This is a genomic window from Brumimicrobium glaciale (assembly GCF_004152935.1).
GTDB classification, from domain to species: Bacteria; Bacteroidota; Bacteroidia; order Flavobacteriales_D; family Crocinitomicaceae; genus Brumimicrobium; species Brumimicrobium glaciale.
On the sequence record NZ_SETE01000001.1, the window covers coordinates 115,343 to 346,028 of the forward strand.

The following is a 230,686-nucleotide window of genomic DNA, read 5'->3' on the forward strand; positions in this document are numbered from 1 at the left end:
CTACAAGATCCCAAAATTAATGCTACTGAAGCAAAAAATAATACATCTTTTTTCATAATTAGTGTTTTAAAATGAATTAATCAGATTTGTAATTTATAAAACTAATCTAAACATTAATTAAAGGAAACTGAAAATTATTTAAGAAATATTATGAATTAAATATCAGACAAGTAAAGGAAACTTATAAGCTGTAATCTAGCTTTCCATTTATGATTTTAGCAGGCTTTGTGTATGGATGTTCAGTACCTTTGTCTATTTCCATAATGTGTAAAACTGTCCATCCATCACATTTTAAATAATCTGATAGGAGTGAACGGTGGCAACTCCACCAAACAGCTTCTGCGCACATTATTGTAACTTTTTTATTTTTTGCTAATGCCTTTAATTTATCGATTACAATTTTGAATTCTTCTGTTTCCAAATAATCTGCATATCCTTGAAAACTTTCAAGTCGCCAGGCAGTATTTTGTGAATCCGGTTGCACTTTTCTTCTACCACCTAAAGATTCTAAATGAAGATATTCAAAACCTTTTTCCTTTAAAGAATTCTCAAATTCATCTTTATTGAAATGTGGATAACGTTTAGAACCCGGGTGTCTGCGTACATCAACGAGTACATCAATATTGAATGATTTTAGCATTGAGAAAAACTTCTCCAAGGAATGAGTGGAGTGTCCGATTGTCCAAATTTCTTGATTCATCATTTTCTTTTTCTTTCAAAATACAGACAAATGGTTAAAAAACGTCTATTTCCGACCAGCCAATACATAGCAAAGCGTTCAATTTTAATTCATTGTAAATAAATAATTCTTTCGATGCAAGCAAATAGGGATCTCAAAAAGCTCACCCTCATCAGTAATGAAATGTTTTTTATAGCCCAAATTATATAAAAATTCATGGACTTTTTCTTGGGCTTCTTCTGTTTCTAAATCATCTAAAATTTCTATTAGGATTTTTGGTTGATGTTTTTTTAAAGTATTCTCTAAGCCTAGAAGTGTAGCATATTCAAAACCTTCAATGTCAATTTTAATAAAGTTAATAGTTTCTTGTGAATGTGTTTCTAAATATCCATCAATGGAAACGATTTCTACTTTTTCAACCACAGCATTTTCAACATAATTTGCGGTAACCATTCCTAAATTATCTTCACTTTCATCAAGATATAAAGTTATCGAACCCGGCTCGCTTCCTACGGCTAGTTTTTCAATTTTTACATTCAGTAGATTGTTGATTCTTATGTGTTCTACTAATGCATTGTGATTTATTGAAAAAGGCTCAAAACTGATCACTTTTCCTGATTTTCCAACAATTTTTGATGCGTGAAGGGTGAAAACACCCAAATTTGCTCCTAAATCGAGAAATACTTCTCCAGGTTTAAGATGATTGGCCAGTACTTTTAATTCCGCTTTTTCATATTCTCCCAAAAAGAAAATGTTTTCTTGAATCCAATCGTCTAACTTCAATTGAAGTTTAAATCCATTGTAATTTACCGAACAAACAACTCCTTTAAATAAATTATAGGGTTTGAAAATACGTTGATGAATTCCATAAAATCTTATTCTAAAGAATTGTAATTTAAAAAGTTGTCTAAATATTTTAGCTAAAAGAATTCTCATTTATTTAGCTGGCAATGTAAATAAAGGAATACTCAATCGCTGAACGATTTGCTTAGAAACGCTTCTTTTGAAAAGTTGAGTGAAGAAATTACGTTTTCTTGGCTGAATTGCCAAAATATCAATGTTTTGTTTCATATATAATTCGCAAATTGCTTCGTCAAAATTGTTTCCAGTCACCACGTAAGATTTCAATTTTTCATAATCAACACCCAACTTCTTTTTCCAGTTTTCCATATTCTCTTTGGAAATATCAGTAACCTCTTTTTGGTAATGGATACTGCATACATCAGCATCAAAGTATTCTGCAAACTTATTGACTGTATTAAAAGAAACAACCTCTTCGTCTTTATAATTGGTGAGGTAAGCAATTTTGTCAATTGAGTTTGTCGGGCTAACTTCTTCTGGAATGCTTAACACATTACACGGGGAGTTGTCGATTACACCTGCAGCAACAGACCCTAGAAAAACCTCCTTCAATCCAGTTGCGCCAGTTGTTCCCATTACAATGTAATTTGCTTCTTCTTTTCTTGCTAAATCAACAATTCTAGAAACAATTTGTCCTTCCGCCATTATGTGCTTAAATTCAATGTCACCATATCCATTATTTTCTGCTTTCCTACGTAATGTTTCAACAGATTTTTTGAAGTTTTCAAGGGTTTCCATTTCCATAATTTCAAATACCTCCTTTGATGTATTGTGCAAGGCTCTACCTAGTTCTGGAAGGTTGTAAACATGTGCTAAAACTAATTCAGCGTTGAGTTTACGTGTTAATTGTAGTGCGTAGAAAAAAGCATTTTCTGCAGCGTTTGAAAAATCGGTAGGAAAAAGTATTTTAATCATCGTAGTTTATTTTACTGTAATTTCTGGACACAATTAATTCACTAAGTTAAGAGCAAAATGTATTTAAAAGCGCATAAAAACCTAAAAACTTATTCAGATATGATTTAAATCTTATTTGCGAGGTGTTTTAATTCTAATTATTCAATATTCACTGAATTTATACCAATTAAAAATAAAAGTTTACTTGGCTATAGAATCGTCGTATGATTAATAAACTTCTTGAATCTCCATTAACTGTAAATTCTAAATAAATTTCAATAGCCTTTTTTAGTCTAAAATTAGATTTATGATCCTTCCAAACACGCCTTTCATCTCATTAATTTCACAAACAATTTCGACAATCATACAATACGTTTATATTTGTAAGACTTTTGTAGTTTATATATTGAATAAGACTTTTTTATGAAACATATATTATTGGTTTTTTGCAGCTTCTTTATTTTTACCTCTTGGAGTCAAATGAATGATTCTTTTGATGACGGAGATTTTACAAATAATCCAACTTGGGTAGGAGATGTCACTGATTTTAAAATTAATTCAAATAACGAATTACAACTCGACGCTACGGGAACGGCTGAGAGTTATTTATCTACTCCGCACAACTTAATGCAACTAGACGATAGAGAATGGCGATTTAAAATAAATTATGGATTTAGCCCTTCAATTAACAACAGAGGAGATACTTATTTAACATCAACTAGTGCCGATTTATCAACTAATCCAGATGGAATTTTAATGCGTATTGGCGAAAATGGTAGTGCTGATCCAATTTATTTGATTGAAAGAAATGGAGGAGTAGAGACAACAATTTTAACGAGTACACCCGCTATTGTTGCAACAAGTTTTGATATTGCGGTTAAAGTTATTTACAATGCGAACGGAGATTGGGAGTTATACACCGATTTAACGGGTGGTGTTGGTTATCAATTAGATGCTTCAGCAAATTATCCTACAACTGTTTTAGGACAGCATTTAGGGGTTTGGTTAAAATATACTTCAAGCAATGCAACAAAATTCCAATATGATAATTTTTATGCTGGACCAATTCAAGTAGATAATATTCCTCCAACTATAACAAGTGTCACCGCAATTTCATCAACGGAATTAGAAGTTATATTTGATGAAGGAATGGATCAAACAACAGGTGAGAATGTTGTGAATTACGCTGTAGATAATGGAGTAGGAAATCCAACTTCAGTTCAACAAGATGCTACTAATTTAGGGTTTTTCACGTTGACATTTACGGTGCCTTTTAATGTTGGAGATCTTTACACTTTAACAGTAAGTAATGCCGAAGATGTTGCAGGAAACGCAATGTCGACACAAAGCGAAACCTTCCAATATGTTATAGCACAAACGCCTGTTTTCGGAGATATTATTATCAATGAATTTCTTCCTGATGAATCTCCAGTGGTTGGATTGCCAGAAGTTGAATTTGTTGAGTTGTATAACCGAAGTAATAAATATTTTAATTTAAATGGTTGGAAATTAAGTGACAATAGCTCTTCAGGAACGATTCAAGATGTTTGGTTATTGCCTGGAGAATATTTAATTTTAGTTACAACAAACGGTTTAGCAGATTATCCTCAAGCAACAACTGTTACAAGTTGGGCTTCACTAAATAATGCTGGAGATGATATTGAATTAAGTACCGACGCAGGAATTGTAGTTGATAAATTGTCTTACACAGATAAATGGTACAAAGACGAAAGTAAGGACGACGGAGGGTGGAGTATAGAGCGAATTAATCCAGATTTAGCTTGTTCATCGGCTGATAATTGGAGAGCAAGTAATGATTCTACAGGCGGAACTCCGGGAATACAAAACAGTGTTTTCAGTAATACGCCAGATACACAAGCACCATCAGTAATTGGTTTCGAAACTGAACTTCCAAACCGTTTAAAACTTAAATTCTCTGAAGGAATGGATTCTTTGAGTTTGGAAAATGCCGGATTCTCCTCAACTCCTACTTTAACAATTTCAGCTCGAATTTTAGAAGGTAAATATCCAACAGAAATTACTTTTGAATTTATTGAATCTTTAATTCCAGGAAAACTTTACGCTTACGAATTGAATAATTTTTCTGATTGTTCAGGAAATTCAAATAACTACAGTGGTTCTTTTGTTCTGCCCCAAACTCCAGAAAAAGGAGATTTAATCATCAATGAAATATTGTTTAATCCATTAACTGGAGGAGCTGACTTTGTTGAGATTTATAACAATTCAGATAAATACATTGATTTAAAAGAATGGGAGCTAGGAAACCATAAAGAAGGTGCGGTTGCTAATTTAAAGGAAGTAACGCAAACTTATGTTTTAAACCCAGATGATTACGTTGTGCTCACTGCCGACAGTAATTTCCAATTGATGAATTACCCTTTTGCAATTCCTGGTAAATTCTTGCAGATGTCAAGTTTACCAAGCTACAATAATGACTCGTCAACTGTTTATTTGGTTTTCAATGACACCGTAATGGATAAAGTTTCCTATTCTGAAGACTGGCATTTTTCTTTGCTTAATGATAAGAAAGGTGTGAGTTTAGAACGTTTTTCAGCGGAACAACCATCAAATACAGCTTCGAATTGGCACAGTGCAAGTGAAACTATTGGGTTTGCAACACCGGGGAAAGTAAATTCTCAAGACATGAAACCAGGTGAAGAAGGAGGAACCTTAACTTTATCTTCTAAATCATTCTCACCAGATGGAGATGGATTCCAAGATGTATTGTTATTAACGTACGAAGTTTCATCTCCAGATTTATTGGGAGATTTGGTTATTTACGACGACAAAGGAAGAATCATTAAAACTTTGTTTAAAAGACATTTGTTAGGTGGAACAGGAATTGTAAAATGGGAGGGAACAAGAGAAGACGGTACAAAAGCCGCGATTGGTCCGTATATTATAATGTTTGATGTGTTTAATCTGGATTCAAGTAAAACGCAAACGGTAAGGAAAGTGGTTACTTTGGCGGGGAGGTTGTAGGGGAGGATTGAGGTTTTTTTTTCCGCAGATCCCGCAGATTTTTTTTGGTTGGGTGATGATTGGTTAGTGGTATGGTTTTTCTCCGCTCTCATTCTCTTTCTCACTCTATTTTTTCTTCCGCAGATTCCGCAGATTTTTTTTGGTTTTGTGATGTTTGGTTTGTAGGATGGTTTTTCTCCACTCTCGCACTCTTTCTCACTCTATTTTTTCTCCCGCAGATTTCGCAGATTTTATTTGGTTGGGTGATGATTAGTTGGTAGAATGGTTTTTCTCCTCTCTCATTCTCTTTCTCATTCTATTTTTCTCCCGCAGATTTCCGCAGATTTTTTTTGGTTGGGTGATGATTGGTTAGTAGGTTGGGTGGTAGGATATTTTGGGGGTAGTTGGTGGAATGGTTTTTCTCCACTCTCGCACTCTTTCTCCTTGATCCGCATCTTTAGCATCGGGAACTCTATTTTTTGTTCCGCAGATTCCGCAGCTATTTTTTTGTTGAGGGTGATTGGTTGGTAGGATGATTTTTCTCTTCTCCCTCTTTCTTCTTTCTCCCTTTTTTTACGTTAACAATTAATCATTTACAATTAACAATTAAAAAAACATTACTCTTTAACCAATCCAATTTCCAGTAAATTCGGCCAATTCTTTCCTGTAACAAACAACTGTCTCGTTGATTTCTTGTATGCAATTCCATTTAAAACCTCACCTGTTTTGCGGTAATCCAATGCCATAATACTTGCGTCAATTCTTCCTGTAACCACACCCGTTTTTGGATCGATGATGACCATTTGATTTCTTGTGTAAACGTTCGCATAAATTTTTCCTTCGATGTATTCCAATTCATTTAATCCCTTTACTGGACCTTCATTGGTATATACTTCGATAGATCTTTTTAATCCAAATGTGTTTGGGTCTCTGAAATATAAACGTTCTGAACCGTCAGACATAATTAATTGTTCACCGTCATTACATAATCCCCAGCCTTCACCAGTGTAAGTGAATTTATTCAATTCCTCAAGCGTGTTTTTATCATAAACGAAACACGTATGTTCTTGCCAAGTTAATTGGTAAAGCTTATCTCCCATAATGGTAATTCCTTCTCCAAAATACTTTTCATCAAGCATTTTTTTCTCTTGGATTCTTCCAGATTTTAAATCAACTTTGGCTACCATACTTTTTCCAGTTGCCCCAGTTCCGCCCGTACCTTCATACAATTGATCTCCGTCAAATTCTAAACCTTGCGTGTAAGATGTAGTGGCATGTGGAAATACTTTTAGCACTTCTGCTGAATATTCTTTCGGAAAAACATCAGGAAGAATCTTTAGAATTCTATTGTCACGACGGGTTTTACCATCGTTCAATGTTGTTTCTAAAGTCAATTGATTTGTTCCATAACTCCAAGAAGAAGTATTGACAGCAAAAGATTTTTTATTCTTCTTTATCGGGCCTTCATAAATTACGCTGTCTTTCGTGAAAACTTTAATTGATTTCACTTCTGAAGGCGTAACAATACTAATATCAACTTGTATCGATTGTCCTTTTTGAACTGTTGTATTATTAAAAGGCAATTCGAATCTAGCAGGAACTAAGCTTCCACTTTTGATTTCATCCTTATCACCATTACAAGACATTAATAATGTAAGCAATAATGATAAAATTGCTAAATAGGAAACTGTTTTATGAACCATTTTAAATCGAATTTTTTATTTCACTTGATGAAATACCATTGTGAGATGCATTGAAAATTTCTCTTCTGTTTTTAACTACAATTACTTGCGGAGACTGATGATCAACATCCGTTAATTCGCTAATTGCATTTGAAACATCACGGTGCGCTATTAAATCGATAAAATACAATTCGCATTTATCGTCTTGTTCCCAACTGGATTCAAAACGGCTCAAGGCCATCGAGGAAATATTGCATCTTGTGGAATGTTTGAAAAATAATCCCGTCACATTATCCGTTTCAGCGATGGCTTGTTTTAACTCTTCAACCGTTGTAATGTGAATCCAATTCAACTTACTCTGTTGTGATTTTTTGCTAAATGAAAAAAGTCCCATAATTAAAATGCTGATTTAAATTGTTTTAAAAAGCGTACATCATTCTCAGAATATAAACGCAAGTCATTCACTCTGTATTTTAGTTGGGCAATTCTTTCGATTCCCATACCAAATGCAAAGCCGCTGTATTCTTTAGGGTCGATATTCGCAGCTTCCAAAACACTTGGGTCTACCATTCCACAACCTAAAATTTCTAACCAGCCAGTATATTTACAAACATTACATCCTTTTCCACTGCAAATTGTGCAGCTCACATCTACTTCAGCACTTGGCTCTGTAAATGGGAAGTAAGAAGGACGTAATCGAATTTGAGTTTTCTTTCCGAACATCTCTTGCGCGAAAAACAAAATTGTTTGTTTCAAGTCTGCGAATGAAACATCTTTATCGATGAATAATCCTTCAACTTGGTGGAAGAAACAGTGCGCACGAGCAGAAATAGATTCATTTCTAAAAACACGTCCTGGAGAAATTGTACGAATTGGAGGCTTACTGTTTTCCATTACACGCACCTGTACAGATGAGGTGTGGGTACGCAATGCCATTTCTTTTCCTTCTGTTTCCACAAAGAAAGTGTCTTGCATATCTCTTGCAGGATGTTCTTCAGGGAAATTTAATGCAGAGAAGTTGTGCCAATCATCTTCTACTTCTGGACCTTCGGAAACACCATAGCCAATGCGTTCAAAAATTGAAATGATTTCTTTTCTCACGACACTAATAGGATGTCTTGCTCCAATGTTATTTGGTTCGCCCGGACGAGAAAAATCTACTTTTTCTTCAGTTCCTGCATTGTTAGAAAGTTGCTCGCTAAATTGGTCAAAAACAGATTGTGCTGCATTTTTCAATTCATTGATTTTTTGTCCCACTAATTTTTTGTCCTCATTTGGAACATTTTTCAATTCCGAGAATAATGGTTTCAAGCAATTTTTAGTCCCTAGAAATCGAATTCTAAATTCTTCCAAATTAGCTGAATCTGTTATTGAAGCAGTGTTTACTTCGTTTAAAAGCTCCTCGAGTTTATGTTGAATATCTGACATCTTAAAATGATCTTTACGCTTTATTTTACTTTACAATCAAAGTTGTATAGTGCAAATTTAGCAGTTATTTTTCATAAATGGCCCTACACGATTAAAAGTTGCCTATAAGTCGTCTTTGCAAGAAAGCTCCAAATACTGCGTTATGCTCACCACGGCAAGCTCTGCGTAGGTATTTTTAATTGCAGTCCCTCCAGCAGGCTAGTTACTGAAGAGTAATCCGTTGGCTTGTCGAAGGCAATTTAGGCAAATGGAAAAACGTTTTGAAAAGAATGAAAATAACATTAAAATAATTAGTGTATCGCTTAGCATCTTCAGGGTACCTCATTTATAGAAATAAACGCTTCACAAACCTTGTCTTTGAAGTTATCTTATCAAAGACATTGAAAACTTTTAGTTTACTTGCGGACGCTATATATAGGTCTTTTAAATATAGCTTCTTTAAAGTTGCTAAAATATAACCAATGCTAGCCTCATAATAAAGCCCAACAACCACATATCGAATAGTGCATTATATCACTATTTTTCACGAAAATTATAATTGTATTAGAGATAATAATAATTATTACATAACTTAGCCACTCTAAAAAACATATTATTATGAAATTCAAATTCACAATTTTCTCCTTAATAGTTGGTATGAGTGTCCTTTTTATGTCAGGATGCGCTGAGAAAGACCCTTCTATATTAAAGATCTTTGTACGTTCAAATGCAAATATCCTTACTCCGGATGCTTATGTTAGAATTGTTGGGGATGTTAATAAAGACACTCCAGAATTTTTAGCCGAAGGAAAGACGAACGAATCTGGTGTTGCTACTTTCAAATTAGATGAACTTTTTGATGAATACGGTAAAAAAGATGATAAAATAGCTTACTTTACAGTATATGCGAAGGACACTGCTGAATTCTACACATTAGGAAGTGCTCGTGCAAAGCAATATTTAACTTCAACAGAAACAATTAATATAGACGAATAGCAACTTTTTTGTAACAGTTCTCGTTAACTACAGAACAACACGTTTACTTAAAATTGAAAATTTATAAAAACATGAAAAATTATATCATTTTTACAAGCATTCTTCTGATGATAGGAGGTATGAGTTTAGGATTGGGGTCTTGTAACAAGAAAGCAGACACAATTGCTAAAGTCAAAGTGAGAGACACATCAAATGCACTTGTTTCTGGTGCTAGGGTTATTCTTTATGGAAAATCAACGTTATCTCCAAAGAAACCTGTTATAAGAAGAGATACTGCTTATACTAATTCATCAGGTGTAGCCGTCTTTAACTATAACGATGTTTACCAAACTGGTCAGGCTGGAGTAGCAGTATTAGATATTTCTGCTAGAAAAGGTGACTTAACAGCAGAAGGAATAATTAAAATTGAAGAAGAACTTGAAAATACGACTACAGTATTTCTTCAGCCATAAGTCAAATTAGACAACATTTTTTAAATGAGAAACCTTAATCTTTATTGATTAAGGTTTTTTATTTTTGTTGTTAATCTACTGAAAAGACAAGGGAAAGTTCGATTTTTTGATAATTATCCAATGAATTGTCAAGAAGAAGCGCTGTTTCCTTTTAGAATAAATAATTTTTTGTACTTTAGCCCGTCGAAAAGGTATAAGTTATATTGGAGAGGTGCAGGAGTGGCTTAACTGGCTCGCCTGGAAAGCGAGTGTTCCTTCACCGGAACCGAGGGTTCGAATCCCTCCTTCTCCGCCAGTTTAACTTGTAAATTTTTGAACAAATTAGGAATATTAATAATTTTACAGAAACGATTAATTTTTAATCTTTGGAACATGAAAAAAATAGTTAGTTCTTTAGCGATCATCGGAATGTTTACTTTCGGTTTTAGCACAGTATCATTTGCAGACCAACAAGATCCTGCAAATCAAAATGGAGTAGAGCTTCAAGATGATTCATCATCTATAGAAGCTATTTCTGCAGAGCCAATGCCCGTTGAGGAAGCGCCTGCTGAAATAGAGGAAGCTGAAGTTGAGAAAGAAGTAGGTTTTACTTCAACTCTTAAAAAGAAGTTTATCGAAGGAGATCCATTCTGGATGGGTATCGTATTGATTGCTTTGATTATCGGTATTGCACTTTGTATTGAGCGTATCGTTTATCTTAACCTTTCTTCTATTAATACTAAGAAATTCTTAGCAGACGTAGAAGCAGCTCTTGCTAAAGGAGACGTTGAAGGAGCTAAAGAAATCTGTCGTAACACAAGAGGGCCAATTGCGTCTATCTTCTATCAGGGTCTTGCCCGAGTTAATGAAGGAGTTGATGCTGTTGAGAAAACAGTTGTAGCTTACGGTGGAGTTCAAATGGGACTTTTAGAAAAAGGTATCTCTTGGATTTCTTTATTTATTGCACTTGCACCAATGCTTGGGTTTATGGGTACGGTAATCGGGATGATTCAAGCCTTTGAGAAAATTGTTGAGGATGGTCAAGTATCTCCAATTACAGTTGCTGGTGGTATTCAAGTAGCACTTTTAACAACGGTATTCGGTTTGATTTCAGCTATTATTCTACAAATCTTTTATAATTACATCGTTGCTAAGGTGGATGGAATTGTTAACGAAATGGAGAACTCATCAATTTCATTGGTGGACATGATGATTAAGTATAAAGTTGGTCAAAACTAATTTTATCATCATCTATTTATTCACTTATAAAAAAACCATATATTATGGATAATGAAAAGAAATTGAACATATTGGGATTGATCATTAAGATTGTGATTGCTGTTCCTGCTTTGATATTCGGTTTTATAGTTATGACTTCAGGAGTAAATGCTGAAAGTGATGAGCTGGTAAAACAATCATTCATGGATAGCTTTGCGTTTAGTGGAGTAGCTAATATTAGCTTTTATGCAATCATTCTTGCAGTGATTCTAGTTCTTGTGTTCTTCGTAGTTTTACTTGTTACACGTCCAGTTCAAGCAATAAAATCCATTCTTGGAATTATTGTAGCAGCTGTTTTGTTCTTCATTCTGTATTCTATTGGAACTACAGACACTGTTGAATCATTAAACGTAACAGGAGATATTACAGCAAGCGCGGCAACATTGGACTTTACCCATGCTGGAATTTATACTGCTATAATTGGTATAGCAGTGTGTTCTGTATTGGCTATGTTCATGGGGCTAATTGTTAAATTAATTAGAAACTAATAGGAATGTCAAAGCGAGAAGTACCGGAAATTAATGCAGGTTCGATGGCGGATATCGCCTTCCTATTGCTTATCTTTTTCCTTGTTACTACAACAATGGACAAAGATACGGCTTACTTGCGCAAAATCCCTAAGAAAATAGAAACTGAGCAACCACAGGTTCCAGTTGAAGAGAAAAATATCTACAAGATTGCTATCAATAGTAAGCAGGTTATCCAAGCGCGAGATTCAATTATCAAGCCTGAAGATATATCAACGTTGAACAGTAGAATCAAGCATTTTTACACTGTGAATAGAGGTAAAAAAGCTGATCGTGCACTGAACTATCCTTATTATGCATATGGTTCTAAAGAATTATATTCTACCAATTTGCAGAATCAACAGAATAGATTAGACGCATTAGAAAATCAAGAGCAAACTGATGAGAACACAGAAAAATTCATCGAGCAGGCGCTGTCAGCTATTGCTAAATGGCAAGAAAAGTTAGACATGATGAATCTTTACACGCAATACAGTGGAAAGAAGGAAATGCCAGAAATTGCTTTCGAGGCACACGTTCGTCTAGAGTCTTTTGTTGATACAGATTATTCGGCTTATGTTGCTGTTCAGTCAGAAGTTCAGCGTGCAGTTACAGAATTACGTGATGAAGAGTCAGAATCTCTTTTTGGAATTACATGGACGGCGATGAACCGTTACATTATTCAAAATGAGCTTGAAGATACTCCTGAGTTACGTCAGTACAAGAAGCACACTGAATTGATAGAAACTTTGTATCCTCTAAGATTAATTGAGGTTAAACCAAAACGTTAATTATGTCAAAATTTAGAAATAATGAAGGGAAGCCAGCTCCGGCGATTAACACGTCTTCTCTTCCCGATATTGTTTTCATGCTTTTGTTCTTCTTCATGGTAGCTACAACTACAAAGGAGATTGATCCATTGGTGAGGGTTATCCCAGCGCAAGGTGTTGGTTTAACTGATTTAACACCATTTAAGCAGCGTTCTACGGTAGACTTCGTTTATCTTGGTGAACCAATGAAAGGTGATGCAGATAAATTCCCGAGTAAAGTAGCTGTTCAATATGATGGTTTACTTCACCCAGATGGAATTAATTACATCGGTAAATGGAAATTGGCGAAGTTTAATGATAAGCCAGCTGAAATGACTGATCCAAAGGAGAACATCATTACTTGTTTCAAAGCAGATGAGAAAGTTCCTATGGGAGTAATCTTTACTGCACGTGAAATTTTAAGAGATTTGGATTTCAATTCAATCGCTTATTCTGCTGCGGAAATGGGGAATAAAAATGATTACAGTATTAGAGAACAGTAAGTAGAACTAACTTTTTTTAAAATATTAATCCCATCAGCAGAAATGTTGGTGGGATTTTTTTTATTTAGGCCTTATGAGTGTTCAATTTTTGTTTTTTGACTTGTATATTTATAAGTGTTGTAGCTGGGATTGTGATTTCTTGAATAGCATTGAACTTATAGGATTTTAAATTTGGAATCTACAGGTTCTTTTTCCAAGGCCATTCAGATTCCCAATTTTCAATTAAAAGTAACATTCTTTTATTCTTAAAAAAAATAGAATTTATTTGCTTTTAACTTAACTTAACTTTATGGAAATTAAACACTTTAATTATGAAAAAACTATTGACTATTCTGGCAATTGCTTCAGTTTCAACTGCGGTGCAAGCACAATTTAACACGCCTTGGACAGAAACCACCAGTAACGCATTACAGAGTGGATACATTGGTATTGGTACAAATCCTTCTTCTAGCACAACTGTGCTGCCCAATTTCAATTTACAAGTACATGGAGTGGCCGATTATTTTACTACAATCACAGGGCAAGGGCCAGGAGGCCCGCCAGCAACCTCAATAAATACGAACAATGGTAATGATAAAGAGCTAGGCAATAATAACGTGCTCAAATCTACTACTAATCATGGTCCTACTTCACGTATAGGGCTAACAAACTCATTCACAGGTTCAGGAGAATTTGACGGAGGAATTATTAGAATGTCAAAGAATGATTTAAGTATAGCCAACTGGGAATCTGGGGATTTGTCTTTTGCTAGTAGCGGTTTGATTATGAGATTCTCAAATGTTTCTAATAGAATTTCAATTAACGGTAACGCCAATAACACTGGTAATAAATTGGGTAAATTCAATATTCAGGCTCATTTGGACAATGGATTAAGTGTCGAATCTATGGGAACTGATAAGTTCGGAATCCGTGTTAAAGTGAAAGATGATAACAGTAATATTTTTGAAGGGTATGGCGGTGATGATAATGAAGCTAACTTTCAAGTTACTGGAGCAGGTGAAGTTTACGCAAGAAAATACATCACAACTCTTAATCCATTTCCCGACTATGTTTTCCAACCTGATTACGAACTAAAAACTTTTTCAGAGCTTAGAGACTTTATAAACACCAACAAACACCTCCCAAATATGCCAACGGCATTAGAGGTAGAGGAAAATGGTGCTGATATTGGAGAAATCAATAGACTTCTGGTTGAAAAGGTAGAGGAGTTGACTCTTTATATCTTAGAACTGGAAGAGCGAGTTGTGGAGGTAGAATCAACAGATGAAGAAGAGCCTGCATTGGAAGAACGCATCACGCGCCTTGAAAAAATGATAAGTAATTTATCAGAAGAACAAAAATAAATGATAAATTGAAACTTACAAACCAATAATGATCGAATTCGTAATTGACAATTCATCATTCGTAATTTATAAATGCTATGAAAACTTTAATAAAATTACTACTGCTCGCTTCTGTGTTTTTACTTGTGATATTTGCTTGTAAAAAAGATCAGTTAGAAATAAAGAAGACGGCGGATCCTTGTGATTGTGCGAGTGAGGTGAGTGCGGATTTTGATATTTTGGAAAGACATTCATTCGCCGGTGGTGGAGGCGCATTAACCACTACCGATAATGTATTATCATGGTCGACCAAAGAGGTTCGATTTCGTGCTAAACAGAATGATGCTGAATATACATGGTATATAGGAGCTGATAAAGAGTATGAACGTGAAGTATTTTCAAATTTTGGAACTGAATGGATCGGCAGCACTATACCTGTAACACTAGTTGTTAAGAAGAAGCCTAACCTCATTTGTTTTCCAAATGATGATGGATATGACTCAATTACGAAAACGTTTAAAATTTATGAGATGTGTCACGAACCCTATCTTTTGGAAGGTACCTTCCGAATGGCAGAGAAGAACAGTTCAGATTCCATTGATATCAAAATTGAATTTAAACAATACGCCCCATGGAATGACTGCTTAACTGCAGATATTACAAATTTTGACGGAGAAGGCTCAACATGTCCAGGGAATTATTTCAGAGGATCAAAAAGTTATAGGTATTTCCAAGTAAGCGGAACTCCTACAGGATCTTGTGAAAGTATTGGAGCTTTTAAGGCTTGGAATCATTTAAGTGGAATTTGTGAAATGAAATATTTCTATAGAATAGATGGAGATCCAAATAAAGAAGTCAATAAACATATTTACGGCCGAAAACTAAACTAGAAATTATGAAAAGAATAGTATTGATTATATTTTGCATTGTAGGTTGTCATTGTTTGAGTCAAAATGCTCCATGCTTGAATAATGTGAGTACAGACCCGAAAGCACCATCGAATACAAACTTGCCAAATGACATTCATCCAGTGGTTTCGTATGATTTGTTGTTTCTGAATAATTTTAATTGGATACCTTTTTCACCAGCTGGAGGTTTGAGTGACCTTCAAACCTCTGATTTGCCAGGATTAGGATCTAGTCAAGTTATGCGTTCTCTATATGACAACGCAACTGGTACGGACCCCTTTTATCAATATATTAATGATGAAGTGATAATGCCTACAAACGGTATAGGTGGTTTTATACCAAATCACCAAAATGGTTGGGAACTATTGGGTGTAAACTTAGGCTTTTTTCCAAACGGGACAAAATTTTTAGATGTGGATGGTGAATCAAATAAATATCCTACCATGCCTTATGTGATTCTTTATCAAAGATATTTGGGTAAAATTCGAGTGTTTGTAAATATTCAAGAAGAGTGGGCGCAACATAATGCGTATGACGCAGCAAGAATTAGATTAACTTTAAATAACAGCGAAGGAATGGAACTCAATGGGTTATTTCGTTTGCAAAACGGAATTGATCAGAGTTTAGATCAATCTACTGTTGTAAGGTCTATAGGTGCATTAGCAGCTTCTCCAAACGACAGTTAACGTTGGATAATTGCAGACTTCACTGTCGCTCATGATCCATGTGTTTGCGTTTATTCATCAGCATTTAATATAGATGTTGAATTAATTGAGAATATTGATTTTAAACTTTATGGGAGAGGTATTGAGACAAGCGAAGAGATTATAGATGCTAATGGCGACTTTATCAACCCTCAACAAGATTATTTAGGTAATTTTTCTGTTGATTATGATAACCCTGAAATAGTAGGTGGTGGTTTTATAATGTACAAAAATATGCAATCTATGTTTGATGATTATATTGATGATATGGAGGTGTATGATAGTACGTTAAACATTAATGGTGTACATAATAAGAAAGTGAAAAAAAATTTAGCTATAGTTAAATGGGTAAAACATGCAGTTAAATTTGGTGTTGCGGTTGCTTCATCAGGAGGCACTACGCTTTCCCAACAATTAATAAGTGGCTTGTTACAATTTGCCCCAGAGATAGGTGGTTCAGATAGCACTAAAATTAAAGATAGATGGGAGAAGATATTTAAAGCGGCAGAAAAAATATTGGGAGAAGAGCTGATGACATATATTAATGATAATTTCAAAGAGAAAGAATCACCTGCCGTTCCTATCAAGCCAATGGCTAATTTTTCAGAAATGAACTTCAAAGGTAGAATGCAAGATATAGATACTAAAAATGGGCCAACGATATATACACCAGGTACTTATGGTAGTTCTATAACAAATGATTTACCAAATCAGCATTTTTATCCAGTTTATAATGATGCATTAGGCGTCTTTGCGTTGCTTAAAAGTCCGAAAATTAATATTTCCAGAACATTCAAAGACTTTTCTTGCGAGGTCTACAAGTCTACCCCTTTTTCTAATTTTGATTATTGGCCAGAGGCTCCCTATGAAGGTAGTGAAACGTATGATTTGAATGAAGCAAATATTGAAGAAGAAATTCAGATAGAACTAGCAGAAGAACTTAAATATACCTTTAATTCTAGTTTAACTATTAAGAATTATACGATAGAAACGAGTTTTATTGTAGAGGGTGGGTTGAAATTATCTACTAATCCTTATTCTAATTCCCTTAGTTACAGTTCAGACGAATCAACCCAAATTATTAGCTTGCCAAATAGAAATATAAATATTGAAAGTTCTAGCTTTAATCCAAAAGAGATAGAAGTGTATAAGGACAATAATATTATTTTTGATGATTTGGATTATCAAACATTACATGTTCCAATTGATGCCCTTAATAGCTCCACATTTAGTTTTGGAATTAATAAAAAATTCACAGAAAAACCTTTGTGGATAACGAGAAAGGATCGAATAAACAGCATTATAAATAGACCTTATTCTTCATGTTCATTTATTAATGATTTACTTACAAAAGATGTCGTTACAAATTATGAAATAGGTGATATTTATCTAAAGCTAATTATAAACGTTACTTTTGAAGGTGAAAAGACGGATGGTTCACCTCATGAATACACTTACGTTTTTACATATAAAATTAATCCAGAAGATATCGACGACAGTTTTACGAACTCTCTTTATCCTAATTTACCTGGATCGGCAGGAGACATCACTCAGTACCCTGAAAACCTCTATTTAAACGAAGTGAATTTTGATGGTTCTCAAATTGAAGGCTGTACCTTAAATGGCACAATATACAATTGCAAAGCTTGGAATGACATTACTTTATCAGGTGATTTTATGGTTGGGAACGGTATTAATGTTCTAATTGAAGCAGGAAACGAAGTTTTAGTGGAACCGGAAACAAATACTCCCCCTGAAATGATTTGGCAAGTTGATCCTGTTTTAGATTTCAGTAATCCAATGCCAGCAGTAATATCTGATACTGTGACTAGCTTCTGTGGAAATATAAAAAGATATCAAGCTAATTCTTCCAATATGCCTATCTTCAACAATGATTCAACAATAGTGTACGAAGAAGACGTTCGAGACATCTTCGACTTCAGCATCTTCCCAAATCCAACAAGTGGGAGTTCTACGGTGAGTATTACTTTAAATGAATCTGCTAAAGGAGATTTGTTTATCACAGACATGAATGGGCGAACTTTAGGAACGGCATTTAAAGGTCAAACATTGCGAGGAGGTCAAACGGAACATCAATTACCAACAGCATCATTAGCGAGTGGTATATATTTGGTACATTTGTTTGTTGATGGAGAACGTCATGTGAAACGATTGGTGAAACAGTAATTTAAAATGAAGAATGAAAAGTGAAAAATTAAAAATGGTGTTGAAATAGTATTTTTAATTTTTCGCTTTTCATCCGATTTCTATCGGATTAAAAATAAACAATATGAAAAAGCTAACAATATTATTACTAGCAACAGCATTTATTTTTGCAGCTTGCGACAAAAACAATCGTGCTTCAAAGAAGCTGATGAAAGCAGGAACATGGGAAGTTGTAGAACTTTCCGTTGATGGTCAAAACATTACTCCTTTACCAACATGGCAAGTAAATGATTGCGACATCTATGAAACATTATGCACTGCAACTTGGACGCTTGAAGGAAAGCAAAGTCAATTCTACTGGCAATTCAACGAAAAAGCGGAACTGTTTACTATTTCTAGAATTGTAGCTCCAGAAGATTGTGAAGATTTCTACACCGAAGAAGTCGAACAACAAACTTTTAAGTTTAGCGGAGATTATGAAGTTGTGGAAAGGAAACGTAAATCCATGACTTTTGAGAGTTCTAAGACTTTGGGGTTTGAAGGGGAGAAAGTGGTGATTAGGGTGGAAAAAAAATAATGAAAAATTAATAATTAAAAATGAAAAATAGGGTTTCAATATATTTTTTCGCATTTCAGAAGAATTGAAGTAGAGGAAAAAAGAATGAAAAACTAAAAATTGGACTTTAATGTTTTTTTTCGTTTTTTAAAGTGTTTCAATGTAGAAATGAAGATTTATTAGTTTAACTAAGACTGAATAATTGGGCTTTAGTTTATTTTTTTGATAGTATTGAAGGTAAATTCTAAAAGTGAGTTCTACGAATTTTTCACTTTTCATTTCTCACTTTTCATTTGATTGTTTTTCGTTTGAAAACGAAAAACAATCAACCCTAAAAGCAAAACCGTAGCCGGAATAGTTGCTACCAAATCCAACTCATTCATCCACGACGGAAAGTTATCGTTGGCTAGCCAATATACATTCAAGATGTTATTTAACGCATGCATGATGATTCCTGGAATAATGCTTCCAGAAACGTAATACATCATTCCTAATACGAGTCCAAAGGAGAACAATGGAAGGATTTGAATGTAATTGAAATGCAGTAAGGCAAAAATGACTGAACTAGAGATTAAACTCAAAGTAAGTTTCTTAGTACTGTTCAACATGTGGTGGAATAAGAATCTTCTGAAGGCAAACTCTTCGGCAATTCCAGTAATCAATCCAATGATTAATAATGCAGCAAAGAAACTCATAGAACCGCTTTTTCCTACTAAGCTTGTTAATTGTTCGTCTGCTATTTCTTTGGCAGCCACAAGTCCTTCATAAACTCCGAGGAACTTTGTGATGTCTAGGTTAATTTCACTTATAAAAGGCAAAAGGAAGAATACTGAAACAAATAATAGAAGTGACCATACTATTGTGGACAGCTTTGGTTTACTGATTATTTTCTCGGCATCTTTAGTTAAATAACTGTATACAATTCCTGGAGTAAGCAAAAATCCCAATTGGAAAGGCATGAAATTGATAAACATATACTGGACAGGAAACGACTTGAGCTGTATAGTTAAGTTGTCAACTGGCATTTCTGGGTAGCTGATTGTCATTACCAAAGTAACGATGATAGAAATCAAGATAAACGAAACGGCGCCTATCGTAAAGAGTAGAACCGCTTGAAGAAAAGGCGTAAATGAATCAAATTTTTCTTTCATTATGCAAGGACATCTTTACGTTGACTATCTAATTTCAATAAAATAAGAATCATAATGAGGAAGGACATCATGGATGAACCACCGTAACTAAAAAAGGGCAATGGAATTCCAATAACTGGAATAATTCCAATGTTCATACCTACATTAATTGCAAAGTGATAGAAAATTATCATGGCGACAGAATTGGCGTACACCCTGGCAAATCGGCTCTTTTGCCGTTCTGCAATGACTATTATTCTGACCAGTAAAACGGTAAAAAGAACCACCAAAGTTGCTGAGCCTACAAAGCCCCATTCTTCGGAATATACAGAGAATATAAAATCTGTTTCACTTTCAGGAACGTGTTTACTTCTTGGACTAGATAAAATTGCCTCATGATATCCAACACCAGAAAAACCACCAGATCCAACGGCAGCCAAAGCTCTGTTTCTGTTGTAATCTTTTCCGTCTTGATCTTGAATTTTACCTAGCCACAAATCAATTCTGTCTTTTTGGTGAACCTGCAAAACATTCAAATAAGTATAAGAGATCAGTCCAACTAGTCCGACAGTTACGATATACACAATAAGAATTGCGGCTCTCATTTTCTTTTTATTTCTCTGCGCTGCAAGTTTCTGATTGATGAAGAAAGAAATAATAAATAGAACTGAGATAATTATCAATAGTAGCATCCAACCGGGTAAATCATAACCAGGCAGAAATGAAAAGGTATGTTTTGACTCAGTAAAATACAAGGTGATTATACTGAGGAAAATGATGATGAATAGAACAGGAATAAAGTGAATTCCAACGAAAGTGTGTTTAAATCTTAATCCCAAAACACGGTTGGAAAAGAATAAGATAATTGGATCAAAAGTTATTCCTTCACGGTACATTACAAAAAAGAATGCTGTAAAAACCAAAAAAGTTCCGGTATCATTTTGAATCAAAACCAATAGCATTGTCCCTATAACAACAGATAACGCTAGAAATAAGGAACGCTTGGAGATCAATTTACCTCTGTTTTCGGAAATGATATACGCTAACATTAACGCGGTAGTTAGTTTAGAGAATTCGGAGGGTTGCACACCAAAAGGACCAACTCCCAACCAAGATCTAGCTCCATTAATGGGTTCAGTAAACAATACAAGAACAAGCAAAATCAAAACAGTTACAAATGCCAATGGAGTAAGTTTCCGGATGAATTCTGCCTCAATAAGCGATATTACAATACCTAGGAAAAGACCGATTCCAATCCACATTATTTGTTTACCATAAAGGGTTTTAATATCAAATAAAAATGGTCTTTCAGGATTGTATGCCGCTGAGTAAATGTTGACAATTCCCATCAATACTAGCGCGGCAACTACCACGATAGTCAACCAATCCCACCCCACTGTTTTTTCTCTAAAACTATTCATTAATATTTGTAAAGCGTTGGTCTAAAATTCTTTTTTCTTTTAACGAGTCAGCTATTGTACCTGTAAGGTATTTCTCCATCATTAAACTTGCAATTGGTGCTGCCCAAGTTCCTCCAAATCCCGCATTTTCAACAAATACTGCAATGGCAATTTTAGGATCATCAAACGGTGCAAATGCCATGAAAACAGAGTGGTCTTCTCCATGTGGATTTTGAGCTGTTCCTGTTTTTCCAGCTACAACTATATCTTTTATTCTTGCTCTTCTTGCTGTTCCATGTGCTTCATTAACAGCACCACGCATTCCTTCTTTTACAGCTCCAAAATGTTTGGATTCCACCATGGTGTATTTTTTAACTTTAAACTTTTCTTGTGGACCCTCATTACCTATACTTTTCACTAAATGCGGTTCATAATAAAATCCTTCATTTGCTACGATAGCAGCTAAGTTGGCCATCTGAAGGGGAGTTAATTTAACTTCTCCTTGACCAATACTATTCGATCGAATAGTAGAAAAAGCCCAACGGTATTCTCCATACCAGTGATTATAAAATTCCACATTTGGAATAACTCCGTTTCTTAAACCAAAAATATCTGTCTCTGGTCTAATTCCAAAACCGAAACTGTGCATATACTTTTCCCAAATAGCGAGGCCTTCTGCTGCATCTTTAAAATTATTGGAATATTTACCTTGTTGAATAATCTTTTTTACTTCGTAATAGAAATAGGGATTACAAGAATATTGAATTGCTTTTGAAACGCTATTTGCTGGCGGATGATTGTGACAACCAACCCAAGATCTTGTACAAGGAAATGATGCATTTTCATCAATAACACCCTCTTGCAATCCAATTAATGCATTCACGACTTTGAAAATTGATCCTGGAGGATATTCTGCTGCAAGTGGTCGAGGATAAAATGGTTTTAATGTATCCTTATATAGTTTTTGATAATTGGTGCGAATATTCCTTGTTCCAACCATTAAATTAGGGTTGTAACTTGGAGCACTCACCATTGCTAAGATTTCACCAGTTGAAGGTTCAATTGCCACAATTGATCCGAGCTTGTTTTTCATGAGCTCCTCGCCATAAGCTTGAAGAATGATATCAATTCCTAAATGGAGTGGAGGGCCTTGTTGCGCATTTGTATCTAATTTTCCACCTGCGAAATTATCAACCAATTTTCCTCTTGAAGAAGTAAGGATAACTTTCGTTCCTTTCTTTCCTCGCAATTCATATTCATAATATTTCTCTAATCCTGATCTTCCAATGAAATCTCCAACTCTATAAAATCTTCTGTCTGCGTTGAGTTCTGGACCACTGATTTCATTCAGATAACCATAAATATTTGCACCATAAGGATAAGGATAATCGCGCATGCTCATTGGTTCTTCATAAAAACCTTTGAACTCTGAAAGATCCATTGCAATTTCGGAAATTTCATCGGCGGATAATTCTTTCAAAAATGCATGAGGTAAATAGCTTCGGTAATCGTTAACAACTGTATCGTTTCCTGTCGTTTTACTGCGTGTTCTTCTATCAAGTTCTTTGCGTATTTCAGCAAATCTTAGGTGAATAGAATCAACAGAATAACCAATAAGTTTTGAGAAAGCGAGTGTATCCAAATGCTCAATATCATCTTCTATAAACATGAGATTATAGTAAGTTTTATTGGCTACTATTTTCTCACCGTTTCGATCATACAAGATTCCTCGTGGAGGTTTAATCGTGATTTTTTTCTTGGCAACTTCTCCAGCACGTTCGATCCATTTGTCATCAACCACTTGCATATAAAAAAGCCTAGCGGTGAATACAATACCAACAAAAACGAAAAGGAGGATAAAAACGAGACGTCTATTTTCTAAATTCATACATTTTTAGACTTTTTAAAGAAAAGTACTTGGATGAGTATAAATATAGTTAAAGTTATAATGGAACTTAAGAATGTGCTGGTAAGAATTTCTTGCCAAGCTGACCATTTGAAATATTCAAGACCGAAAAACCAAAAATGGTGAAGCAAAATTGTAAGTGCTGAAACTTTAATGAACCAAGGATATCCCCAATCTTTAGCAATTGGTTCTTTAAGAATATCATATCCATCTCTTGGAGCAAATTGTCTGAAAATTCCAGGTCTAATGTAAGCTATAAACACTGAAGCGCTGGCATGCAAACCAAAGGTATTCATAAAAAAGTCGACGCCTACTCCTGCAATGAAAGCCAATAACATTAGCACAACAGGTCGGGTGTCGAAAGGAAGCATAAGAATAAACAAAGGATAGATCATCGGATGAATTCCGTATCCAAAAGGCAGTTGTCCAAAAATCAATCCTTGCGCAAGCACAAAAATCAATAAACGAAGTATGTTTTTTACGAGATAATTCATTGTAATTCAGGAATCTTTTTTTCTAATGTTTCAAGTTCCAATTTATGGATGTTTTTGATCACATAAACATACCTCAATTTTCTCATGTCTTGGTTCAGTCTAACGATAATATTCCATCTTGGCTGACCTTCTACAGGCTCAATTTTTTCAACTATACCAATGGGTTCTCCAGGCGGAAAATATCCACCGCTTCCTCGTGCTAAAACTTTTGATCCTATTTCTACTTCAATATCATTAGAAAATCCTGTGAGGTTTACTCTTCTTGGATTTGTTCCTTCATATTTTATCAAACCATGTGCGTTGGACTTGTTTATGAAAGCACTGATATTTATATCTGTAGTTAAAACAGACTTTACAATTGCGAAATTTTCTGAAACATCATAAACAATTCCTACAATTCCATTCGATGAAACAACACCCATTTTTCTTTCAATCCCTTTATCACTTCCCGCATTAATAGTAAAATAATTATTGGCGTGTGTATGGGAGGAGTTAATTACTGTTGCTGGAGTTCTTTCAAAACTTAACCTTCTTAAGGTGTCATTAATTAAGGCAGTATTGGTATCAATAGAAATAAAATTATCAGCAATTCTTTTTTCAAGAAGCACGTTTTCGGCTTGTAATTTTTCGTTGGCTTCGTCGAGATAAAGGTATTTCACAATATCTCTTTCCCACGACAATAAAGTCCCTGTTACTGCTGTAGATGAGTTAAAGAACGCTGTTCTTGGGAAACTCATAACCGTAAAGTATGAACTTAGTGCGGCAATTTGTAAAATCAGAAAGACAAGAAATACCCTGAACCTTCGAAAGAATGCTATAAACTTTAGCATGAAATATTATTGCTTTTAATCTCTTATCAAGAATTGGAAACGGTTTATATTTTTTAAAGCGATACTTGTACCTCTGGCAACTGCTCTTAATGGATCTTCTGCGATGTGAACCGGTAGTTTTGTCTTTAATGACATACGTTTATCTAGTCCACGTAACATTGAACCACCTCCAGCTAAATAGATTCCTGTTTTGTAAATATCTGCAGAAAGTTCTGGCGGTGTCATTTCTAAAGCACTCAAAATTGCTTCTTCGATTTTAGAAATTGATTTATCTAAAGCGTGAGCAATTTCCACGTAGCTTACGATAATTTCTTTTGGAATACCTGTCATTAAATCTCGTCCACGCACAGCAAAATCTTCTGGTGGATTATCTAATTCTGGCAATGCAGATCCTACTTCAATTTTAATTTGTTCTGCGGTACGTTCTCCAACCAAAATGTTGTGTTGACGGCGCATATATTCTTCAATATCTTTTGTGAAGTCATTTCCAGCTACACGAATTGATTTATCACTAACGATACCACCAAGAGCGATTACTGCAATTTCAGAAGTTCCTCCTCCGATATCAATAATCATATTTCCCATGGGTTCTTCAACGTCAATTCCAATCCCTATTGCGGCAGCCATTGGTTCATGAATCAAATACACTTCTTTTGCTCCTGCGTGTTCTGCAGAATCACGAACGGCTCTTTTTTCAACTTCTGTAATTCCAGATGGAATACAAATTACCATTCTTAACGAAGGATTGAATAAACTCTTGCGCTTCTTGATCATTTTGATCATTCCACGAATCATTTGTTCAGCACACTGGAAATCAGCAATTACACCATCTTGAAGCGGGCGAACCGTTTCAATTAGCTTATGGGTTTTACCATGCATTTGCTGGGCTTTTTTACCAATAGCAACAATTTTACCTGTTTGAATATCTCTAGCAACAATTGAAGGTTCATCAACAACCACTTTATCATCCATTATGATGAGTGTGTTTGCTGTCCCTAAATCTATTGCAATATCTTGTGTTAAAAAGCCAAATAATCCCATATCGTTTCTGCCGCGCTAAAATTGTCTATATAGTGTAGTAAATATAATCCCAAATTTAGGGAAATTTACGAACTAATTTTTATTTATTTTATATTAATGTTTAAAGTGACGATTTCCAGTGAAAACCATCGCCATTTGGTGTTCGTCACAATACTTAATTGATAACTCATCTTTAATTGAACCTCCTGGTTGAATCACTGTTTTTATACCTTCATTATCAGCAATTTCTACACAATCTGGGAATGGGAAAAATGCATCAGATGCCATTACCGCTCCGTTTAAATCAAAGTTAAATGATTTTGCTTTGTGAATAGCTTGATTCAATGCATCAACTCTAGATGTTTGACCTGTTCCACTCGCTAATAATTGACCGTCTTTTGCTAAAACGATGGTATTTGATTTTGTGTGTTTCACCAATTTATTGGCAAATGCTAAATCTTTATTTTGTTGGTCTGTTGTTCCAACCTTAGTTACCGTTTCGAAATTTTCAATTTGATCTGTAATTAAATCTCTGTCTTGTTCTAAAACACCATTCAAAATAGTTCTGAATTGTTTCTTAGGAAATTCGAAAGGTTTTTGAACCAGAATCACTCTGTTTTTCTTCGATTTTAAAATCTCAATCGCTTCTTCGTCGTAAGTTGGAGCAATTACCACTTCACAGAATAAATCATTGATTAAAGTCGCAGTTTTGGCGTCAATTTTTGTGTTTGCAATCAATATTCCACCAAAAGCAGAAACAGGATCACCCGCTAAAGCAGCCGCATAAGCTTCTTCAATTGTTGAACGAGTCGCTAAACCACAAGCATTGTTGTGTTTTAAAATAGCAAATGTTGGATTTTCATTTTTGAAATCTTCCATTAGGTTAACTGCTGCATCAACATCTAAAAGGTTGTTGTACGAAAGTTCTTTACCGTGCAATTTGTCAAAAACACTGTCTAATCCTCCGTAGAAAATTCCTTTTTGGTGTGGGTTTTCACCGTATCTTAAAACTTGTGATTCAGTAATACTTTGTTTGAATACTGCTTCGTCGTCTTGATTGAAGTAATTGAAAATATGTGTGTCGTAATGTGAACTTACGTTGAAAGCATCTTTTGCGTAGGCTTTTCTTTGCTCAACTGTAATTTCTCCTTTTTGATCAGTTAAAATTGACAAAAAGTCTGCGTATTGTTTTGTTGTAGAAACCAACATTACGTCTTTGTAATTTTTTGCAGCTGCACGAATTAAAGAAATTCCTCCGATATCAATCTTCTCAATGATTTCTTCGTGTGTTCCTCCAGCGGCAACTGTTTCTTCAAATGGATAAAGGTCTACCATTACCAAATCAAAAGAGGGGATATCAAATTCTTTTAATTGTTCTTGATCTTTAGCGTTGTCTTTTCTGTTCAAGATACCGCCAAAAACTTTAGGGTGAAGTGTTTTTACTCGACCACCTAAAATTGAAGGATAAGAAGTTAAATCTTCTACACGTAGAACTTTTATTCCCAGCTCTTCAATAAATGATTGTGTTCCGCCTGTGCTGTAAATCGTAACGCCTTGATTTGAAAGTTCTTTTACGATTGGTCCAAGTCCGTCTTTATTAAAAACAGAAATGATTGCACTCTTGATTTTTGTATTGCTCATAACCCATTTGATATTAAGCCTACAAAAATAAGTAGTTTAACTGAATAAGGTCACTTTTTACGATCAATTTACATAATGTTTTAGGTTGTCGGTTGTCGGCTTTGAGCATTAGGCTGTATGCTTTAAGCTTTATGCACGTTACAGTATTTAAAAAGTTATTGGACTACCAAGATAGATTGTTAATAACTAGTTTTTATATGGAGTTTAACTTTATAAAAAAGGAAGAAGGGATTCCTCAGTTGCTAAAATATAAGATTTTCCCAATTACGGAATGACAGTTCATAGGGGAGTTTTTGGAGTATAATTTACTCTAACCAACTAAAACCTGTCATTCCGATACATCGGCAAGCTCAGCACAAGTGGAGTGAAACGACAAGGAATCTCTTTTTTAAATAATTACGACTTATCTGGGTAACCCAAAAAAGTTAAATTGATTTTTCAATTGAAATGGTTGGTAATAAGGAAATCAATTCATAATTAAAGGCTAATCAAGCCTAAGGCCTAGAGCTTAAAGCCTACTGCTAAAAGATTAACTATTCACCATGTGTTGCGCTAATTGTGGAAATTTGTTGTATAATTCGTCTGCTATTTCCTCAGAAAGTGCCAAAGTTGAAATTGCTTCTTTCATGCAAGACAGCCAAGCAATCATAGCATTTTGATCGATTCTGTGTGGTAAATGACGCTGACGCATTCTTGGCGGTCCATATTTTTCAATGTAACGTGGAGGACCACCTAAAAATTGAGTTAAAAAACGAAACTGCTTTTCTTTAATTTCATCAATTGAATTGGTATCAAATATTGGTATTAAGACAGGATGTTTGTAAACTCTTTCATAAAAAGCATTCACAAGATCCTTAATTTTATCTTCTCCTAATCGAATATAAAGCGTGTTGTCAAATTCTTGTACCATAATCTCAAATTTAGTTATATTTAAGTATTAAAACAGCTCATTAAATCTGAATATTTGTTTAAATATTGGATTTTGGCTCTATATGAAATACTGTGAGTGATTAATTTTAATCCTTCGAAAAATTAATAGTTCTACTACGAATTTAACGGTAATCTAAACGAATTGTATTTTAAAGTATTGGGATACCAATATAGGTCGTTAATCCCTAATTTTAACGATGTGTTTTTTCAATAATACAGCCGATAATCGCATTAATTAATTTTATCTAAAGTTAAACTTTAGTAAAAAGGAAGAAGGGATTCCTCAGTTGTTAAAATCTAATATTTTTTCAACTATCGGAATGACAGTTCGTAGAGAAGTCTTTGGGGTAAAATTTGCTTAAGCGAAGCTTGAGCAAATTTTACCCCACCCAAGCCAACGAAAACCTGTCATTCCGATGGAGTGAAACGACGAGGAATCTCTTTTTAAATAATTACGACTTAGCTTGGTAACCCAATTAAAGTATTTATCAAGATTATCATTTCATTTTCACAATCAAGTATATTGTGGTTTGTATCGCTAATAGGATAGACTTACTTCCATTCCTATTAACATGCCGTCCCTCTGGGATATAGAATAATAAGTACTTAAACAACACGAGTTTATAAAATTAAGCGAACTATTTTAACAGAAAGTTTCCATTTAAATAAAAGTAGAACCAAATTAACAATCGTTTAGCTTCAATTAAAACCATAGATTTTAAATCTACCCACACAAAATTATATAGAACCTGAATTTTTTAGTTGGTTGAGCATTTTAATATTAATTTTCATCAAATTTTTCTAAACTCAATCTCTAAATTCTGACTGATTGCGTTTAAATTGTTTATTTTTAGATTTCATATAATAGGTTTATTTCAACTACTAAATGATACACAGATTCATAGTTTACATATTTTTATTTCCAGCGCTGCTATTTGGTCAAGAAAAATCCAAATACACTTCTGACCCTGGAGTTGCAAATAATATTGGAGATTGTTTTGGGGCAATAAAAATTGAGCCAAACGTTTCTTCAAATCTTCAATTAACTGGAAATGGAGGTGAGTTTGATGATTTTAATGCTATTCAAAATACTTTTAAAAGTGATGAATTGAATAGTTTGTGGTTTAGTTGTGAAACAAATATGCCCGGTTATTTATCAATTACCCTTGAAAAAGTTGATTTCTTCTTCGATTACGCTGCTTTTTTGCTGGACTATGGAGAAAGTTGCGAATCTATCCATGATGGCTCCATAGCTCCAATTCAAAAAGGGGAAATCAATAGAAAGAATATTTTGACTTTTTTATTGGACTCTATAAAGGTTGAAGCAAACCAGAGCTTAATTATCTGTATTAATTCAAAGTTAGCTACGCAATCAGATTTTGTGTTAATTTCTTCTTTTGGTGATCAAATCACTGCAAAAGATATTGAAGCGATGAAAAAGATTTATGATTTTAGAGACGATATTTTTGATGGAGCATTTGAAATTAAGATTAGAGATGCCAGAACAAATTTACCTGTAGTTGCAAAAGTTATTGTTTCTGGAACGAAAAAGAACAACGCTTTATACATGGTTTCAGATTTTGTTTTTCCTAAAGCGGAACTAATGAAATTTAATTTAAAGATTGATGCATCAGGTTATTTCTTTGAGGATCGTGAAATAAATCTACGTCAAATAGAAGGAACTGAAATAATAATCCCTTTGGAACCAATTCAATTAAATCAATCTATTGAGCTGGAAGGTTTGGAATTTGTTTCACAATCAGATGTTTTGCTTCCTACAGCCTATACTAAATTGAAAAGGTTGAAAGATTTTATGGCCATTAATTCAGAAGTAGAAATTGAAATTCAAGGTCATGTGCACCGTTTAGGTAAAAATACTTGGCGCGCGAAGAGTTTATCTACAAGGAGAGCTAAAAAAGTGAGAGAATACCTTGTAGATACCGGAATTAGAAAATCTCGAATTAAGATTGCTGGCTTGGGAAATACAAAAATGAAATATCCCGAAGCGAAATCGGATTTTGAGATTCAGGCGAATAGGAGAGTGGAGATACGGATTAGGTAATGATGAACGATGAATGTTGAATATTTGTGGTTGAAGGTTGAGTGAGAAAGAGAGTGAGAGCGAAGTGAAAAGAATGAGAGACGGTAAAGTTATCCTATCGATTTTTACTTATATAATCGCTGATCTCATCTGGAAATACTATTTCTAATTTATGCTTTGTTAATTTTGTAATTACAGTACTTATTTTTTCACCATGCGAGATAAAATCCACTGTAGAATTAGTCAATTTCCATTCTCTAAAATTTCATAAGAATTAGATTTACAATAGCATTTTATATAGGCATTTCCTTCTGTCAAATGAGACTTGATATTTTCTGAAATCACAGTGATTTTGACAAGCTTCCAACGATTATAAATATTATCATTAAATCCTGAAATAATAGAACGTTGTGCGAAAGGACTAATCAATATTCCTAAAAACAATAATAGGATTATGCATTTTGTATGAACGTCATACTCTAGATTATTTCACTTTTTGTATGAAGCCAAAAATATATACACATGAAATACTTCTTGGTGAAATGCCAATAGTAAAATTTGAAAACCTGCCCCTAAAAAGTTCTGTGTTCCATTTCATCGATATAATGAATAGCTTTTTCCACCTTTTCAATAACGACTAAATACTTTTTCTTTAGTTGTTCTTCGGTTACCTTTTCTAATTCATTGTTTAAAAGCTCTAAACTACTTTTTAGGGCATCAATCGTTGGATCTAAATTCATGTTTTTGTGTTTTTAAAGTTTGGTAATTTTGAAATAAGTATGGAGGCTAAGGTAAATCAAGCATAAAGCTTACAGCCTATAGCTTTAAGCTTTATTTTTACTTTTCTCTGCTTGTCGTATATTCCACCAACATAATCATAGATTGTTTACTTGGAGAATCTGGAATAGGATCCAGTAATTTCAAGGCTTCATCCTTAATTTTAATCATGTAATCGTAAGCGTAATCAATTCCACCGTTGTTAATCACCAATTCAATGGCACGGCGAACTTTCTTTGGGTTTTCGTTGTGGCGTTTAACGATATTGATCAATTCCTTTTTCGTTTTTCGGTCTACTTTATTTAACGTGTAGATTAAAGGAAGCGTCATTTTTTGTTCACGGATATCGTTTCCTGTTGGTTTACCAATTTTACCTGGTGTTCCGTAATCAAAAATATCATCTTTTATTTGGAAGGCCAAACCAACTTTTTCACCAAAAAGACGCATGCGTTCTGCTTCGTCTTCTCTTTCTACTGAAACGGCTCCTGCTTCACAACAAGTGGCAATTAAGGAAGCTGTTTTTTGTCTAATTACTTCGAAATAAGTTTCTTCATCAATATCTAGTCGACGTGATTTTTCAATTTGAAGTAATTCACCTTCACTCATTTCGCGAACTGTTCTGGCTACGATTTCTAAAGAGCGGTATTTCTTGTGTTCAATACTCATTAAAAGCACTTTAGAAAGTAGAAAGTCACCCACTAAAACAGCGATTTTATTTTTCCATAATGCATTTATTGAGAAGAAACCTCTTCTTTCATTGGCGTCATCAACTACATCATCATGCACTAATGTTGCGGTGTGTAAAAGTTCTATTAATGAAGCTGAGTTGTAAGTGTCTTGGCTGACTTCCCCCAGCATCTTTGCAGAAAGAAACACGAACATTGGTCGCATTTGTTTCCCTTTTCTTTTAATGATATAATGCGTGATTTTATCTAAAAGTGGAACTTTAGAATTCATACTTTCCCTAAAGTGCAGCTCAAACTTCTCTAGTTCTTCCGCAATTGGACTTTTAATATCACTGACTTTTATCATCGGTTACAAATATAAAAAATAAAGCATGATTAAATTGAAAAAGCAATCCTATAAGAAACAATTGAAAGATTGATAAAGTTGTATTATAGGATTAAAAGATTTAAGAATTCAAATATTCAGGGGTTTATGGATAAAAAGATTATTTAAAATTCCATAATCGGAGACACAATGTAGGGAACTTTGAAAACGTCCATTCCATTGTAGATTCAAATTAAGGATTCAAAAATTGAAAGGTTCAATTTGTTATGGACTTCGTTGAGTCAAGGATTGAAATTATTGTTGATTGTTTTTAATCTTCAAATCATTAGATACACGGTTAACCTACTCTATTGATTTCAAAAACTCAACAAGATTAACTTCTTTCTCTAAGCCCAGTTTTTTACGGATACGGTAACGCGACATCCGAATGGCTTTATAGCTCACATTCCGCATTGTTGCAATTTCTTTATTAGACAATCCTAATCGAATCAAACCACAGACATTTTTGTCTAATTCGGTTAATTCGGGATATCTTTTTTGTAATTGATCCAAAAATTTGTAGTTAACTTCTTCAATGTTTTCCTGAAACTCTTTTAATTGTTCATCCACCAACATGTTATTATTGGTGTAATTGATCAATGTCTTAATCTCTTTTTTGGTATCGTCTAAGTCTGATTTGTTGTTTAAAATTTCATTCAGTTTAGATTTTACATCAATCAATACATCTTGTTTACGAGAAATATCAATTGCAAAATCAGTTAAATCTTTGTTCTTGTAGGTCAATTCTAATTTTGTCTTTTCTTTTTCAAGCTTTTCAACTTCAAATTTATTTTCTGCAAGTTCTTTATTTATTCGCATCAACGAAATTCGTTTTCGACTGTAAAGCAGAATCAGAATTGCTAGTGTAATAAAGGATACAATACCAATTATTAAGCGATAGAAAAAGTGGTTGTTCTTCTCTTGGAGTACCTCGTTTTCCTTGTTTTTTAATTGAATCTGTTGATTTTGATAATCTAATTGAACATTAAGAATATTCTCAAGTAAACTTTTCTCTATTATAAATCGACGTTCTTCTCGTGCTTCATCTCTGTTCGTTTTTAAGGAATCATATTCTTTGAAGTAGAACAACGCTTTCTGATTTTCCTGTTGTTCTAAATGCACTTTAAAAAGCCAATAATATACAGGAACTAAATTCCCTGTAAACGTTTTACTCTTCTTAGGTTCTTCTAATCTATCAAGACAGTTTTGAAGTGTTTCCTCAGCTTGCTTGAACTGCTTGTTTTCATAATAATACTTTGTTAATTCTACCGCTGCGTTAATGGCTAAATCGTGCCCGTTATTCTCTAAATTGTAATTTATATCTTCGTTCAGAAAGCGTATTCCCAGTTCTACTTTTTCTTTGTTTTTAATATAATTTCCTCCTAAATTCCCTTTTAAAAGTGCCAATTGGGCTTTGTAATACTGAGAAGGATTTTCTGGACCTTCAATCATTTCAATTCCTTTCAGATAATATTTTTCTGCTTCGGAATAATTTGGGATTTGAGAATAGAAAAAACCGAGATTATTGTAAGACAGCAATGTGTAAAATGTGTTTTCATTCTGTTGTGCAGATGTTAAAGATTTTAGATAATATTTTTCTGAATTTTCTAAGTCACCATTTCTAAAATAATTTGTGGCGATGGTAGAGTATTCCAACGAAACTGCTTCTTGGTTTTTCTCTGTAATTAAAACATCTAAATTCGCTTTATGCAGATTGATCGCTTTTTCATATTGCTCAATAAATGCATAAATATCCGCAAATTCTCGTCGGATATCGAAACATGAAACTCCTTCTTTCTGACATAAAGAATCAAGCGCAAATTGGTACCATTTTATTCGTTCACCATATTCTCCTTGATCTTTATAATAATTTCCAATTTGAATAATAGCTGCTGATAGGATAGTGTCTTGTTTGTTTCTGATTGACAGTTTTGCAAATTCATCAAAAGAGGCTTTTACCTCGTTAAGCTGGTCATTTTCAATATTATTTTTGACTTCAATCCATTTTTGCTCAATAAAATCGTAATTTTCTTGAGCAGTGCTTTCTGATAGGACAAATAAAAAGCCCAACAGAAAAATGATATGTAAAGAGCTTCTCTTCATTTTTCTATTGGGCTAAAATAATGGATTTCTTAATCCATCAACAATTTAATTCTTAATAAACTTCTGTACTGTTGTATTTTCATTCGTATTGAAGTGAATAAAGTACACCGCAGTATCCCAATTTCTAATTGAAATCGTAGGATTATCTCTCAATTCTTTAATCGTTCCGTTTTTCATTGTTTGTCCTTGTGCATTGAAAATTGCATAAGTTCCTTCTTGACTTCCCTTCGTTTCAATGTTAATAACATCGTTTGATGGAATAGGAGAAACAGTGAAAGATGGTGCGTACATTGTTTGATTCGTTACAGAAACTTCTCCTGTTACACTAAACTCATAAATGTAGCTTCCTCCAAAATCACCTTCAAATCTTTTAATTTGAGAACCATCTAATGTTTTGATTTTCATCAATCCTGCTCCTTCATTATTTGCCCAAAAGTCAATACCATTTTCTCCAGAATCTTCAATCACAAAACGGTAACAACCTGGAGTTAAACTTAAAGTATCATTATAAGTTGTGTTATTTGACAAACTCGTTCTTTCCATAATGATGTTTCCAGCAATGTCTTCAATTCTATAGTTGTTTTGAGTTGCTTTCGTATTTGTTTTAATCTCCAAAACAAACTCAGGCACTACAATATCTGTAGAAGTGAATGTGGATTTGTATTTGTTATTCAAAGCATATTCGTCTGCACCTCCATTAACAGAAACTATTTTAGCTTCAAATTTATTGTTGGCACTTTGTGAAAGTGAACTCCAAAGCGCAGTTGTTGAAGGTAGAACGATATCTTCTTCCTCCATAAATGCCAAGGAGCCTGTCCAGTCAAAAGTTTCAGTTGATCCTCCGTTGATAGAATATTCTATGCTTAGAGAAGTAATGTTACCACTTCCAGAATTTTGAACTGTAACCAATGGATCGCTGCACATAGGATTTGTTCTACCAAAAGAAATTTGATCATTTGGCGCTTGAACTGTTACAATTCTTGCGTCTGTAGCAAAATTTGTTGGACCATAAGATATAATTTGATGATTTACAATATATCTGGAGTCTCCCGTAGCAGAGGCAACACCATAATCAACATCAATTTGATTATTGTTGATGTAATTTGTTACATCCCACTCTTCCATTTGTGTTGGCATTCCAGGACACCAACCAGCACGGTCATAAATCCATGTTCCTCCTTGCGGATAAATTGGGTTTTCAGCACATTTCATCCAAACTTGCCATTGGAGATTTTGCTGACCATTGTTAATGTTTAATGAATGTTGACGTGGAGTAAATTCACCTTGCTGACCGTGACCTGTAACTGCTGATCTAATTTTTGCAGTTGTTGTGTTCGGCAATAAATCAACAGTACGTGGTTCATAGTATTTATTCGCATTCAAATCAGAATAGTTTACATGATCAACTCTCCAAATTTGACGCATATCCATAACTTCTCTTGCGGGAGTTCCATGAACAAATAAGAATTGAATATCAATATCTTCTTGCCATTGGCCACCTCTCGTCATTTTTAATCCACGATTTCCTTGAAGAATAGGATAGAAATCTGTTACATCAAAATACCATGCAACACCTTCCATTCCTAAATCAAGATTTACGCCATAAGGAGTTACTAATGATAAAAGCTCTAGAGAACTCGGAGAACGGAAATAATAGTTAACCACTGTATTTGTTAAAAGCATAGCGTTTGAGCTCAAGTTTTCGTTGATGAACAGACCGTTAATGTCATATAAGCTGTGTGATTTTGGATAATAATTCAAATATGTAGTTGTAATATCAGAAGAATAACTTCCGTTTGCAGGGTCTAAAATGTTTTGGGCTACGATGTAGCTTTCTTTCATAATTGAATCATTTTCTTGCGTATTTACTATAGTTAAAGTATAATCCGCTTGGTGAAAAGTAATGTCTGGAATAACTGAACTTTTAGTAAAATCAAAATTATGTTGACTCGTTGAGCGTTTACCGAAAGCTGCTCCTCCAATCATTTCACCATCATTATTGTTTGGCGATAAGTCATCAATTATATTAGTTGCTCCATCAAAAGCATAATTCAATTGTAAATTTGAATAGTTTGGGTGATTGGCATCTATTCTTGAATGCATATAATTTTGAATTGTTGCTGGGGATAAATCAGTGTCCCAAATTCTAATATCATCCATTTCACCAACAAAGTAGTTGTTCCAGTCACCTCTTGAGATTTCAACTTCATTGAATGCACTAGTATTTACAATTATATTATTTAAATCGATTGAGTTTACTAATGCCCCATCAATATAAATTTTTGTTCCTGAAAGACTAATTCCACTCATTGAAACAGCAAAGTGATGCCATTCTCCATCATTCACTACTTGATTTCCGGTAACAGAACCATCGTGAACTTCTAATTTTATTCTTCCATCGTTGTTTACCTTAATAGTAAATCTTTTTCCTGGTAATGATTCACCCCATGAAACAACATCTACTTCCGTACCTTCAGTTTTGATCCAACCTTCAATTGTTCTGTTTGTGGTTCCAGATACTCCTAAATAGCCAGGCGCTAAAATGTAATTTCCTGGGAAAAAACGAGCGTATTGGTTTTCAATATTTGTTAATGATTGCGCTGCTCCAATATCTGTTGCTGATAAAGCAATTGGTGTAGATCCATTATTTGAAGAAGAAACTATTTCAACTAATATATTTCCTCCTGTCCAGTTGAATGGTTGGTAAAATGGAATTTTGTTTTGACCATTAGTAAGTGTTAAATCTCCGTGATAAACTTCGGTTCCATTGATTAAGTCCGAGTATGGAGCATCATCTAAATTGGAAGCAGTAATTTCTTTCATGCGAATTGCCAAATGGTTCAATGTGTTTGTGCTACCATTACTAAAAAGACTCAAAGCATCAATATCACCAATAGTTAATCCTGCAGCGTTTAATTGAGCAGTTGTTAATAGTACAAATGATTTCCCACCTTGTTTAGTATGTGCTAAAGCGGACGATAATTGTGTTCCACCACTAGTTACAGCAGCATTCATCTCGTTTGCTGTAGCTGTAATTTGAAGATCATAATGCTCTGTTGCATAAATGTTATACGTTGGAATTGTGCTGTAGTTATTGTCACTTGAAGCAGATGGATAAACTATGTATTTGTTTATTTCTGCTTTAATAGAATCAAGTCTTGTTGAGTCTGTGATGTAAGTATTACAAGAATAATCCCATTCTCCACAACCTTTATTTGTTTGACCTGAAATTCCCGGAGAAACTAAACCATCTTTACAACGCATTGTGTATTTCATCCAAATACGTTCTACTTCATTTCCATTGAATGTAGGAAACACGATTTGCGTGTCTCTCACCATACTGTTGAAATTAAACCCTTGAACAACTGTAGTATCACCTGGGTTTTGTCCAAAAGAAAATTGGCTTGTTATAAGTAATGCTAAAACTGTAATAAGTTTCAATAATCTATTTTTCATAATGTTCTAATATTTATCGCTAAAATAAGTAGAATATCATAGGCAGCAATTCATTTTAAGTCTACATTAGGACTACAATGCAGTTTTTTTATTTTAAAACACCTGATTTCCAGTCTTGTTTGTAGCTATTCAGTAAAGCGAAAATGAAAAATGTCCTGTAATAGAGACATTGTTTAAGCGTGATGATTTTTAATATAAATCCTTTTTCTGGCTAAAAACAAGGGAATTCGATTTCAATTTTTCTATCATTAAATAGTTTAATTTTAAAATATTTTTAGCGTATTTTCGGCTCATGAAACATCCCATTATTTCCATTTTTGAAGATGCTGCGAATCCAAAAATTGCGAATGAGCAGGGAGCATATATGAAAGAAAGGCATCCGTATTTTGGAATAAAAACTCCTTATCGAAGAGATCTTCAAAAGCCGTTTTTATTGAAAAGTAATCTTCCAGAAAAGTCAGAAGCTTTTGAAATAGTGAAAGATTTATGGAATGAACCGCAAAGAGAACTCCATTATTTTGCACAAGAGTTTTTTGGGAAATACATGAAAACTCTAGAAAAACAAGATCTTGAATTAATAGAATGGATGATTATTCGTAATTCTTGGTGGGATACCATAGATTTTATAGCAACAAAACCATTGGCAGAATACTTTAAGAAATTTCCTGAAGAAAGAAAAAGTACCGTTGATCGTTGGCTAGAAACAGATAATATTTGGTTGAAAAGAAGTGCACTTTTGTTTCAGTTGAAATATAAAAAAGATACAGATTCTGAATTACTCAGTTATATTATCCTAGAATTGGCGGACTCAAAAGGGTTTTTTATCAAAAAAGCAATTGGTTGGATTTTGCGAGAATACGCCAAGACGAATGAAAAATGGGTAATTCGTTTTGTGGCAGAGAATGAATTGCAACCTTTGTCTAAGCGGGAAGCGGTTAGATTAATTATGAATTATGAGTGATGAGTTATGAATGCGTGAGACTTGAAAAATGTGGGTTTTAATGGTTGATTGTAACGTGTGACTTCGTTGCCTTCGACAGGCTATCATTCGCCATAGGCGTCACAGTTAAGGGAAAAGAGTGGCAAGTAAACTTAATATCATTAATATAAAATCCGTGAAAATCCGCGTTGCTTGAAGTTCTGCGGAGCCTGTCGATGCATCTGCGTCATCCCGATTAAAATACGGGACTAAAGTCCGCGTTCCGTCACCCTAAAACAATTATCAATTGTCAATTGTCCATTATCAATTATCAATTGCCATTATTCAAATTCAATAATCAATTCACCTTTTTCAACAACGGTTTCTTTATCTTTAACTATAGCTTTTACCTTTCCTTCTCCTTCGGCTTTGATCACGTTTTCCATTTTCATTGCTTCTAATGTAAGAAGAGGAGTTCCTATTGATACTTCATCTCCCACTTCAACTGAGAATTTTAAAATACGACCTGGCATTGGTGATTTTAATTGGTGAAGCTTTCTTACTTTCTTCTTGTCTAATCCCATTTTGTGAATCAATTCATCAATCGGACGATCTTTTTTGACTTCGAAAGTTCTTTGATTGACTTTAATTGTCATTTTTTGATCTTCAGTTGCGGCTTCAACGATTTCTCCATGAAATTTCTTACCCATGAAATGTATCGTAAAATAAGTATCATCAATCCATTCTACTGAGCTGAATCCTTTTTCACCTTTTACTTCATTTCCGTCAACAATGTATTTCGTTTCTACCATTTTCTGATTTTTAATAGTCAATCTTTACAAATATAATTTTTCTAGTTGAAATCGAAGAGCATAATCTCACCATCTGTGGAATAATTTTCAATCTTTATCTATAAAGAGAGCCATACTTACAAGTTTTAGTCTGCAAATCGATTAAAATTACGATTTTTGCCTTTTCGCTTAATAATTTATACAAAGAATCAATTTTTATGAAAAGAATATTCACAGTTATTGTATCCATAGGGTTAATGTACTCTTGTGGAACGAGTAAAGGGAAATCTTCGGAGGAAATCGTCAAAGAGCAATCTGGAAATGTTTCTGAAAATGATGGAGAAATTATCAAGAACGCTTCTTCTGCTATTTCTACGGAAGAAATTATCGAAAGAGCTCATTATAATCCTTCAGCAACAATTCTAACTGGATTGAAGCACACAAAATTGGAGGTGAATTTTATGTGGGAAAAATCTCAAATGAATGGAATTGCAACATTAACTTGCTCTCCTCATTTTTATTCAACAGATAGTTTGATTCTCGACGCAAAAGCAATGGAAATTCATTCTGTAAAATTGAATGGAAAAGAGTTGAAATATAAATACAATGACGCTAATTTTTTGAGAATAAAACTCGATAAAGAGTATGCTAGAGATGAAGAATATACTGTTGTGATACATTATATCGCTAAACCAGAAGATAAATTAGAAGGCGGTTCTAGTGCAATTAGCAGCGATAAAGGATTGTATTTTATTAATCCAAAAGGAGAAAATAAAGATCAAATGCCACAAATTTGGACACAAGGAGAAACAGAAGCGAGTTCAGTTTGGTTTCCTACAATTGACCGTCCAAATCAGAATACAACACAAGAAATTTACATAACGGTTGAAGACAAATACAAGACTTTATCTAACGGTAAATTTATGTCTGCAACAAAAAATGCTGACGGAACAAGAACAGATTATTGGAAGCAAGATTTGCCGCACGTTCCTTATTTATTCATGATGGCGGTTGGAGAATTTTCTGTTGTTGAAGATGCTTATACAAAACCTGACGGAACAGTAATTCCATTGCATTATTATGTTGAGCCAGAATGGGAAGAACACGCACAAGCAATTTTTGGTGAAACACCTACGATGATTGAATTTTTCTCGGAATTATTGGGTGTAGATTACAAATGGGATAAATACCATCAAGTTGTTGTTAGAGAATATGTTTCTGGAGCGATGGAAAATACCGGTGCTGTAGTTTTTGGTGATTTTGTTTATCAAACGAAAAGAGAATTAATCGACGGAAACAATCACTCAATTATTGCACATGAGTTGTTTCACCACTGGTTTGGAAATTTAGTGACTTGTGAAAGTTGGTCAAATCTTCCGTTAAATGAAGCTTTTGCAAACTATTCTCAATATTTATGGGACGAGGAATTTAGTGGAAGAGATCACGCAGATTATGTTGCAGAAAAAGAAGCCGATGGTTATTTCCAATCTTCAAAACAAATGGGTTATCACGACATGATTTGGTTTGATTATGAAGACAAGGAAGATATGTTTGATGCACATTCTTACAACAAAGGAGGTAGAATCTTGCACATGTTACGCTATTATCTTGGAGACGATGCATTTTTTGCAGGACTAAATAAATACCTTACTGACAATGCTTTTCAACCAGTAGAAATCCATCATTTGCGTTTGGCTTTTGAAGAAGTTGCTGGAGAAGATTTGAATTGGTTTTTTGAACAATGGTTTTTATCCGCTTATCATCCAAAACTAGATATTTCCCAGGATATTTCTGAAGGGAAGGTAACAGTGAATATCAATCAAACACAAGATTTAGAATTAGCGCCCTTATATAAATTACCGATGAAAATTGGTGTTTATGCTAACGGAAAAAAAGAATCTTTTGAAGTAGTTGTAGATAAAAATATCAACTCATTCACTTTTGATTTCGAGGGAGAATTAGAAAACATCATTGTTGACGAAGACAGAACATTGCTGGGCGTTTTTACTCACAAAAAGCCCCGTGAATGGTATGTGCACCAGTATTACAATGCACCACGTTATAAGGACAGAGAAAAAGCAATTACCTATGGAACGCGTTTGCAAGCACCAGAAGGGAAACAATTGATTTTGGATGCCTTGGAAGATGATTTTTGGTATATCCGTCAATTGGCAATTTCAAAATTGGATAAATTAGGAGCAGACAAAAAGCCAGCTGTTTTTGAATACTTGAAAACCATGGCAACATCTGATGAGAATTCGCAAGTTCGATCAGCAGCAATCAATGCTCTATCAAGTGATTTTTTCAAAGCGGAATTTGAAGGAAAAACACGTGTGATTCTAATTGAGACTATTGAAAAAGACAGTTCATATTTAGTTGTTTCAAGTGCTTTGAATGGATTAACCAAAGGAACCAAAAATGATGTTGACAAAGTTTTGAAATTGGCAAAAGACTTAGAGAATGAACGTTCTTCTGCTTTGAAAGGTCAATTAATCGGTATTTATAAGAATTACGGTGATGAAACCAATTTGGAATTTATGTCTCATGCCATAACTAGCGGAGCAGTTACTGGATACGATGCTATTGGAGGTGTTTTAAATTATACCGCTTTCTATAAAGAACAAGATGTAAAAACGAGAATGAAATATTTCTATGTTTTAGAACAACTTTCTGACAATGGAGGAGCTTATGTAAATGCCGTCTTGCCAATGGCGCTAACGAATCTGGTAAGAGGAGAAGATGTAGTAATGAGTAATTTAGAAAAGGAATCAGCAGCGTTAGAAAAAGCAGGTAAAACTGGAGAAGCAACTGTTATTCAAGGAAGGATTGATCAAGAAAAGAAATATATGAAAAAACTTATGGAATTGATTGACCTTTTAGCGGAGTAGCGCATTAATCAAATGAGTTTTTCTTTTTAAAGGAAATAAAAAACCGTCTTGACTTTTAAATCTTGACGGTTTTTTTATGCCATATTATTTTTGAATTTTTCACAGCAATTCTCCGTCTTACTTGCACTTTCATTAAGAATTCTAACCACTCTTTCTTTCAAAAATAACCGTCGTTTTTGATTTCATCAATAAGAAAAAAATGCACTTTAGTGTATCCCGCTTTAGCTTCTAAAGTCCTTTATATTGAACAATAGATTTTAGATGTTAGACACTTTGTCTTTTTTTGTCTAACGTCTAACGTCTAAAATCTAATGTCTAACATCTCATTCCATAGTAATTCAGTTTTATAAACTCAAAATGAAAACAATTAGATTTGAATGTTAGTTATGGTCAGATAAATGACATATCTAATCATATCTTACGTAGATCCTCTATTAGTCGTATATTTATAAAAAACTATAATTATGAAAAGAGTTACAAGAAAAGTACAAACAGTTTTGATGGCAACTTTGTTTTTTGGTTTAACTGCAGGTTTAACTGCTTGTGGAGCAACTACGGATGTTGATACTGAAGAATTGAAAACGGAAACAGAGCATCCAACATCAGAAAGTGAAGAGCATCCAGCGGCGGAGTCTGAAGAACATCCAGCAGCAGAGTCTGAGGAGCATCCAGCAGCGGAAAGCGAAGAGCACCCAGCAGCTACTAAGGAAGAACATCCAGCAGCTAAAAAAGAAGAGCATCCTTCAAAATAAGATTTAAAACTCAAATAAAAAAAACCGTCTCGACTTTTACGTCAAGACGGTTTTTTTATATCATGTAATTTAAAGTCGAATCTAGCTGCGCTGCAGTTGCAATACTGCACAGCGCTTCAATTAAGAATTCTTCTCCTTCTTTCTTTCAAAAGTAAAAGTCGTTTTTGGTCTCACAATAAACTCATCTATTTCCATTACAGGATAAGCCAAAAAGTTTATTTCTCCTGAAGCTGGACCAGGATTAAATTTGATGTCTCTTCCTCTAGAAAGTTCAATTCTATTTGCTCCGTGATGTCCGAAATAATAAGTGGACAATGCAGTATATTTATTTGCTTCACTAATGTCAACTGGCCACCATTTTCCTTCTGCATAAAACTCAGCCCAACAATGATATCCATTAATTCCTCCTTCGTCTCTGTCAGATGGAATAGAAGCTCCAATGGCAAAACGTGCAGGAATATCTACAGATCTTGCCAATGCGATAAAGTAGGAATGGAATTCACTGCAGTTTCCACTTTGTGCGTCACACGCGTAAACTGCATCTCCAGTTCCGTAAGTTCCTTCTTCATTTTTAATGTATTTCATACTGTCGATAACGTAATCATACAAAGCTCTGGCTTTAATTAATGGATCATTCTTTGTCTTATTTCCGATCGCAAATAATGCGATTTCCTTGAATTGATCTCCAACAGGAATCAATGTATTTGCTTTTAAATATTGATTTAAATCTTCTCCTTTTTTGGCTTTATATGGACTTTTTTCTAGTCGTTTAACGCTATATGAAATCGCAATTTCTTTGTGACTGTGGCGCTCATCCAGCTTTAAGTAAAGAACTTTATTTCCAAATTGATCATCTGTTAAGTATTTTTCTTTTGTTGGGATATTTACAGAAAGCATTTTGACATCTTGAAATTGATCTGACTCAGCAATTGGAATCCAAATTTCTCCTTTTCCATCAATTTTCGGTAGCATTACTTTGTAGTAAAATTCAAATTCATCCTCCCCTTCAACAACGCCTAACAAATCTCCTCCAGCATTTTTAATTGGAACAATCGACCATGTTTTGTCATTTTTATCTTGTTTCCATGAATAAAATGGCTTTCCATTTAACTTGTGAATATCTGTTCTCACAACATTCATGTTATCTTCTGTTCCCTCAAGGAAAAAATCAACATCATAAATATCTCCTTTATCGTCTGCTAAATCAACACAAGCAAAATAACTTCCAGGGCCAAGGTGAGATAAGTATTCCGTGTGAACCCTCACCAAACGTAAATCTAAATCAAGTGAATCATTTTTTATATTAAATGTACCTCCAGATTTTTCAGTAGTTTCTAGAATGTACTTTTTAATTCCCTCTTCAATTTTTTCAATCGAAACTTTTTTCTCTACTGGTTTAGATTCTTCTTGAGCAATTGTTTCAGTCTCTTCTTTTGTTTCAGAATTACAACTGAATAAAAGTGAACTTCCAATAAAAAGCGAAATGATAAAAGATTTTATGTTCATATAAGTATTTTTAAGTCAAGTAAAAGTAAAGAAATCTTAGCGCAAGTAGACTATATAGTGTCACTCATTCTTTAAATCAATGTGTTTTGTATTCTATTAACAGATCAAAGTCTATTTTAGTTCGATAATTTGTTCTCAAATTACTTTCATTATTATCCTACCGAATCGACTATTTTCAAAACACTATCCAACATCTTTTTACTACCTTTGCGGCATGATTAATATCGAAAATTTAAGCTTTCACTTACCACAGGGGTATTTATTTAAAGAAGTCAGTTTGCAAATTAACGCTGGCGATAAAATTGGTCTTGTCGGAAAGAACGGTGCTGGGAAGTCTACTTTACTGCGTTTACTTGCGGGAAGAGAACAACCAACAGACGGGAGAATCCACAAAATTAAAGATTCCACCATTGGTTATTTGACTCAGGATATCGTAATTGATACCAATCAAAGTGTGTTTGATTACTTGGATTTTTCGAATGTAGAATTGAATAGAATTCGAACTCAAATTGACGATATTAATCACCAATTAACTACAAGAACAGATTACGAAACTGATTCTTTCCTTCAACTATTAGATGATTTGAATTTTGCCAACGAACAATTTAATTTGTTTGAAGGTTATCAATGGGAAGAAAAAATTAACTCTACGCTCCTAGGTTTAGGATTCCAAGAAAGTGTTTTTACTAAGCCATTGAATCAATTTTCTGGAGGTTGGAAAATGCGTGCTGAATTGGCACGAATTCTAATCAATAATCCTTCGGTTTTATTACTGGATGAGCCAACAAATCACTTGGATATTATTTCAATTGGTTGGTTAGAAACGTATTTAAAACGTTTTGAAGGAGCATTAATCACTATTTCTCACGACCGTTATTTCTTGGATAACGTTACTAAGAAAACATTAGAGATTACAAAAGGTAAAATCTTGAACTTCCCTTATCCTTATTCTATTTATAAAGAAAGAAGAGCGGAGGAAATTGAAGTTTTAATCAACGCACAAAAACAACAAGAAAAAGAAATCAAACGTACTGAAGAGCTTATTGATAAGTTCCGTGCAAAAGCAAGTAAAGCTTCATTCGCTCAGTCATTGATGAAGAAATTAGATAAAACAGAGCTTATTGAAGTAGAAACGGATGAGGTCTCTTCAATGAGAATTAACTTTCCGTTAAGTGTTCAGCCTGGAAAAGCTGTTCTGGATATGGAACACTTGGGGAAATCTTACGGTGATTTAAATCTTTTCAAAGAAATAAACTTATCAGTTGGAAGAGGAGAGAAAATCGCATTACTTGGACCAAACGGTGTGGGTAAATCGACTTTGTTGAAGCGTATAATGAAATCCGAAGATGGAGAAGGAACTGTAACTTACGGACATAATGTTGAGGTAACTTATTTCGCTCAAGATCAAGCGGATAAATTGAATCCAAAATTGACTGTTTACGAAACGGTTGATTTAGTTGCTAAAGGAGAGATCCGTAAACAATTGCGTTCTATTTTAGGAGCGTTTCTGTTCAGTGGAGAAGATGTAGATAAACAAGTTGGAGTATTGTCAGGAGGGGAAAGAACAAGACTGGCATTGTGTCAATTGTTGTTGAGTCCGTCGAATGTATTAATTCTCGATGAGCCAACCAATCACTTGGATATCCAAAGTAAGTCTGTTTTAAAACAAGCTTTGATACAATACGAAGGAACATTTATTATCGTTTCTCACGACCGTGAATTCTTAGAGGGATTAACGAATAGAATTTGGGATATTGAGAACAAAGGTTTGAAAATTCACCATTACACTGTTCAAGAATATTTGTCTAAGAAATCTGAAGCATTCGAACAAGCGCAGCAACTAGGAAAAAGCAATAAAAACAAAGCCAAAGATGCTGCGAAAGAAGCCGCTGCTGAAAAGGAAAGGGTGAAAGAAGCCGCAAAACCAGTACTTTCTTACGAAGAAGAAAAAGAACAAAAGAAAGAAGTTAGCCGTTTGAAAAATGCAGTGCGTAAGGCAGAACAACGCATAGAAAAACTAGAATCCGAAATCAAGCAAATGAACAAAATTGTCGCAGATCTTGATTACTCCGACGAAGAAAAAGCCGCAAAAACATTGAAAGAATATGATGCGTTAAAAACTGAATTGGATGAGGTGATGCAAGCTTGGGAAGCGGATACGGAAGCTTTAGAGATAGCATAACTCAATTACGAATCGTTGAATTACGAATTGGGATTCTAAATTTAATGATTAGGCGTGTTAAAATTTAACCGCAAAGAACACAAAGTAGGCGCAAAGTTCGCTGAGTTTTAAAGAGAAAAACCCAAAATCCTCAATTGATAACTCCTCAAAACTCAATACTCACACTCAATACTGTAAATTCTAAAGTTGACTAAGCGCAGCAAAAGTCAATTTTAGAATTTACATCGTTGTCAATATAGGTTTTTAATTGTCAGGAATCCAGGCTGTAAACGTCGGGTTGACTGTAGTTAAAAACAAGCACAACTCAGTATTTGTAGTTTTCTTGCAAAGACTAATTAAAAGGCAATTAATTACTCAAATTAAGCGCATTGAATTATGTTAAAGTATGACTAAAATTTGGTGGTTTAAAATTCTGCAATTATAATTGTATTGATCTAAAGATTTTGTTAAAGGGTTCTGCAACTTTTTTAAACCAATAATACACTATTAATATATTAGAATCCACTACCAAGAAATGAATTTCGCTCCAAACGGTAATATTACAGATAAAACCGATGCTGGTGACTATGGATATCATCCAACAAAACTAAATGCAGTTACGGACGTAACAAATAACAATCAAAACATCAGTTTACTGACACAAGACATTACATACAATGCCTTTAACAAAGCTGCAAATATAACAGAAGGCGACTACACCCTTCAATTCCAATACGGACACGACAAGCAACGCCGAAAAACAACTTTCTACGACCAAAACAATCTTGCCATGATTAAAATAAATAAATTACACATCAGAATTAAACAAATAACTTTACATTGTTTAATTATCATTTTTGCTAGTGCGTGCAACACAAGTGAAAACCCCAACTGCCCAGGTAAAGGTATGTGGGATGGTAGAAAAATTAGAGTAATCAATAACTCAAATCACGATATTCTTGTATTTTACTCTAGTGGATATCCTGATACTAATTATTTTAATGTTGAAAAACAGTCAAATTATTCCCTTGCTATATCTATAGACTCGCAGGGAGATGGGCGGCTTGGTAGTAGATGTGATTGGGAAAGCTATTTCAATGAAGCAGGTGGTGTTTTTATGTTTTATGTTTTTCTTGACGATCTTGAGGAAGGAATATATACCCCTCGTTTCATGGAACGTGAGGACTTTGAAAACCGGACACTCTTAAAAAGATATGATTTTACTATTGAAGATATCGAGCAAATGGATTGGGAGTTGGTTTATGAATAGAAATATGTAAAATAAAAATTTCATCTTATTAATCGGATGAAATCGAGGTTTATTAAAAAAAAAGTAGATTTGAATTATCTGAATGACAATAATTTTAAAATTATGTATATTTGATAATAGAATCGGTATTAACTTTAAATTTTAGAAAGTGAAACAACTACTCACAATAATTCTTTTGAGTTTTTCTATCATAACTCAAGCCCAACAAATAGACGAAAAGGAATATGAGTTTTACCACAAAAATCCCTCATACATCGGTTTTGGTTTTGGAATGGATTTTGGCGGGATTGGGGGTAAATTAGAATATAATTTTGTGGACTATACAGGAATTTTTCTTGGATTAGGCTATAATTTTAATTGGCTCGGAGTAAATGGAGGAGTATTGATTAAACCTTTACCAAAGAGACAAGTAACACCTTATTTCTTGGGTATGTACGGATATACGGCCACTGTTAAAATAGAAGGCGCAAGTCAATTCAACAGAACAGATTACGGTTTTTCTCTCGGAGCTGGAATAGAAATAAAAACTAAAAATTTAAACGCATGGCAAATTGGAGCTATTCTACCGTTTCGAAGCAAAGGATTTAATGCGTATTATCAAGAATTATTAGATAACCCTTACGTTTCTCTATCCGGTGAATTACCTCCAGTTGGTTTTTCAATTGGTTTTAAAATCTTAATAAAATAAAGCTACAAAAACAAAAATCTTCACATCATTGCTGCTTTTAAGCGGAATTACATTCGCCCAAAACAAAGTGACCTATACCCACGGCTATGCCGGCAACCGTATTAAAAAAGAAAGTACGGGCAGCGCTGAACTCTTGAGAAGAGAATTCGATGGAACTAGATTCAATAGAGTGGGAAAGATTGTGAGAGCCAAGGTTTAACTCGAATTTTTTTTTCTCTATGATTTTAATTGCGAATTGGGATTCTAAATTTAATGATTGGCGGTGTTCAGATTTAACCGCAAAGAACACGAAGGATTACGTAAAGTTCGCGGAGGAGAAGAGTTTTGAACGGTTGTCGGGACGCGGAGAGCGCCTGTGGCACTTAGTTTTCACAGAGAAAAAAGCATTGTACTGCGATGTGCTGAGCTTGCCGATGTAAGCTTGCCGAATGTGAGAGCCAAGGAAGTCTTAAAAACAACCCAAAATACCAATTGATTCCGCCTCAACCTGTGCCGATTTTTATCGGTATACTCAATACTCAAACTCAATACTTTAAATCCTACACCAAGATATTCTGAAGATATTGATTTAGTTTAAATTAATTCAGGAGCTATAAAGCCCATATTGAAAAGAATTAAAGAAGTTGTAACCTTCTTTGAAGAACCTAGATAAACGTAAATATGAGTACACGGAGCAAAAGCGGTGTACCGCTTCAATTCGGAGTATGAAGGAATTAGATTACGGTTAAAATTAGAAATCAATTGTAAAGAACATTTTAATGTTTTGGATTGGGTAGATTTTCCTTTTATCCTACAATTGAGAATAGTGGCATAAAGAATTTAAGGGTAAAGAAAACGATAGGTTATCGAAGTAATGAAAATAAATAGCAACAATTTCAAATTAAATTTCACATTTGCTTAGAATAAATCAGGCTGCAAATAAATAATTGCTAGGAACAGCTTGAATGTCAGAGCAAACACTGGGAGTTTTATAAATCTACTTATTAAAAAATATAAAATAAAATCATCGAATTACATATTAAATTGTTATATTTTGAGGAGGAAAACACGCTTAAACACCCCCAGAAGAAAAGTTGGAGCGAAATTTTATGAAAATTTAACATCATGAAAAATTTAGTTAAAAGTATCGCTGTTTCCTCACTATGGTTGTGTAAAAATAATTTGTACGGTGGTTCTAAAGCTTTTTTTGGTGCATTGGCAAAAACTTATCAAAATATAGCTTTCAATAACGTTGCTTCGTCAATAATCAAACTTTGATTTTTTTTCAGAATAAACACAAACAGAGTATTACTTTGGATGTGATTTTAATATATAAATACCCATGAAAAATATATTCATATTATTGATGGTTCTTAGCTGTATAATTCCATCAATTCTCTCCCAAACAGATAAACCAGATACATTATCTCTATTTGGACTTCACTTAGGAGTTAATTTCGGGTCAGGTCTTGCTGGTGGCACTTATGGCGGAGGAGGCATAATGTTTTCACCACGAGTTGGTGTGCATTATCACAAAAGATTTATTCTTGGTCTTGAATCAAATGTGGACTATCAAATCATATATTTAAAAGACTCGCTTGCAGATCAAAGTATTCTATTGTCGAAATGGATAGGTCCTTTTTTTCGATTCTATGCATTCAAAGACTCGAAAAAATTTAATATTGTAAGCTCCATTAACTATGTATTCGGAAGTATATTTGTTTGGAGTAACGATGTCAAATTTCGCGAAATTTATCACACGGCAATTATTGGATTAGGAGGAACTTATAAAATAAAAAGCGTAAAAATCGAGTTTGGTTTTAGACACACATTTCTTTTGAATAAAACTCCAATACAAGCAAGATGGGCAAACACTATGTTTTTAGGTTTAACGAAAAATTTTTAACAGCGATTTTATTCCATTGTTTTCTTTTTTTTCCTTCACGACATATCAATTGTCAAGTTAGACTTTCTGCTGCCATATCTAGTGGTATTAATCTTAACATTAAAGAAAAACCAATTGAAAGTGAAAATAAATTTTATGTATCAGCAATTATAGGAATTGAATTGGGTTTACTTCTAAGATCAAGAATTGGATTCAGTTTAGGATATTTTCATTCTCAATATAACCATCGCTTCAACTTACCTAATATTGAGAACGACATAAAATTATTATACTCTGTCCGAAACTTTCCTATGGCATTGGAACTGGTTGTTTGGAAATATTCAAAAAATAAATACAATTTAGTGAGGGTTGTACCAGATAAGTATCTTTCCTTAAAAATAGGGTCAATGAATATTCTAAAACAAGTTGCGTTTGGAAAGGACGATTTATTACCGAATAAAAAAGATATTGACGAGTATATAAATTTATTTAATCACCAAAATTTTAATAAGCTCAACATTGAAAAAAATGATTCTGAGAAAAAAATTGAATTTTTCAAATCACCATTTGTAGGAATTAAATTAAAACTAAAAGATAGAAACCTATTTTCAATATCATTCGAAGCATTATATAGTTTTGATTTAGTTCCGTACGATGATGTGACAATACGCTCTATATCGGATAATACTACATTACCAACTAAATTTTCTTCTCATATTTTACAAATTAAGGCGAATATCGCTCTGATATATGATAATTAAAAATAGCTTATAGTTTTGTAGCTCATGATAAGTTTCACGCCCTATACTTGTCACAGAAATATAATTGAACTTGCCCAATATTCTAAAGAAAATTTAAGCCTTGAAGAGTTCTTACAAACTAAAATGTACCCAACTGGTGTGTACTGTTCGATGTATGCTGGTGCTCATGCATGGTCTCAAACAAATGGTTTTTCTCGCATCAACTTGATTTCTATTCGTAAGTTTAAAATTTAACCGCAAAGAACACGAAGTAGGCGCAAAGTTTGCTGAGTTTTAAAGAGAAAAACCCAAAATCCTCAATTGATAACTCCTCAAAACTCAATACTCACACTCAATACTGTAAATTCTAAAATTGACTAAGCGCAGCAAAAGTCAATTTTAGAATTTACATCGTTGTCATTACAGCGCTCTCAAAGTTCATCTTAATCATTCCTTCACCTTTTTGTTTTGAGCCGTCTTTTTTCAGGAAATCACCTTTGATCTTCACCTCCAAAGTTCCTAAACGTGGAGAGAAATGCAATATTTCAGCTTCACCATTTTCTATCGTGTATTCCTTTTGATGGTCTTTTTCACCCGCTAAAATACTCATCGAAAATGAATTGTTTGCTTTTTCAGAAGGATCTGCTTTGTACTTTCCTTTGTGATTAACAACGATATCTTTTTTCTTAAACTTTAGTGTGATATCTTCATCGAAAGCACTTTTTATAAATGCAGTGATACTTCCGTTGGTAAAAACAAGTGCGTTTTTCTTGCGTTCAAAGATTGAAAAATCAACAAGATTTTCTCCGATTTTCATATCTACTCTTCCCATGCTATAAAAATCAGAACCTTGACTTTTACGTGTAACTTTTGGTTCAGTTTCGTCTTTGATTTTCATGTATTCACCATTCCATTCTGCATCAGGTAAACTATCAGATTTAAGATCTTGGACTTCTTCTTTTCCTGTCGTATTCTCTTGACTTTCATCGTTTGAACATGAATACATTAAAAATACACTAACAATTATCAAAGTAACACTTCTCATTTTATTATGCTTTATTCTGTTTGTCTTTATTATGGTTTTCCTTATTTGGGTTTTCCTTATTGTGACTGTCGTTGTTTGACGTATTCGAATGATTAGAACTTGGCTTTTTCTTCGTCCATTTCTTCTTGCCTTTGTTATTACTATTCGGCTTTGATTTCGATTTCTCTTTCCATTCTGGTGCCTCTCCTAATTCTTCAGGAAGTGGTGAAACTGGAATTGTAGACCCAATCAAATTCTGAATTTTAGACAACTTCGGCATGTCCTTCGGGTTAATTAACGAAACCGCTTCTCCTTTAGTATTTGCACGAGCAGTTCTTCCCACACGGTGAACATAATCTTCGGCATCTCTTGGCACATCATAGTTTATCACCATGTTGATTTCCTTGATGTCAATTCCTCTACTCATTACGTCTGTTGCAACCAATAAGGCAATTCTACCAGATTTAAATCCACGTAAAACTTCTTCTCTTTCATTTTGCTCTAAGTTTGAAGAAATTCCGCTGGCTTTTAGGTTATTCTTTTTAAGGTATTTTACAATCGTTCCCACTTTCTCTTTCGTAGAAGAAAAAATGATGATTCTTTTATAGTCTTTTCGTTCCTCTAAAATCGTTTTCAATAATGCATTTTTCTGCTCATCAAAACATAAATAAACAGATTGTTTTACCCCTTCCGCAGGTTTCGACAATGCAAGATTAATTTCGATTGGATCTTTTAAAAGTGTTCTTGCAAATTTTCTAATTTCACTTGCCATTGTTGCACTAAACATCAAGTTTTGGCGTTTTTCTGGCAAACTTTTGAAAATTGTTGATAAATCTTCAATGAATCCCATGTCAAGCATACGGTCAGCTTCATCTAAAATCAAGTGTTTTAGTGATGAAAAATCAGCATATCCCATTTTTAAATGTGACAATAATTTCCCTGGTGTTGCAACAATAATATTTGTTCCAGTCACCAAAGCTTCTTTTTGTTCTATCCAGTCTTTTCCGTCTCCACCTCCGTAAATTGCTTTCGAACTTACAGAAACAAAGTAAGAAAGACCTTGTATTTGTTGTTCAATCTGCACCGCCAATTCGCGTGTAGGAACGATGATTAAAGTATTTATTTTATCAGTAGGGTTTTGTGCTATTTTATGTAGAATAGGCAACACAAAAGCTCCTGTTTTTCCAGTTCCTGTTTGTGCACAACCAATAATGTCGCGCCCCTTTATAATTTCTGGTATGGCTTGTTCTTGAATTGGAGTGGCGTTTTCAAAACCCATGTATCCAATTGCCTCTAATAGTTGTTCGTCTAATCCGAGCTCAGTAAATTTCATGGTCTAAAGTTAGTAAATACAATTAGAATAATTTTCACTTTTGTTTAGGCATTGTGAATAGTTGTACTATTGGTGGTTTAAGAAGAATTCAAGAATTCAAAAAAATCAAAGATTCGTTAATCAATGAATCGGACGATTTGCAAATCGTCCCTACATTGTACCTCCGTTTTACGTTTATCCGTTAACGCGCAAAAACGAATTAACAAACTAACAAAATCTCGAATCTTTCAATTTTTGAATCCAAGAATCAACAAATTCACAAAGTATGAATCCTTACATTTATACTCAAATTTCAAATAAACATTCATTTTTAGCGTTAAATGTTCAGCATGAGAAAAATTGGAACACTATTAATAGCATTGAGCTTTTCATTGGCTGGATTTACCCAAGTTGGAATGGGGCAATGGAGAATGCATATTTCACCTAATTCGGCAATTGATGTAGTCGAAGGAAATGGCGTCGTTTATACCATTATGAACAACGGAATGTTAGAATTCGACCTTAATGAGGGCGAAAAAACGGTTTGGACAGTAGCCAATTATTTGTCTGATGTTTCACCTTCTGCGTTGGCTTATGACAAAGGTTCGGCCAATTTATTAATTGGATACGAAAATGGAAATCTTGATATTATCAATAAAAACACCGTTTATAATTTACCCGCTATTGTTCAATCTTCTGTAAACGGACAAAAGAAAATTAATAGAATTATCGTAAAAGATGGTTTAGCTTATTTAGCAACGGGTGTTGGAATTGTTGTGGTAAATCTAAGTAAAAGAGAAATTCGTGATACTTATAATCCTACAACTTCTGGTGCGAATTTCCTTGATTTAGCTTTCTTTCAAGACAGTATTTATGCGTTAACAGAAGCAGGAGTTTATGTTGGAAATGCGAATAATTCTTTTCTTGCCGATCCTGGACAATGGAAATTGATGCCAAATATTCTAGATTATACCGCTAATGGATCTTACACTCAATTAGAGGCGTTTGAGGATAAATTATTTTTAGCCTACAATCACGAATTTTATAGTGGCGATACCGTGTTTCAAATAGTAAATAGTTCAGCAACAATTTTCCTAGATGAAATAGAAATTTATGGACTCAACGGTTCTAAATCAAATCTTTTGGTTTCTACTTCTGGTTCAGTTTATAATTATGATCAGTCATTAATACAAATAGATAACGTATATCAATATGAAAATGCTGGTTTTCCAGATCCTCAAAATGTATGTATCGTTGGGAGTGACTATTTTATAGCGGATAGTAAATGGGGATTAATAAAAGCTAAAAATGCATTTCAATCAAGTAGTATTAGCTTTGGAGGTCCACGTTATAATTCTGCATACCGAGCGAAATGGATCGATGGAACATTGGCTGTTGCGAATGGAGGTTTAAATGGAACGGCGCCTTTATTTAGTAGAAAAGGCGGTGCAACAATGGTCGACGATGAATGGACTTCAACCGTGATTAATGAGCAGCCAATGTTGCAAGGAACCGACGCTTGGGACTTTATTTCAACAGCTATTAATCCTAAAAACACCAAAGAAGTAGCTTATGGTAGTTATTCTGCAGTTCCTTTAGTAATAGCAAACGAAGGTGTGGTAACAGATACTTTTGTGTTTTCAAATAGTTTAATTGAAGAAACTGGAAATGTGGGTTGGGGTTACATTTCAGATATTGAATATGATTCCAAAGGAAATTTATGGGTAGCTAATGCAAATGCTGTAAAACCATTAAAAGTTAGAACGGAAGATGGGTTATGGTTTGACTTTAATGTTGGAAGTGCTGTAAATAGTAAAATTACTGGACGACTTTTAATCGATAACAACAATACGAAATGGATGTCGGTAATTGGAACAGGTTTATTGGCTTTTAACGAAGGAGACAATATTGATGACGCAAGTGACGATAATTTTCGTTTGTTGACTACAACAACCAATAATGGTGCACTTCCATCGGCATCTGTGGAAGCCATAGCAGAAGATTTTGACGGAAATATTTGGATTGGAACACCTGAAGGAATGCGTGTTTTGTATAATGCTACAAATGTTTTTGACGCTTCTCCTGGTCAGTTTGAATTTCAGAAATTATTGATAGAGTTTGGTGAGAATGTTGAAATTGTTTTGGGAACAACTCATATTACTGCAATAGAAATTGATGGAGCCAATAGAAAATGGATTGGAACAGCAAGCTCTGGTGTATTTTTACTTTCTCCAGATGGTTTAGCAGTAGAACGAAATTTCACTGCTGAAAACAGTTCTTTATTGAGTAATTCAATTCTTGATATTACTATTAATCAAAAGAATGGAGAAGTCTTTTTTATTACTGAAGACGGAATGATTTCCTATAGATCTGATGCTTCACAAGGCGATTCAGAATATGAATCTGTAAATGTATTTCCAAATCCTGTTCATCCAGAATATTCAGGACCAATCACCATTCAGGGAATAGCTTATAATTCTGATGTGAAAATTACCGATGTCTCTGGAAAGCTGATTTATAAAACCATTTCTAATGGTGGAACAGCAACTTGGTCAGGTAAAACTTTAGATGGTAAACGTGCAGCAACGGGTGTTTATTTAATTTGGACAAGCATCGACGATCCTGAATTTAAAGGAAGACAAGTTGGAAAAGTCGTGTTGATCAATTAAGCATCATGAAAGGAGTTCAGCATGGAATTTTATTGAGGAAACTCAATTACAGTGAAACAAGCCTCATTTTAAATTTTTTTACCCTAGAAGACGGTTTTCAAGCCTATATTTTTCAAGGAGGAAAGAAAAAGAAAGGAAATATTCTTCAGGCTTTAAGCTTGATTGAAATAACTGCATACCGCAGAGAAGATAGTGAATTGGGGAAAATTACCGAAATCAATTCCACTTTTATTCCACAAAGTATTCCATATCATCCGTTAAAAAGTGGATTGGCTTTTTTCATAACTGAAGTGTTAGCCCAAGTGTTAAAAAGCAGTGATAAAGATGCCGAAATGTTTGCCTTTTTAGAACACGAAGTAAAATGGATTGACAATTCAGAAGAGTTCACAAATTACCCAATTTGGTTTCTATTGAAATTAGCAGATCAAATAGGAATTGGAATAAATGTGAGCGATCCAAATGGATTAATTTTCGATCTTCAAGATGGAGTTATTGCCAATCAAACCCCGAGCAGCCACCTTTTCGTAAATGATGAGGTAGTTCCAATTCTCATTGAACTCTTAAAAAGTGAAAAGAATGATTTACTGGCAATGCACATTCATAAAACACACAGAAAACAAATCACAGAACATTTGATAAACTATTTCAGGTTGCACATTAATGGTTTTAAAACTCCAAAATCATTGAGCGTGATGCAAACGATTTTTGAATAATTAATTTAATGATGAGTTATGAATGTTGAATGATGAAATTTCGAATTGGTTATCCAATGGAACGGACGGTTTGCAAACCGTCCCTACATTGTATCTTCGAATTGAATTTTTCAATATAAAAGCCCACCCCTCAACGGCACAGCCGTCCCTCAAAAAAACCTCCTTTCCCCTCTGCTTTTCCCCGCGCAACCTCTACGTCACTTTGCGGTAAAACTTTTAAATTTTTGATTAAAACCACACATCCAAACGACGTTAATAATTAAACATTTATAATTAACCATTAAAAAAGAGAGTTTAGTCAGCTTTTCAAAGGAAAACATTCTAACCTTATATGTGTTCAATAAAGAATAGTTAAATTTGTAGGTCAATACGATTTACGATATAGAATAGAAAATATGATTAAAACGGATATAGTTATAATAGGTGCAGGACCAGTAGGTTTATTTACAATTTTTGAAGCTGGTTTATTAAAGTTGAAATGTCATTTAATTGATTCTTTGCCACAGCCAGGTGGACAATGTTCGGAGATTTATCCGAAGAAACCTATTTATGATATTCCAGGATTTCCTTCAATTCTAGCAGGAGATTTAGTAGATAATTTGATGGAACAAGCAGCTCCATTTAAACCAGGATTCACACTAGGAGAAGCAGCAAGCACTATTGAAAAAGTAGCAGATGATAAATTCATCGTTACTACAGATAAAGGAACAAAACATGAAGCGCCAATCGTAATGATCGCTGGAGGTTTGGGTGTTTTTGAACCACGTAAACCACCTGTTGAGAATTTAGAATTGTACGAAGATAAAGGTGTTGAATACATCATTAAAGATCCTGAATTTTACAGAGGAAAAGATTGTGTTATCGCCGGTGGAGGAGATTCTGCTTTGGATTGGGCTATCTTCTTAACTGACAAGAAAATTGCTTCGAAAGTTACTTTGGTACACAGAAGAAGCTCTTTCCGTGGTCATTTAGATTCCGTTCAAAAAGTAATGGACCTTGCTGATGCAGGGAAAATTAACTTGCTAACAGACAGAGAAGTTGTTGCAATTGGAGGTGACGGGAAAGTTGAAAATGTTACCATCGAGCACAAAAAAGAAGGAAAAGAAGTGCTAGCTACAGATCACTTTATTCCTTTGTTCGGATTAAAACCATCACTTGGACCAATCGCTGATTGGGGACTAGAAATCGAGAAGAACGCTATCGTTGTAGATACAGTTGATTATTCAACAAATATCCCTGGTATTTATGCCATTGGTGATGTGAATACGTATACAGGAAAATTGAAATTGATTTTGTGTGGTTTCCATGAAGGAACGATTGCGGTACAGAGTGCTTTTGCGAGGATTCATCCGGATAAGAAGAATATCTTAAAGTATACGACCGTAAACGGAGTCACAGGCTTCTAGTTATTTCTGTTTAGAAAGCTCTTTATCGGCGTTGCACCCATTTTTTAATTCAGTTGTTGACCTATGTCAACGCCTTAGAATTAAAAAATAGGTGCGCCTTGCTAAATAACTTTCTAATTCAGAAATAGCGATTAGGACTATTCGATTTTCTGGTTCAAAATCATGGGGAATAATCTTTCGAATTCAGAGATGTTGATATTCTAAGATAAAAATAGTTCGAAGCCTCTCCCCCTTTGGAGAGCCTGTCCCGAAAAAATCGGGAGGGATAAAGGGGGAGGATATTGGAATGTTAGATTTGAGAAAAATCCTTTCTTTCTCAAAGTAATACTTTCGGATTTTAGCTCTTGCTTTTATCGGAAGTTTTAAGAATCCTGAAGGGATGGAATACATTAACCAAGGATGCAAACACTTGGTTAAATGAAACATAAATCTTACAAACCCTGAAGGGGTGATGTAAAAGAGATAAAAAAATAGAATTATGACAAAACTGATTTCTTTTAATGTGAATGGTATACGTGCAATAATGCAAAAGGATTTTGAGGCGGATATGAGAAATCTGAATCCTGATTTTTTGTGTTTGCAGGAAACCAAAGCGCAAGACGATCAAGTTCAAGAAGCGTTGAAATCATTCGAAGATTACCATATTGTATCTAATTCTGCGGTGAAGAAAGGATATTCAGGAACAGCAATTTTGAGTAAGGAAAAACCTTTGGATGTCATTAACGGCATTGGAGCAGAGGAGCATGACCAAGAAGGACGTGTGATCGCTGCCGAATTCAAAGAATTTTATGTTGTTGTGGTTTATGTTCCGAATTCAAAGAATGACTTATCGCGATTAGATGACCGCACAACTTGGGATCATGAATTCTTAGGTTTTTTAAAGAACTTGGAAAAGAAAAAACCAGTTATCGTTTGTGGAGATTTCAACGTTGCCCACAGAGAAATCGACCTCGCAAGACCAAAAGCGAATTACAATAAAAGCGCTGGATTTACCCAAAAAGAAATCGATGGAATGGATGCTTTTACCAGCAATGGTTTGGTAGATACTTTCCGCCATTTCCACCCAGAAGAAATCAAATATTCATGGTGGAGCTACAGAGGTGGAGCAAGATCAAGAAACGTTGGCTGGAGGATAGATTACTTCCTAGTGAGCGAATCACTAATGAGTAAAGTCAAAAATGCCGATATTTTGAATGATGTGATGGGTTCTGATCATTGTCCTGTTTGGTTGGAATTGGGGTAGGGGGATTGTTTAGGTCTCTAATCCTTGTTGCTGGTTTACTTAATTATCTAAAAAAGAAAGTCACATACATTAAGTTCCGAAATTGTCTTTGGTAATTTATATTGCTGTTTAAAAACATAAACAACTGTTAATGAGCGTTTCCCCCTTTGGAGGGGGCAAGGGGGAGGATTTTGCAGATGCAATTCCTAAGTTTTATCTTCAATCCTAATAAATAGCGTTTGATGGCACAACTTAACACTTATTTATAGGCCACCATTTCCGCCTGCAACCTTAAGTTTATTCCTTCTTTTTGGCATTCAAGCTATTTGTGGGGGCTTCACAAGGTCGCTACACAAATTAGCGTGAACTGCAAAACAAAAACAAGTTCTTAAAGCTACCGGTTTTCGTCAGGGTGGAGATTTGGGCTTCGGAATTGGGGTTTTTAACGGTAGATTTAAATATGTATTATACGGTTAGGAGATTGATCAAATATTTACACTCCTCCTGTAATCAATTGAAAATGCTTATTGTAGTTGGTTTTTGTGTTGAGATTAATTTTATATTTGTTTGAGAGAGATACAGGAGATACATGCGTAATTGCGTGTAGTCCATCGTTGTGTTTTATTCGACCTTTACCCACATTGTGGCATATTACCAACAAAATTCGCAGAAGCTAAAAGTTTTCTGACATACCTTAACTGAGAACAAAGTTGAATAACTACATTTGATGAAGTAAAAAATATTATGCCTGAAAGTCAAAACATAGAATGGAAAGAAAGTTGGCGAGACGATTACCTGAAGTGGATTTGTGGTTTTGCCAATGTAAAAGGTGGTAAAATATATATTGGTAAAGATGATAAAGGCAATGTAGTTGGTGTGAAAAAATTTGAGAAATTAATGGAAGACATTCCTAACAAAATTACCAACCATTTAGGTGTTGTAGCCGATGTTAATTTATTAGAAGATTCAGATAAACATTATATAGAAATTGAGGTTTATCCTTATGATGTTCCTATTTCGTATCATGGAAAATACCATTTTAGAAGCGGAAGCACCAAACAAGAATTAAGCGGTAATGCTTTAAATGAGTTTCTGTTACGCAAAACGGGTAAAACTTGGGATGATGTCATAGAACCCAATGCCACTTTAGCGGATATTGATGAGAAAGCTATTCAAGCATTTAAAAGAGGTGCGGTAAAAAGTAATCGTTTACCACAAGTGGAAGACGAAAATGATATCTTGCAAATTTTTAAGAATTTAAGATTAACAGAAGGCGATAAACTAAAGCGTTCAGCAGTCTTATTATTTGGTAAAGACCCTCGCAATTTTTACATCAATGCTTATGTTAAAATTGGCAAGTTTGGAAAAACAGACGATGAATTATTGTCGCAAGAAGTAATTGAAGGTAATGCATTTGAATTAGCCAATCAAACCCTAGAGATTTTAGACAAAAAGTATTTCACAAAGTCTATTTCTTACAAAGGCTTACAACGAATAGAAACAACCGAATATCCGTATGAAGCTATTCGGGAGGTTTTGCTAAATGCAATAGTTCACCGACAATATTTGGGTGCTCCCATACAAATTAGTATTTATGACGATAAGCTAATGATTTGGAATTATGGAGTTTTACCTGAAGACTTAACTTTAGAAGATTTACAGATCAAACATACCTCCCATCCTCGAAATCCATTTTTAGCAGATGTTTTCTTTAAAGGCGGATTAATTGAATCTTGGGGAAGAGGAACGTTGAAAATTATTTCAGAATGTAAAGCAGCCGGACTTCCTCAGCCCGAAACTAAAGTGATGAGTGGTGGAATAGCTGTTACTATTTTTAAAGACATCTACAGTGAGAAATATTTACAACAATATGACTTAAACGATAGACAGATGAAGGCTTTATTGTTATGGAAAGAAAATGGGGAAATAATAACGAGCCTATATCAAGAAAGGTTTACAATTACAGACCGAACTGCTTTAAGAGATTTAGTTGATTTAGTTGAAAAGAAGTTATTAGTTAAAACAGGAGAGAAAAAATCGTCAAAATACATTTACCACAGAAAGCCTGTCGGTAAAATGTCGGATAAATAGCCAGAATGTCGGATAAATGTCGGATAAAGTATATTCAGAACTTTGTGATGTTTCAAAAGCAACAGCCACAAGGGACTTGACAGAGTTAGTTGATAAAAAGAAATTATTCGAAAAAGTAGGAATCACAGGCGCAGGAACTGTTTATATACTAAAAAAATAATGGGCTCATAATGGGCTCATGGCTCAATCAAAATCTCTAAAAATAAATAACGAAAAACCTAACACAACCTTTGCCGCCAGCCTGTAAAAACCTGCTATTTTTATATTCATTTATTTCTAAAAGTTTGTGTCTTCGATTAAGCATCTAAAAACATTTATAAAGAGGGAGAGCTGAAAAAAGAAGCAACTAGTTCCAAAATGGAACTAGTTCAAAACGAATCTGGAAGAATTGTAAAAAGAACCGTAGACTTTTATAATTTGGATGCTTTTCATTAAATGAATTCATTTAGAATTTTGCTCAGCTATTAATAAATCTGTTATAGAGGCCACCATTTCCGCCTACAACCTCAAGTTTATTCCTTCTTTTTAGCATTCAAGCTATTTGTGGGAGCTTCACAAGGTCGCTACACAAATTAGCGTGAACTGTAAAACAAAAATAAGTTCATAAAGCTACCGGTTTTCGTCGGGGTGGAGATTTTGGGCTTCGGAATTGGGATTTTAGCAGGATATTTAAGCGTATATTATTTGGATGATTATGTGGTTAGGGGATTATTCTAAAATCTGTAATGTTTCTATAATCAATTGAAAATGCTTGTTGTGGATGGCTTTTGTGTTGAGATTAATGTTATATTTGGTGGGAATGATACATGCGAAATGTACGTAAGAGGTATAGTTGATTGTAAGCAAGGCAAAAAGAAATCCGTAATAAAAGAATGGCAGGAGAAAAAATAAAGACAAGTATTCAATGTCAGAATATTGCACCTATTGAGAATTTGACAAGACTAATATCTTCAAACTCTTTAAAAGTAGGTGTCTTTGCAAATAATGGAAGTGGAAAAACTTTCATTAGCCGACTCTTTAGACTTACTGAAAATAGTAAAGAACTACTGATTGAAAATGAAGTTAGCCCAACAGACAAATTAATTACCATTGGCAAATCAAATAGCAGTTTTTCATTCTCAATAGTTGACAAAGACGGAATAACTCAAGAAGACTTCAAAATTCAATTAGAAAAAGGAGTTATTCCAAACATTCCCAACACTAAATACACCTATCATACATTTAACCAAGATTATGTTGAGGAAAATATTAGTGCCTTGAGTTATGAAAAAGATAGTGAAATTGAAGGTTTTATTCTTGGAAAAATAAATATTGACCTAAAAGAAGACGAAGAAAAATTATCTAAAATAGAAAAAGAGGGTTCTGAATTAAACGAACAAATAAAAATTGAGGTTGAAAAATATGTCGCAGAAAACGTTAGTAACATTCAAAATATTAAAAGATTAGGGGATTATAAAATACTCGAATATCAAAATATATTTAGCGGAATACAAAAAGACAAATTCGATAACTCAAAAACCTTTGACGAATTAATTGAAGATTACAATAAAATTAAATCTGTCCCTGAAAATTTAGATGATATCAAGCAAATTGAAGTACTAAGTTTAGATTTAAAATTACTCAAAGAAATAAAAGAAAATTGTTTTAATGAATATAGTTTAAGTGAGTTAGCAAAACAGTTCAAAGATAAAATTAAAAGCAAACAGTTTTTTGTTGAAACAGGTATTGGTTTACTCGATTCTGAAAAAAATAATTGTCCTTTCTGTGAACAAGCCTTAGAAAAAGATGCTCTTGACTTAATAGATAACTACACAAATTACCTTAATGATGTTGAAGCAAATACAATAAAGCTTTTTAAAGAATATGAAAATATTCTTCAAAAATACATTTTAACACTTGAAAATATTGAAATTCAGAATACTAAAAGAATAAATGAATTTAATAAATATAAGACTAAATACATTCCTTCGAGTGAAGAAATAGAATTGAGCAATTTAGATATTCAGACTTTAAAAAAGCAAATTCAAGTTTTTATAGAAAGTGTTCAAGATAAAATTAAAAACATAAATAAATCTATTGATTTATCTGAAGTACAATTACAAGATTTAGAAAAATCTGAAAATTTTTTTAATGGAGTCTTATCTTCAAACAATGAAGAAATTGAAGCAATTAATAAGAAAAAAGATAGAATTGGAGAAGAAAATAAATCCACTAGAAAAGAGATTCTCAAAAGCGCTTATAACAATCTGATTGACGAACACAAGACCAATATTGAAAGTGTAGCGAAATTAAGAGGCCAATGGAAAACGTTAAATGATGACATAAAGAAAAAAAGGGAGCAACAGAAAGTAAGTAAAAAAGAAAAAGTCGCCTCTACTATAAAAACAGTCCTAAACTATTTTTTTGCCGAAAAATATTCCTTAGACGAAGAAAATTTCAGACTAATTTTCGATAAAAACACTCTTGAAAAAGACCAAGCCAAAAATATCCTTAGTGAAGGAGAAAAAAATATTGTGGCATTTGCCTATTTTATTGGAGACACGCATTTAAAAGTTGAAAGTGAAGATGATTATCAGAACCTATTCTTCGTAATTGACGACCCAATTTCGAGTATGGACTTTTCACACGTTTATACTTTGTGCGGAGTAATAAGAGATATAGGAAAAATCATAGACAAGTTAAAACGCGAGAGATTACTTATATTAACACACAATAATGATTTTATGCGTGTATTATCTTCAAACAATATTATTGATAAAAAATTACTTCTGAAAAAAGGACAACTCATAGACTTCAATAATAATTTAACGGTTCCTTACATAAATCATTTAATGGATATTTATGAAATCTGTAGAAGAAATGGAATCCCTACTCATACAACAGCAAACTCTATCAGACATATCATTGAGACATTAACAAAATTTGAAAAAATTGATATTACAAGAGAAAGTATTGCTGAATATATCAAAGAGAATATTCCTGACGACACAAAATCATATACACTAATTAATGACCTATCTCACGGAGGCTGGAGAACTGAACAAGCACCTATAACTGATGAAGATTTTACTGAAATATGTGAAACGATAGTAAAACATATTGAAACTAAATATAACGGACAAGTTGAATACTGTAAGAAAATATGCAAATAAGGGCAGCTTATAACAATGTATGTAGAAATAGGCGGAATACTGCTAAATATAAGGTGTGTAGCTCGTATTAAACTTTGTGCTTAAGCGAAAGTTTGGTGCTTCGAAATCGCCTACTTTTCATATACTAAATGTTGGTAACAAGTTGAAACAAAAACCAAATATGGAAGAATTATTAAGACAAATTGAAGAAAGAAGGACAAGTTTTAAAACTGATAGTTATTCTATGTCCATAGGAGAACTTGTTAACTTATACGAAAATAATGAAATTGTTATTCGACCTGAATATCAAAGATTATTTCGATGGTCACACGGACAAAAGGTAAAACTTATAGAATCTATAATTCTAGGAATTCCAATTCCGTCAATATTCGTTTATCAAGATGATACTGGCATTTGGGAGCTTGTCGATGGACTCCAAAGGGTATCTACAATCCTTCAATTGTTTGGAATATTGAGAGATACAGAACCACTTGTTTTAGAAGGAACGAAACATATTCCAAGTTTGGAAGGTTTTAAGTGGGATAATGATGATAAAGACAAAGAATTGCCACAAGGATTAAAACTTGCAATAAAGAGAGCCAAAATTCATTTAACTATAATTTTAAGTGAATCAGATAAACGCGCAAAATTTGAAGTTTTTCAAAGATTAAATACTGGTGGTTCAAACGCATCTAATCAGGAAGTAAGGAACAATGTGATGCTTATGATAAATCCTGACAGGTACAATTGGTTTAATGGATTAGCATCAAATCCAGATTTTCTTGAAACTCTATCTCTTTCAGATAGACTTTATGAAGAACAATACCATATGGAACTTTTGTTAAGATTTATTGCTCTTGCACATTATAATTACAATCATAAAAAAGATGTAGGCGATTATTTAGACGATATCAACGAAGATATATTAAATAGTGAAGTTTTTGATTTCGTAAAAGTTAAAGAAAATTTCGATTTAACCTTTGCTACATTAAATAGAATTCTTGGAGAAAAATCATTTAAAAAATATAATGGAAATGACTTTAAAGGAAAGTTTTTAGAATCGGCATTTGAAGCAGTTTCTATTGGTCTTTCAGAAAACATCTCAACTTATAATTTACCATTAGAAGACCCGATAATTTTAAATAAAATTCAATTGTTATATAAGGAAGAAACATATAATCAAACTTCTGGCTCTGGTTCAAATGCAAAAAGTAGAATACCTAAATTAGTTCCTTTTGCAAAACAATATTTTGCAAAATAATGGCAAGAAAAACTTACACATATGACCAATTAACTAACCTTATAAGTGAGGATTATGCTTGGAGAAGGAAGGAATTGAAATTAATAAACGACCAAGTTTCAAACAAGCCAAGTCCTAAACAAAGCGCTGCTTTGAGATTTTCTGTTCCAATACTCTATGCTCATTGGGAGGGATTTGTTAAAAAATCAACGGAAATTTATTTAGAATATGTCGCTAAAAAACATTTAAGACACAATGAGTTAAAACCACAATTTATTGCTCTATCCTTGTCCAAAAAGCTTGGTAATTTAGAAATTAAAAACCTTGAAGAAAAAGCCAAAACAGTCGAATTTTTAATTGATGAATTTGATAAGAATTCTAATATTTTGACTACAAACGTTATCCAAACTAAATCAAATTTAAAATATCATATTTTCAAAGAAATTCTTTTCATTATCGGCATTAATGAGTCTAAATTTTCACCATATGAAAGTTTAATAAATGATTTAGTGGATGCCAGAAATAATATAGCACACGGAGATTTTTTAAGAGTAGATTTTAACACTTATCAGATTATGTTCGCAGAAATACAAGAAGTGATGGCTTCATTAAAAACTGAAATTGAAAATTCTGCGTTGTCAGAAGAATATAAACTGAAAAAAGCCAGTGCCTAACAACTAAGAATTCGGCGTGCCGATAGGTCAGAGCTGAATACAATGTTGACGAATCCGGTGTTCCTATATAGGGAAAACGATTTAACACCACGTTTTTGAAAGATTAATCTTGATGGTTTAAGCATTAAAAGTATGCGTGCATTTCACGCTTGCTTTGATTGCCTATCATTCATTCTCACAAAAACCGTATATCTATTGCAACTTGAGCTGATTTACTAATTCTTATTTTTTTGCTAGTTCTTTGGTGGACCTTCACCATCAAAAAGCAAAACCACCCAACTAAAAGCTTACCCTAATATTTCTACTCATTCTACAACCAACTTAAAATGCTAATTATAGTTAGATTTCCTATTAAGATAAATGTTATATTTGATGGAAACACTACAGGAAAAGACATATACCATTCTTGAAAGCTAATCGTTCTGATTAATTTAAAAAGACAAATGAGTGCTGAAACAAACAATACTGATGAAAATAGAACTTTGGTCGTTTTTAAACCTGATCAAGGTGGTAATGAATACCAAGTAATTTTAGACTCAGAAGCTGATACAGTTTGGGCTACGGAACAACAAATTTCAGATGTTTTTGACCGAGATAGAACAGTTATTGGAAGGCATATAAGAAACATCTTTAAAGAAGATGAATTAAATAAAAATTCAGTTAGTGCAAAATTTGCACATACTGCCGAAGATGGAAAAACATATCAGGTAAACCACTACAATCTTGATGTTATAATTTCCGTAGGATACAGAGTCAAATCCAACTTAGCAACAGAGTTTAGAAAGTGGGCAGCCAGTAAGTTAAAGGATTATTTGCTAAAAGGTTACGTCTTAAACAACGAATTACTTCAGTCCAAAACTGAGCAAATTAAATCTCTTGAAGTACAAACTAATTATTAATAATGCTTATCGGATACTTTACTAGTAAATATGGAAATAAATTTCACATCACTTTCAAACCCTTGATTTTTATTAAATTCTTTACAGGAATATATTGAGTGATATTTAATGCAAGAAACCCGCAAAAATCCGTATTCACCTATGGGTGAAAATCCGCGATTATCCGCGTTGCTTGCATCCGTGTCATCCGCGTTCCATTACAGCGTATTACAATTTTGTTGGAATTAGTGCTAAAATATTTCTTTAATGGTAAAGTTCCCGATAGGAATTTTATTAATTTAGTAAAGAACTAACCCCAACAATAAAGAGTATTTTACATTCCCCAAACCCAAAAAACTACAACATGACAAAAAACCACAGAAAAAATTGGGCAGAAAATGTGGAATGGAATCCAGCTCAAATCGCTTATCCGTCCACGGAGGTTGATATTCAAAAATTGGTTTTAAAAGCGGGCAATGAAAGAAATAAGATTAGGGTAATTGGAACCGGACATTCATTTACGGCTTTGTGTAAAACAGACCAAATATTACTAAGCCTGGATGAATATCAAGGATTGGTTAATGTTGATAAGAATAATTGTCAGGTCACGGTGAAAGGGGGGACTAAATTGAAATTTCTGGGCGAACTATTGTGGAAAGAAGGACTTGCGATGGAAAATCTTGGTGATATTGATGCACAGTCTATTGCAGGAACAATTTGCACTGGAACCCATGGAACGGGTACGGCTTTTGGAACAATTAGTACCCAAATAATTGCTTTAAGGTTGATTAACGGAAAAGGAGAAATCAAATCTTGTTCTTCAATAGAAAATCCTGAATTATTTAAAGCAGCGCAAGTTTCTTTGGGTGTTTTGGGAGTGATTACGGAAATCACACTACAATGTATTCCAAGTTACAAACTATTGGTTACGAATAGAAAGGAACAACTTAGCGAAGTAATGTCAAGCATATCGGAACGAAATCGTCAAAATCGAAACTTTGAATATTATTGGTTTCCATATACCAAAACGGTATGGACCAAAACTACGAATATTGCAGAAAGTGGAGAGCCTGATAAGGATAGTTTCTTGAACTATGCATCAGAATTAGTTTTAGAGAATTATACCTTCAAAGCGCTATGTGCATTTGCCAAAATCTTTCCATCTAAAAATAAAATGGTATCTAAAATCGTCGCTCATGCAGTACCGACTATGAAAAAACTAAACCATAGTCACAAAGTATATGCGACTATGAGGTTGGTTAAATTTACAGAAATGGAATATAATGTGCCAGCTGATGCCTATCAAGATGTGATGAATGAAATTGTGCAGTTAGTCAATTCTGAAAAATTCGCTATTCATTTTCCAATAGAGAGTCGGTGGGTAAAAGCAGACGATATTTATATGAGCCCAGCTTATGGTCGCGATTCTGCTTATATTGCTTGTCATGTTTACAATAAAAAAGACAATACCGAATATTTTAAAGCTTTAGAAACAATTTTCAGGGCTTATGGAGGTCGTCCGCATTGGGGGAAATTACATACATTAACGCAGCAAGATGTGATAGACCTTTACCCCAAATATCCTGAATTTAATAAGATCAGAAAAGAGCAAGACCCAGATGAAATTTTCACAAGCCCTTATATAAAGAAATTGATTGGATGATGAAAAAAGAGAGCAATAAGGACTATTTTGAACAGCTTAATTCTACATTAAAAAACCATCACAGAGCTATACCATTTTTGCTGGTTGACCTTGACAGGGTAGATAAAAACATTGAATTATTTAAAACTGACCTAAAATCGGATGCGCACCTTCGCGTGGTGGTCAAATCATTGCCCTCCCCCAACTTATTGAACTATGTGGCAGATAAGATGTCCACGAATCGTTTTATGGTTTTTCATCAACCTTTTTTAAGTCATTTGAGTACAGTTTTAGATCGCAATGCTGACATTCTATTAGGAAAACCAATGCCTATAAAAACGGCAGCATTCTTCTTTAAGAATTTCACAAAAAGTAAAACTGATTTTAATCCATACACTCAAATTCAATGGCTAATTGATACAAAGGAACGCGCTTTAGAATACTTAAAATTGGCAGAAGAATTAAATCAACCGCTCCGACTAAACTTAGAAATTGATGTCGGATTACATCGAGGCGGATTTCAAACACTAAGTGAAGTACGTGATGTTTTAGAACTCATAAAATCCAAAGGAAAAAAAATAGAATTTAGTGGTTTTATGGGCTATGACCCACATGTTGTCAAAGTTCCAAAAATTATTCGTTCTCAAAAGAAATCTTTGAGCGCAAGTAATAATTTTTATAATGATTGCAAAAAGATGGTTCAAGAACAATTTCCTGAACTCTGGAATGATCGTCTGACTTTTAATGGTGCAGGAAGTCCAACTGTTCGCTTGCATAACACCACATTATCCCCGTTAAATGATATTGCATCAGGTTCGTGTTTTGTTAAGCCAACGACCTTTGATGTTCCAACATTAAGTAATTATAGTCCAGCATGTTTTATTGCAACTCCTGTTTTAAAAAAATTGAGAGACACCACAATTCCAGGTTTAGAAAAGTTTAAAACTGTATTGCGTTTCTTGAATAGAAAAAACGCTCAATCCTTTTTTATTTATGGAGGGTTTTGGAAAGCGGATTATGTTTTTCCAGAAGAATTACAGCTGAACACGCTTTTTGGAGCATCCACTAATCAAACAATGGTTAACGCTCCTATGACTACAAATTTTGACGTTGATGATTTTGTTTTTCTGCGTCCTCACCAAAGTGAATTCGTATTCTTGCAATTTGGTAAATTGATGATTATCAGAGGAAATAAAATTATTGATGAGTGGGGTTTGTTGAATAGTGATTGAATTGCTGTTTTTTAAGGAAGGTAGTATCTAGCAAAGCATGAAATGCCAATTAGTGTTATTTGGAAAAATTTAAACAAATAGAAAATGGAAACTTCAAAATTTGAAATAGCGGATTATTTGGATAGCAAAGAGATGATTCCAAAAAAGACACAAGCAAGTTTAAGAAAAGGAAATTGGCTTATTCATAAAGATGGTAAAAATGTTATTCAAATATGGACATCAAATTTAAGCGGTAAAGAAAAAGTATTTGTTAATAATGATTTAGTATCCGAAAAAAGAAACTTAAAAAAAGAAGCTTTTCATGAGTTTAGTGATGAAAAAGGCGTGAAATATAAAGTACTTTTTAAAACAATAAGTATCTCGAAGGGAAGCTCAACCTGTCGAATATTAAGAAATGAAGATACAATAAAGACATTCTCGATAAAATATGTTAGTGGTAAAATGATTAATTTAAACCAGCTTTTAATTTTCATCTTCTCATTTTTGATTTTTATAATTATCAATAGAATATTTGAAATTTCAGCTCTACAGGGAAAGATTTACTTTGCAGTATTAGTCGTTCTAATATTTATTGCTCGTAAACCAGGCAAAATGATGATTGAAGAATGAGAAAGATGTATAACACGACATAGCGCAAACCTTCAATTCCCACATTCATATAAATCTAAAAGTTCGTACCTTCGATAAAACATTCAACAATTAGATTCCACGAAAACATTAAGCAAAAAACAACTAATAAATGAAACCATACCTTCTTTTAATTTTCTTGATTTTGATTGGTAAAACAGTTACAGCTGGTCAATTGGATGGTTTAGCAGGTCTTGATATTGTGGTTCCGGCTGTGCTTGTTAGTGCCTTATGCATTTTGGTCATTTTAGTATCATCGTTATTTAGATTTGTTGGTCAAGGAAATAAAGTAAATATTATCTTAAACATTGCTTGTGTTGTTTTAATTATTAGCTCGTTGATTTCAATCACAACCCTTGGAGGCGGAATTGATCCAGGATTCTTGGCTACTTGCTGGGGTTTGATTTTAATTTCAATTGTTTTAATATTCTTGAATTTTCGCGTTGGTTTGAATCGAAAGAAATAAGTTGACCGATCTGGTCAACTAGGGTTGTCAATTTACAACTTTATTTCTGTGAATTTACGTTGATTAATTCCCCAAATAATTCTAAAACCCCCTATTCGAAGCGAAACAAATTGTAAACATTTTGAGTTTCACGTAAAAAATTATTATATTCGTACGTAAACAAATTGTTATGGACAAAAAACTCACATTAAGTCTGAATAAATCAGTTATTGAAAGTGCGAAGGATTATGCTAAATCGAATGATATTAGTTTGTCTAAACTTATCGAATCTTATTTGGCCGCGCTGGTCAAACATAAAAAAAGTCCGACAGAAATTACTCCTCTTGTAGAAAGTTTAAGTGGAGTAATTTCGCTAGACAAAGATTTTGATGTAAAAGATGCTTATGCAGATTATTTAATAGAGAAATACAAATGAGCAGATTACTTATTGATACCAATATTGTAATAGACCTCCTTTCACGGAGAGAAAAATTCTATGACGAAGCTGCCGATTTATTCTCTCGAGCAGACAAGAAAGAGTTGAAATTAACAACATCAACTTTAACAATTGCGAATACAAATTACATTCTATCTAAATTCAAATCCGCAAAAGAAGCCAGGGAGATTTTAAGAAAATTTAAAGTTCTCGTAGAATTATTGGCGCTAGATGATAAAGTAACTGAATTAGCATTGAGTGATGAGGATTTTCCTGATTTTGAAGATGGTCTACAGTATTATTCTGCAATAGAAAATCAAATTGATGTGATTATTACTCGAAATAAAAAGGATTTCAAAAACTCAAAAATTCCTGTTATGACCGCTAGAGAATTTTTAGCTTTGAAATAATTCAATGGAAATCAATAATATCTATGAAACTTCACTTAACTAAAAGTGAGGAAACAGAGCATTGGTTGAATTTAAAATTACTATTTTGCTTTAAAAAATACTTGATTTTATTAATTCGGGTAAAAAATAAACTTTTAAACACACTCTTATGAAAACATTTTTCACTTTTATTATCGCGTCTTTAATACATTTTTGCTCTTACTCTCAAATCACAGATACTTGTGAATATGTTAGCCAAAATTATTCTCTTGGCGGGTTAGACTGTGCATGGGGCGTTTATCAGGCCGGATTTCCGATTGACTCTTATCAGTGGGTTAATTGTGATAGTATATATGCGCCTTTCATTGATGACACTATGGAGTTTATAATGTCGGATTATGGTGGGAATGTCGCTGTCATAATAGAAGCTTACGGTTGTGTCGATACTAGTTACTGTCATGATATGTGTACTGTGGGAATTAATGAATTCTCTATTGAATCGAAAAAAGAAATCATAAAAATTATCGATTTATCAGGCAGGGAGACAGAAGAAAAATCGGGCGAAATATTAATATATATTTATGCTGATGGGACAAGAGAAAAAGTGATCAAAACTAAATAAATTTAAATTTTTGAGAAAAATCTGTAACTCCTTAAGTTAGGTTACTTTTTAAACTCCGTGTTTATGAAAATAAAATCGTTAATTCCCAGTATTCTAATTTTAGCAATTATGTCTCAATCCAGCTGTTCAACCAATAAATCCCTAACATTCGAAATTCCCAAAAAAGGATTTAAAGTCGTTCAACATATTCCAGTAGATGCGGAGGGAAGAGATAAAAACGCATTGTATTTAACGCCACGGAGAATTACAGCATCAGAATTCAATACGCCTGAACTCAATACTTTTATTGATACAATGAATGCAGTAATGTTGAGAGAAGAAGGAGTTGGAATTGCGGCAAATCAATTAGGAAAAAGATTACAAATTTTCATCATTGAAGCAATGGACGACAACCCACGATATCAAGTCTTGGGAACAGTGAGTAATCAGGTTTTTATTAATCCAATAATCACCAAAGTTTCCGAAGAACGCAAAAACTTTTGGCATGGATGCTTGAGTGCAAATGGAGAAGACAGAGGAAATGTGGCCACTTTTGAATGGATTGAATATGAATGTCAAAATCAAAAAGGAGAAATTCAAAAAGGAAGACTGGAAGGATTTGGTGCGGTGATTTTTCAACATGAATACAGGCATTTAATGAAAGGCACTTATTTAGATCACGCCAAACATTTGCTTCCAAAAGCTGAATTGGATAAAAAACTTAAATCAGGAGAAGTGCCGTTCTTTGAGTTAGCAAACGACACTTTACCATTGTTGATTGAAGGTTATCAATTGGGGAAGAATCTTGAGGATTATTGATTTGGAAAGTTTGGGATTTACAAACCCGATTTAATATTATCCAACACAAGTAAAAAAATCCGTGTTAATCTGTGTTCGAAGATCCGTGTCATCCGCGTTCCATTACAGCGCAAAAAACCACTAAATCTATTTCTCTCACAACTGTGAGAGATTTTGTATTTTTACAAACAAAAAAACCATTGAAATACATATTACTTTTCCTCTTTATCGTTTTAGCTGTTTTTCCTTCAACGTTAAATGCACAAGAAAAAGACACAACCAAATATTCCCCCAAAATAATCGGAATTCCTATCCTTTTTTACGGGCCAGAAACACGTTTAGGATTTGGAGCGGCAGGATTTTTTAGTTTTAAAACGAATCCAAACGATACAATTTTACGCCCTTCGCAAATCAATTTAGGAGCTGCTTATACTTTAGAAAAACAAGTTTTAACCTACGCTTCCTTTGATATTTGGATGCTGCAAAACAAGATAGTTTTTAATGGTGAAATTGGGTATTATCGCTACTTCTATAACTTTTACGGACTAGGAAATTCGCCTAGAGAAGTAGAGCAATATTCTGTTAATTATCCACGTATTCGATTTAAAGGATATTATGAAATCTTACCCGCTTTTTATGCTGGAATCAATTACACTTTTGATCAATTCAGTATTGTGGAAAGAGCGGAAGGAGGAAAATTGATTCAAGATAATATTACAGGAAGTAAAGGTGGAATAATAAGTGGATTAGGAATTGGACTTAAATACGATACACGAAATCAGAATTTTTATCCCACAAAAGGATATTCCATAAAAGCAAGTTTTGAGCGTTTTGGACAATGGGTGGGAAGTGATTTCAGCTACAATCTAACTTCAATTGATGCGATAAGGTATTTTGATTTGAAAAAAGACCGTGTGATTGCTGCTAATATTTACGGAAGATTTATACAAGGCGACGCACCCTTTTTTCACCTATCGGGAATAGGAGGAAACAGCAGAATGCGCGGATATTACGAAGGTTATTGGCTCGCCAAACAAAAATTAGGTTGGCAAGCGGAATACAGAATGCCTTTATTTTGGCGACTCGGAATGGTAGCTTTTGCAGGAAATGCGGTTGTAGCGAATCAAATCGATCAATTTAGTTGGGAAAATATCCGCACAACAGCAGGACTAGGATTACGCTTTAAAATAGACAAAGAAAGAAAAATAAATGCAAGAATAGATTTTGGAATTTCCAGCGATTTAACAACAGGTTTTTACTTTACAATTGGAGAGGCGTTTTAGATTATTGGCTTTAAGCTAAATGCCGTAGGCTAGATTAAGCATTTAATACGATAGTATTTTCGATAAAAAGTGTTGGAAATAAAGAATTTAATTTAAAAACAAAGCATAAACTAGCATAAAGCCTAAAGTCAATAGGTTAAAAATAAGTCACATACCCAAAATGCACTTTCCCATCTTTCAATTCAATCGGATTATTGAATTGTTTTCCGAGTGCATAGGAAATGGAGAAAATTCCCAGATTTGTACCGAAACTAAAACCTAATCCAAATCCAAAAGGATCGTCACTGGCATAATTTATTGAGTTGTTTTCATAAAAAGATTGATCAAAAAATGCAAATGCATGTGAAGTTCTGTCCACTAAAAAGCGATATTCCACAGTGAAAGTTGTGAGTGTTGTGGCAAAAAGTAATTCTTCGTTAAACCCACGTTGAGTTGTCAATCCACCAAATCTAAAAACTTCATTTTGATAGATTTTCGGTGCATAATAACTGCGAGTCGTGTTGGCCAATCTCAGCACATGTCTTCTCGCAAGTGGAAAGAAAGCTTCCATGTTTAAATTCCCTTTAAATGTCGTTGAAATTGTAGTGCTGTCTGCTTGCGTTGGTCGGCTTTTTCTTCTACCTGCAGAAATATCAAACGACAATCGGAATCCTTTACTTGGATTGGGTAAAAAATCAACATTGTTTCGGTAAAGTCCAATTCCATAACTGTTGTTTGACAAAGAAGATAAATTATTGTTTGGAATGGATGAAGCGCCTGAGAGTAAATTAGAGTTGTTGGCTTGATAAAATACTTTTATATAGCTTCCTCCAGTTAAAAAATAACGAATTCCGAGATTCACATTCGTGCTCAAAAATGTACTGTCTTGTTTGTATAAATCGAATTTAGTGTCAATTCCAAAAGGTGTGTTAAATAGAAACGGGAAGCTAAAACTCAAGTCTAATTCTTGTGTTTTGGGTTGTAAACTTTTCCAATTGATGTCTAATTCTTCTCCGCGTTTGAGAATGTTGAGTAATTTCAATCTAACATCGCCTGTGATATTTGTTTTTTCGGTTCCAGGATCGGGTTGTAAACCAACAATTCCATTGATCAAACTTACAGGCACACTTTCTAAATAAAGATATAAATCTGCTCCATCAGGTGTAAATAGAATTTCATGCGGACGAATTTCTTTAATGAATTGAATTTGATCAATCTTGTTTGAAATATTGCGCAAAAGTTCGGCATTGTAATCATCTCCTTCTTTTATTGCAATTGCATTATTGACGAATTTATTTTGGACCTTAGATTCTCCTTTAATCAAAATAGATTTGATTTTTACTGGTGGTCCTTTATCAATATTCAAATGCGCATTTGATATTCCAGGTTCAATAACGTCAACAGTAAGAAATACTTTAGAGAAAGGATATCCATTATCGTTCAAGTAAGTGTTTAGTCCTTTCAAAAGTTGTTCGACCAAATTGGGTTTAAATGGCAATTTGGCAATCATTCGCTCATTGATTCTTGGAACTTTACTAATAATGTATGCATCTTCCTCATCAAAGGAGATATTTAGTTTTTCAAATTGTTCTCCGCGGTAATAATTTACCAATACAATATCATCGATAAACCTTACTGAATCGACAGATGCTAAGACGTATCCTTGTTTGATATGTTTACTTCTTATTTTTTTTAGATATTGAATAACTTCTTCTTTCTCATCCAAAACAATTTCCTTTTTAGGTTTAAAAGGATCCTGCTCTTGTGAAATAAAAGACAAATGATAAGAATTTTGACCCAATAGTGGGAGGGAGAATAAAATTCCAAGAAGCATTAGTATTCTTATCATACAACAAGCATTAACGCAGTTATTAACGTTTTATTCTTTACAAGTTTCAAAAATCAAATTCTAAAAATTCGTTAAGTTACTTGTTATTCTATATATTTACGGACATCAAACAAATTATAAAAAAAATAAAAGCTATGAAAAAAATGATGCCTTTGGCTTTCGTCGGACTACTTTTTGTATCTATCGCTTCATCATGTGGCTCTTCTAAAGCAAAATGTGATGCTTATGGAGATATCGATACGAAAACGGAACAAAATGACTTAGCTCACCAATAACTAGAGCGATTCCTCCGATAGCTATCGGGTTCAAAATATTCAATAGGTATAATTCATTTTATACCTATTTTTCATTTAATAAAAGATCAATATCTTCCATCATTATATCTATTTCTTCAGTGCTTGTTCCATCGTAATATCCACGAATCCTTAACTGTTCATCTACCAATACGAAATTGTTGGTATGAATAAAGTCTGATCCAGCGTCACCTAAATTCATTGCTTCTGCTGGTTTCAATACAAAGAAAGAATTACGTGCTAAACTATATAAGTCAGCTTTCGTTCCGGTTAAAAAATGCCATTGTCCATCGACTGCATTGTGTTTATCAGCGTAAGCTCTCATTACCTTAACATCATCAATCTCCGGATCAACTGTAAAACTCAATATCTTCACATCTTTGTTTCCATTAAATCTTTTTTGAACACGTGTCATCTCTTCAGTCATCACCGGACAAATAGTTAAACATGTTGTAAAGAAATATTCAGCTACAAATATTTTTCCTTTAACATCTTCCAAAGTGATTGTTTCACCATTCTGATTCGTTAAAGCAAACTCTCCAATTCTGTGACCGATTCCCATATTAATTAATTCTGGATTTACCATTTCTGAATTAACATCTCTGGGTTGAATAACAGGAAGCTGTTTTCTGTCTTGTGCGCTTTTATTAATGTAGTATGCCGTGAAAATCCCAATTACCAATATAATAAACGTTAGAAAAACTCTCATGTGACTTGTTTTACTACAAAAATATCGATTTAAACGGTCAGTTATTGAGCATTAACAAATTATTACAATTCAAAGTTCAAAAAATTCAAACCAGAAGATACAATGTAGAGGCGTTTTTAAAACGTCCATTCCATTTTAGATACAATTCATGGATTCAAAAATTCAATTCCCATTCCAAATTCAATACCATTTCCACCAACAAAAAATCCAGATTTGAAATCATCAAATCTGGATTTTATCAAAAAGCATATTAATTTTCTATTTCAAAGTAAAAGTATCTTTTCCTACTAAAGCTCCGTCAGCATAAACTTTTAACACATAATTTCCGCTAGCTATTTCTTTTCCTTCCAAGTTGTAAACGATTGTCATATCAATTAATTGACCTTGATAATTGATTTCACGTTTTCCTGTGTATAGGATTTCACTACCGGCGATTTGTGTTACATCGCTTGGACGTTTGTAAATTACTTGACCATTAGGATCTGTAATCTGCATATAGATTGTTTTATTTCCTGTTCGGGCAATTTTGTTTTCTCCAATTGTGAAAGTACAAGAAAGAACTTCAGCTCTTGCAGCGCGGTTCACACTTTTCGTATCTCCTCCAAATGTTTGGTATCTCAATGCTTCACTCACAAAGTTGAAAGCATTTAGTTTAGCTCCTTTAGTTAATAATTCAGCATTTTGATCATTTTGTTTTCTCAATTCATCACGTTCCGCTTGTGTTAAATTCAATTCAGAACTTGTTTTGTCTAAACGTGAAGTTAAATCGATATTCAAAGTGTTTAAAGAATCAATCGTAATTAAGTAACGATTCATGATTTGACGCAATTGTTCATTACGCTTCTTTAATTTGTTGATTTGATAGTAACTTCTGTTTTTCGTGTCTGATAATTGTGCTAAAAGTACGCTAATACTGTCCTTTTGAGCTTGAAGACTGTCTGATTTAGAAGCATCTTTTTCAATCAATTTATCATAAGTATCCAACATCATTTGGAAATCCTTTTTTAAATCCATTGTGGATCCATCAATGTAACCTGATAAGGCTTCATTCATTGATTGCATTTCTAGTTCAAGCTGAGCGTTTGTTGTTTGACAACTTTTATAAGCTTTTGATTCTTTCGAATACATCCAGCCTAATGCTCCTGCTCCTAATAAAGCAATTATTGTGATCAATATCCATATTCCAGAATTTGATTTTTTTTGCTCGGTATGATTTTTATTTTCTTCAGACATTCTTTTTGATTTATTTAAATAGTGTTACAAAATATAAAATAATAATTTAATTATCAACCATTTATGATTAATTAAGAACCGTACTCCATTAAATACGCTTTCAAAAAGCCATTTAAATCACCGTCCATTACATCGTCAACATTTCCAGTTTCATGTCCTGTTCGTACATCTTTCACCAACTTGTAGGGATGCATTACATAATTTCGAATCTGTGATCCCCATTCTATATTTTTCTTTTCAGATTCTATTTCTGATCTTTTTTCCAATCTTTTTCTTAACTCCAACTCATACAATTGAGATTTTAAAAGTTGCATCGCTTTCTCTTTATTCCCCAATTGTGACCTTCCCTCCGAGTTTTCAATGACTATTCCACTTGGTTTGTGTCTTAATCTTACCGCAGTTTCTACCTTGTTTACGTTCTGACCTCCTGCACCGCCTGATCTAAAAGTTTCAAATGAAATATCAGCTGGATTAATTTCAATTTCAATTGTATCGTCAACCAAAGGGTAAACATAAACAGAAGCAAAGGAAGTATGCCGTTTCGCATTAGAATCGAAAGGAGAAATACGTACCAATCGATGTACCCCATTTTCACCTTTTAAATATCCAAAAGCAAAATCTCCATCAAACTCAATGGTCACTGTTTTTATTCCAGCTACTTCACCTTCTTGATAATTGAGTTCTTTTAGTTTGTATCCATTTTTCTCACCCCACATCAGGTACATGCGCAAAAGCATATTTGCCCAATCGCAACTTTCTGTTCCTCCAGCGCCCGCAGTAATTTGTAAAACAGCGTTTAAGCTATCTTCTTCACCTGAAAGCATGTTTTTCAATTCCAGATTTTCTAAATCCTCAGTTATTTTATTGTAAAGTGCTTCAATTTCTTCAACTGTTCCTGAACCATCATTGTAAAACTCAATCAACACTTCCAAATCCTCTGTTCTTTCTTCGAGGGAAGTTGAAGAATCAACCCAGAACTTAAGCTGACGATTTTTCTTTAAAAGAACTTCTGCTGCTTTAGGGTCATCCCAGAATGTTGGGTCTTGAGCTGCTAGTTCATTTTCATGAATACTTCGTTTTTTCTCGTCGATTGACAAGTAGACGAACAAGTTTTTAATTCGTTCCTTTAGGTTTTTTATTTGGTCGCTATTTACCATGAATGCAAAAGTATGATTTTGCAGCTATTTCAAACCTTTTTTAAGCAATTTTAGCAGATTAAGAAGGAGATAAGGATTAATTAGCAAGCAGGCCTTGTCGACGAATTGAAATTTTCTACCTTTGAATAAAACCATCTTTCACAATGAAAATGGACGGTTTACAAACCGTTCCTATATTGTATCTTCGATTTGAATTTTTCAATCCTTGAATCCTTGAATTTTTTAATCTTTGAATAAAACTATCTTTCACAATGAAAATGGACGGTTTTCAAACCGTTCCTACGTTGTATCTTCGATTTGAATTTTTCAATCCTTGAATCCTTGAATTTTTTAATCTTTGAATAAAACCATCTTTCACAATGAAAATGGACGGTTTTCAAACCGTTCCTACATTGTATCTTCGATTGATGGTTGTCTTTTAATCTTTGAATGCTTTAATCAGGAGTATTAAATTCTAAAACTTGTAAACATCCTAAAGCTTAAAGCATATTGCTTACAGCTAAAAGCCTATTTAAACTGAATATTTTTGACAAAACTCAACTAAGTTCACATAAAAATTTTACTTTTGATTTTCAAAAATAGAAACTATGAACATTCCTGAGAATTTAAAATACACAAAGGACCACGAGTGGTGTCTAGTGGAAGGTGATACAGTTACAATCGGTGTAACTGATTTTGCACAAAGTGAACTTGGCGATATCGTATTCGTTGAAGTAGAAACTGAAGGTGAAGAATTGGACCGTGACGAAGTTTTCGGATCTATCGAAGCAGTGAAAACTGTATCAGATTTGTTTATGCCAGTGGCTGGAGAAATCACTCAATTCAATGAAGAGCTGGAAGCAAATCCAGAACTTGTGAATTCAGATCCTTATGGTGAAGGTTGGATGGTAAAAGTTAAAATGACTGATAAAGCGGGTCTAGAAGATTTGATGACTAGCGAGGAGTACAAAGAAATGATTGGAAAATAAATCGTGCTTCGATTTATACTTCCAAGTTTAGTTTGGACGGCACTTGTAATTATTTTGAGCTTAGTTCCTAGTTCAAATGTAAGTTTAGATAACTTTCAGTTTAAAGGTGTAGATAAGGTAGCACATTTTATAATGTATACTTTGCTCGCTTTATTTTGGGCAATAGGTTTGAAAAGGCAAAATATTTATGTCGGAATACGAAGATATGCACTCCAAATAAGTGCGCTTGGTGGATTTTCGATGAGCGTTATTATTGAGTTTCTACAAGAATATGCGGTGTACACCAGAAGTTTTGAAGTTTTGGACTTGATTGCTAACGGAATTGGTTGTATTTTTGGGATAGTCTTATTTAAAATTATCTATAAAGATTCTTATAAATAATAGTGGTATTATTATTGTAAGGTAAAAGAAAAAATTAAAGTTATGGAAAGTAAAAAGAATCCAGAAGTTGATAACGAACGTTTGAGATTGCCACTTATATTTTTAGGTTTTTTCATTGTTGGAAGTATGGTGACATTGTCATTTTCTTTTAAGCAAGAAGTGGAAATTGTTTCTTCTGAAAATGAAAAACGTGAAAGAACTGAAATTCCAGAAGAATTAGAAGTTATCGAAGAAGAAAAAGAAGACATTGTTGTTCAAGAAATTCAAGAACCAGATGTTACTCCTCCACCTTCTGAAGAAATCGAGGTAAAGAAAAACGTCGATAAGGACGAACCAATTAAGGTAGAAACTCCTCCGATTGATATTAAACCAATTGAAGCTCCGGCACCAGATGCACCAATTGTTGATTATCCAGATCAAGAAGCTGGTTTTCCAGGTGGAGCAGCTGCAATGAAGAAATTTCTTGCAGACAACATCAAATTTCCTGAAATAGCAATGGAAATGGGTGACCAAGGTCGTGTATTTATTGAATTCGTTGTAAATAAAGATGGGTCAATTGAGCAAGTAAAAGTTTTAAGAGGTGTTTCTCGAGAAATTGATACAGAAGCGCGTCGTGTTGTTCGTTCAATGCCTAAATGGCAACCAGCAGAAGCAAATGGTGAAGCTGTACGTGCAAGATGTCGTATTCCAATTAACTTCATTTTACAATAGACTTTAACCCTATAGTTAATGGGTTATAAAAAATTGTAGCGTCGTAGCATTGCTGCGGCGCTATTTTATTTTATAAACTATAATTCGTAACTTGTACCTAAAAATATTTTCAAAATGACATGGACTAAAAAACAGATATGCAGCTTTGTTGATTTGACATCGCTAAATTCTTATGATTCATTAAAAAGTGTAAAAACTTTCCTTGCTGATGCTTTAGACTTTGAAAAGAAAGGCTTTCCTGTTGCCGCAGTTTGTTTATTCCCAAATTTCTCTGCGGTTGCAGTAAACGAATTAAAAAATTCATCAATAAAAACAGCCGTTGTTGCAGGGAACTTTCCAAACGCTCAAGGATTTCTTTCTACGAAATTGAATGAATGTGAATTGGCTTTAGAGGCCGGTGTTGATGAAATTGATATCGTGATTAATTTAGGGGAATTTGATACAGGAGATTACGATCATGTTGTGGATGAAATAAGAGCTTTCAAAGGATTAATGCCTGAGAAGTCGTTAAAAGTAATTCTTGAAACGGGATATTTAAAAACACCTGAAAGAATTCGATTGGCAAGTGAATTAGCAATTAAAGGTGGTGCCGATTTTATAAAAACATCTACAGGAAAAGAATTTCCAGGTGCTACACTTGAAGCTGTTGAAGTCATGGCCGAAGTCATCGCTGAACATAAATCTGAAAGAAAAGTTGGATTAAAAATCAGTGGAGGGGTGAGAACATACGAAGATGCTTTAGCATATTTTGAAATAGTAGAAAAGCATTTAGGAAAAGACTATATGACTCCAGATTATCTGCGTATTGGAGCAAGTTCATTGGTGAGAAATTTAATGAATGACTAAACTCTTTGAGGAATATCAACTAACCATTCGTGCTGCTTTAGATGCTTCTAAAGTTATTATGGAAATTTATGCTGGAGAATTCGAAAGAATTGAAAAAGCTGATGGAAGTCCAGTAACAATTGCCGACTTAAGTTCTTCAAAAATAATAGCCAGTTATTTAAGTCAAACCAATATTCCAATTACAGGAGAAGAAATTGAAAAAGAATCATTTGCTGTTCGTTCAACTTGGAAAAAAGTTTGGTGCGTTGATCCTCTTGATGGAACCAAAGAATTTATTAAAAAGAATGGTGAGTTTGTAATTAATATTGCGCTCATCGAAGACGGAAAACCAGTTTATGGCTTAATTGCTTCACCTGTCAATAAACAGATTATTCTTGGTAATAAAGAATCGGGAGCTTTTCAAACCAGTTACGAGGACGCACTAAATCCTGAAAAATGGAGAAAACTAGATCAACTTCCTGCAGTAAATTCTCCTGTTCATATAATTGCATCAAGAAGTCATTATTCAGGAGATTTACTAAAATTAGCTCAACATATAGAAAAAGAATATGGTGAAATAGAATCTACCGCAATGGGTTCTGCACTAAAATTCTTTGAGTTAGTAAATGGAACCGCTGATGTTTATCCGCGTTTTGCTCCAACAATGGAATGGGATATTGCTGCTGGTCAAGCAATTTATGAGGCTATAGGTGGAGAGGTAATTCAAGTAGAAACAGGAAAACCACTTATTTATAATAAGAAAGATCTGAAGAATCCGTATTTTGTCGCCTCTAAGGCAAGCATGAAGCTATCTATGAATTTTTTTCAATAAAATTAATTTGAAACTAACACAACTAACACTGATTTCCTTCTTGTTTTTGAGCTCATTAGCTTGGACACAAGAAATTCTTATTCCGACTTCTAGCGCAGTTAAAGACAAAGCAATGTTCGCTGACTCTTCAAAGAGAGTTGTTGGAAATGGATTTTTTCCAGTTTCTTATACTGAAGCAAATCTTAAGATTCCTCAAAAAGACACTACTCGAAATTGGGTGATGAGAAAAATATTTTCTGAGCACTTTATTCAAAAATCAGACAAGAACTTTTTCTTAGCAGTGGATCCTCTGGTCAATATGTCTGTAGGAAAAGAACAGCTTCAAGGTGCTCCTGATCTATTATTTCAAAATACACGTGGAGCACAAGCCTTTGGACAGATAAAAGATAAGTTTTCATTTTATACTGCTTTCTATGAGAATCAAGCACGCTTCGTAAAATATCAAAATAATTATTTTGTAGATAGAGGCGAGCTTTATCCAAAAAATCCTAATGGTTATGCTTCTCAAAATGCCGTCATACCGGGTGGAGGAAGAACAAAACCTTTTGACGTTAATGGATTCGATTATGCTTCTTCAGTGAGTTATGTTCGACTTACTCCAAATGATAAATTGGCAATTCAATTCGGAAATGCACCAAGATTCTATGGTTGGGGATACCGTTCTATGTTGCTTTCTGATAACTCGCATAACTACACAAATCTTTCAGTTGATTGGGAAATCATTAAAGGATTGACCTATACTTTTATGAGAGGAAAACAATTAAATCTCATCCGAAAAGTGTATACAAATATGGTGGAAGCACCTTATGAAAGGAAAGGTATTGGTGTACATTATTTAAGTTATAGTCCTGTTCCTTCATTAGTCATTGGACTTTTTGAATCTACGGTTTATTTGCGTGATGAAGCAATAACTAATCAACGTGTTAATCCATATTTTTATCAGCCAATAATAGGTATAAACACCGCTGCCAACGGTATGGAATCTGCAGACATGAAAAATCTTTTTGGTCTGAATTTAGCTTGGAAATTTCATTCGCAACACATGCTTTATGCACAAGGTGTGATGGATGATATAAGCAATAAGGAATATGGATTGCAATTGGGATACAGAACAGGAAATACTTTCAATGTTGAGAATTTGAATTTTCAATTAGAGGCCAATGTTGCAACATCGAATCTATATGCTGCCAATAACCAAAGGATGGCTTACACTCATTTTAATTTGCCTTTAGCACATACTTTAGGAAATGGATTTAAAGAATTTATCATTCGTGTCAATTATCTATTTAAAGGAATTTTCATTGATGGAAAGGTCGTTTACTATGAAGCGAATCAACCAATGAACGATAAAAGCCGTTTGTTTGATTCGAAAAGTTCTATTTCAATACAAAATGATACGAAAGTAGTAAATACCAATATCGAATTGGGTTATGAATTCAATCCAGCAACCCACCTGCGTATGTTTGTAAATCTGAATTACAGAACAAGTGTTTCTTCTCTTGGAGGTGATGTCGATTATGGATCTGTTTCAATAGGAATTCGTTCAGCCTTAAGTAACCAATATTTTGACTTCTAATGAAAAAATTACTCACCATAGCACTGCTTTTTCAATGTTCATTTTTCATTGCGCAGACAGAAATCAATTCAGAGGTTAATTATCTCAATTACGATGCATTTTTTGAATCTAGTTCATTAAGTGTAAATCCAGTTTTGCCTAATTTATCAAAACCTTATCAACCAGGATATCGACTTCCATGGGTTTCTAAAAAGGATAAATACAAAGACAATTATTTACATGTTTTTCCAATTGTAGATGTCTTAGGTTCATATAAGTCAGATGCGAATTCAACCAGTTCATATAATATTGGTGCAGGATTTGGAATCGCAACACAATTGTCTAAAAAGTTTTATGCAAGATTATTACTCACAGGAAATACTTTTGATAGCAACGGCAGTAATTTAGATTATTCCAGTATTTTTAAGAGTGATTTTTTGGAGGGAATTAATGGCACAACGAAATTGTCGCTTCAGCCCAGGTTTAGAATGAGTTATTCACCTTATGATTTTATAAATATTCAAGCTGGAATTGATCAACACTTTATTGGACAAGGAAAACGCTCCATGCTTTTAGGTGATTATGGTGCGCCTTATCCGTTCGCCCAATTGCGAACAAAACTTTGGAAATTAGAAATGGTGAATATCTATCAATTTTTCAAAGAAGATGAATTTCTTCAGAAAACAAGAAAATTTGCTTCAACACATTTCTTTAATTTCAATGCAACAGAACGTTTTCAAATTGGATTTTTTGAATCTGTAGTTTTTGCACCAAAAGACACTTTATTGAACCGTGGTTATGAAGTGGCTTATCTCAATCCATTCTTGTTTTATCGACCTACAGAATATGCTTTAGGTTCTCAAGATAGATTGTTAATCGGGTTAAATACAAGTTACCAATTTGATCGATTCATGGTTTATGGTCAATTGGCTATCGATGATTTTGTGTTGAAAGAAATGGTAAATCGCACGCGTTGGTGGGCAAATAAATACAGTGGTCAATTTGGAGTTAAAGGAAAAGAGAATTTAACTAACGGTCAATTGAGATGGCAAACAGAATTGAACTTTGCTCGTCCATTTACCTATTCTCACATCTCGTCAGCAACCAATTACGGGAATCAAGGCAAACCTTTAGCGCATCCATTAGGATCAAATTTCGTAGAGGTTTATGCAGAATCAAGCATGCATTTCAATTCTAATTTTACATTATCAGCGCGTTTTTTCTTTTCACAACAAGGAGGAGCTGATGGAAGCGATTCTGTATCTTATGGATCAGATGTTTATCAGTCTTATGTTATTCGTCCTATGGAATACGGATATAAAATTGGTGGAAACGGAAAGGTAAACCGTTATAATTTCTCCGTTGAAGGAAGTTATAGAATCTCAGAAAAGTTAATGATCGATGCTTTTATTCGACCAGGAATTGAATTGAATAATATGGCGCAAGCCAGCTACAAAACTCATTTTATGGTATTTTTTGGATTAAGAACAAGTTTATGGAACGAACGCTCTTTTAGTTTTTAGAGTGTTTGTTTGTCGAGTAGTGTGATTATTCCTTTTTCTGAAATCTTAATTAAATAATGAATACTGACTTTTATACTTAATCTGAATGTCAAATTGAAATTTTATCTTAAAATCCATTATTTCCTTTTACTTTTAGAGTAAACTTTATCGATAATGAATGATATTCTAATAACAAAAAGTTTACACAAATCATACAAGAAACTTAATGCTTTAAAAGGGTTAAGTATATCTGTAAAGCAAGGTCAAATTTATGGTTTATTAGGTCCTAATGGGAGTGGGAAAACAACCACGCTTGGAATTCTTTTAGGAGTTATTAAAGCTGATGGCGGTAGTTTTAGTTGGTTCGGAAAAGGTCAACGCGATGAAAACCGCAGTAATATCGGTGCATTATTAGAAACGCCAAATTTCTATCCTTATTTGAATGCTATCGATAATCTTAAAATTGTTGCAGCCATAAAATCACTGGACAATACCAGTCAACGCATTGAAAAAGTACTTAAAAGAGTTGACCTTTGGAAAAGAAAAGACGCAACATTTAAAACGTATTCTTTGGGGATGAAGCAACGTTTGGCAATCGCAAGTGCGATTTTAGCAGATCCAGATGTATTGGTTTTGGATGAACCAACAAATGGTTTAGATCCTCAGGGAATTGCTGAAATTCGTTCGCTTATTTTAGATATCGCCGCAGAAGGAAAAACCATAATCATTGCTTCACATATTCTGGATGAAATAGAAAAAATGTGTACGCATGTGGCTATTTTAAAAGACGGAGAGTTGATTAGAGAAGCTACATTGGATGAAATTATGATTCAAGATAAAGTCTTGTGCATTGGTTCAGATAACATTGAAGAACTCAAGTTAACCATTGAAGAAATTCCAGAATTGAAATTCTTAAAAGACCTCGCTCCAAATATTCTTGTGAGTGTAGATGGAGAAATTTCAAACGCAATGGTCAATAAAATGCTCGCTGAAAAAGGAGTTTATTTGAACACTTTAATGCTTCACAAGAAAAATTTAGAATCTACATTCTTAGAAATCATCAACAAATGAAACAACTACTTACCATAGAATTTATAAAGCTGAGAAAGTTAAAATCATTGCAGATTATCTTTTTGATTTATGCAATAATCTCTCCAATTACAATTTATGCGATTTCGACATTTATCACAAAATTCATGTCGTTTTTCTTACCCAAAGATTGGTCGCCATTGGCATTTCCTGAAATATGGAATGTGGCAACTTATTCCGCGAGTTACTTTAATGTTTTAATGGGAATTCTCGCTGTTATTGTAATCAGCAATGAATACACTTACAAAACGCTAAGACAACATGTGATTGATGGATTGTCAATCAAAAAAGCAATTCTTGGAAAATTTATTGTTCTGCTTTCTTTTTCTATGATTATTACTTTATACACTTTCCTGACTGGATTAATATTTGGATTGGTCAATACAACGACTGATGCAACATTCATGACTGGAATTGACAGTGTAGGATTGTATTTCATTCAAACAATGTGTTATTTCAGTTTTGCTTTCTTTGTAGCGGTAATGCTGAAAAGAACAGCAGTTTCGATTGCCTTATTTATCTTGTCTTTTATCACCGAAACAATAATAGGAATTTCAATTTCATACGGCGGATTCCAAACACTGTATGCTTATATGCCATTGAACGCTTTTTCAAAATTGACACCATTTCCAATTCTTAAAGAAATGATTGCGGCAGGTCAAGAAAGAAGTGGAAATGTTCCTGTAATATTAGACACACCAATTAATATAGCGGTCTGTTTAGTATATATGCTGTTGTTCTTTATGATTGCTTATTTCACATTGAAAAAACGTGATTTGTAGTTCCCCAGCTTATTTGAGTACTAGGTTTTTTTTCACAGAGATTCACGGAGGTTTTCACAGAGATACACGGAGAAATTATAAAAGAAATAAATAGAGTAGAAATTCGTTCACCGCATTTTTATTTGAGACTTGACTAGTTCTTTAGCTTATTTGAGTAGGGTGCCTTGAGTTGAGATGAATTGTTTATTCAGACCGTAGCTAATTATTAAGATAAGGTTTTAAGCCTTTATATCAATTATAGTGTTTTTATAAAACGGAACATCATTTTTGTCTGTTCAAAGGCAATTCATTGATTTGTAAAATTTATTATTCTTTCATGATCCTTCTTCGGACTGAAAGCCCAGCTTAATTTAGCAGGATGCAACACGTCCTGCTAAATCGGATATTGTTTTCACGCGCTGAAGGTACAGCTCAACTTTTTTATGATTGCTTATTTCACATTGAAAAAATGTGATCTGTAGTTCTGAGGTTAATTAAATGACTTAGTTGTTTAAGTCAAAATAAAATGTCAATAATATTACGAATTTTCAAATTAGAAACTACTTCGAGATCAATTCAAATAATGCATCCAATCTCGGCGCAATAATCACCTCAATACGTCTGTTTTTCGACTTGTCATTGACATCTACAGGGTGAAACGCTGAACGTCCAGAAGCTGAAAGAATCTCAGGATTAATAGTAGAGTTTTCAGTCATTATAGATACAACAGATGTTGATCTTAAAACAGAAAGTTCCCAGTTGTTTTTTGGGTGAGTAGCACTAGAAAGTGCATCAGTATCAGTATGTCCTTCAACGATAATTTCTAAATCACTTTCTCCTTCAATAGCTTTTGCCAATTGAATAATCGCTTTTTTTCCTTCTGCTTCAACTTTCGTGCTTCCTGAAGCAAACAATAGTTTTGCTTCTAAACTCACATATATTTTACCATTGCGTTCTTCAACCTTCAATCCTTTATTCTCGAATCCACGAAGGGCTTGTGATATTTTTGTTTCCAGCGCTTTAACCGCAGCTTCTTGGCGAGAAATAATTTCTTCTAATTCAGCAACACGTTGTTCACGTTCTGCCAATAGGATTTGTTTGTTTTTCAATGCTTTTTCAGCGGCCATCAAAGCATCTTCTTTTCGCTGTGTTTCGATGATTTTCGCTTCTAAATCAGCACGCATCCTTGCCAATTGCTTTGCATCGCTGTCTTTGATTTTATCCAGTTGCTCTTCAAATGAAGCGCCCATTGAAATGGCTTGTTGGTATTTCGCCTGTAATGCACGGTAAGAATTGCCCAATGCTGATGTGTCTGCCTTTAATTTAACAACATCTCTTTGCATCAATTCTGCTCTGGCTTGAATCGTTTTTAATTGTGCTTCATAATCTAATGAAGAAGTTTTAAACTTTTTCAATTCATCAGCGCAATTCTGTTCTTTCGCTAGTAAATCATTATATTTTTTAACTGGAATACAAGATCCAAGCGTAATTGTCAAAAGTAAAACACTAAATATTAATCGCATAATTTCTATATTGATTCATTTGATGTAAAGTTCGATAATGTTTGTGTGGTTTTTTTGAGAGGCGTGGATAATTTTTAACAGTTGAATGTTGAAGTCAAATTAACACGGAGATTCGCGGAGTTTTCGCAAAGGTTCGCAAAGAAGCAAAAGGAAAGGAAAGATTTGGTTTGATTTCTTGTTTCTCACTCTTCATTTGCTCTCACTCACTTTCTCACTCTGAATAAGGCAGTGGAACGCAAAGAAGAGAAATGGTCATTTATCATTCAAAATACATCATCACTGTCACCCCACAAAATTCAACATTCAACATTCATCACTCATTATTCATCATTACGGATAAACACCTCTTCCAAAACCTTACTTTCTTCTTCCCAGTTTTCAACAAGTGCTGCTTTTTTGCAATTTTCTTTTAACTCTGCTAAAAGAGTAGGGTTGTTTAATATTGAATTGATTGTTTCTGCCACTCCTTTTGCGCTGTGTTCTGGGATAATTCTTCCCACATTGTGTTTGTGAAGCACACGTTTTAATTCTATTAAATCTGAACTGATCACAGGCGTCGTAGTGTGGATGTAATCGAAAATTTTGTTGGGTAATGAAAATTTGTAATTTGAATTGGTGTCTTTGTCTAAACTCAATCCTAAATCTGCATGGTAAGTGTAATTCATCATCGTGTTATAAGGGACACGACCCACGAAGCGGACTTTTTCTTCGAGTTGATTTTCTATTACCATGATTTTGAGATCTGGAATAACATCACCACTTCCAACAATGACAAATAAAGCTTTTTCAATCTCTTTCATTGCCATAACAGCTTCCTCAGCTCCTCGGTCAACATTAATTCCTGAACCTTGAAGAATAATTATGTGTTTATCTTCTGGGAGTTTTAACTCTGCTTTACTTAAAATCGTTTCAGGTTTCCATAGCTTCGATACATTTCTAACTATTCGAACGTTTTTATGGTATTTCTTAGAATAAATAGAAGCTATTGATTCATTTACGGTGTAGACTGATTCTAATTTTGGAAAAATCCATTCTTCAATTTTCAACCAAACATTTCTAACTTTTGGTCTGGCTGTTAATTCTGGAACTTCTGTAAATAATTCATGTGTGTCATAAACCAATCTTGAGTTGCTTTTTAGTTTATGTGCACAGTAATTGGCCAATAAAGAATCTAAGTCGTTACTCAATAAAACATCAGAAGGATTGAAAAGTAAAAACCAAAAAAGACGTAAATTGTAGTTCGCATAAAACAAAGCGCCCTTGGTGAAAACGAGTTTAAAACGCTTTATACGGTATTTTCGATCAGTAATTTCTTGACTTGTTTTTAGTCTACGTCCTACCAATAGTACATCGTAGTTGTTTTCGTGAAGAAATGAACATACTTTGTGCACACGTTGGTCCGTATACAAGTCATTGGTTACAGAAACAATAATCTTTTTTGTTTTCATTGTTACAAAAGTAGTTATTTCAATAGCATTTTTGATTTTGAACTGCAATTCAATTTCTAGATTTAAAAATTGGATGAGAAAATTTGAGTAATTATCTTGTTAACCCAATAATTATAATCAGTTTCGAATCCTCATTCCTCACAATGGAGTTTCCATGTGAATTATCCACTCATTTAAGCACAAGTTTCACTCAAACGAGTTAGTCTATTAACTCAATAAAGTCGAGATAATTATAAAATGAATTTGTCAGTATTTTAATGATTGTTAAAGGTCTATAATAATGTATGGTATAAATAAAGAGTTTTCTTATTTTTGGGCAATTAAATTTATATTATGAGATTATTATTTACCATTGTTTTCGCTTTATCTTTTACTTTTTTATCTATTGCACAAAGCAAAGAATTGAAACTTGAAAAAGGATTATATGCCAATATATCAACCAATAAAGGTGCTATATTTTTGAAGTTACATCACGAAGAAGCGCCATTGACAGTCGCTAATTTTGTTGGTTTAGCGGAAGGAAAACTTAAGGTTTTTGATTCAATTAAAATTAAAGAACCGTATTACGATGGAGTAGTTTTTCATAGAGTAATCAATAATTTCATGATCCAAGGAGGCGACCCAACCGGAACCGGTAATGGTGGTCCAGGTTATCGTTTTTGGGATGAAGCAGACAATGGAGTTGAGCACATGAAAGGTTCTCTTTCTATGGCCAATGCTGGTCCTAACACAAACGGAAGCCAATTCTTTATAACGCATTTAGCAACACCACATTTGAATGGTAAGCACACTGTTTTTGGTCAGGTTTTGGCAGGACAGGATGTTGTGGACTTAATCGTACAAGGAGACACGATAAAAAGTATCGAAATTGTAAAGAAAGGTTTGAAGTACAAATGGTTTTATAATCCTTCGAAAGTTTTTAAAGCAGAATATGAAGCTAAAGAAGCGATTGTTGAAGTAGAACGTTTGAAAGCTGAGAAGTTAAAAGCTCAAAATAAAGTACGTATGATTGAAGCTAAAGCAAAGTCTGAAGAAGAGTACAAAACTTATTTCTATGATTTAGTCAAAGAAATGGAGCCAAATGCTATTCAAACAGAATCTGGTTTAGTTTACGTTATGCATAAAGAAGGAGAAGGTGAATTGGCTGAAAGAGGAGATGATGTGAGTTTGCATTATTTAGGTGAAGCTGTTTTTGGAGAAAAATTTGATTCATCTTATGACAGAAATGCGCCTTTAGATTTTAAATATCTAGAGATGGGATTAATCCCAGGTTTCAACGAAGGAGTTGGGTTAAGTAAACAAGGAACTAAAATTGATTTATACATTCCTTACTTTTTAGGTTACGGAAAAAATGGACGTCAACCAACAATTCAACCTTATGCAGATTTAATTTTTAGAATTGAAATGTTAAAGCTTAAGAAAAACTAATGGGTAGAGTTCTAATATTCCTGACGTTATTATTTGCGTCAAATCAATTTATTGCTCAGGAAACTAAGATCCAGGTTGTAGATGCTCAGACAAATAACCCTGTCTCTTTTGCTAAAATTTCAGATGGCATAAACAAAGCGGTAATCACAGATATTGATGGAAAAGCATCATTATTAATTATTGAATCGCACTTATATTCATTTCGATTTTTCGATTACAAAGACACCATAATAAAAGGTGCTGCCCTGCTTGAAAATCCTAAGGTTTTTTTATTTCCTGATGCACAAGTTTATGCAGAAGTTGTGATTACACCCGGAGAAAATCCAGCACATCGAATTATTCAAAATGTAATGGACAATAAGAAGGAGAATGATCCATTGAGAAATGATGCATTTACTTATAATTCATATTCAAAATTATATTTTACCGGAGAATTGCAAGAAGGGGTCAATAGAGATACAATCACTGATTCTTCTACGATAAAAACAATGGAGTTCTTTGATAAAAAGTACATCTTTTTGACAGAAACTAAAGCAAACCGTACTTTTTCGCCTCCAAGTTATGACAAAGAAGTTGTTACCGCTTATAACGTTTCAGGAGTTAAAGATCCACTTTTTGCAACATTGGTTAATCAATTCCAGTCATTTTCATTTTATGATAATAATTTTGAATTAAACCAAAAAGCATACATTAATCCGATAGCACCAGGAGGACTGCGCAGGTATTTATTTATTTTGGAAGACACCTTGGTTCATCCTTCAACTCAAGATACGACTTACACAATTAAATATAGACCTCGTAAAGGGAAGATTTTTGATGGATTGTCAGGTTATTTATTTGTAAGAACTAACGGTTGGGCCATTGAGCGCGTAATTGCTTCTCCATATCCAGAAGAAGGAATTATGAATGTAAAAACCATTCAAGAATATACTTTTACTGCGGATAAAAAATGGTTTCCGAGTAAGATCAGCACGGAACTTAATTTCAAAGGTATTCAATTGGGGAAATACACAGAAATGATAGGTAGAAGCTCTGTGTATATCAATGATGTTGCATTCCAAGAGCCTTCCAATAAAAGCTTTAATCCTGTCTCTGTTGAAGTTCAAGAAGGAGCTTTACGAGATTCATTGGCCATTAAAGAATTGCGGGGAAATACTGCTTCTGGTAAGGAGGATGGGACTTACGTGTTCGTTGATAGTATTGCTAAAGATGCCAACTTAGATCGTTTAGTATTTTTGGCTAAAGTGGGTACTTCTGGTAAGATTCCTTTTGGAAAATTCAATGTTCCAGTTTGGCAAGTAGCTTATTTTAATCGCCAGGAAGGACTTCGTTTAGGATTAGGACTTGAAACAAATAGTCGTTTAAGTGAAGTTTTTAGTGCTGCAGGATATGCTGCTTATGGGCTTAAAGATAAAGAATGGAAATGGGGAGGAAATGTGAATTTCACCTTGAATCAAAAACGAAACGTAGATTTAAAATTCATTTATCAAGATGATATTCATGAACGTGGAAATACCAATTATTACGATGATGCTTTCAATTTAACGAATCAAGGAATTTACAGAGATTTCTTTGTGAGTTTAGCGGATAGACAACGTTTCGCAGGTATTAATTTGAGCGGTTTAATTCGTCAAAATCTAAAAGTACAAGTTTTCGCAAATTACAAACGCTTCACTTTTGTTGATGATTATCAATATGCTCCTTTGTTCACTTTAAATGGAACAGCCAATCAATTTGATGTTGCTGAAGCAGGATTTGTTATCAATTGGAATATCCGGGAAAAAATCATGATGCTCGAAAACAGAAGGGTTTCATTGGGTACAAAATGGCCTAAAATTACATTGAAAGCTGTTAAGGGAATAAATGGAATTTTTGAATCTAATTATGATTACTACCGTTTCAATTTGGAGATTCATCAAGATTTTGTAATTCGAGGAGCGGGGAATTTGAATATTGTTCATAAAAGTGGAATGACAATTGGAAATGTTCCGCTTACATTGCAGCAAATTCAAGAGGGTACAGGAATAAGATATACCTTATCTGTTGCTAATACTTTTGAAACGATGGGACCTTCAGAATTTTTCAGTGATAAGTTCTCGTCTTTATTTGTTCGTTTCACCTTCTTACCAATAAAAAATAAATCAGGATGGTCTGAGCCAACATTTGTTATTCACAACGCTGCTGGTGTTGGTGAAATGGCAAATAGGGGAGATCATCAAAATTTCGACTTTAAGACTCCAGAAAAAGGATATTATGAATCAGGTTTAATAGCAGACTATCTTTTGAAAATAGGCCCACTTGGATTTGGAGCGGGTGTTTTCTATCGTTATGGACCGTATCAATTTGCTGAAACAAAAGACAACTTCTTTTATAAGGTGTCTGTACGTTTACAATTTATGTAGAAACGCTGCGCTATTTATAATTGGCTCTATATGAAATACTGTGGGTAATCAATTTTAATCCTTTGAAAAATTAATAGTTCTAGTACGAATTTAACTGTAACCTACACGAGTTGTATTTTAAAGTATTTATCCAAATCATCATTTCATTTTTACTAGCAAGTATATGGTGGTCGGTATTTCAGTTGGTTAGTCCCGTCGGGACGGCATATTAATAGCCAAGGACGTAAGTCCTTGGCTTAAAACAAATAGATATAATACAGAACCCAACAAAATCGACCTAATTGCATGCAATTAGGTCGATTTTGTTGGGTTCTGTTTCGGTTTGTATCGTTTGGCGGATGGACTTACGTCCATCCCTATTAGCATGCCGTCCCTCTGGGACTTCGAACAATAAATACTTAAATAACAGGAGTTTATAAGATTAAGCGAAATGTATTTTAATAGAAAGTCTCCATTTAAATAAAAGTAGAACCGAATTAACAATCGTTTAGCTTCAACTAAAACCATAGATTTTAAATCTACCCACACAAAATCATATAGAACCTTAAAATTACAGGTTGATCAAGTGTGTTTCGCTTATTATAAAGAAAAAGAAAGAACAATTTTTCTCTGTTGATTTGACTTCAATTGAAATCAATTATTTCTGATTAACTTTGTTTAAAATGTGGAGAGATCAGAGAAATATATTAGCTAAGTTTTCAGTTTTTCGAACCTGGAATTTAATACAACTCTATTATTCCTATTTACTTGCAAAATATTTTAAAAGAGTTAAGACCAAAGGCTTACCTTATGCTGCGAGTATAGAACCCACAACTGCTTGTAATTTAGGTTGTCCTGAATGTCCTAGCGGTCTAAAGCAATTTACGCGACCAACAGGAAAACTCGATATGAAAGAACATCTTTCCATGTTGGATCAGTTAGGAAAACAACTTTTTTACATCAACTATTATTTTCAAGGAGAGCCATTTTTACATCCAGGTTTTCTTGAATTGATAAAGGCAGCTCACCAAAGAAAAATCTATACCGCTACTTCAACAAATGCGCACTTTATTACCAAAGAAAAAGCGGCAGATATCGTTGCATCTGGATTAGATCGAATGATTATTTCTATTGATGGTCTTACACAAGAGACCTATGAGCAATATAGAAAGCGTGGTAAGCTTGAAAAGGTGATTGAAGGCACTAAGCACATGATTGAAGCCAAGAAAAATGCCAAGAGCAATACCCCACATTTGATTTTTCAGTTTTTAGTAGTCCGACCAAATGAACATGAAATAGACGATGTTTTTAAATTGGGTAAAAGTTTAGGTGTTGATGAGGTAAGGTTGAAAACAGCACAACTCTATGACTACGAAAATGGAAATCCTTTGATGCCTAAAAATGAAAAGTATTCCCGTTATAAAAGAATGAAAGACGGAACTTATAAAAGCAAGTATACTTTGAGTGACCATTGTTGGAGAATGTGGTCCTCCACCGTTTTGACTTGGGATGGAAAAGTTGTTCCATGTTGTTTTGATAAAGATGCTCAACATGTTTTGGGTGATGCGCTTAAAGCTGATTTTAAACAAATTTGGAATTCCCCACAATATCAGTCTTTTAGAAAGCAAGTCTTTACAGATCGCTCTGTGATTGATATTTGTAAGAATTGTTCTGAGGGAGCAAAAGTCTGGACTTAAATAATTGACGCTCAAGAATTGAATTGTTAAATTTATTCCTAATTTTAACAAAATACTTTTAACCCTACTGAATGCAAAATGTTTATATAAATAAGTCTGAAAGGATTTGTTTTCAGATACGCTACACAAATGCGCAATATCCATGGATGTCTGTTTCAGATTTCTCCCAAAACAAGCTGTTTGGAAAGGCTTCGCTGGTGTTAAAAAAGGTTAAGCATCAGCTGCGAAACAGGTTTACAACTATTTTAGATTCCTGAAGTGAGAAAAATTCAATTAAAACATATCGTTATATTAATTAGTACAGCACTAATTGCACTGGTTATTCTTCAACTATATCAGGCCTTCCAGCTCTATGAGAAAAAGTCTGAAGAATTAAATAACCACATTGAGAACGTAATGTCCAAAGTGGTGATTCGGCATGAGAAAGCTTCAGATCTGGAAAGATATACTTCTTTTTTTGGGAAAGATTTCAGTGGAGAATATAAGCAAGCATTAAAACAAGAATTTCAAAACCTTGTGCCTGTTAGAGAATCTGTTTCTATTAAAGATACATTGATATACGAAAACGGGAGAGATGTAAAATACCTTCAGATTACTGGTGATTCTTACGATTCCTTAACACATGTATCGGCAAAACATAGCGTTTTGGCTAGAGATATTAGTGAACTTTCGTCATTTGTAAAAGAGGAGGCTAAATCAGAAAATTCACAGCAAAGTTCAAACGAATTAGCTTTTCAATTAGATAAGCGCGTTGTCAATAGCTTGTTTAAAAAGTCTAAATACATTAATGAATTAATGATTTCTGCTTTCCGAAACAACAACGAATTTTCGCCTTCTGAACGTGTTAATTTAGCGTTTTTGGATTCTATGATTTCAAAAACTTTTGAGGTCGAAGGATTAGAAACAGTATTTAATTATGCAATAACTGATCAAGAAGATGTGATTGTAGAATTTCCGTCATATACAGATCGTTATAATCTAAATATTGACACCACTAGAAGCAAAGAAGTTCGACTTTTCCCAGGGAATTTATTTGATGAAGATTTAACTCTTCATATTTTATTTCCAGCAACAAACTCAGTCTTATTTCAAGAGATGTGGCTGACATTATTAGTGAGTATTTTATTGGTTTTATTGGTGGTTACTTCCTTTATTGTCATGTTCAAAACGATTGTTAATCAAAAAAGATTAGCAGAAGTGAAAAATGATTTCATTTCAAATATGACGCATGAGTTCAAGACGCCGATTAGTACGATTTCTTTAGCATGTGAAGCATTGTCGGATTCTGATATGACCAAAAATGATTTGAGTAGTGTTACTCCATTCATTAAAATGATTGACGAAGAAAATAAACGTTTAGGAGGTTTGGTAGAACAAATCTTGAAAACAGCGGTTTTAGATCGGGGGGAAATCAAAATGAAACGTGACAATTTAGAATTAAATGAAATTGTTTCTAGGGTTGTTGCAAAGTCAAAAATTAGAATTCCAAAAGGAGGAATTAGATTAGAGCAAGCACCTGGGCTGATGCCGTTTATCGGAGACGAAGTGCATTCCAATAATCTGGTATCCAATTTAATAGATAATGCTATAAAATACAGTAAGCAAGAAGTTGATATATTTGTAAAAACTGAAAAGTTAGCGAATGATCAATACCGTTTGACTGTTCAAGATAGTGGAATAGGAATTAAAGGTGAGCATTTAGATAAGATATTTGACAAACTTTATCGCGTTCCGACTGGAAATGTTCACAATGTAAAAGGATATGGATTGGGACTTAATTATGTTAAAGCCATTGTCGATGTTGAAGGTTGGAAGATCAGTGTGAAAAGTAAATTTGGTGAGGGTTCAACCTTTGTTTTAATAATAAATAAATCAAAAGAAAATGAGTGATAAAGTGAAAATACTATTGGCAGAGGATGACAATAACTTGGGAATGTTATTAGAATCTTACATTAAAGCAAAAGGATATGATGTAGATCTTGCCAGAGATGGAAAGCAAGCACTTGAGAAGTTCAATGAAGGAAACTATCACTTTTGTATCTTGGATGTAATGATGCCAGAAATGGATGGATTTAGCGTTGCCAAAGAAATCAGAACTATTGATAAAAAAATTCCTATTCTATTCTTAACTGCAAAAGCGATGAAAGAGGACAAATTGGAAGCATTTTCAATTGGTGGTGATGATTACATGACCAAACCTTTCAGCATGGAGGAATTGGTTGCGCGTATTGAAGCAATTTTGAAACGCTCAAACGGTGGCGATGAAGTTATGGATGATACTTACACTATTGGTAGATTTACTTTCGATCCAATGAAAAGAATTATCAATATCGACGGCGAAGAACATAAGTTAACGACCAAAGAAAGTCAATTACTTAAATTATTAGCCAAAAACAAAAATCAAGTTCTTGATAGACAAGCTGCATTGCGTGCTATTTGGGGAGATGACAATTACTTCAACGGACGAAGCATGGATGTTTACATCGCTAAATTGCGTAAGATATTGAAGGCTGACGAAAAGATTGAAATCATGAATATTCATGGAAAAGGATTTAAATTGTTGGATCAATAGATTTTAGCTAATTATTAGTTTTTAACGGCTTGATATTTAATGTTTTAAATTCATGATTTATTTATTTTAGAATAAAATGCTTGGCAATATTTATATTGTTACAATGTTTGAGGGCGATTTGTTAATCTCCCCTACATTGTATTTTTGAATAAATTTTAATCCACGATTCTATAAATTCATAATTCACAAATACCAACCCTAAAACCTTAATTATCAATTGATAATTGTCAAAACACACTTATGCAATATACGCTCCATCAGCTGAAAATATTCTTAAAAATTTCGCAGCTAAAAAGTGTTACAAAAGCTTCTGAGGAGTTGTTTTTAACACAACCTGCTGTTTCGATTCAATTGAAGAAATTTCAGGATCAATTTTCTGTTCCATTGACAGAAATAGTCGGGAGAAAACTTTATGTGACTGACTTTGGTGAGGAAATCGCTAAAGCTGCTGAGAAAATTTTGAATGAGGTAGAAGCTATAAATTACAAAACAATGATCTACCAGAATCAATTGGCGGGTCGTCTAAAACTCTCAATTGCCTCAACTGCTAAATATGTGATGCCCTATTTTTTATCGGGATTTATGCGTCAACATAAGGGTGTTGATTTATTGATGGACGTGACCAATAAAGCACAAGTTGTGAATAGTCTTGAGAAAAACGAGGTCGACTTCGCTTTAATGTCTGTTGTTCCCGATCAACTTTCTACACATGGAGTGCAACTTTTACAGAATAAGCTTTATTTGGTGGGAAGCGCCAAAGCTTTAAAAGAAAAATCAGGTGAGCATATATTTGAAGATTCTTCTTTGATTTATCGTGAAGAAGGTTCTGCTACGCGGACTGCTATGGAGGATTTCATAAAAGCTAAAAATTTACCCACACACAAAAAGCTTGAGTTGACATCCAATGAAGCAGTAAAACAAGCTGTTATCGCTGGTTTGGGTTATTCAATTATGCCTTTAATCGGAATCAAGAATGAATTAAAAAATGGCGATTTAGAAATCATTCCTTACGATGGATTACCCATGATTTCTAATTGGAACTTGGTTTGGCTAAAGGCTAAAAAACTCTCTCCTGTTGCAACGGCTTTTTTGAAATACATTGAAGAAGAGAAAGAGAATATTATCAAGGAGAATTTTGATTGATTAAATATGAAAATTCCCATCAAGGATTACAATTATCACAATACATTGGCTCTTCCTTTTCTTTTTTATTGGGAAACATTTCTCTTCTTGTAAATTCACAATTAGCGCAAGTCAATACATGATAAAGTGTAGACTGAGTGGGAAAACCACAAAGACCACATGGCAATCCAGATTTTGTTTCAGTGATGGAGAAGCCTGGAGAAGCACATTCTGGACAACGAGACCTTATTTTTTCAATCAATCTTTTAGTCGCTAAACCAATAACCTCCATTCTTGTTGGATTCATCATGGCGCGCATATCCGTTTCTATAAATACTGATCCATATTTTGACTGCATGGAAAGGAAAACTTCTTCTAAATGATTTAGGTCTTTAAAATCTTTGGATATCGTTTCAATATCATCTTTTTCTTTTCTTAAAATAAGACCATGTGAAGGGAATAGTGATTGCTTAGCAAATGCAAGAAGTTCTTGTTTCGTTTGAATTTCTTCACCACCAAAATTAGTTGAAGTACTTAATTCTCTGGCAATGATTTCTAAATTATTCTTTTTGTCTATGAGCAAAATGAATTCATCATCAGCGTTAACGAAGTACAGATGTGGATGGGCGCCAAATGAACCTTCACTGGCAATTCCAATATCACAATTGGTGAGTTTCATTGCTGTTTTACACTTTTTGCGTGCTGTTGATATTGGATCTTCATGCCTAATTTTTTCTCCTGAAAATGTGCCAAAAACATCAGTATCAAAATTCTCGGGAACAATACATTTTACACCTAAAGCAGCCTCTAGAATTGGAGCAATTACCTTTTCTTTCTGGTGTTTTGTTGCAATAACGAGTTTACGATTTCCAAATAAATCGTGCAGAGATTTAGCTTGCAGATTCATGACTGGGTTTCGTGAAATCTAATTCCTCAAACTTCAATGTATTTCTGTCATAAAGTAGTCCTTTAATAGTAAGAAATCCTGATTCGAATTTTGAGCCGATAAACTCAGCTTTTTTCAATTCATTTATTTGCTGTTGAATATTCAGTTTTGCAAGTTCAGTTGATTTATGTTTCCGTTCTATTTGATGTATGATTGCGTCTGAATTATCTAAATATAGTTTCTTCAATATTTTTTCCTCCTTCGTGTTGAAGCCTTCGCCATCTTCAATAATCGTATTTATAAAGCGGCAAGCAACATCGTTTACCACATATAATTCGCGGATATCTTCTCTATTTATAATTCCATTTAGACTTTCTGCATAATTGAATTTTATTGGTGTGAAGACAGCGCCTAGTGCAGTTGAAAAATAGAGTCTACCACTAAAATTTTTCGTAATTCTATTCTCAAGATAGCAATCGGGACAAATTAAAAATAGTTTATTTTGATTCTTCATTGTTGTATTTTTTTTGTCTAATTAATATAATTTCGCATTAGGTTTATGCTGCTATTTCTTCCCACTCTAGTTTCCCATTATAACGATGAGAAACCTTCCCTTGGGTATCCATAGCCAATAAATGAATCCAATTATTATCACACAATTGCTTTACAGAACAATGCTTAGCTAATATTTTATTCATCTCTTCAATTGGTGCTTCAATTACTACATTTAATCTTAATGGTTCGTTTTGGAATATTTTGCCGTCATGAACAGATTGCCAAGGTAGCCCAGTTCTTAAATCTCCTGCATATCCCTCAAGTACACCCACTCCTCCAATAATGTTGTGCAGCGTTTTGTTTCCTGAACCGTAATTTTTATTATCAACTGTCGAAGCATAATACTGTAAGTTAATCCAGCTTGTTACCACCATCGGAGCAGTCATTATTAGCTCTAATACTCCAAACCCTTTGTCTTTATTCCATTCATAAGAATGTAAAAATGAACGTCCACCAAAATCTAATCCTTCAGTTCTATTTCTCGGAGCAACAACAAATGTAGAACAGCCTGCAAGTCCCCATTCTGGTCTTACCTGCGCCCAATCTTTACTTCGGTTAATGATCTGTTGATCTGTATTTTTATTTTGTGTAATATTCATTCTCTTCGCTCTTTCCATTCTTGAATAATGTCCAGCTTCCTCCAACCATTGCTTTAATTCATTTACTTCACTATTATGACTTACTGGAATCTGATCTTCATTGAATAATTCAAATTCATCCGTTGTAGTGTCATGTTGTGCAGCGATAAAAACTGTACTTTCTGGAATCCTAATTTGATGATCTACAAGTGCTTTTCTCACTGCTTTATTGTTTAAAACTGCAACCGCTACCTTGGCATTTGCCTCACCAGTTTGACCGGCACAAGCACCACAATCTAATCCTGTTCCATGCGGATTGTTTACTGTTGAAGAACCGTGACCAACTATTAAAATCAATGGAGAGAAACCTTCCGTTAATGACATTGCTGTCAAAGCATTTTTTGCCATTACAATTTGATCTTCAATTGCAATTCCGACTTTCTCATTGTCGTGTTGTCCAACTTCTAAACTTATTCTTTTGTTTGAAAAACGCTTTTTATCCAATCCGTTATAGTTAGGATGAGGGACTGGACGAGATAAGCCGTAAGAATCGGTAAATAATTTTGGTAGATAAGCTAACCCAATTGGACTTACAAAACTAAAGCAAGAAATAGCACCAGATTTGAATGATTTCCATGCGCTATTCACTTGACGCTTTAGTTTTCTGCTTGCAATGGCTTGTTTTTGCAAGTCTTTTTCCGACATTTCCTCAAGAATTACTTGTCCTGTAGGCAATAAAACAGGACATTGTGCATTTCCTTGATTGTGTCCTATCGGAACATATTTAATTGGGAACGCAAAGAATCCTGCAAATCCTAATGTTTCGACTTCTGGAGCCACCATTTCTAAATTTCTACGGTACAATTCTGAACGCACATCGATACAGAAAATGGCTTTAATTTTCGTCTTTTGAGGTCGGGGTTTTTGACTGTCTTTTTTCGATTCAAATTGCTCGATTAATCTGCGTTGTGCTGCATAATCAAAAGCTCCTTGAAGTAATAATTTTTGTTTTAATTTCTCAGTGGATTCTTCTGTTTGCCTTAATTCTTCAAGAATTTTTATAGCTTCCGCCCACTTCCCTTTCATTTGAGGTCTTTGAGAACAAGACAACATTCCGGCTTCCCAGCACAAGAGAATACATAAGAATTCAACTAGTTTACCACCTTCTTTTCCATACAATTCATTTTCCCAATCAATGCGTGCGGAAAATGCTGACCAACCACCGATTCTCAATAATAAACAATGCAGGTATAAGTTAGTACAATCTTCTGGAATATTCAATTGTTCTAGTGCGTATTGTGCTGCTTGAATTGGGTCGTTTGGTAATTCATTTACCCACGTATTGAATCCGCCCAATCCCATAACCTTTGGAGTTCTGTCCACTGAAGCATCTGCTTTCCATGCTGCAAAAAGTGGTTCTTTACTTTTTGCAGTATTCCAAACGGCTTGTCCTTTGTCGAAGTAAGCACCCGCCCAATTTGAAACACGGTCCAGTACAAATCTGTTCCAATCTTTTTGTGATAGAGTTGATTTGACATCACTCACAGTTTGTAATTCTGGATATTGAAATTTATTATCAATCTCTACTCTTAATTGCGCCAAGTATTCTTTGAAATTTTGAATGGGATTTAATCCTTTCTTAATTCTTACTACATTAATATCTTCTTTAGTGATCTTTCCTTTTTCAATTTCATCCAAGTAAAATTGAATAGGCAAAGTCATTTCAATTCCTGCAATTTTAGAAAGCAGATTGGCTGCTCTTTCAAAACGCATTTCTGATAATCCCATGTAAGGATTTACTGCTACGAAATTTTCAAGAGGCCAAACAGGAGCGATTTTTTTACTGGTGAGTTGTAATTTTTCACGCAACAAAATCTCCGGTTCGGTTTTCTCTAATGGCAAAACGTTATTTGTAGTCATCTTTTTAGTTTTAATTATTCAGAATTATTTTGAAGTAACTTTTACTTGTGATTCGTCCGAGAATCCACTAATGGTCTCTTTGTCTGGAATATGATACAGAGATCTAACCATGCGGTCAAAGACTGAATTTACATACCAACCGTTTCTGAAATGCACTCCCATTTTCCACCAAAATGTGTTGGAAGGAACTGTAGGAGCAACAATTTGAATGATGATAACTATTGCATAAATGAGCAGAATAATTCCCGTTAAAATCATTGTGAAAATTCCTGGTTGTGAAAGTGCTGGAATTTGAGAGTCTAACAAATAATGTGCTCCAGCTTCTAAAGTGAAGAAAGCCATCGCAACTATTATGGCTAAGAAACAAGCTTTTAATGTTCCTATCAGTTTTCCGTTTGAATCTAATGTAGGAGCAATGATTGTTGAAAGTCCCATCACTATAATTGAACCGATCACTAACATTCCAAATTCTTCGGTAGGATTAATTCCCCAAAGAAATGCGAAACCTACATAAATTGCCATTGCTAAAATGATACTTGCAATTATTCTGAATGCACTTCCTAAACGTTTCGGAAGTGCAACTTTTGATGAGCGAACAATGTCAATTACACTTCCTGATGATAAAAATGAATGTGCTTTATAGAATGAATGGGCAACTAAATGGAGCATTGCTGCTGCGTAAACTCCTAATCCACACATCATCAAGCTGAATCCCATGTGGGCAACACTTGAATATCCTAACGAAGTTTTTATGGATGATTGCGTTAGGAAAACAATTGATGCAAACAGTGCTGTGAAACTACCAACGACAATGAGTACAATAGATGCATAAGAAGTCCCGTCCATTAAATAGGCCATTCTCGTGATTAGGAAAGGACCGGCATTTAATAATCCTGCATGCAGTAATGCCGAAACTGGAGTTGGTGTTTCCATTACTTCAATCAACCAACCATGTGTTGGAAACTGTGCTGATTTTAGAATTGATGCAATTGCAATTAAAAGCGCTGCTATCTCTAATGGGTATCCTGAAAAATCATTAAAAATGATACCCTGGAAAATGATTTCTAAATTTCCTGTTCCGAAATAAGCATAGAGAATTATAAACCCAGCCAGTAGACTAACATCGCCTAATCGGGCAACAATAAATTTCTTTCTGGCTGCGATAATTGCTCTTGGCCTGTTTGGATAGAAAACCAATAAGCGGTGAAGCGCTAGACTTGTTCCTACCCAAGCGATGAAAATTAAGGCTAAATTTCCAGAAATAACAAGCAGTTGAACGGAGGCTATTGCAGCAGCCAGACGTCCCATGAAGATTCCTTGGCGTTTATCTCCATCTAAATAGTTGCAACTAAATTTCACAACAATGAAACCCAATAAGGCAATCATGATGAACATAATAATACTTAAAGGATCAAGGCGGATCGAAATTCCTAATCCCATCATTCCAAATTCGAGGCTTTCTAAAAACCCATACTGAACAACACAAATTCCAAAGTAAATGGCGAGAATAATATTAAAAAAAGCAACACCCATTATTCCTTTTTTAATAAGTGAAGCGGATGTGTTTTGTGTAAATTTTGAAAGAATTGCAATCAAAATAAACGATAAAGGTGCGAGCAGCGCAAAAAGTGAAAGTAAACTTAAATTCATGTTTCGGTTCTTTTATAATTCGTTGCAAAGAACAAGATACTAATCCATATATTTTCATTTATACTTTCTATGGAATACATAAGAAATGTTTATGTATAAGGTGTGGGCGATTTAAGGGCGATGTAAGGACGATTTGCAAATCGCCCATACATTGCCCAATACTATCAATCAATTATCAAATTGGTACAGAACTTGTTTACAAAGAGTTTCACTATTAAACTTAAAATTATGATGAAGAAGAAAAATCCAAAACTCGAATTAGAATCCAGCAGAAAAGTATTTTTTCAACTGGGATTATTTATTGTAGGTTCAGCCACTCTAATGGCATTTTCCTACAAAACACCTGTTTACCTCACTGAAAAGAAAGAAGTAGAACAAAGGGAAATCGATATTCCGATTATGTTGGTTGAAAAAGAACCACTTCCAATAATTGAAATTCCGAAAGTTGAAAAGCTAGAAACAAATACTGAGCCTTCAACTCCAATTTTTTCACTTACATTATTGAATTTAATTGATCCCTCAAAAAATACAGTTACCGATCCGCAACTTGTTGTTACCTCAAGTCACATTCAAAATGTTACTTCAGGAATTTTTGGTGTTGACTTAGGAGCAGCGCCAGAAGCAGCATTAGTTGAATATCCTGATGTTGATGCGCAGTTTCAAGGAAGTTGGTTAGGTTATTTAAAAAATACAGTAAAATATCCTGAAGAAAGCGTTTTCTTCAAAGAATCAGGAACAGCCTACATGATTTTCGTAGTTGAAATTGATGGAAGCGTAACAGATGTTCGGGTAAGAAATCAATCACTTTCAAGTAGTCTTCAAGAAGAGGCTATCCGAGTAATTAAAGCTTCTCCAAAATGGAAACCAGGAAGCAAAAACGGAGAGCTTGTTCGTTCAACAAAAAATGTAAATATTAATTTCATTTTAAAATAGGTTATTTATAATGGTTAATTATAAATTATTAATGATTAACGGATTGCGTGAGAAAATATGGAAAAGGAAGTATCTATAATTGAGTCCTAAAATAAATATTATTGATGTATTGAGCTGCTCACGATAGCTATTTAGAATTTATTAAGCAGATTATTCAGAATTAAAATTGAACCCCTTTTTCTTTAATAACGAATTGGCAATTATCAATATGATAATTGCCAATTGTTGTTTTTGGTGCTTTTTACGCAGAACAGTTTTTGAAAAAGAAGCATCACTATTAAAACATGAACCCTATTAACCATAAAACCATCCCTACTGGGTCAACCATTAATAATTAACCATTGAACATTAAAAAATCCTATCGCGTTAACCATTAATTAATAATTAAACATTAATAATTATTCAGTCCCAGCCTCCACCTAGTGCCACATAAGTATTTACCATGGCATTCAACTGCAATTTCTTAATTTCGATTAATTCAAATTGGGAATCAATGGTTTCCTCTTGTGTTAATAAGACCTCCAAATAATCGGCCCTTGCAGATCGAAACAAAGTATTTGAAATCTGAATAGATGTATTTAACGCATCAACTTCTTTGGCTTTGAACGCATAGCTTTTATTTAAGTTTTCGATTTTAGAAAGCTGATTGGTCACCTCTATGTAAGCACTTAAAATTGTTTTTTCATATTCATAAATCGCTTGTAATTGTCTGGCATTCGCACTGTAATAATGTGCTTTTATTCCCGCTCGATTGATTAATGGCGCCACTAAATCTCCTGCTAATGAAAACAAAAGAGATTTAGGGTTTTTGATGATGAAAGTCGGATCAAAAGCTTGTAAACCTATTCCAGCAGACAGGCCAATTGAAGGATAAAACTGAGCTTTCGCAATTTTTACATCCAATTTATTCGCTTCGAGTTCAAGTTCTGCTTGTTTTATATCCATTCTATTGTCCAACAATTGTGAAGGAAGTCCTTGATTTATTACTGTTAAAATAGAATCATTGAAAGTATTTGCATTTCTCAAAACAGGTTGCGGAAATCTTCCCGCCAAAAAGTTAATTTTATTTTCTGTTTCAATGATGCTTTGTTCAATCTCGAATCTTAAGCTTTGTGTGCTGTATAATTGCGCTTCAAACCTTTTGACGGCCAGCTCTGTAACTTTAGCCGATTCCTTTTGTTGTTTTACAATTTTGAGTGCATTCATTTGCAAATCAATATTCTGATTCACTCTGATTAATTGATTGTCTAGCGCCAATAATTCATAGTATTCACCTGCTATTTCTGACACGAGGTGCGTCACCATAAAGTTTTTCCCAGAAATACTTGAGAGATATCTTGATACAGCAGCTTTCTTGCCGTTTCTCAATTTCTTCCAAATATCAATTTCCCAATTGGCACGAAGCCCAACAACATAATCTTGTAATGGTTCTGGGAACTCCTTTCCAGGTATAATATCAGTTGTTGCTTCTACCGCTCCATTTCTGGTGTAACGACTCACTTTGTCAACACCTGCACCAACATAGCCCGACACCGTTGGAAGATATTCTCCCTTTTTGGCGCCAATCTCATAACGAGATATTTCAATTTCTTGAAGAATTATATTGAGTTCCTGATTTTTTAGTAATGCCGAATCAATTAAATTAACCAATTGAACATCCGTAAAATAATCTCTCCATTTCAATGAAGCAGAATTCGTTGTGTCCTCCGAGTTTTCGTCAATTGACATAAAATTTTTAGGAACCTCTTTATTTTCTTCTTGGATAGCTACTTTAAGACTTTTACAAGAAGTAAATGTCAAAAGTGTAAAGAGAAGAATGCTTATATATTTCGTTTTTTTCAACATAAGTTCTATTTTTTGTTTTTGTCTTCCGATGGAATTTCTTTGGGTCTGATGTCATAATAAAACTCTTCGGATAAAGGAGCGTCATTTGCATTTTTAATCAGTTGTCGACCTTCGCTCATTCTACCGAAAATGTAGTACAATCCAGGAATGACAATTACTCCGAAAACAGTTCCGAAAATCATTCCTCCCAATGCTGAACCACCAATGGTTTTATTCCCAATTGCACCAGCTCCACTTGCAAGAACCAATGGAATTAATCCAGCGATAAATGCGAAAGAAGTCATTAAGATTGGTCTAAATCGAACCCTTGCGCCTTCAATAGCAGCTTCTAAAACTGTTGCACCCTGTTCGTGTTTCATAACCGCAAATTCAACGATCAGCACGGCATTTTTACCCAGTAGTCCTACCAGCATTATAAGTCCAACTTGTGCGTAAACGTCATTGGCCAATCCCATCATTTTCAGTAATAAGAAAGAACCAAAAATTCCAACAGGTAAGGAAAGAATAATCGCCAAAGGCAATAAGAAACTCTCGTATTGCGCTGCAAGTACCAAATACACAAATATTAGCACGACAATAAATACATAAATGGCTTCATTTCCTCTTGATGATTCATCGTAAGAAAGTCCTTCCCAAGCGATGTCATATCCTTTTGGTAATGATTCTTCTGCCACTTCTTTTATGGCTGCAATTGCATCTCCTGAGGTATAACCTTTCGCAGGTAAACCTCTAATGGCTGCAGAATTATACAAGTTGTAGCGCGTTACCTCGTTGGGACCTTGTTTTTTCTCCAATGTCATAAAAGAAGAATAAGGAACCATTTCGCCTTCTTCATTTTTTACGAATAGTTTCAATAAATCTGAAGGATATCTTCTGAATTCTGGTGCTGCTTGAGTATACACTTTATAGAATTGACCAAAACGAATGAAACCTTGTTCATAGGTACTACCAATTAAAATATTTAGATTTTCCATGGCTTTATCGATAGAAACACCTTTCTGCATTGCCGCTTTATTGTCAATTTTAATTTCATATTGTGGATAATTGGCAGCAAAGAATGTAAAGATTCCCGAAAGCTCTTTTCTATCTTTCAGTTTGTCCAAAAATTCATTGTTGATTCTCTCGAATTCAACATATTCCGTAGCATCATTTTTATCCAATAGTCGCAAGGAAAAACCACCCGAAGAACCAAAGCCTGGAACAGCTGGTGGCTCAAAAAATTCAATTACACCATCTCCAATTTCTTTGGATTTTTCTTCGAGTTCTTCCATCACGTCATGAACAGAACTGTGTCTTTCTGACCAAGGTTTTAAGTTAATCAAACAAGTTCCTGCATTGGAACCACGTCCTTCAGTCATGATTTCGTATCCAGCCAATGATGAAACAGATGCAACTCCTTCAGTTTCCTCGCATAATTTCTGCAATTGAACAGCAACTTGATTCGTTCTTTCTAATGTTGCTCCTGGTGGCGTTTGTATAATCGCATAAATTGTTCCTTGGTCTTCATTCGGAATAAATCCAGAAGGTAGAACTTTGTTTACTCCAAATATTCCAATTCCAAAAAGCAATAGAATTCCAATGGTGATGAATCTTCTGTTTACAATGATATTCAGGAGACGAACATATCTTCCTGTTAATTTGTCGAACCTTCTGTTGAACCAATCAACGAATTTATTGACAGGAGATTTTTTTCTTTCTTTTCCATGATTGTTTTTCAGAAGCATCGCACAAAGTACCGGCGTTAAGGTTAATGCAACCACTGCTGACAAGATAATTGAACTCACCATTGTAATAGAAAACTGACGGTAGAAAACTCCGACAGGTCCAGAAATAAAGGCTATCGGTAAGAAAACGGAGACCATAACTAAGGTGATTGCTATAATTGCTCCTCCAATTTCACTCATCACACTTTTTACCGCTTGATAGGGCGTTATATCTGTATTGTGCATTTTTGCGTGAACAGCTTCCACCACAACAATGGCATCATCGACGACAATTCCAATGGCCAAAACCAATGCAAATAAAGTGACCAAGTTGATGGATAAACCAAATAATTGAAGGACGAAAAACGCTCCAATTAAAGAGACTGGAACAGCTAAAATAGGAATTAACGTAGAACGCCAATCACCTAAAAACAAGAATACAACCAAGGCAACTAAGATAAAAGCATCTCTTAAAGTATGTGTAACTTGTTCGATTGAGGCATCTAAAAATTTCGAAACGTCGTAGCTGATTTTGTAGTCCATTCCTTCAGGAAAATCAGCTTTCATGATTTCTAATTCTTCCTTCACGTTTTCAATGACTTCGCTGGCATTACTTCCCATGGACTGTTTGAGGACAATTGCCGCAGATGGATAACCATCTAAATTGGAATAAATATCCATGAATTCTGTACCTAATTCAACCCTAGCAACATCACTCAAACGAATGATTTCTCCTTCATTATTCGCTTTCACGATAATATCACCATATTGTTCAGGAGTGCTGTATCTTCCTTGATAAGTAAGTACATATTCTAAAGATTGAGCAGCTTGTCCAGAACTTCTTCCCAATCTACCAGGGCGACCAATTATACTTTGATCTTCCATAGCTTCCATTACTTCTTCTGCCGAAATAGTGTAAGCTCTTAATCGGTCAGGATTTAACCAAACACGCATCGCGTATTGTCGACTTCCAAGAATACTCGCACGCACAATTCCTTTTACCCTTTTGATTTCAGGAATCATTTTTACGTTGGCATAATTGTAAAGAAATTTTTGGTCAGCTTCTTTGTCTTTACTGTACAGGTTGACATACATCAACATACTGGGTTGAATTGGCGTAATTACCACACCTTCTCTTTGTACCAAAGGAGGCAGTAATGGCATCACTTGGTCAACCCTAGTTTTCACCCTCACCACCGCTTGATTTGGATCTGTTCCGGGTTCAAAAACTATACTTATCGTTGCTTCACCTGCGCTGGTGGCATCAGAAGTGATGTAACGCATTCCTTCAACACCATTTATAGATTGCTCCAATGGAATTAGTGTTGATTTTACAAGTGCATCTGCACTCGCGCCAGGATAGGCCACAAAAATATTAACTGTTGTAGGGGAAATTTGAGGAAACTGAGAAATAGGCAATTGCTTTATGGCCAATGTTCCTACAAATACAATGACTATTGAGATTACAATAGCCAGAACGGGTCTATGAATTATTTTTTTGAGCATTTTATTATTTTTTTAATAAGATTATTCGGCGTATAAACTCAAGTGAGAAACCACTTCTGCAGGTTCAATAAACTTATAGGAAATCTTATCTCCGCCTTTAACTGTTCTAATTCCATCAATTAAAATTTTATCATCTTTCGATAATCCAGATTTTACGATGTAGATGTGTGTGAGTTCTTTTTCGATAACAATGCTGCGAGAGGTAACAATATTGTCCTCTCCAACAACAAAGACATATTTCTTGTCCAGTATTTCGAAAGTAGCTTTCTGTGGAATAATTATGGCGTCTTTGGTTGTCGTTGGAATTAGAATATTCCCTGTTTCACCATGTCTTAGTAATCCTTCTGGATTAGGGAAAGTTGCTCTAAAAGCAATATTTCCTGTTTCGTTATTAAAATCTGCTTCTATGGTTTCAATCTCTCCTTGGTGTTGGAATAGTTTATTATTGGCCATTTGAAGATTTACTTTCTGCAAATTATTCTTGTCAATCTTAGTAGAATAATTTAAGTATTCTGCCTCAGAAACATTGAAATATACCCAAACTTTGGTGTTGTCTGAAAGCTCTGTAAGCAGTTCTCCTTCATCCAACAAACTTCCTTGTCTCACATTAAATCTTCCCATTATTCCTGAGAATGGAGCACGAATTTCAGTAAAACTAAGATGTACATTTGCTAAATCTAGCTCCGCCAATGCTTGATCATAAGTTGCTCTGGCTAAAGCCAATTCGTTTTTCGAAACGATGTTACTGTCTGCAAGTGCTTTGGTATTTAGGTATTCAATCTTTGCAAATTGAGCTTCTGCTTCTGCTTTTTTGGCCTCTGCTTTATATAGCGAAGGCATAATTTGAAACATTAATTGACCTTTTTTGATGGCTTGACCTTCATCAACATAAATATCTTTTAGGTACCCTTTTTCAAGAGCTCTAAGTTCAATGTGTTGAATTGACCGAATTTGACAAACATATTCTTGTAAAGTTGTTGTGTCTTGAATTAATGGGGAGGAAACAGAATATACCGTTTCTTCAGTTGCTTTTTCATGATTTTCAGAATTACAGCCAGTAGTAAATAACGCTGCAATCAAACTTAAATGAATAAGTGATTTTTTCATTACAATAATGAGTTTTGTGATTTTAGTCTAGAAGACTTAAAACCAATTAATAAAAAATTTGATTATAAAATTATAAGGGCAGAAAAGCGCATGAGAACTAATTCATTAGTCTGTGCTTATCTTAATTAGTAACTGTTTGAAAACCCAAGTCTTTAAAACTTTAATGTTGAAATATCAAAGTCTAACGTTTGAAGATGCTAATTGTCGTGCATTTTGACGGTAAACATCGCGAAGACTGGAATTGCAAAACGTATAAAGCAGTGCTTGACGTTTTCTTGCAATGACTAATTGAAAGGCGGGAAATTAGGGTAAAATCATATCCTGAATGTTTCCAGAAGAATATTCTTGGAAACAGAGGGAATAATATATTTAGAAAAGTAAAAAGATTCAAATTTATTGACCTCTTTTGGGAATGATCTAAAGCTTACAAGAGCAATTTGTGATGGTATGTTAAACTTCTTGAACTTTTCATTCTTTTCTTGAAAATCAACACCTAAATTGTGGTGGACATGATTTTGAAAAGGAGAAACCGTTGCATCAAAATCATTTGAAGAATAACCATACTGCGAATTATAATCAACTTGAAATTCAAGCTGATTGTTTGAGTATTCAGTAATATTTGAACTGATAACAAAAAGTAAAGCAAATATGGATCCTAAAAATATTTTCACCTTGTTTCTTAAATTTTTATTTTAAAGAGGACAAATGTCGGAATAGATTTAACTAAAACAATTCTTGAGGAAGTTTAATTAAAAAATTAACTAAAAAATAATATTTTGGGATTGAGTGATGGGGAAAGTTTGGTTTGCAATAACACCTTCCGCGTCTAGGTGTTTTTGTATGCGTCGAGAATCGTTAACTCATAGTGTAGATAAACGCGACACAATTGAATTTATATACAACGTATTCTGTTCGCAATCTGCGTATGAATGAAATCATTCTGTCTGATTTAAACGGCTTTAATTTTATGATGTTAACTTGTTTCATTTTGTATTTTTATCAATGATTTCAATAAGCTTATAGGTTGATTAAGTTAGCACGCTGATAAGGCTGATTTCAAAGGGTGAAAAAATCCGTTATTATTCGGGTTGCTTGCAGTCATGCTAATCTTGCCGATGCATCCGTTTTATACGCGTTCAATAAAGATAATTTAATCTCTCTACTCATGCAATATCACTAAATATCGACTTTTCATCTAAAAATATTAAAGTAAAAAATAGTGAATACTGCTGCACTCACTCTCTTCTCTCAATTCTTTTATTGTGGTTCCGAATCAATGCAGCTTTGCTGTTGCGGGATCGTTCCTACCAGCTCACTAAACTTTACCCCACAAAAAAAGACTTTACAATTAAGTAAAGTCTTCTCTGTTATGTGGTCCCACCTGGGCTCGAACCAGGGACTTTCTGATTATGAGTCAGATACTCTAACCAGCTGAGTTATAGGACCGGTTAATTTTAACTAAATGCCCTGAGTTTACCTCAAAGCGATTGCAAAAATAATATTATACTTCATAATATGCAATAAGAAATGAAATATTTGTTTTTTAAAATCAACTTAAAAAAAAAGAGCGAAACAATTGTTCCACTCCTTCGGTTTAAATACAATCTGAAACTTTGATAAGAAATCGTTAAAAGCAAGGCTTGTGAAGTTTAAAATTGTCAGGAGTTTATTTTCATAAATGACTGCAATTTTGGACAAGCATAACGAAGATTTTAGCGCTTTCTTGCAAAGTTTATTTTTTTTCTGGCATCTCGCGTGTGAATGCTGGAATCCCCGTAACATCCATACCTGTAATTAACAAGTGAATATCGTGTGTTCCTTCGTATGTTACAACAGATTCAAGATTCGCCATGTGACGCATCATTGAGTATTCAGACGTAATTCCCATTCCACCGTGCATTTGTCTTGCTTCTCTTGCAATGTTCAATGCAATTTCAACGTTGTTACGTTTCGCCATTGAGATTTGTGCAGAAGTTGCTTTTCCTTCGTTTCTTAGTTGACCTAAGCGGAAAGTTAACAATTGTGCTTTTGTGATTTCAGTAATCATTTCTGCCAATTTCTTTTGCATCAATTGGAACGCTCCGATCGGAACATTAAATTGAATTCTTTCTTTAGAGTAACGCAACGCTTGATCATAACAATCCATTGCAGCACCTAAAGCACCCCAAGCAATTCCAAAACGAGCAGAATCTAAACAAGATAACGGCGCTCCAAGTCCACTTCTTCCAGGAAGCAAGTTGTCTTTTGGCACTTTTACATTATCAAAAATCAATTCACCAGTTGATGAAGCACGTAAAGATAATTTTCCGTGCATTTCAGGAGTTGAGAAACCTTCCATTCCTCTTTCCACAAGAAGTCCATGTATTCTTCCCGTTTCATCTTTTGCCCAAACAACAGCAACATCAGCAAAAGGCGCATTAGAAATCCACATTTTTGCTCCATTTAGCAAATAGTGATCTCCCATGTCCTTAAAGTTGGTTGTCATTCCTCCTGGATCTGATCCGTGATCTGGTTCTGTTAAACCAAAACATCCCATCATTTCACCTGAAGCAAGCTTAGGTAGAAATTTTTGTTTGTGTTCTTCTGATCCGTATTTCCAAATTGGGTACATCACTAAAGAACTTTGAACAGATGCTGTAGATCTTAATCCACTATCACAACGCTCTAATTCTTGCATAATTAAACCATAAGAAATTTGGTCTAATCCTGGTCCTCCGTATTCTTCTGGTATATAAGGTCCGAATGCGCCGATTTCTCCTAATCCACTTAAAATGTGCATTGGGAAAGTTGCGTTTTCGTAATGTTCATCAATAATTGGAGACATTTCCTTCTTTACCCAATCTCTTGCAGTATCGCGAATTAATTTATGCTCATCTGACAATAAATCGTCCATTCCATAATAATCCGGGTGCGTGTATAAATCTGACTTCATTTTCTGCTTTTTAATTCGAGAACAAATTTAACGATTTAATCTCATTTTTTTAAGAATAAAGCGAATAGAAACGTTGCATATTATATTTTTGTAATTTTGTGAACACAAATGCGCCTCTTTTTAGGTGCGAAAAGCGAAAAATCATCTTTAATAGTTTTTAAATGAAAGAAATGGAGTTAACGTTACGTGAAGAACTGTTCCCACATTGGGTAATTTATGCTTTGCTGTTAACAATTACTGTACTTTCTGTTTTGAAATACCAAAGAGAAATGGTCTTTTCGCATATCTCAGTCGCATTTTTTAAATCACCATCTTCATTGCCCAATGCCAAAGAAAGTTTAAGCTTTTTAGGAAGAACAAATTGGGTTATGTTGTTGACTTATTTCGCGATATCGGGGATCGCTGTTTACATGCTTTTAGCTTATTATGAAAGTACCGACTATTGGTTGATATCATTACCAACAATAGTATATCTATTTCAACTGTTTGCTTTGTTTTTTGTTGGGTTTTTAAGTGGAGAGTTTAAATATGTTAAGGAAAACATACTATTGTTAAATTTCTCAGCACATATTACAGGAATTGTACTCATTCCAATATTGTTTATTTGGATACTAAATCCTCAACTATCTGAATACATGGTAATGACTATTGCCGCTGTGCTTATTTTGTTTTATTCCTTACGCGTGGTTCGAGGAATGTTACTTGCTATTCGCAATAAAGCATTGTGGTATTACATAATTTTGTACCTTTGCGGCTTGGAAATCTGGCCGATAGTTGTAGGATACCTACTTGTATCGCCTGTTTTCATTGGGTAATTCGTATTGTATTTATGAACTAAAGTACTGCTAAATTTTGAGTATTCGAACGATTTTAGTATCACAACCAGAACCGGAAAGCAATAAAAATCCGTATCTTGCACTTGCTGAGACATATAAGCTCCAAGTTGACTTCAGACCTTTCATACATGTGGAAGGAATTGATAAGACCGAGTTTAGAAATCAAAAAGTGAATTATGCAGATCATACTGCTGTAGTTTTGACATCAAAAACTGCCGTTGATCACTATTTCCGTATGGCGGAAGAGTGTAGATTTGAGGTTCCAACAACAATGAAATATTTCTGTATTTCAGAAGCTGTCGCTTATTATTTGCAAAAGTATGTTACCTATCGGAAAAGGAAGATTTTTCATGGAAAAACAACTATTGAAGACTTAATGGATTCAATAAAAAAGCACAAAAAAGAAAAGTTTTTGTTGCCCTGTTCAGATATCCTGAGAGACAGTATTCCAATGGCTTTAGATAAAGAGAAAATCAATTATTCTAAAGTTGTTTTGTACCGCACTGTTGCATCTGATTTGTCTGATTTAGAAAGTGTGCAATATGATGTGTTGGTGTTTTTCTCTCCTTCAGGAATAGAGTCTTTATTAAAGAACTTTTCTGATTTTAAGCAGAACAATACGCTAATCGCAGCATTCGGTCCAACAACAGCAAAAGCAGTTGTTGACAATAATCTTAGATTAGATATCCATGCACCTCAACCGCAGGTACCTTCTATGTCATTGGCTATTGAGCAATTCATAAAGGACAATAAAAAGAAGAAAAAGTAAAAGTTAAAAAATTTATAAAAATCGTCTCGTGAAAATGAGGCGATTTTTTTGTTAAAATAATTTTTATATCAATAAATAATTATCGAATCATACCTCAATGGAATGGACGATTTGCAAATCTTCCCTACATTGTATCTTCGAATTGAATTTTTTGAATCAACGAATTTACGCATCAACGAATTTTTGAATTCACAAAAAAACGAATTCACCAAAAAACAAATAAACAAAAAACTATAATTCTAACCTCATCCTTAATTCAATGTCGCAATTATGATTAAATTTATCTTTTCATAAAAATCTCTGATGTCAAAAAAAGTAACAAAAACAAAGGAAGGGAATGTTTACTTCAAGAAGCCAGTAGCTAAATTCTTGATTATTCTCTTGTGGGTTGTTGGTTTAATCCCTTTTTTATTTATCGTTTATTTACGTTATATCCAAACAGATAGCGATTCATTGCCTTCTGTTTCTATGCTTGAGAATCAAGAAGAATTATTAGCAACAACAATTTTTGCTGATGATGGAATGACTGAATTGGGAAAATATTGGACAATTAATCGAACGAGTGTACCTTATAACGAAATCTCACCTTTTGTTATATCTGCCTTAATATCAACTGAAGATGAACGATTCGAAGATCATTCGGGAATTGATGCAAAAGCGGTTGGTCGTGCATTAGCGAATATGGGAGAAGCTGGTGGAGCCTCTACAATATCGCAACAATTGGCGAAGCTGATTTTTACCTTGAAAGAAAGAGACGAAAGAAGATCTGCTCAACAAGATGGTCTCGGTAAAACTGAGGAAGAACAGCGCATTGAGAAAATGAGTGGAATAGAACGTAGATTATATGAAAAGGTAAAAGAAAACGTTATTGCACTTCGATTGGAAAGAAGATACACAAAAAAGGAAATCATTACAATGTACTTGAATCAATTTGACTTCCTGGAGAATGCTGTTGGTATTTCGAGTGCCTCAAGAGTTTATTTTAATAAAGATGCCGCTGATTTAAATTATGAAGAAGCAGCTATTCTTGTAGGAATGTGTAAAAACCCCGGCCTTTATAATCCTTATGGTTTTACAGTAAAAGACTATTCAGGTAGAATCTCTGCAAGACAAAACATTTCAAAAGATAAGGTATCTGTTGAAGACATGAGGGCAGAAAGAGAGACTGATTCTTTGCGTGCAATTAGCCGAAGAAACGTTGTACTTTATAAATGGTACGAGAACTCTAAAAAAGACAATCCAGCTTTAACAAGTAAAATTACCAAAGAACAATTTGATAGCTTAAAAACCTTACCGATTTTAACAGATTATCAAACGGTAGATCACAAGGAAGGATTAGCGCCTTATTTTAGAGAATCTTTACGAGGGAAAATTACCAATATTTTGAATGAAAAATTGGACAATGGAAAGTTGAGATATACTAAAGCAAATGGAGATTCCTACAATATTTATGATGATGGTTTAAAGATATATACGACTATTAATGCGGATATCCAGAGACATGCTGAGAATGCTTTGGTAAAACATTTAAAAAATAATATTCAAGAACCATTTACAAAGAACAATCAAAGGACTGATAAATATCCTTTTGCATATAATATTGATGAAAGTTCAATAGAATCAATGATGAACAGTGCTCGAAAAAGATCGACTCGCTACAGAAGTATGCGAAGAAGAGACATTTCTGTTGAGGAAGCTATTGCGAGTTTCGATAAAAAAACACCAATGAAAGTATTTTCTTGGAATGGAGATATTGATACTGTTTTAACACCAAACGATTCTATTCGCTATTATAAAAACATCATGCGTGCAGGTTTGGTTTCAATTGAGCCGCAAACAGGATTTATCAAAGCATGGGTTGGAGGGCCAGATATTAATCATTTCTCTTACGATCACGTGGCACAAGGAAAACGTCAGGTTGGTTCTACAATTAAGCCCTTTATTTATTCTGCTGGAATGCAGTTTGGAGTAATAACACCTTGTGAAACTACACCAAATATTTCATATTGCGTGGATGTTCAAACGGGTTCTAGACCAGAAGATATGACGCAATGGTGTCCAAAAAATTCTGGATCGAAAATGAATGGTGAGCCAATTGAATTTCAAAAAGGGCTAGCCAATTCTATGAATAATATTACTGTTGCAGTAATGTCTAAAATGGGAGGTGTTGCTGGACCAAGGGCAGTGGCAAAACTGATGAGTAATTTGAATATCAACCTGAGAAAAGAAGATATCGTTCCTGCAATGTGTTTGGGAGTAATGGATTTATCTTTATTGGAAATAGTGGGTGCTCAATCTGCATTCGTTAATGGTGGAATTTACACTGAACCAACTTCTATTATTAGAATTGAAGACAGGAATGGAAATGTTATTTATGAACATCAACCCGTTTCTCGTGAAGCTATGTCAGAAGAGTTAGCGTATGCAACTTTAAGCATGATGCAAAAAGTAGTAACGCAAGGAACTGCAGCAAGTTTAAGAGGAACTTGGAGAGGTGATTGGGGTGGAATTACACAACCAACTGCTGGTAAAACAGGGACAACTCAGAACAACTCTGATGGTTGGTTTATGGGGTTAACTCCAGATTTAGTAACGGGAGTTTGGGTAGGAGCAGAGGATATGGCTGTGCGTTTCCGTTCAATGGAATGGGGACAAGGTGCGCGTTTGGCTTTGCCGATCTATGGATATATGATGCAAGGTGTTTACAAAGACCCAAACATTCATATTTCAACAGAGGAGTTTGAAGTGCCTTATGGTTACGCTAGTTCAATGTATAATTGTAATAATAAGTCAGGGTCAAATGGTGGCGAGGAAACACCAGATTTTGGAATAGGATTTTAATAGAATAAAATTAGTATGAGAAAGACTGTAGATAATGTAGAAAAAGCCTGTGAAGGTATAGAATCAGGAATGACCTTAATGTTAGGTGGTTTTGGTTTATGCGGTATTCCAGAGAATTCAATAGAGCATCTCGTGAAAATGGAGGTGAAAGATTTGACATGTATTTCTAATAATGCAGGTGTTGATGATTTTGGATTGGGATTATTACTGCATAAGAAACAAATCAAGAAAATGATTTCTTCTTATGTTGGAGAAAACGATGAATTTGAACGTCAAATGCTTTCAGGTGAACTTGAGGTAGATTTAATTCCTCAAGGTTCTTTGGCTGAACGCTGTCGTGCTGGAGGAACTGGCATTCCAGCTTTCTATACTCCGGCTGGTTTTGGAACTGAAGTAGCGGAAGGAAAAGAAATTCGTGAGTTTAATGGAAAACCACATATTTTAGAAACAGCATTAACAGCCGATTATGCAATTGTAAAAGCATGGAAAGGGGATACCGAAGGTAATTTAATATACAAAGGAACAGCAAGAAACTTCAATCCAGTAATGGCAATGGCAGGTAAAATCACCATCGCAGAAGTGGAGGAATTAGTCGAAGCTGGAGAGTTAGATCCTAACCAAATTCATACCCCTGGAATTTTTGTTCAACGTATTTTTCAAGGTAAAAAATTCGAAAAAAGAATTGAGCAATTAACGGTAAGAAAGAAAGCTTAAAAATTAATTGAATATATATTGAGCAGTGTTTCCTTAAGGAGATACTGCTTTTTTATGCTATCCACTTTATTGTATCTAGCTTTAGCTTCTAAAAAATCTAATATCTAACAATGGATTTTAGACAATCAGACTTTTTTGTCTAACGTCTAACATCTAAATTGTCCAACATCTATATCTAAAGATACTTATAGAATTCTATTCTCATTTGAACATAAGGTGTTTTCAGACCATAATGGTTCGGTTTTATAGCATTGATGATTTGAGTTTTTCAAACTTCAAGGTGAAAAATCAGAGTTTAAAAAGATGACATTCACAATAATAGATGTGAGAAAACCATTAAAAATAGAAAAAGCGACTTTCTCTACACATTATTCTCTAAATTAGTACTTTTTTAAACCCAAGTTTTAGCAATGAGTATTCAAAAATTATCTATTCTAATTCCTGCATATAATGAAGGAAGAACTATTCATCTTATTTTGGATAGAGTTAAGGATGTTAAATTGGTTAATGATATCGAAAAAGAAATCATCATAGTTAATGATTGTTCTAGCGATGACACAGTGATTAAGATCAATGAATACATGAAAAACAATCCGGATTTTAATATTCAATTGTTTTCTCAAGATAGAAATAAAGGAAAGGGAGCGGCTATTAATCGTGCAATTCAAGAATGCAGTGGAGACTATATGATTATTCAAGATGCAGATTTAGAATATGATCCAGAGGACTATAATCTTCTCCTAAAACCTATTTTTATGGACAATGCTGATGTTGTATATGGTTCACGATTTGTCGGACATCATCCACACAGAATATTGTTCTATTGGCATTCTATTGGAAATAAATTCTTAACCAATTTATCCAATATTATGACGAATCTGAATTTGTCAGATATGGAAACTTGCTATAAATTAATTAGAACTTCTATTGCGAAAGATTTAGTAATTAAAGAAAATCGTTTTGGAATTGAACCAGAAATCACAGCTAAATTAGCCAGAGTTCCAAGAGTCAAAATTTATGAAGTTGGAATTTCTTACTACGGAAGAACCTACGAAGACGGTAAGAAAATTGGTTGGAAAGACGGAGTTAGAGCAATTTGGTGTATTTTCAAATATAGATTTTCTAAATAATATTTGTAAGAAAAATCAATACTTTTTTTGGCTCTATATGAAATACTGTGGGTAATCAATTTTAATCCTTTGAAAAATTAATAGTTCTAGTACGAATTTAACTGTAACCTACACGAGTTGTATTTTAAGGTATTTAACCAAATCATCATTTCATTTTTACAAAAAAAATAATCATATAGAGTCCTGTATTTCAGTTTGTTAGTCCCGTAGGGACGGCATATTAATAGCCAAGGACGTAAGTCCTTGGTTTAAAACAAATAGATATAATACAAAACCCAACAAAATCGACCTAATTGCATGCAATTAGGTCGATTTTGTTGGGTTTTGTTTCGGTTTGTATCGTTTGGCGTATGGACTTACGTCCATCCCTATTAACATGCCGTCCCTCTGGGACTTCGAATAATAAATACTTAAATAACAGGGGTTTATAAAATTAAGCGAAATGTATTTTAATAGAAAGTTTCCATTTAAGTAAAATTAGAACCAAATTAACAATCGTTTAGCTTCAATTAAAACCATAGATTTTAAATCTATCCACACAAAATTATATAGAACCCTCTTTTTATATAATATAGCTAGTAGAATAGATTGTCATTAAATGTGCAAGTCCAATCCCGAAGCACAATCCCGCTCTCTGCTCTCCTCACTCACTCTGTAATTTTTAGACTGCTGCCAAGAGTTTGAAACTCGTGGCTGCAGTCTAAAAATTAATACTCACTCCTGGTCCAATCAAAAAGAAGAACTTCGATTCATTTAAGAAATAGCCCATTCCAACATAAAGAGGGAAGGAGAATCTTCTGTTTTTCTTAGTTGGATAGACAGAACCCAATAAAACAATTCCTAAATCTCGTTCAGCATCTTCATTAAAGTTAAATGCATTTTTTGCTAAGAATCCAGCTCCAATTTTAAACGGACGTAATTTCTGAATTTCACCTTTTTGGTAAAACGAGAATTGTGCCAACATAGATAAAGAAATACCACTCAATCCTGGGAATCCAGGCTCACCAACTTTCTTAATAATTAATCCAGCAGGAATAGATAAATCCACATCAAAAGCAATGTATTTTGCTTTTATAATCTCCACACGACTAGTGTATCCTTGACCGCCGTAAACATTTTTTCTGTGTTTAATAATCAATTCTATTTTTGCCCAATTTTCCAAACTGTGGGTTTTGTTGGACAAATAATCATTGATAGATATAACTTCATTCATGCAGCCTGTTGAGCTTGTGTAGGCAAAGTTTCTTGGTGAATTCAAACCAGGACAAACCACAATATCATCAATCGTTTGTTTCTCTACAAGCTTATTATTGGCATCTGTTATGCGCACTTCAATTTCTAAAAATTGTTTTCCATACAACTGAAAAGCATCATCAATGAATTGATTATCAAATTGAATGTTTACATCTCCAATTGTAGTTTCATGTAAAATGGGTTGGGTTGCATCTTTTGCTACAACAGGAGTTCCGCCATATTCTATAATCACGAAATCCAATTCTTTAGGTCGTTGAAATTCTATGATGTCCAACATCATTCCTGTTTTGGTATTTCCTGTATAAATATTGATACTCTTTTTACGAATGTCAATTGGAACTTTTAATAAATAATGCGCAACGAATTCGTTTTTGATAAGACTGTCATTTGAAACATCAACTAGATCTTCGAATTTAAAATCTGTTCTATTCAATCCTTCTCCTTCTAATCTAATTTCAACTATTTCTCCAGGATATACTTGCTTTGATTTCACCCAACTTCCTCCTTGACGTAAAATACTTACTTCATTAATTTTCGGCTCAGGTAGAATGTTGATGTTGGTGATGAATTTTGGAACATCTCCATCTTTAATGTACAAATAACCCGAAGAGATTTTGTGATAATTGTAAGGTCTAAACATACAAAGTATCTTGTCATTACTCAACCTTCTCACAGTGTACATTTCAGCGACGAGTGGTCCGCCAGATTGATCTGTAGCTTCTAGTCGATACGTTTTATTGATTGCTAACAAACGGTGATTATCAATTTGAAGCTCTATTCCTTTTGGATTCTTCGCTTCCCAAATAACTTCTTTATTTTCAAAGGTCAAGAACTTCAAACGTGAACCTTTTACATTAAACGTGAAACTCTGTTTATCTAATATATAATTCGGCTTCCTGAGGTCTATATTAGGACGATACAGCTTAATTGTAAAATCAATTTCTATATTTCCTGTTTCTGTTGGTATTATTGAAATCCATATTTTATCATTGCTGCGGTGAATTCTGTATTCATATTTCTCATTTTGTTTCCATAATGGATCAATTACGATATTGTCTGGTTGATTGGTAATGAGTTCAAAAGTTTTTTCATCTCCAATGTATAGGTCACTTTCTCCAGGATAAATTGTAGCATAAGTATGGGTATAAGGAAAAATTGGAATAGCCATGGTTTTTCCGTTTTCTTCTAAACTAATGTTGAGGAATTCTGCTTGTGAAAGGTCCGAAAACTGAACTTTGAAGTGATAGTAACCATCTATTCTTAAGGTTAATGAATCAATTATTTTATATTCGTTTGTCGATTTTAAAATCCAATTCACGTTTTGAACCACTTTGTTATGAGGAAAAACACGGAATTCTATGATTGGATTTATTTCTTGATACTCAAAAGGAATTTTCCATTCGTTTTCTACAAAAATTCTATCCAAAGAGTATTTGTAAATATTGGTGTCTATTCGCAATTGAATATCCGAAAAGTAGGAAAACATATTTCCTTGCGCAGTTACTGATTGAGGTTTTATTCCAAAAAGAGTCAAAACAAAAACAAGAAGAAATAGGTGTGAACGCAGAACATTTTTCGAACTAATATGCATATTCAATTTAATTTTGATGCAAAGATAAGGATAGCAAATGATAATTGATAAATGATAATTAACAATTGATAATTATTGCTTTTACACTAAAAAATCTGTGAGAATATGCGGTTGTAAAACAGCGTCATCCCGTATCAAAATGCGGAACAAGATTTCTAGCTCCGTTACAGCACAACATTCCGTCAACGCTATTTAGGGAAGTGCATAATTACCAATTATCAATTATCCATTAAAACCTAGTGCCCATGACAATGCACCTCATAGTTCACTCCGTTTATCTCTGTCCCCGAAGCCTCAATATCTTCCAAATCATCTCCACAATACTCGCCCATTTCAACTTCTCCATTTGGGCCATCATAATGACACTCTGAACATTTCTTGCAAGATGTAAATGTAAATCCTGCAATCAATAATGCACTAAAAACTAATCTCTTTTTCATATTTATTTGTTTATTGTTAAACTTTATATATTCATCTTTGATGAGAAAATGCTAAAGACAAGGCTTGTGAAGTTTATAATTATCATGAGTTTATTTTTATAAATGATTGTAATTATAAACAAGCATAACGCAGTATTTAACATTTTCTCACAAAGAGCACCTACTTGATTTTATACTTCAGCGATACAAACACATTAATCCCTGGCTGTGAAAGTCCTAAATTTTTCAATGCTGATAAATGTCCACGGTAGTTGGTGTTTAGTAAATTCCGAACTCCAGTTGAGATATCTAATTTTTCGGCTTTTCCAATTGAAAGATGTGCAGCCAAATTCAATAAATGATAATCTACAGAATATGTTTCATTTGGACCAACACGGTTTTGTGGTAAATAATAAACATGCTCTAATATTATGTTTTTAACGCTGATTTTATGCTTGTTTTTAATATCAAATCGAATCGACGTGTTGAGATTCGGTTGTGGAATCAAACTAATCGGTTCACCATTTTGAGTCTCTGCAATGGTAGCAGAAAAATTACTATTGATGTGCAAACGGTGAATGCGGTGTGGATGATAATGAATTCCGATTTCTCCTCCATAAAGATGAGCAACATCAGCTTGACCATATTCAAATATTGGAAAACTACCTGCGAAATCATCAGTTTGATTCAAGTATATGAAATTTGAAATTCTATTATAATAAGGATTGATAACAATTTCCAAATGGTCGAAATGTAATTCTAAAGCTAAATCCAATTGAATAGCATGTTCAGAATTTAGATTTTCGTCACCTTTTTCGTAGCGCAATGATCCATGGTGAAACCCATCTGCTTTTAATTCTGATAAATGCGGAGCTCTGTAACCACTTGAAGCATTAAATCTGATAGAAGTAAGTTCCGAGTTTCGAACAAATCCTGCCGAATAATTAACGCCTTGGAATGTTCTGTTAACGGCATTCGGATTGATATTAGAAATTAAAGAAGAATCCAAATCTGTTGAGCTTAACACAGAAAGATAACGAATGTCATATCTTAACCCTCCTTGAAAACGCCATTTCCCTATTTCATAATCGACTAATGCATAAACGCCATTGTCAAAACTATTTGCATCTGGAATCAATAATGAAGAACTTGGAAAGCGATTTCTATTGATTTTTGCCATTCCTTGAATTCCCGTTTTTAGTCCAATGTTTTCTGTTATTTTACGTGTGTATCGAATATTATAAGTTGAATTATTGACATTCAAATGCGTAAAAGGCAATGTGATTTTTTCGTCATGTTCTCTGAGATCACTGTTTGTATTTCCTAGTTCAATCAATAGATTCGATTTATTAAAGAAAATTGTATTCTCAATCAATAAGAAGTTATTCAAGTTGAATTGTGCCGGAAGTGTTCCTTCGCGTTTTCTATCGCTTGTAATAAAATCTATTGTTTCTGGATTTTCATTGTGAGAATGTCCAGGAATTCCCAATCTTAAATAAGAAAGTTGATAACGGATGTTTAATTGATAATTCTTGTGACGGTAGCCTAAACTGGTTTTGAAATTCGTTCCCCAAAACCTAGAGTTTTTAATGAATTCTCCATCTGGTAATTGAAAATCCGCATGATTAATGTAATTCGCATGAACATTAGCTCGCCATTTTCCTTTGTGAATTCTAAATCCTGCTTCATTGGTTGTTCCCATAGAATTAGATTCAAATTTTGTAGAAACATAAGCATCACTTTTCCCTTTCTGAAGATAAGATTCGTCTATAAAATGAATAACTCCACCTAACGCGTCAGCTCCATACAATAAGGAAGAAGGACCTTTCACAACTTCTACTTTTCCCAAACCTAATTCTGAAGCCGCCATTCCATGATCACTTCCCCATTGTTGATTCTCGATACGCAACCCATTATTATAGGTAACAACGCGCATTCCTGAAAGTCCACGAATTATTGGTTTGCTAATTCCCATTCCTACAGAACTAGTTTGAACTCCCGGAATAAGAATTAAGGACTCACCTAGAGTTGTTGCTCCAGTTTGAAATAATTCATCTTTTGTCGCAATTGCAACAGAAGTAATGTTTTCTCTTTGAACCCTTCCCTCAGCAGCGGTAACTTTTACTTCTTCAAAAACGGTATGCAGGGGAGTGAGTTCAATGATTAATTTTTCATTCTTCGATATATCAATCTCTTCTATAGAGATCTTAAAATCAAAAGCCGTGACTTTAATATTTAAGTGTGTTTCTGGCAAGTGATCAAAGAAGAACTCACCTTTTTCATTTGTGCTTGTAAATATATTAATGCTAGGAAAACCCACCTTCGCAAATGGAATTACTTCCTTTGTTTCTGCATTAATTACTTTTCCCTGTATATCTTGCGCATGAAGATTAAAAGAGAAAATTATGTAAAGAATAATACCTATTTTTGCTTTCATTGAATTGAACTGAATTGCAAATATAATACAAATGCAACAATATTGCATCTATGAAAGTTGATATTTTAAGAAAAAAGAATTTACGCGTTACTCCTTTTAGAAAAGAAGTACTAGACATTTTTTTAAAAAATGAGCACGCAATTTCTATTCAAGACATCGAAGACGGGTTAAAGGATTTTGATAGAATTACGCTATATAGAACGATTAAGTCCTTCACCAGCAAAGGTGTTATCCATGAAATTGTGATGCCTGGAGATATTAAGAAATTAGCATTGTGCGATGGTGTTTGTGCTCATGATCATGGTTTGCATGAACACAATCATATTCACTTTCAATGCAGGAAATGCGAAGAGGTGTATTGTGTCGAAATTGACGAATTACCTCAATTAAAAGTACCTGGTTTCATTATAGAAGAGCAAGAAATTCAAGCGAAAGGAATATGTTCAAAGTGTTCAGTTGTGACATAAATTTTGGTGTGATGCGTTAATTCAAGCTTAATTCAATTCTTTTCTATCATTTTGTTTACATTTGTATGTTTAATTATAATTTAGTTTATGTGGTTTAAACTCTCCCAGATTATATTGAGGAATAGGATTGTTATTATTTCTATAATGGCAGCCTTGACTATATTTTTTGGCTATTTCGCTTTCACAGCCTTAGAAATGGACAATAAGTATGGAAATATGTTGCCTAAAAAATCTCCTGCTCAGGACGATTACATGCAACTTAAAGAAATGTTTGGTGAAGATGGTGGAGCTTTAGTTTTAGCCATTCAATCAGACAAACTTTACACAGAAGAAAACTTCTTAATGTGGAAACAACTTGGAGATTCTATCGCTAAGTTGGACGGTGTAAATGCAGTTTTGTCTGAAGCCGATCTTTTCACAATTAAAAACAATACTGCCGAAGGTAAATTTGAAGCAGAACCTATTTTTCTAGATCCAACTTTTAAAGAAAAATCCATTGAAGATATTCGCCGTGAAATAAGGCAGATTCCTTTATACAACGGACTTTTATACAATGATTCAACCGATGTTTCCTTGATGATGATTACCATCGATGAGGCATATTTAAGTGACCAAGCAAAATCTGGAGTTGTATTGGATGCTGAGGCAATTGCATTGGGTTACGAACATGTTTTTGGTAAAATGCACTTTGCTGGTTTGCCACACATTCGTGTTGTGATGGGAAAAAGAGTGGTCTCTGAAATGTATATTTTTATTGGACTTGCAATTGCAGTTACCTCCTTGTTATTGTACCTTTTCTTCCGATCATTTAGAGTTGTAGCTTTTAGTATTCTTGTTGTATTTATCGCTGTTATTTGGTCATTAGGAAGTATAGGATTAATGGGTTTCAAGCTTTCAATTTTGATGGCATTGATTCCACCATTGATGATTGTAATCGGGATTCCCAATTGTATTTTCCTGCTCACCAAGTTTCACCGAGAAGTTAAAGATCATGGGAATAAAACCAAAGCATTATCCCGTGTTATTTCTAAAGTTGGAAATGCTACATTCTTAACGAATCTTACCACAGCATTAGGATTCTCGACGTTTATGTTTACCAATTCCGAGAAATTAGTTGAGTTTGGAACAACCGCCTCCATAAATATAATGTTTGTATTTGTGATCTCAATTACAATCATTCCTATTTTATTTTCACTTACTAAGATTCCTAAATCCAGACATTTAAAGCACTTAGAAAAGAAATTTGCGAGAACTATTGTAGACAAATTAGTTTACATCACAACAACCCACAGAAAGCGTATTTATTTAATTACAATTGCAGTGGTTGTTATTGCTATTTTTGGAGCTACAAAGATGGAAGCCACCGGGAATTTAACCAGTGATTTACCAGACTCAGATCCAATTCTAAAAGACATTCTTTTTATTCAAGAAAATTTTAATGGGGCAATTCCTTTTGAAATTCTGATTAATTATAAAAAGGATGGAAGAAAGTTTGACAAGAAAACACTGGAGAAATTAGAAACAGTTCAGGCGAATTTAGAAAAAGATACCATTTTTAGTAAATCGATTTCTATTGTCAATTTCATGAAGTTAATCAATATGTCATATTATGGAAATAATCCTGATATGTATAAGTTGATTGAACGTAAAGACATGTTGCGTTTGAAAGGTTATGTGGATAATTTTCAAGCAGACATGGTGAAAACGCAATTGGTATACAAATACCAAGATTCAATTCGTGTTGGGAAAACAAATTACAGCGATTCTTTAATGCTTAATTATCCGAAAATTGCTAAGCGTGTAATGCAGTTTAAAGCGGATACTTCTATTGTTGATTCAATAGCTCCTTCACAATATCCTTCTGAAGAGGAAATCAATATGTTCATAACTGAAAGTGATCGATCGGATGAGGTTTTGGATGTTTCTATGAAGGTTTTCCCTGCTTCGGCGGTCGGACTTTCTTTAAAAGAATTAATCGATACGACCAATACAACTTATCGTTTGCGTATGCAGGTAATTGATTTAGGATCGTATGAAATTGATCAAAAAATCAGTAAAGTTACTGCAATGTTGGATACAGTTTTAAATCCAAATTCAGAGGAAGTTGCTGCTTATTATGAAAAATTTGAAGCTGGTGAAACAACTTATGCAGACTCAATTTTCAATGTATCAAATGCATACAGAAACAATACGGCGTTTAATATAGCGGAAGGGAATGATTCTTTATTGTTCCAATTTGACTTAGACCCAACTTTATTGGCAACATATTATGAAAAAGAAGAGTTTAAAGTTGCCTTAGAAAAAGCAATTGATGATGAAAATTTAAGTTACTTAATCACTGGAACATCAGTTGTTGCAGCTGAAGGAACACAGTATCTTATTAAAAACCTTTTGACGAGTTTAATTATTGCCATTTTCATTATTGCAATCTTGATGGCGTTCTTATTCCGTTCTTGGAGAATGGTGGTTATTTCACTCGTTCCTAACTTTATTCCATTGTTGGTAACAGCAGGAATTATGGGAATCTTTGCAATTCCAATTAAACCTTCAACATTGCTAGTGTTTAGTATTGCATTCGGTATTTCTGTTGATGATACAATTCACTTCTTGGCCAAATACCGTCAAGAACTTAAAGTGCGCAGCTACGACCAAAGAGGTTGTGTAATTAATGCACTTTATGAAACAGGATTGAGTATGTTCTATACTTCAATCGTATTGTTTTTCGGATTCTCAATGTTTGCTTTCTCTCAATTTGGAGGAACAAAAGCATTAGGTTTATTGGTTTCATTAACTATGTTAGTTGCCATGTTGACCAATCTAACAGTTCTTCCTTCATTGCTTTTAAGCTTAGAAAATAGAATTGCAACTAAAGCATTCAGAGAACCATTTATCAATATTTATGATGAAGAAATTGATATTGAATTGTCTAATCTTGAAATCGATCCTAGAACAAGAATCGATTATGACCCAGATGAAGATGTAGATGAAAAAAGCGAGGACGACAAGAACAATAAAACCTAGTGCTTGTTCTATCATTTAGAAATTTCCAACACTATTTAAAAATAGATAACAGTATCTTAAATGCACCATATTCAAGAGTATCAACAATTACTAGAAAAGAAAATTCATGCTTTGGAATTGCCAAAAGAGCCAAAGAATTTATATGATCCGCTGCGTTATTTCCTAACATTAGGAGGAAAACGTACGCGACCATCTTTAACAATGTTGGCTTGTCATTTATTTGGCACTCCGGGTATAAAAGCAATAAATGCTGCATTGGCCGTTGAATTGTTTCATAATTTCACATTAATTCATGATGATATTATGGATGATGCGCCATTGAGAAGAGGGAAAGCAACTGTGCATGAAAAATGGGATAGAGATGTTGCTATTCTTTCTGGAGACGTTTTGTTTGTGGAAGCATATTCTTTATTGGCCAAGCACGATTCAGTTGTATTACCAAAATTATTGAATGTTTTTACGCGAACTGCAAGAGAAGTTTGTGAAGGTCAGCAGATGGATATGGATTATGAATCTTCAAATACTGTAACCATAGATCAGTACATCGAAATGATTCGTTTAAAAACTTCAGTTCTATTAGGAGCGGCCTTAGAAATGGGAGCTTTAATTGGAGGAGCAGAAAATAAAGAAGACATTCAGCACATTTATGATTTTGGAGTGAATGTAGGATTAGCTTTTCAAATGCATGACGATTTACTTGATCTTTATGCTGATTCAGAGAAATTTGGAAAACAAGTTGGAGGAGATATTCTTTCAAATAAAAAGACTTTTCTGTTGTTGAAAGCTTATGAAATAGCTGATCAAGAGACGAAATCACAATTGGATACTATCTTGAATAATCAATCAGGACAAGAGAAGATTGACAATGCAAAAGCTATTTTCGAGCAACTAGGAGTTCGTCAAAAGGCAGAAGAACAAAAAGATTTATTTTATCAGAAAGCACTCTTAAATATGAAGGAAATTAATGTTCCTGATGCCAATAAGAAAGAACTTTTAGATTTAGCCAAATACCTAATGTCACGTGATCATTAATTAATGAATTCAAACATACAATACATCGACAATACAGCTTCTTTTGAGGAAGTAGTGAAATCTTTATCTACCAAAAATGAGATTTGCATAGATTTAGAATTTGATAAAAATCATTTTCGATATGGTTTCAACCTTTGTTTAATGCAGATTTTCGATGGAGAAAATTGTTATTTAATTGATCCATTGAAAGGGTTGAATATTGAACTTATCTTTCCTATTCTCGAGAATCCATCCATTCAGATTATTTGTTTTGCTTTCAATGAAGATATGCGCCTATTGCATCATTTAGGTGCAAAACCAAACAATATTGTTGATTTAGGTGTAGCGATGCGCTTATTGAATTACGAAACACTTTCATTAAATAATTCTTTATTGGCTGTTCTTGGAGAAGATTTTCCAATCGATACCAAATCTAGTCAGCAGAAAAGCAATTGGTTTCAGCGACCGTTAACTGAGCAACAACATGTTTATGCTGCAGAAGATGTATTTCACCTTCCAGCGCTTAAAAATGAATTAATTAAGAAATTAGAAGAAGAAAATCGCAGCAATTGGTTTGTTGAAGAAATGGAAGCTTTTAAAAATTACGATTGGTCGGGTGGTGAAAAAGTGGCGTATTTAACAAAGAAAGATCAGAAACTACTTTCCCTTAGAGAATGGATACGTTTCGAAAAAATAATGGATTACCGAGAAGAACTTGGCGCTTCATTAAGTAGACCAACATATAAAGTGCTAGATAAAAAGATAGCTTTCCTTTTGGCTACTAAGCCTAAAAAAGTTTCAGAATGGACAGCACTAAAAGGTGTTCACCCAAAACTAAAAGTGGAGAAAGTTCAACATAAAATAGAAGCACTTTTAGAAGAAGCAGAAAAGGAGATTCAAGAGAACAGAATCACGATGGGACAATCCAGCATTCCAACGTTAACGAACGAACAGCGAATAAAAATCAGCAACAACAGAAGACGCGTTCAAGACGTAAAAGAAAACTTTTTCACTCCCCTAAAAGAAGAAGTAAAGAATGACTTCGGTGAAAATTACAGTAATTATTTTCTTTCTAACCGCAAAATGGTGGAGTATGTAACCGGCGAGCAAGTATTGCTTTCTTATCAAAGAGTGATGATTGAACATATTGCTAAGAAGTTAGGTTTGGAGTTGCCGGGGTTTATGTTGGGGTGAGAAATAGATTAGTTTTTTAAGCTGGCTAAATCTATGCAGTAGCTTCTTTATATTCTTTAAAACTTTTTACTCTAGTCAATCCTTTTCCAGAATTAGCTTCTACCATTGCTTTTATAGTTTCTTTGTTCGGCTCTTTTTCAATCGTTAATCCCAACTCTTTAGCTAATTGCTCAATTAACTTTAGTTTACTTTTCGATTTTCCACTCAATGTTATTGATGTCATTTTTACTGTTTTAATCAAAGATACAATATTATTAAAAGATAAAAAAATAGGTATGATTTTAGGGACAAATTTTAACTAAGTCACCATACTTCAAGGTTCCTTTCGGAAGAGAAAGAAACCCTAATAGTCAAATCAAGTATTCCACCACTAACCAACGAACAGGGTTCGAAAATGAACCTGCAAAGAAATAGAGTTCAAATTGCAAAAGATAAATTCTTTATCCCTATTAAAGAAGAATTAAAAACCGAATTGGGTGAAAATTACAGCAACTATTTCCTTTCTAATAGAAAAATGGTGGAGTATGTAACTGGCGAGCAAGTATTGCTTTCTTATCAAAGAGTGATGATTGAACACATTGCTAAGAAGTTAGGTTTGGTGTTGCCGGGGTTTATGTCGGGGTAAGAAAAGTACTTTGCTATAAATTACTTTAGAGTAAAATGTTTATTAAATTTGGAGTGCTATACATATGGCAAGCACTCTATTTTTTTAAACTACATCATTATGAAATTAACATTACTTCTTTCAGTATTATTTCTCTCATTATTCTCCATCTCCCAAACCCTCCAAATCACCAGCCAATACGTTATCGGTGGAGATTTGAACGATTTTGCGCGTTCTGGGATTAGGGTCAATAATAAAACAATAATCGGAGGGGATTCATATTCTGGTTCTTCTGGAGATAAAACTACTGCTAATTATGGAGGGTCTGACTTGTGGATTCTCTCATTAGATAATAGTAATTCTCTAGAATGGCAAAATAATTTTGGTGGAGCTTCTAATGATTTAATGGTTAAAATGATGGAAACATCAGATGGAAACTTATTAGTTGGGTCTTCTTCTGAATCTGGAATTAATGGAAATAAAACAGCGCCAAATAAGGGTGGTTTCGATTTTTGGCTTATCAAATTAGATGATTTGGGAAATGAAATTTGGCAGAAATCCTATGGTGGTTCTGGTGATGAATATTTAGGAGATATTGTTGAACTTGCCGATGGTTCTATTTTATTAGTTGGACAAACATTATCTCCTATTTCTGGTGATAAAACTGAAAATTCTTATGGTCAATCTGACTGTTGGATTGTGAAAATAGATGGTGATGGCAATGTGATTTGGGATAAAACGATAGGAGGGAGTGATGATGAAGGCTTGACATCAGTTGCAATTGATGAAAATGAAAATATAATTATTTCGGGTTCTTCCAAATCTCCAATATCTGGACTTAAAACAGAGGGAAGTTATGGAAGCTATGATATTTGGGTTTTAAAACTTGATAGTAATGGGAATATATTATGGGATAAAACTATAGGTGGAAATGGTGGTGATTTAAGTAGTAATTTGATATATTCAGATAATAGGGTTTATGTAATAGGTTATTCTTTGTCAGGAATTTCTGGAACCAAAACAGAGTCATCACGAGGTGTTTTTGATATATGGGTTACTAAATTAGACCAAGATGGAAATGTTTTGCTGGATAGGACCTGTGGAGGCAACAACACGGATCAACCATCACAAGCAATGATTACAAATTCTGGTGAATTACTTGTGGCAGGAGTTTCAGACAGTGGCATATCAGGGGAGGTCGAAATTTCCTCACATAATAATTCACTTGATTTTTGGATTATAATTGCAGATACAAGTGATTTATCAATAAAAAGTCAGTTTAAATTTGGAGGTGACCAAGATGAGGTGTCTCCAACTATTTTACAAACAGAAAATAATTCACTCTTACTTTTTGGAGCATCACAATCTGATATCTCTGGCGACAAAACCGAGCCAAATAAAGGTCAGAATGACTTCTGGATCCTAGAACTTTCAACAGATTTAAGCACTTCCGATTTCAATAAAGAAGAATCACTTTCAATCTACCCAAATCCAACATCAAATACTTTTAAAATCTCAAACTTACCATCAGGAGAAAGCTATGATTTGAATGTCCTAGACATGATGGGAAAATCTGTTTTACAATCAAAAGTGAGTTCAATAAATAATACTGTTAATGTAAATTCATTGAGTCCCGGAATGTACACTTTACAAATGTTTGATAGTAATAAAAAGTACACTTCTAAGCTGATAGTGGAGTAGGGCATATCAGTTTTAATAATTACTCAACAGATTAAATTTTTAAATTACATCATTATGAAAAAAACATTACTTCTTTTATCTTTTCTCTTAGCATTTATAGCGAACTCTCAAACTCTCCAAATCACAAGCCAATATGTTTTTGGTGGGGATTATAATGACTTAGCTCGAGGAGGAATTCGAATTAATAATGAAACAATTATTGGAGGGGATTCATATTCAGAAAATTCTGGAGATAAAACCTCCGCTAATTATGGAGGGTCTGACTTGTGGATTCTCTCATTAGATAATAGTAATTCTCTAGAATGGCAAAAAAGTTTTGGAGGAAATTCTGATGATTTATTCGCTAAAATGATTGGAACTTCAGATGGAAGTGTTTTAGTTGGCTCTTATTCTAGCTCAGGTGTTAGTGGAAATAAAACGTCACTTAATAAAGGAGGTGTCGATTTCTGGATTATTAAAATGGATGACATAGGAAATGAAATTTGGCAGAAAACTTATGGTGGTTCAGGGAATGAGTACCTTAGCGATATGATAGAATTGGCAGATGGTTCTGTTTTGTTAGTTGGGACTTCTGATTCTCCTATTTCTGGAAATAAAACAGAAGATACTTATGGCTTATCTGATTATTGGTTAGTTAAAATTGATGGAAATGGAAATGTACTTTGGGACAAAACATTTGGTGGAAATGATGAAGATGGAGCGACTTCAATTGTGATAGATGAAAATGAAAATATATTTATTTCAGGCTCTTCTAAATCACCAATTTCAGGTCTTAAAACTGGAGCAAGCTATGGAAGCTATGATATGTGGGTTTTAATGCTTGATACTAACGGAAATTTACTGTGGGATAAAACAATAGGTGGAGATAATGGTGATTTGAGTAGTAATTTAATTTTAATAGATAATCAAGTCTTTGTAATAGGTTATTCTTTGTCAGGGATTTCAGGAACGAAAACAGAACCCTCAAGAGGTTCTTTTGATATTTGGATGACCAAATTAGACCAAAATGGAAACATTTTGTCTGACAAAACTTATGGAGGAAATAATATAGAACAATCGTATGATGTGAAATTGATTCCTTCTGGTGAACTAATCTTAACAGGGATTTCTGATAGCGATGTTTCAGGTGAAGTTGAAACCTCTTCAAATAATAACACTTTAGATTTTTGGGTGCTAATTTTAGACCCTGATGATTTGTCTATAAAAAGTCAATTTAAATTTGGTGGTGATCAAAACGAGGTTTCTCCAACAATTTTAGAAACTGAGAATAATTCACTCTTACTTTTTGGAGCATCACAATCTGATGTCTCTGGAGACAAAACGGAACCTACCAAGGGTCAAAGCGACTTCTGGATCCTAGAACTTTCAACAGATTTAAGCACTTCCGATTTCAATAAAGAAGAATCACTTTCAATCTACCCAAACCCAACATCAAATACTTTTAAAATCTCAAATTTGCCATTGGGAGAAGGATGTAATTTGAATGTCCTAGACATGATGGGAAAATCTGTTTTGCAATCAACTGTGAGTTCACTAAAAAATACTGTTAATGTAAATTCATTGAGTCCTGGAATGTACACTTTACAAATGTTTGATGGTAATAAAAAGTACACTTCTAAGCTGATAGTGGAGTAGAGAGGTTTGAGGAAAGTATTTATAAGATCTTTTAAAAGTCTTTGCTGGCGCGCAATTAAAATAATGTCACAAATTCAAGAAAATAAATCCATAGATAAACACAACCTTTTACTCTTTCTTTACGTATATTAGCCACGTAACTATGAACAACTATGAAATATATTAATACATTATCGATAATTTTAGGTGTAGCGTTTTTAACTTCATGTGTTAAGCACGAGGTAATTCCAAAGCCGACGTATGAAGCTAAATTGCCTATTTCTTTCACAGGTAATATACAAGGTGCTAATTACACAATCATTGAAGACATCAAAGGTTTTTATTGTAAACCTTCTCAAGCAAAAGAGATTTTGCCTTCACCACAGCCTTCAAAAATTGCTTACTACTCTTCATTAGAAAGTGGACAACAGCAAGATATGATTCAGGTGAGATTGGGGAAATTGATTTTTAGCTCTAATAATGCTGACAGACCTTCAATTGAAGATTTTAATGAATTTTTCAAAACAGGAATAACTACTCCAATTGAGTATAAAACTGATTCTGAAGATGGAGTTGAAGTTGTATTTAGAGATAGTCAAGGAACAGTTTGGATGAGTTCAGAAACTTCTATTTTTCCTCAAACTTTTGAATTGTCTAATTTAGAAGAGGATTCTGATGAAGAAGGGCAGTACATGAAATTTGTCGCGAAATTTAGCCTTTCACTTTACGATAACTTGTTAAATCCAGTATTGTCAGATACAATCGAGATTCAAAACGCAATATTTCAAGGTTATTTCAAAAGATAAAATATTCTAAAAACTTATATAATGGTCATTTCTTATTGGAATGACCATTTTTTTTTAATACCTTTTCGCTGCAAACCTTGTTTTGTCTATGTCTGAAGCTATAAAAATAATAATTGTAGGAGATTTTAATTTCACATACAATGCCCATCACGCTACGAATTTAGCAATTGAGCATTCTGCAAAGCTATTGGATATTGATGTAAATTACTATTGGATGCGCACCCACGAGGCCGCTAGTTTAAAGCCTGCTAAATTCAGTAATTTTCAAGGTGTGATAATCGCTCCCGGGCCCTACGAGAATGCTTTTTTTCTCAATGGAATTATAAAAGCTGTACTTTCTTCACAAGTAGCTTTGCTCGTCACAGGTGAATCATTTAAAACATTTCTTGAGGTGATTATTAAGTTGTATAATCTAAACCCAAATCAAGAGAAAGTAATTTCAGACAATCTAGCTGCTGAAAATAATTTTGAAAAGGTAGAAGTACAGCCAGTTTCAAAATCAATGAATTCGCTTTATAATGAAAGGAATAGAATTGAGTTGACCAACGCCCGTTATTCAATTTACCCTCAAATATTAGACGTTTTGAAACGAGAAGTAATCGATGTTGAAGCAACGAACCAATTTGAAGAACCAGAGATTATTAGTTTAAAATCAAGACCATTTTGTGTTGCATCGATGAGCTTGCCGCAAATTTGTAGTACCAGAGAAATGCCACATCCTCTGATTAGTGGATTTTTGAATTTTGCTAGCAATTGGCAGGAGGGTGGTGATGTGAAGAAACAAGGTTAATTTTTTAAAAAAAAAACTGAGTGCCTTTAAAGAACCGTAATTGGGATAAGTCCGAAAAGGACGGCATGCATTAACCAATGTTTTTTCTAAAAAGGTATAACATCTTAGGTTAACACATTTCATCCCTTCGGGATTTGTTTTTGACTATAAGTGTAAAGTTGATTTTAATTAGCTAACTAGTTGAATCCAGCTGAATATTTATAATGTTTCCTGAATCAAAACTTAAAGATGGTTTGAGATAATTGAGAATTTAAATAAGGTTAATTATTTGGATGAACTCACATTTACCCTTTCTCTTCATAATACCTCAAAACCTCAGGTACTTCAATGTTATCTATGCTTTCATTATTTTCAGCTTGGAAATACGTAATGATTGCTTCCTTCATTAAATGTTGTTGCTGACGGTCATCCAATGGTGGTAATTCCTTAAGAAATTCAAAATGCGGCCAATTGTCTTCGTCTCTTCCAATGGTCTTGTAATAACCATAAGGTTCCAAAACAGTACACACTGCAACATGCATCAGTTCTGTTTTTTCTCTTTTACTGAAATTCTTATGGCCTTTCCCCAATTCTTGAACTCCAATAAGAAATAGAATTGATTGCACATCTAAACCTCCTCCAAAAGTCTTGTCTAGTTCAGCCAATACTTCTTTAAACTTTATTTCTATTGCGTAGTCCATTTTGAGTTTTTAAAAAAGCGAAGAAGGAATCTTTCATCCCTCTTCGCGTTAAATTATTTATTACAATTCTTTGACAAGAAAACTAATTGACATTTTAGTCTTTGATAAGAAAGCTTTAAAGTTTTCTTACAAAGAATATTTATGCGAAAGCTTCCTCTTCCTCAATATTGTAAGATTCAACAGATGGACAAGAACAAATTAAGTTTCTATCTCCATAAGCATCATCTACACGGCGAACTGAAACCCAGAATTTGTTACGTACTAAGTATTCTAATGGGTAAGCCGCTTCTTTTGGTGTGTAATCGTATTTCCATTCTTGGTTGATGATACACTCAGCTGTATGCGGTGCATTTTTCAATAAGTTTGATTCTTGATCAGCATGTCCGTCTTCAATAAATTGAATTTCTTTACGGATATTGATCATTGCTTCACAGAAACGGTCCAATTCAGCTTTGTCTTCCGACTCAGTTGGCTCAATCATTAGTGTTCCAGCAACTGGGAAAGAAACAGTAGGAGAATGGAATCCGTAATCGATTAATCGTTTTGCGATATCAGCTACTTCAACACCTGCAGTACGTTTAAATGCTCTACAATCCAAAATCATTTCGTGTCCAACAGTATTGTTTTCTCCAGAATATAAAATTGGATAATGTTTGGTCAAACGCGCTTTGATGTAGTTTGCATTTACAATCGCCATTTCTGTAGAATGTTTTAATCCTTTTGTTCCTAACATCTTGATGTAAGCGTAAGAAACCAATAGAATTAAAGCACTTCCGTAAGGTGCTCCAGAAATTGAGTGAATTGCATTTTTCCCACCCACTCCATCAATAAGCTGACTTCCTGGAATGAAAGGTGCCAAGTGTTCTGCAACACCAATTGGTCCCATTCCTGGCCCACCACCTCCATGAGGAATAGCAAATGTTTTGTGTAAATTCAAGTGACAAACGTCTGCTCCAATATTCCCTGGATTTGTTAATCCAACTTGCGCATTCATATTTGCACCATCCATATAAACTTGACCACCATGATCATGAATGATTTGTGTAATTTCTCTAATTCCAGCTTCGAAAACTCCGTGAGTAGAAGGATAAGTTACCATTACAGCACCTAATCTATCACTGTACTTTTCAGCATTTCGTCTTAAATCTTCGATGTCGATATTTCCAGCGTCATCACATTTCGTTACCACAACTTTAAATCCAGCCATTACTGCTGAAGCTGGGTTTGTTCCGTGTGCTGATGAAGGAATTAAACAAATATCTCTTTGTTCTTCATTGTTTGAAGCATGGTATGCTTTGATCACCATTAGTCCAGCATATTCTCCTTGCGCACCTGAGTTAGGCTGCATAGACATTGCATAGAATCCTGTGATTTCACATAAATCTTTCTCCAGTTCTTTGATCATTTCGTGGTAACCAATTGCTTGATTTACCGGAGCGAAAGGATGAAGATTTGAGAATTCTGGCCAAGTAATCGGCATCAATTGTGCTGCTGCGTTCAATTTCATTGTACATGAACCCAAAGCAATCATTGAATGAACCAAGGAAAGGTCTTTATTTTCCAACCACTTCATGTAACGCATCATTTTTGTTTCAGAATGATAAGTGTTAAACACCGCGTGCGTTAAAATTTCAGTTTTACGTGCTAAATCTTGATTTACTAAAGATGAAATAAATTTAACATCGATAGCTTTTGCAGCAGCTGCTTTTTCAAGCATAGCAACCAAGTCTTTTACTTCAGCATCATTTGTTCTTTCTCCAACGCTAATTGAAAATTGATTTTCATTGATGTAACGTAAATTTATGTTGTGATCTTCTGCAACATCTCTCAATTGTTCACATGATAATCCTGCTGGAGTTTCAACCCATAAAGTGTCGAAATAATCACCATGCAATACTTTGTATCCTGCTTTTTCAATTGATTTGTGAATTGTTGCAGTTTGGTTGTGAATGTTTTGTGCGATATCAATTAACCCTTGTGGTCCATGATATACTGCATACATTCCCGCCATAACAGCCAATAAAGCTTGTGCGGTACAAATATTTGAAGTTGCTTTGTCTCTTTTAATGTGTTGCTCACGTGTTTGAAGCGCCATTCTCAAAGCAGTATTTCCATCAGCATCTTTCGATACTCCGATAATTCTACCTGGAATGTGTCTTTTGTACTCTTCACGTGTTGCAAAATATGCAGCATGTGGTCCACCATATCCCATTGGAACACCAAAACGTTGTGTCGATCCGCAAACAACATCAACTCCCATTTTACCTGGAGCTTCTAACAATACCAATGACATAATATCTGCTGCAACTGCAACTTTTATGTCATTTTTGGTTGCTCTTTCAACGAATCCTCTAAGGTCTTTAACACGACCGTAAACATCTGGATATTGTACCAATGCTCCGAAAAACTTATCGTCTGTTAAATCGAAATTTGTTGGATCTCCAAAAATTAATTCGATTCCTAAATGTTTCGCTCTTCCTTTAATTACGTCTATCGTTTGAGGATAAGTGAATTCAGAAACGAAGAATTTATTTTTTTCGTCTTTTACATCAGAACGAGATCTTGCATTATAGAACATAATCATTGCTTCTGCTGCTGCAGTTGATTCGTCTAGCAAAGAAGCGTTTGCAATCTCCAAACCTGTCAAATCAATGATCATGGTTTGAAAGTTCAATAATGCCTCCAATCTTCCTTGTGCAATTTCTGCTTGATAAGGTGTGTATGCAGTGTACCATCCTGGATTCTCCAACACATTTCGCTGGATAACCGGTGGAACGTTTGTTTCGCTATATCCCAATCCAATATAAGATTTGAATACTTTGTTTTTTACTGCTAATTCACCAATATGATCTAAATACTGCTTTTCCGTAAGGGCAGTGTCAATCCTTAATTCATTCTTTAATCGAATATCTTTGGGAACGGTTAGTTCCATCAATTCGTCAATTGAATTTACTCCGATTTCAGCTAACATTGCCGATTTCTCGTCCTCTGAAGGACCTATGTGTCGTTTTGAAAATGCGCTCATTTATTACAGTTTTTTTGAGACTGCAAATATAAGATATATAGTTCTGAGAATAGAATATTTGGTGTTAATATGATGTTAGTTGGTGATTTTCTGACAATTGTTTGGAGTTGGGGTGGTTGGGATGACGGAACGCGGGCCTTCGACTTCGCTCAGTCACCGCTATTAAATAAGCAGAACTGCAAGCAGCGCGGGTTTTCACGGATTTTTTTGGTGGATGCTTAAATGCAGATGTTTCGTGTTTTTATGAGCTAATTGATTATTGTGGTGAATAAATTAGTAGTCAATGTTAAATCGAAGCGCCTCTTCCGTCAGCTGACGGAGAGATACAGAGGGAGGATATGGAATAAAATAATGTTTATTTATTTTGAAAACTATCCAGCTCCATCACCAGTGTAGTCATTCACTTTTTGAACAATAGAAATAATCTTGGTGGCTTGTGCATCATCGAATATTCCTATAACTCCATCCTGGTGTTGTTCAGTAAATGGTGGTTCGAAGAGCATGTGTTTATCAATACGTCCATTTTTTGTGAGAAACTGAACTATTTTATTGATAAAAGTCATTTGATTTGCAGAAAGGGTTGAGGAGTTTATGAATCCTGCAAAGACGGCATTGGCTGCTTCAATATCCATTCCCAGGATGCTGCGTATGAAAGTGCCCAAAGGTTGATCGCCATAATTGGTCTCGTATTCTTCTCTTGTACCAATGTTTTCACCATCAAACAATAGATTTTCCAATTGTAGCAATTCCTTTTTCGTAATAGGAACATTGTGGGTGATTTTGTGAATCACCAAATGATCTTTATTCTCACGAATGTACTTCGCAACTCTGTCTTTGTAGCCTTGCAAATTTTGATATTGAGGAACAACTTCTCTTACTTCAATGTTCGATGTGTCGATTTCGTCTTCAAAGGAAGTATAAACGTTTTCTATTTTTTCGTACTCAATATACTTGACTAAATCTCTAAGTGCGCTTCGCATTTCTTCAACTCGGCCTAGCGACTTGTTGATCCAATACACTTCTGTCTGTAAACTATCAATTAACGGCATTTGCAATTTTACGACAGGAACATTCGATAATTTACTTAATCCTGTGGCTACATTCACCACACGATTGATGTATTTCGTATCATCAGTATTCGTGAGCATGCACAACTGAATGGTCAAAGCTAGTAAATCAAAGCGCCTGGCTAATTCATCATTTCCTTCTGGCTCCGGGAGATGTGTTAAATGAGAACTTATATCAATTACGTCTCCTTTTGTCAATTGATTCCATCGTTCTCTTTCCGTATATTCATTTACTTTACGCAGTTCTTTTCTTACTACAAACCGTTTTTGATTCAGTGTAGCAATGGAATTGTGCAATTCATCTAAATACTGAATACGTAATTGTTTATCTTCTTCGGTGGCACTCGCTGCTTCGTCAATCAATTGGGCAACTTCTAATTTTGCTTCAAATATCTTTTGAGACACAGGTTTTGATGCTCTCGTTTCTACTCCATCTGGATGCTCATCGAAAAACTCAAAATTCTGACAGAAATCGAAAATAATAAATTCAGTTTTATGCTCGCCAGGACCAAATAAATCTGGACGTAAACGAGTTCCCCGACCTATCATTTGCCAAAATTTAGAGGCAGATTTTACGGGTTTAAAGAAAACAAGATTTACCACACGTGGCGCATCTACTCCTGTATCCATCATATCCACTGAAACAGCAATTTGAGGATCTTCTTCTTTAATGTCATTACAAAAACGATCTAATAAATCTTGTGCTTTCGGTTCGTAGTTATCGATGACACGTAAAAGATTTCCTCCAAATTCTGGATAGTTTTTGTTAAACCGTTCTTCTATGAAAACAGCATGATTATGATTTTTAGCAAATATGATGGTTTTTCCAATTTTATCACCTCCTTCTACTTTAATGCCGTTAGACATCAAATGATCTAGCACTTTATCAACCGTGTTGGTGTTGAATAACCATTTATATAAGGCTTCACTCCCTATTTCATCCATTTGACTGTCCGTAGGATCTCCAAATTTCTCTTCGTATTCTTTTTGTTCTGCAGGTGTTAAATCTTTATACTTAATTCCTTCTCGCATAAACTTCAACGGAACAGATGCCGCTTTTGGGGGGACTAAGTATTTATCATTAACGGCTTGATTTAATTCATAGGCGAAAGTTGGATTATCATCTTCAATGTCAAAAAGTTCGTAGGTATTGAAATCGACGTCTTTCTTTGGAGTTGCGGTTAAACCAACAACCATGGCATCGAAGTAATCGAATATAGCTTTGTATTTCTGATAAACCGAACGGTGTGCCTCATCAATAAAGATAACATCAAAGTGACCAACTCCGTAAAAACGTTCATCATCTGATTTTACACTATCAATCTTGTTCATTATGGTGGGATAAGTAGAAAACACCATTCGTGTTCCGTTGTCCTCCTTTTCCTTGGTGAGATCAATGCTGGATAAATGCGGTAAATTGGTGCTGATCGATTTCTTTGCTTGGGTAACCAATGCATTTCGGTCGGCCAAAAACAAGATACGCTTTGCCCAATTACATTTCGTGAGCATATCTATGATAGAAGCTGCAGTACGGGTTTTTCCCGAACCAGTTGCCATGACTAACAATCCTCTTCTATAACGGCCTTTTACTGTTCCATTCACTTCACCACAAAAACGCTCTGAAATTCGCTGAATTGCTTCAATTTGGTAAGGTCTTCCTGCAATATCTGGATCAATTTGAAACTGACGCAAATCTTTTCGTGAAGAACGGCGGTCAATCATCAATTGTAATTCGTCTTTGGTATAAAAACCATCAATTGAGCGTGGTGTCCAAAAAGCATCGTCCCATATATAGGATTCAAATCCATTGGTGTAAAAAATAATTGGGCGGCGACCAGTCATTTTTTCCAAACAATCGGCATATAAAACTGCTTGTTGTCGACCTTTATCTGCACCAATCATGGTTTTCTTTGCTTCAACAACAGCAAGCGGTAAGCCATCATCGCCCCACAAAACATAATCTACATAACCTAATCCACTTCGATTAATGTTCTTAGGCATGCCTGTAACTTCGTATTCTAGTTCATAACCTTCATGCAAATTGTCCCAACCCGCTTCTTTGAGTAAAATATCGATGTATACTTTACGTGTAACACTTTCTGGAATATTCGCTGGAATCGCTTTGTTAAGACCTAAACTTTTCTCACGTTCCTCTCGGCGCTTTGTTGGTTTTTGCTGTGCTGCTTTGAGCTTCTCTTTTTCTTCCTCAGAATCATTGATTTTCTCTTTCAATGCACGCTGTTCCTTTCGGAAAGCATCTTCCTGGGCTTCTAGTTGTTTTTGTAAAAGCTCCAACTGTTGTTTAAGCAACTTTTCTTCGCTTTCTTGTTTGAGTAGAGACTCATCAAATAAATCAATGGTATGAATTTCTTCTCCATAATATTGAGAAAGATAAGCTGCGAAAGAATGCAAAGCTTTTATGGCAATTGTTGCGCTATAAGCACTCACTTTTTTACCATGTGCTCCCGAGTTTCCAATCTTGCGAATAAGATTAATTTGCCGAAATAAGGCATCTCCTATATTTGCCGAAAACTCATATTCATGAATTAACGAACTGAGTTTTGTGTCATAAGGTAATTCTAGTTCACTATCATTTTCATAAATCCAATGCACCATTTTCTCCAATGCACTGCGACATAGAATTGCCGAAAAACGTGGTTGCTTATACACATGCGCTTCTGCATTTGTGCATTCCTGTTGTATCTCAGGCCATTCTTGGAGAAAGTGGAAGTTGGTTTGCAAGAATAATGTTGTTTAAATTACTCGCTGAAAATAGTGATTTTCCTGAGAAAACGGCCCTTTAAATCACTTCAATATTTAAAGTATAAATGAAAACAAACAAAAAAGTGGTTCCTACAGTTGAATTTTTCCTTCGGAAAATAATTTTGCAGGGCTAATAACCGGAAGTAAAATACCTCGAATTGTACTTTGCTCTGTAGTGTTTAATATTATTCCTCTTGCGGTTGAATATGAAATCCCAGCTAAAGTCATGGAGAGTTCTCCTGAAACGGTGATCGCACCATCGTTATCTAGTGTAGCTAATTTGTCTAGGTTTTCTATCTCAAATAAAAATTGCAGCACAAATTCAGCTTGTGCTTTCGCGTCTTCGTTTTTATTGGGGAACTCAATTAAAACTTTAAGTGTAAAGGCAATTTTCTTTTCATCAAGATTTAAACCAGAATCTTGACCAAGAGATAAATGATATTCTTGACCTTCTTTTTTAATAAAATTAGAACCTACCTCAATGTTAGACTTTAGTGTCTTTACAAAAAGTAAATTTATTTTATCAGCATCAACTTTTGATTTCATTAGGCTATTTTTAATTTAAAACCATTCATTTTTCCCATTTGGAAATCCACCTTATTTGTAGGCATTTCGTTGTTTGATACAGTTTGAGTCTGTTTGAGGCATACCATATAATTCATCCTATCAAACTTCTCTTTTGCTTTCGAAGCAGTCATAATAATATCTGTTCCAAGCGCAACTTCCAAATTAGTAATCGAACGCAAAGTCATGTTTTGAATCCCTGTTAAAAGTTTACTTACTTCTGATTCTTTCTTCCCTAGCAATTTGGCTAGTTCTTTTTGAGAATTGACTCCATGTTGTTCCATTAAGGCATAAATCTCCTCTACTATATCTGTGTTTTTCTCTATAAACTTTTCGTTTCTAGGATCAATCTCATTAAATGCATTTGTGATTAAATCGCTCATTTCTCAAAGTATTAATTCGTAATCTTCTTCTATTTTTATTCTTTTTCCATGAAAGCTGATTTCTCCTTCTTTCATTGCTTCCTCAATGCATGTAGCTAGTTTGTTTGCCATTCGAAAATATTGACGAACTACCTTGCATTCTTGTGCTGTAATTTTCCCTGGTGTTTTTATTCCACCATTAAATAAAAACACAACTTCATCGCTTATGCGCATGCAATACAATCGAAGGTTGTGATGATATTTGATATGAAGTTTTCTTTCATGGGATCTTAGTTTATTCCATTCTGGTGGAAGGGCTTCGGCTTTTCTTTCTTTTCTCGAAAAATAACGCTCAAGTGCTCCAATTTCATTTCCTAATCTTTTAATTAGTGACATTAAATCATTGTACTCATTGTGAATCTCGCTCAAATTCCTATGCCCAATAATAAATTTCTCAAATTCAGAATACTCTTCATTTTCAAATTTTACTGTATAATAAGTTACCTTATTAAACGATTGTGCAGTTTTGATGGTTGCAAATATATTCACTTTTAAGTTAATTGCAAGAGAATTCACTTTTAAGTTAATCCCCTTTGTGGTTATTTAACGATTGTACTTTTTAAATATAACAATTATTATTGAAATTTAAGTGTAGTTTACTGAAGTTCAGTTAATATATCTTTTGAAGTAATCCTGCATTATTCTACTTTATGACACACGAGTTTAAATCATTACATTCTGCTAATACAGGTTTGTCGCCTGTATCGAATACTATTTCGATATTTTGAATGGAATGTAGCATCTCTAAGTTGTTTTACATTTCTTTTTTATTTACTCTCGATGAGTTGGAAATTGGTCGTTACTTATCTCCTCATCAGAACTTGAAATGCCCGAAACAACTTCAAGAAAACCAATCCCTATTTCTGTTAATTTCCAATGAGGTATTTCTTTTTTGATTAACCCCAAGCGTTCAAGCAATTTTTCACTAAAAGAATCTTCTTTTGACCTATAGATGGTTACAGGGCTCATTCCTGAAAATGCGTGACCTAAGGTTTCAATAAATTTTTGGTTTATTTTTGGCGAGTTCTCAGAAACCTTCAGTAAAACTCTTGCGTCATCAGAACTAATGCGTTTTAAAATACTTACAATTTCAGGATGAACGCCTCCTTCCGTAAGTTCAGTAGCTAAAAGATTAGCCCATAAATCTCTCAATTTTTCATCTGTTTGTTTACAAGATTCTTGTACAACTTGAAGTACAATATTGAGGTTATGATGCCCTTTCATTTCTTTGCTAGACTCAGTTATTTTCTGCTTGGCTTTAGCGAATGTCTCGGCAACTAATACTTTCTCTTCATTTAATAGTCTGTCAAACTTTGCTTTGATTAAACGGCCAATTCCACTAGTTGATTCTGTGAGTGGAGCCACTGCTTTTTCAAAAGTATCACAAGCTGTTTGCACCAATCTATTCCATGCTGAATCAGGGATAGATTTTGCTATTTCTGTAACTATTTTTTCGTCCATTTTCTACTTTTTTTAAACCTTCCCAAACTTCCTTGAAGCTCTAATAAAATGATAAATAAAATACGCGTTGAATACCCTGAAAAGTACATCTAAACCTTGTGCAGCTTTCGATAGGCTTTCATCAACTTTTCTAACAGGATTAACATAATACAAAACTTCTAATATACCATTCCAGATATCTAAAGGTTTATAGCTCAAAGTTGGTTGGTCAATTGTAAAATAAAATATACTAGTCGTAAGGGTTATCCACAGTAAAGGCAGAAACCAATTTTGACCAAAGTCCGAAATTATTCTATTCAGGAAAACAAGAAAACGGTCATACCATGGTATTCCACCTTCAATGCGTATCAACTTCCAATACAATTTCATTTCATTGCGATAAAAAGTCAATCCTTCTATCGGATTATGATTTGAAATAGAAGCCGCTTTTAGCTGACGATATGTTTCTATTTGATATTTGAGTTCACTTATATTTATATTATCGAAATCTTTGTTAGATTTTTTTAACCATTTTTTTCTTAGACCATAGAAAAGAGGAATTTTTTCACCTAAAAAACTATTCTTCAATCGCTTGTCATTTTGCCAAAAAACATTTGCCATTTTTAACTCACTCACATCTGAACGTATTATTTCAGGTGGGTTAATGAATTTTACCTGATTCCAATAAAAATTAGAAATAGTACAATCATAGATGCTTGTATCCTTAATGGTTGTCTCATTAAATCGAACACTTCCATTTGACATATTTAAACCAGCGAAGACTAAATTCTCTATTTCTAAATCTTCTAGCGTTAGTAAACCTTTGAAATTAGTGTCTTGGAACTTTATTTCACCTATTTTCGCTGGTTTGTTTGTGTAGCCTTTTCCAGTAAGGTTACTTATTTCTATACTTGTAAAATCGCTAGCAGATATACTGATTTTATTAAAATCGCCAGAGATAAAGGCTGTTTGAATTTCTGATATTATAAGAGAGTTAATAATATCTTTAGCTTCTATTATAATTCTTGTAATTTTTGGTGAATTTATAATAAAACGGTTACAGATCTTTCCTTCGTCATTTATTATTTCAGCATGATCACATTCTATGTCATATAATGATAAATGATTTCTTACTGAGCAGTTGTTGATTTGTAAATCACTTGAAACGATATTTTTTAGTTTACAAATTTCAATTTCATTTTCATCTAATTCTAAGATTCTTATTTTGAAGTCAATTAATATAAGCTGAAATTTAGGATAGAAAGTGCAATTACTAATCAGGAAATATAAATTTATTGCAGAAATATTTTTGAAAATCACATCGTTTAAAAAGACGCACTCTTCAAATTCAATACTTTGTAAATGATCAGAACTAAAATTGATAAAATTAAATTTACCATTGAAGGTTACATTTTTAAAAACTAATCGTCTTTGCCTTTTAAAGGTGTGTTTTGTTAAACTGAAATCAAGAATAATATCTTCATTGAATTTTTTATCAACTATTTCCCCAGACCAATCAAGGTCTATGAATATTTCATCTTTCTCTTGCATTAGTTTATCTCCCCTTTAAACGCCCGTCCTAACAAACTATTAAACAATTCCTCTGCTTTTACCAAGCTCTCTTGTGCTTGGGCTTTTTGTACTTCTATTTTTTGAATTCGGTCTGCAAATTGGTTTTGGAGGCCAAAGGGAGCGTAAACAACATCTAACTTGTTTAAAGTACCAACATTAAGACCTGGTTGAGCGGCTCCAGTTGCATGTTTATTCAAATTCAGTAGGTCAAGTAAATAGTAAAGCCAGAGTGTGTTGTATTCCATTTTTTGGGAACATACTATTGCGTGTTCAGTTGCATGGAACTTACCATTTACTGTCTTTACATTACCACATAGAGCGCCTTGTCTTCCGATTAAAACAAAGTTACCATCATGAGTATAGGATTGAACGAAACCTCTTAAACCATTGCCTCCATAACATGGATATAGGTCTACACTTTTTATTGAATTAATTTCTGAAGCGCTAACAAAGTTTCCAGCTTTTAAATGTGTTATCAATCCTAGTTCTTTCTTCTCCCAACCCTTCGGATTCACCACCGGATCCCCAAACATATCCAAAAATAAACTTTGCGACAATTCATCGTATTTCTTAATGAGTGCTTTGGTTTTTTGGCGGTAAGCATCTGCTGCATCAAGTATAGCGGCTATCTTTTTTTGTGTTGGGAGAGGAGGGAGAGGGATTTTTGATTCTTTGATAATTCTATCTGAAACAGCAGGGTAACTAGCACCACTGGCTTTATTTATCATATCTTCAACAAAAGCAGGTGTTAAAGTCCAGAAATATAAATATCTGAAATAACAATTCTCTTTACATCTTAATACACTATAACCTGTGGATGCTGTGGCGTTATCATAATCTTCTTCGATTATAGCAACCCCGTTCAAATTAGGTCTAACCGTAGAGACTAATATGTCATTTTGCTTAACTAATTGTCTTGCTCGGCTAGGTGCATCTTCTCCTTTTATAACTTCAATTTTATCATTGTTTATTTTTTTGAGGTCTTTATCAACTGATGATAAATCGATATATGAAATAAACTGGTTTAAAGCATCCTTGCGTGGATCCCATTTACTTACTTTTTCAGTAATATTTCCAATCTTTTCTTTCTCCATCATCCCAACAAATTTTCTAATTCCTTCAACGCTTCATTTCTTTCTTCATCCAATTGCTTGATATCTGCAATCAATTCTGCTGGTGGAGCGTATTCAATTTCTTCGTACACAATTTCCTTGTAGCGGTTAATAGATAAATCCCAATCGTTGGCTTTGATTTCTTCGAAAGGAACGAGGAATGATTTGTCGGTACGGCTTCGGCTACGCTCAGTCGCCCCATTGTCTGGGTGCGCCAAGGAATGAAAACGTGCTACAATGTCGGGGATATCGTTGTTTTTTATTTCTGCGCGTTTATCGTCTAAACTGTAACCATCGGCTTCCATGTCGTAGAACCAAACATTGTCTGTTCCTCCTGAATTGGTTTTTGTGAAGAATAAAACTGCTGTACTAACTCCTGCATAAGGTTTAAACACTCCGCTTGGCATAGAAATTACCGCATCCAATTTGTGTCCTTCAATTATTTCCTGACGAATAGCTTTATGTGCATTTGAACTTCCAAACAATACGCCATCAGGTACAATAACCGCTGCTCGTCCACCAGTTTTCAGCATTCTTAGCATTAAACTCAAAAAGAGGAGTTCAGTTTTCTTGGTTTTGGCTACGCTCAATAAAGAAGGTTCAACACCATCATAATCCAAACTTCCTTTAAATGGAGGATTGGCTAGAATCAGGGAGTATTTTTCGGAAATTTTATTGGCTTCACTTAATGCATCAACTCCAATTAATTCAGGATTTTCAATTCCGTGTAATTGTAGGTTCATTGCACCAATTCGCAACATAGTATTGTCAAATTCTAATCCGTTAAACATTTTTTTATTGAAGTGCTCACGGAACTCTTCATCTATAAACCAATCTTCATGATTTTCGTATAAATATTCTCCCGTAGAAACGAGAAATCCAGCAGTTCCACAAGAAGGATCACAAATCACATCGTCTTTTTTCGGTTGAACCATGTCCACCATCATACGAATTACGTGGCGCGGAGTTCGGAATTGTCCATTCGTTCCTGCTGAGGCAATTTTAGAAAGTAGGTATTCGTATAAATCTCCTTTGGTATCACGGTCGTCCATTTTGATTTTATCAATCATTTGAATCACCAAGTCCAACAATTTTGGAGTTGGAATCATAAAAGTTGCCCCTTTCATATATTTCGCAAACACACCTGCCTTTTCGCCCAACTCTTTCATGTGATTGAATACAGTTAAAGGTCTATCTTCTGTCGTTTTTGTGAAAAGGTTGAACATAGATTCAGGCTCTAAATTCTTGAAATGGTGCCAACGCAGTTCTTTTTCCTGTTTATTGTAAAACAGGGTGCTGAGCGAAGTCGAAGCACCAATCATGTTGGCTTTCTTTTCTTCTAGCAATTGGCGTTCATCCAAACGACGAATAAACAACAAGTAAGTAAACTGTTCAATAACTGTCATTGGGTTAGATACACCTCCAGTCCAGAAAGCCTCCCAGATTTTATCAACTTGTGATTTTAATTCTCCTGTGATCATAATTAAATGCTAATGTATTATTGTGGTAAAGTGGGTTTGTATTGTTTCATCATGCTTCAAGCAGTTGCGATTGATATCCGATATTTATCGGATTCTCAAATATAGTGATTTATTCGAATTATGTGGACGGTTCAGACCTCAATATGACAAGCTGCTAATATTGGTATTCGCCAAAATAATTCATCTTTAATAACTCGGAATATTCACGGATTTTTTATTGCATAAATCACAAATATTTTTCAGAATTCATTTCCTTTAGACCTTCTTTCTATAATACAATTTAACATTAGCCTGTAAAAAAAACCTTTGGATATCTGAGTCATCCGCGTGCCATTGAACCAAATTATTCACTTAATTTTGTCTATTAGTTATGAGAGCACTCCAATATCTAATTTACAGCAATATTCTAGTCAGCCTTTCAGCAGGTTCTCTTGCTTATGCTTGTGCTGTAAAACTAGGAAGCCCTCACTACATCGGAATTGGCTTCACCGTATTCTTTGCAACACTTTTCATTTACAACATTCAACGTATTCTTCGCTTAGGAGAAATAAAAGTAAAATCTTCTGATCGTCACCATTGGTTAGAAAAGCACACATTTTTGATTAAAATTCTTGCTGGAATTGGAATAATTGGATCAGTGACCATCTATTTTACCGTTTTAGGATGGAATATTGATTTTTGGTTTCTTGCTTTTAGTGCGGTGATTGGAGTGCTTTATGCCATGAAAATTCATCCGAAATCTTTGGCTTTACGGGATATTCCTTACGCTAAGATTTATTTGATTGCAGCACAATGGGCACTTGTTTCTGTCTATTGGCCATATATGCGAATTGCAGATTCAACAGATTTCCCAATTGGTTTAGGATTGTCAATTTTCTTCTTTATTCTCGCAGCAACAGTTCCTTTTGATATCCGTGATTTAGTATATGATGGAAAAACTAAATCTACTATTCCGCAGATTTTTGGTGTGAAAGGAGCGAAGATTATTGCACTTGTTTTCGCTGGATTAAGTGCGTTGAGTTTATATTTCTTCTTCCCAATAGTCATCCATTTGTGGCTGTTCTATCTCTGTTATTTGGTTTTAGGAATTCTAATAGTGGGTAGCCGAACCAAGCGACATGAAATGTATTATTCTGGAATCATTGATGGATGGATAATCGTTTATGCTATGGTTGTTTATTTTATTTGAGGAGACGTAGCGTATGTATGTGCTTTAATGGAAGGCGGATGACGCGGATGCATCGGACAAGCTAGTCACCGAAGAGTAATCCGTTGACTGCGGTGACTGAGCTTGTCGAAGGCGTCGCAGGCAATGTAGGCAAATGGAAAAACGTTTTGAAAAGAATGAAAATAAGAGCAAAATAATTAGGTTATATCTTAGAATGCTCAGCAGAACTGCAAGCAACGCTGATTGTCGCGGATTTTTTATTGAATGTTTCCTTTTGTGAAACAATTTCTATAACTTTATCAAAGAGTTCGGTTAAAACTTTTCTTTAATCTGTGAAAATCTGCGGTCGAAGATCAGCGTCATCCTTGTTCCAATTGATAGCAACTATGTCAATGACATTTAAAGTAACAAAGCAAACTTAAACAAAAATGGAAATTTTAAAATACACTATAATAAAAGATAAGAAGCAATATTTTGATTATTGCAATATTCTGGAGAATCTAATAGTTGTTGAAAACAATACTTCCCAAGATGAAATTGAATTGCTGGAATTATTGATAGAGAAATGGGATGAAGAACGCAACTCTTTTGATGATTTAGATCCAATCGAATTGCTAAAATCTTTAATGAATGATAATAATTTAAAGGCGCAAGATTTAGTCAATATCTTAGATCTTACAAAAGGAACTATTTCAAAATTACTGAATTATCATAAAGGATTATCCAAAGAAGTGATTAGAAAATTAGCTACTCATTTTAAGGTAAATCAAGAAGCATTTAATCGTCCCTATGAATTGAAAAATGACATTAATCGCGATTTTAAAAATGCAAGATTAATGAATATTCGAAAGAAAATGCTAAATACTTAATTAATCTAATCCAGTTTAGTTTATAGAAGTTTTTATTTCAATATTTAGATATTCGCTAAAAAGTCTAATGTCTAACATCTTTTAATCTAACATCTTATTGTCTAAAAATTCTAATAAGTAAGAATTTTCATTCGTAATTAACTCAAGACGCTTTTAGGATAAGAAGTCTATTCCCCAATCACCTTCAAAAACCCATAAATAGCCAAATGATCAGAATATCCACCGTAATAATTTGGCCCGCCATAAGTTCTGTTCGGAGATTTTTCTCCAGCTTTATTGAAATGCATAAACTGGTCATCATTCACCATATAAGCTGAACTTTCTTTAATGTGTAAACCTTCTTTCGGTGCAACTAAACTTGGCGAAACGATGAATTGATCTAACATTCCCCACTCTCCTCGGTAGTTGTAACTTCCTTCGCCATTTTCGTGCATTGGCAACATTAGATTCACGAAGTTAGTAGCATTTGAAGCCAAGCCAGCGCCTAAAGTTTCACGGATAGAATTGTTTGTTGGGTAATCGTTGAAATCACCCATGATAATGATTTTCGCATCTGCATTTACATTGCGAATAGAATCCGTTTTGTACAATAATGCCTTCGCCGCATTGATTCTTTTGTATTCACTTTCTTCAGCTCCACCTCTTCGAGACGACCAATGATTAACAAATACATGTAAGTCCAAACTGTCTTTCAATAATCCTTTCACATATAAAATATCACGTGTTTTGTAATCTGGTTCTCCAGCAATAGATAAATCTATCGCTTCTTCATACATCACCTTAAATCTTTCGTGATCATAAGCAAAAGCAACATCAATTCCTCGAACATCTGGCGCGTCATAATGAACAACTCTGTATTTTGTTTCCGCTAATCTTCCGGTTTTCATTAAGTCCAAAACAACAAAACGATTTTCAATTTCAGCAAAACCAACAAAAAGCGGATTGTTTTCTGAAGGATGCGTTAAGACTGTGGCTAATTTTTCCAGCTTGTCGTAATATCTTTTAGTGTTCCATTGTTTCTCACTTTCAGGTAAGAAATCTTCGTCCTTTGTTTTAGGATCATTAATGGTGTCAAATAAATTCTCCACATTATAAAAGAAAAAAGGCCTATCCTCAAAAGACTTTAAAAGCTCATAAGGATAGACTGAATCTTCTTTGTCAGCAACTAACTTTCCTTTGTTATCATTTCTTTTTTCGCCGTTTCCACATGAAGTGAAAAGCGCTAAAGTTAACAAGGTTAAAATCGTATATGTTTTTGTTACTGTCATTTTATTTTTTTAATATTTTGTAAGCTTTAACTAGTGCGAAATTTACACTAGTTAAAGCTCACAAAATGCTTGGATTGTCTAATTCGATAATCGAAATAATCTGAACTAGAAAGTTCAAGATTAAGGCGCGCTTAATTTTTAAAACTGAGTTGACTTTTGTCAATGCGATGCCCTGAGCTTGCCGATGGGACTGTTTTAAAAATTATGTGCAACGCCAATATTGGGCTTTATAGACTGATTTTCTTAGAAATTCCTTTAGGAACTCCATCCTTATGTAGATAAACATTAATCGTTTTCAATTTGAAATAATTCTCAGAAACATAAAGATATCCTTGTGGATAGTTTCCAGTTCCCCAAGAGTTTTTTACTAAGAAATAACGTGTTCCGTTTGCTTCTGTATACAATCCTGTAATGTGCATTCCGTGATCGTCAGTTGTAGTTTTGTTGTCATAACCTTCTTGACGCATTTCTGGAGTTACTGTAATTTCTTGAACAGGCGTCATAAACGCATCAGATACTTTTTCTGCACCAGCATCAGAGAAGTTTGAATTATCTCTTCCTTTTACTTGAATTGTACTTTCATCTTCTGGAACGATTGCTAAACCTTTTCCAAAGTTGAATCCTTTCTCAGAAACATCAGCAGCCCAAGCCACAGAGTATCCGTTTTTCACAGCATTAACAGTCGCTTCTAACAATTCATCCATTGAAACGTTGTAGCTTTTTCCCCAAGCCCAATTGTCTTGAATCATTAATTGAACTTCTTCGTGCATTGGAAAATGAGTGAAAGAAGTCAAAGAAACATAATCATCCATGTTTAACTTTGTCGAAGCAGCAAATGATTTTGGAGTATATTCTTTTCCTTCGTAAGTGAATTTCGTTGGGTCTTCACCAAAATAAGCATCCAGAATTCCGTTTAATCCGGCTTTCCAAGTATTAGATAATGTTGCTGTTCCTTTATTGTCTACATAATCAAGAACTCCGCCCATGTATCCATTTAAACCTTTGTAAAGTTGTTGGTGATTGTGTTTGTCAGAACCGTAATTCAGACCTCCATAAACATCATTTGGAACAATTCCATATCTTTTAAAAACGTAAGGAATGTCGTGAAAAGCACCTCCTTCAGAGAAATTACTTTTTCCATCCATTCTAATGAAATTCTCCGCTTTTGCTTCATAAGCTTTTCGAGCGATGTACATTTGAGATAAAATCGGTGGATTCTCAACTCCTTTTCTGATCATTTCTGATTCGAAAAATGACAATGCAGAAAAACTCCAGCACGTTCCAGTATATCCTTGTGATAAAACTGGTGTTGCATCTAAATGAGAAACTTCTGTAAATTTATAAGACGAACCATCAACGTTCGTAATATTTTGGGAATAGCCGAAAAGACCTGTAGATAAAGCTACAAGTACAACAATTATTTTTTTCATAGAAATATAAATTTTATGGGGTTTTATTTTTTAAGAATCCAAACATTCAAATCTGTCGCAGCTAAATTGTCGCGCAATGTTGAAATCTCAGATCGTTTAGTTGTATTTCCAGCAGATATACGGTGTAAACCACCTTTTACATCTACTTCGTAAGCATTAAATCCTTTTGCTTTTAAATCGGTAATTAAATCATTGGCATTTGTTGGGTCGCTAAAACAGCCAACAATAGCGTGGTAACTGTTCTTAGCAGTCACGATTTCATTTGCTACAGTAGTTTCTACACTATTTACATTTTCTTTTTTTCTCCAAACAGGAATGAATAAATCATCATCCAAAGGATAAGCAAAAACAGGAGCTGCTGAACTTAAGTTATCAGTAATTGAAGACAAAGTCGTTGAAGAATGAACAGAATCAATGGTCAGCACTTCTTTATTGATAACAGGTAGGTACTTAGAATCTTCTCCGCCGTTAAATGGATTAAAATCATCTAAATAAATAATTCCTGATTTCAGAACATCGGTCTTCATCGGAATCCAGAAACTATAAAAAGCCAAAGGAACCAAGGCAGCCACAGCGGCGTATTTCGCTATTTTTACAAATATACTACTCGATGATTTCTGAGCAACTGCAGGATGTTGAATTTCTTTTGCTTCGTCTTTACTTTCATCTTCTATTGCTTCGTTTTCTAAAACAACAGTTGGAGCAACGAAAGCAGTTTCTTTAGAGTTTATTGCACTTGGAGAAGTTAAAACTGGTTCAACTTCCTCTTCTTCGCTAATGAATTGAACATTGCCTAATCCGTAGGAAGAAAGCAATAAATTGAAGAATCGATCTTGTTCGAAAGCAATTTTTCCGGCAGTATTGGTGTATAAAAATCCAACATTGTGAAAGTGAATTCGCTTTCCTTCATTTAGTTGTGACTTAATCTGCTGAACTTCTCTTGAGATAATGTTTTGTGCATCGTCAAAAGAAATCTTCTTTTCACTCGCTAAATGGTTGATGATTAAACCGTCATTATTACTCAAGTTTTTGTTGAAACTCAACGCTTTACTGGGCGGTGTAATCAAACCATTTTTAACATCTACTTTAGCAGAAACGTTATTGGCTACAAACCCACCAAAAGCAGGTATTACAACGCAATTGTTGCGCAAAAGTAAAGTTCCGAGAAGAGCGTCCAAATGTGTCATAGAAACAAAGATACAAATTAATAATTTTAGGTATACCCTTTATGATTTTAAAAGTTACAAAATAGGGGTGAAAGTTTAAATATAAATGTGATTAATTTTTTGATTGATGAAATTCAGATTTGTAGAAAAACTTTGGATTAATATATGCCTTCGAAAATTCGATGTTCCCCACATGTTAGAGTCACACGGCCGTGTGACTCTAACATGTGGGGAACATTCCATAATTAATCTCTCAATCTCCTCAAAACCAAATCAACATCTTCCGGAGTATCAATATTTGGTGTTTCAATATCGGTTTCCACCACTCTTATATCATATCCATAATACATCCATCTCAATTGTTCCAAACTTTCTGTTTTTTCTAGTGAAGTGGGTTTGAGTTGAACAAGCTTCTGCAATGTCTTGGCACGAAATCCATACAAGCCAATATGCTTTAAAAATGGATAATCTTCCTCGTTTCTTTCAAACGGAATTGGACTTCTTGAGAAATACAATGCGTCTGATTTGTGATTGATCACCACTTTAATTCTATTTGAATCCTTTATATCTTCTGCTGAAATTTTTGGCGAACCCAATGTCGCTATTTCAACACTTGTATCATCGAAAGCTGAAAGTAAAAGTCGCAATTGTTCAGTATCAACCAATGGTTCGTCTCCTTGTATGTTGACCACAATATCGAAATCAGGATAACTTTCTATGACTTCTCCACAGCGATCTGTTCCACTTTCATGCGAAGCTTTTGTGAGCATTGCTTTTCCACCAAATTCTTTAACATGATTTGCAATTTTCTCATGATCGGTAGCCACAACGACTTCGTCAAAATGATTGGAATTTGTAACGCCTTCCCAAACACGTTGGATCATTGTTTTTCCAGCTAAATCGATTAATGGTTTTCCAGGAAACCTTGAAGAAGCATATCGGGCAGGGATAATTGCGAGTTTTTTCATCTTTAAATTGAGCTTTATTAGTGGTTAAAGATATTATTTATAATAAAATGAATCGAAAATCAGAACTAAATTAAATTGGAAAAGAAATGAATAATTCAAATATAAATTGGAAAAGACTTTCTTTTACCGAATAAATTCTACTATCTTAGTTAGACCTAAATTAAAAACATAAGATTTGAAAAATAACCACCTTAATCACCAAGTGGCTTTAACTCAACTAGAAGGAGTCGGCCCACGCAAAGCAAAAGTATTGTTAGCCTATCTGGGCAGTGAAGATAAATTATTTGAAGATTCTTTCAATTTACGAACTGCAATTCCAGGATTTGCTAAAGAACGTTTTCGTAATTTGAATAGAGCCAAAGCGCTGAATGATGCGAAATCAATAATTGAATTCGTTAAAAAAAATGGAATAGACACCACCTTTTTTACGAGTAAAGATTATCCCAGAAGGTTGAAAGAATGTTCTGATGGGCCAATGTTGCTTTATCACCGGGGAGATTTTGAATTTAATCACCGAAAAACAATAGCTATTGTCGGCACAAGAAACATGACGAGTTATGGGAAACAATTGATCAATGAATTGATTTCAGCAATTGCTCCTTATAATGTACAGGTTATTTCAGGTTTGGCTTATGGAGTTGATGGATACACGCACAAGAAATGTTTAGAACATGGTGTTCCAACAATTGGTGTGTTAGGTCATGGCTTAGATAGGATTTATCCGAATCAACATTTGAAATTGGCAAAGAAAATGTTGGAAACGAAAGGTTGTGGATTGGTTACAGAATTTCCACATAACACCAAGCCCGATAGAGTGAATTTTCCGCAGCGCAATAGAATTGTTGCCGGAATGACAGATGCAACAATTGTGATTGAAAGCGGTGCAAAAGGTGGTTCATTAATCACAGCTCTTTTAGCCAATGATTATAATAGAGAGGTGTTTGCTTTTCCTGGAAATGTTGAACGTCCATTTTCTAGGGGTTGTAATGAATTAATATCAAACAGCAAGGCACATTTAATTACTTGCGGAAAAGATTTAATTCGCTTGATGGAATGGGAAAAAGATGACCGTGAAAAAGTGATTCAAGCTAATTTGTTTGAAGGATTGGATGGGGACGAAACTTTAATTGTAAAAGCGATTAAAGAATTTGAAAAGATTTCGTTGGATGTTCTTTCCGTGCGTTTGAAAAAACCAGGTCATGTTTTGAGTGGACTTTTATTGGGGTTAGAATTGCGGGGAATTGTGATGACGTTGCCCGGAAAAAAGTATGCTTTGAGTCAGGTCTAAGCGGCTTGGGATTTGTCATTGGCCGATTGAATCCATTGTGTCGTGCTTTCAGCACTTTTAGGATTATAGGTTTTAATTCCCTAGGACTTACGTCCTAGGTTAACGCGTGTCATCCCTTCGGGATTTAGAAGTTAGAATTCAGCTCTTAATTTGTTATATGCAATTCCTCTAAGGTTTTAAAAGTTCGGATTTACTTTTTACTAATTAACTCACTTTTAGAAGTTCTCCGGAAAGCTTTTTCTAAACTATAAATTTTAAATAAAAATACAGGAAAATCATTTCTAAATAAGCAATAAAATCCGGCAGCTGACGGATGCCACTTGATAGCCATGAATATAAATCCATGGTTAGGATTTAGGGGTGTTGCAATAAGTGCTGAAAGCACGACACATAAGAATGCCCAATGTTTATCAAGAACTCATGTATTAAGTCAATTCATTCCGTTGGGATAATGAAATAGTGAAAAATACGCATGTAAAAATTACTTTGTCCTTAGATGATATTCGTTTACTGTGTTTTGAGCCATTTGGAATTACATTCTAAATCCAAAAAAAAGCAACAAGATTTCTCCTATTGCTTTTTTAATATTTTATGAAGTGTATGATTCACTTTAATTGGAACAATATTTTTGAATTAGAATTTTCGCTAATGAGGTTAGCGGAAATTATAAACAAAAATTATGCGAATTCTTTGTACGCTCCTTGTAAATTCTCAGAAATCATTTCTGCAGTAACACCTTCAATGTGGTGACGCTCCAAGAAATGAACTAATTTACCATCTCTAAAAACTGCTACAGATGGTGAAGATGGAGGGTAAGGCAAAAAGTAATTTCTAGCTTGTTGCGTTGCTGCGCTATCTACTCCTGCAAAAACAGTTGCCATTGCATCTGGTTTTACTTCTCCTTTTAAAGAATCTTTTACTCCAGGACGCATATTTCCAGCTGCACAACCACAAACGCTGTTCACAACCATTAATAACGTTCCTTTTGTATTTTTAATCATATTGTCCACATCTTCTGGAGATGTTAAATCCTTGAATCCTACTGAAGTTAAATCTTCCTTCATTGGAGCAACTAGTTCTGGTGGATACATATATTTTTGTTTTTTTAAATTCGTAATTACAAAGGTAAGAAGGTAAGTTTGAATTTTATGGAAATTAACCTTTAATTTGAATAATTAAAATAAAATGGGTTACCAATCTAAGATGAAAATCAATATCATAGATTGAAAAGAACAAATACTATTTTTGAACTTGTTATTTTCTTCCTTCGGTTCCATGAAATATTTTTTTTGCATCTGATGCTTTGTAATTTGATGCACCACCGATAGGAGTATAAAAAGGCTTGTAACTATAAAATCTCGTCTAAAAAATTAGCCTTTAAAATGCTTGCGTTGAAATCTTTGGATGTCAGCTTCTTTATCTATTTCGCCTTTTCCATTGAGAAAATCAACAAATTCAATAGCACAATAAGGTGCAATCATATATCCTTTAGATCCTAAACCATTGAAAATATATAATCCTTTATGTGTTGGGTGTTCACCAATTAATGGTCTTCTGTCTGCCACAGCTGGACGAATTCCTCCTTCATGACCTATGATTTCAATTGGGGCAGAACTCAATAATTTATAATTTTCTAATAATTCTTCTTTTGCCTCTTCTGTTGGAGTTGGATCTTGTGTGTACCATGCATAGGTGGCTCCCAGTTTAAAATCGCCATCTTCTGTGGGTAGAATAAAGCATTTTTTATTGAGGATTTCATTTTTATCGAAAACATCAGATTTTACGGTCAATACTTCTCCTTTTGCATTACTAAAAGGTAAATAACCAAAAAATGGATTATCCTCTCCGCGGAAACCCTCGCAAAAGATGAGGTGTGTATATTCTTCGTTTTTGTAAGTTTTTGCTTCGTAGTCTAGTTCATCAAAATCAAACTTTGAATATTCTAGTAAATTGTTTTCAACCAGATAATTATGATTGTATTCCATGAATTTTTTCGCATCAATATATCCTGGTGTACCTAAAAATCCATTTCCAAAGGGGGCTTTTAAATGTTTAGGGGTATTTTCTTCACTTTCTGGCGGATTGATGTAGTCATTGTACTCTTCATCATCTAATCTTTCCATCCATAAATCGCGTTCATGCTGGGAATTAAAAGCACGACGAAGTTTCCTGTGAAAGAAGAATTTGTTTTGAATTTTCTTTTCCATTGCTGGATAGAATTCCAATAATGTTGGAATTAATTCATCACCCTTCCAGGTTTTTATCATTCTACGAAAAGTCATTGGGTTAATCATTCCAGCAGCAACTTTTGTACTGTGGTTTATTCCTTCGTCGATTATTCGAAATGAAATATTTTTTTCTTCTAATTGATGCGCCAAGCTTATGCCTGACAAACCTCCTCCAACTATTATAACTTTCACTTGCTTGTTTTATTGGTATCTAAAAACAGATTTTAGACATTAGATTTTTCACTCTGGATCTTATGTCTAACTTCTATTGTCTTTTTTTCTAATGTCTTTTCTTTAAATGTCTTTTTTCTAAATCTCTAGAATTTTATTCTCATCCAAATCTATTGCATTTTTGGCTTAAAGTAGCATGGTTATGCTTCAGGTTCCAAAATTGGAGTAACCGTTAATTTCAATATTTCAACATCTAACTTTTCCTTAAATGGAGAAATAAAGTCTAGATATTCTGGTTTAACTTCGTCTTTCATCGGTTCTGATTTAGGGAATTTCTCTGAACGGTGATTGATTTGTTTTCCATTTTTCCAAAAACGGTAGCAAACATGAGGCCCTGTTGCAGCTCCTGTTGAGCCAACATATCCAATCACATCACCTTGTCGAACTCTTTTTCCGTTTCGGATTCCATTTGCAATTTTACTCATGTGCAAATACTGCGTATCGTAAGTTTTGTTGTGTCTAATTTTTACATAAATACCGTTTCCACGACTTCTTGATGCTCTAGAAACAGTTCCATCTGCTGTTGCAAGAATTGGCGTTCCAGTTGGTGCGGCATAATCGGTTCCTAAATGTGGTCTTCTTGTTTTGTAAATTGGATGCAATCTGTTCATGTTAAAAGCAGAACTGATGCGGGAGAATTTCAGTGGCGACATCAAAAATGGACGTTTCATTTCGTTGGCCAATTCATCATAGAATCCAGAAACGTTTCCTGTTGAATCTGTAAAATTGAATGCGTAAAGTCCTTTATTGGCATGTTCAAACCAAACATATTTGATTTTATCTACTGAATAAGGAACTCCATCAACACTTTTTTCATCATAAAATACTACAAACTTATCTCCTACTTGTAATTTGAAAAAGTCGACACTCCAAGCGTAAACTCCTTCTATAGCATCCGAGATTGCAGCGGTCATCATGTAATTGTCAAAACTTTTTCCTAATTCAACAGATAAGCTAGAGTTTTGGGCAATTTGTCCGCTTACCATTCTTTCTGTAATTTCTACTGGACGAACTTCTTTTCGAATTCCGACAATTTCATTATTAAAATCGAAAGTTATATATGAAAAAACATCTGGTTCGTAAACTAAATAAGTTGGTGCACTACTGGTATCACTTTTTGGTCTAAAAGTCATAAACGGTTTTCCCGCCAGAATGTATTTCACATCTAATAAGCTGTCTTTTAATCGTTCAGCAGTAGTGTTTATAGTATATTGATTTATTTCAAACGCTTCAAATATATTGTTCCAAGTCCATCCTTGTTCCACAGTGTCAAACTCTACGTCATATTTGTCTAAATCAAATCCAAAAAGTAAGTCCTTTTTTATTACAACAGTATCTAGCGACGATAAATCTTCAATTTCAACTTTTTTAGACTGGCTGCAAGACGTTGCAAATAGAACAGTTGCAATAAGGGTAAACAGGAAATAGAAACTTTTCATAATAACACGGGGTTCTTTTTTAGCAATTGTTTTACGCTAGTGTGTCTAGTATCTGTCTCCAACTAGGTACTAAACAGCTTAAAACATGAGCTGTAACAAACTAAATTATTCAATTCGTCTCCAAATTTAATGACTTTGTATACTTTACGAAGTAAATAACGGGAAAAGTTTAAACTTATTCTCTTCTATCGTCATGAAATATTAACTTTGCATCCCAAATACAAAACAATGAATATATTACTTTTAGGTTCAGGTGGAAGAGAGCATGCTTTAGCTTGGAAATTATCAAGAAGTAGCACCTTGGAATCTTTATATATTGCCCCTGGAAATGCGGGTACGAGAGAGTATGGTGAAAATATTTCACTAGATCCATGTGATTTTGAAGCGATTAAAAAAGTCGTTTTAAATAAAAAAATCAATATGGTTGTTGTTGGACCAGAAGCGCCGTTGGTAGCTGGTATTGCTGATTTTTTCAAAGCTGACAAAGCACTTACAAATGTTGCGGTAATTGGACCAAATAAAGAGGCTTCACAATTGGAGGGAAGTAAAGATTTTGCAAAAGACTTTATGAACCGTCACAATATTCCAACTGCAAAGCATAAAACTTTTACCAAAGCAACTATTAAGGAAGGTTTTGCTTTCTTGGATAGTTTGAAAGCACCTTATGTTTTAAAAGCAGATGGTTTAGCGGCTGGAAAAGGAGTTTTGATTCTCCCAGACTTACATGAAGCTAAAAAAGAATTTTCTTCCATGTTGTTGGATAATAAATTTGGTGGAGCTGGAGCAAAAGTTGTCATTGAAGAATTCTTAAAAGGAATGGAAATGTCTTCTTTTGTTTTGACAGATGGAGATGGTTTTAAAGTTTTTCCAGAAGCAAAAGATTACAAAAGAATAGGTGAAGGTGATACGGGGCTAAACACTGGTGGAATGGGAGCGGTTTCTCCTGTACCATTCGCAGAAGGAAAATTTTCTGATAAAGTTTACAATCAAATTATTGTTCCTACAGTAAAAGGGTTGAAATCTGATGGGATTGAATACAACGGTTTTATTTTTATTGGAATAATTAATGTTGCTGGCGAACCCTATGTAATTGAATACAATTGTCGTTTAGGCGATCCTGAAACGGAAGTAATTTTACCTCGTTTGAAATCAGATTTGGTGGATTTATTTGAAGGAGTAGCAACAAAAACGTTATCTGAAAGAGATATTGAATTTGATCCAAGAAGTGTAGTTTCTGTAATGATGGTTTCTGGAGGCTATCCAGATGCATATCAAAAAGGAAAAATGATTTACGGATTAAATGCAGCGAATAAAAGTTTGATATTTCATGCAGGAACAGCTTCTGATGGACCCGCAGTAATAACAGCCGGAGGAAGAGTACTAGCTGTTACTTCTTTTGGAAAAGACATAGAATCTGCAATTGAAAATTCATACGAAACAATTAAAAATATTGAGTTTGAAGGAGCGTACTATCGAAAAGATATTGGTCAAGACTTATTATAGCCAATTTTTTTTCTAAATTTAGTACCTAATATAATATATGGATCCGTCGAGTATAATCGTCATCGTTATCGCAATTACCGCTTCAGCCTTTTTTTCAGGTATGGAGATCGCTTTTATTACTGCCAATCGATTAAAAATTGAATTGGACAATAAAAAAGGAACTTTTTCAGGGAAAGTACTTTCAAACTTTGTAAAACAAGATAGTCGTTTCATTGCAACTATGTTGTTGGGGAATAACATCGCATTGGTTGTTTATGGAATTTGGATGGCTCAACTAATGCAGCCATGGATTTCACCTTTAGTAGGCGGAAGTGAGGTGGCTGTTCTTTTAATACAAACTATTTTATCTACCTTATTGATTTTGGTAACTGCAGAGTTTTTGCCAAAAGCTACTTTTCAAATTAATCCAAATAGGGTTTTACAATTCCTTTCTTTTCCTCTGGCATTAATTTATGCACTACTTTATCCTTTAACAATTTTCACAATGACAATCAGTAATGGATTGTTGCGTCTATTTGGAATGGATGTGAAAAGTGGGGAAATGGTGTTTTCAAAAATCGATTTAGATGACTACGTGCGTGACTTAAATGAGCGTATGGAGGATGAAAATGATTTAGATAATGAAATGCAAATCCTTCAAAATGCAATTGGTTTTTCTGATATAAAAGCCCGTGATTGCATGATTCCTAGAACGGATATTGTAGCGATGGATATAGAATCTTCAATTGAAGACTTGAAAAATCGATTTATTGATACTGGACTTTCAAAAATATTGATTTACAGAGATACCATTGATAATATCATCGGTTATGTGCATATTTTTGAATTGTTCAAAAAGCCAAATCGAATTAAAGAAGTTTTAATTCCAATTGCATTTGTTCCAGAAGCTGTTTTGGCAAAAGACTTATTAGAGTTATTTGCTAAACAACATGGAAATATCGCAATTGTCGTAGATGAATATGGTGGAACATCCGGATTAATCACAATTGAAGACGTTGTAGAGGAGATTTTTGGAGATATTGAAGACGAACATGATGTTGATCAATTATTAGAGCAACAAATTGATGCAACGACATATTTATTTTCAGCACGACAAGATATTGATCATTTAAATGAAGTCTATGATTTTAATTTAGATGAATCAAGCGAGTATGAAACCTTGGGAGGTCTTGTTTTACACTACTTAGAGTCGATTCCAGAAGAAGGAACGATTCTCGAATTGGAAAACTATAGCATGAGAATTGAGGCGGTTTCTGACCGTAGAATTGAAATTATTCGCTTGAAGATTATTACAAATCAGTAAGAAAGAAATTATATGCTCATTTATCCTTTCATATTTTGATTCATAATATTATATTCGCAACCTTAAATTAAACAGAAAAAATGGCTTTAATTGGAAAAATACGCGAGAAATCGTGGCTTTTGATTGCAGTAGTTGGTATTGCAATGCTTGCATTCATCATTGGTGACTTCAATTTCGGAGGAAATGGTCCTCAGGAAGATGTATATGGAATAGGAACTGTTGACGGCGAAAAAGTCGATGAACAACAGTATAATCTATTCTTAAACAATGCGCGTAATAACATTATGCAAAATAAGCAACAGCAAAATCCTACACAACAAGTAAGATTTACTGAGGAAGATGACAAAAATGCGGTAAGACAGGCTTGGCAAACTTCAATCATCGATGGATTGATGAGAAAGGAGTACAAGCAAATTGGATTGGTTGTTGACGAGTATGAATTAGAGAACATTTTATATGGTTCGAATGGTTATAAACCTTCTTCAATCTCAACTCAATTTACAGATTCTATTACAGGTGAATTTGCTCCAGATCAATTGCGTCAAGCTTTAGATCAATTAAGAGAATCTCCTGAAGCAGGAAGTGCTAAACAGTATAAAGACTTAATGGACTACGTTGCGCAAGTGAGAGTAGAAGAAAAGTACAATGCACTTTTAACTGCTGGTGTTCATACGACAACATTGGAAGGTAAGCACGAATATAACGCTAAGAAAACAGTTAAGAATGTATCTTACGTTTACCAGAGCTTTACAAAAGTTCCAAATGACGCAGTTGCTGAACCAACTGATGAAGAAGTAAAGAAATACTTTGATGCGCACAAAAAGGATAAAAAGTACAATCAAAAGGCGAGTCGTAAGATTGCTTATTTCGTACTTCCAGTGAATCCAAGTAAAGAAGATTCAATGGCATCATTTGACCGTTTGCAGAAATTGAAACCAAAATTTGCAGCTGCTAAGAATGATTCATCTTTTGTTTTGCGTTTTAGTGATATTAAAAGATATGCAAACGATTCAACTTCTATGGCTAAGCCAGAAGGAAATGGTCAACAAGGGCCAACTTATCCAGCTTCTGTAGCTTCAGAAATTGAAAACGCTAATGTTGGTGATGTTGTAGGACCTTATGTTGGTCAAAACGGAGCTAAAATTTCTAAGGTTTTAGGATTTGGTGAAGAAAAAACAGCTACTGTTCGTCATATTTTATTGAATGCAGGTTCTCCAGAAGAATTCGAAGCAGCTCAAACAAAAGCAGACAGCATAATGAAGGTTATTCGTTCTAAGAATAATTTCGAAGAAATGGTAACTGAATTTAGTGAAGATCCAGGATCTGTAAATAATGGTGGGAAATATGAAAAATTCCCTAAAGGACAAATGGTTCCTGAATTTAACGATTTCTCTTTCTACAAGCCAATCGGAACTATGGGAACTGTAAAAACAACTTACGGAATTCACATTGTTGAGGTTATGGAGCGTGAAGCTACAAAACGTCCTATTCTTGCAGATATCATCAAAAATATTGAAGCAACTAAAAGTACAGCTGACCAAGTAAACAGTGAAGCATCAAATTACATTTATGATTTAGATGATAAGTTTGAAGGGAAATCAAATAAAGCAAGAGACTCAATTTTTGACGCTTATGCAGTTGGAAAAGGATATACAGTTAGATTTTCTACAATTCAAGATGAAGAGCCTACTGTAACAGGATTTAATGAATTAGCTGAAGGTCGTATTTTACGTCTTGCTTACGATGAAGGAAATAAAGCAGGAACAATTAGTTCTTCACCAATTCGTGATAACAACCGTATTATTGTAGCTTTTATTTCTGATGTTATTGAAGCAGGTACACCAAGACTGGAAACAGTTGAAGACGCAATGCGTGCTGAGTTACGTAAAGAGAAACAAGCGAATTACTTAATCGATCAAATGTTAGGTAAGGAAAATGATCTTCAAGCATTGGCAAACGAAATGGGAGCTAAACTTGAAAGCGAAGGATTAACTTTCTCAGCAAGTAATGTTGCTGTTGGACGTGAGCCACAAATTATCGGAACAGCATTTTCTGGATTAGTAGACGGAGAAACTTCAGTGCCTGTTAAAGGTTCTAACGGAGTGTTCGTACTGCGTGTTGATCAAACAACATCTGCACCTGAAACAACAGATTATTCAGCTGAAATTGAGCAAATCAAATCTCAGAATAAAACAACTGTAGAAAACCAATTCCGTACTGCACTGATTGAATCAGCAAACGTAATTGACAATAGAAAATTAAGAAGACACGGGATCCGTTAGTCAACTTTCATTAAAAAAAAAAGCCGCCAAGACTTTAAGTCTTGGCGGCTTTTTTTTTAATGAAAAATGAAAAATGAAAAATGAAAAATGAAAAATGAAAAATGAAAAATGAAAAATGAAAAATGAAAAATGAAAAATGAAAAATGAAAAATGAAAAATGAAAAATGTGGGATTGCGAATGAGGAATGATTAATTGATGAACCTTGGCAAGTTTAATTCTTAATCTATCCATTGCAAAATATCCATTGTCAATTATCCCTTCTTTTCTTAGGACTATCTGATTATTAGTCGATATAATAAAAGTAAACGACAAGTGTTTTAAATTTCTTTTAGGTTTTTCAAAAAATGTGTATTATTTTTATATCACATACTACATCATGAAAAGTAAAATTAAATATACAATCATAACAATACTTCTTACCATTTCAACAAGTTCTTTTGGACAATTTGGTTTTCTAGGAGCTAATTATACTTATCAAATTCAAGGCAATAATCTTCAATTATTTTCTGAAGTAGGGTTTTCATATGGGTCTGGTAGTTCTTGCCCAAGAATAGACACGGTCATAGTTTCTAAAATAAATAATGTTATATCGATAGATTTATATTTTGATACGAGAGCATTTTGGACACTATTAGGTTGCAATGCTTATGATACTACATCAATAAATTTTATAAATGTAGACACTAATTTAACGGCAGTATTGGTTAATACAAATCTTATAAGGTATGGTGCAACCGAGAATGACTCAACACATTTAAAAGTTCAAACAGATACTTTAATACTCGGTTCACTCAGTATTGTTGAGAATTTCTTAGACAATGATATAAGATTATTCCCTAATCCAGCAAGCAATAAACTCAACTTCACGCTAAAAGACAATTCAAATTCTATCCAACTAGAAATTATTGATGTTACAGGAAATCAAGTAAAAGCTGGGCGTTTTTTAAATCAAGAAAACGGAGAATTTAAAAATGCTATAGATATTTCAGATTTAAAGAAGGGTTTGTATTTCTGTAAATTTTCGAACGGAGACAAACAAGTTACACGAAAATTCATAAAGCAATAATAGTTTTTGAATTACGAATTACAAAAATCAATTACGAATTACGAGTTACAATTCGTAATTCGTAATTTAATAATTCGTAATTATTTACTCTCCCACCAAAGAAACCTGCATTAAACGGTTGATTTCATTCGTATCTGAATAATTCCCCAACAAAAACATAATCTTCGTAATAGCAGCTTCTGTGGTTAAATCTCCGCCGCTTATTACCCCAATTTGGTTAAGCATTGTTGAATTCGCATATTTCCCTTGGGAGACACTTCCGGAAGAACATTGCGTAATATTGATTACAATTCCTCCTTCTGAAATATAAGATTTAATCATCTCGAAAAATGTTGTGTTACTCGGTACATTTCCTGCTCCGAAAGATTCCAATACAACCGCTTTTACGAGTTGGAAATCAAACATACTTTTGTAAACAGAAGTCGAGAATCCTGGGAAGATTTTCATCAATGCAACCCTATCATCCATTTTATATTTATAATCTAATTCGGGTAAATTAGTTTTAAAGAATGCTGCAGTATTGTATCTGATATCTACTCCCGCCAATGCCAAATCTAAATAATTTGGAGAAATGAAGGCCTCAAAAGCATGCGCTGAAACTTTTGAAGTTCTATTTCCTCTGTATAAAGAGTATTCAAAGTAAATAGCAACTTCTTGGATTATACTTTCATCTTCAATTTTTGATGCAGCTATTTCTATCGATGTAATCAAATTCTCTTTCCCATCTGTTCGAATCGTTCCAATTGGCAATTGAGATCCTGTTAAAATAACTGGTTTCCTGATTCCTTGCAGCATAAAACTCAAAGCACTAGCCGTAAAAGCCATAGTGTCGGAACCATGCAAAACAACAAAACCGTCAAACGATTCATAATTATCGACTACCTTTTGAGCGATGTCTTGCCAAATTTTTGGGTTCATGTCAGAAGAATCAATTGGCTCACCCAAAGAAACCACTTTCAATTCTGCGTTGATACGGGAAAGTTCTGGTATTTGGTCGCTTAAATGATCGAAATCAAAAGCCATTAATGCACCCGTTTCTGGATCTTCAATCATTCCAATTGTTCCTCCTGTGTAGATCAATAAAACCTTCGACTGCTTCATAATTACGATTTTATTTTAAAGACTTCCAATGCATTTTTAGTGGTAATTCTGCCCACTTCTTCTTCACTAATTCCATGGATGTCCGATAATTTTTTTGCGATATAAGGAATGTATGAACTTTCATTTCTTTTTCCTCTAAACGGCATTGGAGCAAGATATGGAGCGTCTGTTTCTAAAACGATATGTTCCAAATCAATATTTTGAATTGCTTTATCTACTCCGCTATTTTTGAATGTCACAACGCCACCAATTCCCAATTTAAATCCTCCGTAATTAAGAATGCGATTTGCTTGTTCTTCAGTTCCAGTAAAACAATGAAAAACGCCAAATAATCGTTCATCATTTTCTTGATCCAAGACTTCAAATATTTCATCGAATGCATCTCTGCAATGAATTACGATTGGTAATTCTTCGTCCTTAGCCCAGTTAATTTGTGCTCGAAAAGATTCCGTTTGTTCTTTCTGTAAAGTCTTATCCCAATACAAATCGATACCAATTTCTCCAATGGCAATGTGCTGACCTTTCTTGTAATGTGTTTTAACTTCCTCTAATTGCTTTTCCCATTCTTTGGCAACATCACAAGGATGAATTCCCATCATGGAATAACATGTGCCTGGATAATCTTTGACCAATTGCTCCATTTTAGGAATGGAATCCATATCGATATTTGGAAGAAAGAATTTTGTTACTCCGCTATCAATGGCACGTTTGATCATGTCATCACGGTCTTCGTCAAATTGGTCTACGTAAAGATGGGCGTGGGTATCTATATATGTCATTCTATTTTTTTCTGTATCGTTTGTAAATCTTTATTGCAATCATCAAAGCTACGGCAACTGCGAAAAACCCTACTGTTCCGTAAATCCAATTGAGACTGTTTTTCATAACCACCAAAAACACGATAGCTACAAGAGCCAAAGTGGCTACCTCATTCCATAAGCGCAGTTTGTTAGAATTCCAAGTAAAAATATCTTTGTCCATTTTCTTCATGATTCTTTGACTTTTGAAATGATAGACAAGTAACAGAACAATGAAAGTAAGCTTGAGGTGCATCCATGGCATTTTTAATAATGCAGGATTTATAATAAGCATCCAAATTCCGAAAAGCAACGTCAAAATCATTGCTGGAGTAGTGATGATCCACCACAGTTTTTTCTCCATTATCTTAAACTGATTACCAAGAATCTGTTTTTCTTGTTCGCCTTTGTCTTGTGCTTCGGTATGATAAATAAATAAACGCACGATGTAGAATAGTCCAGCAAACCAGCTGACCATAAAAATAATGTGCAATGCTTTTAATACGGTATAACTCATGATGAGCAAAGTTAAAGGGATTCTTTGAAAATATGTGAAAGTGGTGAATGATTTTATAGAAATGGAATGTGAATAACACTTCCATCCTAAAGATTTTACCCAATTATTTATCTTTCTTTAACCTATAAGTCTCTAGCTTGTATTAATTTTGTCAAAAATAACATCCGATGAAAACAAAAACTCCAAAAGAATCTACGACTGTAACAACGAAAATTGTATTGCCTAATGATACTAATCCTCATGGGAACTTATTTGGAGGTCAGCTTTTGGGTTGGATGGATGTTACAGCGGCAATTACTGCACAGCGACACAGCAGAAGAGTTGTGGTAACGGCTTCTGTAAATAGTGTTTCTTTTGGTTCTCCAATTAGAGAGTCGGATGTGGTGACTTTGGAAGCAAATATTTCACGTGCTTTTAATAGTTCGATGGAAATTATCATTGATGTTTACGTAGAAAATCAAGTTTCAGGCGTACGCAAAAAACACAATGAAGCTATTTATACTTTCGTAGCTGTTGATCAAAATGGTGGAACGATTACTGTTCCTCAACTTGTGCCAGAAACAGAAGAAGAAAAAGAACGTTACGATGGTGCTTTGCGAAGAAAACAATTGAGTTTAATTCTTGCAGATAAAATGAAACCAGAAGACGCAACAGAATTGAAACGTTTGTTTTTACCGGATGGAGAGTAGGTTTGAAACTTTATGCTTATCCGATACTTTACCAGTAAGTCTAGAATTATATTTTCGTTTTTTACCACATCCTAGGTTTTCTTAAGAAATTAGGTGTGATTTAACTTAATGGTAAGAAAACGGTTAATATTAATGACCCCTAGCAATCTGCGTTTATCCGAATTCACCATAAGTGAAAAATCCGTGAGTATCCGCGTTGCTTGCATCAGTGTCATCGGCGTGCCATTACAGCGCTTACCATTTTTTCGGCAATAATGGTGAAATTATTAAATTACTGGTAAAGATTTCGATAGGCATATAAAACTTTTTTTATACTTATTCTTCTACCAAAAACTAGAAATACTCAAACTTTTTGGATTTCTAAGTGCATTCCAGTCTTTCAAAACTAGTTGAAGACGAAGATTGTTCTCACTCGTTTTTTCTGCTTTTAATTCACCAATGATTCCTGGGATATTAACATTCAAGTAAAAGATTTGCTTTAATTCTTGATTTTTGAAATCATTTTTTTGTGTATTTGCTTTTATACTGTTATTCTCTGTTTTTGTATTTAATGAAGGCAATAAAGCAATCTGCATTTTATCTTTATCAGATTTCACATTTGGTAGCTGGTATATTAAAGCTAAACTTTCAGCGGGTTGATTACTTCCCCAGTATATTCCAACATCGGGAATGCTGTCTATTTTCACAATTTTCTTTTCCACTTGATTAAAATCATCATCAAACTCTGTAATGATTTGAATAGTTTCATATGTTGATTTACCACCCATTTGAATTGAAGTTTTTCCATTCCACAGTTCTAGTAGTTCTTTTGCAACTGCTGGTAATTTAGCTAATATGAGAGTAGATTTATCCTTTAGGAATGGATTAATCGTAGAAATAAGATGTTCCTTATCAAAATTTATAAATGCTTGTACATTCTTTTTTCGTGTTGGATAAATTTCAATTCCTGTTTCTGAATTAAATTGAATCGGATGATTTTTGGCAACTTTCCAATCCATTGTTAAGCTTAAATCATTATTGTAATTATAGAAAAAAGTAGCGTAATCTGTTGAATCAATATGAGGAGTTCCAGTAGTATTTATTATTCCAAAATTTGATTTTTCAAGGAGCTTTTTAAAGAATAAACCTGGCTTTGATTTTTTATCTGATAAAGCATTCAAAGCACCGTTTCCAAAATTTAGTTTTATGTATTTAGGATGTTTTTCTGCACTTATGGCTGTGTTTCCGGAAATATATAGATTAGATTTTTCCTTTAAAGGTTTAATATTAAAAAAACTGGAGAGTTTCGTGAAAGCATCTTCAAAAAGAGATGAATCAACTATTTCCATGTAAAAAGAGCTATACTTTTCTTCTGAAATAGAAAAAGTAAAATAGGTTTTTTCTAATTTTAATCCTGATTTCAGCAGTGTGCTTTTAATCTCGCTTAATGCAATATTATTCGTTATGCTTTTCTCAACTTTGGAATTGTATTGAATGGCTTCATCTAAGAGTTCAATAAAATTAGCGTGATAAGCAATGTCAGTTTCCGAAACATGATCAATAAGTTGAAATTGCTCTTCTTTCTTTTGTTTAGAAAAGTAAAAAATTAAAGCCACCATTCCGATCAGAATAGCTAGAGCAGCGATGGTGACTTTAGTTTTTTTAGCCATTTAGAAAACGCTTTATTTACTGTATAAGTAAATAGCATTCATTAATTCAAATAAGAAATACCCACCATTTTCATACTTTTCGTTGGTGTTTATACTTACTTTATAATGTGCTTGATTTTTAGAAATCGAAGTCATTTCAACATCTACTTTCCCTGTTTTATCATAAAATAATCTCATGTATTTATCATTGTCATAAATCAATCCTAAATCAGAAACATCTTTTGCGATTGTAGAGAAATCGATATGTGCATAAAACATTTTAGCTTTTTTAGCTTTCTTGTATATCTTGCGGTCAAATGCTTTTTTGGAGTATCCATCCAAATGTTCTAAAACAACGCTTTCGTCATTTGTAATAATGATAATGTCATCCTTAATAGCGATATGGTAAGGAATTCCTAATTGCATTGGTCCATCAACGATAGTATAATAAGTTCCGTTATTTATAACTTTCTCTGATTCTAATTTTTGGAATGCTTTCAAGTATTTCTTTAAAAGATAGGCGCGTTCATTAGATAGAACAAATGTCATCATTGGAATTTTTTCCATGTAGGTCGTGTCGACTTCAGTATATTCAAATGACTCCTCATCATAAGCATAAGTTACTCTTGAAAGTTCCACTTCTTTAAATCCAGCATAAGAGACCAATATTTTTGGAGGATAAACAGATGCTACTGCTTCCACATCGATGAATTCATCCATTGTTGACCAAATCGCAGAGGCCAAAAGCATTTCAGCATTGTCTGACTCATCTAGTTTTGGCATATAAATCTCTTTGAATTTCTCATAAGCACCAAATCCATTTACATTATACAAAGCAATTCCTTGAGCATAATCTGGTATGTATTTCAAGAGTCTTTTATCTAATTTTTTAGATGAAGCTGCTTTCATAATCGCACCAAGATTATCAGAAACTTGAATTTTCCAATCCAATTCAATTCCTTCTGGTGTGAAGTTGATGAATGCAAATTGTCTCATTTCCTTCAATTCATCTTCCATGTAGTCTCTGATCGGATAATACATGAAGTCATTCATCAAGTTAATATTCATTAGCGGATTCATATAGATTTTAGCGTCTGCATTTTGACTACTCACTTTTCTATATAATTCATCAGTTGAATGAAGATTGTTTTTTGGATTATTAATTAAACCAACATGATGTTTTACAATTTTTGATTTCTCAATTGTGGTAATGGAGTCCATAATGCGTTGAAATTTATTCTCCAATTCCATTTGCAGAATTTCATATTCAGAAATGATTTCCTCTTCTTCGTAATAATCTTCTCCTGCATCATCAATAGATTCTACTTCGACAGCTTCTTCATACTCTTCTTCAATATAATTTTCTTCATATTCAATTGTTTCTTCAGCTTCTTCCACACCATAAAAGTCATCTTCTATGTAATCGTATTGATCATAATAGTAATAGTTGTCTGGAAGTTCCCAATCATTTTCTTCAAAAATCATTCTGGTTTTTTCACGGAAGAAATCGTTGCTCCATTTAACCATGCTCATTATACAAGTAGATTCTGTGAGAGAAATAATCAATTCATCTCTTACAATGGAACCGTTTTTCTCTAAGACTTTCTGTTGATTTAAAGGGAATAACTTAAGGAATTTTTGTCTTTCCTTTAAAGGTACGATCACTGAGACAGATGAATAAGCTTCTCTGTCTAGGTTGAAGACAATTAACTTTGATGAAAAATCAACTCCTAGATTCGAAAGGTCCTTGATTTTGTTTGATTCATCGCCAAACTGTTTCATTAAAGACTGTACGAATTCTAATTTATTGATTTCTTCTAAAGGAACCGATTTCACAACTTTTCCCAGATCTATTTCCATTACGAAATATGCGGAATCGGAAACCATTTGATTGACTTGACTTTTTAAAGAAACAGTAATGGCAATAAAAAGTAGTGCGGTAATAAATTCTCTCATTTTATATTCTAATTTATGCTGCGAAATTAAGTAAAAAAAGACTTACTTATTTATTAAAAATTAAGTCTTTAACGTTTTGTAGTAATAATATAATCTATCTTTTCTGGAGTGTTCACCAACATTAAAGGAGTAAGTTGTAACATGGCTGCTTTTTTGCTTTTTGCAATTCGAACATCTTCAGAACTTACATTGATTATTTCTTTATCAAAGCGTTGAATAAAAACACATTTCCCATCCTTTAATAAAGCGAAATCTTCATTTTTACGTACTTTCTCTCGCCAATCAGCAGGGATCAAGGTTCCTATTTTTCTTTTGTAAACATTTTCACTAAAACTCAAAATGATATTATTGACCTTTTCATTGGCTGGTTTTTTATTGATATCCTCAGATAAAGCAATCATTCCTTTTCGTAGTGAAGCCAAAGATTCAAAATCTACATTCAGATTCAAAATCCAGTTTTCAGTATTTAAAACTGCTTTTGCATTAGAAATTCCCTCTTTGGTGTTGAGGTTTTTCATGTAACTCTGTAATTGCGTTTGAAGTTCTGAACGAGAAGGAACTTTTGTACCTTTTATGCTGTCCATCGCCATAAGTGAATTTACCTTGGTTGTGCTTGCACTCAAATTGATAGTTAATTTGTAGCTTCCAGAACCGTCACTATTTAAAGTCGTGTCTTCAATAAGTTCAAAACAACCTGTTAGACTAAACAGAAGTCCTGTTAATAATAAAGTAATATATGTTCTTCTCATCTGATTTTAAAAAAGTAAAGCTAATGAATTCTGTTGTACCGCTTATTTCTAAGTATCGAATTTCTGCAACTATTTAATTGTTGTTGATGTTTTTTCTATCAAACATTAAACCCATTTTTTAAGATTGTCTAATTCCGTATTTTTCTATTCATTTGAAAATCTATATAAATCGAATGTTTCATACAACATTATATAATTCTAAATAAGATCTCCTTGGCTTAAAAGGGTTGGAAAATTTAATTATTAGAATTCGTAAAATGGTATTTTTTGATCTAAAAAGTCTTATTTAGCTAAAAATTAGAAGGGTAAGTTGAAAAAATTTCATTATTTATTGGAAAGCTAAATTTAAAAATAGACCTGTTTTAATTGTTTTAATCTTAGAAATCTCATTTTATACGATTTAACTTTTCTTGTGAAACGTTTTAACAGTCTAGTTTTTCGACAAACAAAGTGATTTTATCGACTAATGTAATATTATACTGGTTTATTGTAAAGCTAAGCTTTTAAAATAATTAGAATAAACTTGTATTGTTAGAACTAAATAAAGTAAATTTGTATCAGTAGTAGTAGGTTAGGTTGATTAGTGTGATAGGAGCTTAGAACGCCAGTTCTGAGCTCCTATTCTTTTTTAGAAGAATTGAATTGCGTATTTTTGCTATTTGAATTTAACTCAAACAAACGCAGTGTTAAAAAAAAATCCTCTTTTAAAAGTTTTATTTGAAATAGATTCTGACGCGGATTTTAATCAAAAAGCATTGGCCGTTTTTCAATATCAATATGATCACGTTTCTATTTATAGACAATTTTGTGACGCACTTGGAAGAAAAGCACCTACACATTATCAAGAGATTCCGTTTTTGCCAATTTCCTTTTTTAAAACACATAAAATTCTTTCGGATGAAATCACAGATGAGGAGTTAATCGTTTTTAAAAGTTCGGGAACAACACAAAGTATAAGAAGTCAACATTATATTGCGGCTCCAGAAATTTATGTGGATTCTTTCATGGATACCTTTTCTAAACAGATTGCAAATCCGAAAGACGCAATTATATTAGCTTTACTTCCTAACTATATAGAGCAAGGAGAATCTTCACTTGTATATATGGTAGATCATTTGGTGAAAGCATCTAATCATCCGTTATCTGGATTTTATTTATCTGAAATGGATTCTCTTATTCAAGCAATTCAAAAAGCTAAGCAAGAAGATAAGAAAATCATTTTATTTGGAGTTTCTTATGCTTTACTCGATTTAGCAGAAAAAAAAGCTGATTTATCTGGTGTAATTATTCTTGAAACTGGAGGAATGAAAGGTCGTCGAAAAGAAATGATTAAAGAAGAATTGCACCAAGTGTTATGTGATGGATTAAATGTTCCACACATTTATTCAGAATATGGAATGACCGAACTTTTATCGCAAGGTTATACTGATGGCACGGAATATTTCACTTCTCCAAACTGGATGAAAGTTATAATGAGAGATGTAAATGATCCACTATCCATTCGGAAAGAAGGGAAAACAGGCGGAGTAAACGTTATTGATTTAGCGAACTTTTACAGTTGTTCTTTCATTGCTACTGATGATTTAGGAGTTCAAGAAGGAAATCGATTTAAAATATTAGGCAGATTCGACCTCAGTGATATCCGAGGATGTAATTTATTGATTAATTAACGTATTGGAACGTTATTTGTTACTACTTTCGTACTAGAATAAGAAATTATAAAAACATAAAGAATGAAAATTTTAATCGCATTATTAACTGTTGTCATATTGGGAAGTTGCGCTACGAAAGTGCCATATACTACGAAGATTAAAGCAGAATTTGAGTTGACACCTGACAAGCTAAAAAAAGTTCAGTTTTATACTTCTGAAATTATCATTTTAGAAAGAAGCGATAAAGAATCAAAAATTGCTACAACTGGACAATCAGGAGAGCTTGTAACTTCAGAGCGTTCAACATCTGAAAGAATAGTTATTCCAGCAAACCGTCCTTGTGTTTTCGAACAAATGGAAGATGACGGAACAGTTCAAATTAGATTTGAATTGGGAGATGGTCGTGTATTGCGTTTTGCTGAACGTCAGAATATTTCAAATGGAAGATTTTACCTTGTTGCGCAATGGGCAAACGGAAAAGGTGAATTGGATTACGGAGGTTCAGTTTATTATGCAGTGAGACAAAGTGCTTCTGCTTACTTGATGGTAAAATTGAAGAACTGGAAGAAAAACCAACGTAAAGACAGAGTTGTCAAAGGAATGAAGATATAATAGAACTTTCAATTGATTAAATATTTTGAAAACGGGTGAGCATATTGTTCACCCGTTTTTTGTTGCTCTAAAGTTTCACTAAAAAATCTCTTTTAACTTTTTAAGCTTCAACATCAGTTCATCAAATTCTTTAAACGATAAAGTTTGTTGTCCATCTGTGGCTGCTTTCTCTGGTGTTTTATGAGTTTCAATCAGTAAACCATCCGCTCCAACAGCTGCCGAAGCCAAAGCCATTTGAATCACATGTTTCCTAATCCCAATTCCGTGAGAGGGATCCACAACGACAGGTAAATGTGATTTTTCCTTTAGAATAGGTACAGCATTCAAGTCCAATGTATTTCTATATGCACTTTCAAAAGTTCTGATTCCTCGTTCACAAAGAATCAGTTTTTCGTTACCACTTTTAAAAACATATTCTGCAGAATAAAGTAATTCGTCAATCGTTCCGCTAATTCCTCGTTTTAAAAGAACAGGCTTGTCAATTTCGCCTAATGCTTCAAGCAAATTGAAGTTCTGCGCATTTCTGGCTCCCACTTGGAATATATCAACATAAGGCATCATTTCTTCAATTTGTGCAGACTCCATCACTTCCGTAATGATTTTGATTCCGTTTTTGTTACACGCCTGATAGAACATTTTTAACCCTTCCATTCCCAATCCTCTAAAACTGTATGGACTCGTTCTTGGTTTGTAAACTCCTCCTCTCATTATACGAACTCCATTTTTTAGCAATGATTCAACAGTATCATTGATTTGTTCTTCACTTTCAATACTGCATGGTCCAGCCATCATTGCTAAGTTATTGTCGCCAATCAATACACCGTCTCCACAGTCAATTATAGTGCGGTCTAATTTCCATTTGCTGCTCACCATTTTATGATTTCCAGTTACCCTGTGAACATCACTAATTCCTTTAAAATAGCCGATTTTACGAATGTCAAACTCTTGTATTGGTGTACAAATGAAATAGGTTCCCATTTGTGTGATTACAGGATAGAATTCTATATTTAATTGATTCAAGCCCTGTTCTAAGTCCAATCTTTGATTCTGTTGGATATCTTTTTTTAGTTGTATAATCATAGCTCTCAAATTTTTGGTCGAATGGATTGAATAAATAATTGGATGTCTTTTTCTAAATCTTGGGTTTCATTTATACTTTTAATAAAGGCACTTCCAATGATTCCTCCAGCAGCGTATTGTGTAGCAAAATCGAAATCTTCTTTGGTTGAAATATTAAAACCCACCAAGATTGGATTCTTTAATTGCATGGCTTGAAGTCTTTCCAGATAAGCTTCTGCAGACTTTATTCCCGTTCCTTTTCCAGTAGTACTCGAACTACTTACAGCATAAATAAATGTTGAACTGCAATCATCGATATAACGAATACGTTCTTCACTTGTTTCTGGAGTAATTAGAAAAATTGGAGTGATTCCATATTGCTCAAAAATGACTTTGTACTTTTCTAAATACACTGGAATCGGTAAATCTGGGAGAATAACACCTTCAATGTTATTTTTCTGGCAGTTTTTGCAGAATTTCTCTACTCCGTATTGATAAACAGCATTGAAGTAGCCCATCATCACTTTTGGAATTTTGGAACTACTTTCAGACAATTGTTCGAAAATTAAATCTGTTGTTATTCCATTTCGAATTGCAATCTCACTACTTTTTTGAATGGTCGGACCATCGCTCAACGGATCTGAATAGGGCATTCCAATTTCGACCATATCCACGCCAGCTTCTTCAAGTGTTTTCAAAACTTTTGGCATGCTGTCTAGTTGTGGAAAGCCTGCCGTAAAGTAAATATTAAGCAAAGGCGTTGTTCTATTTTTAAATAAATCTATTAGCATATTAAGGAAGTGTTTTAATTAATGTTTCTAAATCTTTATCACCTCTACCGCTGAGGTTAATCACAATTTTATCAGTTGATTTTATTTCCATTTTATCCAAATAAGCCAAAGCATGAGATGATTCTAGTGCTGGGATAATTCCCTCAGTACGAGAAAGAAAATGTGCCGCTTTAATCGCTTCTTTATCTGTAACACTTGCATAATGAACTCTTTTGGTTTTGTGTAAATGTGCGTGTTGAGGTCCAACACCAGGGTAGTCTAATCCTGCAGAAATACTGTAAGGTTCAATTATTTGGCCGTCTATTGTTTGAAGTAAAGTCGTCATGCAAGCGTGGATAATTCCTTGTGTTCCCAATGCTAGTGTCGCAGCAGTTTGGCCTGTTTCTATTCCTAAACCTGCAGCTTCAACACCAATCAATTGAACGTTTTGTTCCTCCAAATAATGATAAAACGCTCCAATGGCATTACTTCCTCCACCAATACAAGCAATAATGTGTGTTGGATTTCCATCAATTTGTTTTTTAATTTCCTTGCTGATGATGGCTTGGAATCTTGCTACCATATCAGGATAAGGGTGAGGACCAACGACAGATCCAATGATATAATGTGTATCCACCGGATTGTTGATCCAATCTCTAATCGCTTCGTTTGTCGCGTCTTTTAAAGTTTTACTTCCGCTGTGAACAGGAACGATTTCAGCACCTAGCATTTTCATTCGTGCAACGTTTGGCGCTTGTCTTTCAATGTCTTTTGCACCCATAAAGATACAGCATTCAATTCCCATCAATGCACAAGCAGTTGCTGTTGCTACTCCGTGTTGACCTGCTCCAGTTTCAGCGATTATCCTAGTTTTATTCAGTCTTTTTGCCAATAAGATCTGACCTAAAGCATTGTTGATTTTATGCGCTCCTGTATGACATAAATCTTCTCGTTTTAAATAGATTTTAGCACCGTAGTGTTCACTCAATCTTTTGGCAAAATACAAAGGTGTTGGTCTACCCACATAATCTTGGAGCAGTTGATTTAACTCCTCTTGAAAATCTGCAGATTGAATGATTCCTAAATAGGATTTTTGCAATTCTTCAACATTTGGATAGAGCATTTCTGGAACAAAAGCTCCTCCATATTCTCCGTAGAATCCTTCTTGGTTTACATTATAATTTTCTTTCATCTCTGATTTGATTAATCATTGTTTTTACTAATTCCTCATCCTTTTCTCCTGGTGCTGTCTCGAATTTACTGTTGACATCTATCCCAAATAGGAGAGGAAGCTTGAGGTTTTTTATTTCGTGAATATCTTCTATTCCAATTCCTCCGCTGAGGAAGAAAGGTTTGTTTTGCGTGTAATTATTAAGCGTTTCCCAATTGAATTTTTTTCCGCTTCCACCATAATTTTTTGTAGGGGTATCAAAAAGGAAATAATTCACCGATTTCTGATAGGACTGAAGCGCACCCCAATCAAAGTTTTCATCGATTTGAAATGCCTTGATGATTTGAATTCCTTCTTCATTAAGTTCCTTTACAAATTCAGCAGATTCATTTCCGTGCAATTGGACATAGTCAAAAGAAAAGTCATTTACCTTCTTTGTGATTTCGGTAATTGAAGCATTCACAAAAACACCTACTGTAGAAATCTTTTTATCAGTAGTATCTATTTTCCGCAAGAGTTCTTCATCCACCAATCGCGGTGATTTCTCATAGAATATAAATCCCATAAAATCAGGCTTCAGCTTTTGAATCGCTTTGATATTTTCAGGATATTTCATCCCACAAACTTTTATTTTCATTTGATAAGGGATTTATAATTTTCAATTAAAGTTTTGCAAGCTTGACCTGGATCATCGTATTGCATAAAGTATCCACCAATCAGAAATCCATCAAATCCAGCCTTTTTAAGTTCTACCATTTGTTCTGCTGTTTTAATACCGCTTTCACTGATTTTTACCAGTTCTTTTGGAAGGAATTCGAACAACTCTACACTGTTTGAAATATTGGTTGAGAAGTCTTTCAAATTTCTATTGTTTACTCCGATAATGTCAATATTTGCATTGACGTGACGCTCAATTTCTTCTTTTACCTGAACTTCTAAAAGCACTTCTAACTTTAAGCTTTTTGCAAATGCAGCTAGATTTTTACATTCTTGAGGTGATAAACAGGCAGCAATCAATAAAATACAATCTGCTCCATTACTTTTTGCTTCTATAATTTGATATTCATCAATGATAAAATCCTTTCTTAGAATAGGGCAGTAGTTGTTTTTTCTTGCAATTTCTAGATCAGTGTTGCTTCCTCCGAAATACTGAGCATCTGTTAAAACAGATAAAGCTGAAGCTCCGGCTTGCATATAATTGATGCTTAATTTCTCTACATCTATTCGATTATTGATGATTCCTGTGCTTGGAGAACTTCTCTTAATTTCTGCAATAATGCCTACTTTATCTTTTCTGGTTAAGTAAGCTTTCATCGATACTGGAGTCGTTTCGAAAAAGATACTTTGCTCCAAACTTTTGATGGTGATGAGTCCTTTTGCTTCTTGAACTACTTGTCTTTTGTAGTCTACGATTTGTTCTAAAATATTCATAATGAGATTAATGTTTTAAATGTGCGTAGTGCAGCTTTGCTTTTTAAAGCTTCTTCTGCGATTTTTAATGAAATTGATAAGTCTTGACCTTGATGATAACATTGAATAGCCATTGCTGCGTTTGCGGTTACCACTGCGTTTTGAGCTGCTGTGCCATTCCCTTCAAGGATTTGCATAAATAATTGAGCGGATGCTTGAATGTCTTTTCCTCCTTTCAATTCTTCCGGTGTAATCTTGTTTTCGTAGATCTCTTTTGGATTAATCATGATTTCTTTATCCGGACTAATAATTTTCGCTGGTCCAGTTAAACTGATTTCGTCATAACCATCTAAAGAATGAACGATGCGGTATTCTATATTTTCTTGCTCATAAATATATTTATAGTAGCGTTGAAGTTGTAAAGAAAACACGCCCACCAATTGCTTTTTTGGAAAGGAAGGATTTACCATAGGTCCAAGCATATTAAAGAAAGTTGGAACACCAATGTTCTTGCGAATGGGAGCAACTTCTTTCATTGCAGGATGAAACAGCGGCGCATGCAGAAAACAAATTCCGCTTTTATCGATTTGCTTTTTGAGTAAATCAGGATTAGCGGTGAATTCATAGCCTAAATATTCCATCACATTGGAAGATCCACAGGTTGAGCTCACACCATAATTCCCATGTTTTGCGACTTTGTATCCAGCGCCAGCCACTACAAAAGAAGCCAAGGTGCTTACGTTGAAAGTGTCTTTTCCATCACCACCCGTTCCACATAAATCGACAGCATCAAATTCATCCAAATCAATAGCAATACATCTTTCCTGTAAACAATTTCGGAATCCTTTTAATTCATCTACAGTGATGTTTCTCATCTTGAAAACGGTCAAGAATGCACTGATTTCATAAGGATTGTATTTCTCTTCAGAAATTTCACCCAGCACTTTTTTGGCTTCGCTTTCTGTGAGGTATTGCTGTTTGAATAGTTTTTCTAATATTTTTTTCATGATGCTTCTTCTTTACAGATGTTTAGAAAATTACGAATGATTACATCTCCATCTGGAGTCAGTATACTCTCAGGATGAAACTGTATTCCATAAAGTTTTTGTTTGATGTTTTGGATCGCCATGATGCTGTTGTCTTTTGTTTTAGCAGTGATTTCAAAATCTCCTCCTTGGGTTTCATCAATATCCCACGAGTGGTATCGACCTGCTTGAAATGTTAATGGAAGTCCTTCGAACAATGATAAATTCGCGTTGATTAATTTAACTTCTGACTGAACACCATGATAGACTTCTGAAAGCATGCGGAGTTTCCCTCCTAAATATTCTGCTATCGCTTGATGTCCTAAGCATATCCCTAAAATTGGAACCTTACCAGCACAAGTACTTATAATTTGCATAAGGTTTCCTGCATTTTCCGGTATTCCAGGTCCTGGCGATAGAACAATCACATCATAATTTAAACATGCTTCAGGTGTAATTTTATCGTTTCTGTAGACCTCAACATTGTTTGATTCTTGACGAAGAATATAAACGAGGTTATACGTGAAACTATCGTAGTTGTCGATGACTAATATTTTCATAATTCATTTGCTTTTTGAATCGCTTTTCTGATTGCTGTAATTTTATTATTGACCTCTTGGAGTTCTCCTTCCGGTGTGCTGTCTGAAACTATTCCTGCGCCAGCTTGGTAAACTAATGTGTTGTTTTTGCTCAATACCGAACGAATGATGATTGCATGATTAATGCTTCCATCAAATCCAAAGAAACCGATTGCTCCACCATAAAAGTTACGTGTCGTTTTCTCATACTTGTCGATGAGTTTTAAAGCTTTGTATTTTGGTGCTCCAGATAATGTCCCCGCAGGAAAAGTATCCCCGTAAACTTGTAAGCCCTTTACATCTTTTTGCAATTTTCCTTTCACCTTGCTCACCATGTGAATAACATGAGAGAAAAATTGAATTTCAGCATAACTTTCAATGGTAACCTTATCTGAATTCTTACTCAAATCATTTCTTGCTAAATCCACCAACATAACGTGCTCAGACATTTCTTTTGGATTCTCCTTTAATTCTTCAGCACGTTTTCTGTCTTCTTCTTGCGAATCTCCGCGTAAAACTGTTCCAGCAATAGGGTTAATTGAAGCTTCACCATTGTGCACTTGCAATTGTGATTCTGGCGATGCTCCAAAAATTTTAAAGTCTCCATAATCAAAATAGAAGAGGTAAGGAGAAGGATTTATACTTCTTAAACAACGGTACAAATTAAAGTCATCTCCTTTAAATTTTTGTTGGAACTCACGAGAAAGTACCAATTGAAAAGTATCACCAATTTTACAATGGTGAATCCCTTGTTTCACCATTTCCATATATTCTTCCTCTGAAACGTTTGAAGTTTCTTTATTTACGGTGGAAAAAGAGAAATTCGGTAAATTATTGGTGTTGATGATTTGAATGATGGATTCAATATTATCTTCAAAATCAGTTCCTTTATTTACCTCGTTGTGGGTGATGTAAATTTCATTTTTGAAATGGTCGAAAATCAATACATATTTAAACAATTGATATTTTAAATCTGGATTGTCTTTGAGTTCACTTCTCTCTAAATTCATTTCAATATCCTCCATGTATTGGACAGCTTCAAAAGAAGAGTACCCCCACAATCCTTGAATGTTAAATGGAAGATTTGTTGTACTGTGTTCGAATTGCGATATGAATTCTTGAAAAGCTATAAAAACCTGACTTGATTTTTCTACTTTTATTTTTACCTCTTCTTGATCAGGGAAATTGTATTTATATTTATTTCCACGGGCTTCAAAGTTAGCGACAGGCTCCAAACAAATAAAACTTTTGCTGTCTGTGCGGTCATGATAGTCTGCGCTTTCCAGTAGTAAAGCACTCGGGAATTGATCCCGCAGCTTATTGTAAATGTTGACTGGAGTATAAAGGTCTGCCAGTTTCTTCTGGTACTTGGTGTGAATTTTATATTTCATTATTTAAATTTTTGAGCATAAAAAAAGCCTGCAAGAAGCAGGCTTTTATAAATATGGGTATATTCAATAGCGCCTTCTTAGATCCTAAAATCATTAAAGTTCCACCACCAATTTTTGTTTGTTATTAAAATCATTATGTTGTTTTTATTGCAAAAAAAAAGACCTGCTAGAAGCAGATCTTTTTAAATATCGTTATACAGCGCTTCTCTAGATAGTATTATCCATTAGCCACCAAATGTTGTTTTCAATTTTGTTAATCATACCGCAAATATAGAATAAGTTTTTTAAAGATTATTCGAAAATCTAAATTTACCCGAATTTGCTTCGGTTTGTATCTCATGTTTTACTAATCATAATTCCTCTTCCTGTGTGAGTTAAGAAATAAAATATTGAAACTTATTGTTTAATTGAATTTTTAGAATACCTTTGTGAGTGATCATTCACAAACAAGATGGATATAACAGAAAGACAACAAGAAATAATTACAGCTGCAGGAAAGATTCTTACGGCTTCAGGGATTCATGGTTTAACCATCAAAAACCTGGCAAAGGAAATGAAATTTTCTGAAAGCGCAGTTTACAGGCATTTTGCGAGTAAGGAGGAAATCATTATTGGAATGTTAACTTATTTAGCCGACAATATGGATGGACGTTTTAAAAGTTCCCTTTCAACGGATGGTTCAATTGAAGATCGATTCAGAGCTTTATTCGAAAGTCAGTTCAACTTTTTTAATCAAAACCCTCATTTTGCAGTTGCTGTTTTTTCTGATGGACTTTTAGAAGGAAGTAAAAATGTTAATCAAGCGATTAATAAAATAATGCAAGTGAAAATGAAATACTTAATGCCTGTTGTTTTACAAGGGCAGAAGGAAGGAGTTTTTACAAATGCAATTACTACAGAGGATTTAATGCACGTAATTATGGGTTCTTTGCGTTTATTAATGTATAAATGGCGAACGGCTAATTTTGAATTTGATATATTGCACTACGGTAAAAACATGATTGAAACGAATTTAATTTTAATAAAAAGCAAATAACAGAAAATATGAAACACGTAATTCTAACATTAGGAATTTTTGGTTTGGCATTTTTAACGAGTTGTGATAATACAACTGAAGCAGAACCACAAGAAACAGTTGAACAAGAGCATCCAGCTGGAGAAGAACACCCATCAGCTGAGGCTAGTCATGATCATGGCGAAATCGCATTAAATAATGGTGAGAAATGGAAGGTTAACGAAGAGATGAAGCCTTTTGTAATGAAAGGTCAAGAGCTTGTTACAACTTATCTTGATTCTGGAGACGAAGATTTTAAGAGTTTAGCAGAAAATGTTGCCGCGCAAAATAAACAATTGATTTCTAGCTGCACAATGGACGGAACAAGTCATGATGAACTGCACAAGTGGTTACATCCGCACCTAGAATTAACAAAAGAATTGCAGAATACAGAGACTATGGATCAGGCGAATCATAATGTTAAATCACTTATGGAATCGTATAATGAGTACCATAAGTATTTTAATTAGGTCATTAATTAAAATATTACCAAAATATAAAACCTTGTTCGAGAGCATTTTAAGTAGTGCATCGAATAAGGTCTTGCTTAAATAAAAAATTTAAATAAAATGTTAGTAAGCGCTCACAAACAAATGGTTTTAGGATTGCTTTTTATAGTATCTTTTTTCCAAATAGCTCATGCACAAACTTGGAACTTACAGCAATGTATTGACTCGGCAGAAGTGCACAATAAACGATTGCGAATAAATTCTTTGGAAATGGAATCGAGTCTGCAGCAGGAAAGGGTTGTAGAAGGTTATAGAAATCCTAAATTGCATCTCAATGCAGATTATAAGTATTTCACTGATTTGCCTTATCAGTTAATGCCAATGAGCGTTTTTGGCGGACCTGAAGGTCAGTTTAAAGAAGCGCAATTTGGTGTTCCACATCATTTGAATGCCGATTTAACTTTAGCTATTCCTATTTATAATCCAGAATTATATGGAAATATAAAAACTACAAGAGCAGCGACTGAACTAACAAGAATCCAAAATTTAAAATCGAAAGAAGAAGTCTTTTTTGAAGTTTCTACAGTCTATTATAATGCGCAGATCTTAGCACAAAGTTTAAGTTTTATTGATTCAAATATCATCAATGCAAAACAACTACTAAAGAATGTTGAGTTACTTCAATCACAAGATTTGCTAGTAGGAACGGATGTAAATAGAGCACATTTAAAATTACTTCAACTCGAAAAAGAACGAGAATCTGCTGCAGTAAAATATGATAATGTGATGAACATCCTTAAGTTTTTAATGGGCAAACCATTGGCTGAAAACATTGAAATTGAAAAAGGAATTGATTTTGAAAAGATAGAAAATTATGAAACTGAATCTTCACTTTCTGTGCAATTGGCGGAAGCTAGGAATCAGTTACTCCAAACACAAATCAATACACTTCAAAAAACAAGGTATTTACCTTCTTTAAATGCATTTGCAACTTATGGAATAACAGGTTATGGTTATGACCGAGAGCCTAATCAATTCTTGAATTTTTATCCAAAAGGTTTAGCAGGAATTCAATTGACAATGCCACTTTTTAATGGAATGGTAACCAAGAGAAAGGTAATCAGTAAGCAATTGGAAATAGATGCAAGTTCACTTCAACTTGAATTGATTCAGGATCAAACAAATCTCAATATTGAAAATGCATTAAAAGAGAAAGACAATGCAAACCGAACAATGGAGCTTGTGGAAGAGCAATTAAAACTGGCTGAACTAATCTATGATCAAACCATTTTGCAACATGAAGAAGGAATTGTGTCTTTAACTGATGTAATCATGGCAGAAACTGAAGTGAATAAAGCTCAAATGGAATATTTAGCCACGATTATAGAATACCTAAAAGCAGATTTGAAATTGAAGAAGGAATCAGGAAACCTACTCAAAAATTAACCACAAAAGAAAGAAATTATGAAAAAGATAATAACGATTGTCGTACTTGCATTACTTGTAGGGTTGACCATTTTCCAGTTAGCTAAAAATAAATCTGAAACAGAAGCAATTGTTTTTCATTACGATAAAAACAAAAGCATAAAAGTTGACGTATTAACAGCTAAGATTTCCAATTTAGATTCACGACAAACCATTGATGGAAACTTTATGGCGAACCGTGAAGTGAAGTTGAATGCTGATATTCAAGGGAAAATAAATAAAGTAAGCGTTGATTTAGGAAGTGAAGTCAAAAAAGGTCAAATCCTTATTGAACTAGATAATTCTCTTTTGAAATTACAATTGGAAAGCGTAAAAATTCAAGTAAAAGATCTAGAAAAGGACAATGAACGCTACCGTATTTTAACAGAAGCGGATGCCATTCAAAAGGCGAAATTGGAAAAGATGCAATTGCAATTACAATCAGCAATTATTCAACAAAGAACTATCGAAGAGCAGATCAACAAAACAACAATACGTGCACCTTTTGACGGAACAATTACCCAAAAGTTTGTAGAAATTGGTGCATTTGCTGCGCCAGGAGTTCCATTACTTCAATTAAGTCAAATGAATGTTTTACGATTTACAGCTTTCGTTGCAGAAGGAGAAATCAATCAGTTTGCTTTAAATGAAACAGTGCTTTTAAAAGCTGATCAATATTCACAAGTTGACTTCTCAGGAAAAGTTGTTGCGCTAGGAGGAAAAGCAAATCCAGCTGCTAGATACCAAGTGGAAATCGAAGTTCAGAACAGCAAGACAACTCCATTACGTGCAGGAATGTTCGGTCAAGTAATTTTAGACAAGCAATCTAAACAAAGCGGAATTGTGTTACCACTTTCTGTGATTCAAGGTCAATTGGACGAAGCGAAAGTATATGTTGTTAAAGATGGAAAAGCAGTTTTAGTTCCTATTCAAATTGGTTCGAGTGAAGGGACTTCTGTACTTGTAAAAGAAGGAATATCTGCAGGAGACAAAATTATCAGCAAAGGATATGTGAATCTGTTTGATGGAGCTACGGTAACAATGAAAAACTAACAATGAAAAATGAAAAATAAAGAGCTGACTCTTATCGATTTAGCTTTGGTTTTCATTTTTAAAGAATAAACTTGAAAGACAATATAATGTTTAAAAAGAGCTTCGCATTTGTTTTTAGAGCAGGGAAGTTTTAATAAGGAATGAAAAATAAAGAGTTGACCTTTAATTTATACTCTCAATTTTAAGAAAAACGGAATTACATGAAAGAGAATATAGTATTAAAAAGATGTCTATCAATTTTTCACTTTTCACTTTTAATTTTTAATTAGAAAAAATGAATATTACAGAAATTTCCATCAAGCGACCATCGCTCATAATAGTTTTGTTTAGTGTATTTATCCTTTTGGGATGGATCGGTTTCAAAAACTTGAGCTATGAATTAATGCCCGATTTTAATCAACCAGTTGTGGTGATTAAAACTGGATATCCAGGAGCAGATCCTGAAGAAGTTGAAACTTCAGTCAGCGAGAAAATTGAAGATGCACTTTCAAATCTAGAAGGTGTCGATTACTTAGTTACGAAGTCTTTACCGAATGCTTCTGTGGTTATCGTGAATCTAAAATACGGAACAAATCTTGACAATACAATGCAAGATGCGCAGCGGTATATCGACAATATTCGAAAAGATTTACCAGCCGATATTTTGAGTCCGGAAATGAGTAAAGTTTCTCCAAACGACTTACCGATTATGTCGATAAGTGCAACGAGCGATTTACCTCAAACGGAATTTTATCAAAAGATGAAGAATGATTTTCTTCCTCAGATTCAACAAATTCAGGGAGTTGCTGAGTTGACATTGTTGGGTGGACGAGAGCGAGAGGTTCAAGTGAATATTCAACCGCATTTATTGAAACAACATAAAATTTCAATTCTGCAAGTGGTTCAAGCCATTAATCAATCGGGAGTTGATATTCCAGCAGGAACAATTCAAACGGATGAATTTGAAAACTCTTTGCGTTTAAAAGGAAAGTTCAATACGCTTAAAGAAATTGAAAATGTTCAGGTGGCAATGCCAATGCCTGGCAATCCGATTTATGTAAAAGATATCGCAAAAGTTGAAGACAAAACAGTTGAAATTAGTTCTGTAAGTCGCTACAACGGAAAAGAAGGAATTGGAATTCTCTTGAAAAAACAAGGAGACGCCAACGCGGTTGATGTTTCTAGAAAAGTACGTGAACGTTTTGATAAAATTGCTGAAGCTTATGCCAGCGAAAATGTTCAATTCGTAATTGCAGATGACAGTACCGACAATACAATTGAAGCCGTAAATTCCGTAGTTTTCGATTTAATTATGGCCGTGATTTTGGTTTCGTTAGTGATGCTATTATTCCTCCGAAGCTTTAGAAATTCGCTGATCGTTTTGATTGCTATTCCAACTTCTTTAGTAACTGCTTTCGCAATGATGTGGATTTTGGGATATACTTTAAACCTAATGACTTTATTGGCGATGTCCTTAATTATTGGAGTTTTGGTCGATGATGCCACCGTAGTTTTAGAGAATATCCAAGTGCATCTTGATCGTAAGAAGGAAAAACGCCAAGCTGCAATGGATGGTCGTATGGAAATTGGATTTTCTGCTTTGTCCATTACTTTAGTGGATATCGTAGTTTTCGTTCCAATTTTATTCCTTCAGGTTTTCGTTGCGGATATGTTAAAGCAGTTTTCTGTCGTAATTATCACCTCCACCTTAACGAGTTTACTGGTCGGATTTACCTTAACCCCTTGGCTCGCATCAAGAGTTGGGAAGAAAGAAGATTTACAACCGACGAATTTTTTCAATAAATTTCTATTGTGGTTTGAATTTCAATTGGATCATTTACAAGAAATGTACGGCCGTCAATTGAAATGGGTTCTGAATCACAAATTGATTTTTGTAGGATTTGTACTTGCTCTTTTCGCTTTGACAGGAGTCATCATGAAACAAGGAATTATTGGGAAAGAATTAATCGCTACTGGAGATCAAGGGAAATTCTTGCTCGGTTTGGAATTCGATAAAAACACTTCCATTCATTACAACAATAAAGCAGCTTTAGAAGTCGAGGATTTCATATTACAACAAGATGAAATTGAAAGTTTATTCAGTAATGTCGGTGGACCAAGTACAGGGATTGGAAGTCTTGGAGTAGGTTCAGCTTATCGAACAGAAATGACGATTCAACTGAATGAAAAAGTAGGAGATATTTCAACTGAATCCTATATGCGACAGTTGAGAACAGAATTGGAATCGCGTTATACTGGAATTAAATATTCTGTGATTGCAATGGGATTAGTTCCTCGAACAGCACCAATTGAAATAACTTTAAGTGGAGTTGATGTTGATTTAGTGATGGAAACCGCAAATGGTTTACAAAAAGTCTTAGAGGACATTCCAGGAACAGATAATATTTTACTTTCTGTGGAAGAAGGAAGTCCAGAATACCGAGTGATTCCAGATAAAAATCTCATGCAACGTTTTGGATTAACGACGGCCTATGTTGGAATGAGTTTAAGAACTTCATTCAACGGAAATGACGATGCTTCAATAACCGACGAAGGAAATGAATATCCAGTGCGTGTTCAATTGGCGAGTTTTAATCGTGAAAACGCTACTGATGTTGAGAATTTACCGATTATAAATCCCAACGGAATAGCTTTGGAAGTGAAACAATTTGCGAAAGTAGAAAAGAACAGTTCTCCTTCCTTATTGGAACGAAAAGACAGACAACCCGCAGTTACAATTACTGCAAATGCGCTTGGGAAACCATCAGGAACAGTTGCCGATGAGGTGGTGGCTTATGTTAAAGAACACCCGCTACCCGCTGGAATCGAAATGACTTGGGGAAGTGATGTCAAACGTCAAAATGATAGTTTCGGAGCTTTAGGAAACGTTTTAATAATTTCTTTCTTGCTAATTTACTTAATTCTTGTGGCATTGTATGACAGTTTTGTCTATCCATTCGTGGTTTTATTCTCTATACCAGTAGCAATTATTGGAGCTTTCTTGGCCTTGAATTTATCATTAAGTCACTTGAGTTTATTTGCATTATTGGGGTTGATTATGTTGATGGGACTCGTCACCAAAAACGCCATTCTGATTGTCGATTTCACGAATCAATTAAAAGCGACAGGGAAAGATTACAAAACAGCCTTAATTGAATCTGGAAAAGGAAGATTGCGACCAATTTTGATGACCACTTTATCCATGGTTATTGGGATGCTGCCAATTGCATTGGCAACAGGTTCAGGAAGTGAATGGAAAAACGGATTGGCTTGGGTAATTATTGGTGGACTATTGTCTTCATTGATTCTAACAGTTTATTTAGTTCCTGTGGTTTATGCATTTGTAGACGGAATTAAATTGAAATTTCAAAAAGATAAATAATGAAAAACGGATTAATTATCATTCTGTTCACTGTTTTTTCATTTTCCACTTTTAGTCAAAGTAATGAATATTATGACTTAAAAATGGAGGTGAAAGACTTGCGAAATAACACTGGAGTTGTTCAATTTGCGTTGTACAATAAAAACGGAAGTATTCCTGATGAAGATTATGAGAAATATTTTAAGATAGGAAAAGCCAATATTCACAGCAATTCAGCGGAATTCACATTTAAAGCTTTGAAAGGTGGTACTTATGCTATCAATATTTTACACGATGAAAACAAAAATGGGGAAATAGACAAAGGCTGGATTTTACCCATTGAAGGAATAGGATTTTCAAATTTCAAAAGTATTGGTTTTAGCAATCGACCGAATTTTGAAAAAGCTTCTTTTCTATTGAATAGAAATGAGGTAATCAGCATAACAGTGATCTACATGTAAACATCATTAAACATGACTTCAATCTATAAGACATTGTAAGCCATTATTTTATTGATTTATTACCACGAACATAAAAATATGAAGTGTACTTTTTAACACTTTGAGTAAACTTGTTGTTTCTTTTTTTAACCAATCACTATTGGATTGCTAAATAAAAGCGGTCTCTAATTTTGAAGCTTTTCTTTTTATAATATTCTTTTTTTCAATCATTATGTACTAATTTTGCCGTTTTATTGTAAAAAACATTTAAAAAAAAGCCATAAGTAGTTTGAAATGAGAAAAGAACAATGTTTTTAATATTGTTTTTCTAACAAACCAATACAGAGCGATTTTTTAAACAAACAACTAAATATATTTATTTTATGAAACAATTTACTTTTTCTTTATTTGTGGCTATGCTGCTAGGAACATTCTCAGTACAAGCACAAAGTTATTGTACGTATGGGATAAGCCCAACTTCAAATCCAGATCACTTTATTTCTCAATTTTCTACTTCTGGTGGAACAGCGAACATTAATAATTCGAGTGTTCTATCAACAGGAGGATATGGTGACTATTCAAGTATGTCTGTACAGTCTTATATTGGCGGAACTTTTGATTATTCAATGGCATTTAATATATCTTTTTATAGTTATGGTTATGCAATTTGGATAGATTGGAACAATGACGGTACTTTTGATTTAACTGAAAGAGTTGCTGATAATGGACAATATCAAGTTCAAGGTGTCCAAACTGGAACAATCACTGTTCCCGCAGGAACTATTGATGGCGATTACCGCATGCGTGTGGCGATGGATAACGACATTTACTCTGGAGCATCTATGCTTCCATGTAATACTGCAGGTAAAGGTGAAGCTGAAGATTATACAGTAGGAATTTACGCTTCAAATTCAACTACTTGTGATCCAATAAGCAATATCCTTGTTGCTGGAATTACCACAGACGCTGCAGATATATCTTGGACAGTTGGAGGTACAGAAACGGAATGGGACGTGATTTATGGACCAACAGGATTTGATCCAAATTTGACAGGAACAACGGTTAATGTAACCACACTCCCACAAACAACTTTAACTATTCTAGCTTCTGATACAAAATATGATGTTTATGTAAAAGCTATTTGTGGACCTGGTGACGAAAGTTTTAATTTTGGTCCAAAAACTTTTAGAACAAAATGCTCTTCCACAACGATTCCTTATTCAATGAATTTTGAAAACGTAACTTATCCAAATATTGACCACTGTACATCACAAGAGAATGCAGGAACAGGAAATGATTGGGAAACTGCATATCATGGGAGTAATGGTTTTACAAGTAAAGTTTTGAAATATACCAGCCATCCTACTAATAATGCAAATGCTTGGTTTTATACACAAGGAATTCAATTGACTGCTGGAACGAACTATAAGATTTCCTACAAATATGGAAATAACAGTTCTAATTATTCAGAACAATTATCAGTGTTTTATGGTACAACTCCAGGTTTTGGAGATATGACAAACTTTATTGCTCAACATAATGGAATTACTGGAGGTCAAGCAACAACTGAGATTATTGACTTTACAGTAACAACAACAGATATATATTATTTTGGTTTCAAAGCAGGTTCAGTGCTTAATCAGCTTGATTTATTCTTAGATGATATCAATATTTTTCTTGGTCCTTCATGTTTGCCACCATCAAATTTAATGGTTTCAAATGCTGGATTAACAGATGCAGATTTAAGTTGGACAGCAGGTTCATCTGAAACAGAATGGAATGTACTTTATGGTGAAAGAGGATTTAATCCTGCAACTCAAGGAACAACTGTTAACGTTACAGGAACTCCAGCAACAACAATTACAGGATTATTAGAAAGTACAGAATATGAATATTATGTTACCGCAGTTTGTGGCGTAAATGACATGAGTGCTAGAGTTGGATCATTCGTTTTTGAAACAACTTGTACGTCAACAACAGTTCCTTACGCAATTGATTTTGAAAGTGCTGTTCTTCCAAAACTATCTTTTTGTACTTCAAAAGAAAATGTAGGCGGAGGAAATGAATGGAAAACACAGTATTATTATAATCATGGTTTTACTGGAAATGTACTAACTGTTGAGAATTACAATACTGACAACTCTGCAAATGCTTGGTTCTACACACAAGGTTTGGAATTAACTGCCGGAGTAGAATATGAAATTTCTTACACTTACGGTAACACACCATCTTATACTGAATCAATGGAAGTTGCTTACGGAACTTCTGCTTTGGCTGCTAATATGAATACACAATTGGCTTTTTACGATTCAATTAATAGTGGTCAAGCAACAGATACAATTCATACTTTCATGGTTCCAGCAGATGGAGTTTATTATTTTGGATTTAATGCAATTTCAGATTCTATCCAAAACCAAATTTTGTTAGACAATATCAATATCGTTAAAAAAGAAGTTTGTGACAAGGCTACAGGAATCTTAGTAAGTGATGTTCAAAATTTACAAGCAACGATTTCATGGTCAGCTTCAGCTTCTGCAACAGCAGGTTACGAAGTTGAGGTATTTGAAGCAGGAGAAGATCCAGCAACAGCAACACCAGTAGCAACAGAAATAGTTGCTGCAGGAATTACAACAGTTACAATTACAGGATTAAACGCTGGAACGGCTTATGATGCTTATGTAATTGCTGATTGTGATCAATTAGGTACAACAATGAGTGATTCGGTGAACTTCACTACAGGAACAGTTGGACTTGCGAGCAACGAGTTAACACAAATAACTTATTCTCCAAACCCAGTAAATTCAGTATTGAATATCACAGCAGAAAACACAATTGAATCAGTAATCGTTTACAATTTAACTGGAAAAGCAGTTTTAGAAGTAAATACAAACAACACTTCAATTTCAATAGATATGTCTTCATTATCAAATGGAACATATTTCGTGAAAGCGAAAGTTGCGAATGCTGTTTCAACTTTTAAAGTGGTAAAGCAATAAACTGAACTAAGAATATTTGATAAAAACATAAATACCAATTCGGTAATTAGGAGAAAGAGATCTAGTAATAGGTCTCTTTTTTATTTTGGGGTCGTTTGTTAATTCAAAAAAGGATTTTTGAATCAACTAACCGGGCTTTCCACTGTATCTTTTTGTTACCACGAGTTAAAAACTCGGGGTAACATAAAAGGATGCCGTTACTATCCCTCGTCCAATAGAAAGATCATAATAAGCTTCCATTTTTGTCTTTTCTTCTTTGCGACCTCCTGCGTTAACCTCTGCGACTTCGCGGTTGAATTTTCATCTGCTCAATAAATGAATGGACTGTTAATGTTAAAACATTCTAAATCAATATTTATGAATCCTTTTTTTTAGGATAAGTTTATTCCTTTTCCTAATTTGATGCAATCAAACAAGGTTAACTAACAACATAAAAACACGACCATGGAAACAGTACGAATATTAGACATAAAGAAAGAAACCCACGACGTAATGCACATCATTGCAGAAAAGCCAAGCAATCTATCATTTCAGCCAGGGCAAGCAACAGATGTATCCATTGCAAAACCAAAATGGGAAGATGAAAAACGCCCATTTACATTTACTTCATTACCCAAAGAAAATCAATTAGAGTTTGTGATTAAAATTTATCCAGACCACGATGGAGTGACAGATCAAATTGGGAAACTAGAACGCGGCGATTCACTAAATATCGGCGATGTTTATGGAGCAATCGAATACAAAGAGGAAGGAATATTTATTGCTGGTGGTGCAGGAGTAACTCCTTTTATTTCAATCTTGAAAAGCTTAGATGAAGAAAATAAAATTGGAAACAATAAACTCATCTTTGGTAATAAAAAGTACGAGGATATCATTCACCGTGAGTGCTTCGAGAAGCTTTTAGGCAAAAATATGATTAACGTTCTTTCAGATGAAGAAAGGACAGGCTGCGAAAAAGGATTCATCAATAAAGAAATCATCAAAAAAGCGCAAGAAGAAGGAAAGAACCAATACATCTATTTGTGTGGACCACCGAAAATGATGGAATCAGTTTTAAGGGAATTGAAAGAGTTGGGTGTGGAGGAAAAGTATATTGTGAAGGAAGATTTTGGGTAGGATTAGTTGGTCGAAATGTTTTAATAAAAAATGTCAAGTGGATTTTCTGCTTGACTTTTTTTTGGTTTTAGAATTTAAAATTTTTTACATTTCCTTATTTTTGTTTACAAACAATTAAAAACCCGTGTTAATTAGCATTCTGAGATCCGTGCCATCTGCGTTCCATTACGACGTGTAAGTTACCACATCGATCATTTAACCGAGTTTTGTAGCTGCGGTGATGAAAATAAAACCTTTTTTGATTACGATAAATATGACCGAAATCAAACACCTATTTTATGTGAATGTAAATTCGTTTTCAATGGAAATAACTTTGAATTGGTTAAAGACAGCTGGGAGAAAATTAGAAATGAAGACCAAAAACAAGAATAGCCAAACAGTTTGAAGTGCTTGGCTATTCTAGGAATATATTTGATTATCGAATCAATTAATATTCAATCGTATTAAACTTATACCTCTTCGCTTGGATTCCTTGCATTTGAGAAATGATTATCATTCCGTTTGGTGAAGTAAAAAACATTGATGGATTTACTGCCATCGGGAAAGCATTTGGTTTTTGGATACTGTATAAAGGCAAAGAATTAAAAGATCTTTCGGCATATTCATGTTGCCCGTTACTATTGATAACAGTTAATAAAGTAGGATACAAAGCTTCCTTTCCAAACAGGTTATCGATGTTGGTTTTATTTCTATCTCTGTCTATCCAAAAGCGAAACCTTTGTAATGGAGCCTCTAAAAATATATCCATATAATTCCAAACGATAAAAAGTTTATCCTCTTTTAAGTGATAAGCAAACGAACCAAAACCGATGTCAGGATCTAAAGTTTTCTCCTCTTGCTTTTTCTCAATTACTTGATTCCACAATCTATTTCCATTTTGGTCAAAGGAGATTGCAAAAGCATTTCCATGAAAGATTTCATATTGATAAGTTGGTGGTTGATTCTGACCAATTGCAGTTTTGGATATTCTTTTCTCTTCTGTTAGTAAAATTACTCCACCATCTGGCTTCATTAAAACATCCTTGAATAGATAATTATCTAGAGCATAACCTTCCTTATTCGCATTGTTTTCAGAAACAACCCTGCTAAGCATTTCAGCACCTAATGGCTCAACTTTATTCTGAATTATTTTACCTGTTTTATCAGATTGAAAAAACCATGTTCCTTGCCAATCGGTAGCTCTTCCTCCCAGTGGAAATAACATTCCGCTCATTAATAAATTTCCTTTTGGATTGATAAACATTTTCTTATCGCCTAAAGCATATTCATTTAATTCAATATTCGTCACCTCAGAAAAATCTTTTCCAGCAGTTATTAAATTATAAATGTGTTCCTTATTGGAGATTTTAATATCCTTTAAAAGGTAAGCGATTCCGTTATTGTCAAGAATAATATCATTAACAGGATAACGTTCCGCTTCATTTTCGAGCGTTAAATCTTGTTGCCAAATGGAAGAAAAATCCGCAGTATTGAAAACTTGCAAGCGCACTTCTTCACTGGCTTTCTTTGTAAAAGGCTTTTGAGTTAATACCAATAATTTACTTCCATCTGGAGAAAAACTAAAGGTATAATGCGCACTTTTCATTTGACTTTTAGAATACTCGGTCTCTAAAGTGATGAAGCTTTCAGCAACCGTTCCGTCTTCTAAAACTTCTTTAATTAAAAATGAATTTTCTTGTTTGTCTTTGTTCCAACCTTCTAAAAAGATATAAATCTTTCCGTTTTTCATTTCTGTATAACGGTGCAATTGAGAATCAAAAAAAGTACCAGATGTAGATTGAATATTTGTAGTAAAAAGTAATTTCAATGCTGGAGAATATTTCTCTAATGCGATTGTTGCATTGTTCACGGGTCCAAATTCACGCAGTAAGTAATAACCCGTTTCATCTTCCCCTAAAACTTTTGTCCATTGGGCATTTTGAATTTCATTTGTGTATTCTTCAGTACTGCTAACAGTAACTTTTTGCGCATAAAGCATAGAAAAACATGAACTTAATGCGATTAAAAATATTCGTTTCATAATAGATTTCTTTTTTATGTAATAGATAAAGGAGTATTCAAAGTAAGAATTCTGACCCAAAATATATGGATCAGAACTCTAAATTATTTGGTTAATCTAATTGATTGAAGACGCAAATGGAACGCAGTCTTTGACGTTTAGTTTTCAAAAGAATTATTGAGCAGCAGCCCATGCATTATATTCCTTAATCACTTCAAAAGCGTTCAAAAAAGTATATCCTTTTTCTTTATCTGCTACTTTTTGAGCCATTTCAGCATTGTCTTCAATTAGCGGCGGCATTTTTTTCTTAAATGACAAACCTAACATGCTAAATTCGATAGGATCAGTAGGTTCTTTCGCTACAACTAAATTGATAATGTATCTTCTTGCATCAAAAGCTTGCCATGTTTCACCACTTTGTCTTGACAACATTGAGTAATTTTCAACAGTTGAATACCATTCATATAAACGAATTGCACCATCTTCAACTACTAAATTAAAGTTGGCTTTTTTAAACATTCCACCACTGTAATTAATTGATTCATAAACTTTGTCAGCGATTTTATAACCTTTGATATCGTCTGGTTTATATTTCTCAGTTGGTTTTCTGTCTGTTTCTTTTAAATAAAATTCAACTCTGTTTTGGTTACTTGAACCAATTCCAGCTCCTGAACATCTTGAGTCTGCTTCTATAAATCCTTGGATTGTATCGCCATCTAATTTAATGATGTAACCAGGATATTTTTTTCCAACTTGGTAGATTTCCGGACTCCAATCTGCCATAGAATTGTTCTCTTCATTTTGAGAAGTAGCAGTCAACGATGCAGCAAGTGCAATGGATAAGATAATAATTTTCTTCATAGTGTTTTGCTTTTTTGTGGACATATACTTTTGGTCAGTATGTAGTTCACTTACTTGGTTTTTTAGTAAAATTTCTGATGTGATTTTATATCAGAATATTGAAAATTTTTTTCAATATTGAATGCAAATATACACAAAACGTGCCAGTTACAATAATGTTTCAATATGTTAGAATTTAAGGGTTTCTGATCGTTGAATGAGCATTTTTTATTGTCAAAAATCAGCTATTTTTACATCTTTTCAACTCCAAAATAAAACCGCTCTAAATCTGGTTTTACTTTATCCAGTTTTCTTGTTCCTCGTAATTTCTGCCATTCTGAAGTCGGTTTAATTCTCTTCATTCGCTCTTTAATTCCCACATCAATCGGCATCTCAAAGTTTGCTACTGAAGTTTCCCAACGGTAATAAATTCTCCATTTTTCTTTCTTCAATTGAAGTGTTGGTACTTCTGTATGATAAAGGTATTGCTTGAAAATAGGAGTGAGGGTTTCGTCAGAATTGGCTTCGAAAAACGCAATAACCTCTTCTGTATTCGTAATTTTATGTTTGAATGTTTCGCTGAAATTTTTTAGTAAAGCCCACCATTTTTCGTCATTGTTAATTACGCCGCGTAAAGTGTTTAACATGTTCGCACCTTTATAATACATATCAAAACTGCCTTCTTTATTTACACTATAATCTCCAATAATTGGTTCTTCATTTGATATCATTGTTTTTTGTAAACCGATTAAATATTCAAGTGCTTTTTCTTTTCCCCAGCGACATTCAATATAAACTGCTTCGGCGTAAGAAGTAAAAGCTTCATGAATCCACATATCTGCAATATCCGATGAGGTAATGCTGTTTCCAAACCATTCGTGTGCAGATTCATGAATGATGATAAAGTCAAACTTCATCCCAACTCCAGTTTTGGAAATATCTGTTCCATCATATCCCATTTTAAACTTATTTCCATAAGCTATTCCACTTTGGTGTTCCATTCCCAAATAAGGTGATTCAATTAACTTATAAGAATCTTCTACGAAAGGATATTCTCCAAAATGTTCGTAAAAACATTCCATCATCGGATGAACTTCTTGAAATTGCTTTTTGGCTTTTTCTAGATTATAGGACAACACATAATAATCTAGGTCTAAATCACGAAAATTGTCCGAAAAGTGAACATAATCACCAATATTCAGGATAATGTTGTAACTATTGATTGGATTTGTGACTTTCCAGCTCCATTCTGTAACTCCATTTCCTAAATCTTTCTTCCCAGTAAATCGTCCATTGGAAACATTCATAAGTCCATTGGGAGCAGCAACATGAATTTCTACTTCTTCAGGTTTGTCGCTCTGATGGTCTTTGTTCGGATACCAAAGACTCGCTCCCGTTCCTTGAACAGCTACACTTACCCAATCCTTTCCGTTTTTATCTTTAGAAAATACAAACCCACCATCCCAAGGTGGTTTTACAGCAACAATTGGTTGACCTGAAAAGTGGAAACTTAAACTGTCTGTAGTTTCTGGAATTAATGCTTTTTCAAATGAAATAAAAACAGCGTTAAATTCTCTTTTATAGGTCAATTTGGTTCCATGATAAATGATAGAATCCACTTCCATATTCGCAAATAAATCCAATTGCATCACGGGCATATTTTCTAAAACACGAAAGGAGATTTTATTGAATCCAGAAATGAATTTTTTATCCGGTTCAACTTTAACATTCAGATTGTATTTCAAAACATCAAAACTGGTGCGTTCGGGTCGCAATGAACCACGTAAAGTGTCTGCTTCGGTATATTCTTTTTGACCTTGAAATACTTGGGCTTGAATAAGAAATGAGCCGGTGAAAATTATGAATAGAATCAAGTATTTTAGAGACATGGAAGTTTTTTATGCTAAAATAACCATCCTTCGTCCAAGTTCTTCAAAAAATCATGGGCATTCTTCAAATGATTTACCTAAAATTTCATTTATGAAATTTCCCTAAGCGCTAGTACGGACGATTTGCAAATCGTCCGCTACTTCGCTATCCTTAGCTTAAAGACCATTCTGAAAAACAAAAACTTCATATATTCCACCAATTCTTTTCATTCTTTATAAGTGAATATCTGTTCATTATAGAGGCTAATTTCAATCAACATAATTTTCAAACAATTCAGCGAATAGCTTTCTCCATAAAAATCACTTATGCATTCTGCCCAACATTGTGCTGACGATTTGCAAATCGTCCGTACTAATGTATGAGCTTTAACGCAAGCGTTAAAGAGGGGAAATCTTTGGATTTTTTATTCCTTATCCAACTCCTTCAAAAAACCTTCTGCATTTCCTAAATGCGTCTCTTTTTTCTCATCTGACATTTTATTCCAAGTATTTACCATCATTCCAGTCCTTGGATTCTTTTTGAAGAAATCTTGGTGCTCATAAATGAATCTCCAGAATAACCCATCCCAAATTGGTTCCCAATCTCCTTTCGGATAATCGCTCATTTTTTTGATGTAATTGGAACCTCCGATATAAGGTTTCGTTGCGAAAGTTCCACCATCTGCAAATTGTGTCATTCCGTAAACGTTAGGAACCATCACCCAATCATACGCATCGATGAATAACTCCATAAACCAACGGTAAACTTCTTTTGGATCAAATTCACAGAGTAACATGAAATTCCCAATCACCATTAATCTTTCAATGTGGTGACAATATCCAGTTTTTAAAATCTTTTTAATTGTTTGGTCAATCGGGTCAATTCCTGTTGTTCCATCGTAAAAACTTTTCGGTATTTTTCTATCAAATTCCCAGTAGTTTTTCGTTCTCGAATAACTTCCTTTACATTCATACATTCCTCTTATGAATTCTCTCCATCCAATAATTTGTCTTACAAATCCTTCAGTAGAATTAATTGGAATATCCTCTTCTTTGGCGAATTTTAAGGTCTGATCAATAACCTTCGTTGGAATCAATAATCCATTATTCAGTAGTGGTGAAATAACACTGTGATTCAAAATGGAATCGTTTTTTACAATCGCATCTTCATAAATTCCAAAGTCGTAAAATCTGAATTCAAAGAATTGATCTAGCCATTCTTGTGCACTTTTAAAGTCTAAGGGATAATAAGGATATTTAGATAATTCACCTGGATTTTTAGAAAAGTGTTTCTCCGTGTATTCAATCGCTTCTTCCCATAACTTTGTTGATTCTGGAAATTGAATACTTGGCGGAGTCTTACCTTTCGGATACTTCTTTCTGTTTTCTGTATCATACGTCCATTTCCCTCCTTCTGGCTCGCCATCTTTGTCCATCATGATGTCCAACTTTTTTCTTTGCTGCTTATAAAAAGTAGTTTGGAAAAATGATTTTTTATCTGCTCTAAAGAAATCTGATAAATCGTCTTTTGTGTTGATAAATTGTGGACTATCTAAGATTTGTAATTTGATAGATTTAGCAACAGCAGTCAATCTTTTTTGAAGATAATTATCGACTGGATCAATGCAATAAATTTCCTCAATTTTTTGTGCATCAATTTCCTTTTTAAAGTTGCGAATATCTGCTAATTCATCATTCGCGGAAATGTATTTCACGGTACATCCTTTCTCTTCTAAGTAATCTTGATATCCTTTCATTGTTGCACGATGAAAAGCGATTTTTTGTTTGTGAAACCCATATTGCTTAAAGAATAAATGTTCTTCGATGATATAAAATTCGTTCTTGTTAGAAAGCAATTCACTTTCTTCAAAAAGTTGATGTGGAAAAATTATATTAATTGCTTTTTTCATTCTAATTCAGTTTTATTCGTCTATAGCGATTTTCGCTAGTAAAGTAATAACCCCAACACAATGGTTGTGCGCTGAAATGGCACGCGGATGACACGGATGCATGCAGCGCGGATAACCACGGATTTTCACTTTTGGTGAATGTGGATTTTCACGGATTTCGTACGATCAATAATTTTAAATAGTTTCTACAAATAATTTCGGTATTTCCAATTCTTCGATAAGAAAATTTCAAAGACAAGGCTTGTGAATCCGATAGCTATCGGATTTATTATTGCAATCATCCCGACTGTCAACGTCGGGATGATTGCAATAATAAACAAGCATAACGCAGGATTTGAACTTTTCTTACGAAGAATTTTTGTTTCTTCTGCAGCGTTCACCACAATATTTCACCTCCTCCCAATTCTTTTCCCACTTCTTTCTCCAAGTAAAAGGAAGTTCACAAACTAGACATATTTTCGTTGGTAAATGCTGTTTTTTCATTCGAAAGAAGGGATTTCGTCTGGTTTTACATGCGGAAATGAATTTAGCTTTTTCAATTTATAGTAAGAACCCAGTCCTGAAATCCCAACACAATCGTAACTTTCTAAATCTATTTCACCCAATTCATTTATGTGGTCATCAAGAATCTTGATTAAAATTACTTCGCCAATAACCAAAGTACATCTGTTGGGCAAGAGGATGCTTTCGATGTGTTTTAATCCGAATTTCACAGCGCTGTCTTTTACAAATGGAGCATGAAAATCGGATATCATTTCTTGATCGATATTCATCCGTTTAAATTCCGATTCATTCAAGTTTAAATTCGCAGAAGTATAATGTGCTTTTTGAATGAAAGATTCAGAAATATTATTCATTGTATAGAATCCTGTTTCCTCAATGTTATACAAAGTATCTCTAGGATTTTCACCTGCTGGACGAATAATAAATCCAATTTGTGATGGCTTCGTTCCTAAGTGAATCACTGAGGAGAATATCGCCACATTATCTACTCCATCTTTGGAACGAGTTGCAATAAGATTCGCTGGTTTCACACCCGTAATTGTATTGATTAAATTCAAACGATAAACGCGCTCTAATTTGTTAATTGTTTTTTCTTCTAAAAGCATTGTCTCGTGTGTGTTTCTTGATTATTCTTTGACTTTCGTTTTGCACCATTGGGTCTTTCCTGTGTCCCCAAATTTTATCTCTGGCAATTCTCGCTGTTTCAGTTAAATCAACAACTGGGTCAGGATAACTCAAATCTATGTCATTGAAAACTTTATCCATTTGCGTCATTTTCCATGGTTCATGTATAAACGCTGCAGGAACATTTTGAAGTTCCGGAATCCATTTTTTGATGAATATTCCTTCAGGATCATGTTCAATTGAGTTCTTCACAGGATTATACATTCTCACCGTGTTAATTCCCGTTGTTCCTGCTTGCATTTGAAATTGAGGATAATGAATTCCTGGTTCATAATCGAGAAACAATCTCGCCAGATGATAAACGCCAGTTCTCCAATCACAATCGAGATTAAAGCACAGAACAGACACCAACATGGCCCGCATCCTAAAATTCACCCAACCCGTTTTGTGTAAACATCGCATACAAGCATCGACCAATGGAAATCCAGTATTGCCAGTCTTCCAAGCTTCTATTAGTTTTTCATTATTGGCGTAAACGAGATTTTCATAACCGCGATTTATGCATCTTGTTTCGTACTCGCATTCGTTTTCAAATTTCTGAATAAAGTGGCAATGCCATTTTAATCTGGTCAACATTCCACTGAATGCTTTCTGATATCTGTCGTAATTTGGATGTTCATTTACATAATGAAAAGCTTGTTTTACACTCAGATTTCCCCAAGCCAAATAAGGAGAAATCCTTCCACAAGATGTTCTTGCTTCATTTGGTTTTGAAATGTGATTGTTGTAATTTTTACCGCGATCAACGCAAAATGATCTTAGGTATTTACGTGCAAATACTTCCCCAGGCTTTTGAAATTCAGCAGGATATTCTTTTAAACTTTCTTCGAGTTTCTTGTCTAATTGAAAAGGATGATTTATTTCAATTGCTTCTTGAAAAGTATAATTGTTAGGAACCGTATTGATTTTCATGTTTTTCAACCATTCTTGATCCCAAGTATTCCTGTTTTTTATTCCACGAATTACATTGTCTTTCTGAAATTCCATTCCGCGAATATCTGCTTCTTGGAAGTATTGATCAACTGCTTTATCTCTTTCCCAAGTTTGCATTATTCCACTTTCTTGGTAAGCGAAAACTTTATTGATTCCGAAATTTTCATTCAAATATTTAAAGACTTCAACTGTTTCTGCATGGAAAACCAATACTTTTCTACCAAATTCAGCGAGTTTTTCATTCATTACCTCAATAGAATGATAAATAAACTGCAAATGACGCAAAGAACAATCAGGATAATTAATTGCCGAAGGTTCAAATATATAAATAGGAATATAGGGCGCATTTGATTTCTCAGCAGCATAAAAAGGAAGATGATCTTGTGTTCTGAGATCTCTTTTTAACCAAACGATATTTAGTCCTTGATTTTCCATATTTTAAACTACCATTGGATTTCTTTTTTGCATTTTTTCCAGAATTTAAAGAAGGAGGAATGATAACCTTTCACATTACTCATCCAATCTCTATCTTCCGACTTCCCAAGATAATGATTGTTTGTCGGGTGTTCTTTAAAGATTATTTTTTCAGAAGAAATCTGTTCATTTAATTCTGAAAATTCACCAATAAAAATTTGAATTCCTTGAATGTTTTTCGTCAAATCAATGGCGAAATCTAAACACTTTTGACCCACAGGATTTGCTTCAAAAAATGAAGGTTCGATCAGAAAAACACGTTGAACATCTTCATCAGAATACCAAATTGGATCAATGTTGTAATAGTTGTAAATCAAAGTAGTTTTATTTGGCTCCAAATCTAGATTCTCCTGTTTTGGAAAAATAAGTTTAACATCAGGCAGAACAGTTTCTGCTAATATTTCTGGAATTTCAAAATCATCAAATTCACTGTAATCTACATCCAAGAAAGTTCCTGTTTGATTGCTCTCGAAAAAACGATTGATGTTCTCTTGGTTAGCTACATATTTCTTATTAGAAAATGCACCAGCCACCCATTGCCAACTCAAATGATTACTTGCTAAATCTCCATCCAACAAATGAGAATACAACCATTTCGCAGGAACTAACCAATGTGATTTTGCCATGTTACAGCAAATCGCTGCAACGTACATTCGCATGTGATTGTGCATGTAACCAGTTGCATACAATTCATTAATTGCATTATCTACTGCAATAATTCCTGTTTTGGCTTCTACAATTGCTCTTGGTATTTCGTGACTTGAAACGTCAGATTGTGGCTGCTTTAAATCAGTGTATATCTCCTCTTTTTTGTCAATCCAGACTTGTTGCCAATAATCTCTCCAAGCTAATTCTTGAACCAATTTTTCAGTTTTCTCCCAAGGGATTTCCAGACTTCGAATGTGTTCTAAAATGACCTTAGTGGAAATAAATCCACGTGAAATGTATGGACTCAAAAAAGTAACTGCTCCGTTTTTATAATTACGTGTAGCAGCATATTTTTCTGGGGCAATTTCAGAAATCCTTTGCTTTACAGCGGATATGTCTGTTGGGAATTCTATCGCTTTGAGATTTTATTGTTTGAAATACTATTCTGACGGGAACATTTGAAACGTGTAATTTCATCGCTTCTTTTATTCAAATGTTTATTACTCACATTGCTGTTTACGCGTTTTCTCCAGAGATTAAAAGAACTTCTTTTCAAAGTTTTCCGCATCAGTTGAATTACATCAGCCTCTGTTTTACCAAATTGAAATTCAATAGCTTCAAAAGGTGTTCTGTCTTCCCAAGCCATTTCGATTATTCTATCTGTTTCTCTTTCTGTCATAATTTGAGTAAAAGTTTATCGTTTCTCGTAGACTTATAAAACACGAAAAAGTATAAAATGTTCTATTTAAACCTTTACTTTTTTGAGAGAATCAAGAAGTTTTTGTTCACACATTAAGTTCTATTCAAAGCTTTTATTTACCTATATTTACCTAATAGGCTAAACTCAAATCAATGGATATGAAAAGAACTGCAACATTACTTGGCGCAACAGGATTAATTGGGGGACATATTCTCGACTTTTTAAAGAAAGATTCAGCATTCGATGAAGTAAGAATTATCGTAAGAAGACCTTTGAAAATAGATCATCCAAAAGTTAAGGTCGTGGTAATTGACTTTGAAGATGAAGCCCAATTCAAATCTGCAATGGAAGGCAGTGATGTTGTTTTTTGCGCAATTGGAACTACTCAAAAGAAAGTCAAGGGAGACAAAAAACTGTACAGAACTATTGATTTCGATATTCCTGTCAACGCAGCCAAACACAGTATAAAATATGGTTGTAAGCAGTTTCTTATTGTTTCTTCTTTAGGAGCGGATAGTAAAAAGAAAGGATTCTACTTAAAGCTAAAAGGAGAAGTTGAAGATGCACTAAAAGAGAAAGTTCATTCACCTGTAGGCTTCGATTCTTTATCGATTTTCAGACCTTCGTTATTATTAGGTGATCGTTCAGAAAGTAGAATCGCAGAAGGAATTGGACAATTTTTCTCTAAAGCATTGAAGTTTTTAATACCTGGAAATTACAAGCCAATCGAAGGAAAAGATGTTGCCAAAGCGATGGTTGAAGTGGCGAAATTAGATAAAAAAGGAGTAGAGATTTATCATTATGAGGAGATGGAAGGGTTAATTAAAAATGAAAAGTGAAAAATGCAAAATTGGATTTTGAATTTCATTATTATATTCTCCCAAGAGTAAAGCGCTTCGATCTGATATTCACTTTTTATGTAGAGGGAGAGTTTATTTATATTAGACTTCTATCGAAATATTAACTTTTCCTCCAAGTCCTTTTTCTACTATGTCAAATAAAGTTTTTAAAGTTAGATTACTTCCATTATTTTCGACACGAGAAATATAAGTGCGTTTTTTGTTAATCAGTTCGCCAAGCTGCTCTTGGGTCAGATTTTTTTCCTCACGTGCATTTCGCAAAAGCAAGCCTATTTTAAATGATTCAAAATCTCTTTCGAGTTCATCTCTGCGCTCAGTTCCTTCTTTTCCATAAACTGTATCTTTTATGTCTTTCCAGCTTTTAGTTTCCATTCTTTTTATTTTCTTCGTAATATTCTTTCATTAATCGAACTGCTTTGTCAATTTACTCACTTTTAGCCACTTTTCATTTGTGTTCGTGCTTCGCTTCGCTTAATTCCTTTTTCGGTGTTTTTTGCGTCTTTTTAGTAAATCCGTTTAGTAGTATAACTAATTTACCTTGGTCGAAGAAGCAAAAAACTCTCCAGATATTCGAGCTTCAAATAATCCTTTGTGAGTTTTTATGGGTGCCAACTACGTTTTTGGCACATGTTGATAAGTCTCGATTATTTCAATAACCTTAAATATTTTATCTTGAATCTTTTTTGGTTGAGCAAGCAGAAACTCCTCGAAGTAATTTTTATACTGTATTACTTACCTAACTTTTTCCATTATTAAAAATGTAACTTAAAAGTTACTAATTTCAAAATGTACAACTAGAGTTTAACCAAAAAGAACAGGGGGAATTTATCTAAAATTAAATTTCACAAAAAAAGGAGCTCAATTTCTTGAACTCCTTTAAATATTAATAAAATCTAGTTTTGTAATAATTTTAAAACTTACTCGACAATAATGAGGTAATTAGTCTTCTTCCCTCTTCCAAGTAAAATAAACATATCGCTAATCAAATGCTCTTCTGTTAAAATCAAATCTTCCTTAACTTTTGATTTATTCACGCTGATTGCATTTCCTTTTAGTTCTCTTCTTGCTGCTCCATTAGATTCTAAGAAACCAGTTTTTGCAGAAAGTGCGTCGATAATTCCAAGACCTTCTTTTAATTCTGCTCTTGATAATGTAGCTTGAGGAATTCCTTCAAAAACCTTCAAGAAATCTTTAACTGACAGTGATTTTAAATCTTCTTCTGTTGATTTTCCAAACAGAATGTTCGATGCTGCAATAGCTATTTTCAAATCTGCCTCAGAATGAACAGTAATTGTGATGATCTCGGCTAATTTCTTTTGTAAAGTTCTTAAGTGAGGGGCTTCATTGTGTTCTGCAACAACAGCTTCAATTTCTTCTTTCGAAAGGAAAGTAAATATTTTTATATATTTCTCAGCGTCTTCATCTGTGGTGTTCAACCAGTATTGGTAAAACTCGTAAGGAGAAGTTCTTTCTGAATCTAACCAGATATTTCCACCTTCAGTTTTTCCAAATTTGGTTCCGTCCGCTTTTGTAATCAATGGACAAGTTACAGCATAAGCTTTTCCACTTGCCACACGGCGAATCATTTCTGTTCCAGTCGTGATATTTCCCCACTGATCAGATCCACCCATTTGGATAGTTACTTCTTTATTTTGGTATAAATGTAAGAAGTCATAACCTTGCACCAATTGGTATGAAAATTCAGTAAATGACATTCCTTCGGCATCATCTCCAGTCAATCGTTTCTTTACAGAATCTTTCGACATCATGTAATTTACAGTAATGTGTTTTCCAACATCGCGAATAAATTCAAGGAATGAAAAGTTCTTCATCCAATCGTAATTATTAACCAATATTGCTGAGTTTTGATCCTCAGTATCAAAGTTTAAAAACTTACTCAATTGATTCTTAATTGCATTTTGATTGTGTTGCAATTCTTCTTCATTCAGCAAATTACGCTCAGTAGATTTCATTGATGGATCTCCAATCATTCCTGTAGCTCCACCTAATAGAGCAACTGGTCTATGACCTGCACGCTGAAAATGACGCAACATCATAATACTCACCAAATGCCCGATATGTAAAGAGTCCGCCGTTGGGTCAATCCCCACATAAGCTGATCTCATTTTCTCTTGTAAATGCTCTTCTGCACCCGGCATACTGTCGTGTATCATGCCTCTCCATGTCAATTCTTCTATGAAGTTTTTCGCCATTTTTTCTAATTTTCCTCAAAAATACTATTGATATCCCGAATTTGAGTGATTTTGATGTTTATTTTAATAAGAATTGGGGTTTTAGTGCTGATTCAAAAATTTGACCTAATGTGTTTCGAATAATGAAAATTTACGATTTTACAGATGAAACGCGTTGCTTTCCAAATTGAGTAGTTCATTTTATTTCACCAAACTTGCATTGTTAATATGGAATCACTTGAAAAGCTTTGTACTGAAATAAGTTCAACATGGCACCGCTGCAGTTGCAAGGCTAAGGAGTACTTATTAATGAATCTAAAGTTTTTCTTATTTAAGGTGATCTAATAAATTTCTTTAACCAAAATAAATCAAATGATACAAGGAGTAAAACATACAATCAAAAAAATGCTTCCTATTATTTAACATTAACTGTTGTTAATTGGGTAGACGCTTTTATGTGTAAGAACCATAAAACAGCAGTCGTTGATTCTTTAAAATATTGTATTCAAAATAAAGGATGGAATATGTATGCATGGTGTTTAATGTTGAATCATTTACATCTTGTAGTTAATTATGATGCGCCATTTCAACTCAAGGATGTTATTCGAGATTTTAAACGACATGTTGTAAAGCAAGTGATTTTCCAAATAACGAATGAACCAGAAAGCAGAAGAGAATGGTTGTTGCGTGAATTTAGATAAGCGGGTCTGATGATTTGCAAATCAACCAAACACAAATACTATTAAAATTAATCCTGATTTTTTCGTATTTTTAATTACTACCAGAAATTCAGCTTTAGTTGAGCTCTTAAAAATAGGTGTAAAGTAAAAGACGGATTAGTTTAAGCAACCTAAGCTAGTTGTTAACGTTATCCCTAGAGAAGCCTTACAGTTTGTTATAAATAGAATGTTTTAATTTAAAGATGGACTTTTGAAAAACTTTTGTGCTATGCCTATTCAATACTATATTCTGATTGTTTATTAAGCATATTCTATTTGTAAATCCAAAAGCTACTTTGTGATATTTATGTTACTTTTAATTTGTATGAAAAAATAGGACTATGAAAAATTATCACTTATTTCTACTAGTTGTTTTCACGTCTATTTCTGCTTATTCCCAAATGAGCGCATCATTTGTTACGAGTTTAAATACCCAATGTGATGGCGTAGATTGTTTCTATTCAGGACCAAGCATTATGATTAATGAAATAATGATTTCGCCAACTGCTAATGATGGTTCCATATCAGGTTCCGCTGCTGGATTACCTGGGGATCAAAGAGGTGAGTGGATCGAATTATACAATCCCAATACATGTGAACCAGTTGATATTTCTTGTTATTATTTAGGAAGTTCAGCTACCCAAACTGGTTATGTAGGTGGCCAAGCATTCCAACTACCAAGTGGATCTATCATACCTCCTGGCGGGTTTTGTGTTGTTAGAGGGATTAACGCCGTCCCTGTTCCTACTCAATTTTTGATTGCTAATGGAGGGAATACTTTAGAAATTGTTGTTCCTGGAGAAATAACTGGAGATGGAATTTGTATGGAAGGAGCTAGTCCAACAAGATTCTGGTTTCCCAATGCGGGAGGATGGTTTGCTTTTTACGATGATAATGGTGTGGCACAAGACGCTTTGAGTTGGGGTTCAGTAAGTGGTTCAACTATACCGCCTTGTGTTCCTGTACATTCTTCTTGCACGAGTAGCTCAGTTACTTCATTACAAAATCTTGCTAACATTCCCGCAAATAGAAAGACAGTTGTTTACAGTTCAGCAGTTCCAGTTACAGGTAATAGTGTTCAAAGAATACCAGATGGAGGTCCATGGCAAATAAATCAAGGTTCTACTCCTACATTGGGTGATTGTAATGGTATTTGTAATAATACCTCTTCCTCAACTTGTGATGGACAAGCAACTATAAATGTCACCAATGGATCTGGGAATTACTCTTATTTATGGGATGATTCTCAGGGGCAATTAACGCAAACCGCAATCGAGTTATGTGCTGGAACATACACAGTAATAGTCACGGATCAAATCACGGGGGATGTTCAGACATTTACTATAGATATTGAAGATGTGGTAGTTGTTGCAGAATTGACTGTTGAAGAAGAACTTTGTAATTACGGTCAAACTGTTTCTTTTCCTGATATTGCTACTTATACTCCCCAGCCAAATTTAAATCAGACAGGTGTGTTTTCTGGAGTTGGAGCCATAGGAAATGATTTTGATGTTTCAGTATCGGGTGTAGGAACATTTGCTATAACTTATACATTTACTGACGAAAATGGATGCACTGATTCACTTATAGATAATGTTATTGTTCATGAAGCTCCACAAGCTCAAATTTCTAATATTCAACCTGAATATTGTATTGCTGACTCTGTTGTCGAACCGCTGCTTTCTCCACTAGGAGGGTTATTATTTGGACCAGGAATTTCTAATGACCAATTTATTTTGGAAGATGCAGGTGTAGGTTCACATATTATTAAATATGCGGTTGAAAACCAATATGGTTGCAGAGATACCGCTCAAATAACAGTTGTTATTCATGCGAATCCTTCTTTTTCCATTGTTGTTACACAACCAAATTGCGATCAAGATGATGGAGAGATTGTCATAAATACTAATCCTGGAGCTTCTCCCTATGATTATTCAATTGATGGAGGGATTAATAATCAGGCTAATAATACTTTCTCGAATATTTTTGGAGGCTTTTATGATATTCTTGTGACCGATGATAATGGATGTATTAGTAAGATGGATACAATATTGTTAGATATAGTTTCTGACCCATCATTCACATTTTCGGATTTCTGTTTAGGAGAAACTAATGAAGCGACAAATATTGTTACCCCAGCCGGGGAATTTACTTTTAATCCTCCTGTTAGTGATGGTGCAACGATTAACCTATTGACAGGATCAATTTCTAATGGTGTTGGAGGATCAACTTATACGGTGCAACAAGCAACTACAGGGAATTGTCCCGATACTGCTGTTGTTGAGGTAACAGTAAACGCAGTTCCTGAACCTCAATTTGTAGCAGATACGCTTTATGGATGTAATCCGTTTAATGTGGTATTTACGAATCTTAATAATTCTGTTGGCTCCACTTGTTTTTGGGATTTTGGTGATGGAAATACCAGTACACTTTGTGATAATGTGATGCAAACCTATCAAATGAGTGGAGACTATAATGTATCATTTAATGTTACTGATGCTAATGGTTGCGTTGGAACAGAAACAAAGAATAACTACATAAAAGTAATACAAAATCCAGTGGCTAGTTTTTACGCCAATCCTATGATTGCTGAAATACAAGATCCTTTTATAACTTTTACTAATAAATCTTATAATGCAACCAGCTTTGTTTGGGATTTTGGCGATGGTTCTCCAAATGCAAACACACTTAATTCTTCACATGATTATCCCAAAAATGAAGAAGGTGATTACATTGTTACGCTGATTGCCTCTCGGGTGCCAGGTTGCAGTGACACTGCCAGATTAGTTATTCAGGTAAAAGAAGAGTTGATCTTTTATATACCTAATTCGTTCACCCCAGACGGAGATAATTTTAATGAAACTTTTCAACCTGTTTTCTCTTCTGGCTTTGATCCACAAACTTATACTTTATTGATTTATAATCGATGGGGAGAGTTAATTTTTGAATCTAATGACACAGATGTTGGGTGGGACGGTACGTATGGAAGAAGAAATTATAAATTAGCAAAAGGTGACACTTATTTATGGCAAGTCAAGATAAAGGAAAAAGGAAATGACAAATTCAATGTCTATTCAGGTCATGTAACTTTGATGCGTTAGAAACCGTAAGTAGTAGGGGCGAATTGCAATTCGCCCTTACTACACATTTCAATTATCACAATCTCTCAATAACTCCAGCAGCTCCCTGCCCAGTTCCAACACACATCGTCACAACACCATATCTTTCATTTCTCTTTTTCAATTCATTCATCATTTGAACCGTCAATTTCGCTCCAGTACACCCAAGTGGGTGACCCATCGAAATTGCTCCTCCATTCACGTTCACGATGTCAGGATTTAACCCAACTTCTCTTATAACAGCTAAAGATTGTGAAGCAAATGCTTCGTTCAATTCAAATAAATTAATGTCGTTTAACTTTAATCCTGCAGATTTAATTGCCAATGGAATAGCGTCAACTGGTCCGATACCCATAATTCTAGGCTCAACACCTACAACATTGTATGAAGCTAATCTTGCGATTGGTTCCAAACCAAGTTCTTTAACCATTTTCTCAGACATCAATAAAGTAAATGCTGCTCCATCACTCGTTTGTGAAGAGTTACCAGCCGTTACAGAACCTCTTGCATCAAATACTGGCCTAAGACCTGCTAATGCTTCATAGGTTGAACCTTTACGTGGTCCTTCGTCAGTATCCATTGTGTATTTATTGACTTGACGTTTTTCGTTTTCGTCTAAATAAATATGTTCCACTTCAATTGGAACGATATCATCAATAAAACGACCACTTTCAATTGCTTTCAAAGCACGGTCATGTGATTGTAAAGCAAATCTGTCTTGGTCTTCACGCGAAACTTTAAACTGCTTTGCAACAGCTTCAGCAGTTAATCCCATTCCCCAATACCAAGTTGGATTTTCTTTACCCACAACTGGATTCGGAACAATTCTCCAACCTCCCATAGGAATTGCAGACATTGATTCAACACCACCAGCGATGATACAATCCGCCATTCCCATGTTGATTTTCGCCGTTGCAATTGCAATGGTTTCTAATCCTGATGCACAATAACGGTTCACAGTCATCCCAGGAACTTTGTCAGTGTCTAATCCCATTAGTGAAATCAATCGACCAACGTTTAATCCTTGTTCTGCCTCTGGATTCGCGTTACCAACGATAACATCGTCAATACGTTTTGGATCTAAATTCGGAACATCCTGCATAATGCGTTTGATCACATTCGCTGCCAAATCATCTGGACGATAAAAACGGAAACCACCACGACCAGATTTTCCAACTGCTGTACGGTATCCTGTAACTATATATGCGTTTTTATTTGTCATTTTTTTTGTTTTTTGATGAAAGTTAATTTGATTGAATTAGTTTCTTAACACTTTACCCTTTTTCACCATGCTTTCTAAACGCTCTAATGTCTTACGTTCTGCACATAATTCTAAAAAAGCTTTTCTTTCTAAATCCAGTAAATACTGCTCAGAAACTTGAACACGCTCTGAGATGTCTCCACCACAAAGTACGAATCCTAATTTTTCTGAAATCACTTTATCGTGCTCAGACATATAATTTCCTGAAAGCATAGAGTTTGCTCCAACATAAACGATTCCTAATCCTTCTTGACCAGAAATAGTAATGTTTTTCTCTCTCAATGGTGCAGTATATCCTTTGTTAGCGAATTCTAAACAAGCTGCTTTTGCTCTTGTCAATTGACGTTCGCGACTCACAATTACTTCATCAATTCCTTCACGTAAATAACCTAGGTCAAATCCTTCGTAAGCTGATGTAGCTACTTTGGCTTGACCAATAGTTAAGAAACGATCTCTTAAACGGTTAATTCTAATATCTCCATCTTTTAATCCGTCAGAAAAACGCTTAGCGAATTCTTTTGTTCCACCTCCACCAGGGATCAGTCCAACACCAAATTCAACTAATCCGATATATGTTTCTGCATGTGCAACAACTTTATCGGCGTGCATTGCTAATTCACAACCACCTCCAATCGCTAAGTTATGCGGTGCAACAATAACTGGTGTGTTTGAATAACGAACGCGCATCATTGTATCTTGGAAAGTCTTCACTGCGAAGTTTAACTCATCAAAATCTTGTTCCGCTGCCATCATGAAAATCATTCCCACGTTTGCACCTGCACTAAAGTTTCCACCTGTATTGGAAATTACCAATCCTTTGTATTCTGTTTCTGCTAAGTCTAATGCTTTTTGAATTCCAGCAATAACGCCACTTCCAATTGTATTCATTTTCGTGTGGAATTCTAAGTTCAAGATTCCATCTCCTAAATCAACAATTGTAGCATCTGTATTTTTCCAAACTGTATTGTCATCGCGCAATGCATCTAACAATACCAAGTCTTCTGTTCCTGGAATTACTTTGTATTCTTTGCTTGAAAGATCGAAATAAAGCTTTTGTCCATTTTCTTTTTTGTAGAAAGTAGTCGCTCCTCTTGCTTTCATGTCATGAACCCATTGCGCTGCTTTCTTACCTTGCTTTTCAATTAATTCTAATCCTTTTTCGAATCCTAGAATATCCCAAGTTTCAAATGGACCTAATGCCCAACCAAATCCTGCTTTAATTGCATCATCGATTTTAAATAAATCATCTGCAATTTCTGGAACACGATTCGTTGCATAAGCAAATAATCCACCGAACATCATTTTGTAAAATTCAGCAGCTTTATCTTTGCCTTGAATCAACATTGCTGTTCTTTTCTCTAGATCATCAATTGGCTTAGCCATGTCTAAAGTTGGGAAACTTACACGTTTTTGTGATTTATATTCTAACGTTTCTAAATCCAATGAAAGAATTTCTGTCTTCCCATTTTCATCTTTTGTTTTCTTGTAGAATCCTTGACCTGTTTTTGAACCAAGCCATTTGTTTTCCACCATTTTACTAATGAAATCTGGCAATTCAAATAACTTATTTTCTTCATCATTAGGACAATTGTCTTTTACACCATTTGATACCAAGACCAAAGTGTCTAATCCAACAACATCTGCTGTTCTGAAAGTTGCTGATTTCTGGCGACCTAAAACAGTTCCTGTTAATTTATCAATTTCTTCAACCGTTAATCCTAAATCTTTAACACTATTAAAAAGTGACATAATCGAATAAACTCCGACTCTGTTCGCAATAAATGCAGGAGTATCTTTTGCAAGGACAGTTTTCTTACCTAAGAATTGACTTCCATATTCCATGAAGAAATCAACAACCGATTGGTCAGTTTCTTTAGTAGGAATAATTTCCAATAATTGTAAATACCTTGGTGGATTAAAAAAGTGCGTTCCACAGAAATGCTTTTTGAAATCGTCTGAACGACCATCTAACATCATGTTGATTGGAATACCAGAAGTATTTGATGTAATTAAAGTACCTGGTTTTCTGAATTTTTCAACATTTTCAAAAACAATTTTCTTAATGTCTAAACGTTCAATAACCACTTCAATGATCCAATCGACTTCGCTGATTTTCTTCATATCATCTTCCATGTTACCCGTTGTAATTCGACTAGCGAATTCTTTCTTGTAAATAGGAGATGGGCTCATTTTTAAAGCTGAAAAAAGTGCAGTATCTACAATCCTATTGCGAACGACTTTATCCGTTAATTTTAAACCTTTTTTCTCTTCTTTTGGATCAAGTTCTCTAGGAACGATATCCAGTAATAGGACTTCAACACCAATATTGGCAAAGTGACATGCAATCTGAGATCCCATAACACCTGAACCCAATACGGCTACCTTATTTATTTTTCTTTCCATCTAATTGAGATTTAAATTATACTATTAATGATTTTAATTCGTCTTCTACATGCTCGTCAACAATTTCCATAACTTCAAAAAATGCTTGTAATTTCTTTTCTGGAATTGATTTTAGAAGCTTCTCGTTGAAAGTTACGACTTTAGTTTTAACTTCCCTCCTTAAATCTACTCCTTGTGGAGTTAGAAAGATAAGCACTTTTCTTTTGTCATCTTTATCAATTTCTCGATAAATATATCCTTTGGTTTCCATTGTTTTGAGCGTACGCGATAGACTCGTCGGTTCCATTCCCATTCGTGGACCTAACTGTGTACTTGGCGTGCCTTCTTTGTCAACAATCAATAAGATAAATCCTATTGACATCGTTAAATCGTGGGCTTTTGCCTTTTGATTATACATACGTGAAACCTTGTGCCACGCATGGCGTAGATGGAAATCTACATAATCTTCTGCTTTCGTATACTTCATGGGTGTTAAAGCTACGAAAAATATTACGCACGCACAATAAAAACGTGAGAATTTTTAGATATTCTTGGTGTGTTGTGATTAGAGAACAACTAATTTAAAAAATCATATCAATTGAATTTGTTAATTCATGGAATTAAAATGATTTTACACAGTTGTTTAGTTTAGTAACATTTCATATTTCGCGAAAAGACTTTCAATGTAAGGTGAGTTCCTTGAAAACATCTTGGTTCCAACAATACCTATTTTCACATTTGAGCACTCGAAACAGATTTCATATATTCCGATTGATTTACCATTAGAATCGTAGAAAATGACAGCGTGCCGAGTAATGTAACACATATTTACAATATCACTGTCCTCTCCATTAAATATTTCCTTCAATGCTAACTTTGTTTCAATACTATCCAAAAACACTTCGTTTTTAGTAAATTCATAGTCTACTCTATAAAAACGACCTTGAAAAAGTTTATTTGCTGGACTAGATTGATTATCAATTTTACCCTCAACAATAATCGACTCTTGATAAATAGAATTTTTTGTTCCTCAGAAAGTTATAGTAATTACTATTAATATATTGCTTTTTAATCTGAACTATTGAAATTTATGAAACGCTTTCATTTAGAAATTTACCGTAAATCTCTTGAAGGTCATTAGAAAGATTTGTCTCAATATTTAAGTCATATTTTTCAACAACTATTTGAGAATTGATTTTGAATGAAAAGAATAAGAATAAAATTTGCACATATTTCATAGTGTATCATTTCAATTTATGAACTAGAATGTTCAATAACTAGGCATGCTTATTTTTGAAATCCAGGGAGTTGACATTTGAAAATACCATGCTCTAATCTGCCTAACAATACCGACCTTTTAAAAAAAAAATATAACCATGATTTTTGATTTCCCAGTATACAAGGTCGTGTTTGAATTAGAATTTTTAATAGCAAGGCGCTGAGATTTTTATAATTCAAGGAGTTGACATTTGTCAATGACTGATTATAAAAATTTTAGCAACGCCGATATTAGACATTCTAAACAAACATCAATTGATTTTTCTGTATGCTTTTCGTGCCTCCGTAACAAACAAACTTCCAGGATAATCTCTCATCAATTGAAAATAGTATTCTGCAGCTTTTTTATTGTCGAAAAGATGATTCTCATACATCTGTGCAATCTGATATAATGCATCATCTGCTAAAATATCATCACCATGTTTTTCTACAATTTCAAGGAGCAGACCAATTGCTGTTTCCCACTCGCCTTTAAACTGGTGAGCAGAAGATTTTCGCATTAAAATATCATCTTTTAATTTATGATCTGGAAAAATATCTGTAATAGAATCATAGAGTTGAAATGCTTCGTCATATTTGTGTTGCTCTAATAATAAATCTGCTTTTGCAAATTGTCCCATCGCTACGAAGTTTGAATCTAATCCTAAATTATCAGTAATCAAGATTGATAAATTCATCGCATCGTTGGCAATAAGTCGGGTAGTGGCTTCTTTTAGAACATCCAATTGAGATTGTGCAAAAATGAAATCTCCATCATAATAAAAAATTCTAGCATTTTTAAATTTTGCTTCTTGGCCAATGGGTTCATATTTGAATTGTTTTTCTACTTGCATATAAAGTAAAGAAGCATCCCAAACATTATTACGCAGAACCAAGACATCGGCCATCAATAATTTTATTTTCGCTTCTTCAACATCATTGTATTTAGGAAGGTTTAATGCATTTTCTAAGGTAAGAATAGCTGAATCCGGTTGATTGCCATAATAAGCTTGAATATATGCTAACTCTCTAATGATTGGCAAAGCTTTACCATTTTTAGGCATTCTCGCTAGAGTTTTCTGATATTCATTAATCGTTTCATCGACCTGTGATGATGAATAATTCCTCAACGTCGTAATTTCCATATAACGGGTATTCAGCAATAATTGTTCTGCTGAATAGTAATAAGGTTTGCCCTCACCTAACTCAATAATGTATTTGAATGCAGATCTAGCAGTCGAAAACTCATTGTTCAATGCTGCCTGATTTCCTATTTTATAAACTTCTCGCCCATCGTTAGTTGTTCTTTTATCTAGCGCTTTTGATTGAACCAATGCCGCTGGAAAGTTTCTTTTTTGAATTAATGCCCAAACTAGTAATTCGGAATAAATAGCATCATCAGGATTTTTCTGAATCTTACGGATCAATTCGTTCTGAAACATTTTAAAACGCGCATTGTCTTCTTCATCAAAATCAATCATTCTAGGGATGAGTATTTTTAAAGAAGAAATCATTCCCGGATTGTAATCCAAAAGATCAATGTATTCTTTAATCATTTTTTCATCTTGATTCAAAGCGCCATAAACTTCTGCAAATTGGATATTCAAAGGATAATTTCCTTTCAGAACTTGGTTCCCTTTTTCTAAAGTCTGCAAAGCCAGATCATATTTGCCAAGGTTTGAAAAAGCTTTCTGCAAATCAATGATTGTTCTTGGGTTTGGTGCAAGATTGTCTATTAAATCTAAAAAGGCTTTATCCGCTTTCTTCTGGTTGCTTTGCTGCTCATATTCATCTCCTAAAGCGACTTGGTATTCTAAATTGTATGGATGATTTGCGATTTGCTTTTCTATTAACTGAATCGTTTCCTTTTCTTGATTTGATTCCTTTAAACAAGATATATAACGTTTAAAAATAAACTCACTTGGGTTTATATCATAGACTTTTTCAAAATAGGGCAATGCTTTTTCACAATCGCCCTCATTGAAGTAATAATTTGCCAACTGTTCATCTGTGCTTTGTCCGAATAGAAAAGTCAGTGAAAATATAAATACGATATGTAGAATAAATTTAGTCATTTGAAATCTTAACTAAAGAATCTCCAAGATTTTTAATAATTGGATGAAGTGAATCGTATCTGGTATAGTATTTATCTGTAGTTTGGATATAGTATTTTAGCACTTCTTCGATTTCGTGAATTTTAGATTTTTCGAAATTGATAAATTCTTGATATTTATCTCTATCATTCACACCATTTTCAATATCGTGTTTCAAATCATCTAATTTTTGCTGAACTTCAGGAATAGTTTGTTTCGCTTTGGCTAGATTACCAGAGTTTTTTGAAATAACTTTTCTGATTTCTTTATAGGAATTCATTTGATTTGCCAACCTATAATCAATTGTGTCTGCTATATAATGTTTTTTCACATTTAGTATTGTAGCACGTACAGAAGCTATGATTTCTGATGGGTCGTATCTTATTGTATCATTAGTAATTGTTTCAAGACTATCTAGAGTATGTTCCATCTTATCTATTTCTGATAAGAGTTCTTTTTTGTTATCATTTTTACAACTTGTTATCACTAATCCAAATGCTGCAACTATAACGAAATACCATTTCATATTATTCTTATTTTAATTTATTCAAACTTACGAAAAAACATTGCTTTTGACAAGAAGAAATAAATAACCGCAATGGCGCGGAGGTTTTCGCAAAGGTCGCCAAGAAAAGAAAAAGAGGAGGTAAGGAAGAGTTGTTTTAAACAACTAGAGTTTTCATAGGGATTACGGCTTGTGGGGTTTGTTTTACTGTAAATCACAATCCATTCACAACTCTTTTTAAACCATGTTTTAAAAGTGAAACATGAAAGTTGATAAGTAAACCTAATTTATAATCTCCAAGTTTTAAATAAGTTAACGTTTGTGCTAGATGAACATCATTTAACGCTTCAACACTTTTAATTTCTATTTCAACTTTGTTTTCGACTAGTAAATCAATTCGATATCCACATTCCAGCTTTACTCCTCCGAATACCAAAGGCATTGGTTTCTCTTTAATTACATTGAGGTCTTCCATACCAAGTTTATAAAATAAACATTCTTGGTATGCGCTTTCCAATAATCCAGGGCCAAGAGCTTTATGTACTTCGATTGCGCAACCAATTATTCGATTCGCTATTTGATTTTCAGTCATGATATTTAGGTTTAAGGTTTTTTTTAATTTTCTAATGCTTATTTAAGATACAAAAATCTATTACAATTAACCTACTATTTATTCATTATCTCTTCTTTCTTCTTTGAGAACTCTGCGTCTTCTTAGCGCCATTGCGGTTAATTTTTTTTCATAAAAAAAAGCTGCTCCAATTGGAACAGCTTTTAAATATTTAGTGAAGAAACTTTTATTTAAGTTTTCTTGCTACTTCTTTTTCTTCGTAAGCTTCGATGATATCACCTGCTTTAATGTCGTTAAACTTATCAATGTTCAATCCACATTCGTAGTTGTTTTTCACCTCTTTTACGTCGTCTTTGAATCGTTTCAATGATCCCAACTTACCTTCGTGAGTTACAATTCCATCTCTAATCAAACGAATCTTAGAATTACGTTGGATAGTTCCTGAAGTAACATAACAACCAGCAATTGTACCTACTTTCGTAATGTCGAAAGTTTCTCTTACTTCTGCAGTACCAACGATTTCTTCTTTAATGTCTGGAGATAACATTCCTTCCATTGCAGATTTTAATTCGTCGATTGCTTTGTAAATTACAGAGTACAATCTGATGTCAATTTGCTCTTCATCCGCTAATTTCTTAGCCGATACTGTTGGTCTCACTTGGAAACCAATAATAATCGCATCAGATGCAGAAGCTAAATTCACATCTGCCTCAGTAATTGCACCTACAGCTTTGTGAACAATATTTACTTGAATTTCTTCAGTAGACAATTTCAATAATGAGTCAGATAATGCTTCAATAGAACCATCAACGTCACCTTTCACAATGATGTTTAATTCCTTAAAGTCACCAATCGCTAAACGACGACCGATTTCATCAAGTGTAATGTGTTTCTGAGTACGTAACCCTTGTTCTCTGTATAGTTGCTCTCTTCGTGATGCAATATTTCTTGCTTCACGTTCGTCATTCATAATATAGAACTTGTCACCTGCACTTGGTGCACCGTTAATACCAATAATTGAAATTGGAGTTGATGGTGGCGCAGTCGTCAAGTTTTGACCTTTCTCATTCAACATTGCACGAACTCTTCCTGTATGTTTACCGGCTAAGATGATGTCTCCAACTCTTAAGGTACCTGCTTCAACAAGCATGTTGGTTACATATCCTTTTCCTTTATCAAGAGAAGATTCTAATACAGTTCCTGTTGCATTCTTGTTTGGATTCGCTTTCAATTCAAGTAAATCTGCTTCTAAGATTACTTTTTCAAGTAGCTCTTCGATATTCTTACCGTGTTTAGCAGAAATTTCTTGACATTGATATTTTCCTCCCCATTCTTCTACAAGAATGTTCATTTGAGAAAGTTGCTCTTTAATTTTATCTGGGTTTGCACCTGCCTTGTCAATCTTATTGATTGCAAATACCATTGGTACGTTTGCCGCTTGAGCGTGAGAAATTGCCTCTTTTGTTTGTGGCATCACGTCATCATCCGCTGCTACAATAATAATTGCAACGTCAGTAACTTGCGCACCACGGGCTCTCATCGCAGTAAAGGCTTCGTGACCTGGAGTATCAAGGAAAGTTAAACGTTTTCCTTTCAGTTTTACAGAGTAAGCACCAATGTGCTGTGTAATTCCTCCTGCCTCACCATCAGCAATTTTCGCTTTACGGATGTAATCCAATAAAGATGTTTTACCGTGGTCAACGTGACCCATTACAGTAATAATTGGCGGACGATCAAGTAAATCCTCTGGTTTATCTTCTTCTACTTTAATAGAATCTTGAACATCAGCAGAAACGAATTCTACATCAAATCCAAACTCTTCTGCAACAATTTGAATGGTCTCAGCATCCAAACGTTGGTTAATAGAAGCGAAAATACCCAATGACATACAAGCTGAAACAACCTCAGTTGGTCCAACATCCATCATCGAAGCCAATTCTGAAACCGAAACGAATTCAGTAAGCTTTAAGATAGATTTTTCTTGTTCCTCTTGTTGTAATTCTTTTTCACGCTTTTCAGCATAAGAATCTCTTTTCGCTCGTCTGTTTTTAGATCCTTTGGATTTTCCTCCTCCAGACAAACGTGCTAATGTATCCTTAATTTCTTTTTCAATATCCTTAGCTGTAACCTCTTTTCTAGGCTCATGCTTCTTAACTCCACCTCTCCCTTTTGCACGAACAACATCAGTCCTAGGACCTTTTGTTGCTGGAGCATTAGTTCCGGTTTTCTTAACATCAACCTTCTTGATGCGTTTACGTTTTCTTTTATTATCGTGTTCCTTTTTCTTAGGTTCCTTCTTTTCTGGTAAAATAATTTTACCAACAACAACAGGACCAGCCAATTTTTTTCTAGAAACAGAAATTAAATCAACTTTTCTTTCCTCTTTTTTAGGAGCAGGAGTTTCAATAGCTGGTTTTTTCTCTTCTTCTTTCTTGCTAGTTCCGACAGTTCTGGATTCTACTTTCTTTTCAGGAGTAGGAGTTGGAGTATGAGTTTTTGTCTTTTCGTACTTCTTAGCAGCTGGCTTTTCCTCTTTCTTCTTCTCCTTTTTCTTTTTGTCAGGACGCGTTCTTGTGTCGATGTTAGAAAGATCTATTTTACCAATCACATTAAGTCCACCGCTTTTTTCGTCTTTCGACTTAGGCTCTTCCTTAATTAATTTTGGGGCTTTATCTTCTTGCTCAGCTGGCTTTTCTTCCTGCTTTACTTCAGGTTCAGCTTTTACAGGTTCCTCTTTCTTAACTTCTTCGACCGGTTCTTCCTTTTTCACTTCTTTGACTTCCACTTTAGGAGTCTCAGCTACCTCAGGTTCTTTCGCAGGAGCTTTTGGAGAAGGAGATTCCTTTTCAGGAACAACGAAGTCATCTTCGTCATCATCTTCTTCTACTTTAGAACTTTCCTCTTCTTTTGTTTTCAAAGAAACAGTTTTCCTTTTTTCGCGTTTTACCGCTGTTTTCTCCGCTTCTTCTTTCAGCGTTTGATCATCAGCAAATTTTACACTCAAAATATCATAGTGCTCAGGTTCCAACTTAGTGTTAGGACTTGAGTCTATCTCAATCTCTTTTGTTTTCAAGAATTCTACTAACGTGGAAATTCCTACGTTTAATTCTCTTGCAACTTTGCTTAATCTTTTTACTTTACCGGCCATATATTACGTCCTTCCTATTAATCTATAATTCTTTATTAAACGCCTAAGTTAAGGTTTGTATTGAATCTATTCAAACTCTGACTCCAAAATCTTAAAGACTTCACGAATTGTTTCCTCTTCTAGGTCTGTTCTTTTTATCAACTCGGCTACATCCAATTCAAGTACAGATTTTGCTGAATCGCAACCAATTGCTTTCAACTCATCTATAATCCAGCTGTCGATTTCATCTGCAAACTCTTCTAAGTCAACATCTTCTACATCTTCAGCACCTTCTCTGTAAACATCTATTTCGTATCCCGTTAAGCGACTTGCCAACTTGATATTAAATCCTCCTTTACCAATTGCCAATGAAACTTGATCATTTTTAAGATAAACGTTTGCACGCTCTTCTTCTTCAAGTAATTCTACTGACGTAATTTTTGCTGGTGAAAGCGCACGTTGAATATACAACTGCATATTGTTTGTGTAGTTAATTACATCAATGTTTTCATTGCGCAATTCACGAACAATACCGTGGATACGTGATCCTTTCATACCAACACAAGCACCAACTGGGTCAATTCTGTCATCATATGACTCAACCGCAACTTTAGCACGTTCACCTGGAACACGCACAATTTTCTTGATTGTAATTAAACCATCAAAAACTTCTGGTACTTCTAATTCAAACAAACGTTCCAAGAATTCAGGAGCCGAACGAGATAATATAATCACAGGAGTACTGTTTCTCATATCTACCTTCGCAACAACTGCACGAACAGGTTCTCCTTTTTTGAAGTAATCTGAAGGAATTTGCTCTGATTTTGGTAAAATCAATTCATTTCCATCGTCATCCAAAATAAGGATTTCTTTCTTCCAAACTTGGTAAACCTCACCAGTGATGATATCTCCAATACGGTCTTTGTATACTTTGTATAATTGGTCTTTCTCTAATTCTAAAATTCTAGAAATTAAATTTTGACGCAATGAAAGAATATTTCTTC

Annotated in this window: 188 protein-coding genes and 2 tRNA genes (2 of these 190 cut by a window edge); 95 read left to right on the forward strand and 95 right to left on the reverse strand. The window is 34.1% G+C overall.

Annotation, left to right across the window (positions count from 1 at the left end):
* The 4 genes from ERX46_RS00430 to ERX46_RS00445 all read right to left on the reverse strand — a co-directional run.
* Positions 1–56: the 5' end (the start) of a hypothetical protein gene (locus tag ERX46_RS00430; RefSeq protein ID WP_130091858.1), read on the reverse strand. Its footprint begins 661 nt before the window's first position; only the first 56 of its 717 coding nucleotides appear in the window; it begins with the start codon at positions 54–56; the stop codon falls past the left edge of the window.
* A gap of 125 nt (positions 57–181) precedes the next feature.
* Complete coding sequence (locus ERX46_RS00435; RefSeq protein WP_130092491.1) at positions 182–700, reverse strand: DUF488 domain-containing protein; 519 nt, start codon at positions 698–700, stop codon at positions 182–184.
* Positions 701–784: 84 nt separating this feature from the next.
* Positions 785–1,615: an FkbM family methyltransferase gene (locus tag ERX46_RS00440; protein WP_130091859.1), complete on the reverse strand. Its 831-nt coding sequence runs from the start codon at positions 1,613–1,615 to the stop codon at positions 785–787.
* Complete coding sequence (locus ERX46_RS00445; RefSeq protein WP_130091860.1) at positions 1,616–2,455, reverse strand: universal stress protein; 840 nt, start codon at positions 2,453–2,455, stop codon at positions 1,616–1,618.
* A 402-nt stretch (positions 2,456–2,857) separates the two neighbouring features.
* Here ERX46_RS00445 and ERX46_RS00450 point away from each other — a divergent pair, with 402 nt between their 5' ends.
* Positions 2,858–5,437, forward strand: a complete 2,580-nt coding sequence (locus tag ERX46_RS00450; protein WP_130091861.1) for a lamin tail domain-containing protein — start codon at positions 2,858–2,860, stop codon at positions 5,435–5,437.
* 596 nt (positions 5,438–6,033) lie between these two features.
* On the opposite strand, the gene ERX46_RS00455 is transcribed toward ERX46_RS00450, so the two are convergent.
* Genes ERX46_RS00455 through pheS form a run of 3 tightly spaced genes read right to left on the reverse strand, consistent with a single transcriptional unit; the run spans position 6,034 to position 8,517 of the window.
* Entirely contained in the window at positions 6,034–7,119 is a 1,086-nt protein-coding gene (locus tag ERX46_RS00455) for a glutaminyl-peptide cyclotransferase (RefSeq protein ID WP_130091862.1), read from the reverse strand.
* A gap of 1 nt (position 7,120) precedes the next feature.
* Positions 7,121–7,492: a bacillithiol system redox-active protein YtxJ gene (ytxJ, locus tag ERX46_RS00460; protein ID WP_130091863.1), complete on the reverse strand. Its 372-nt coding sequence runs from the start codon at positions 7,490–7,492 to the stop codon at positions 7,121–7,123.
* 2 nt (positions 7,493–7,494) lie between these two features.
* Positions 7,495–8,517, reverse strand: a complete 1,023-nt coding sequence (gene pheS / locus ERX46_RS00465) for a phenylalanine--tRNA ligase subunit alpha (protein WP_130092492.1) — start codon at positions 8,515–8,517, stop codon at positions 7,495–7,497.
* A 606-nt stretch (positions 8,518–9,123) separates the two neighbouring features.
* Here pheS and ERX46_RS00470 point away from each other — a divergent pair.
* The 12 genes from ERX46_RS00470 to ERX46_RS00525 all read left to right on the forward strand — a co-directional run bounded on the left by ERX46_RS00470 (position 9,124) and on the right by ERX46_RS00525 (position 18,705).
* Positions 9,124–9,501 (forward strand): hypothetical protein, encoded by a 378-nt coding sequence (locus tag ERX46_RS00470; RefSeq protein WP_130091864.1) that lies wholly within the window; start codon positions 9,124–9,126, stop codon positions 9,499–9,501.
* Between the two features lie 71 nt (positions 9,502–9,572).
* A complete protein-coding gene (locus tag ERX46_RS00475) occupies positions 9,573–9,953 on the forward strand; it encodes a hypothetical protein (protein WP_130091865.1) in 381 nt (126 codons plus the stop codon).
* Positions 9,954–10,158: 205 nt separating this feature from the next.
* Positions 10,159–10,248, forward strand: a tRNA-Ser gene (locus ERX46_RS00480).
* A 77-nt stretch (positions 10,249–10,325) separates the two neighbouring features.
* Positions 10,326–11,171, forward strand: a complete 846-nt coding sequence (locus ERX46_RS00485) for a MotA/TolQ/ExbB proton channel family protein (RefSeq protein ID WP_130091866.1) — start codon at positions 10,326–10,328, stop codon at positions 11,169–11,171.
* Positions 11,172–11,215: 44 nt separating this feature from the next.
* Complete coding sequence (locus tag ERX46_RS00490; RefSeq protein ID WP_130091867.1) at positions 11,216–11,698, forward strand: hypothetical protein; 483 nt, start codon at positions 11,216–11,218, stop codon at positions 11,696–11,698.
* 5 nt (positions 11,699–11,703) lie between these two features.
* Entirely contained in the window at positions 11,704–12,507 is an 804-nt protein-coding gene (locus tag ERX46_RS17625; protein WP_242494513.1) for an ExbD/TolR family protein, read from the forward strand.
* A gap of 2 nt (positions 12,508–12,509) precedes the next feature.
* Complete coding sequence (locus tag ERX46_RS00500) at positions 12,510–13,028, forward strand: ExbD/TolR family protein (protein WP_130091868.1); 519 nt, start codon at positions 12,510–12,512, stop codon at positions 13,026–13,028.
* Between the two features lie 311 nt (positions 13,029–13,339).
* On the forward strand, positions 13,340–14,371 hold the full coding sequence (locus ERX46_RS00505; RefSeq protein WP_130091869.1) for a hypothetical protein: 1,032 nt from the start codon (positions 13,340–13,342) through the stop codon (positions 14,369–14,371).
* Positions 14,372–14,448: 77 nt separating this feature from the next.
* Entirely contained in the window at positions 14,449–15,240 is a 792-nt protein-coding gene (locus ERX46_RS00510) for a hypothetical protein (RefSeq protein WP_130091870.1), read from the forward strand.
* Positions 15,241–15,245: 5 nt separating this feature from the next.
* A complete protein-coding gene (locus ERX46_RS00515) occupies positions 15,246–15,944 on the forward strand; it encodes a hypothetical protein (RefSeq protein ID WP_130091871.1) in 699 nt (232 codons plus the stop codon).
* A 252-nt stretch (positions 15,945–16,196) separates the two neighbouring features.
* Positions 16,197–18,149, forward strand: a complete 1,953-nt coding sequence (locus ERX46_RS00520) for a T9SS type A sorting domain-containing protein (protein ID WP_165366104.1) — start codon at positions 16,197–16,199, stop codon at positions 18,147–18,149.
* A gap of 103 nt (positions 18,150–18,252) precedes the next feature.
* On the forward strand, positions 18,253–18,705 hold the full coding sequence (locus tag ERX46_RS00525) for a hypothetical protein (protein WP_130091873.1): 453 nt from the start codon (positions 18,253–18,255) through the stop codon (positions 18,703–18,705).
* 254 nt (positions 18,706–18,959) lie between these two features.
* On the opposite strand, the gene ERX46_RS00530 is transcribed toward ERX46_RS00525, so the two are convergent.
* From ERX46_RS00530 to ERX46_RS00565, 8 genes are all read right to left on the reverse strand, one after another.
* Positions 18,960–19,835: a CPBP family intramembrane glutamic endopeptidase gene (locus tag ERX46_RS00530; protein ID WP_130091874.1), complete on the reverse strand. Its 876-nt coding sequence runs from the start codon at positions 19,833–19,835 to the stop codon at positions 18,960–18,962.
* Positions 19,835–21,235, reverse strand: coding sequence for a rod shape-determining protein RodA (rodA, locus tag ERX46_RS00535; protein WP_130091875.1), 1,401 nt, complete (start codon positions 21,233–21,235; stop codon positions 19,835–19,837). The genes ERX46_RS00530 and rodA overlap by 1 nt, the downstream gene beginning before the upstream one ends.
* The gene (locus ERX46_RS00540; protein ID WP_130091876.1) at positions 21,228–23,102 is read right to left on the reverse strand and encodes a penicillin-binding transpeptidase domain-containing protein; all 1,875 of its coding nucleotides are present in this window, start codon (positions 23,100–23,102) and stop codon (positions 21,228–21,230) included. Before ERX46_RS00540 ends, rodA begins: the two co-directional genes overlap by 8 nt.
* Entirely contained in the window at positions 23,099–23,614 is a 516-nt protein-coding gene (locus ERX46_RS00545) for a rod shape-determining protein MreD (RefSeq protein WP_130091877.1), read from the reverse strand. Before ERX46_RS00545 ends, ERX46_RS00540 begins: the two co-directional genes overlap by 4 nt.
* Entirely contained in the window at positions 23,611–24,351 is a 741-nt protein-coding gene (gene mreC, locus ERX46_RS00550; RefSeq protein ID WP_165366105.1) for a rod shape-determining protein MreC, read from the reverse strand. The genes ERX46_RS00545 and mreC overlap by 4 nt, the downstream gene beginning before the upstream one ends.
* Positions 24,352–24,459: 108 nt before the next feature.
* On the reverse strand, positions 24,460–25,485 hold the full coding sequence (locus ERX46_RS00555) for a rod shape-determining protein (RefSeq protein ID WP_130091879.1): 1,026 nt from the start codon (positions 25,483–25,485) through the stop codon (positions 24,460–24,462).
* 93 nt (positions 25,486–25,578) lie between these two features.
* Entirely contained in the window at positions 25,579–27,105 is a 1,527-nt protein-coding gene (gene purH, locus ERX46_RS00560) for a bifunctional phosphoribosylaminoimidazolecarboxamide formyltransferase/IMP cyclohydrolase (RefSeq protein ID WP_130091880.1), read from the reverse strand.
* Between the two features lie 529 nt (positions 27,106–27,634).
* The gene (locus ERX46_RS00565; RefSeq protein WP_130091881.1) at positions 27,635–28,015 is read right to left on the reverse strand and encodes a globin domain-containing protein; all 381 of its coding nucleotides are present in this window, start codon (positions 28,013–28,015) and stop codon (positions 27,635–27,637) included.
* Positions 28,016–28,921: 906 nt separating this feature from the next.
* Here ERX46_RS00565 and ERX46_RS00570 point away from each other — a divergent pair.
* Positions 28,922–30,097 (forward strand): OmpA family protein, encoded by a 1,176-nt coding sequence (locus ERX46_RS00570; RefSeq protein ID WP_130091882.1) that lies wholly within the window; start codon positions 28,922–28,924, stop codon positions 30,095–30,097.
* Positions 30,098–30,648: 551 nt separating this feature from the next.
* On the opposite strand, the gene ERX46_RS17415 is transcribed toward ERX46_RS00570, so the two are convergent.
* The 4 genes from ERX46_RS17415 to ERX46_RS00585 all read right to left on the reverse strand — a co-directional run bounded on the left by ERX46_RS17415 (position 30,649) and on the right by ERX46_RS00585 (position 37,462).
* The gene (locus ERX46_RS17415; RefSeq protein ID WP_165366106.1) at positions 30,649–30,816 is read right to left on the reverse strand and encodes a hypothetical protein; all 168 of its coding nucleotides are present in this window, start codon (positions 30,814–30,816) and stop codon (positions 30,649–30,651) included.
* A gap of 97 nt (positions 30,817–30,913) precedes the next feature.
* Positions 30,914–31,885, reverse strand: coding sequence for a polyprenyl synthetase family protein (locus tag ERX46_RS00575; RefSeq protein ID WP_130091883.1), 972 nt, complete (start codon positions 31,883–31,885; stop codon positions 30,914–30,916).
* Between the two features lie 321 nt (positions 31,886–32,206).
* Positions 32,207–34,006, reverse strand: a complete 1,800-nt coding sequence (locus ERX46_RS00580) for a tetratricopeptide repeat protein (RefSeq protein WP_130091884.1) — start codon at positions 34,004–34,006, stop codon at positions 32,207–32,209.
* 45 nt (positions 34,007–34,051) lie between these two features.
* Positions 34,052–37,462 (reverse strand): LamG-like jellyroll fold domain-containing protein, encoded by a 3,411-nt coding sequence (locus tag ERX46_RS00585; RefSeq protein ID WP_130091885.1) that lies wholly within the window; start codon positions 37,460–37,462, stop codon positions 34,052–34,054.
* 292 nt (positions 37,463–37,754) lie between these two features.
* On the opposite strand from ERX46_RS00585, the gene ERX46_RS00590 reads away from it, so the two are divergent.
* Positions 37,755–38,423: a DNA alkylation repair protein gene (locus ERX46_RS00590; protein WP_130091886.1), complete on the forward strand. Its 669-nt coding sequence runs from the start codon at positions 37,755–37,757 to the stop codon at positions 38,421–38,423.
* 299 nt (positions 38,424–38,722) lie between these two features.
* On the opposite strand, the gene ERX46_RS00595 is transcribed toward ERX46_RS00590, so the two are convergent.
* Positions 38,723–39,193 carry an acetyl-CoA carboxylase biotin carboxyl carrier protein subunit gene (locus ERX46_RS00595; RefSeq protein WP_130091887.1) on the reverse strand — a complete coding sequence of 157 codons (471 nt, stop codon included), beginning with the start codon at positions 39,191–39,193 and terminating at the stop codon, positions 38,723–38,725.
* Between the two features lie 197 nt (positions 39,194–39,390).
* On the opposite strand from ERX46_RS00595, the gene ERX46_RS00600 reads away from it, so the two are divergent.
* A complete protein-coding gene (locus ERX46_RS00600) occupies positions 39,391–42,060 on the forward strand; it encodes a M1 family metallopeptidase (protein WP_130091888.1) in 2,670 nt (889 codons plus the stop codon).
* Positions 42,061–42,524: 464 nt separating this feature from the next.
* Positions 42,525–42,812, forward strand: coding sequence for a hypothetical protein (locus tag ERX46_RS00605; RefSeq protein ID WP_130091889.1), 288 nt, complete (start codon positions 42,525–42,527; stop codon positions 42,810–42,812).
* 120 nt (positions 42,813–42,932) lie between these two features.
* Here the strand turns inward: ERX46_RS00605 and ERX46_RS00610 are convergent, their stop codons facing one another.
* The gene (locus ERX46_RS00610) at positions 42,933–44,318 is read right to left on the reverse strand and encodes a transglutaminase-like domain-containing protein (protein WP_130091890.1); all 1,386 of its coding nucleotides are present in this window, start codon (positions 44,316–44,318) and stop codon (positions 42,933–42,935) included.
* Positions 44,319–44,532: 214 nt separating this feature from the next.
* On the opposite strand from ERX46_RS00610, the gene ERX46_RS00615 reads away from it, so the two are divergent.
* The 7 genes from ERX46_RS00615 to ERX46_RS00645 all read left to right on the forward strand — a co-directional run bounded on the left by ERX46_RS00615 (position 44,533) and on the right by ERX46_RS00645 (position 51,296).
* Complete coding sequence (locus tag ERX46_RS00615) at positions 44,533–46,500, forward strand: ABC-F family ATP-binding cassette domain-containing protein (RefSeq protein WP_130091891.1); 1,968 nt, start codon at positions 44,533–44,535, stop codon at positions 46,498–46,500.
* 514 nt (positions 46,501–47,014) lie between these two features.
* Complete coding sequence (locus ERX46_RS00620; protein ID WP_130091892.1) at positions 47,015–47,749, forward strand: hypothetical protein; 735 nt, start codon at positions 47,015–47,017, stop codon at positions 47,747–47,749.
* Between the two features lie 148 nt (positions 47,750–47,897).
* Positions 47,898–48,437, forward strand: coding sequence for a hypothetical protein (locus ERX46_RS00625; RefSeq protein WP_130091893.1), 540 nt, complete (start codon positions 47,898–47,900; stop codon positions 48,435–48,437).
* A 1,104-nt stretch (positions 48,438–49,541) separates the two neighbouring features.
* The gene (locus ERX46_RS17420) at positions 49,542–49,694 is read left to right on the forward strand and encodes a hypothetical protein (protein WP_165366107.1); all 153 of its coding nucleotides are present in this window, start codon (positions 49,542–49,544) and stop codon (positions 49,692–49,694) included.
* A 64-nt stretch (positions 49,695–49,758) separates the two neighbouring features.
* Positions 49,759–50,322, forward strand: coding sequence for a hypothetical protein (locus tag ERX46_RS00635; RefSeq protein ID WP_130091894.1), 564 nt, complete (start codon positions 49,759–49,761; stop codon positions 50,320–50,322).
* Positions 50,280–51,062 (forward strand): hypothetical protein, encoded by a 783-nt coding sequence (locus tag ERX46_RS00640; RefSeq protein ID WP_130091895.1) that lies wholly within the window; start codon positions 50,280–50,282, stop codon positions 51,060–51,062. The genes ERX46_RS00635 and ERX46_RS00640 overlap by 43 nt, the downstream gene beginning before the upstream one ends.
* 24 nt (positions 51,063–51,086) lie before the next feature.
* Positions 51,087–51,296 (forward strand): hypothetical protein, encoded by a 210-nt coding sequence (locus ERX46_RS00645; protein ID WP_130091896.1) that lies wholly within the window; start codon positions 51,087–51,089, stop codon positions 51,294–51,296.
* A gap of 151 nt (positions 51,297–51,447) precedes the next feature.
* On the opposite strand, the gene ERX46_RS00650 is transcribed toward ERX46_RS00645, so the two are convergent.
* Positions 51,448–52,086: a hypothetical protein gene (locus ERX46_RS00650; RefSeq protein ID WP_130091897.1), complete on the reverse strand. Its 639-nt coding sequence runs from the start codon at positions 52,084–52,086 to the stop codon at positions 51,448–51,450.
* 4 nt (positions 52,087–52,090) lie between these two features.
* Positions 52,091–53,398: a DEAD/DEAH box helicase gene (locus ERX46_RS00655; protein ID WP_130091898.1), complete on the reverse strand. Its 1,308-nt coding sequence runs from the start codon at positions 53,396–53,398 to the stop codon at positions 52,091–52,093.
* A 329-nt stretch (positions 53,399–53,727) separates the two neighbouring features.
* Here ERX46_RS00655 and porZ point away from each other — a divergent pair, with 329 nt between their 5' ends.
* The 19 genes from porZ to ERX46_RS00755 all read left to right on the forward strand — a co-directional run bounded on the left by porZ (position 53,728) and on the right by ERX46_RS00755 (position 74,854).
* Positions 53,728–56,046 carry a type IX secretion system anionic LPS delivery protein PorZ gene (gene porZ / locus ERX46_RS00660; RefSeq protein ID WP_165366108.1) on the forward strand — a complete coding sequence of 773 codons (2,319 nt, stop codon included), beginning with the start codon at positions 53,728–53,730 and terminating at the stop codon, positions 56,044–56,046.
* A gap of 5 nt (positions 56,047–56,051) precedes the next feature.
* Positions 56,052–56,759, forward strand: a complete 708-nt coding sequence (recO, locus tag ERX46_RS00665) for a DNA repair protein RecO (RefSeq protein ID WP_130091900.1) — start codon at positions 56,052–56,054, stop codon at positions 56,757–56,759.
* A 395-nt stretch (positions 56,760–57,154) separates the two neighbouring features.
* Positions 57,155–58,165, forward strand: coding sequence for an NAD(P)/FAD-dependent oxidoreductase (locus tag ERX46_RS00670; protein ID WP_130091901.1), 1,011 nt, complete (start codon positions 57,155–57,157; stop codon positions 58,163–58,165).
* Positions 58,166–58,643: 478 nt separating this feature from the next.
* Positions 58,644–59,408: an exodeoxyribonuclease III gene (locus ERX46_RS00675; protein ID WP_130091902.1), complete on the forward strand. Its 765-nt coding sequence runs from the start codon at positions 58,644–58,646 to the stop codon at positions 59,406–59,408.
* Positions 59,409–60,131: 723 nt separating this feature from the next.
* Positions 60,132–61,478, forward strand: a complete 1,347-nt coding sequence (locus ERX46_RS00680; RefSeq protein WP_130091903.1) for an ATP-binding protein — start codon at positions 60,132–60,134, stop codon at positions 61,476–61,478.
* Positions 61,479–61,494: 16 nt separating this feature from the next.
* Positions 61,495–61,638: a DeoR family transcriptional regulator gene (locus tag ERX46_RS00685; RefSeq protein ID WP_130091904.1), complete on the forward strand. Its 144-nt coding sequence runs from the start codon at positions 61,495–61,497 to the stop codon at positions 61,636–61,638.
* Positions 61,639–62,350: 712 nt separating this feature from the next.
* Complete coding sequence (locus tag ERX46_RS00695) at positions 62,351–64,630, forward strand: AAA family ATPase (protein ID WP_130091905.1); 2,280 nt, start codon at positions 62,351–62,353, stop codon at positions 64,628–64,630.
* A gap of 160 nt (positions 64,631–64,790) precedes the next feature.
* Positions 64,791–65,870, forward strand: a complete 1,080-nt coding sequence (locus ERX46_RS00700; RefSeq protein ID WP_130091906.1) for a DUF262 domain-containing protein — start codon at positions 64,791–64,793, stop codon at positions 65,868–65,870.
* Entirely contained in the window at positions 65,870–66,523 is a 654-nt protein-coding gene (locus ERX46_RS00705) for an MAE_28990/MAE_18760 family HEPN-like nuclease (protein WP_130091907.1), read from the forward strand. Before ERX46_RS00700 ends, ERX46_RS00705 begins: the two co-directional genes overlap by 1 nt.
* A 443-nt stretch (positions 66,524–66,966) precedes the next feature.
* Complete coding sequence (gene rhuM / locus ERX46_RS00710) at positions 66,967–67,422, forward strand: RhuM family protein (RefSeq protein WP_130091908.1); 456 nt, start codon at positions 66,967–66,969, stop codon at positions 67,420–67,422.
* A 343-nt stretch (positions 67,423–67,765) separates the two neighbouring features.
* A complete protein-coding gene (locus ERX46_RS00715; RefSeq protein WP_130091909.1) occupies positions 67,766–69,064 on the forward strand; it encodes a D-arabinono-1,4-lactone oxidase in 1,299 nt (432 codons plus the stop codon).
* Positions 69,061–70,275, forward strand: a complete 1,215-nt coding sequence (locus ERX46_RS00720) for an alanine racemase (protein WP_130091910.1) — start codon at positions 69,061–69,063, stop codon at positions 70,273–70,275. The genes ERX46_RS00715 and ERX46_RS00720 overlap by 4 nt, the downstream gene beginning before the upstream one ends.
* Positions 70,276–70,359: 84 nt before the next feature.
* Positions 70,360–70,884, forward strand: a complete 525-nt coding sequence (locus ERX46_RS17570) for a hypothetical protein (RefSeq protein ID WP_207214096.1) — start codon at positions 70,360–70,362, stop codon at positions 70,882–70,884.
* A 130-nt stretch (positions 70,885–71,014) separates the two neighbouring features.
* Positions 71,015–71,368, forward strand: a complete 354-nt coding sequence (locus tag ERX46_RS00730; protein ID WP_130091911.1) for a hypothetical protein — start codon at positions 71,015–71,017, stop codon at positions 71,366–71,368.
* Positions 71,369–71,537: 169 nt separating this feature from the next.
* Positions 71,538–71,783, forward strand: coding sequence for a DUF6364 family protein (locus tag ERX46_RS00735; RefSeq protein WP_130091912.1), 246 nt, complete (start codon positions 71,538–71,540; stop codon positions 71,781–71,783).
* Positions 71,780–72,193, forward strand: coding sequence for a type II toxin-antitoxin system VapC family toxin (locus ERX46_RS00740; protein ID WP_130091913.1), 414 nt, complete (start codon positions 71,780–71,782; stop codon positions 72,191–72,193). Before ERX46_RS00735 ends, ERX46_RS00740 begins: the two co-directional genes overlap by 4 nt.
* Positions 72,194–72,341: 148 nt before the next feature.
* Entirely contained in the window at positions 72,342–72,794 is a 453-nt protein-coding gene (locus ERX46_RS00745) for a hypothetical protein (protein ID WP_130091914.1), read from the forward strand.
* A 63-nt stretch (positions 72,795–72,857) separates the two neighbouring features.
* Positions 72,858–73,592, forward strand: a complete 735-nt coding sequence (locus ERX46_RS00750) for a peptide deformylase (RefSeq protein WP_130091915.1) — start codon at positions 72,858–72,860, stop codon at positions 73,590–73,592.
* 179 nt (positions 73,593–73,771) lie between these two features.
* Positions 73,772–74,854 (forward strand): BamA/TamA family outer membrane protein, encoded by a 1,083-nt coding sequence (locus tag ERX46_RS00755; protein WP_165366109.1) that lies wholly within the window; start codon positions 73,772–73,774, stop codon positions 74,852–74,854.
* A 136-nt stretch (positions 74,855–74,990) separates the two neighbouring features.
* On the opposite strand, the gene ERX46_RS00760 is transcribed toward ERX46_RS00755, so the two are convergent.
* Positions 74,991–76,682 (reverse strand): BamA/TamA family outer membrane protein, encoded by a 1,692-nt coding sequence (locus ERX46_RS00760; protein ID WP_130091917.1) that lies wholly within the window; start codon positions 76,680–76,682, stop codon positions 74,991–74,993.
* A gap of 134 nt (positions 76,683–76,816) precedes the next feature.
* Here ERX46_RS00760 and ERX46_RS17425 point away from each other — a divergent pair, with 134 nt between their 5' ends.
* Positions 76,817–76,957 carry a hypothetical protein gene (locus ERX46_RS17425; RefSeq protein ID WP_165366110.1) on the forward strand — a complete coding sequence of 47 codons (141 nt, stop codon included), beginning with the start codon at positions 76,817–76,819 and terminating at the stop codon, positions 76,955–76,957.
* Positions 76,958–77,021: 64 nt separating this feature from the next.
* Here the strand turns inward: ERX46_RS17425 and ERX46_RS00765 are convergent, their stop codons facing one another.
* From ERX46_RS00765 to prfB, 3 genes are all read right to left on the reverse strand, one after another.
* On the reverse strand, positions 77,022–77,684 hold the full coding sequence (locus ERX46_RS00765; protein ID WP_130091918.1) for an SCO family protein: 663 nt from the start codon (positions 77,682–77,684) through the stop codon (positions 77,022–77,024).
* Positions 77,685–77,942: 258 nt separating this feature from the next.
* On the reverse strand, positions 77,943–78,917 hold the full coding sequence (locus tag ERX46_RS00770; protein WP_130091919.1) for a hypothetical protein: 975 nt from the start codon (positions 78,915–78,917) through the stop codon (positions 77,943–77,945).
* A gap of 71 nt (positions 78,918–78,988) precedes the next feature.
* On the reverse strand, positions 78,989–80,074 hold the full coding sequence (prfB, locus tag ERX46_RS00775; protein ID WP_130091920.1) for a peptide chain release factor 2: 1,086 nt from the start codon (positions 80,072–80,074) through the stop codon (positions 78,989–78,991).
* 587 nt (positions 80,075–80,661) lie between these two features.
* Between prfB and gcvH the strand changes: the two genes are divergently transcribed.
* The 9 genes from gcvH (at position 80,662) to ERX46_RS00820 (ending at position 88,719) form a co-directional block, all read left to right on the forward strand.
* On the forward strand, positions 80,662–81,042 hold the full coding sequence (gcvH, locus tag ERX46_RS00780) for a glycine cleavage system protein GcvH (RefSeq protein ID WP_130091921.1): 381 nt from the start codon (positions 80,662–80,664) through the stop codon (positions 81,040–81,042).
* A 3-nt stretch (positions 81,043–81,045) separates the two neighbouring features.
* On the forward strand, positions 81,046–81,423 hold the full coding sequence (locus ERX46_RS00785; protein WP_130091922.1) for a VanZ family protein: 378 nt from the start codon (positions 81,046–81,048) through the stop codon (positions 81,421–81,423).
* A gap of 42 nt (positions 81,424–81,465) precedes the next feature.
* On the forward strand, positions 81,466–82,134 hold the full coding sequence (locus tag ERX46_RS00790) for an energy transducer TonB (RefSeq protein WP_130091923.1): 669 nt from the start codon (positions 81,466–81,468) through the stop codon (positions 82,132–82,134).
* A 114-nt stretch (positions 82,135–82,248) separates the two neighbouring features.
* Positions 82,249–82,980, forward strand: a complete 732-nt coding sequence (gene deoC / locus ERX46_RS00795) for a deoxyribose-phosphate aldolase (protein ID WP_130091924.1) — start codon at positions 82,249–82,251, stop codon at positions 82,978–82,980.
* A complete protein-coding gene (gene cysQ, locus ERX46_RS00800; protein ID WP_130091925.1) occupies positions 82,973–83,791 on the forward strand; it encodes a 3'(2'),5'-bisphosphate nucleotidase CysQ in 819 nt (272 codons plus the stop codon). The genes deoC and cysQ overlap by 8 nt, the downstream gene beginning before the upstream one ends.
* A gap of 7 nt (positions 83,792–83,798) precedes the next feature.
* Complete coding sequence (locus tag ERX46_RS00805; protein ID WP_130091926.1) at positions 83,799–85,367, forward strand: hypothetical protein; 1,569 nt, start codon at positions 83,799–83,801, stop codon at positions 85,365–85,367.
* Entirely contained in the window at positions 85,367–86,869 is a 1,503-nt protein-coding gene (locus ERX46_RS00810; RefSeq protein ID WP_130091927.1) for a hypothetical protein, read from the forward strand. Before ERX46_RS00805 ends, ERX46_RS00810 begins: the two co-directional genes overlap by 1 nt.
* A gap of 153 nt (positions 86,870–87,022) precedes the next feature.
* Positions 87,023–87,919, forward strand: coding sequence for an ABC transporter ATP-binding protein (locus ERX46_RS00815; protein WP_130091928.1), 897 nt, complete (start codon positions 87,023–87,025; stop codon positions 87,917–87,919).
* Complete coding sequence (locus ERX46_RS00820) at positions 87,916–88,719, forward strand: ABC transporter permease (protein WP_130091929.1); 804 nt, start codon at positions 87,916–87,918, stop codon at positions 88,717–88,719. Before ERX46_RS00815 ends, ERX46_RS00820 begins: the two co-directional genes overlap by 4 nt.
* Positions 88,720–89,258: 539 nt before the next feature.
* Here the strand turns inward: ERX46_RS00820 and ERX46_RS00825 are convergent.
* On the reverse strand, positions 89,259–90,221 hold the full coding sequence (locus ERX46_RS00825) for an OmpA family protein (RefSeq protein ID WP_130091930.1): 963 nt from the start codon (positions 90,219–90,221) through the stop codon (positions 89,259–89,261).
* A gap of 320 nt (positions 90,222–90,541) precedes the next feature.
* Positions 90,542–91,669, reverse strand: coding sequence for a glycosyltransferase (locus ERX46_RS00830; RefSeq protein ID WP_130091931.1), 1,128 nt, complete (start codon positions 91,667–91,669; stop codon positions 90,542–90,544).
* A gap of 333 nt (positions 91,670–92,002) precedes the next feature.
* Here ERX46_RS00830 and ERX46_RS17815 point away from each other — a divergent pair, with 333 nt between their 5' ends.
* The 6 genes from ERX46_RS17815 (at position 92,003) to ERX46_RS00860 (ending at position 100,890) form a co-directional block, all read left to right on the forward strand.
* Entirely contained in the window at positions 92,003–93,097 is a 1,095-nt protein-coding gene (locus ERX46_RS17815) for a peptidylprolyl isomerase (protein ID WP_130091932.1), read from the forward strand.
* Positions 93,097–95,499 (forward strand): DUF5686 family protein, encoded by a 2,403-nt coding sequence (locus ERX46_RS00840; RefSeq protein ID WP_130091933.1) that lies wholly within the window; start codon positions 93,097–93,099, stop codon positions 95,497–95,499. The genes ERX46_RS17815 and ERX46_RS00840 overlap by 1 nt, the downstream gene beginning before the upstream one ends.
* A gap of 662 nt (positions 95,500–96,161) precedes the next feature.
* The gene (locus tag ERX46_RS00845) at positions 96,162–97,175 is read left to right on the forward strand and encodes a radical SAM/SPASM domain-containing protein (protein WP_130091934.1); all 1,014 of its coding nucleotides are present in this window, start codon (positions 96,162–96,164) and stop codon (positions 97,173–97,175) included.
* 258 nt (positions 97,176–97,433) lie between these two features.
* Positions 97,434–99,065, forward strand: a complete 1,632-nt coding sequence (locus tag ERX46_RS00850; protein WP_130091935.1) for a sensor histidine kinase — start codon at positions 97,434–97,436, stop codon at positions 99,063–99,065.
* Positions 99,058–99,747: a response regulator transcription factor gene (locus ERX46_RS00855; protein WP_130091936.1), complete on the forward strand. Its 690-nt coding sequence runs from the start codon at positions 99,058–99,060 to the stop codon at positions 99,745–99,747. The genes ERX46_RS00850 and ERX46_RS00855 overlap by 8 nt, the downstream gene beginning before the upstream one ends.
* Positions 99,748–99,987: 240 nt before the next feature.
* Entirely contained in the window at positions 99,988–100,890 is a 903-nt protein-coding gene (locus ERX46_RS00860; RefSeq protein ID WP_130091937.1) for a LysR substrate-binding domain-containing protein, read from the forward strand.
* Positions 100,891–100,909: 19 nt separating this feature from the next.
* Here ERX46_RS00860 and ERX46_RS00865 read toward each other — a convergent pair whose 3' ends face one another.
* The 4 genes from ERX46_RS00865 to ERX46_RS00880 are packed head-to-tail and all read right to left on the reverse strand — an operon-like array spanning position 100,910 to position 106,458.
* Positions 100,910–101,776: a DUF6671 family protein gene (locus tag ERX46_RS00865; protein ID WP_130091938.1), complete on the reverse strand. Its 867-nt coding sequence runs from the start codon at positions 101,774–101,776 to the stop codon at positions 100,910–100,912.
* Positions 101,760–102,269, reverse strand: coding sequence for a carbonic anhydrase (locus ERX46_RS00870; RefSeq protein ID WP_130091939.1), 510 nt, complete (start codon positions 102,267–102,269; stop codon positions 101,760–101,762). Before ERX46_RS00870 ends, ERX46_RS00865 begins: the two co-directional genes overlap by 17 nt.
* Before the next feature lie 43 nt (positions 102,270–102,312).
* Positions 102,313–104,808 (reverse strand): YbcC family protein, encoded by a 2,496-nt coding sequence (locus ERX46_RS00875; protein WP_130091940.1) that lies wholly within the window; start codon positions 104,806–104,808, stop codon positions 102,313–102,315.
* 24 nt (positions 104,809–104,832) lie between these two features.
* Positions 104,833–106,458, reverse strand: a complete 1,626-nt coding sequence (locus tag ERX46_RS00880; RefSeq protein WP_130091941.1) for a proton-conducting transporter transmembrane domain-containing protein — start codon at positions 106,456–106,458, stop codon at positions 104,833–104,835.
* A gap of 228 nt (positions 106,459–106,686) precedes the next feature.
* Between ERX46_RS00880 and ERX46_RS00885 the strand changes: the two genes are divergently transcribed.
* Positions 106,687–107,391 (forward strand): energy transducer TonB, encoded by a 705-nt coding sequence (locus ERX46_RS00885; protein WP_130091942.1) that lies wholly within the window; start codon positions 106,687–106,689, stop codon positions 107,389–107,391.
* Between the two features lie 402 nt (positions 107,392–107,793).
* Here the strand turns inward: ERX46_RS00885 and ERX46_RS00890 are convergent, their stop codons facing one another.
* From ERX46_RS00890 to ERX46_RS00915, 6 genes are all read right to left on the reverse strand, one after another.
* Positions 107,794–109,236 (reverse strand): TolC family protein, encoded by a 1,443-nt coding sequence (locus ERX46_RS00890; protein WP_130091943.1) that lies wholly within the window; start codon positions 109,234–109,236, stop codon positions 107,794–107,796.
* Positions 109,237–109,241: 5 nt separating this feature from the next.
* Complete coding sequence (locus tag ERX46_RS00895; RefSeq protein ID WP_130091944.1) at positions 109,242–112,445, reverse strand: efflux RND transporter permease subunit; 3,204 nt, start codon at positions 112,443–112,445, stop codon at positions 109,242–109,244.
* 21 nt (positions 112,446–112,466) lie between these two features.
* Positions 112,467–113,552, reverse strand: coding sequence for an efflux RND transporter periplasmic adaptor subunit (locus tag ERX46_RS00900; protein ID WP_130091945.1), 1,086 nt, complete (start codon positions 113,550–113,552; stop codon positions 112,467–112,469).
* Between the two features lie 314 nt (positions 113,553–113,866).
* Entirely contained in the window at positions 113,867–114,223 is a 357-nt protein-coding gene (locus tag ERX46_RS00905; protein ID WP_130091946.1) for a hypothetical protein, read from the reverse strand.
* A 701-nt stretch (positions 114,224–114,924) separates the two neighbouring features.
* Positions 114,925–114,998, reverse strand: a tRNA-Ile gene (locus ERX46_RS00910).
* Positions 114,999–115,284: 286 nt separating this feature from the next.
* The gene (locus ERX46_RS00915) at positions 115,285–116,484 is read right to left on the reverse strand and encodes an acyl-CoA dehydrogenase family protein (RefSeq protein ID WP_130091947.1); all 1,200 of its coding nucleotides are present in this window, start codon (positions 116,482–116,484) and stop codon (positions 115,285–115,287) included.
* Between the two features lie 170 nt (positions 116,485–116,654).
* Here ERX46_RS00915 and ERX46_RS00920 point away from each other — a divergent pair, with 170 nt between their 5' ends.
* The 5 genes from ERX46_RS00920 (at position 116,655) to ERX46_RS00940 (ending at position 122,774) form a co-directional block, all read left to right on the forward strand.
* The gene (locus ERX46_RS00920; protein WP_207214097.1) at positions 116,655–117,299 is read left to right on the forward strand and encodes a DUF4271 domain-containing protein; all 645 of its coding nucleotides are present in this window, start codon (positions 116,655–116,657) and stop codon (positions 117,297–117,299) included.
* A gap of 37 nt (positions 117,300–117,336) precedes the next feature.
* A complete protein-coding gene (locus tag ERX46_RS00925; RefSeq protein WP_130091949.1) occupies positions 117,337–118,089 on the forward strand; it encodes a uroporphyrinogen-III synthase in 753 nt (250 codons plus the stop codon).
* 303 nt (positions 118,090–118,392) lie between these two features.
* Positions 118,393–120,930 carry a transglycosylase domain-containing protein gene (locus ERX46_RS00930; protein ID WP_130091950.1) on the forward strand — a complete coding sequence of 846 codons (2,538 nt, stop codon included), beginning with the start codon at positions 118,393–118,395 and terminating at the stop codon, positions 120,928–120,930.
* Positions 120,931–120,945: 15 nt separating this feature from the next.
* Entirely contained in the window at positions 120,946–121,644 is a 699-nt protein-coding gene (locus ERX46_RS00935; RefSeq protein ID WP_130091951.1) for a CoA transferase subunit A, read from the forward strand.
* 410 nt (positions 121,645–122,054) lie between these two features.
* On the forward strand, positions 122,055–122,774 hold the full coding sequence (locus ERX46_RS00940; protein WP_130091952.1) for a glycosyltransferase family 2 protein: 720 nt from the start codon (positions 122,055–122,057) through the stop codon (positions 122,772–122,774).
* Between the two features lie 700 nt (positions 122,775–123,474).
* Here the strand turns inward: ERX46_RS00940 and ERX46_RS00945 are convergent.
* From ERX46_RS00945 to ERX46_RS00955, 3 genes are all read right to left on the reverse strand, one after another.
* On the reverse strand, positions 123,475–125,619 hold the full coding sequence (locus ERX46_RS00945; protein WP_130091953.1) for a hypothetical protein: 2,145 nt from the start codon (positions 125,617–125,619) through the stop codon (positions 123,475–123,477).
* A 236-nt stretch (positions 125,620–125,855) separates the two neighbouring features.
* Complete coding sequence (locus ERX46_RS00950) at positions 125,856–126,059, reverse strand: hypothetical protein (protein ID WP_130091954.1); 204 nt, start codon at positions 126,057–126,059, stop codon at positions 125,856–125,858.
* 160 nt (positions 126,060–126,219) lie between these two features.
* Positions 126,220–128,475 carry a TonB-dependent receptor gene (locus ERX46_RS00955; protein WP_165366111.1) on the reverse strand — a complete coding sequence of 752 codons (2,256 nt, stop codon included), beginning with the start codon at positions 128,473–128,475 and terminating at the stop codon, positions 126,220–126,222.
* Between the two features lie 50 nt (positions 128,476–128,525).
* On the opposite strand from ERX46_RS00955, the gene ERX46_RS00960 reads away from it, so the two are divergent.
* The 4 genes from ERX46_RS00960 to ERX46_RS00975 all read left to right on the forward strand — a co-directional run bounded on the left by ERX46_RS00960 (position 128,526) and on the right by ERX46_RS00975 (position 134,168).
* Complete coding sequence (locus ERX46_RS00960; RefSeq protein ID WP_130091956.1) at positions 128,526–128,942, forward strand: Fur family transcriptional regulator; 417 nt, start codon at positions 128,526–128,528, stop codon at positions 128,940–128,942.
* Positions 128,943–129,095: 153 nt separating this feature from the next.
* On the forward strand, positions 129,096–131,963 hold the full coding sequence (locus ERX46_RS00965) for an efflux RND transporter permease subunit (protein ID WP_242494514.1): 2,868 nt from the start codon (positions 129,096–129,098) through the stop codon (positions 131,961–131,963).
* Between the two features lie 60 nt (positions 131,964–132,023).
* Positions 132,024–132,995 carry a polyprenyl synthetase family protein gene (locus tag ERX46_RS00970; RefSeq protein WP_130091958.1) on the forward strand — a complete coding sequence of 324 codons (972 nt, stop codon included), beginning with the start codon at positions 132,024–132,026 and terminating at the stop codon, positions 132,993–132,995.
* 3 nt (positions 132,996–132,998) lie between these two features.
* Entirely contained in the window at positions 132,999–134,168 is a 1,170-nt protein-coding gene (locus ERX46_RS00975; RefSeq protein WP_130091959.1) for a ribonuclease D, read from the forward strand.
* A 31-nt stretch (positions 134,169–134,199) separates the two neighbouring features.
* Here ERX46_RS00975 and ERX46_RS00980 read toward each other — a convergent pair whose 3' ends face one another.
* A complete protein-coding gene (locus ERX46_RS00980; RefSeq protein ID WP_130091960.1) occupies positions 134,200–134,391 on the reverse strand; it encodes a hypothetical protein in 192 nt (63 codons plus the stop codon).
* A 171-nt stretch (positions 134,392–134,562) separates the two neighbouring features.
* On the opposite strand from ERX46_RS00980, the gene ERX46_RS00985 reads away from it, so the two are divergent.
* The 5 genes from ERX46_RS00985 (at position 134,563) to ERX46_RS01005 (ending at position 139,683) form a co-directional block, all read left to right on the forward strand.
* Complete coding sequence (locus tag ERX46_RS00985; protein WP_130091961.1) at positions 134,563–134,793, forward strand: hypothetical protein; 231 nt, start codon at positions 134,563–134,565, stop codon at positions 134,791–134,793.
* Positions 134,794–134,892: 99 nt separating this feature from the next.
* On the forward strand, positions 134,893–136,473 hold the full coding sequence (locus ERX46_RS00990; RefSeq protein WP_130091962.1) for a T9SS type A sorting domain-containing protein: 1,581 nt from the start codon (positions 134,893–134,895) through the stop codon (positions 136,471–136,473).
* A gap of 54 nt (positions 136,474–136,527) precedes the next feature.
* On the forward strand, positions 136,528–138,108 hold the full coding sequence (locus ERX46_RS00995) for a T9SS type A sorting domain-containing protein (RefSeq protein WP_130091963.1): 1,581 nt from the start codon (positions 136,528–136,530) through the stop codon (positions 138,106–138,108).
* Between the two features lie 152 nt (positions 138,109–138,260).
* Entirely contained in the window at positions 138,261–138,893 is a 633-nt protein-coding gene (locus ERX46_RS01000) for a hypothetical protein (protein ID WP_130091964.1), read from the forward strand.
* An 88-nt stretch (positions 138,894–138,981) separates the two neighbouring features.
* A complete protein-coding gene (locus ERX46_RS01005) occupies positions 138,982–139,683 on the forward strand; it encodes a CTP synthase (protein WP_130091965.1) in 702 nt (233 codons plus the stop codon).
* Between the two features lie 284 nt (positions 139,684–139,967).
* Here the strand turns inward: ERX46_RS01005 and ERX46_RS01010 are convergent, their stop codons facing one another.
* The 10 genes from ERX46_RS01010 to ERX46_RS01055 all read right to left on the reverse strand — a co-directional run bounded on the left by ERX46_RS01010 (position 139,968) and on the right by ERX46_RS01055 (position 153,809).
* Positions 139,968–140,363 (reverse strand): hypothetical protein, encoded by a 396-nt coding sequence (locus ERX46_RS01010; RefSeq protein WP_207214098.1) that lies wholly within the window; start codon positions 140,361–140,363, stop codon positions 139,968–139,970.
* 139 nt (positions 140,364–140,502) lie between these two features.
* Positions 140,503–143,388, reverse strand: a complete 2,886-nt coding sequence (gene gcvP, locus ERX46_RS01015; RefSeq protein WP_130091966.1) for an aminomethyl-transferring glycine dehydrogenase — start codon at positions 143,386–143,388, stop codon at positions 140,503–140,505.
* A gap of 371 nt (positions 143,389–143,759) precedes the next feature.
* Positions 143,760–147,197, reverse strand: coding sequence for a DEAD/DEAH box helicase family protein (locus tag ERX46_RS01020; RefSeq protein ID WP_130091967.1), 3,438 nt, complete (start codon positions 147,195–147,197; stop codon positions 143,760–143,762).
* Between the two features lie 111 nt (positions 147,198–147,308).
* Positions 147,309–147,764 carry a hypothetical protein gene (locus ERX46_RS01025; RefSeq protein ID WP_130091968.1) on the reverse strand — a complete coding sequence of 152 codons (456 nt, stop codon included), beginning with the start codon at positions 147,762–147,764 and terminating at the stop codon, positions 147,309–147,311.
* Positions 147,764–148,165 carry a helix-turn-helix domain-containing protein gene (locus ERX46_RS01030; protein WP_130091969.1) on the reverse strand — a complete coding sequence of 134 codons (402 nt, stop codon included), beginning with the start codon at positions 148,163–148,165 and terminating at the stop codon, positions 147,764–147,766. Before ERX46_RS01030 ends, ERX46_RS01025 begins: the two co-directional genes overlap by 1 nt.
* A gap of 3 nt (positions 148,166–148,168) precedes the next feature.
* The gene (locus ERX46_RS01035; protein WP_130091970.1) at positions 148,169–148,693 is read right to left on the reverse strand and encodes a hypothetical protein; all 525 of its coding nucleotides are present in this window, start codon (positions 148,691–148,693) and stop codon (positions 148,169–148,171) included.
* Positions 148,694–148,975: 282 nt separating this feature from the next.
* Positions 148,976–149,665 (reverse strand): Abi-alpha family protein, encoded by a 690-nt coding sequence (locus ERX46_RS01040; RefSeq protein WP_130091971.1) that lies wholly within the window; start codon positions 149,663–149,665, stop codon positions 148,976–148,978.
* Between the two features lie 12 nt (positions 149,666–149,677).
* The gene (locus ERX46_RS01045) at positions 149,678–151,195 is read right to left on the reverse strand and encodes a hypothetical protein (RefSeq protein WP_130091972.1); all 1,518 of its coding nucleotides are present in this window, start codon (positions 151,193–151,195) and stop codon (positions 149,678–149,680) included.
* Entirely contained in the window at positions 151,195–152,313 is a 1,119-nt protein-coding gene (locus ERX46_RS01050) for a restriction endonuclease subunit S (RefSeq protein ID WP_130091973.1), read from the reverse strand. The genes ERX46_RS01045 and ERX46_RS01050 overlap by 1 nt, the downstream gene beginning before the upstream one ends.
* Positions 152,310–153,809 (reverse strand): type I restriction-modification system subunit M, encoded by a 1,500-nt coding sequence (locus ERX46_RS01055; protein ID WP_130091974.1) that lies wholly within the window; start codon positions 153,807–153,809, stop codon positions 152,310–152,312. Before ERX46_RS01055 ends, ERX46_RS01050 begins: the two co-directional genes overlap by 4 nt.
* A 370-nt stretch (positions 153,810–154,179) precedes the next feature.
* On the opposite strand from ERX46_RS01055, the gene ERX46_RS01060 reads away from it, so the two are divergent.
* Both ERX46_RS01060 and ERX46_RS01065 read left to right on the forward strand, forming a co-directional pair.
* Positions 154,180–154,998, forward strand: coding sequence for a UbiA prenyltransferase family protein (locus ERX46_RS01060; RefSeq protein WP_130091975.1), 819 nt, complete (start codon positions 154,180–154,182; stop codon positions 154,996–154,998).
* 407 nt (positions 154,999–155,405) lie between these two features.
* The gene (locus ERX46_RS01065; RefSeq protein WP_130091976.1) at positions 155,406–155,846 is read left to right on the forward strand and encodes a helix-turn-helix domain-containing protein; all 441 of its coding nucleotides are present in this window, start codon (positions 155,406–155,408) and stop codon (positions 155,844–155,846) included.
* A gap of 167 nt (positions 155,847–156,013) precedes the next feature.
* Here ERX46_RS01065 and ERX46_RS01070 read toward each other — a convergent pair whose 3' ends face one another.
* From ERX46_RS01070 to kdsB, 4 genes are all read right to left on the reverse strand, one after another.
* Positions 156,014–157,114 carry an endonuclease/exonuclease/phosphatase family protein gene (locus ERX46_RS01070; protein ID WP_130091977.1) on the reverse strand — a complete coding sequence of 367 codons (1,101 nt, stop codon included), beginning with the start codon at positions 157,112–157,114 and terminating at the stop codon, positions 156,014–156,016.
* Positions 157,115–157,341: 227 nt separating this feature from the next.
* Entirely contained in the window at positions 157,342–158,544 is a 1,203-nt protein-coding gene (locus ERX46_RS01075) for a C1 family peptidase (RefSeq protein WP_130091978.1), read from the reverse strand.
* 23 nt (positions 158,545–158,567) lie between these two features.
* The gene (locus ERX46_RS01080) at positions 158,568–159,731 is read right to left on the reverse strand and encodes an HU domain-containing protein (RefSeq protein WP_130091979.1); all 1,164 of its coding nucleotides are present in this window, start codon (positions 159,729–159,731) and stop codon (positions 158,568–158,570) included.
* 224 nt (positions 159,732–159,955) lie between these two features.
* Positions 159,956–160,678: a 3-deoxy-manno-octulosonate cytidylyltransferase gene (gene kdsB, locus ERX46_RS01085; RefSeq protein ID WP_130091980.1), complete on the reverse strand. Its 723-nt coding sequence runs from the start codon at positions 160,676–160,678 to the stop codon at positions 159,956–159,958.
* Between the two features lie 175 nt (positions 160,679–160,853).
* Here kdsB and dprA point away from each other — a divergent pair, with 175 nt between their 5' ends.
* Positions 160,854–161,966 (forward strand): DNA-processing protein DprA, encoded by a 1,113-nt coding sequence (dprA, locus tag ERX46_RS01090; protein ID WP_130091981.1) that lies wholly within the window; start codon positions 160,854–160,856, stop codon positions 161,964–161,966.
* Positions 161,967–162,643: 677 nt separating this feature from the next.
* Here dprA and ERX46_RS01095 read toward each other — a convergent pair.
* From ERX46_RS01095 to ERX46_RS01105, 3 genes are all read right to left on the reverse strand, one after another.
* Positions 162,644–163,057: a BrxA/BrxB family bacilliredoxin gene (locus ERX46_RS01095; RefSeq protein WP_130091982.1), complete on the reverse strand. Its 414-nt coding sequence runs from the start codon at positions 163,055–163,057 to the stop codon at positions 162,644–162,646.
* A gap of 279 nt (positions 163,058–163,336) precedes the next feature.
* Positions 163,337–164,386, reverse strand: coding sequence for an NAD(P)/FAD-dependent oxidoreductase (locus ERX46_RS01100; RefSeq protein ID WP_130091983.1), 1,050 nt, complete (start codon positions 164,384–164,386; stop codon positions 163,337–163,339).
* Between the two features lie 179 nt (positions 164,387–164,565).
* Positions 164,566–165,864: a peptidoglycan DD-metalloendopeptidase family protein gene (locus tag ERX46_RS01105; protein WP_130091984.1), complete on the reverse strand. Its 1,299-nt coding sequence runs from the start codon at positions 165,862–165,864 to the stop codon at positions 164,566–164,568.
* A 228-nt stretch (positions 165,865–166,092) separates the two neighbouring features.
* Between ERX46_RS01105 and purD the strand changes: the two genes are divergently transcribed.
* The 4 genes from purD (at position 166,093) to ERX46_RS01130 (ending at position 172,019) form a co-directional block, all read left to right on the forward strand.
* The gene (gene purD, locus ERX46_RS01110; protein WP_130091985.1) at positions 166,093–167,367 is read left to right on the forward strand and encodes a phosphoribosylamine--glycine ligase; all 1,275 of its coding nucleotides are present in this window, start codon (positions 166,093–166,095) and stop codon (positions 167,365–167,367) included.
* 37 nt (positions 167,368–167,404) lie between these two features.
* A complete protein-coding gene (locus ERX46_RS01115) occupies positions 167,405–168,670 on the forward strand; it encodes a hemolysin family protein (RefSeq protein WP_130091986.1) in 1,266 nt (421 codons plus the stop codon).
* An 80-nt stretch (positions 168,671–168,750) separates the two neighbouring features.
* Positions 168,751–170,952: a peptidylprolyl isomerase gene (locus tag ERX46_RS01120; protein ID WP_130091987.1), complete on the forward strand. Its 2,202-nt coding sequence runs from the start codon at positions 168,751–168,753 to the stop codon at positions 170,950–170,952.
* Between the two features lie 377 nt (positions 170,953–171,329).
* On the forward strand, positions 171,330–172,019 hold the full coding sequence (locus tag ERX46_RS01130) for a T9SS type A sorting domain-containing protein (RefSeq protein ID WP_130091989.1): 690 nt from the start codon (positions 171,330–171,332) through the stop codon (positions 172,017–172,019).
* An 84-nt stretch (positions 172,020–172,103) separates the two neighbouring features.
* Here the strand turns inward: ERX46_RS01130 and ERX46_RS01135 are convergent, their stop codons facing one another.
* From ERX46_RS01135 to hemJ, 3 genes are read right to left on the reverse strand one after another with little or no spacing between them, the layout of a single operon-like run.
* The gene (locus ERX46_RS01135; RefSeq protein WP_130091990.1) at positions 172,104–173,120 is read right to left on the reverse strand and encodes an asparaginase; all 1,017 of its coding nucleotides are present in this window, start codon (positions 173,118–173,120) and stop codon (positions 172,104–172,106) included.
* Between the two features lie 2 nt (positions 173,121–173,122).
* The gene (locus tag ERX46_RS01140; protein WP_130091991.1) at positions 173,123–173,899 is read right to left on the reverse strand and encodes a TatD family hydrolase; all 777 of its coding nucleotides are present in this window, start codon (positions 173,897–173,899) and stop codon (positions 173,123–173,125) included.
* Between the two features lies 1 nt (position 173,900).
* On the reverse strand, positions 173,901–174,434 hold the full coding sequence (hemJ, locus tag ERX46_RS01145) for a protoporphyrinogen oxidase HemJ (protein WP_130091992.1): 534 nt from the start codon (positions 174,432–174,434) through the stop codon (positions 173,901–173,903).
* 167 nt (positions 174,435–174,601) lie between these two features.
* Here hemJ and ERX46_RS01150 point away from each other — a divergent pair, with 167 nt between their 5' ends.
* Positions 174,602–175,123 (forward strand): acyl-CoA thioesterase, encoded by a 522-nt coding sequence (locus ERX46_RS01150; protein WP_130091993.1) that lies wholly within the window; start codon positions 174,602–174,604, stop codon positions 175,121–175,123.
* A gap of 323 nt (positions 175,124–175,446) precedes the next feature.
* Here ERX46_RS01150 and ERX46_RS01155 read toward each other — a convergent pair whose 3' ends face one another.
* The 3 genes from ERX46_RS01155 to ERX46_RS01165 form a co-directional block, all read right to left on the reverse strand.
* Positions 175,447–176,772 carry a hypothetical protein gene (locus ERX46_RS01155; protein WP_130091994.1) on the reverse strand — a complete coding sequence of 442 codons (1,326 nt, stop codon included), beginning with the start codon at positions 176,770–176,772 and terminating at the stop codon, positions 175,447–175,449.
* 12 nt (positions 176,773–176,784) lie between these two features.
* Positions 176,785–178,707: a hypothetical protein gene (locus tag ERX46_RS01160; RefSeq protein ID WP_130091995.1), complete on the reverse strand. Its 1,923-nt coding sequence runs from the start codon at positions 178,705–178,707 to the stop codon at positions 176,785–176,787.
* A 68-nt stretch (positions 178,708–178,775) separates the two neighbouring features.
* Positions 178,776–179,456, reverse strand: coding sequence for a hypothetical protein (locus tag ERX46_RS01165; RefSeq protein WP_130091996.1), 681 nt, complete (start codon positions 179,454–179,456; stop codon positions 178,776–178,778).
* Positions 179,457–180,139: 683 nt separating this feature from the next.
* Here ERX46_RS01165 and ERX46_RS01170 point away from each other — a divergent pair.
* On the forward strand, positions 180,140–181,126 hold the full coding sequence (locus ERX46_RS01170) for a LuxE/PaaK family acyltransferase (RefSeq protein ID WP_130091997.1): 987 nt from the start codon (positions 180,140–180,142) through the stop codon (positions 181,124–181,126).
* Between the two features lie 63 nt (positions 181,127–181,189).
* Positions 181,190–181,720 carry a hypothetical protein gene (locus ERX46_RS01175; RefSeq protein ID WP_130091998.1) on the forward strand — a complete coding sequence of 177 codons (531 nt, stop codon included), beginning with the start codon at positions 181,190–181,192 and terminating at the stop codon, positions 181,718–181,720.
* A gap of 78 nt (positions 181,721–181,798) precedes the next feature.
* On the opposite strand, the gene aroF is transcribed toward ERX46_RS01175, so the two are convergent.
* The 8 genes from aroF to ERX46_RS01215 are packed head-to-tail and all read right to left on the reverse strand — an operon-like array spanning position 181,799 to position 189,124.
* Entirely contained in the window at positions 181,799–182,800 is a 1,002-nt protein-coding gene (gene aroF, locus ERX46_RS01180) for a 3-deoxy-7-phosphoheptulonate synthase (RefSeq protein WP_130091999.1), read from the reverse strand.
* Positions 182,801–182,805: 5 nt separating this feature from the next.
* Entirely contained in the window at positions 182,806–183,570 is a 765-nt protein-coding gene (gene trpA, locus ERX46_RS01185) for a tryptophan synthase subunit alpha (RefSeq protein ID WP_130092000.1), read from the reverse strand.
* A 1-nt stretch (position 183,571) separates the two neighbouring features.
* Positions 183,572–184,741 carry a tryptophan synthase subunit beta gene (gene trpB / locus ERX46_RS01190; protein WP_130092001.1) on the reverse strand — a complete coding sequence of 390 codons (1,170 nt, stop codon included), beginning with the start codon at positions 184,739–184,741 and terminating at the stop codon, positions 183,572–183,574.
* Positions 184,725–185,357, reverse strand: a complete 633-nt coding sequence (locus tag ERX46_RS01195; protein WP_130092002.1) for a phosphoribosylanthranilate isomerase — start codon at positions 185,355–185,357, stop codon at positions 184,725–184,727. Before ERX46_RS01195 ends, trpB begins: the two co-directional genes overlap by 17 nt.
* A complete protein-coding gene (trpC, locus tag ERX46_RS01200; RefSeq protein ID WP_130092003.1) occupies positions 185,354–186,151 on the reverse strand; it encodes an indole-3-glycerol phosphate synthase TrpC in 798 nt (265 codons plus the stop codon). Before trpC ends, ERX46_RS01195 begins: the two co-directional genes overlap by 4 nt.
* Positions 186,148–187,137, reverse strand: coding sequence for an anthranilate phosphoribosyltransferase (trpD, locus tag ERX46_RS01205; RefSeq protein ID WP_130092004.1), 990 nt, complete (start codon positions 187,135–187,137; stop codon positions 186,148–186,150). The genes trpC and trpD overlap by 4 nt, the downstream gene beginning before the upstream one ends.
* Positions 187,134–187,715 (reverse strand): anthranilate synthase component II, encoded by a 582-nt coding sequence (locus tag ERX46_RS01210; protein ID WP_130092005.1) that lies wholly within the window; start codon positions 187,713–187,715, stop codon positions 187,134–187,136. Before ERX46_RS01210 ends, trpD begins: the two co-directional genes overlap by 4 nt.
* Complete coding sequence (locus ERX46_RS01215; RefSeq protein WP_165366112.1) at positions 187,712–189,124, reverse strand: anthranilate synthase component I family protein; 1,413 nt, start codon at positions 189,122–189,124, stop codon at positions 187,712–187,714. The genes ERX46_RS01210 and ERX46_RS01215 overlap by 4 nt, the downstream gene beginning before the upstream one ends.
* 451 nt (positions 189,125–189,575) lie before the next feature.
* On the opposite strand from ERX46_RS01215, the gene ERX46_RS01220 reads away from it, so the two are divergent.
* The 8 genes from ERX46_RS01220 to ERX46_RS01255 all read left to right on the forward strand — a co-directional run bounded on the left by ERX46_RS01220 (position 189,576) and on the right by ERX46_RS01255 (position 201,036).
* The gene (locus tag ERX46_RS01220) at positions 189,576–190,160 is read left to right on the forward strand and encodes a TetR/AcrR family transcriptional regulator (RefSeq protein ID WP_130092007.1); all 585 of its coding nucleotides are present in this window, start codon (positions 189,576–189,578) and stop codon (positions 190,158–190,160) included.
* Between the two features lie 8 nt (positions 190,161–190,168).
* The gene (locus ERX46_RS01225; RefSeq protein ID WP_130092008.1) at positions 190,169–190,648 is read left to right on the forward strand and encodes a hypothetical protein; all 480 of its coding nucleotides are present in this window, start codon (positions 190,169–190,171) and stop codon (positions 190,646–190,648) included.
* A 99-nt stretch (positions 190,649–190,747) separates the two neighbouring features.
* Positions 190,748–192,073, forward strand: a complete 1,326-nt coding sequence (locus tag ERX46_RS01230) for a TolC family protein (protein ID WP_130092009.1) — start codon at positions 190,748–190,750, stop codon at positions 192,071–192,073.
* A gap of 18 nt (positions 192,074–192,091) precedes the next feature.
* On the forward strand, positions 192,092–193,144 hold the full coding sequence (locus ERX46_RS01235) for an efflux RND transporter periplasmic adaptor subunit (RefSeq protein WP_130092010.1): 1,053 nt from the start codon (positions 192,092–192,094) through the stop codon (positions 193,142–193,144).
* Positions 193,145–193,418: 274 nt separating this feature from the next.
* Positions 193,419–196,505 carry an efflux RND transporter permease subunit gene (locus ERX46_RS01240; protein ID WP_130092011.1) on the forward strand — a complete coding sequence of 1,029 codons (3,087 nt, stop codon included), beginning with the start codon at positions 193,419–193,421 and terminating at the stop codon, positions 196,503–196,505.
* Entirely contained in the window at positions 196,505–196,945 is a 441-nt protein-coding gene (locus ERX46_RS01245; protein ID WP_130092012.1) for a DUF2141 domain-containing protein, read from the forward strand. The genes ERX46_RS01240 and ERX46_RS01245 overlap by 1 nt, the downstream gene beginning before the upstream one ends.
* Before the next feature lie 362 nt (positions 196,946–197,307).
* Positions 197,308–199,920 (forward strand): GEVED domain-containing protein, encoded by a 2,613-nt coding sequence (locus ERX46_RS01250; protein WP_130092013.1) that lies wholly within the window; start codon positions 197,308–197,310, stop codon positions 199,918–199,920.
* Between the two features lie 444 nt (positions 199,921–200,364).
* Positions 200,365–201,036 carry an FAD-binding oxidoreductase gene (locus tag ERX46_RS01255; RefSeq protein ID WP_130092014.1) on the forward strand — a complete coding sequence of 224 codons (672 nt, stop codon included), beginning with the start codon at positions 200,365–200,367 and terminating at the stop codon, positions 201,034–201,036.
* A gap of 427 nt (positions 201,037–201,463) precedes the next feature.
* Here the strand turns inward: ERX46_RS01255 and ERX46_RS01260 are convergent, their stop codons facing one another.
* The 9 genes from ERX46_RS01260 to ERX46_RS01300 form a co-directional block, all read right to left on the reverse strand.
* Positions 201,464–203,056 (reverse strand): hypothetical protein, encoded by a 1,593-nt coding sequence (locus ERX46_RS01260; RefSeq protein ID WP_130092015.1) that lies wholly within the window; start codon positions 203,054–203,056, stop codon positions 201,464–201,466.
* Positions 203,057–203,209: 153 nt separating this feature from the next.
* Positions 203,210–203,896, reverse strand: a complete 687-nt coding sequence (locus ERX46_RS01265) for a hypothetical protein (RefSeq protein ID WP_130092016.1) — start codon at positions 203,894–203,896, stop codon at positions 203,210–203,212.
* 230 nt (positions 203,897–204,126) lie between these two features.
* Positions 204,127–205,764: a M1 family metallopeptidase gene (locus tag ERX46_RS01270; protein WP_130092017.1), complete on the reverse strand. Its 1,638-nt coding sequence runs from the start codon at positions 205,762–205,764 to the stop codon at positions 204,127–204,129.
* A 404-nt stretch (positions 205,765–206,168) separates the two neighbouring features.
* Positions 206,169–207,653, reverse strand: a complete 1,485-nt coding sequence (locus ERX46_RS01275) for a cryptochrome/photolyase family protein (protein ID WP_130092018.1) — start codon at positions 207,651–207,653, stop codon at positions 206,169–206,171.
* 345 nt (positions 207,654–207,998) lie between these two features.
* On the reverse strand, positions 207,999–208,136 hold the full coding sequence (locus ERX46_RS01280) for a DUF2256 domain-containing protein (RefSeq protein WP_130092019.1): 138 nt from the start codon (positions 208,134–208,136) through the stop codon (positions 207,999–208,001).
* A complete protein-coding gene (locus ERX46_RS01285; protein ID WP_130092020.1) occupies positions 208,133–208,762 on the reverse strand; it encodes a flavin reductase family protein in 630 nt (209 codons plus the stop codon). Before ERX46_RS01285 ends, ERX46_RS01280 begins: the two co-directional genes overlap by 4 nt.
* Positions 208,737–210,209 carry a cryptochrome/deoxyribodipyrimidine photo-lyase family protein gene (locus ERX46_RS01290; protein ID WP_130092021.1) on the reverse strand — a complete coding sequence of 491 codons (1,473 nt, stop codon included), beginning with the start codon at positions 210,207–210,209 and terminating at the stop codon, positions 208,737–208,739. Before ERX46_RS01290 ends, ERX46_RS01285 begins: the two co-directional genes overlap by 26 nt.
* 8 nt (positions 210,210–210,217) lie before the next feature.
* Positions 210,218–211,204, reverse strand: coding sequence for an FAD-binding domain-containing protein (locus ERX46_RS01295; protein WP_242494515.1), 987 nt, complete (start codon positions 211,202–211,204; stop codon positions 210,218–210,220).
* 101 nt (positions 211,205–211,305) lie between these two features.
* On the reverse strand, positions 211,306–211,575 hold the full coding sequence (locus ERX46_RS01300) for a TIGR03643 family protein (protein WP_130092023.1): 270 nt from the start codon (positions 211,573–211,575) through the stop codon (positions 211,306–211,308).
* A gap of 179 nt (positions 211,576–211,754) precedes the next feature.
* Between ERX46_RS01300 and ERX46_RS01305 the strand changes: the two genes are divergently transcribed.
* Complete coding sequence (locus tag ERX46_RS01305; protein ID WP_130092024.1) at positions 211,755–212,435, forward strand: NAD(P)H-binding protein; 681 nt, start codon at positions 211,755–211,757, stop codon at positions 212,433–212,435.
* A 102-nt stretch (positions 212,436–212,537) separates the two neighbouring features.
* Here the strand turns inward: ERX46_RS01305 and ERX46_RS01310 are convergent, their stop codons facing one another.
* The 3 genes from ERX46_RS01310 to tyrS form a co-directional block, all read right to left on the reverse strand.
* The gene (locus ERX46_RS01310) at positions 212,538–212,828 is read right to left on the reverse strand and encodes a helix-turn-helix domain-containing protein (protein ID WP_130092025.1); all 291 of its coding nucleotides are present in this window, start codon (positions 212,826–212,828) and stop codon (positions 212,538–212,540) included.
* A 73-nt stretch (positions 212,829–212,901) separates the two neighbouring features.
* Complete coding sequence (locus tag ERX46_RS17820) at positions 212,902–213,024, reverse strand: type II toxin-antitoxin system RelE/ParE family toxin (protein ID WP_317127171.1); 123 nt, start codon at positions 213,022–213,024, stop codon at positions 212,902–212,904.
* Between the two features lie 349 nt (positions 213,025–213,373).
* Positions 213,374–214,669, reverse strand: coding sequence for a tyrosine--tRNA ligase (tyrS, locus tag ERX46_RS01320; protein ID WP_130092026.1), 1,296 nt, complete (start codon positions 214,667–214,669; stop codon positions 213,374–213,376).
* 434 nt (positions 214,670–215,103) lie between these two features.
* Here tyrS and ERX46_RS01325 point away from each other — a divergent pair, with 434 nt between their 5' ends.
* The gene (locus ERX46_RS01325) at positions 215,104–215,349 is read left to right on the forward strand and encodes a transposase (RefSeq protein WP_130092027.1); all 246 of its coding nucleotides are present in this window, start codon (positions 215,104–215,106) and stop codon (positions 215,347–215,349) included.
* Between the two features lie 359 nt (positions 215,350–215,708).
* On the forward strand, positions 215,709–218,468 hold the full coding sequence (locus ERX46_RS01330; RefSeq protein WP_130092028.1) for a PKD domain-containing protein: 2,760 nt from the start codon (positions 215,709–215,711) through the stop codon (positions 218,466–218,468).
* Between the two features lie 55 nt (positions 218,469–218,523).
* Here the strand turns inward: ERX46_RS01330 and ERX46_RS01335 are convergent, their stop codons facing one another.
* The 9 genes from ERX46_RS01335 to nusA all read right to left on the reverse strand — a co-directional run.
* Positions 218,524–219,708 carry an acetyl-CoA C-acyltransferase gene (locus ERX46_RS01335; protein ID WP_130092029.1) on the reverse strand — a complete coding sequence of 395 codons (1,185 nt, stop codon included), beginning with the start codon at positions 219,706–219,708 and terminating at the stop codon, positions 218,524–218,526.
* A gap of 36 nt (positions 219,709–219,744) precedes the next feature.
* Positions 219,745–222,150, reverse strand: a complete 2,406-nt coding sequence (locus ERX46_RS01340) for a 3-hydroxyacyl-CoA dehydrogenase/enoyl-CoA hydratase family protein (protein WP_130092030.1) — start codon at positions 222,148–222,150, stop codon at positions 219,745–219,747.
* A 16-nt stretch (positions 222,151–222,166) separates the two neighbouring features.
* Positions 222,167–222,616 carry a MarR family winged helix-turn-helix transcriptional regulator gene (locus ERX46_RS01345; protein WP_130092031.1) on the reverse strand — a complete coding sequence of 150 codons (450 nt, stop codon included), beginning with the start codon at positions 222,614–222,616 and terminating at the stop codon, positions 222,167–222,169.
* A 601-nt stretch (positions 222,617–223,217) separates the two neighbouring features.
* A complete protein-coding gene (locus ERX46_RS17430; protein ID WP_165366113.1) occupies positions 223,218–223,367 on the reverse strand; it encodes a hypothetical protein in 150 nt (49 codons plus the stop codon).
* Between the two features lie 291 nt (positions 223,368–223,658).
* Positions 223,659–225,461, reverse strand: coding sequence for a tetratricopeptide repeat protein (locus ERX46_RS01350; protein ID WP_130092032.1), 1,803 nt, complete (start codon positions 225,459–225,461; stop codon positions 223,659–223,661).
* Positions 225,454–226,005 carry a hypothetical protein gene (locus tag ERX46_RS01355; protein WP_130092033.1) on the reverse strand — a complete coding sequence of 184 codons (552 nt, stop codon included), beginning with the start codon at positions 226,003–226,005 and terminating at the stop codon, positions 225,454–225,456. The genes ERX46_RS01350 and ERX46_RS01355 overlap by 8 nt, the downstream gene beginning before the upstream one ends.
* A gap of 193 nt (positions 226,006–226,198) precedes the next feature.
* Positions 226,199–226,576, reverse strand: coding sequence for a GxxExxY protein (locus ERX46_RS01360; protein ID WP_130092034.1), 378 nt, complete (start codon positions 226,574–226,576; stop codon positions 226,199–226,201).
* A 205-nt stretch (positions 226,577–226,781) separates the two neighbouring features.
* Positions 226,782–229,703, reverse strand: coding sequence for a translation initiation factor IF-2 (gene infB / locus ERX46_RS01365; protein ID WP_130092035.1), 2,922 nt, complete (start codon positions 229,701–229,703; stop codon positions 226,782–226,784).
* A 66-nt stretch (positions 229,704–229,769) separates the two neighbouring features.
* Positions 229,770–230,686: the 3' portion of a transcription termination factor NusA gene (nusA, locus tag ERX46_RS01370; protein WP_130092036.1), read on the reverse strand. The gene runs 319 nt beyond the window's last position; the window shows 917 of its 1,236 coding nt (coding positions 320–1,236); its start codon lies beyond the right edge, outside the window; it ends in the stop codon at positions 229,770–229,772.

Bases quoted from the DNA above. Each gene is read 5' to 3' on its own strand.
- ERX46_RS00435 (WP_130092491.1), bottom strand. From the start codon at position 700: ATGAATCAAGAAATTTGGACAATCGGACACTCCACTCATTCCTTGGAG.
- ERX46_RS00440 (WP_130091859.1), bottom strand. From the start codon at position 1,615: ATGAGAATTCTTTTAGCTAAAATATTTAGACAACTTTTTAAATTACAA.
- ERX46_RS00445 (WP_130091860.1), bottom strand. From the start codon at position 2,455: ATGATTAAAATACTTTTTCCTACCGATTTTTCAAACGCTGCAGAAAAT.
- ERX46_RS00450 (WP_130091861.1), top strand. From the start codon at position 2,858: ATGAAACATATATTATTGGTTTTTTGCAGCTTCTTTATTTTTACCTCT.
- ERX46_RS00455 (WP_130091862.1), bottom strand. From the start codon at position 7,119: ATGGTTCATAAAACAGTTTCCTATTTAGCAATTTTATCATTATTGCTT.
- ytxJ (WP_130091863.1), bottom strand. From the start codon at position 7,492: ATGGGACTTTTTTCATTTAGCAAAAAATCACAACAGAGTAAGTTGAAT.
- ERX46_RS00470 (WP_130091864.1), top strand. From the start codon at position 9,124: ATGAAATTCAAATTCACAATTTTCTCCTTAATAGTTGGTATGAGTGTC.
- ERX46_RS00475 (WP_130091865.1), top strand. From the start codon at position 9,573: ATGAAAAATTATATCATTTTTACAAGCATTCTTCTGATGATAGGAGGT.
- ERX46_RS00485 (WP_130091866.1), top strand. From the start codon at position 10,326: ATGAAAAAAATAGTTAGTTCTTTAGCGATCATCGGAATGTTTACTTTC.
- ERX46_RS00490 (WP_130091867.1), top strand. From the start codon at position 11,216: ATGGATAATGAAAAGAAATTGAACATATTGGGATTGATCATTAAGATT.
- ERX46_RS17625 (WP_242494513.1), top strand. From the start codon at position 11,704: ATGTCAAAGCGAGAAGTACCGGAAATTAATGCAGGTTCGATGGCGGAT.
- ERX46_RS00500 (WP_130091868.1), top strand. From the start codon at position 12,510: ATGTCAAAATTTAGAAATAATGAAGGGAAGCCAGCTCCGGCGATTAAC.
- ERX46_RS00505 (WP_130091869.1), top strand. From the start codon at position 13,340: ATGAAAAAACTATTGACTATTCTGGCAATTGCTTCAGTTTCAACTGCG.
- ERX46_RS00510 (WP_130091870.1), top strand. From the start codon at position 14,449: ATGAAAACTTTAATAAAATTACTACTGCTCGCTTCTGTGTTTTTACTT.
- ERX46_RS00515 (WP_130091871.1), top strand. From the start codon at position 15,246: ATGAAAAGAATAGTATTGATTATATTTTGCATTGTAGGTTGTCATTGT.
- ERX46_RS00520 (WP_165366104.1), top strand. From the start codon at position 16,197: ATGCAATCTATGTTTGATGATTATATTGATGATATGGAGGTGTATGAT.
- ERX46_RS00525 (WP_130091873.1), top strand. From the start codon at position 18,253: ATGAAAAAGCTAACAATATTATTACTAGCAACAGCATTTATTTTTGCA.
- ERX46_RS00530 (WP_130091874.1), bottom strand. From the start codon at position 19,835: ATGAAAGAAAAATTTGATTCATTTACGCCTTTTCTTCAAGCGGTTCTA.
- rodA (WP_130091875.1), bottom strand. From the start codon at position 21,235: ATGAATAGTTTTAGAGAAAAAACAGTGGGGTGGGATTGGTTGACTATC.
- ERX46_RS00540 (WP_130091876.1), bottom strand. From the start codon at position 23,102: ATGAATTTAGAAAATAGACGTCTCGTTTTTATCCTCCTTTTCGTTTTT.
- ERX46_RS00545 (WP_130091877.1), bottom strand. From the start codon at position 23,614: ATGAATTATCTCGTAAAAAACATACTTCGTTTATTGATTTTTGTGCTT.
- mreC (WP_165366105.1), bottom strand. From the start codon at position 24,351: ATGAGTTTCCCAAGAACAGCGTTCTTTAACTCATCTACAGCAGTAACA.
- ERX46_RS00555 (WP_130091879.1), bottom strand. From the start codon at position 25,485: ATGGGATTATTTGGCTTTTTAACACAAGATATTGCAATAGATTTAGGG.
- purH (WP_130091880.1), bottom strand. From the start codon at position 27,105: ATGAGCAATACAAAAATCAAGAGTGCAATCATTTCTGTTTTTAATAAA.
- ERX46_RS00565 (WP_130091881.1), bottom strand. From the start codon at position 28,015: ATGGTACAAGAATTTGACAACACGCTTTATATTCGATTAGGAGAAGAT.
- ERX46_RS00570 (WP_130091882.1), top strand. From the start codon at position 28,922: ATGATACACAGATTCATAGTTTACATATTTTTATTTCCAGCGCTGCTA.
- ERX46_RS17415 (WP_165366106.1), bottom strand. From the start codon at position 30,816: ATGAATTTAGATCCAACGATTGATGCCCTAAAAAGTAGTTTAGAGCTT.
- ERX46_RS00575 (WP_130091883.1), bottom strand. From the start codon at position 31,885: ATGATAAAAGTCAGTGATATTAAAAGTCCAATTGCGGAAGAACTAGAG.
- ERX46_RS00580 (WP_130091884.1), bottom strand. From the start codon at position 34,006: ATGAAGAGAAGCTCTTTACATATCATTTTTCTGTTGGGCTTTTTATTT.
- ERX46_RS00585 (WP_130091885.1), bottom strand. From the start codon at position 37,462: ATGAAAAATAGATTATTGAAACTTATTACAGTTTTAGCATTACTTATA.
- ERX46_RS00590 (WP_130091886.1), top strand. From the start codon at position 37,755: ATGAAACATCCCATTATTTCCATTTTTGAAGATGCTGCGAATCCAAAA.
- ERX46_RS00595 (WP_130091887.1), bottom strand. From the start codon at position 39,193: ATGGTAGAAACGAAATACATTGTTGACGGAAATGAAGTAAAAGGTGAA.
- ERX46_RS00600 (WP_130091888.1), top strand. From the start codon at position 39,391: ATGAAAAGAATATTCACAGTTATTGTATCCATAGGGTTAATGTACTCT.
- ERX46_RS00605 (WP_130091889.1), top strand. From the start codon at position 42,525: ATGAAAAGAGTTACAAGAAAAGTACAAACAGTTTTGATGGCAACTTTG.
- ERX46_RS00610 (WP_130091890.1), bottom strand. From the start codon at position 44,318: ATGAACATAAAATCTTTTATCATTTCGCTTTTTATTGGAAGTTCACTT.
- ERX46_RS00615 (WP_130091891.1), top strand. From the start codon at position 44,533: ATGATTAATATCGAAAATTTAAGCTTTCACTTACCACAGGGGTATTTA.
- ERX46_RS00620 (WP_130091892.1), top strand. From the start codon at position 47,015: ATGAATTTCGCTCCAAACGGTAATATTACAGATAAAACCGATGCTGGT.
- ERX46_RS17420 (WP_165366107.1), top strand. From the start codon at position 49,542: ATGAAAAATTTAGTTAAAAGTATCGCTGTTTCCTCACTATGGTTGTGT.
- ERX46_RS00635 (WP_130091894.1), top strand. From the start codon at position 49,759: ATGAAAAATATATTCATATTATTGATGGTTCTTAGCTGTATAATTCCA.
- ERX46_RS00640 (WP_130091895.1), top strand. From the start codon at position 50,280: ATGGGCAAACACTATGTTTTTAGGTTTAACGAAAAATTTTTAACAGCG.
- ERX46_RS00645 (WP_130091896.1), top strand. From the start codon at position 51,087: ATGATAAGTTTCACGCCCTATACTTGTCACAGAAATATAATTGAACTT.
- ERX46_RS00650 (WP_130091897.1), bottom strand. From the start codon at position 52,086: ATGAGAAGTGTTACTTTGATAATTGTTAGTGTATTTTTAATGTATTCA.
- ERX46_RS00655 (WP_130091898.1), bottom strand. From the start codon at position 53,398: ATGAAATTTACTGAGCTCGGATTAGACGAACAACTATTAGAGGCAATT.
- porZ (WP_165366108.1), top strand. From the start codon at position 53,728: ATGAGAAAAATTGGAACACTATTAATAGCATTGAGCTTTTCATTGGCT.
- recO (WP_130091900.1), top strand. From the start codon at position 56,052: ATGAAAGGAGTTCAGCATGGAATTTTATTGAGGAAACTCAATTACAGT.
- ERX46_RS00670 (WP_130091901.1), top strand. From the start codon at position 57,155: ATGATTAAAACGGATATAGTTATAATAGGTGCAGGACCAGTAGGTTTA.
- ERX46_RS00675 (WP_130091902.1), top strand. From the start codon at position 58,644: ATGACAAAACTGATTTCTTTTAATGTGAATGGTATACGTGCAATAATG.
- ERX46_RS00680 (WP_130091903.1), top strand. From the start codon at position 60,132: ATGCCTGAAAGTCAAAACATAGAATGGAAAGAAAGTTGGCGAGACGAT.
- ERX46_RS00685 (WP_130091904.1), top strand. From the start codon at position 61,495: ATGTCGGATAAAGTATATTCAGAACTTTGTGATGTTTCAAAAGCAACA.
- ERX46_RS00695 (WP_130091905.1), top strand. From the start codon at position 62,351: ATGGCAGGAGAAAAAATAAAGACAAGTATTCAATGTCAGAATATTGCA.
- ERX46_RS00700 (WP_130091906.1), top strand. From the start codon at position 64,791: ATGGAAGAATTATTAAGACAAATTGAAGAAAGAAGGACAAGTTTTAAA.
- ERX46_RS00705 (WP_130091907.1), top strand. From the start codon at position 65,870: ATGGCAAGAAAAACTTACACATATGACCAATTAACTAACCTTATAAGT.
- rhuM (WP_130091908.1), top strand. From the start codon at position 66,967: ATGAGTGCTGAAACAAACAATACTGATGAAAATAGAACTTTGGTCGTT.
- ERX46_RS00715 (WP_130091909.1), top strand. From the start codon at position 67,766: ATGACAAAAAACCACAGAAAAAATTGGGCAGAAAATGTGGAATGGAAT.
- ERX46_RS00720 (WP_130091910.1), top strand. From the start codon at position 69,061: ATGATGAAAAAAGAGAGCAATAAGGACTATTTTGAACAGCTTAATTCT.
- ERX46_RS17570 (WP_207214096.1), top strand. From the start codon at position 70,360: ATGGAAACTTCAAAATTTGAAATAGCGGATTATTTGGATAGCAAAGAG.
- ERX46_RS00730 (WP_130091911.1), top strand. From the start codon at position 71,015: ATGAAACCATACCTTCTTTTAATTTTCTTGATTTTGATTGGTAAAACA.
- ERX46_RS00735 (WP_130091912.1), top strand. From the start codon at position 71,538: ATGGACAAAAAACTCACATTAAGTCTGAATAAATCAGTTATTGAAAGT.
- ERX46_RS00740 (WP_130091913.1), top strand. From the start codon at position 71,780: ATGAGCAGATTACTTATTGATACCAATATTGTAATAGACCTCCTTTCA.
- ERX46_RS00745 (WP_130091914.1), top strand. From the start codon at position 72,342: ATGAAAACATTTTTCACTTTTATTATCGCGTCTTTAATACATTTTTGC.
- ERX46_RS00750 (WP_130091915.1), top strand. From the start codon at position 72,858: ATGAAAATAAAATCGTTAATTCCCAGTATTCTAATTTTAGCAATTATG.
- ERX46_RS00760 (WP_130091917.1), bottom strand. From the start codon at position 76,682: ATGATAAGAATACTAATGCTTCTTGGAATTTTATTCTCCCTCCCACTA.
- ERX46_RS17425 (WP_165366110.1), top strand. From the start codon at position 76,817: ATGAAAAAAATGATGCCTTTGGCTTTCGTCGGACTACTTTTTGTATCT.
- ERX46_RS00765 (WP_130091918.1), bottom strand. From the start codon at position 77,684: ATGAGAGTTTTTCTAACGTTTATTATATTGGTAATTGGGATTTTCACG.
- ERX46_RS00770 (WP_130091919.1), bottom strand. From the start codon at position 78,917: ATGTCTGAAGAAAATAAAAATCATACCGAGCAAAAAAAATCAAATTCT.
- prfB (WP_130091920.1), bottom strand. From the start codon at position 80,074: ATGGTAAATAGCGACCAAATAAAAAACCTAAAGGAACGAATTAAAAAC.
- gcvH (WP_130091921.1), top strand. From the start codon at position 80,662: ATGAACATTCCTGAGAATTTAAAATACACAAAGGACCACGAGTGGTGT.
- ERX46_RS00790 (WP_130091923.1), top strand. From the start codon at position 81,466: ATGGAAAGTAAAAAGAATCCAGAAGTTGATAACGAACGTTTGAGATTG.
- deoC (WP_130091924.1), top strand. From the start codon at position 82,249: ATGACATGGACTAAAAAACAGATATGCAGCTTTGTTGATTTGACATCG.
- cysQ (WP_130091925.1), top strand. From the start codon at position 82,973: ATGACTAAACTCTTTGAGGAATATCAACTAACCATTCGTGCTGCTTTA.
- ERX46_RS00810 (WP_130091927.1), top strand. From the start codon at position 85,367: ATGAAAAAATTACTCACCATAGCACTGCTTTTTCAATGTTCATTTTTC.
- ERX46_RS00815 (WP_130091928.1), top strand. From the start codon at position 87,023: ATGAATGATATTCTAATAACAAAAAGTTTACACAAATCATACAAGAAA.
- ERX46_RS00820 (WP_130091929.1), top strand. From the start codon at position 87,916: ATGAAACAACTACTTACCATAGAATTTATAAAGCTGAGAAAGTTAAAA.
- ERX46_RS00825 (WP_130091930.1), bottom strand. From the start codon at position 90,221: ATGCGATTAATATTTAGTGTTTTACTTTTGACAATTACGCTTGGATCT.
- ERX46_RS00830 (WP_130091931.1), bottom strand. From the start codon at position 91,669: ATGAAAACAAAAAAGATTATTGTTTCTGTAACCAATGACTTGTATACG.
- ERX46_RS17815 (WP_130091932.1), top strand. From the start codon at position 92,003: ATGAGATTATTATTTACCATTGTTTTCGCTTTATCTTTTACTTTTTTA.
- ERX46_RS00840 (WP_130091933.1), top strand. From the start codon at position 93,097: ATGGGTAGAGTTCTAATATTCCTGACGTTATTATTTGCGTCAAATCAA.
- ERX46_RS00845 (WP_130091934.1), top strand. From the start codon at position 96,162: ATGTGGAGAGATCAGAGAAATATATTAGCTAAGTTTTCAGTTTTTCGA.
- ERX46_RS00855 (WP_130091936.1), top strand. From the start codon at position 99,058: ATGAGTGATAAAGTGAAAATACTATTGGCAGAGGATGACAATAACTTG.
- ERX46_RS00860 (WP_130091937.1), top strand. From the start codon at position 99,988: ATGCAATATACGCTCCATCAGCTGAAAATATTCTTAAAAATTTCGCAG.
- ERX46_RS00865 (WP_130091938.1), bottom strand. From the start codon at position 101,776: ATGAATCTGCAAGCTAAATCTCTGCACGATTTATTTGGAAATCGTAAA.
- ERX46_RS00870 (WP_130091939.1), bottom strand. From the start codon at position 102,269: ATGAAGAATCAAAATAAACTATTTTTAATTTGTCCCGATTGCTATCTT.
- ERX46_RS00875 (WP_130091940.1), bottom strand. From the start codon at position 104,808: ATGACTACAAATAACGTTTTGCCATTAGAGAAAACCGAACCGGAGATT.
- ERX46_RS00880 (WP_130091941.1), bottom strand. From the start codon at position 106,458: ATGAATTTAAGTTTACTTTCACTTTTTGCGCTGCTCGCACCTTTATCG.
- ERX46_RS00885 (WP_130091942.1), top strand. From the start codon at position 106,687: ATGATGAAGAAGAAAAATCCAAAACTCGAATTAGAATCCAGCAGAAAA.
- ERX46_RS00890 (WP_130091943.1), bottom strand. From the start codon at position 109,236: ATGTTGAAAAAAACGAAATATATAAGCATTCTTCTCTTTACACTTTTG.
- ERX46_RS00895 (WP_130091944.1), bottom strand. From the start codon at position 112,445: ATGCTCAAAAAAATAATTCATAGACCCGTTCTGGCTATTGTAATCTCA.
- ERX46_RS00900 (WP_130091945.1), bottom strand. From the start codon at position 113,552: ATGAAAAAATCACTTATTCATTTAAGTTTGATTGCAGCGTTATTTACT.
- ERX46_RS00915 (WP_130091947.1), bottom strand. From the start codon at position 116,484: ATGAAGTCAGATTTATACACGCACCCGGATTATTATGGAATGGACGAT.
- ERX46_RS00920 (WP_207214097.1), top strand. From the start codon at position 116,655: ATGGAGTTAACGTTACGTGAAGAACTGTTCCCACATTGGGTAATTTAT.
- ERX46_RS00930 (WP_130091950.1), top strand. From the start codon at position 118,393: ATGTCAAAAAAAGTAACAAAAACAAAGGAAGGGAATGTTTACTTCAAG.
- ERX46_RS00935 (WP_130091951.1), top strand. From the start codon at position 120,946: ATGAGAAAGACTGTAGATAATGTAGAAAAAGCCTGTGAAGGTATAGAA.
- ERX46_RS00940 (WP_130091952.1), top strand. From the start codon at position 122,055: ATGAGTATTCAAAAATTATCTATTCTAATTCCTGCATATAATGAAGGA.
- ERX46_RS00945 (WP_130091953.1), bottom strand. From the start codon at position 125,619: ATGCATATTAGTTCGAAAAATGTTCTGCGTTCACACCTATTTCTTCTT.
- ERX46_RS00950 (WP_130091954.1), bottom strand. From the start codon at position 126,059: ATGAAAAAGAGATTAGTTTTTAGTGCATTATTGATTGCAGGATTTACA.
- ERX46_RS00955 (WP_165366111.1), bottom strand. From the start codon at position 128,475: ATGAAAGCAAAAATAGGTATTATTCTTTACATAATTTTCTCTTTTAAT.
- ERX46_RS00960 (WP_130091956.1), top strand. From the start codon at position 128,526: ATGAAAGTTGATATTTTAAGAAAAAAGAATTTACGCGTTACTCCTTTT.
- ERX46_RS00970 (WP_130091958.1), top strand. From the start codon at position 132,024: ATGCACCATATTCAAGAGTATCAACAATTACTAGAAAAGAAAATTCAT.
- ERX46_RS00975 (WP_130091959.1), top strand. From the start codon at position 132,999: ATGAATTCAAACATACAATACATCGACAATACAGCTTCTTTTGAGGAA.
- ERX46_RS00980 (WP_130091960.1), bottom strand. From the start codon at position 134,391: ATGACATCAATAACATTGAGTGGAAAATCGAAAAGTAAACTAAAGTTA.
- ERX46_RS00985 (WP_130091961.1), top strand. From the start codon at position 134,563: ATGAACCTGCAAAGAAATAGAGTTCAAATTGCAAAAGATAAATTCTTT.
- ERX46_RS00990 (WP_130091962.1), top strand. From the start codon at position 134,893: ATGAAATTAACATTACTTCTTTCAGTATTATTTCTCTCATTATTCTCC.
- ERX46_RS00995 (WP_130091963.1), top strand. From the start codon at position 136,528: ATGAAAAAAACATTACTTCTTTTATCTTTTCTCTTAGCATTTATAGCG.
- ERX46_RS01000 (WP_130091964.1), top strand. From the start codon at position 138,261: ATGAAATATATTAATACATTATCGATAATTTTAGGTGTAGCGTTTTTA.
- ERX46_RS01005 (WP_130091965.1), top strand. From the start codon at position 138,982: ATGTCTGAAGCTATAAAAATAATAATTGTAGGAGATTTTAATTTCACA.
- ERX46_RS01010 (WP_207214098.1), bottom strand. From the start codon at position 140,363: ATGGACTACGCAATAGAAATAAAGTTTAAAGAAGTATTGGCTGAACTA.
- gcvP (WP_130091966.1), bottom strand. From the start codon at position 143,388: ATGAGCGCATTTTCAAAACGACACATAGGTCCTTCAGAGGACGAGAAA.
- ERX46_RS01025 (WP_130091968.1), bottom strand. From the start codon at position 147,764: ATGAAATCAAAAGTTGATGCTGATAAAATAAATTTACTTTTTGTAAAG.
- ERX46_RS01030 (WP_130091969.1), bottom strand. From the start codon at position 148,165: ATGAGCGATTTAATCACAAATGCATTTAATGAGATTGATCCTAGAAAC.
- ERX46_RS01040 (WP_130091971.1), bottom strand. From the start codon at position 149,665: ATGGACGAAAAAATAGTTACAGAAATAGCAAAATCTATCCCTGATTCA.
- ERX46_RS01045 (WP_130091972.1), bottom strand. From the start codon at position 151,195: ATGCAAGAGAAAGATGAAATATTCATAGACCTTGATTGGTCTGGGGAA.
- ERX46_RS01050 (WP_130091973.1), bottom strand. From the start codon at position 152,313: ATGATGGAGAAAGAAAAGATTGGAAATATTACTGAAAAAGTAAGTAAA.
- ERX46_RS01055 (WP_130091974.1), bottom strand. From the start codon at position 153,809: ATGATCACAGGAGAATTAAAATCACAAGTTGATAAAATCTGGGAGGCT.
- ERX46_RS01060 (WP_130091975.1), top strand. From the start codon at position 154,180: ATGAGAGCACTCCAATATCTAATTTACAGCAATATTCTAGTCAGCCTT.
- ERX46_RS01065 (WP_130091976.1), top strand. From the start codon at position 155,406: ATGGAAATTTTAAAATACACTATAATAAAAGATAAGAAGCAATATTTT.
- ERX46_RS01070 (WP_130091977.1), bottom strand. From the start codon at position 157,114: ATGACAGTAACAAAAACATATACGATTTTAACCTTGTTAACTTTAGCG.
- ERX46_RS01075 (WP_130091978.1), bottom strand. From the start codon at position 158,544: ATGAAAAAAATAATTGTTGTACTTGTAGCTTTATCTACAGGTCTTTTC.
- ERX46_RS01080 (WP_130091979.1), bottom strand. From the start codon at position 159,731: ATGACACATTTGGACGCTCTTCTCGGAACTTTACTTTTGCGCAACAAT.
- kdsB (WP_130091980.1), bottom strand. From the start codon at position 160,678: ATGAAAAAACTCGCAATTATCCCTGCCCGATATGCTTCTTCAAGGTTT.
- ERX46_RS01095 (WP_130091982.1), bottom strand. From the start codon at position 163,057: ATGTATCCACCAGAACTAGTTGCTCCAATGAAGGAAGATTTAACTTCA.
- ERX46_RS01105 (WP_130091984.1), bottom strand. From the start codon at position 165,864: ATGAAAAGTTTCTATTTCCTGTTTACCCTTATTGCAACTGTTCTATTT.
- purD (WP_130091985.1), top strand. From the start codon at position 166,093: ATGAATATATTACTTTTAGGTTCAGGTGGAAGAGAGCATGCTTTAGCT.
- ERX46_RS01115 (WP_130091986.1), top strand. From the start codon at position 167,405: ATGGATCCGTCGAGTATAATCGTCATCGTTATCGCAATTACCGCTTCA.
- ERX46_RS01120 (WP_130091987.1), top strand. From the start codon at position 168,751: ATGGCTTTAATTGGAAAAATACGCGAGAAATCGTGGCTTTTGATTGCA.
- ERX46_RS01130 (WP_130091989.1), top strand. From the start codon at position 171,330: ATGAAAAGTAAAATTAAATATACAATCATAACAATACTTCTTACCATT.
- ERX46_RS01135 (WP_130091990.1), bottom strand. From the start codon at position 173,120: ATGAAGCAGTCGAAGGTTTTATTGATCTACACAGGAGGAACAATTGGA.
- ERX46_RS01140 (WP_130091991.1), bottom strand. From the start codon at position 173,899: ATGACATATATAGATACCCACGCCCATCTTTACGTAGACCAATTTGAC.
- hemJ (WP_130091992.1), bottom strand. From the start codon at position 174,434: ATGAGTTATACCGTATTAAAAGCATTGCACATTATTTTTATGGTCAGC.
- ERX46_RS01150 (WP_130091993.1), top strand. From the start codon at position 174,602: ATGAAAACAAAAACTCCAAAAGAATCTACGACTGTAACAACGAAAATT.
- ERX46_RS01155 (WP_130091994.1), bottom strand. From the start codon at position 176,772: ATGGCTAAAAAAACTAAAGTCACCATCGCTGCTCTAGCTATTCTGATC.
- ERX46_RS01160 (WP_130091995.1), bottom strand. From the start codon at position 178,707: ATGAGAGAATTTATTACCGCACTACTTTTTATTGCCATTACTGTTTCT.
- ERX46_RS01165 (WP_130091996.1), bottom strand. From the start codon at position 179,456: ATGAGAAGAACATATATTACTTTATTATTAACAGGACTTCTGTTTAGT.
- ERX46_RS01175 (WP_130091998.1), top strand. From the start codon at position 181,190: ATGAAAATTTTAATCGCATTATTAACTGTTGTCATATTGGGAAGTTGC.
- aroF (WP_130091999.1), bottom strand. From the start codon at position 182,800: ATGATTATACAACTAAAAAAAGATATCCAACAGAATCAAAGATTGGAC.
- trpA (WP_130092000.1), bottom strand. From the start codon at position 183,570: ATGCTAATAGATTTATTTAAAAATAGAACAACGCCTTTGCTTAATATT.
- trpB (WP_130092001.1), bottom strand. From the start codon at position 184,741: ATGAAAGAAAATTATAATGTAAACCAAGAAGGATTCTACGGAGAATAT.
- ERX46_RS01195 (WP_130092002.1), bottom strand. From the start codon at position 185,357: ATGAAAATAAAAGTTTGTGGGATGAAATATCCTGAAAATATCAAAGCG.
- trpC (WP_130092003.1), bottom strand. From the start codon at position 186,151: ATGAATATTTTAGAACAAATCGTAGACTACAAAAGACAAGTAGTTCAA.
- trpD (WP_130092004.1), bottom strand. From the start codon at position 187,137: ATGAAAAAAATATTAGAAAAACTATTCAAACAGCAATACCTCACAGAA.
- ERX46_RS01210 (WP_130092005.1), bottom strand. From the start codon at position 187,715: ATGAAAATATTAGTCATCGACAACTACGATAGTTTCACGTATAACCTC.
- ERX46_RS01215 (WP_165366112.1), bottom strand. From the start codon at position 189,124: ATGAAATATAAAATTCACACCAAGTACCAGAAGAAACTGGCAGACCTT.
- ERX46_RS01220 (WP_130092007.1), top strand. From the start codon at position 189,576: ATGGATATAACAGAAAGACAACAAGAAATAATTACAGCTGCAGGAAAG.
- ERX46_RS01225 (WP_130092008.1), top strand. From the start codon at position 190,169: ATGAAACACGTAATTCTAACATTAGGAATTTTTGGTTTGGCATTTTTA.
- ERX46_RS01230 (WP_130092009.1), top strand. From the start codon at position 190,748: ATGTTAGTAAGCGCTCACAAACAAATGGTTTTAGGATTGCTTTTTATA.
- ERX46_RS01235 (WP_130092010.1), top strand. From the start codon at position 192,092: ATGAAAAAGATAATAACGATTGTCGTACTTGCATTACTTGTAGGGTTG.
- ERX46_RS01240 (WP_130092011.1), top strand. From the start codon at position 193,419: ATGAATATTACAGAAATTTCCATCAAGCGACCATCGCTCATAATAGTT.
- ERX46_RS01245 (WP_130092012.1), top strand. From the start codon at position 196,505: ATGAAAAACGGATTAATTATCATTCTGTTCACTGTTTTTTCATTTTCC.
- ERX46_RS01250 (WP_130092013.1), top strand. From the start codon at position 197,308: ATGAAACAATTTACTTTTTCTTTATTTGTGGCTATGCTGCTAGGAACA.
- ERX46_RS01255 (WP_130092014.1), top strand. From the start codon at position 200,365: ATGGAAACAGTACGAATATTAGACATAAAGAAAGAAACCCACGACGTA.
- ERX46_RS01260 (WP_130092015.1), bottom strand. From the start codon at position 203,056: ATGAAACGAATATTTTTAATCGCATTAAGTTCATGTTTTTCTATGCTT.
- ERX46_RS01265 (WP_130092016.1), bottom strand. From the start codon at position 203,896: ATGAAGAAAATTATTATCTTATCCATTGCACTTGCTGCATCGTTGACT.
- ERX46_RS01270 (WP_130092017.1), bottom strand. From the start codon at position 205,764: ATGTCTCTAAAATACTTGATTCTATTCATAATTTTCACCGGCTCATTT.
- ERX46_RS01275 (WP_130092018.1), bottom strand. From the start codon at position 207,653: ATGAAAAAAGCAATTAATATAATTTTTCCACATCAACTTTTTGAAGAA.
- ERX46_RS01280 (WP_130092019.1), bottom strand. From the start codon at position 208,136: ATGAAAAAACAGCATTTACCAACGAAAATATGTCTAGTTTGTGAACTT.
- ERX46_RS01285 (WP_130092020.1), bottom strand. From the start codon at position 208,762: ATGCTTTTAGAAGAAAAAACAATTAACAAATTAGAGCGCGTTTATCGT.
- ERX46_RS01290 (WP_130092021.1), bottom strand. From the start codon at position 210,209: ATGGAAAATCAAGGACTAAATATCGTTTGGTTAAAAAGAGATCTCAGA.
- ERX46_RS01300 (WP_130092023.1), bottom strand. From the start codon at position 211,575: ATGACAGAAAGAGAAACAGATAGAATAATCGAAATGGCTTGGGAAGAC.
- ERX46_RS01305 (WP_130092024.1), top strand. From the start codon at position 211,755: ATGAAAAGAACTGCAACATTACTTGGCGCAACAGGATTAATTGGGGGA.
- ERX46_RS01310 (WP_130092025.1), bottom strand. From the start codon at position 212,828: ATGGAAACTAAAAGCTGGAAAGACATAAAAGATACAGTTTATGGAAAA.
- tyrS (WP_130092026.1), bottom strand. From the start codon at position 214,669: ATGGCGAAAAACTTCATAGAAGAATTGACATGGAGAGGCATGATACAC.
- ERX46_RS01325 (WP_130092027.1), top strand. From the start codon at position 215,104: ATGTGTAAGAACCATAAAACAGCAGTCGTTGATTCTTTAAAATATTGT.
- ERX46_RS01330 (WP_130092028.1), top strand. From the start codon at position 215,709: ATGAAAAATTATCACTTATTTCTACTAGTTGTTTTCACGTCTATTTCT.
- ERX46_RS01335 (WP_130092029.1), bottom strand. From the start codon at position 219,708: ATGACAAATAAAAACGCATATATAGTTACAGGATACCGTACAGCAGTT.
- ERX46_RS01340 (WP_130092030.1), bottom strand. From the start codon at position 222,150: ATGGAAAGAAAAATAAATAAGGTAGCCGTATTGGGTTCAGGTGTTATG.
- ERX46_RS01345 (WP_130092031.1), bottom strand. From the start codon at position 222,616: ATGAAGTATACGAAAGCAGAAGATTATGTAGATTTCCATCTACGCCAT.
- ERX46_RS17430 (WP_165366113.1), bottom strand. From the start codon at position 223,367: ATGAAATATGTGCAAATTTTATTCTTATTCTTTTCATTCAAAATCAAT.
- ERX46_RS01350 (WP_130092032.1), bottom strand. From the start codon at position 225,461: ATGACTAAATTTATTCTACATATCGTATTTATATTTTCACTGACTTTT.
- ERX46_RS01355 (WP_130092033.1), bottom strand. From the start codon at position 226,005: ATGAAATGGTATTTCGTTATAGTTGCAGCATTTGGATTAGTGATAACA.
- ERX46_RS01360 (WP_130092034.1), bottom strand. From the start codon at position 226,576: ATGACTGAAAATCAAATAGCGAATCGAATAATTGGTTGCGCAATCGAA.
- infB (WP_130092035.1), bottom strand. From the start codon at position 229,703: ATGGCCGGTAAAGTAAAAAGATTAAGCAAAGTTGCAAGAGAATTAAAC.